Source organism: Lutispora sp. QWL-02 (assembly GCF_058315355.1).
This window is the reverse complement of record NZ_CM177762.1, coordinates 2998467-3229152: the sequence shown is the minus strand read 5'-3', so window position 1 is coordinate 3229152 and position 230686 is coordinate 2998467. Positions and strand designations below refer to the sequence as shown.

Genomic DNA, 230686 nt, shown 5'->3' with positions numbered 1-230686 from the left:
GGCATGTATGTGGAATTAGAGAATACCATAGAGGGTTTGGTGCATGTGAGCAATATGGAAGATGATTATTATATCTTTGATGAAACAAGCCATGTTATGATCGGAGAAAGAAAGCGTAAAATTTACAGGATAGGCGATATGGTAAGGATAAGAGTGCTCTCTGTGGATATGGCAAGTCATAAGGTGGACTTTGTGCTGGCAGAATGTTGAACGAGACTTCATTCAGTGTTGAAGAATATTACATTGTCATAACATTCATTTTGTGCTAAACTTAATTAGTTGACAATTAAAGCTGTGGTTTATATAATAGATTTACAGTTTGATTCGGGTGGTAATAATATGGGAAAAGAAAATGTGAAGGTTTTAGCACAAAACAAAAAAGCGAGACACGACTACTTTATAGAAGAAACCTATGAAGCAGGCATAGAGCTTTTTGGCACCGAGGTTAAGTCAATAAGACTTGGCAAGGTGAATTTGAAGGACAGCTATGCAGCAATTGAAAAAGGTGAAGCATTTATCTATAACATGCATGTGAGCCCATATGAAAAAGGAAATATTTTCAACAAGGACCCGATGAGAACCAGAAGGCTATTGCTCAACAGATATGAGATCAACAAACTAATAGGTTATATTCAGCAAAAAGGATATACCCTTGTACCTCTGAGCATTTACCTGAAAGGCAGCCTTGTTAAGTTAGAATTGGCAGTAGCCAAAGGCAAGCAGCTTCACGATAAGCGCCAGGCGATAGCGGAAAGGGATGCCAAAAGGGAAGTGGAAAGGGAATTCAGAGGCAAGGAATATTGATTAATGGGGGCGTAATGGCTTCGACGGGGGTATCGAGGGCTGAGATAGCGAGCCGTGGACTCCAGAACCACGATAAAAGCTGGAAAACTTAAATTAAACGCAAACGATAATTACGCGTTAGCAGCTTAATTGCTGCTCGTTCTACCTGTAGTTCCCGCACTATAGGATAGGGCGTCATTTAGCGGGGTCCGCCACTGCCAAAGCTTTGAGGCAGCTGGCGCATTATGAAGCTACTGAAGCTGTAAGCCTGTCAGCGGGCGTACGGTAGAGGGAATGCCAAATCACTGACTGCGCTCGGAGAGATTTCAGTTTGAGGACTTTCGGACAGGGGTTCGATTCCCCTCGCCTCCACCAAAAAACAATATAGATTTACATAGAAACAGACTGCATGCAGTCTGTTTTTTATAGTATAATATAAATTGGACTTCTCGTTAGTTATATGACGAGAAGCAGCCGATAAACAGGAATCTGATGAGGCGGGGTATTATGGTTAAAAGAGCTTTGAAATCTGCGATAGGAGTAAGTATAGGTACAACAATTGGCGGTGTTGTTTTACCTCGAATTCTATTTTTTGAGCTTTATAACAATACATATCCGCCCATATTAGAACAGACGCTACTGTATTTCATCATTTCTTATGTTGTTTGCTTTTTTGTTGCTCTTTTAATCGAATGGATAAAGAATAAAATGAGAATCGGAAGATAAATTCCAATATTTATAGATTATAAAAGCCCTTTAAAGGGAGGAAATTGACATGCGTAAATTATCGCAAGAGGAATTTAAAGAGATATTAAAGAATAGAAAACCAAAAGAAAGGCTAGTTCTAAAAGAGATAGAACTTTTTGATATGGATTTTACAAACTGGGATTTATCTAACATTGATTTCTCTTTGAGTGCATTTCATCGAATCAGATTTGATGGGGCAAATTTAGAGCACAGCAGTGTTTTTAACGCGTTGTTTGATGAATGTACTTTGCGTAAGACGAATTTTAGACAGGCAAATTTAGAATGTGCGGTTCTTCGTTATGCAGATATGACGGGCTGCAATATCGAAGGTGCAAATTTATATTTCGCAGTGTTGGAGTATGCTAAACTGGATGGCATTATATCTGATGAGAATACAAAATGGTTTCGTCTACATTGTCCCGAGAAGGGGGCCTTCATTGGATATAAGAAGTGCCTTAATGACCGTTTGGTACAACTTCTAATACCGGCAGATGCAAAGCGAACTTCGGCTACGTTGCCTTCTTGCCGCTGCAATAAGGCAAAGGTTCTGACCATCAAAAGTTTCGACTATAAGGAAAATTACATGGAGGCCTGGTCTTTAGTAGATGAGAATTTTGTTTACCGTTTGGGTGAATGGGTAGAAGTAAAAGATTTCGATGAAGACCGGTGGATGGATTCTACTAGTGGTATTCATTTTTGGATGACGAGAGAAGAAGCCAAGAGTTATTAAGAGCAAAAAGATACAGCCGTATCATTCCATATATGCGGCTTTTTTATAATTATTTATCTTTTACGCCTATTATTTTTAAGAAAATCATACATATCTTCTAAGTCACTAAATCCCATTTGTTCAGCTTGTCTTTTTGCTGTTCCAGTTTTAATCTGAACACCATCTCCATGATCATGTATGTAGGTCTGGAGGAATTGACCTTTAATATCTGTGCCACTCCATACCTTATCTCTTACCTTTTGAAGCCCTAACCTGCTGGCTATTTTTTTAATATCGCCTGTTGTAAATCTGTACGGCATTCCAGTATAACCTCCAATACTTCATCTCTATTGGTGCATTTTGCTATTTTCCTAAGATAAGGATAATGATTTTTTCTGTTTTCTATCTGCCTATAGAAATCTATTTTTTCAAGGTACAACATGGCATATTCTATTAAGTTATCAGCTAAATCATAGAAGGCTTCTTCTAAAGTGTCTCCATCTCCAAAAACCAAAACTTCATCTAGCGCAACCGTATATCCTAATCCTTCTTCATCAGCTTCAATAGCAGGATTAAATTTATATGCATTATCAATAATATCCTCGAACAGCTTGGTTGATATTATTGAGACTGTTTCCTCATTATTGCTTTTTTGATTGCCTGTAATAATTTCAAAGCCTTTTAATGCTTGTCTAAAAACGCTGGGAAATTCCTGTTTAGTAGAGCTGATAGATTTTTCTTTAAATATTGCATCCATATATTTCACCCTCTCATAATTACACATACCCTTACATTCACTCTCCTTAATACTTGATTGATTATAAGGATATGCTATTTACTTATACTATATACCATTATGTACTATATGTCCATATGATCCTTGAGGGATGAAGCTTGCGATGCAGCTTCTAAAGAAACCAAATGCTTAAGCCGAATTAGACAAGTTTAATAGATTTCTTATATGACGAAAAGAACTAACGGAATTAAATAAGGTTATCAATAGCAAAAGCCTGTGATAGAAGCATCACAGGCTTTGTTACAAGCAAAATATAAAATTATGAATTTCTTCACTATTGACACAACAAATCAAAGGGTGGTAAACTAAATCTGATGCCTAATTATTCAAATGCGATTTACAATACCCCTGCTTTAAGTATACAACAACGTAAAAGCAATGTCAATATAGTTAGAAAAAATTTTTAGCTAAATATTATAGGAGGATGTGTCATGAGCATTAGCGATTTTGAATGGAAACAGGAAAACGAGTGGCTGGAAAATGTGCTGAAAGAAGCCCGGAAACAGCTCAGTGAAAAGCGCAACTTCAATAAAAAGCTTAAAAAGGAAGCCATAGATACTCAAAGAGAGCTATGGCAAGAGGTGGGTTCTGTTTCCATTGCAAATGAAATGGGCCAGATTATAGACTTTTTAGCATTCATCGATGTGCTGAAAATGCAAAAGAGGAGTCACGAATTTAATAAAAAGCTTCAGGAAAAATACGAAAAAGTGATTTTATCACCCTACTTTGGAAGAATAGATTTTATTGAAAATGGAGATGAGAATGCTGAAAAGTATTATATTGGGATAGCAAATCTGATAAACGACAGATATGATATTCTGCTATATGACTGGCGAGCGCCGGTTTCCAGTATGTTTTATGATTATGAAATTGGGGAAGCCGGTTATAAATGCCCTGAAGGAATTATTCGTGGTAAGGTTATGCTGAAGCGGCAGTACAAAATAAATAACGGTAAGATAGAATACATGTTTGACAGCAATCTGAAGATAGATGATGAAATACTTCAGGAAATCTTGAGCAAAAGTGTCGATAATAAGATGAAAACCATAATAACGACTATTCAAAGAGAACAGAATAAGATAATACGCAATGAAGAATATAAGAATTTAATTGTACAAGGACCTGCCGGCAGCGGGAAAACATCCATTGCTCTTCACAGAATAGCTTATCTTCTTTATAAGCACCGTGAGAATATTGGGCCTCAGAATATAATAATATTCTCACCCAATCAAATTTTTAATGATTATATATCTGATGTGCTGCCTCTGCTGGGAGAAGATAATATGCTCCAGACAACCTTTAAAGAATATATGCATAATACATTGGGCGGTGAATTAAAGAAAGAAGATTATTGCGATATGATGGAATATATTTTGGCGTCCAAGGATAAACCTGCCTATCAGAAAAGGATCAGGAATATAAAATATAAATCTTCCCTGGAATTTACAGATATATTAAAGAAATATGTAAGCTATGTTGGAAAAGCAGACAGAAATTTTAATGATATAACTTTCAGAGATAAGTTAATAATTTCATCTATGGATTTGCACGAGCTGTATTATAAAGATTATTTTCAGCTTCCTCTGAAAGGGAGGCTTCAAAAGCTGAGAGCAAGAATCTTATTCTTATTGGAGCCTTACGAAAAAGAACGGATAGAGGAAGTGATGGACGAGCTTGATGATTTAGGGTCTTATATAGATAAAGCAGAAATTGCCAAGAAAAGTACAGCTATTGTAAAAGGTGAAATGAAGGATATATATTCTGAAATCGACAGAATAACAAAGTTTGATTTAGTGGATATCTATAAAAAGCTGATTGAGAATCTTGAGTTTTTTTCCGAAAGCTCAGACGCCGAAAAGGAAATAGATGAAATCAAAAGCTATACTCTGGAAAATTTAAAGGCCCAGCAGCTTTATTATGAGGATCAGCCTCCCCTTCTGTATCTCATGGGTGCTCTGGGAGATCTTCCAAAGACTTCAGAGATCAAATATGTTATCATTGATGAGGCTCAGGACTATACACCGCTCCAATATGAAATTTTTTACCAGCTTTTCAATCATGCCGGCATAACTATGCTGGGTGATCTCGATCAATCTATAAACCCATTTATGAATGTAGGTGATTATCATAATATATCACATATATTCCCGCAGGATAATACCTGCCTTATGAACTTGATGAAAAGCTACAGATCCACAAGGGAGATTACAAAATTCTCGCGAAGGCTGCTAAATAGGGAAATCACCGATGAATCCGTAGAAAGATACGGAGATAAACCTATAGTCCTCGGCTTTTCACGGGAAGAGGCTATAAAAGAAAAAATTTTAGAGGACATAAAAATATATAAAGGAAAAGGCTATAAATCTATTGGAATCATAACAAGGACTAAAAAGGAAGCAAATGAAGTGCACGGATTCTTAAAGGATAAGGTTCCGGTGAAGGTCATAATCAGCGATGAAGAGGGATATTTGAACGGCGCCGTAATAATACCTGCCTATCTTGCTAAAGGCTTGGAGTTTGATGTGGTGCTTATATATAATGCAGGAAATGAAAACTATTGTTGTGAGGAGGAAAGGCTGCTGCTTTATACTGCCTGCACAAGAGCACTGCATATATTATGTGTGTACTATTCAGGAAAGCTCACACCCTTATTGCAGTTGTGACAAGTCCGGCTTCAAAAGGCATATTGACATTGATCTTGCGTCCATTGATATAATGGACGCAAGGATATATTTGCCAGCATACCTGCAGCTTAAACACAAAGCCTCTAACAGGACAAAACGATGTGATTAAAATATAACAATGTTTAAAGCTATTGAAGCCGCATTATCTGTCATTAAAGTGTGTGGAAATGCGTATATTTAATTTCTGCTCATATTCAAAAACAGGTGATGGGGAAACCATTGACAATCGTATGGAAATATAATATAGTAAAATTGCTAAGCCGCAAGAGGCTTCTTATGGCAAAGCAGTAAAGCATAATTGTTACTGACGCCAAATACAAGGTATAAGGCGGAAGGCACAGCTATATCCATGATTGTTAAGTTATTAACGATTGTACTGCGCCTTCCGGGGCGTATTTTTTATTGATTGGAGGTCTTTTATGGAAACAAGGGTTGCGATTATCGGGATCATTGTTGAGGATACCGATTCGGCAGAAAAACTGAATTGCATTTTGCACGATTACGGGAAGTATATTATTGGCAGAATGGGACTGCCCTATCGCGAAAAAGGCATAAGCATAATAAGCATTGCAGTGGATGCTCCTCAGGACATAATCAGCGCTCTTTCAGGGAAACTTGGCAGATTGCCCGGGGTCAGCACGAAAGCGGCATTTTCAAAGATAACCGGAAGGGCTGAAGGTGAGGCAGGTGATGAATAAGCTTATTGACAAGCTTTATGAAACATGCACGCTTTCACCGAAAGAATACAAGATGCTTATAGACAGCCGGAACCCTGAGCTTTCGGAATATCTCTTCGAAAAAGCCAGAAGGGTTCGGATTGATAATTATGGAAAGGATGTGTATATACGAGGGCTGATAGAATTCACAAACTACTGCAGAAACGACTGCCTCTACTGCGGTATCCGACGAAGCAACTTAAACGCAGAGCGGTACCGTTTGTCAGAGGAGCAGATACTTGATTGCTGTGCCGCCGGATATGACCTGGGTTTTCGCACCTTTGTACTGCAGGGCGGTGAGGATGGATATTATACTGATAAAAAAATGATCGATATCATCCGTACCATAAAGAAAAATTATCCCAATTGTGCGGTTACGCTTTCCGTGGGGGAAAAAAGCTATGAAACCTATAAAGCATTCTATGACGCCGGGGCAGACCGTTATCTGCTCAGGCATGAGACTGCAGACGCAGGACATTATAGCAAGCTTCATCCCGTGACGATGTCGCTTGGAACCAGGAAGCAGTGCCTTTATGACCTTAAGCAAATAGGCTATCAGGTAGGATGCGGATTTATGGTTGGTTCTCCATTCCAGACCACCGATTGCCTGGTTGAGGATTTGCTATTTATAAAGGAGCTTAACCCCCACATGGTGGGCATCGGTCCGTTCATACCACATCATGAGACGCCCTTTGCGGACCGGGAAGCGGGAACGCTGGAGCTGACCTTGTTTTTACTCGGCATGATCCGCTTAATTCTTCCAACCGTTCTGCTGCCTGCTACAACTGCACTGGGAACAATCCACCCTAAGGGAAGGGAGCTTGGTATCCTGGCGGGAGCAAACGTAGTTATGCCCAATCTGTCACCTACTAATGTAAGAAAAAAATATATGCTCTACGACAATAAGATCTGTACGGGGGATGAAGCAGCTGAATGCTGTTACTGTCTGCAAAACCGCATGGAAAGCATCGGCTACCAAATATCCGTAACCCGTGGAGACCATAAATCAGCTCTTTAAGAGGATTCCATTACTGAAGGGGAAGATTTTCTGACCCATATAAGAAGGGAGTAATATCATGTACGATCCAAAATCATCCAAAGCAGAAGAATTCATATCGCATCAGGAGGTTCTTGATACGCTGGAATATGCGGAAAAAAACAAAAATAATTCCGAGCTTATCAACAGCATCATTGAAAAGGCAAAGCTCCGCAAAGGCCTCTCACATAGGGAAGCTGCCGTTTTGCTGGATTGTGAAATCGAAGAAAAAAACAATGAGATCTATAGACTTGCCGAACAAATCAAAAAGGATTTTTACGGAAACCGAATTGTAATGTTTGCGCCGCTATACCTGTCCAATTACTGTGTAAACGGCTGTATATATTGTCCATACCATAAGAAAAACAAGCACATCACAAGAAAGAAAATGACACAGGACGAAATCAGGCGCGAGGTTATAGCACTGCAGGATATGGGCCATAAGCGGCTTGCATTGGAAACCGGCGAAGACCCGGTAAACAATCCCATCGAGTATATCCTTGAATCCATCGATACGATTTACAGCGTAAAGCATAAAAACGGGGCCATCCGCAGGGTAAACGTCAATATTGCTGCGACGACGGTGGAAAACTATACTAAACTGAAAAATGCAGGAATCGGAACATATATCCTATTCCAGGAAACATACCATAAGGAAAGCTATGGAAAGCTGCATCCCACAGGGCCAAAGCATGATTATGCCTGGCATACCGAAGCAATGGACAGAGCCATGCTGGGCGGTATTGATGACGTGGGGGTGGGTGTGCTGTTCGGGCTTGAGCTGTACAGGTATGAATTTGCAGCCTTACTGATGCATGCCGAGCACCTTGAAGCGGTATTTGGTGTGGGCCCCCATACAATCAGCGTACCCAGGATACGTCCTGCAGATGACATAGATCCGTCCACCTTCAGCAATGGAATAAGTGACGATGTATTTGCTAAAATTGTAGCATGTATCCGCATCTCAGTACCATACACAGGGATGATCGTATCGACAAGGGAAAGCAAAGAATGCAGGGAACGCGTCCTTCACCTGGGTATTTCCCAAATCAGCGGCGGCTCAAAAACAAGCGTTGGAGGATATGACGAGCCCGAGCCTGAAGACGAAAATTCTTCCCAATTTGATGTAAGCGACCGAAGAACCCTTGACGAGATTGTCAGATGGTTGATGGAGATGGGGTACATTCCAAGCTTTTGCACCGCCTGCTACAGGGAAGGCAGGACTGGTGACAGGTTCATGAGCCTTTGCAAGAGCAGACAGATACAGAACTGCTGCCACCCCAATGCGCTTATGACACTGAAGGAATATCTGGAGGATTATGCTTCGCCGGAAACCAAAGAACTGGGTGAGGCTTTGATCAGAAGGGGAATTGAAGACATTCCAAAAGAAAAGGTAAGGGAAATTGTAAGGCAAAATCTAATAAACATCACCAACGGCAGTCGCGATTTCAGATTATAGACAAGCAGATGATGAAAAATTAACAGCAAGCATATTATAACAATTAATCATGCGGATTATGGGCCTCTTGAAAGGAATTTTGAGAGGCTCATATTTATCCTACCTTAATTGAAAACCTCAATTAATCAAATCTTTATAGAAAACATTAAAAATATATCGAATAACAATAAAATATTATTGCATATCAATAATTCCTATGCTATACTACAAACAATGAAAATGAATTTCTCACAATGTTTTGGAGGATGATTTTATGTGGAACGGCAAGAAATCAATCAGTCTAAGTAAATTATGCATTCTAGTTTTCACGTTTATGCTGATCGGCACTGCTCTATCTGCCCCATGGCTTGTGCGGAGGTTTCTGGATTTTTCGCGGGCGGATCTGGTCGGGAAAGAAATTTTCTTCCTATTAACCATCTATTCCGGAAGTATTCCGGCAGCGGTACTACTTTTTTGCCTTTACCGTCTGCTCCACCGCATTGAGCTTGAACAGGTATTCATTACAGCCAATGTTGAATATCTGAGGCGGATTTCTTGGAGCTGTTTTGCAGGAGCTATTATCTGTTTTGCTTCGATACCGTATTATTTCCCATGGATCTTTGTGGCTGTGGCTGCTGCATTTATGGGTCTCATCGTGCGGGTGATCAAAAATGTCATTGCGCAGGCGGTAGAACTAAAGAACGAATCGGAACTCACGATATAAAGGGGGCAGAAAGGGCATGCCTATTATAGTAAATTTGGATGTGATGATGGCAAAGCGAAAGATGTCATCTGGCGAACTGGCTGAAAGAATAGGTATCAGTCAGGCGAATCTCTCCATTCTTAAAACCGGTAAGGCTAAAGCAATTCGTTTCTCCACATTGGAGGCGATCTGCAAGGCGCTTAATTGCCAGCCCGGTGACATTCTGGAGTTCAAAGACCAAGACTAAAAAATGATGAGGTGGGATATATGAAAGGGAATTTTTCAAGCGATAAGGTCGTATTATCTGATGATGCGGCACAGCCGTTGAAGGGAGATGAAGCGCTGCGGGGTTATAAATCTGCGGAGCCTTTTATACCTGATAATAGGGATGTTATTTTTGCATTCTTAGCTTTTGTTTTGGGATTTTTCTTTGCCCGATGGGTATTGTTTTCATGGCAGGGTTGGGGGGTTACGGCCTTTACCATTGGCTATTGCCTTGCTGTTACCATGTATCTTATGAAAAAAGGGGTAAGCCTTTCTCGTTCAGGATTCTTTTGGCTTGCAGCGATCACATTGACCGGGATGAGCTATTCCCTTTACCCAAACAATGGGCTAGAGCCCTGGCGCAGCTTGTTTTTGTTTTGCGCAGCTATTTACTATGTCCTCCATGCTTCAGGACGGCTAATATTATGCAATACCGGCAACTGGCTTTTATTGGACGGCATCAACGGCCTATTTGTTATTCCGTTTAAAAATTTTGCTTGCCAGTACAAAAGCCTTTCTTCGCCCAAATATATAAAAGGAAGACTGGGAAGGCAGATTTTATCCATTATGCTCGGTCTGCTGCTTGCATTATTAGTTGCAGGTATGGTCCTGCCATTGCTTATGAGAGCAGACAGTGGAGGTTTCTCTAAAATAGCAAATACAATCTATGAATATTACCGATGGATGAAGAATCAATTTATGGATTTTATATTTAACGGTTTTCTTGCAATACCGATAGCAGCTTATCTATTCGGGCTTGTGTCGGGGTGCGCACACAACAGAGGCTGCAATACATTTAAAAGAGTGGGGATTCAATATGCTATTGAATCCGCAAAGGTACTCTCATTGGCTACTGTTTACACTGCCCTTGGTTTAATATGCGGTCTGTATCTGGTATTCATAGGCAGCCAGCTGCCTTACTTTTTCTCTGCTTTCGCAGGACAGAGGCCAGAGGGATGGCAGATTTATTCGGAGTATGCGCGCAGCGGATTTTTTGAACTGTGTCAAATTGCAGCTATCAATCTATCCATACTGGTATTGGCCAATATTTTTTGCAAAAAACCTCAGCAAAGAGGCTGCGCATTAAAAATATTTAATTGCTTGCTCTCTTTGCTGACTATGATACTCATAGCCACCGCATTCAGCAAAATGGCGCTGTATATAGGGGCATACGGGCTTTCTATACGCCGGTTGCTGCCATGCTTGTTTATGGGCTTCCTTTCTTTTATATTTGCCGGTGTAATTGCATTGCAAAAATGGCAGTTTTCAATTGTACGGCTTTCACTTTTTATAGGTACTCTGATGCTTTGCTCGCTTTGTCTTCTTAACCCCGACGGTTTTGTTGCCCGATACAATGCCGATCGTTTTCTTTCGGGAACACTCGAAAGCTTTGATGTAGAAATATTATATCTATCAGGCCCATCAGGGATTGATCCTGCATTAAAAATTTATGCACAGACAGGAGATGATAAGCTAAGGGCCGAGCTTAGGGCCTATATATATCATCAACGCCGGGAGAGCGAAAAGCTATTGGGAAAATCACGGGACAGTTTGCAGGACTTGCATGTACGGCAAAAGGTTAGAGAGTTTGCAAAGCTTATTGAATGATGATATGGATTTGTCCATGGGAAGACATCAGGTGAAATAAGAAACAGCTTTCTATGACAACTTTTTCCATAGAAAGCTGTTTTTGCAGACTTTTACAGATGCTGTTGATACTTTGCTGCAGCTTTACTCAGCAGCTTCTGCAATTGCTTTAGTTTCATGAACTGTGCCCTTTGGATGTTGAGGCGGCGCATAAATAGAGTACAGCTTAAGCGGCTTATTGCCTGTATTGATAACATTGTGCCATTTACCGGCAGGTATGATGATGGCAAAGTCATCATAGACTCTTCTTTGAAAATCCAACCTATCTTTTCTATCACCCATCTTAACAATTCCTTGACCTTCTTCGATACGTAAAAATTGATCAACATTAGGATGAATCTCTAAGCCTATTTCTTCACCAACTTTGATGCTCATCAAGGTAAGCTGCAAATGATTTCCTGTCCATAGGGCGGTACGGAATGTATTGTTTTGTTCGGTGGCATCTGAAATATTAACCACAAAAGGGCTTGCTCCATAGTCCTTTAACTCAATAAGATTACTGTGCTCTTCTTCATCACAAAAGGGAGTATGCTGATCAGAAAACTGTGCCCAGAAATTTGGATTATACATTGGAGCATTAGCTAAGTAAGGACACTGGTGCATTTGATAATAGTTATGCTTTGGTATTTCATTATAATAAGGGCATTGGTGCTTTTTATTCACAACTATCAATCCTCCCACAGGCTTATAATATTATCATATGTTTTATGTTGTGAAGATGTGTTTGATTCTCAGAAATGAAAATACTAACTGTAAAAGAAGCCTCTCAAAAATAAATTGTATAATAAAAACATTTATGATTGACAAATTAACCCTCTTTAACATAGACTGTAATTACAGATAAGTAAATATTTGCAAATAGAGCAGGCGATACGCTTTTTAGAAGCGTGTGGGGCTGGGCTGGCAGAAAAGCCGGCAGCAGGAGTGAATACCTGTGGGACTATAATTCAAAGAAATTATGGTGCCACGGGTATTTTTTCTACCAGTTATTATTGCTTATCGTTATTCTTAAGGCTTAGGTAATTAATATTGAACGAAACTTCATTCAGTGATAAAGATAATCAGTTGAAGGGGTAGATGATCATGTCAGCAGATATTTATAAAAAAGTTAGACAGGTGCTTTGGATTATTCTTTTTGCAAATCTGGGTGTTGCGGTACTGAAGATAATGATAGGCTCAATTATAAATAGTTCCAGTATGACCGCAGATGGATTTCACTCATTGACAGATGGTTCTTCTAATGTTGTAGGCCTGATAGGAATACGATTGGCATCCAAGCCGATTGATAAGGATCATCCATACGGGCACAAAAAGTTTGAAACACTTACAGGCCTCTTTATAGCGGGAATGCTTTTCTTTATTGGCATGAAAATAATTCTAAGTGCAATAAGCAGGTTTGTGAACCCGGTAATACCAAGCATTACGATGGAAAGTCTGATCGTACTTCTTATAACGCTTTGCATCAATATTTTTGTATGTTTATATGAATACAAGAGCGGTAAAAAGCTTGGGAGTCAGATTCTGATATCCGACTCCATGCATACAAGAAGTGATATATATGTCTCAATAGGTGTATTAGCAACGCTTATATGCATCAAAATGGGGCTGCCGTCAATCATTGACCCTATTGCATCTCTCATTGTAGCCGGCTTTATAATTTTTGCAGCTTATGAGATATTTAGGGACAATAGTGATGTGCTGGTCGATAAAGCCGCTGTTGATACAGAAAAAATCAAAAATATTGCCCTTGGCTTTGAACAGGTTAAGGATACCTATAATATACGCAGCCGGGGAAGTGATAATGACTTGCATATCGACATGCACATTATGACCGATCCAAATATGAGCGTTGAAGAATCCCATAAATTGATCCATAATATTGAAGAAAAATTACGTGAAGCCATCAGTGAGAATGTGCATGTTCTGGCTCATCTTGAACCTTTTAATGGAGAAAATAAAGCTTGAGTTTAAAGGAGGGTAAATTATGTGCGATACACTCGTTGCTTTATCAAATGTGACAAAAGACAATTCGGTGATATTTGCTAAGAACAGTGATAGGGAGCCCAATGAACCTCAGATCATGCTTAGGATACCCGGCAGGTTGAATGAAAAGGGTAAGAAAGCAAAATGCACATATGTGGAAGTCGAGCAGAGAGAGCTTACCCATGAGGTGATATTGATAAAGCCCCATTGGATGTGGGGCGCTGAAATGGGTGTTAACGACAAAGGTCTGGTTATAGGCAATGAGGCGGTATTTACAAAAGAGAAGCTGGAACCGGAGTCTTTATTAGGTATGGATATGCTGAGGCTGGCATTGGAATCATGTGAAAGAGCTATCGATGCCGTATACTATATAATTCACCTATTGGAGCATTACGGACAGGGCGGTAAAGCCGGGTATACGGAGAACCTTCGTTATCATAATTCTTTTATCATAGCAGACCGCGAAGATGCATATGTATTGGAAACAGCAGCAAAGAATTGGGCTGTCAAACGCATAAGCGATATACATACCATCTCAAATTCTCTTTCTTTAAGAAATGATTTTGACGAATGCAGCAGCGGGTTGATAGAAAATGCCATAAGAAAAGGATGGTGCAGATCAAAAGTGGACTTTAGTTTCAAGCTTTGCTATGAAGATAAGTTATATTCATTTGCAGCAAAAGGGGATTACAGACAAAGCTATACCGAGAGCAGCTTAAGAAATAATGCTGGAAAGATAGATGTGAATTGCATGATGAGGGTTTTGAGAAGCCATTGTGATAATGATAAAGTGAAAAACTTTAAAGCCGGGAGCATGAAGAGCGTATGCATGCATGGCGGTGGAATTGTTTCCAGCCAAACTACCGGAAGCATGGTAGTCCGGCTAAAAGACGGTGACATTACATTATGGACAACAGGAACATCACTGCCATGCATTTCACTTTATAAACCATACTGGTTTACAAAAAGCAGAGAAATGTTTTTTTCAGAAGAAGAGCAGCATAAAGCTGTAGGCAACTGGGTAAAAATTGAAAAGCTTCATAGGTCCATATTGAGCGGTGAAGTGACAGAGTTTGCATCCTTGATCAATGAAAGGGATAAGATAGAATCAGAGTTTTTTAAAATGGCAGCTCAGGTCAGGACGGAGGAAGATAAAATGGAGGCTATGAGCTATGTCCAAAAAGCAGAAGAGAAGTTTTATAGAGAGCTGATAGATAATTTATCTGTAACCAGCAAAAAAAGCAAAAGGTTCAATAGCAATCTATATTACGGCTGGTATTGGAAAAGGCAGAATAATACACTTGGCAGCTAATCAATGCAGGCAAGGATAAGAAAGCATGAGGTAAAGTATCGTTCAACAGTACATGCGGACTTGCTTAAAAGTGTAATCTTGGGGAAAATAGCTTGTTATTTCATAATACAAGCTATTTTTGCCCTATATAGGCTGCTTATATATCATACTGCAGCTATAGAGCTTTAGAAGGCATGCGCTTATCAATTTCATCAGCATCAATATCCCTTTTCACTGGCTTTCAGCCTGATCAGGCCTACCAGGCCCCAGGCCAGCACAGCGTAAACTGCCATACCAATCAAAGCAGCAGGTTCAAGCACAGATTTTGCGGCAAGCCCACTGGTGGTAGAAGAATAAAATATCCCGGAGAATGGTGAGGTGAATATACCTGCTATGGAATATATGAATGATACAAAGCCATTCCGTGGGTTGGCTCCAAGAAGCTTGAAGATAAAGCGGAAAGCGAGCAAAACTTCGATGACACTGAGGATATAATATATTGCATGCCGGGTCTTTAAAAACCATAAAGGCATATCGGAGATTTCATGCTCCTTATTGTTATTGCTCATATTATTCATAATATTAATTGATCACTCCCTAATTTGATCTATTATGCTGGTTGCAATAAGAACCTGCATAATCAATTCAATCATATTTATTTTAGTATTTTCATTTGAAAGAAGAATATGTACCGCCGTATACAAGCAACAGTAAACTCTGCTTCAATTTTATAAGACTGCTGATGCTATATTGAGCTTCATATGGTATAATTGGTAAATGATTATGCAAAAGAGCGATAAGGCAAAGCAGATAAAGGCATGGATCCATGGGAGAAAAATAAAACATTTAAAAAGATTACGAGGTGCGGATATGAAGGCTTTATTTACTTATAATTATGGTGAAAAAAAAATGAAGGCGATTGCCGAGCTAGGGTATGAAATAATATATGCTGATGAAAAAGAAATTATATATAGAGATGAGATTGCCGATATAGATGCATTAGTATGCTATAATCCATTTGCCAAGTTGGATATTTCAAATCTTAAGCAATTAAAATGGATTCAGCTTTCCAGTATAGGGATAGACCAATTGCCCAAGCATAAGGTTATAGAAAAGGGGATAATTGTCACAAATAACAAATCAGGCTACTCAATTCCAATCGGAGAATGGATTGTTTTAAAGATTCTTGAATTGCTTAAGAACAGCAGGAGCTTTTACAGCAAACAAAGTGAAAAAAAGTGGAAAATTGATGCTACAATTTTGGAGCTCTATAATAAGACTGTTTGCTTCGTAGGTACAGGGAGTATAGCCGATGAAGCAGCAAAAAGACTTCGGGGCTTTGAAGTAAAAATAATCGGAATAAATACATTGGGTAAAAAAACCCAGAATTTTGATGCCTGCTACCCTATAAAGGAGCTTGAATATGCTTTATCGCAGGCTGATATAGTAGTGCTTTCGGTGCCATATACCAAAGAAACACACCACTTAATCGATGATAAGAGCATTGGATTTATAAGAAAAGGTGCCTGCTTAATAAACATTGCCAGAGGAAGCATCATAAAAGAGACAGCGCTTATAGAAGCGTTGGAGAAGGGTAAAATTCGAGGTGCGGCATTGGATGTGCTTGAGGAAGAGCCTTTGCCAGAAGACAGCCCGCTTTGGGATATGAATAACGTGATCATAACTCCTCACAATTCCTGGGTTTCAGAGATGAGAAATGAAAGAAGATATAATATCATTTATGAAAATATGAAAAGGTTTATATCCGGAGAAAGACTTATGAATATAGTAGATATTGAAAAGGGTTACTAATAAACCAGATCTTGCTTTACCTGTTAGCCGTGAATATCGGATAACGTTTTGGAGTAAGGGGTCAAAGAACTGTAGATTGACATAAATATTTTCGCATCAGCTTGGCATGTCATTGTCATATTTTAGCATATGTTGTAGAATGTTAGTAATGATTCCTATAAAAACTTAAGGAGGGTTTGCCATGTTTGGATGGAAAGATGCATATAGCGTAAATGTGAATGAAATCGATGAGCAGCACAAAGAACTGTTTAGAATTGCGGGAAAGATATATGATCTTGTACATACTGATGCTGACTATGATCATTTTGATGAGGTAATGTCTATTTTGCAGAAGCTAAAGGAATACACGCTGTATCATTTTCAACATGAAGAAAAGCTTATGGAGAAGTATGGCTATAGGGAAACTGACTCTCATAAAATAGAGCATCTTTTTTTAATAAAAAAGCTTCAGAAATTTGAGAAAGATGATATTGATATGGAACGGAAAGACTCCATTATTGAGCTTATTACTTTTGTTTCTGACTGGATATCCGGTCATATTTTAAAAACAGATATGAAATACAAAGACTTCTTTAATAAAAATGGACTTTATTAGCGATATTCAAAAGCTATAGATGTCTTATCAGAAAGGGAAAGGCTAGATATGAAGGTGTTTTTATTTATACTCACTAACAACATAATACCTATTTTTGTACTTATTGCATTGGGCTTCCTTATAAGCAGAAAATTTGAACTGAATATAAACACTTTATCCAAATTGATTTTTTATATTTTTTCACCTTGCTTTATTTTTGTAAATCTTTACAAAACAAGCGTTCCCCTTGAGATGATGAAGGTGATGGCGATAGCTGTAATGATCTTAGGAGCTAATATGCTGATAGCAGCTTTGCTTTCGAAGGTCCGCGGATACAGCGAAGGCTTGAAAAATGCTTTTGCCAATTCCATAATGTTTTATAATTCTGCAAACATAGGCATACCTCTAATAACCTTGGTGTTCAGCAGTGAACCCTTTATTGTAAACGGGGAAACGCCCTATCTGAGCATAGCCCTTACAGTTCAGATTATGGTATTGGTAGTTCAGAATATTTCTACTCATACTATTGGTCTTATCAATGCAGGAAAGGCTGATACTCAGTGGAAAGATTCTTTTATCAAGGCCATGAAAATGCCTATAATTTATGCGATACTGCTGGCCTTTGCCTGCAAAGCTTTGCCTTATGACCTTACAAACCTTCCTGTCTGGTCTTCATTGAACTATGCCGGCGATGCATTGGTGCCGGTTTCGCTTATTACTTTGGGAATACAGCTTATGCGAACCCCTATTGAGCTTAGAAATATAGATGTGTATTTATCATGTTTTGTTAGATTGTTAGTCGGACCGGTTTTGGCAGTGATATTTATTTATATGCTAAGGGTTGATGGTATTATAGCTCATACTCTTGTCATATCTTCGGCTGTGCCTTCATCGGTAAACAGTGCCCTTATCGCAGTAGAATATGATAACCATCCGGATTTTGCATCCCAGGTCGTTGTGGCTTCTACATTGCTGAGCGCTGTCAGTCTTGCTTTTGTAATTTATATGGCTAGACTTTTATTTCCGGTTGCATAGAGAATAAAATTTTATTTACTTTTCCCAGTCAAAAATCTTAGTTGACTGGGTTATTTTTTATGCTTGCATATAATATTCCCTTACAAATATTAATGGCATATATCTATATGATATATCCTTTGAAAATTCAGATTTTAAATATTTAAAAATCTTATTGACAAACATTCTCATTTATAATACTATATAAATGAGAATTATTATCAATGGAGGACAAATTATGTGCTTATTTGATTTAAAGCCCGGACAACAAGGTTATATTGATTCGATAAGTGGAGATGATAAACTGGCCAAAAGGCTTCTTGCATTAGGATGCATCGAAGGAACACCTGTGCAGGTAAAATTAGTTGCGCCTTTAGGAGATCCAATCATCATCAATCTGCGCGGCTTTAACCTTGCGATAAGAAAGAAGGATGCTAAGAATATATACTTAAAGGAGGCTTAAAATGATAACTGCGGCTCTGTTAGGCAACCCCAATGTGGGCAAAACCACATTATTTAATTATCTTACCGGTTCCAATCAATATGTGGGTAATTGGGCTGGAGTTACTGTCGAGAAAAAGGAGGGCTATATAGAAAATAATGTTAGGATAGTAGATTTGCCAGGTATATATGCCATGGATACCTACTCAAATGAAGAAAAGATTTCCAAGGAGTTTTTAGAAAAAGGTAAAGTCGATGTAATTGTAAATATTGTTGATGCTTCGTCCTTAAATAGAAATTTGTACTTGACGCTGCAATTGAAGCAATTTGGAAAGCCCATAGTTCTTGTTCTCAATATGATAGATGTGGCGGAAGCCAAGGGGATAAAGATTGACTACCAAAAACTTTCGAAAAGGCTTGGGGTTACGGTAATTCCTATATCTGCTTCCAAGAGGAGAGGTATAGAAGAGGTTAGAAAGCTGCTTAAAAGCGGTAATTTTTTTAGCTTTTCAAATGAGAATGATTATCATTACAAAGAAGATGAAAAAGAAAATTATAAATATATTGAAGAAGTTTTGGCTGAAACAATTACTGAGGAAGCAAGGGACAGTGTTACTATAAGTGAAAGAATCGATTCGATTGTTTTAAACAAATACTTAGCATATCCTTTATTTGTTTTTATACTTTTCATTATTTTTAAATTTACATTCACCTGGGTAGGGCAGCCTTTATCCGATGCTATGGATAGCGTTATCATAAGCAGGACAGTAGTTTTTTCTGAGCTGTTGCTGCAAAACAGCAGCTCTTGGTTCAGATCTCTGATAATAGACGGAATAATCGCGGGAGTCGGCTCTGTCATCGTATTCCTTCCTATAGTAATGACTTTGTTCCTTGGAATCTCCTTCCTTGAGGATAGCGGATACATGGCCAGAGCAGCATTTATAATGGACAGAATAATGCGTAAGATGGGTTTGTCAGGAAAGGCCTTTATACCCTTTATAATAGGCTTTGGCTGCTCCGTACCCGGCATCATGTCTGCCAGGACATTAGAAAGCGAGAAGGATAGGAAACTTACAGCTTTATTGGTACCTCTTATGTCCTGCAATGCCAGATTGCCAGTTTACGCTCTATTTGCCAGTGCTTTTTTCCCGGGCAATGAGACGGCTATAACCTTTTCGCTTTATTTATTAGGTATATTTATAGCAATTTTAATCGGGATCATCTTTAAGAGCACAATATTTAAAAAGGATGAAGAGCCTTTTATCATCGAGCTTCCTGAATATAAGCTTCCTGAATTTAAAAGCCTTATGAGGAATACATGGGAAAAGGGAAAGGGCTTTCTGAAAAAGGCCGGTACTATAATATTTTCAATGTCTGTGATCATATGGTTTTTGTCTAATTTTAACTTCTCGGGCATGACGGATATGGGAAGTAGCTTTTTGGCTTATATAGGAGGTGTTATAGCCCCAATATTCAGACCTATGGGATTCGGCACATGGCAAAATGCTGTAGCCTTGCTGACCGGGCTTATGGCTAAGGAAGTAGTTGTGAGTACTATGAGTGTAGTATACGGAGCAGACTTGCATAATATGCTGCTCCAGCATTTCACACCGATTGCTGCCTATAGTTACCTGGTATTTATACTTTTATATACTCCCTGTGTATCTGTAATAGCTGTTATGCGCAAGGAGTTTGGCAGAGGAATGATGGTATTATCAGTAGGCTATCAATTGATTCTTGCTTGGATCATATCGTTTATTGTTTATAGTCTGGGAAGCTTAATTTTGGTTTAAAGGAGAGGAGCAAATATTGGAAATAGTAATTGCCGTCAGTATAGTTGCAGCAGCAGTCTTTATATTTTATAGAAGCGCAAAGAAAAAAACATCGGGAAATTGCGACTGCGGAAGCTGTACTTCTCATTGTCCGCTTTACGAAGATAAAAAGACAAATCAAAAATAATTACGAAGATGATGCCTATAGGAAGTATTTACCTCTTATAGGCATTTTAAAGCATGCAAACAACTAAAAAAGAGGCAAATAAAAATCAGAAAATACCAAGAAAAATTTCGAAAAATATATTGTGAATCCTTAAAAATTATGTTATATTTTAAAAGTTATAATTATAGCGATTACGTGTATAAGTATGACAGCAATTTATAAAAACTTCTTGACCGGTTTCTAGAAATCGGTGGGGGTTTTTCTTTTTTGAAAAAATATATAAAGAAGGAGCTGTTAAGGTGTGACAGGAGAGGTTTTTGTTCAGCTGATAAATGTATGTAAAAGTTTTGATCGAGAGGAAGCAGTATTAAAGAACCTGAACCTTGAGATAAAAAAGGGACAATTCTTAACCTTATTGGGACCTAGTGGTTGCGGAAAGACCACAACACTAAGATTGATAGCTGGTTTTGAAACGCCGACCAGCGGTGAAATAATTATTGACAATGACAATGTAACGCAGAAATCACCACATGAAAGATGTGTAAACACGGTATTTCAAAATTATGCGTTATTTCCGCACATGAATATTTTTGATAACATTGCATTCGGCTTAAAGATGAAAAAGGTGCCGAAGCTGGAAATTGAAAATAGGGTATTTGAGATGTTGAAAATGGTTCAATTGGAGGGTTATGAAAATAGGATGCCGTCTCAACTGAGCGGCGGACAAATGCAGCGTGTTGCAATTGCAAGAGCTGTGATAAATAACCCAAAGGTTTTGCTTCTTGATGAACCTCTTGGAGCACTTGATCTAAAACTTCGCAAGCAGATGCAGCTTGAACTGAAGCGTCTTCAAAGGAAGCTTGGTATTACCTTTATATTTGTAACCCATGATCAGGAGGAAGCATTAACTATGTCGGACAGCATAGTGGTTATGAATAAGGGGGTAATTGAGCAAGCAGGCACGCCTGAAGAGCTCTATGAAAGACCAAAGACTAAGTTCGTAGCTGACTTTTTAGGAGAGACCAATATTCTTGAGGGTGAAGTAGTAAAAATTAAGGAGACGGAGGTGCTCCTAAACCTTGAACAAGAGCAGGATATAATCAGAATTCCCAATCTGAATTACGATTTTGGAGATAAATTTACCGTTTCCGTGAGGCCGGAAAGGATCAAGATAAAAGCCGTCCCCGAAGAAGGAGACGTTTGGCTCCAGTGCGGGATAAAAGAAAAGATATATTCAGGGTTTGTAATAAAGACTATTGCAACAACCAGGAATGGAAAAGAAATTGTCGTAAATGAGCCTATTGAGCAAAGGAGCGGCTTTGGTGCAAAAGAAGATATATTTGTTACATGGAAGCCTGAACACTCCATCGTTATCAAGGCATAGGAGGGAAGGGCTATGAGAAAGAAATTTGTGTTAAAAGATTTACTGCGCTCGCTGAAGGACACGCTGGGCATCACAGCCACAATACTGCCTGCAGCTCTATGGATGCTTGGATTCTTTGTGATACCTCTTATATTGGTTGTTGCAGTAAGCTTCTGTACAAGGGGAGAAGTGGGTGATATCGTATACAGCTTTACATTGAAGAACTATGCAAAGCTGATCAATCCTCTGTATATAAGCATATTTATTAAATCTATGGCAATCGCTCTGTTTACTACCATGCTTTGCTTGGTATTCGGCTATCCATTTGCATTTATAGTTGCAAAGGCTAATAAGAAGATAAAGCCTTTGCTTTTAGTATTGGTCATGCTGCCTTTTTGGACAAATTCATTGGTCAGGACCTATGCGATGATTGTATTGCTGCGCACCGAGGGAATTATTAATACAATGCTCAGATATTTCGGTTTGATACATGAGCCTCTCCAGCTCATGTATAACAATACGGCTGTTATGATAGGCATGCTTTATATGATGTTTCCGTTTATGGTGCTTCCTCTATATGCTTCTATAGAGAAGCTGGACATGAGGCTGCTTGAAGCTGCAGACGACCTTGGCGCCAAACCCCTGAACAAATTTCTGCAGGTAACGCTCCCTCTTACAAAGGGAGGAATATTGGCAGGGTCTCTTTTGGTATTTGTTCCTACGTTAGGACTGTTTTTTATAACAGATCTGATGGGAGGAAGCAAGGTTGTCCTCATGAGCAACTTGATCAAAAATCAATTCCTGACGGCCAGGGATTGGCCCTTTGGCTCGGCCATATCCGTGATCTTGATAATAGTGATGACCGCGATGATTGCCCTCTATATCAGGCAGGGCGGGAAAATCGATAAAAAGGCGGTGTTGTAGTTATGAAAAGAAAAAAAGGAAATGCCATAAAATCGCTTTATGTTTTTCTAATTTTTATGTTTCTTTATATTCCTATTATGGTGCTTATGGCATTTTCCTTCAACGAGTCAAAGCTTAACGTGGTGTGGACCGGCTTTACTTTTAAATGGTATGAAAGCCTGCTGCACAATGAAGGAATATTGGAGGCAGTTAAAAATTCCTTTGTTGTAGCAATAATCAGTACATTAATATCCGTGGTGATTGGTACTCTGACCGCAATAGGCTTATACAAGTATAAATTTAAGGGGAAGAATGTTCTGGATGCCATATTGAATATTCCGTTGATCATCCCGGAGATAGTTATGGGGATATCACTTTTGGCATTCTTCTCAATCGTAAAGCTGCCCTTAGGCAAGGTGTCTCTGATAATTGCCCATGTGACCTTCAGCATAGCCTATGTAGTAGCAGTAGTAAAAACCAGGCTGGAAGGCTACGATAAGTCAGTGGAAGAAGCAGCATTGGATTTAGGGGCTACTCCCCTGAAAGTGTTTTTCAATGTTACATTGCCGATTATTATGCCGGGAGTTATAGCCGGAGGCTTCCTTGCTTTTACGTTATCTTTGGACGATGTGATAATAAGCTTCTTTGTTGCGGGGCCGGGGAGCGTAACCCTTCCTTTGAAGGTATTTTCAATGGTGAAATTTGGAGTAACTCCTGAAATAAATGCCCTTTCAACCATTATAATGGTATTGACATTAGTGATACTGGGATTATCTTTAACCCTTAGAAATGTCAACCTGAATATGAAAAGGATAGGTGCAATACTGACCGTGATAGCACTGGCGGTGAGCAGCACCGGGTATGGTATATGGGCATTTGCCAAGGATAGTGAGAAGCCTCAGCAGGTCATAAATATATTCAACTGGTCTGAGTATTTGCCTCAATCAGTAATTGATAAGTTTGAGCAGACATATAATATCAAGGTCAACTACAGCACCTTCTCCTCAAACGAAGAAATGCTTGCTAAGCTTATGGCAGGGGGAGGAAAGTATGATCTTGCAGTTGCCAGTGATTTTATGGTTGAAATTTTGAAGAAGCAAAGCCTGATCCTTAAGATAAATAAAGATAATCTGCCAAACTTTAAAAATATTGGCCCGCAGTTTTTAAACCTTCCCTTCGATAGAGATAATGAATACAGCGTACCATATATGTGGCTTGCGGGAATAATTGCCTATGACAGCTCCAAGATACCTGATGGAATGATAACCGGTTATGCTGACCTTTGGAGACCGGAGCTGAAAAACTCCCTCACAGTATTGGATGATCAAAGGGCAATAATAGGTATCACCCTTAAAAAGCTTGGATATCCATTGAATGAGACGGACCCTGCCGCATTGGCAAAGGCGAAGGAAGAGTTGAAGAAGCTTCAAAAGAATATAAAAGCCTATGACAGTGACAGCCCCAAAACCAGCTTGATAAACGGGGAATCTAAGGCGATTTTTGCCTGGGGTGCCGAGGGCAGCCTTGCCCGAAGGGAGAATCCCAATGTAAGGTATGTGATCCCTAAAGAAGGTTTATTCCTTCAGCAGGATAATTTTGTGATTCCTAAAGATGCAAAGAATATAAAAGCGGCAGAGCTGTTTATGAATTTTATAATGGAGCCTGAGATAAGTGCGGAGATATCCCTGCACTTCCCCTATGGTAATCCGAATATTGAAGCTTATCCGTATATAGATAAGGATATTATGGAGGATATCTCAGTGTATCCTCCTAAAGAGAAACTTAAAAAAGGAGAATATCTGAAGGATATCGGAGATGCGGTGATAATGTTTGATAAAATATGGTCGGAAGTCAAGCAGTAGTCAATTTGCTGTAAAAATACAATGCTGCCCTCGTAATATACAAGGGCAGCATTGTATTTTTGTCAGGTCTGTATTTGTTTGTTAAGCACATCATAATCTTTTTTTATAAGAATATATATCATCTATAAAGAGAAGTAAGGGCGAATCATTCAAATTCTTATGTTTTTTGATTAGAGAATAAGGAGTGATACAGTGCAGTTATATGAACAAATCAAGAGCAGATATTTTCCTCTATCTGTGATAGGCCTGGGATATGTAGGTATTCCTCTGGCAGTAGCCTTTGCTAAAAAAACAGATGTAATAGGCTTTGATATTGACCGCAATAAAATACAGTTATATAAGCAAGGAATAGATGCTACTCGAGAAGTAGGCAATCAGGCAATAACCGAATCTAATATATACTTTACATCAGATGAAAGAATGCTGCAAAAATCCAAATTTCACATCATTGCCGTACCTACACCGATCAATAAAGACAAGACGCCAAATCTTAAGCTAATTGAAGATGCAAGCAAATTGGTAGGTCGGAACTTAACCAGGGGTTCCATCGTTGTATATGAGTCTACGGTATATCCAGGAGTTACGGAAGAGTTATGCATACCTTTGCTGGAAAAGGATTCGGGACTTAAATGTGGTATAGATTTCAAGGTTGGCTATTCTCCCGAAAGAATAAATCCTGGAGATAAGCTTCATAGGGTAGAAAATATTGTAAAGATTGTTTCAGGAATAGATGATGAAGTTCTAGAAGATATTGCAAAGGTCTATGAACTGGTCATAGAAGCAGGAATATACAGGGCAGAAAGCATTAAAGTTGCTGAAGCGGCTAAAGTGATAGAAAATGCTCAACGAGATATTAATATCGCCTTCATGAATGAATTGTCCATTATTTTTGACAAGCTTAGTATAGATAATCAATCAGTATTAAGAGCAGCCAGGACAAAATGGAATTATGTGGATTTTACGCCCGGACTAGTTGGAGGACACTGTATTGGAGTAGATCCCTATTATCTGACATATAAGGCGGAGATTATTGGATATCACTCACAAATCATTCTTTCAGGGAGACGCATTAATGATTATATGGGTAAATATATTGCAGAGAACACAGTAAAGCATCTTATTAAAGCTGATAAGCAGATAAAAGGTGCTAGGGTAGCTATTATGGGAATTACATTTAAAGAAAATTGCCCGGATGTAAGAAATTCTAAAGTAATAGATATCATTAGAGAATTGCATGAATATGATGTAGAAGTGGAAGTTTCAGACCCTATAGCAAATGAGTATGAAGTTCTAAAGGAGTATAATATCCAGCTAAAGAAACTGGAGGATATAAATCTAACGGATGCTGTCATATTTGCTGTAAAGCATGGAGCATACGAAAATATAAAACTGGAACATTTAAGAAATATTTTTATTAATAAACCAGTGATTATAGATGTAAAGAGGATATTTAATAAAAAAAATGCTGAAGATATGGGCTTTATTTATTGGGGGTTATAATATAAATCATTTATATGAGGGTTTATATGAAGATTATTGAATTATGCGCTATAGATCAAACCATGAAAATTTTCCTTAGCTCTTTAAACCAGGGGTTGGTTGATCAAGGCTTTGATTTAATCTGCACTTGTTCCAAAGGTCCATATACAGAAGAATTAATAAGAAAAGGTTTCAACGTTATCAACATACCAATTGAAAGAAATATAAAACTTTACTCAAGCATAAGATCTGTCTTTAGGCTATATAAATTATTTAAAAGTGAGAGACCAGACATATTGCATGTGCACACACCTATTGCATCAGTCCTTGGAAGGATAGCAGCCAAATTTGCAAAAGTACCTATTATTATTTATACAGCTCACGGCTTCTATTTTCATGACAATATGGCACCTATAAAATACAAATTATTTTTAAATATCGAAAAATATATGGCTAAGTATTTTACTGATTATATTTTTACTCAGAGTGAAGAGGACAGATTAACAGCAATAAAAAATGGCTTTATAGATGAAAGAAAAATTGAGTGTATCGGAAATGGTATAGATGTGTTTGGTAAATTCAATCCTGAAAATATAGATTATGAAAGCATCAGAAGTTTATATAAGAAATTTAATCTTACTGAAGAAAATATCATCGTCACCTTTATAGGACGCTTAGTGAAAGAAAAGGGGATTATGGAGCTGCTTGAGGCTTTCTGCAGCATTGACAATGGAAATATTAAACTGCTTGTAGTAGGTGACATTGACCAAGGCTGCAGAGATGAAAACACTAAAAATCTGATAACTAGTAAATACAAGGATAATCAGAACATCATATTTACAGGATTCAGAGAGGATATAAACAACATTCTTTATATTACGGACATATTTTGTCTGCCTTCTTATCGGGAAGGAATGCCAAGGACTATCATAGAGGCAATGTCTATGGAATGCGCGGTCATTGCAACAGATATAAGAGGTTGCCGAGAAGAGGTAACAGATGGAGAAACGGGTCTTTTGGTAAAACTGCAATCAACATATGATATTCAAAGTAAATTGGAAATGTTGGTCAATAACGAGAATTTTTTAAACAGCATGAAAATCAAGGGGAGACAAAGGGCAGAAAGATATTATGATGAAAAGCAAGTAGTGGATAAGCAGATAAATATCATAAATAGATTGTATGAGGGTTATAAAAAGAAAGAAACAATATTGCCAAAGGGTATTTTTGTATTGAGTTTAGATGTTGAATTATGTTGGGGAACAGTTGATAAACCTGATAAACTCAAAAAGAATAAAATATATTATGAAGAAGCTAGAGATTGCATTGATAAGCTTATAATGTTGCTTGAAAAATATAATATATCAGCTACTTGGGCAATAGTCGGACATTTATTTCTGCAGGAGTGCCGTCCGGTAAATGGGCAAAAGCACTCAAATATACCAAGGAGTACATATTCTTGGTATTCAAAAGATTGGTTTGAAGAGTCCCCGTGCACTAACTATAAGAAAGATCCCTTATGGTATGGTCAGGATATTATACAAAAGATAATCAAATGCAGAGTTTACCAGGATATCGGCTGCCATAGCTTTGCACATATACCTTATGGAGATAAAAATACAAAAAGAGATACTGTCAGAGCCGATCTTTCAAACTGTATTTGCGAAGCAGAAAAATATGATTTGAAGTTGAGAAGCTTTGTATTTCCGAGAAATGATGTAGGATATATTGATGAGTTAAACAGCTTTGGATTTAAAGCTTATAGGGGTGCAGAGCCTTCATGGTATAAAGCTTTTCCCCCCAAAATAAGAAAAGCTTGTCATGTGATAGATCAACTTTTAGCCATATCCCCTCCTGTTAGTATACCGGAATACAAGCAGGGGCTGTACAATATACCGGCCTCCATGTTTTATCTTCCAATGAATGGATTTAGAAGCTTGATTCCGTTAAGATTTAGAATATATAAAGCAAGGAAGGGTATCAAAAAAGCTATCAGGCATAAAAAAGTATTTCATTTGTGGTTTCACCCTTTCAATATAGCTACTAACCAAGAAAAACTATTGTATGGATTAGAAGAAATATTTAAAGAAGTACAATCAAAGCGTGAAAATGGAATGTTGGAAACGAAAAGCATGAATGAGATAGTTGATTTATCAAATTTGTATCAAAGGAATGGTGTCAGTGGAAATAAAGGTTATTGACAGCATAGATGAACTCATGCTTTATAAGGTAGAGTGGGATAGTATCCTCAAAGAGATTAATAATGACATATTATTTCTTGAACCAGACTGGATTTTATTTTGGTGGAAATTCTTTGGTGACAAACACGACCTGTTTGTACTGATAGTTTTTAACGATGAAGAAATTGCAGGCATTTGCCCTCTAATGATAACAAACAAGGCAATCTATAATGAAATAAGATTTATTGGTAATAGAGAATCTAGCAGCAATGATTTTATTTTAAGAGATAAATATAGAGAAGAAGCCTTTGAATGCATATGCAATTTTTTAAGAAATTTAGGAGGAAAGAATATCATCGCTTTTGACGTAATATCTGAGCAGTCTGCTAACTATGCTTTGCTGAATAAATATTTAAAAGTTAATAAAGTACCCTTTGTCTCGAAAGAAGTTATCTGCTACTTTCTTAATTTAAAAGATAATAGCTTTAAGGATCACTTTGAGCATAGATTTGGTAAAAAAACCAGACAGACAATGAATGGCAAAGAAAAAAAGCTAAAGAATCTGGGCAATCTGGCTTATAAAAGAGTCGTAACCTCTGATGAAATAGACGAGGTATTTGAAATACACGAAAAGAGATGGTTGCGGAAAATAGGCAATAGCAGTTTTTCAAAGGGAGGAACTAAGGAGTTTTATAAAGAACTGGCCTTAAACAAAAATATGAAATTTAATATAAACGTAGATGCCATTAAATTAAATAATAGAATTATTAGCTTCATGTACGGATTTGAATATAATAGTAAATATTTATCCCTCAGAATTGCTCATGATGATGACTTTTATTTTTTAAGCCCCGGTGAATTGGTATTTAAGAAAAAAATAGAGGAATGCTTTTCTTCTCAAATAGGTGTTTTTGACTTTGGGCTAGGTTACGAACCATATAAAGCTAAATGGACCGATGATTATAAGCGAGCTTATAATACAATAATGCCTTCGGATAATTTGCTGTCTAGGCTAATTTTTTACATTAAATTTTGGACTAGAATAAAACTAATAATTGCATTAAAAAAGAATAAAAGAATTTATAATTTTAAAAAATACTATTTAGGAAAAATCAAATACTTTTTCACCAGTAAAAATATTTCGGATAAAATTACGAGAATAAAGAGAGCAGTAGAGCGTGATGGATTATTATCAATTATTGCCAAGTCTTTTATTACTTCAACCGGTAAAATATTTAGCCATAAACAATATCTGATATTAGAAAAAAATATCGAGATTGTGGAGTTGCCTCAAAGCAATATGCAAGTTAAGGAAGCTGAAATGGATGATTTAGACGCTCTATCAAAGGCGATGAATGAATCTCCAAGTAGTATAGTAAGAAGATTTATAAATAAATACAAATGTTACATCACTTTACATGATGGCAAGATTATTCATTATTGCTGGATAGACTGCTCAAGTATTGAAATTTCAAATATTAAATTAAACATTTTATTTGGAAAGTCAGAGGTACACATATATGAGGCCTTTGTAGAAAAGAAATATAAAAATAATTATGAATATATATTATCAAACGTTTTCAATCTCTTGTATAGGAATAGTTTTAGAAAATGTTATATTACTGTAAATAGTAGTGAAAAATCATTTGAAAATGAAATATATAAAAAAATATTTCATCCTAGATATAAGGTATTCGAAAAAAGACTGCTCAATACAGTCAAGCATAACATTGTTGAATTGAAGTAAGCGGATAAAACTAAATAGAGGGTAGGACACAAATGAAAAATTAAGCATATTATGTGTAAGGAATAAAAGATATGTATTGAGCAGCAAGGTAATATGATTCTAGTGGGGGCGGCCATATTATGAGAGGTAAATATGCAAAATTGAATATAGGCAAAACATACTTAATAACAGGTGCAGCAGGCTTTATTGGGTTTCATTTATCCAAGAGACTGCTTGATGAAGGCTGCGCCGTTATAGGACTGGATAATCTCAATGAGTATTATGATGTCAATCTTAAAAAAGCAAGACTTGAGATTATTGAGAACTATGGCTCATTTAAATTCATATGTGCAGATCTTCAGGACAAAGAGGCCTTGGAGAAGGTGTTTATAGAAAATAAAATAGATATTGCAGTTAATATGGCTGCACAAGCAGGAGTTAGATATAGCATATCAAATCCTGATATCTATATACAATCTAATATAGTAGGTTTCTTAAACCTGCTGGAGATGTGTAGGCACAACAAGATAGAACATTTAGTATATGCCTCTTCCAGTTCGGTGTATGGAATGAATGTCAATATGCCCTTCTCAGTTCATCATAATGTAGATCATCCAATAAGTCTGTATGCTGCCACCAAAAAGTCAAACGAACTTATGGCACACACCTACAGCCATCTATATGGGCTGCCGACCACTGGCCTCAGGTTTTTTACCGTATATGGTCCCTGGGGAAGGCCGGATATGGCACTATTTTTATTTACAGATGCAATTATAAGCGATAGGCCTATTAAGGTGTTTAACAATGGAAAAATGAAAAGAGATTTCACATATATAGATGATATTGTGGAGGGGGTAGTAAGCTTATTAAACAAGCCTCCAAAATCAAATAAGGAATGGGATATGCATATGGCAGACCCTGGAACCAGCAGTGCGCCCTACAGAATATACAACATAGGAAACAATAGGCCTGTAGATTTAATGGAATTCATAGAGACGATAGAAGAAAAAATAGGCAAAAAGGCAAAAAAAGAATTTCTGCCGCTTCAAGATGGGGATGTGCCAATGACCTATGCCGAAGTGGATGATTTAATTAAGGATGTAGGCTTTAAGCCTGAAACAAATATTAATATGGGGATAGGAAAATTTGTTGAATGGTACAAAGAATATTATCAGAGGTAGTATATGAAATATGATATTGATATTAACAATGAAAAGACATTGAGCGGCAAGATAATATTATTTCTGTTCTGTTTATATTTCATACTTAAACCATTTTACTTTTGGACCAGCGGGTTACCGCAAGTATCCGATGCCATATTATTGATTATGACAGTTCTTTATTTATTTAAGGACAGATTTATCATAAGTTTTTCAAAGAAATCTAAAATATTTATATGTACCAGCTTGGTATTTGTGTTATATGTAATATTTATAAATACCATATGGTCATTAATACTTAATGGAAATTTAGAAGTTTTCACGGCATCTGCATTTTATATATATAACTTTGTGGTAAGCTTGATGGTTTTGATGCTATATTATGAATACCAAGATGTTTTCTATAAGTATATGTATAAATCAATTCTGATATCTATTTTTATGCAGTTAGTTATTTACTTAGCTAGCGGCGGATTTGACGGAACGAGGTCACTGGGTTTTTTTAATAATCCTAATCAACTTGGTTATCACAATCTATTAATGCTCGCATTTCTTATTATGATTAGCCAAAGAAAAAAGCTTAAGACGGGGTTGTACTTGACCAGCGTATTATCAACTTTGATTTTATGTTTTTCATCCTTGTCAAAGGCTGCCATTATTGCATATGCCGGCATGCTGTTTTACTATTCGTTTATTAAAATGATGGCAAAAACTTTTGATAAAAAAGCATTTATTTATATGCTCATTGCTACATTGATAATATCAGCAGCATATTATTTTAATAGGGAAGTCATTGCTTCGAATCAACTTTATATTTCAGTTATGAATAGAGTTTCAACAATAGGTATGGACAGGGATGACAATTTAGCTGGTAGAGGATATTATAGATTGATACACTATCCTCAATATTTGATATTCGGCGCAGGTGAAGGTGAATACTTAAGGTTTAAATATTATATAGAGTTTCACTCAACATTAGGAAATATCTTAATGTCTTACGGGATAATTGGCCTATTCTTATACTTGGCTTCAATCATATTTGCCATTAAGAATAACGGATGGAAAGATACATATATAATATTCTTTATTTTTCTATATGGTTTGACCCATAATGGCATAAGAAATACATTATTATGGATATTGGTTGCATCAATAAGCGGGGAAGATATCAGTACTAATGCTGTTAAGTATAACAGTTTAGGGAAGGAGGGTTTATTAAATGGAGGATTCGATTAATAAAAGCAGCATACAGCTTATGTCATTGAATATGATGATGGAAATGGATAGAATATGCAAAAAAAATGACTTAAAATATTATTTGGCATATGGTACCGTACTGGGAGCTGTTAGACATAAAGGCTTTATACCCTGGGACGATGATATTGACATCATAGTGGACATTGACAATTATAAAAGGTTTTGCGATATAATCCGGCATGAAATTCCAGAAGATTATGTTTTATATTCTGCAGACCAAGACCTAAATTATGATTCGCTAAAAGCAAGAATTAGTATTAGAAAATATTTTCATCATATAATTCATATTGATATATTTCCTATAGTTGGGGTGCCCAAATCTGAAACAGGCCGTAAACTCTTTTGTAATATTTGTCATATTTTGTACAGATCTTATTTCGTTAAAAAAGTTAATATCAATGTCAATTACAAAGGTAACAAAAAAAAGAGAATAATTACTCTCATAGTAAAGCTGATGCTTAAGCCGGTACCTGCAAGATTAATAAAATTTATATTTCATAAGCTAAGCACTTTATATCATATAAAAGAATCTGACATTATTTATAATATTTGCGGTTGCTATGGATATAAAGAACTAATTCCAAAAGAATATATAGGCGAACCGGTTTTGCTTGAATTTGAGGGTCTTGCCCTCCCAGCGCCGGAGAAATGGGATGCTTACCTAACCCATCTATATGGTGACTATATGACCCCAATACAAGGCAATTCTTAAAAAGTTACTGAAATATAAAGATGATGGTGGTTTTATGAAAAAAGTTATAACATATGGAACCTATGACCTATTTCATGAAGGACATTATAATCTGCTTAAGAGGGCAAAGGAATTAGGTAATTATTTAATAGTAGGAGTTACTACGGAGAATTATGATAATAGCCGTGGAAAGTTAAATGTTCAAGAGAGCTTGATGAAAAGAATAGAAAATGTTAAGAATAGTGGCTTTGCTGATGAAATAATTGTAGAAGAATATGAAGGGCAAAAGATTAATGATATCCAAAAATATAATATTGATGTTTTTGCAATTGGCTCAGATTGGTTAGGTAAATTTGATTACATCAAAGAGTATTGCGACGTGGTCTATTTGGAAAGAACAAAAGGGATATCAAGCACTCAATTAAGAGCCGATAAATATGGAATTATTAAGCTGGGCATAGTTGGATGCGGAAGAATTGCTCAAAGACTTATCTCAGAAGCTAAGTTCGTTAGCGGTGTAAATGTTGAAGGAGCATATGAAGCTGATGAGAGTTCACTCAAGCACTTTACTAAAAAGAATGAATTGGCTTTTTTATCTATAAATTTTGATGAATTTCTTGATAAGGTAAATGCTGTCTATATAACAACTTGCTATATTACTCATTATGATTATGTAAAAAGAGCGCTGGAAAAAGGGAAACATGTATTATGTGATAAACCTATGGCTTTATCAGTTAAAGAAACAGATGAACTTTATACGCTAGCCCAAGACAAGAAATGCGTGCTTTTAGAGGCTATAGAAACCGCATATTTCCCAGGGTTTTTAAGGCTGATAAGTGTTGCCAAAACAGGATTGATAGGCAGTATAAAAAATATTGACGCAACATTTGCAAGATCAGATATAAACGCTGCGGTAAAGAGCGCAATGGAGCTAGCATCATATCCCTTATTAGCGATATTTAAAATATTAGGTGAAAACGTAGAGAAGGTTGAGTTCTATTCTTATTGGGACAGCGGAAAAGATTCGGATTTGTTTACCAAAATAAATTTAAAATATAAGGATGCTATTGCAACGGTAAAGATAGGATCGGGGGTAAAATATGAAGGGGATCTTATTATTTCAGGAACAAAAGGGTATATATATGTACCGGCGCCGTGGTGGAAGACAGAGTATTTTGAAATACGTTTTGATAATTCCGCTAATAACAAGAAGCATTATTATAAATTAGAGGGCTATGGATTAAGATATGAATTAGCTGAGTTTATATCAATGATAAATAATAAAGAATTAACAACATATAAATTGAATCAAAATGAATCGGTTAAAATTGCTTGGATTATTGAAAGGTTTAGAAATAAAAAAAATGTGTATAGCATCTGATATTTAAAATAAGCCAACCATAGTAAACATAAACTTTAAGGGGGATTAATAATGGAGCAAATCAATATTATAGAGCTGTTATTGATCCTTAGAAAAAGATTTTGGTTTATTGCCGTATTTATTATTACATTTGCTGCAATAAGCGGTCTTATAAGCTTTTTTATTGTAGAAGCGGAATATCAAACATATACAACCCTAGTTATTGGGGGAATAGGTGACTATAAGGAAAAGGTTGAGTATGCAGATGTGCTGATAAATCAAAAGCTGGTTTCTACCTATGGCGAAATTGCGAAAAGCAAAATGGTAGCAAGGGAGTTAATTTCGAACTTGGGATTGAGCTATACCGATGAAGAGCTAGATAAGAAAATTGAAGTAGCAATAATAAAGGGTACTGAGATAATTAAGATATCAGTAAAAGATAAGGATGGAGGAGTTGCTGCTCGCATTGCCGATGAGCTTGCAAGAGTTTTTATTTATAACATTGTTAATGTGATGAAGATAAAAAATATACAAGTAGTCGACAAAGCTGTAGTACCGGTAAAGCCTTATAAACCAAAACCAGTTGTTAGTATGGCTATTGCATCAGTTTTAGGGAGCATGTTAGGTATCATTTCTGTACTTGCTTATGAGAATTTTGACAGCATTATAAAAAACACTGATGATATAGAGAAAAATTTAGGTCTACCTATCATTGGCATCATACCAAAGATTACATAAATCAATCAGCTTGCCTGACAATCACATAGCTTTATCCCTGAATATATTGTATCAAAGCTATTATTGCTAGAAATGCATATAACATATACAAGTGTATATGTTTGTGAGCGGAGTATGCGGGAAGAAGGATTTTCAATGAGAAGATATCTTGCTGTTTTGAGCGTAACCTTTATTACAATTCTGCTTATATGGTTTGGCAACAGGTTTGGTTATCAAGGCCATCCAAACTTTACAACTGAGATATACCAATATATTAATAAAAGCGATGCAGACTTTAACAATTTAAGTGCTTTTAAAAAGTCGATAATAGACAGCAAAAGGGAAAACCTACTAATACTTGGCATAGAGGGTAAGGCAAGAACAGATGTTATTATATTTTTAAGTTTTGATCCAAAATATAATAACTTAGATATAATATCTATACCAAGGGACACATATTATTATGAAAAAGGATATGAAAGAGGTGACCAAAGAAAAATAAATGCGGTATATGGAAGAAAAAAGGAAAAAGGAAGCATGGAAGCAGTAGGAAAGATACTTGGAGGTCCACCTATAAATAATTATATTGCTATAGAATACGAAGGAGTAGAGGCTTTAATAGATACTTTAGGAGGAATAGAGATAGAGGTTCCATGCCATATGGAAGTTGGAGGAATAGAAATAAATGAAGGGCTGCAAAAATTAGACGGGAAACAAGCTCTCCAATTCTTAAGATTCAGAAAAGGATATAGGGATGGGGATTTAGGGCGAATTAAAGTGCATCAGAAGTTTATTGATAAAGTTATAAATAAATTCTTAAGTTCAAGCTTTTTAGAAATTATAAAAGCTGGCTATGGTTCAATAAAAACAGATATGTCATTGGAGGAAGCAATGGCATACGCAAAACAACTGAAAAAAATAAAAGAAGAAAATATATCAATGAGGATTCTACCGGGAAAAGCAGGATACAAAGAGTTTGGAGGCAAAAACTGGTCATTTTATTTTCATGATCCAATTGAGACAAAGGCACTTATCAAAACTATTTTTTACGTTTATAAAAAAACTATTTTAGAAATGGAATAACTAAAGCATTTAATATTTCATATATTTATTCTGTTAAGGGAGTAAGCCTTTATGTGTACGGTATTAGTCACAGGAGGGGCAGGTTTTATAGGATCTGCTGTTGTTGATCTGCTATTATCAAATGGTCATAAGGTTGTTGTAGTGGACAATTTATCAAATGGCAATATGGATAACGTGAACAAAGCTTCAATATTTTATAATATGGATATAACTGATTTGAAGCTATCCAACATTTTTGAGATTGAAAGGCCCCAGTATGTCATTCATATGGCAGCCCAAATCAATGTTGAGAAATCAATAAAGGATCCGATTTCTGATGCAAATATAAACATCATTGGCTCCATAAATATCCTGGAATGCTGCAGGAGAAGCGGAGTTCAAAAAATAATCTATTCATCAACTGCTGCAGTGTACGGAAATCCTTTATATCTGGGTATAGATGAAAAGCATGAGTTAAATCCTATCTCATTTTACGGAATATCTAAATATATTACAGAACGGTATATAAAATTGTTTAATGCTCTCTGTGGGTTGAATTATACAATACTCAGATATTCCAATGTATATGGAATACGCCAGAGCATTTCAGGGGAAGGCGGAGTTATACCGTGCTTTATCATGCATATGTTAAAGGGCGAAAAACCAACGATTTATGGCAATGGCGACCAGACTAGAGATTTTATATATGTTGATGACGTTGCCAGAGCTAACATTCTTGCATTGGAAAAGGGTGATAATGAAATATTTAATATTGGCACCGGAATAGAAGTAAGTATTAATGATTTATTAAAATCCTTAAGCAGTATAATTGGAGACTGTATTCCTTTATATAAGAGAGAAAAGAAAGGGGATATTAGGTATTGCTATTTTGACATTAGAAAGTCATCGGGTATATTAGGGTGGGAGCCTGAATATATGTTAAAAGAAGGTTTGGATAATACAATTCAATGGTATTCAAAGCTTCTTGCTTAAAATAGTTTTCCAATAGGATAGTATTGGGGCAGATAGAATGCTTAATGAAAGTAAAAGAATATTAATAATAATGCTTATAGCAATATCAGCTAAAGTTCTTGGTTTTGTCAGAGAAATAGCAATGGCATCAGTATTTGGAGCGACCTCATATACTGATGCTTACTTAATTGCAACCACAATTCCTTTGGTTGTATTTGCAAGCATGGGGGAGTCACTAAGCACCACTTTTATTCCTATGTATTCATATATAACGGAGAAAAGGAGCAAAGATGAAGCATTAAATTTTATGAATAATGTGCTCCATTTACTCATGCTGGTTACAACTTCATTAAGTATATTGGGGGTTTTGTTCTCAAAATCTTTAGTCAGCATATTTGCCATGGGCTTTAAAGGAGAAACATTAGAATTAGCAGTAAGCTTCACAAATATATTGCTGCCGGGAATAATTCTTATCGGTATAAATTATGTTTTTACAGGATTTTTACAGGCAAACAAAAATTTTTATGTGACAGCATTCATAGCATTTCCTAAAAATATTGTTATAATCTTATCTACGGTATTAAGTTATTTTTGGAATAAAAGCATATTAGCATACGGAACGTTGCTTGGAATAGCAAGCCAGTTGGTTTATCAATTATATTTTGCTTTGAAGGGTGGATATACATATAAATTTCAAAGAAAGCTCATTGATAGTGATATAAAAAATTTAGGATACTTAATTATACCTGTTTTTTTGGGCATGACTGTGCAGCAGTTGAATGTTCTTATTGACAAGACATTAGCATCAACATTAAGCGAAGGCAGCATAGCTGCTCTTAATTTCGCCGACAAGCTGAACTCATTCGTATTTGGAATTTTTACAGCACCTTTAGTAATGGTTGTATATACTATTATATCTCAATTAGCGGCAAAAGAGGATTGGAAGGCTTTCTATGATACAATTCAAAAGTCTATAAGCTTTATGTTGCTGCTTTTGATACCTGTTTCTATAGGAGCAATGTGCCTTAGCACTCCTGTAGTTAAAGCTTTATTTCAAAGGGGCTATTTTGATGAGCGAGCTACTCACAACACCGCTATTGCTCTATTTTATTACTCTATAGGGATGACGGCATCCGGCTTTAGAATCATATTATCGAAAGCATTCTACTCTTTACAGGATACTAAAACACCGATGTTTAATGGAATTATTGCAATAATTGTAAATATATTTCTTAATTTTATTCTGATAAAACCTCTGGGGCACGGGGGACTTGCCCTTGCTACCAGTATTTCATCTATTATAGGTGCAATATTGCTATTTAATAATCTCAAATCTAGGATGAAATGCTTCGAAGAAAGAAAGGTACTGGTTTTAATTATCAAAGCAGGCATATCCTCGCTATTCATGGCAATTGGCTTGAAAATATCATATATTTTATTTTCACAAGCATTTGGCAGCGGATTCCTTAATGAAATTATGCTTCTTTTTACTTGTATATTATTAGGCGGCTTAATATATTTATTTTCAATTGTACTTATTAGAGTAGAAGAAGCAAGGGTTTTGATTACATATCTTAAGAATAAAACCGGTGCTATGTATTTTTTAAATAATAAGTTAGACACCTTAAAAAGATATATTTGGCGTATAAAGGCATTGCATAAAAATATAGCTTATCCAAAACAACTGAAATTGCTATTGGGTGTTTCTTCACCGACGGAAGATGAAGCGTCTAAAGTTGTATATCATCTGATTTCTTCATTGCCTGCAGAAAAATATGATATAACATTAATTGCTGCAGGAGGCAGTGCTATAGCAGATAAAGCAAAGAAATATAATGAGAACAGCTCTTCAAAGGTAAATATAGTGGTTATACCGTCGTTTGAGCGAGGTATTTCGGCATTGAGTAATTTAAAAACATTTTTCATTATATTAAAAACTATATATGTTGGAAAATTTCATATTGTTCACTTCCATAGCTTCAGATTAGGAGTATTAGGATGTATAGCAGCATGGTTGCTTAAAGTACCCAAGATACTTTTTACAGTGCATGGATGGTACATTAACGAAAGCTCTGCATATACTTTTTTTCAAAGGCTTTTAGCTAGAATTGCGACTAATATCATATGTGTTTCTAAATTTGATCTAAACAAGGGAATTAATAAGAAATGGATAAACATAAAAAATGCATCTATAATTTATTATGGTATTGAAAAAAGCGTATTTAGAACTCCTGCATTAAGAAGAGAGTTAAAAATCAGCAAAAAAATCCCTATAATAGGCATGCTTGCTGAACTAGATGATTTTGATAGCATGGCGTACATAATGGATATATTTAATGAGCTAAAGCAGCGGGAAAGCAGGTTTAAACTCATAATAATGGTTAGCAGATCTCAAGTGTACAAATGCGAAATGCGGATAAATGAGCTTGGATTGAGTTCATATGTTAATATCATATGCCATTGCAGAGATAAGCCAATAATGATTAACGACTTTGATATTTTTTCATATTTTTCTAACAAAGAAAAAGTGCCTATTGAAGTGATTGAAGCAATGTTCGCACAAAAACCTATTATTGCAAATGGTATTGGTGCTTTATCAGAATTGGTCGAAGAAGGTAGGAACGGATATATTATTAAAGAACAGGATGTAAACACAGCGGTAAAAAATATTGAGAAACTATTAAAAAGTAATCATTTAAGAAAAGTTATGGGCAATAATGGAAAGTCCATGGCATTTAGAAAATTCAGCAAAGAAAAAATGATAAGCGAGTATGAATTGCTAATGAAAATATAATCACACTTTTACAAGAACAATATATTATGAATTAAGACAAGAGCATTACAGGTACTAAAGATTGAACTTTTTAGTACCTTTTTATTATTTTAAGGAGAGCTATGATGTTTATTTCTAATAAGCTAAAAAATAATGAAGCGATTGCAATTAAAGTAAAATCCGAAAAGAAAACGTTATATTTACTGTTTAGGAGGCTGATGGATATTTCTATTGCATCCATTGGATTTTTATTTACATTTTCTTTATTAGTTATATTCGGGATATTGATAAAACTGGAGTCTGAGGGTCCGTTTATTTACAGTCAAATAAGAGCAGGGAAGAATGGTCGGCAGTTCAAAATTTATAAACTAAGATCCATGTATATTGATGCTGAAAAGGATGGGCCTCAGTGGGCACAGAACCATGATGCCAGAGTTACCAAAATCGGCAGATGCATTAGAAAAACCAGAATAGATGAAATCCCTCAATTCATTAATATAATTAAAGGAGACATGAGCATAGTTGGGCCAAGACCTGAGAGACCATACTTTATTGACGAGTTTTGCAAAGAAATCCCGGAATATAATTACAGATTGGCAGTTAAACCAGGATTAACAGGTTGGGCTCAGGTAAATGGCGGATATGGGCTGACTCCTCAAGAAAAACTGGAGAAAGACTTATATTATATAAATAATCAATCTATTTGGCTGGATATCAAAATTATTTTAAAGACAGTAAAGATTATATTATCTGGTTATGGAGCCTGGTAAAAATTCATATAAATATTATAAATACTATTCTTAGTATATTGGATAGGGGAGAAAGGGTTTATGATCAAAAAACAGCCGATAGACTATATTTATATATTTAAAAATAAGCTTTGGATAATTGTATTGTCGACGGCTTCATTTCTTTTGATAAGTGGAATTTTCAGCTTTTACATCATTAAGCCTGAGTACCAAACTTTCTCAACCTTGATGATAGGGAAACCCCAAGGTTATTATGAAGGAATAGAGTATAACGATGTATTACTGAGTCAGAAATTAGTGTCAACATATAGTGAAATTGCAAAGAGCAGAACTGTATCAAATGAAGTAATAAAAAATCTGGGCTTAGATATAACATACGATGCAATAAGAAAAAAGGTAAATATTGCGCAAGTAGGAGATACCGGAATAATTAAGATCGAATCAAGGGATGAAAATCCGGAAGTTGCTGCTAAGCTAGCCGATGGAATAGCTGAGGTGTTCATGGAAAAAGTGGTCAAGATTATGAATGTAGAAAACGTCCAGATAATTGATAGAGCTGAAATACCGAAAAAGAATATAAGGCCAATTCCAGTTTTGAATATGACCGCAGCCGGAATATTGGGGATAATGATTGGAGCACTAATTGTTATTTTAATTGACTACTTGGATAATACTATAAAAACACCTGAGGATATAACTAAATATATAGGGATGCCTGTTATTGGCATGATACCATGAAATACAAACAGTATTTGGGGGTAAGAAATGGATAAAAAAAATATTATCACGAATATTAATCCAAAATCACGCTCAGCAGAAGCATATAGAATATTAAGAACAAATATACAGTTTGCAAACATTGACAAAACTTTAAAGAGCATAGTAATAACCAGTCCCGGGCAAGGCGATGGGAAAAGCACTGTTATTGCCAATCTTGCCGTGGCCATAGCACGGAATAATAAAAAAGTTTTATTGATAGACGCTGATCTAAGGAAGCCTAATGTGCATACGTTTTTTCAAGTGAGTAATACAAAGGGCCTTACTAATTTATTATCAGAAGATGTAGAATATATAAGAATAATAGAAAGCACTTATGTGGAAAATTTGGACATATTATCATCAGGTCCAATTCCACCTAATCCTTCTGAGCTTCTAGGGTCAAACAGAATAAAAATATTACTGGATGAGTTAAAGAACGTATATGATATGGTGCTTTTTGACTCACCTCCCGCATGCTTAGTTACTGATGCTGCAGTTTTATCAACAATAGCGGATGGAGTTATCTTGGTCTGTGCAGCAGGACAAACTACAATTGAGAATGCAAAAAATGCTAAGGCTTTACTGGATAAAGTAAATGCTAACATTATAGGAGTTGTCTTGAATAAAATGGCGACAAAAGCCGGACGTTATAATAAAGCAGATGATTATTATTCCTATTATGAAGGTGAATAATATGGTTGACATACATTGCCATATACTGCCCGGAATCGATGATGGACCTGGTAATGTTGAAGAGTCAATTGAAATGGCTAAACGTGCTGAGAGCAACGGAACAAAGGTTATCGTTGCTACACCCCACTATATAGAAAGTGAAGGGTATAAAAGCTATCTATATAACTTGGAAATATTAAACAACTTAAAAAATAGATTATTAAACGGACAAATAAAAATTGAAATCTTACTTGGAAATGAGGTGTTTATTACACCTAATACTATTGAACTGCTAGAAAATAATGAGATAGCCACAATAAACAGAACAAAGTATATATTGATAGAGCTACCTGTGGTTGATATACCCGGTTATATTTATCAAGTAATATTTTCCCTAAGATTAAAGGGGATTTACCCAATATTTGCACATCCAGAGCGAAATTTAAAGATAATCAAAAATCCTAATATTCTATATGATTTTATTAAAAGAGGAGCTTTAGTCCAGCTAAATCTCTCAAGTTTAGAGAAAGGGAGCAAGGATAGCATCGGTAAAACAGCAGGTATTCTATTAGAAAATAGTATGGTACATTTTATTGCTTCAGATGCTCACTCTAGCAGTAAATACAACTTATCATTAATACATGCCTTTAAAATTGCAGGCAGGTATACCAGTAAGAAAAATCTGGAGAAATTTCTTTATGATAATCCTTTGAAGGTAATTAATGATGAAGAACTAACTATTGATGAACCTGTTAAATATAACAAAAAGACTTTGCTTTTTTATCATTGATCCTTTATTCCATATAAATCATCAACCCTTATCCTAAAAATTCCGGATCAATCGTATGATCAGAGCGGATAGCCTTTTGGAGTATTGTAAATGAAACCCCTTTGGTGCCCTCATTGAAATGGCATGGGAACCTGTTTTGGCATTGCAGGCATTCTAAATATTCCTCAGAACCTATTTGCTTTCTATTATCAAACAAAAAAGGCAGAAACGCATCCTCACTTTCGCTGCCGGGAGCATCGGCATCAATACTATAGGAGTAGACGTAAGAAGCTTGGAATTTTGCAGCAAATTTATTGCCCTTGCATATGGGGCATATTATGTTATCAGTCATCAGTTATTACCTCTTTCAGTAAAGATTAACCATTATTATTATCCCTACTGAACGATTAAATATTCTTAATAATGCTGTCCGCTTTCAAAGAGGACAGCATTATTATTTAAAACAGGATAAGATCATACCCTTATTTTTAAATAGTGATATCTTTTAGCTTCCCATGATCTGATGTAGGGTATATTCAATGCTTCATAGGTATGTTGAGATATGAGTGTGTCGATGGGTGAATAACCTGTTACTATAGTTGAGTGAAATATAACTCCATTATCATCTTCAAAAAAAATTAAATCCCCCAGCTCAAGCATGGCTGCGCTGCCTACTTCAAGACCTTTTGCAGCATCGATATTGGAGTTATTATTCACTTTTAGGGTCCAGTATAACGAGTGAGCGACGGCCCAAGGCACCGACCACCTATCATCATTAGTATCATAGGTACCTGACTTATTATACCACCAGGCGTATTCTGTAGTATATGTCATAGGTGCACCGCCAGCCAGCAGGCACTGAGAGATAAAATTCGTGCAGTCCCCGCCCAAGGTTTCATAAATTTGAAAATACTTAAAGCCTGGGTTTGGGGATAAGGCAAAAGTTTTCGCATAATTTACCGCACGTGCTCGATTATACCTATTTTGTCTGTCTAAACCCATAGCTACCTCCTTATAGTTATTCATATTACTATTTTATGAATGGGATTGGGATATGTTCGTTAACTGGGTGTCCTTTTTCTATAGCTTTTAGGTGAGATAAATTGTATAATAAAGCTGAATATTCAAATAAAATTTAGGGGGATTTGCGATGAAATACGATGTTGAAGCTATGAGAAAACAATTTCCTGCTATGGAAAGAAAGATAAACGGATACCCTGCCGCATATTTGGATGGGCCAGGAGGCACACAGGTACCCCAAAGGGTCATCGACAAGGTAGTAGATTATCTCACATGGCATAATTGCAATATTCACGGAGTTTTTGCCACCAGCGTTGAGACAGATAATATGCTTTTGGAAACCAGAAAAGCTTTTGCAGATTTTATTGGATGTTCTTGGGATGAGGTTTCCTTTGGTGCCAATTCTACAACAATAAATTTCAACCTTGCTTCTGCTATAGCCAGAGATCTTAAGCCCGGGGATGAAGTGATTATTACTGATATAGATCATGAGTGCAATAGAGGACCCTGGGAGATGCAGGAGGAAAGGGGTATAATAATACATAATGTCAAGGTGGATCTGGAAAAGTGTATAATTGATATGAACGACTTTAAAAGCAAGCTCAATGATAAAACCAAGGTTGCAGCGTTCAACTATGCTTCAAACGGAGTAGGGACTATCAGCGATGTGAAGACAATGGTTTCAATGGCTCATGAAGTAGGAGCACTTACTATTGTGGATGCAGTACACTATGCTCTTCACGGCCCTATAGATGTTAAAGACTTGGATACGGATTTCCTTTTCTGTTCTGCATATAAGTTCTTCGGTCCGCATATTGGGGTACTATATTCCAAAAAGGAGAAATTAGAAGGGCTAAGGACTATAAAAGTTAAAGAACAGGATGATTTTGCACCTTATAAATTTGAGACCGGGACATTAAATCACGAAGGAATAGCAGGAGCTGCAGAAGCTATAGAGTTTATTGCTTCTATAGGCGAGACCTACGGAAGTGAATTTGAAAAAGAGTTAAAAGGCTTCATAGGCAGAAGAAGAAATGTGGTCGCCGGTATGTTGGCTCTGGAAGCTTATGAACAGCCGATAACAGAGCATTTTATAGATGGATTGGAAAGAATACCGGGAGTTAGAATTTATGGTCCTCCAAAGGGATATCCAAGAACTTCGACAGTATCCTTTACCATGAAAAACAAATCTCCGAGAGAAGTAGCCGAATATCTTTCAGACAGAGGCATATTTGTGTGGGATGGAGATTTTTATGCTTCAAAACTGGTCAGGGTTTTAGGCTTGAGAGAGAGCGGCGGGCTGGTGCGTGTAGGGCTTGCTCCATACAATACGATGGAAGAGATAGATAGAACGCTGAATGCTATCAGAGAATTAGCGGAGAAATAAAATTCCGATGCAGCTTGTTTTAGTGCTAGATCTGGATAAATATACTGATAGCCTTATAAATAATAGCCTATAATACCTGCAAATTATATAAAAAAACAGGGTCTTTAGTGCTAAATAAATGTATATTTAGACATATGTCCACGAGTTGAATACAGGAATATAATTCAATTAAACAAAACTTGATAAAGGCAAACCCATCGAAAGGTGGCGACGCAAAGCTATAGGGGCTACAGTGAAGATTACTAAGCCAGCCAGTTGCCGTGCTAAATAATGTGGATGCGTTATTTATAAAGTCGCTATCTTATGATTGGCGGCTTTATTTAGTTCAATATGCATATAATCAAGCGTTGCTGTCGGCATTATGAAAGGCATTTTTCGCCATAACGGGGAAGGGGTGAGAAGTATTGGGAATAGTTATTGCAGCATCATTTTTTATTTTTGTTGCTTTATTCTTTATATCTACTTATCTTATAGTAAACAGTAAAGAGATTGTATAGATTCAAGAATGATAGAGACAACTGCGTTGGGTGCCTCATATTTGGCGGGTCTCGGTTCAGGTCTTTGGAACAGCAAGGATGAAATACAAAAGGAATGGACTTCTTGATAGGATATTCATACCATGCATGAGTAATGAGCTGAGAAATGAAAAATATATAGGATGGGAAAAGGCTGTGGAGAGATCTATGGAATGGTGCAAATAAGCAAAAATATTGTCATCCTCAGGCTTATAGCCTATAGAATGACAATATTTTTTATGCGGCTTCTTTTTTGATCAAAGCTCTTAGCTCATCACCGGACAGAGTTTCTTTATCCAATAACTCGCTGGATACATCCTTCAATATTTGTATGTTTTCATTCAATAGAGAAAGGGTGCTTTTTTCTACCTCTCCCAATATGGATGAAATAGCATTGTGAAGTTTTTCCTTTGGCAAATCTTCGGCCGATATTATGCCTAATTCAGACATGCCTCCATATACTATATGGCGGGCAAGGTCCGATGCATTCTGAAAATCGCTTGACGCTCCTGTGCTTCTGGAGCTCAACAGAACCTCTTCGGCCAGAGCTCCGGCTAAGGATACTGCGATGCGGCCATTAAGGTAATCACAGGTATAAAGAAACATATCGTCTTCCTGTGTATTGCGCACATAACCAAGAGCATTGCTCCTTGATGCAACATTCACACTGGCTACGGAATGCGGGAATAAAAGCTCTCCTATCAGAGCATGGCCTGATTCATGTATTGCAATTCTAAGCTTCTCATCGACACTGGGAAGCCTGTCAAGCTTTTCTCCCATCATAACCTTTTCAATAGCATTTTTAAAATGCACGGAAGATATTTCTTTTGATTCATCTCGCATTGCCAATATGGCCGCTTCATTGGCTACGCTTTCCAGCTGGGCTCCGGAGAACCCGAAGGTATCCCTTGCTATAGCCTCTATTTCGACTTCTGCGGATAAAGGCTTATTCCTTGTATGGAGCTTTAAAATATGAGCCCTTCCCTTTTTATCGGGCAAATCAACCTTTACAATGCGGTCAAATCTTCCGGGGCGCAGGAGCGCCGAATCCAGCATATCCGACCTATTAGTCGCTCCAATCACAAGGACTTTTACCTCATCGTCAGAAGAAATTCCGTCCATTTGGACCAAAAGCTCGTTGAGTGTCTGATCGTGTTCCTGGTGGCTGTGGTTTTGTCCTCTTTTTCCGCCCAGCACCTCGATTTCATCAATGAAGATTACGGCACTGTGCCTGTTCATCCTTTTTGCAGCTTGTTTGGCCTGGGTGAATAGCTGACGAACCCTTTTGGCGCCTACACCTACATACATTTCTACAAATTCAGAGCCGCTGGCTGATAAAAATATGGAATTGGTGTATTGAGCTGCAGCTTTTGCCAATAGAGTTTTTCCTGTTCCAGGGGGCCCGTTCAATAATATACCCTTTAATGGGCGAATACCTAAGGCTTTTAGCTTGTCATTGCTTTTTATGAATTCAAGGGCTTCCCGCAGCTCATTTTTAGCTATCTCTTGTCCTCCTATATCGTTGAAAGAAATGGAGCTATCCTTTCTTCCTTCGCCAACAGAAGAGCTTTTTACTTTTAATAGCTTGCTGTCAGTGATAAAATATATTGCTCCTGCAAAACCTATAAGAAAAATTAAAGGCAATATATCAAACCCAAGCAAACTTAAAAATACAATTATTGCTGCAACTGCACCAATAATATGTTCCTTATAATTCATTATTTTAAATCACCTGCTTTCTGTGTTTGTCTTGGTATAAGCTTGTACAAAGATTTATCGTTTTTAGTTATATGCAGGTATATATATTTACTATCGATGTTTATTTTAGATTCGCCGCCAATAGATTTTGCTATAGCATCACTCTTTTCTACAAGACTTGGGAAGCTGCCGTCTATTAAAGCTTTTTCAATATAAATGCTTATATCCGAATAAAGCTTTTCTAATTCATCGCTGCCTGTATCCTTGATGTTTATCTTATATGCTTTACCTTTTAATGCTTGTATAGCTTTTTCATTGATCTCTGCATATGTCTTTTGAAAATTGGAAATATTATTTAAAGATATATTAATGATTATTGGCTCATATATTTTTGATGGTTTTTCTAAAACAACGTTTTGAACTCCATTTATACTTTTAAGTCCGCTATTCAAAGGCATAGCTACTGAATAATTTTGCCATAGAAAACGTGCTCCATATAAAACGAGCAAGGTAGCAATAAATGCTAATGTGCCCTTAATTATTTTTGTGGCCTTTATGTTCATAATCCACCTCCATGTTTACATAATATTATAACACGGTTTTTAATTATGGACTAATGACAAATATTTGAATTGATTGTATAAAGATAATAGGTATTGGAAAAAATTATCATACATAAGTATATATAAGAAATATTTATGTTAGGAAAGGGAGGTGAATGGTATGGATAGGCTTTCACTAATATTGGTAATTATAGGAGCTTTGAATTGGCTTTTGGTTGGTTTATTTCAATTTGATCTGGTAGCCGCTCTTTTTGGAGGGCAAAACGCTGTGCTTAGCCGTATTATCTATACATTGGTCGGATTAGCAGGTCTATGGTCAATAAGCTTATTGTTCAGAGACCGTCAAAAGGCTTAAAAAGAAGAACCTCCGAATTTCGGAGGTTCTATTTATCTATAACTCGGCAAAGTATTTCAAGACCTTTAACCAGTTCTTCTTCATTTATTACAAGCGGAGGCAGCAGTCTAATTACATCAGGTCCGGCAGTGAGTACCAATAACCCATTAGATAAGGCTTCTTTTTGAACCTTTGCAGCGTCTCCTTGAATCTGTATGCCTATCATAAGTCCTTTTCCTCGGACCTCCAGTATAGTATTGCAATTGTTTTTTAAGAATTCTTTTATGATATCTCCCTTGGTTATTACGCTATCCATAAATGCTTTATTGCATATCTTATCCAAAACAGCCAGAGCCGCTGCTGAAGCCACAGGGTTGGCGCCGAAGGTGGAGCCATGATCTCCCGGCTTGAATACCTTGCCTAATTTTTCATTGCATAGCACCGCTCCCATGGGAAGGCCGGAAGCAAGGCCCTTTGCAACGGTCACAATATCCGGTTTTGCATCAAAGTGGTTGTAGCCGAACAATAAGCCTGTTCTTCCTATGCCGCACTGGATCTCATCGAATATGACCGCTATATCATTTTCCTTGCATTTTGCGACAACCTTCTTGACATAATCTGCTTCAAGAGGTATTACGCCCCCTTCTCCCTGGATGGCCTCCATCATTACAGCGCATATGCTGGAATCCAAGTTATTTATGAAATCATCATAGTCATTGGCTTTCACATGCTTGAACCCGTCCGTAAACGGAAAGAAGTAGTCATGATATTTTTCCTGACCGGTTGCTGACAACGTGGTCACAGTCCTTCCGTGAAAGGACTGCTTCAGGGTGATTATAGCCGATCTGTCCTTGCCGTATTTATCAAAGCTGTATTTCCTCGCCAGCTTAATGGCTCCTTCATTGGCTTCAGCGCCGGAGTTAGAGAAGAATACTTTGCTCATACATGCATTATCAACCAATTTCTCAGCCAGTAGGATGGAGGGGAGATTATAAAAAATATTTGAAATATGAGCAAGGCTTTTGCTTTGTTCTGCTACAGCCTTCATCCATTCTTTATCTCCATAGCCTAAGCTGTTGACGCCGACACCGCTGGTAAAATCTATGTAGCTGTTGCCTTCGGTATCATATACAGTAGACCCGTTTCCCTTAACCAAAACCACCGGCAATTGAGCATAAGTTTCCATAAAATATTTATTTGCTTTATCGATCAATTCCATTGTTAATACCCCCCTGCTTAATCATTGTGCCTATGCCTTCATCCGTAAATAGTTCGAGCAATAATGAATGCTGCACTCTTCCGTCTATTATATGGGCTCTTTTCACTCCAGTTTTTATCGCATCGCTGCAGCATTTTACCTTGGGTATCATCCCGCCAGTCAATAGGCCACCGGATGTCAGCTGATAAATCCCGTTGAGATCCAGCTGAGATATGAGAGTTGATGGGTCTGAGGGATCTGTCAATATTCCCGGGACATCGGTAAGAAGTATAAGCTTTTCGGCATTTAAGGAAGATGCTATACTGGATGCGGCTGTATCTGCGTTTATGTTATATACAGTTTCCTTATCATCTCCCAAAGCTATGCTGCTTATCACAGGTATATATCCCCCATTGATACTGCTATTGATTATATCTGTATCAACTTTTGATATTTCCCCTACAAGGCCTAGATCATCGTCTGCTTCAAGCTTTTTTGCTTGAAGCATATTACCGTCTATACCGCAGAGGCCTATGGCTTTGCCTCCTTTTTTATATATCATGGCTGTCAAATCTTTATTTATTTTTCCCGCAAGAACCATTTGAACTATATCCATTGTTTCCTTATCCGTATATCTCAAACCATTTATAAATTTGCTTTCCTTATTTATTCTTTTCAGCAAATTATTGATTTCCGGCCCGCCGCCGTGTACCACCACCAGGTTTATACCTATGCATTTCATAAGGACTAAATCGTTTATTACCGCTTCCTTAAGGCTTTGATTGAGCATGGCATTTCCGCCATACTTTACTACAACAGTTTTGCCTTTATGCTGCTGCATGTAGGGCAATGCCTTTGCCAGGATTTCAGCTTTTTTAGAATTTTCCATAATGTCCACCACCTATGAGCGATAATCTCCATTTATTCTCACATATTCGTAAGTCAGGTCGCATCCCCATGCTGCAGCACTTTTATCTCCCTGGTTCAGGTTGACTAATATTTTTATTTCGGGAGCCTTGAGTATTTTTTTTGCTTTGGCTTCATCAAATATAATGGGCATTCCGCATTGATATACTGTCATGCTTCCCTCAGAGCTTTCAAAGGCCACATCTATTTTATGGATATCCAGCTCAATATTGCTGTATCCAAGGGCGCACAATATCCTTCCCCAGTTGGCATCGGCGCCGAAGCATGCTGCTTTTACCAGGTTTGACCTGATCACTGATTTTGATAGAATTTCTGCGATTTCTTCAGAATTTGCACCCATGACCTGGCACTCAATAAGCTTTGTAGCTCCCTCTCCATCCTTGGCTATGAGCTTCGCCAGATAAGTGTTTAAATAGTTTAATACATCTAAGAATGTGTGATAATCATCATTTTTTTCGCTTATTAAAGCGTTTTGAGCTTCACCGTTGGCCAAGATCACTGCCATATCGTTTGTGCTGGTATCCCCATCAACGCTGATTCGGTTATAGGATTTATTAATACTTTCTCTTAATGCCTCTTGAAGCAGATGCTGTTCAATATTCAAATCAGTAGTAATAAAGGATAGCATAGTAGCCATATTAGGATGGATCATTCCTGAGCCCTTGGCCATGCCGCCTATTGTTACAGTTTTATCCCCTATGTTGAAGGCCAATGCTATGGTTTTACTGATGGTATCAGTTGTCATGATGGCCTCAGATGCGCTCTCCTCATCATCCTTGCCTAGGGCTCCGACTAATCTATCCATACCATTTTCTATTGCTCCGATAGGAAGGGGTACGCCGATTACTCCTGTTGAAGCAACAAGGACATTTTCTTTATCGATGCCCAGAGCTTTTGATGTTAAATCTGTCATCATAAAAGCTTTTTTCTTTCCGTCCTCGCCGGTGCAAGTATTGGCATTCCCGCTGTTTATGATTATGGCTTGAGCCTTGCCGTCTTTTATATGCTTCATAGTAACATATAAAGGTTCTCCCTTTACCTGGTTAGTAGTGTATACTGCTGCTGCATTGCACATCTTGGAGGAATATATTAATGCTAAATCTTTCTTGGATTTTTTGATTCCGCAATGAATGCCTGAGGAATAAAAACCTTTTGCTGCTGTAACGCTGCCATTGATTATTTCCATTTCATAAATCTCCTTTCTATCCTTAGAAGGCTGGAGGGATGAACTCTAAACCATTCTTCTCATCAAAGCCCAAAACTATGTTCATATTCTGTATAGCTTGGCCTGCAGCGCCTTTGACCATATTATCAATAGCGCTTACTATTATCAGCCTGTTGTTTCCATCCTGCATATGCAGGGATATGTCACAAAAGTTAGAGTATTTTACATTTCTTATTGATGCTGTTTCACCGACATTTAATACTCTGACGAAGCTTTCCTTTTCATAGTACTTTTTATATATTTCATATATCTTCTCGGCATGTTGTGCTCCATTAAGGGAGCAGTATATCGTTGAGAGGATTCCTCTATTTACCGGCAGAAGATGAGGGACAAAGGTGACTTTGATACAGGTGCCTGCCATTTGGCTGAGGATCTGTTGTATTTCTGGCAGGTGCCGGTGCTCATTTATCTTATAGGGCAGTATGTTCTCATTGCATTCGGGAAAATGCGTGGTTTGGGATAATCCTCTGCCGGCTCCCGTTGTCCCTGATTTAGAATCAATTATTATACCGCCGGTATCTATAAGCTTTTCTTTAAGTGCAGGCATCAAAGCCAATTCGATGCTGGTAGGATAGCAGCCCGGGTTCGCTATTATGTGAGAGCTTTTAATCTTGTCTCTGTTCAATTCCGGCAAGCCGTAGACACTCAACGGATGTATATGAGGCTTGTAGAAAGCTTTACCGTACCACTTAGAATATTCATTCTCGTCTTGCAATCGGAAGTCTGCCCCTAAGTCTATGCAAACCTTGTTTTCTTGAAAGCATTTCTCTGCTATTTCCTCGCTTAAACCATGGGGCAGAGCCGTGAATATGACATCGGATGATGAAATAACCTCTTCTGGGGCGGTGCATTTTAAGGACAGGACTTTTTTCAGATTGCCATAGATATTTTCTATATGCCGCCCTTCGAAGCTGTTTGAGCTTATAGCTGACAGTTCAACCTTTTTATGATTTAATAGGAGTCTTATCAGTTCAGCTCCTACATATCCTGTAGAGCCGATGATTCCAACCTTAACCATAAGCATTCTCCTTTGCGTAATAAAATTAAGTAATGAACATAATTATACACACATATATATAAATATGCAACAAGAAATATTCATTTTTCCAAAAAAGTTTAAAGGGGAATTTCTTTGACGCATTTGATTAAGCAAGATAATACAGTAAGAACTGAAACATGGATTTTAAGTCATATAAATATTTCTATATAGAATAATTGTATAAATATTTAAAGGGCGTTATGCAAAACATGAGCATAACACCCTTTAAATATTTAACCAGCTTAAGCAATTTCTATCAATAGCTGCCCTGATTTTATTTGCTGGCCTTCTTTAACCAATATTTTCTCAATTTTACCGGAAACAAGGGCTGATATATTTGTCTCCATTTTCATAGCTTCTATTATTATTAAGCTTTGATTTTCTTTTACTTCATCGCCTTCGGCAACCAATATTTTAGAAACAATGCCGGGTATTGAAGCACCTATCTCATTGATATTGCCGGGATCAGCCATTAGTGCGGGGTCCACTTTATTGGTTTGACCATAGGCCTTATCAAACATCTTTATCTCACGCCTGTTGCCGTTGACCTCAAATACCAAGGTTTTATTGCCTTCCAGGTCAGTTTTCTGAACCTCTACCAGCTTGACCATCAGAGTTTTGCCCTCTTCCAATTCTATCTCGCTTGTTTCTCCTTCCTTCAATCCATAGAAGAATACATGGCTTTCCAGATTGCTGAGATCTCCATACTCGTCGATGCTTTTCAAGTAGTCCTTATAGACTTTCGGGTATAATGCATAGCTCAGTATATTCCTCATATTGGCTTCATCATGGAGATGCTCCTTTAAGTCAAGAGCAATTTTGTCAAAATCTTCATCGGGCAGTATTTCTCCAGGCCGCTGAGTCAAAGGCTTCTCACCCTTTAAGACAATTTCCTGAAGTTCTTTTGGAAAGCCTCCCACAGGCTGGCCCATCATACCCTTGAAATATGATATCGCTGAATCAGGATATGTTAGGTTTTTGCCTTTTTCATATATATTTTCTTTGGTCAGATTGTTCTTTACCATAAATATGGCAAGATCTCCAACTACCTTGGAAGAAGGAGTGACCTTTACGATGTCACCCAATAGCTCATTGACATCCTTATACATTTCTTTTACTTCATTAAACAAATGTCCCATGCCGAAGCTTTCTACCTGGGACTTGAGGTTGGAATACTGGCCTCCGGGAATCTCATATTTATAGATCTCGGTACTGTCGGATTTTAGTCCTGATTCGAAGGGTTCATATATTTTTCTTACATCATGCCAATAATCCGTTAGCTTTTGCATGTCATCAGCTATCAAGCCTGTATCCCTGTCCGTATATTCCAGGGCGGCAACTATTGAATTCAATGCAGGCTGGCTGGTAAGGGCTGCCATTGAGCTGAAGGCTGTATCGGCGATATCCGCTCCGGCTTCGGCTGCCATTAATATCGTCGCTATGCCGTTTCCGCTGGTGTCATGAGTATGAAGGTGTATAGGCAAGGAAACCTCTTGCTTTAAAGCCCTTATCAGCTTGCTTGCTGCATAGGGCTTAAGCAAGCCGGACATATCCTTAATAGCGAGGATATGAGCGCCCATTTTTTCAATTTCCTTTGCAGTATTTATATAGTATTGAAGAGAGTACTTATCTCTTTTTTCATCAAGAATATCGCCCGTATAGCACATGGCTGCCTCTGCAATCTTGCCTGTCTTTAACACCTCGTCAATTGCGATTTCCATGCCTTTAAGCCAGTTGAGGGAGTCAAAAATTCTGAATATATCTATTCCGCTGCCGGCAGATTCTTTTATGAAAGCTCTTATCACATTATCGGGATAGTTTGTATAGCCTACTCCGTTTGCTCCTCTGATAAGCATCTGAAACAATAGGTTTGGAATTTTGGCCCTCAAGATTTGAAGCCTTCTCCAGGGTGACTCCTTTAGAAACCTGTAGGCGACATCAAAGGTGGCTCCGCCCCACATCTCCAGGGAAAAGAGATCCTTTGCAAAGACCGACGTAGCATCTGCAACCTTCACCATATCCCTGGTTCTCATCCTCGTTGCAACAAGGGATTGATGGGCATCTCTGAAGGTAGTATCCGTCAGCAGGAGCTTTTTCTGATCCTTTATCCATTGGATAAGGCCTTCGATGCCTTGCTCATCCAGTATTTGCTTTGTGCCGTATAGGGTGATGCTTTTCTCAGCCTTTGGCACCATTGGAATGTCAAAATCTTTTTTAGTATCTTTGACCTCATTAACTATTTTTTCTCCTATAAACCTGAGAAGCTTTGTTTCTTTATCCTTCTTGGGTTTTATATGAAAAAGCTCTTGTGTATCATCGATAAAGCTGGTGGTACAATTGCCGGACAGGAAGGTGGGGTGGTTCAATACATTGATAAGAAAACCGTCATTTGTCTTAACGCCTTTTACCGTCAATTCTTTTATGGAGCGGGAAGCTTTTCTTGCAGCATCCTCGAAGGTTCTTGACCAGGATATTATTTTTACCAATAAGGAGTCATAGTAAGGGGTCACCAAGGAACCGGTAAAGCCGTTGCCGCCGTCCAGCCTTATTCCAAAGCCCGAGCCTGTTCTATAATCGTTTATCTTGCCTGTATCCGGAGCAAAATTGTTTGAAGGGTCCTCAGTGGTAACTCTGCATTGAATTGCATATCCTCTCGTGCTGATGGATTCCTGAGACGGGATGCCTATTTCCTTTGAATGCAGAGAGTATCCCTGCCCGATAAGAATTTGGCTTTGCACGATATCTATTCCTGTGATCATTTCACTGACAGTGTGCTCTACTTGGATCCTGGGATTCATTTCAATAAAGTAATGATTCTGGTTTTTATCCACCAAAAACTCAACCGTGCCTGCGCTTTCGTACTTTAAGGCCCCTGCTATTTTCAAAGCATCCTTGCAGATGCTATCCCGGACCTCTTTGCTTATTGTTATAGAAGGAGCAAATTCTACAATCTTTTGATGCCTTCTTTGTATGGAGCAATCCCTTTCATATAAATGGACGATATTGCCGTGAATATCACCTAACACTTGGACTTCAATATGCTTAGGATCTTCCAAATATTTTTCAATAAAGATATCATCAATTCCGAAGGCTTTCTTCGCTTCATTTCTTGCGCTTCTGAATGCGTTTATCATATCTTTTTCATCATGTACGACTCGCATACCTCGGCCGCCGCCGCCTGCAGCAGCTTTAAGCATGATGGGATAACCGCATGTTTTGGCAAATTCCACTGCTTCATCTTCGGTCTTTAAGGGAGCTTCCGAACCGGGTATAGTTGGGACTCCGGCCTTTTTTGCAAGGCTTTTGGATCTTATTTTATCTCCCAGGCGTTCAATCATATAGCTTTTAGGGCCTAAGAATACTAAGCCGGCGTCCTCGCAGCGTTTTGAAAACATAGGATTTTCAGATAAAAAGCCATAACCCGGGTGTATTGCGTCCGCGCCCTTTCTCAAAGCCAACTGCACAATATCTTCTATACCGAGATAAGCCTCTATAGGTCCTTTGTTTTCTCCTATCAGATAAGACTCATCCGCTTTGGTTCTGAATAAGGCATATTTGTCTTCTTTAGAGTATATGGCTATGGTTCTGATGCCTAATTCCTGACAGGCTCTGAATATTCTTATTGCAATTTCTCCTCTGTTGGCTACAAGTACTTTTTTAAATTTCTTTATCATGGCTTCACATCCTATCATATATATAATTATAAATAAAAATGTATATTAAATCATATTATATAAAAACTAAGCTTTTGGTTTCAAGCATTATTTTTATAATGAATAAAAAAATCAGGGAGTTCTTTGGCTTGCGTTTTTCATAAAATGAAATTTACAAAAAAGCCAATTGCCGTGAAAAGCCTGAATTGGGGCCTTTTACTGCAAAATTGAAGAAACCGTCATTTCCCAGATATGATGGATATATATGCTATTTATTCAGCAGACTATTGCTATGAAAATATGGATGAAAAAGGTATTAATAAATAATCAATTTGATGGAAGTATTGTAGAAATTTCCGCAGATAAGGTATATTGACTTTACATTTCCAATGTGATAAAAATACATTGTTATATAAAATTCTAATTTGACCCGATAACTTAGCATTGCTAATAAATAAACGATGCTAAGTTCCTGGACAACGTCTTCTAAAGTTCAGAAGGAGTTATGAACTCCATCTGAACTAAGAATACTGTTAGTAATGGAGGAAGATAAATGTATGAGGAAATTATCAGATTGGTCAATGTATCTAAAAGCTTTAATGAGCAGCAAGTTTTACAGGATATCAATCTAAGCATCGGCAGAAATGAATTTGTTACTCTTTTGGGACCAAGCGGTTGTGGCAAGACCACTACATTAAGGATTATCGGGGGCTTTGAAATTTCAGACACAGGTGATGTTATTTTTGAAGGAAAAAAGATTAATAATCTTCCTCCCTATAAAAGAAAGCTGAATACAGTATTTCAAAGATATGCCCTATTTACCCACATGGATGTTTATGAAAATATTGCTTTTGGATTGAAGATTAAAAAAATGGACAAAAAGGACATTGACAGAAAGGTGAAGGAAGTTCTTAAGCTGGTCAATTTGAGCGGTTATGAGACTAGAGACATAGATTCTCTAAGCGGAGGGCAGCAGCAGCGCATAGCCATTGCAAGAGCCTTGGTAAACGAACCGCAGGTGCTTTTGCTGGATGAGCCTCTGGGAGCTCTGGATTTAAAGCTTCGAAAGGACATGCAGTTAGAGCTTAAAAAGATTCAGCGGAGCCTGGGAATCACATTTATTTATGTGACCCATGATCAAGAAGAGGCTCTTACGATGTCGGACACCATAGTGGTGATGAATGACGGAAGGATTCAGCAGATTGGAGCTCCTCAAGACATATATAACGAACCCATCAATGCTTTTGTCGCTGATTTTATCGGGGAAAGCAATATAATTGACGGAGTGATGGTGAAAGATTATTATGTTGAATTCGCTGAAAGCGGGTTTGAATGTGTAGATAAAGGATTCGAACCAAATGAAAAGGTTGATGTAGTCATTAGGCCGGAGGATATAAAACTTGTGCCTGTTGATCAAGGCATGATAGAAGGTGTGGTGGAATCGGTTATCTTCAAGGGCGTTCATTATGAAATGCTTATAAATGCAAGAGGCCTGCGATGGATGGTGCACAGCACAATGATGGAACCAGTGAATACCAAAGTAGGTATGAACATCATACCTTATGATATTCACATAATGAAGAAGGTGATAGCAGAATGAAAAAGCATCTGCTGGCATATCCCTACGGATTGTGGATTGTGATATTCACCATAATACCTTTGGCATTGATCGTCTTTTACAGTGTATTTACCACTGATGCTGCGGGTATTCACTTTACCCCGGAGCATTTTAAAAGAGTATTTGAACCAATTTATCTGTCAGTATTCTTGCGTTCAATAAAGATTGCCGCTATAAGCACTATGGTGTGCCTGATATTGGGCTATCCCATGGCAATGATTTTGGCGGGAAAGAATCTGAGCAAGAAGAGCATGCTGGTTGTTTTATTCGTTATTCCTATGTGGATGAACTTTCTTGCCCGGACCTATGCTTGGATGACACTGCTTGAGAAAAACGGCCTTATAGCGACGGCCCTGGGCTTTTTCGGCATCAGCGTTCCATCCCTGTTATATACTGAAAACGCAGTAATCCTGGGGATGGTGTATAATTTTCTTCCCTTTATGGTTTTGCCGATATATTCGGTATTAGTAAAAATTGATAAAGCCGTATTGGAGGCTGCCGAGGATCTGGGCGCACCCCCCATGACTGTTTTCAGAAGGGTAATATTCCCATTGAGTCTTCCCGGGGTTTCATCAGGTGTTATAATGGTATTCATGCCGGCATTGACCACCTTTGTAATCTCCAGGCTTTTGGGCGGAGCTCATTTTACTCTTATCGGAAACCTCATTGAGCAGCAGTTCCTGACGACCAGAGATTGGGGCTTTGGAGCTGCTCTTTCGGTAGTGCTTATGCTCATGATAATGTTCAGTATGGGTATTGCCATGAGGTATGAGAAAGAAAACGAAGGGGGCGGCTTGTGGTGAAAACAGCTATAAAAAGAATATATACTTTTTTAATCTTTTTATTTTTGTATGCTCCCATAATAGTTTTGATAATTTTTTCTTTTAACAGCTCGAAATCAAGAGCTCATTGGACTGGCTTCACCTTTAAATGGTATGCGGAGATGTTTCGTGATCAGCAGATTATGACCTCTTTGTATTATACCATTACTATAGCGCTGACAGCTTCTCTCATCGCTACGATAATAGGCACTGTCGCAGCTATAGGAATACACAATATGAAGAAGCTGCCCAAGGCAATAATGACGAATTTGACTTATCTGCCCGTATTGAATCCCGATATCGTTACGGGGATATCCTTGATGATTCTGTTCATATTGGTGAAACTTCCGAGAGGCTTTTTTTCTATGCTTTTGGCGCATATAACCTTCAATCTGCCATATGTTATACTATCGGTCATGCCGAAGCTGAAGCAGCTGGACAATCAGGTTTATGACGCCGCATTGGATTTGGGTGCTACTCCCGGATATGCGTTTATGAAGGTCATACTGCCCCAGATATCTCCCGGTATATTTACCGGATTTTTGCTGGCGATGACCATGTCTATAGATGATTTTGTAATCAGCTTTTTCACAACGGGCCCTGGAGTGTCGAACTTGGCCATAACCATCTATTCTATGGCGCGGAAGGGCGTGAGCCCGAAGATAAATGCACTCTTAAGCCTTATGTTTGCAGGAGTAATTTTGATGCTTCTGGTGATAAATAATAGAATGTCGCGGGATAATGGAAGAAAGGAGAATGTGGTATGAAGAAAGTATTAAAAAGCTTATTGGTATTTACTCTTGCAATCTCTATAGTGCTCAGCATAACAGGCTGCGGCGGGGAGAAAAAGGTACAGCTAAAGGTCTATAATTGGGGGGACTATATCGATCAATCGGTTATAGGAGATTTTGAAAAGAAATATAATATCGATGTGGTCTATGATGAATTTGCTACTAACGAAGAAATGTACGCAAAGATCAAAGCAGGTGCAGATGACTATGATATTTTGGTGCCTTCTGATTATGCAATAAAAAGAATGATAGATGAGGATATGCTCTATAAGCTTGATATGAGCAATATACCAAATTATAAATATATAGATGACAGATTTAAGAATCTTGCCTATGATCCTACCAATGAACACTCTGTTCCTTATATGTGGGGAACCGTAGGCATATTGTACAATAAGACCATGGTGAAAGAACCGGTTGATAGCTGGAAGATATTATGGGATGAAAAATACAGCAAACAGATTTTGATGCTGGACAGCTTGAGGGATTCTATAGGAATAACCTTGAAGATGCTGGGATATTCCTTGAATACAAAGGATGATAAAGAGCTTAACGAGGCCAAGGAGCTGCTGATCAAGCAGAAACCGCTGGTTCTGGCCTATGTAGGCGATGAAGTCAAGGATAAGATGATAGGCGGAGAAGCAGCTTTGGCAGTGGTATGGTCAGGCGACGCGATTTATATGAAGAGGGAAAACCCGGACCTGGAATATGTTATCCCGAAAGAAGGTTCAAATATATGGTTTGACGCAGTGGTCATACCCAAGTCAAGCCAGCATAAAAAAGAGGCGGAACTGTTCATCAACTATTTATGCGAGACTGAGGTGGCCTTCAAGAATGCTGATTTTATCGGTTATGCAACACCTCATATAGAAGCTAAAAAGATGCTTCCAATAGATTTAATTTCGGACAAATCGGCGTATCCGGAAGACGGCGACCTTAAAAACAGTGAGGTATTCGAAGATCTGGCAGGTTCATTGCCTAAATATGATAGGATATGGACTGAAGTTAAATCCAAATAAGGACAAAAATTTAAGTCGCAACATGAATAGAAACAGCTTTCATATAATATCTTGATATTGAATAATAAATCAATATGGAGTGGTGTGTATGACTATTTATGTTGTTAAAAGCGGTGATACCTTATGGAGGATTTCCAGGACTTATAATGTAAGCATAGACAGCATAGTTGAGACCAATGGAATAAAAGATCCAAACAGGCTTATAATAGGCCAATCACTGGTAATACCCACACCCGATAATGTGCACGTAGTAAAAGCGGGCGAAACCCTGTGGCAGATATCCAGAATGTACAATGTATCAGTCCCTGATATACTCAGAGAGAATAATATACCCAATCCAAATCTCATATATGTAGGGCAAAGGATCGTGATTCCGAAACCCGCTATAGAGGTAAACGGATACCTGACAGAAACCGGACCTGTGGGAGTGAATATATTGGAAGGAACGGGAGATTATCTTACTTATTTTGCCATGTTTAGCTATCGCATAACAGCCGGAGGAGACCTGACGATGCTGGATGATGCTTCTGTAATCAATACGGCAAGATCGAAAGGCGTGATTCCGTTGATGTGCTTGACAAATTTTGAGGGAAGAGGATTCAGTTCAGATTTGGCTCATGCTTTTCTTTCGAGTCCGGCTGTACAGGAAAGGGCATTGACTAACATAGTAAATGTAATGAAAGAAAAGGGATATCAAGGCTTGAATATTGACTTTGAATATGTCTATCCGCAAGATAGAGAGCTCTACAATTCTTTCTTGGAGCGGACTGCAGATAGGATGCATGCCAATGGCTTTTCCATATCGACGGCATTGGCACCAAAGATAAGAGCCGATCAGCCAGGCTTGCTGTATGAGGCCCATGATTATCCCGCACACGGACGTATTGTAGATTTTGTTGTGCTTATGACCTACGAATGGGGTTGGGCAGGCGGGCCTCCTTGGGCCATAGCCCCCATAAATGAAGTGAGAAGGGTGCTGGATTATGCAGTGACTGCAATACCCAGAAACAAGATACTGATGGGAATACCGCTGTACGGCAGGGATTGGAAGCTTCCATATATAGCCGGAACCACCATTGCCGAGACGTTGAGCTATAATGAAGCTATAGATAGAGCTTTGCGGTACGGAGTTTCAATTCAGTATAATACTTTATATCAATCTCCATTTTATAGATATTGGGACGAATCAGGCGCGGAGCACGAGGTATGGTTTGACGATGCCCGAAGTTATCAAGCTAAATATGATACCATCAGGCAATACGGATTGAGAGGTGCCAGCTACTGGGCATTAAACCTTCAAACTCCTCCGAACTGGCCCGTACTGGTTGGCAATTTCAGAGTATTGAAATATTGATTGCAATAAGTTGCGTATCCTTCAGGTGCGCAGCTTATTTTTTAAAATATATATGTTTGATAGCCGAATTTCTTTATGTTATTCTATTGGAGGGAAATACTAGATGTACAATATATAAAAAATGCTTCGCATTTTTTATAATAACTGAATTAAATTGAAATAAGACTGTTGATGATGAGGTGATCAATTGGATAGCGTAAAAGGACCGGGCTGCAAGACATTGCTGCCTGATAATGAATTAAAGCCCTTAGAAGAAATAGAAAAGAGCATAATAAAGAGGTACAGGAAATATTTATGGTCAAAATTTATTAAAGCAATAAAGGATTTCAGGCTCATAGAGGAAGGAGACAAGATTGCCGTGGCTATCTCAGGCGGTAAGGACAGCATCCTTATGGCCAAGCTTTTCCAAGAGCTGCAGTGCTACGGTGATATGAAGATAGAATTGGAATTCATAGTAGCAGATCCAGGCTATCATCAGCAAATAAAAAAGCTTATGCTGGAAAACTGCGAATATTTGAATATACCCGTTAAAGTTTTTGATTCAGGCATCTTTAAAATAGTTGATAAGATTGCCCAGGATTACCCTTGCTATATGTGTGCCAAAATGCGAAGGGGGGCTTTGTATTCCAAAGCTCAGGAGCTGGGATGCAATAAGCTGGCATTGGGCCACCACTTCAACGATGTAATAGAGACAACGATGATGAATATTCTCTATACCGGCAGCTTCAAGACCATGCTGCCGAAGCTCAGATCTACAAATTTCAGAGGGCTTGAGCTTATAAGGCCCATGTATTACATAGAAGAAAAGCACATAGAGCGTTTTACCCAGAGCAGCGGGATAATCCCTCTCAACTGTGCCTGCATGGTGGCGGCGGAGAGGACAGGGAACAAGCGGTATGAAGTTAAGGATTTGATAAAGGAGCTCAGCGGGAAAATAGATAATTTAGAGGTAAATATTATGAGAGCAACTCAAAATGTAAATATGGAAGCAATCCTGGGTTGGCAAAAAGGACGAGAGAGCTTTTCCTACCTGGATTTTTATGATGAATAGTTTATCACTGAACTAACCCGCTCTAAGGCGACTGCCTCTATAGGCGGCGGGTGCCAAGAGCGGTTAAGTCCAGTATGGACTCGACTAACATTCAGTGGGGGCTACCATCCCCCTCTAAATGAAGTCTCGTTCAATATATATGAGGATTGGCATTGAGAGCCGATCCCCTTTTTGATATGATGGGAATATATAGCTTTTAAAGGTGATATGATACTAAGGATGACAATTGAGGAAGTTTGGATATAAAATAAATTATGGGAGTGATATTTATGCGCTTTATGATAAAGCAGAAGTTTTTTTCTTTTGGCGATAATTTTACAATAGATGATGAGATGGGCAATCCTCATTATCAGGTGCGAGGAAAAGTATTTTCCTTTGGAGATAAGCTGCGGATATATGATATGCAGGGAAATGAGCTGGTTTATATCGAACAAAAGCTGTTCAAGCTGCTCCCCGAATATACTATCTATTATAATGGAAGCCCTGCTGCAAGGGTAAAAAAGGAATTTACCTTCTTCAAACCAAGATTCAATATAGAAAGCTTTATAGGGAATTACACCATTGAGGGCAACTACTGGGGCATGGATTTTGACATAATAAAGGACGGCTGTATTGCGGCACAAGTATCCAAGAAGTGGTTTACATTCAGGGACACCTATGGCGTGGATATAGCAGAGGGAGAGAATTCCGCCTTTATATTAGCCCTGGTCATCGTTATAGATCAAGTCCTGCATGACAATAATCACAATAACGGTTAAAAAATTGGTTTACCACTGCTTGAAAGTGAGCAATGGATTATTTACAATAATAGTTGAAAGGGATATTTTTTTGATAGTTGGCTTTATGGCAAATAAAATCATAAATGGAGGGGTTAGTATATGGCACGAATAGTTGAATGTGTCCCAAATTTCAGTGAGGGCAGAAATAAGGGAGTGATAGAAGCCATTGTTGACGAAGTAAGAAAGATAAATGGAGTAAAGCTGCTGGATTACTCACCGGATGAAGATCACAACAGGACGGTGGTGACTTTTGTAGGAGATCCTGAAAATATTAAGGCAGCTGCTTTTAATCTGGCAAAGAAAGCTTCAGAGCTCATAGATATGAGAGTACATAAGGGTGGCCATCCAAGAATGGGCGCAACGGATGTAATGCCTTTTATACCTGTATCTGATGTAGCTATGGCGGATTGCATAGCGATTGCCAGAGAGGTAGGAAAGAGAATAGGCGAGGAATTAGGTATTCCTGTTTATCTATATGAAGATGCTGCATCTGCCGATTATAGGAAAAACCTGGCGGATGTAAGGAAGGGTCAGTATGAAGGCTTTTTTGATAAGATCAAACAGCAGGAATGGAAGCCGGACTTTGGTCCCGGTGAAATGAATGCAAAATCAGGAGCCACGGCTGTGGGCGCCAGGGTGCCTCTTGTTGCATTTAATGTGAATCTCGGAACTTCAGACATTGAGATTGCAGACAAGATAGCTAAAACCGTGAGGTTTTTAGGCGGCGGTCTCAGATTCGTAAAGGCAATGGGAGTGAAGCTTGAAGAGAGAAATATAGTTCAGGTTTCCATGAACCTCGTTAATTATGAAAAGACAGCAGTGTACAGGGCTTATGAGATGGTCAAGATGGAAGCTCAGCGGTATGGTGTACCGGTGGTGGGCACTGAAGTGATAGGCTTATTGCCTATGAAGGCCCTCATCGATTGTGCCGAATATTATTTGCAGATTGAAGACTTCAGTATTGACCAGGTGCTGGAAAAGAGAATTGTAGAGTAACATTTGAACAAAAGGGGGCCTAGCGATTATATGTTGCAGGAATTTAAAAAATTCGCTCTAAAGGGAAATGTATTGGATTTAGCTATAGGTGTAATAATAGGAGGAGCCTTTGGCAAAATCGTTACTTCTTTGGTCAATGATGTATTGATGCCTATAATTGGGCTGCTTTTAGGCGGAGTTGATTTTTCGGGCTTGCAGATCACTATAGGTGATGCTGGAATTAAGTACGGTGCTTTTATTCAGAGCATTGTAGATTTTATTATCATTGCTTTTTCCATATTTCTGTTTATAAAAGCTATCACCAGGTTTAAGAAAAAGGAAGAGGAAAAACCTGCGGCACCTCCGGTTCCTTCGTCGGAGGAAGTGCTGCTTACCGAGATCAGAGATATTTTGATAGATAAGAAATAGAACAGGAAGTGCAGATTGAGATTGGATTATGTAGATATTATGGACATACCCGGGATAAAGCTGGGCAATGCCCAGAACTTTGACGGGGGAACTGGGTGCACCGTTATTCTATGCAGCAATGGCGGTACCGGGGGAGTAGATGTGAGAGGCGGAGCGCCGGGAACCAGAGAGACGGATTTGCTCAATCCCATGAACTTGGTTGATAAAGTCCATGGGATATTGCTGTCTGGGGGAAGCGCCTTCGGATTGGATGCCGCTGCCGGTGTTATGGAGTATCTGGAGGAAAGAGGAATAGGCTATGATGTGGGCGTGACCAAGGTTCCTATAGTTGCCGGGGCAGTTCTTTTTGACCTTGCTGTTGGGGATTTCAAGTGCAGGCCGGACAAAAGAATGGGGTATGAAGCTTGTCTTAATTCAGAAGCGGGCAAGCTCTCAGAAGGCAGCGCAGGTGCGGGAACCGGCGCCACAGTGGGAAAAATCCTGGGAATGGATAAGGCCATGAAGGGCGGCCTGGGCATATTCTGCATCAAAACAGGCCGGCTGTATGTAGGAGCCGTCGTGGCAGTAAATTGCCTGGGTGATGTAGTCAACCCGGAAACAGGCAAAATATTGGCAGGGGCATATTCCTATGGGGATAAAATATTTATAAACAGCGAAAAAACTATAATGGAGAACTCAAAACAAGAGAATAACCCGTTTACCGGGAATACAACCATAGGTGCTGTCATCACCAACGGAAGGCTGAGCAAAGCAGGTGCAAATAAGGTTGCTTCCATGGCTCACAATGGTTATGCCAGAAGCATAAGACCCGCTCATACTATGCATGACGGGGATACCATATTTGCATTGGCAACAGGCGAAGTTGATGCTGATGTAAATCAAATAGGAGTATTGGCAGCAAAGGCAGTGGAGCAGGCTGTAGTAAACGGAGTAAAAAAGGCTTCAGAGCTGTATGGCATAAAATCATTTTCACAGCTATGATCATGTAGTAAAGGTATGTATTGCCTCCCTATATAGATGCAATACATACCTTTTTTAGTAATCGGAGTATACTGAGGTATAGCCCCAGAGTATATGACAATGCCTTTTGTTCATAGTGGTGAAGCATTGATAATAATGGATATGCCCGCCTTCTACCTCAATATCAGGGCCGGTGATCAGTGAATAGTAGTGGACATGCCCCTGAACTTCTTCTGCATATCCTGAAAAGTAGTGGGTATGGCCATCAAAATCCGGGTTTTTGCTTGAAGTGCCTGAATATTTGTGCGTGTGGGCAAATACCTTGTTTGCAGTGCCTTCGAATTCGTGGAGATGCAATTTTTCATACATAAAATCACCTCATATTATATTTATGCTGCAGAGGTGAAAAAGTGAGAGGATGTGAAATAATTTTGAACCATATAAAACAGATAATGAAAGGCTTAATCCAAGATAAAGCATTTTATAAAGATCTTACAAGCATTGCGGCACCCATAATAATTCAGAATTTTATAAGCACATCCTTAAATACGGTGGATACGGTTATGATTGGGATGGTTGGAGAAACGCAAATTGCAGCTGTCGGAATAGCAAATCAGGTTTTTATGCTGTTCAGCATGTTTTTATTTGGGATATGCAGCGGCAGCGGTATATTTATATCACAATTTTGGGGTAAAAAAGATACAGAGAATATTAAGCATGTAGTGGGAATAGAAATTTTTTCTGCTCTTGTGGTATCTGCATTGTTTACTTTAGCAGCTTTATTATTTTCGGTGAATATAATGGGAATATTTAATAAAGATGCAGAGGTTCTTTTATATGGCAGCAAATATCTGAAGCTTGTAAGCATAAGCTATGCTTTTACTGCGGTGACCTTCTGTTTCAGCTTTGCATTGAGGTGTACGGAAAAAGCGGTGTATCCGATGATAGTCAGTGCTGTTGCACTCTTGGGAAATACATTTTTGAATTACGTATTTATCTTCGGACACTTTGGATTTGAAGCTATGGGGGTGGAAGGCGCTGCATTGGCCACAGTTATTGCCAGGTTTATTGAAGCAGTCTTGATAGCTGCAATAGTGTATAGGAAAAATAAAATTTTAGCCCCAAACTTAAAAGATATATTTATTATAAATGGTGCTTTCTTCAAAAAAGTTTATAAAACAACCGTTCCCGTATTGCTGAATGAAGTGTGCTGGGGTTTAGCCTTTGTTATATATTCTGTAGCATATGGCCGTATAGGAAAAGAAGCGATTGCTTCCATACAAATAAGCAGCACGGTACAGAATTTGTTTATGATTTTTTGCTTTGGAATGGCTAATGCTTCAGGCGTAATGATCGGAAAGAGGATCGGAGCGGGGAATGAAGAGGAAGGAAGGGATTACGCTCACAGATTTGCTGTGCTGTCCGTCTTTACAGGTATTTTTATAGGATTTATGGTTCTGATAAGCGGACCTCTTATATTAGGGTTTTTCAATGTTTCCCAGGGTGTATTGAGGGATTCATATGCTGTTTTGAAAATATACTCATTAGCTATGCCTTTAAAGGTTTTCAATATAGTTTCTATCGTTGGGATATTGAGGGGTGGAGGGGATGCCAAGCAAGCCTTCATCATCGAAGCCTCCACTATGTGGCTTATTGGAGTGCCTATGGCCTTTACAGGGGCATTATTATTCAGACTTCCTATTTACGGTGTAGTTGCGCTGACAACCCTTGAGGAAGCAGTCAAGTTTATGCTCTGCATGTACAGACTGGTTTCAGGCAAATGGATCAATAATCTAGTCAAGAATTTTTGATTTATAATATGATAAGAGCAGATCGACCATTCTTCCATAGCTTTTTACTCCGTCCTTTTGGTTATTTGCTTTCAGGTATGTATTATTGAGCCTTGTAGAGGTTCTTTCTATCGGCCCCTCGAATTTTTTCCAATAAGCATTGATGTCCGCCAGGTCCCTCTCAAGGCCTGGACTATACTCCTCAGCCAGTTCAAGGGCTTTGTCTTTATCAACTCCATGCAATGCATTTATAGAATGGATAAGGGCAAGGATGGTGCCCGAGTATTTGTATTCTATATCAGGGCTAGCCATACAGGTTAGAAAAGAAATAAAATTCGCTTCATCCTCCCTGGCGTAGCCTCTCTGATGAGCCATTTCGTGGGCTATAGTGCTGGGAAGCATGACCTCAGGCAGATCGCCGTTCACATTTGCTTCAATCGTAAATGGGAAAAAAATGCCTGCTATTCCTGCATAGGACATCAGCTTTGAGCCTAAAACTATTTTAGGCTTTCCATAATTACCCTCAAGCATGGGGTATTGGGAGGATATGCTATCATAACCCAGATGAGCTCTTGATATAGTGATATTTTTATTCTGGGACAGCTTCATGACTCCTCCGGAGTCTTCTTTTATTTTATCCCTATAGCTGTTGGCCTCTTTGGCCAGGTAATTGCACAGCTTTCTCAGATCCTCTGCGGTATGATCTTCCGTATCCAGATTTGCAGATTGGGAAAGAGGCATCCTATAGTAATTTAAGCCCCATAGCATCACAAACAGGAATAATAAAATGCTGAGGGCGGCAATCATCTGAGCTGCGGTTTTTGATAGCAGCTCTTTATTTTTTAGAAACAATGCCCTGGCTAAAGCGAAGAGCTTAAGCATTACCCAAGCTATAAATATATAAAAAAGCAATTCGCCCAGAGACAAAAAAGCAATGCCGGTGATTTTGCTCAGCGGCTGGCTTATATATCTATATACTCCCAGAGAGTAGAGGTTTTCTACTGTCTGGGGCGAAGCCTTAGCCAGGGAGACAAGGATAAAGGATATGGGAATTAAAACGGCAAACCAAATCATACTCCTGAATTCCTCCCAAAATAGCATCGTTAAAATCTATTATAACCAAAACTATCATATATTCATATATTCGGCTTATATGATTTTTGTAGTCCAGTCCTCGCAATTCCATACCTCTGTGACTATGTCCTGGTAGAATTCTTTTTCATGACATATGAGGAGGACTGTTCCCTTGTATTCTTTAAGAGCCCTTTTGAGCTCTCCCTTTGCATCCTGATCAAGATGATTGGTGGGCTCATCCAGCACCAAAAAATTGGTTTCCTTGTTTATAAGCTTGCACAGCCTGACCTTGGTCTGTTCTCCACCGCTTAGGACAATCACCTTGCTTTCAATATGCTTAGTAGTAAGACCGCATTTAGCCAGGGCTGCCCTGACCTCATACTGAGTGTAAGAGGGGAATTCCGTCCAAACCTCTTCTATGCAGGTGTTATAATTTGCTTCCTTCATTTCCTGTTCAAAATAACCTATTTCTAAGTTATCACCTAATTCTATAGTTCCTGAAAGGGAAGGGATTTCACCCAATATGCTCTTCAGCAAAGTAGTCTTCCCTAAACCATTTGCGCCCATCAGAGCAATTTTTTGTCCTCTTTCAATATATAGATCCAGGGGCTTTGATAATGGCTCATTATATCCTATGATCAAATCCTCGGTGCTCAGCACGGATTTTCCCGATAACCGGCCTTTTTTGAAGTTGAACTCAGGCTTTGGCTTTTCTTTAGCCAGCTCTATTATCTCCATTTTGTCAAGCTTCTTTTGCCTTGACATCGCCATATTCCTCGTGGATACCCTTGCTTTGTTCCTGGCTACGAAATCCTTAAGCTCGGCAATCTCTTGCTGCTGATTTTTGTACGCAGCTTCCAGTTGAAGCTTTTTTGCTTCATATATCTGCTTGAAATTGTCATAATTGCCCACATATCTATCTAAGCTTTGGTTTTCCATATGATATATGATGTTTACAACACTGTTTAAAAATGGCATATCATGAGAGATCAGGATAAAAGCATTCTCATATTGCTGCAGATATCTCTTCAGCCATTCGATATGCTGCTCATCCAGGTAATTGGTAGGTTCATCTAGGAGAAGTATATCAGGTTTTTCCAGCAGGAGTTTTCCTATTAAAGCTTTTGTCCTCTGCCCTCCGCTGAGATCATTTATGTCTTTGTCAAGGCCTATATCTGTTAATCCTAGTCCTCTTCCTATTTCTTCTATCTTGGAGTCTATGACGTAGAAATCATTGTGGGTTAAAATATCCTGTATATTGCCCATATCTTCCAGAAGGGCTTCCAGCTCAGCTTCTTTCGCATCAGCCATTTTATTGCATATTTCATTCATTTCTTCTTCCAGATCAAACAGGTATTGAAAGGCTCCTCTCAGAACATTTCTCAAGGTCATACCCTTTTCTAAAACGACATGCTGGTCCAGGTATCCTACTCTTACCCTTTTAGACCATTCAATATGGCCTTCATCCGGTTCCAGCTTGTTTGTGATCATATTCATAAAAGTAGATTTTCCTTCCCCATTTGCTCCGATAAGGCCTATATGCTCGCCCTTCAATAAACGAAAAGACACATTCTTAAATATTGCTCTATCACCAAAGCCGTGGCTCAAATTTTTTACTGTTAATATGCTCATTTTTATCCCTCACATAATTCTAATAAAAACATATATCCATCATTATATATGAGAGTATGTCGCTTGCAAAGAGAAATTTCGTTTTTCGGTTTGCACTTTTTATGAATATATACGGCCATAATTCATAAAATAATTAATGACTGTTATTTTGCCTGTATGTTAAAAGGAGTGATTGATATTAAGGCTGTGATAATGGCCGGCGGAAAAGGGACCAGATTAAGGCCGCTGACTTGCGGAATTCCTAAGCCCATGGTTCCCATATTTGATAAGCCGGTCATGGAATATACAATAAAGTTACTGAAGAAAAATGGCATTGAAAGTATTGGGGTCACAGTTGCATATCTACCGCAGGTTATCATGGATTATTTCAGCGATGGAGCAGATTATGGAGTGAAGCTTCATTATTTTATAGAAGATGCACCGTTAGGCACTGGCGGAAGCGTAAGAAATACGGGAGATTTTCTGGAGGACACATTTATAGTAATGAGCGGTGATGCTCTTACAGATTTGAATTTACATGAAGCCCTCGAGTTTCACAAAAACAAAAAGTCAAAAGCAACCCTTGTGTTGAAGAGAGAAGCGGTACCCATCGAGTATGGAGTTATAATAACCGATGATGATGGCTCTATAATACGGTTTCTGGAAAAGCCAAGCTGGGGAGAGGTTTTCAGCGATACTGTCAACACGGGAATTTATATACTTGAGCCGGAGGTGCTGGAGTATTATGAGCCCGGCGTGAATTTTGACTTCAGCAAAGATTTGTTTCCAAAGCTTCTTAGAGACAAGGTGCCCATATATGGGTATATTACCGAGGATTACTGGTGTGATATAGGTGATTTGAGCTCCTATAGACAGGTGCATTTCGATATATTGGATAGAAAGGCAAAGGTAGATTTGGATGCTGTTGAGAGCCCCCAGGGCATATGGCTTTCTTCCGGGGTTAATATAAGCAGCAGTGTAAGATTGGCTTCTCCCGCTTATATAGGGAGGGATGTTGCCATAGAGGATAATGCTCTGGTAGATTCCTACTCTGTAATATCCCAAAATTGCAGAATAGGTTCAAAGAGCAGGGTCAAAAGAAGTGTGGTATGGAAGAGTGTCGACATCGGCGAAAACTGCGGTATAAGCGGAGGTGTGATCTGCTCAGGTTCATCAATAAAAAATAATGTAAAAATCTTTGAAAATTCAGTGACAGGGGAGAATTCTATAATACTGGAAAACTGTATAATCAAGCCTGATGTGAGGATATGGCCCGGCAAGAAGATATATGAGAATACTATTGTGAATCACAATATAATATGGGGAACCAAAGCGACTAAAAATATATTCGGCTCAAGGGGCGTATCAGGGATATTGAATCAAGAAATTTCACCTGAATTTTGCTCAAGCCTGGGGTCTGCCTTTGCTGCAGCAATAGGAAAAAATGCGACGCTGGTAGTGGGAAGCGACAATAGCACTCAATCCTATATTGCTAAGAGCTCTTTTGCAGCCGGTGTTTTATCCTTGGGAGGCCAAACAATACTGCTTGATAACTCTATAGCTCCCATGAGCAGGTTTGGAGTTAACTATCATAGAGCAAACGGAGGCGTTCATATACACACCTCCAAGGCAAAGCCGTATAAAACCTATATTGAATTCTTTGATGAAAATGGAATAAATATAGGGCGAAGCAAAGAGAGAGGGGTAGAAAACCTATTAAATCAAGATGATTATGATAGATGCAAGGCTGAGGATGTAAAAACCATAATGCGGATGGAGAACTTTCAAGAGATATTTATCAGGCAAGGAGTTAACCTTATACAGAACATAGATGAAATAAGACGAAGAAATTACAAAATAATTCTTGCGTCACAATCTGAGAGCGCTTCAACCATTGCATATAAGTATTTGCAGAATTTAGGCTGCAGCGTTAGCCTGGTATGGGGCGACGCCGATAATATAAAGGAGCCGGGAATCTACAAGCATATGGCTAGATTGATATTGAGAAAAAAGGCGGATTTAGGGGTAATAATCCACGAAAATGGAGAAAATCTCATGCTGATAGATAAAACGGGCAGAGTAATAAAAGATGAAGAATATCTTCTGTTGGCAGAGTTAATAGCTATAAAAGGTTATAATGCGGAGAATCTTGTTTTTCCTCATGCTTTTCCGAGAGCTGCGGAAAAGATTGCAGAGTTTAACGGAGCCAGGATTTTTAGAACTTCTTCAAGCACAGCAGAAATAATGAGAAAGATGGTGGAACTGCAAAGCCCATCTGTTCAATTTGTTTTAAATCACAACAGCATATGGACCTTGGGCTATCTGCTTGAGTATATGAATAGGGAGAACATAGGCGTAGCCGAGCTGATGGATGAAATACCCGAATATTACTATCTAAAAAAGGAAATCAGCTGCGATTGGAAGGATAAAGGCAGGATCATCAGAGAAATTGCTTTTGGGTCAAATCTGGAAGACATAGAGCTCATTGAAGGCGTAAAGATAAACGATTCCAGGGGATGGGCGCTGCTTTTGCCCGATGGTGAAAAACCCTTATTCAATATTTACACGGAGGGCTATACAGAGGAAATGGCCAGGGAATTATCAGCGGATCTAAGTGAGAAGATAGCTGAGCTTTTAAAAAATCAGAGAGGATAACCTTGATTCCACTGCAATAACTCTAATTAATCTGTTGTCTTTACTGATAAAAGAGTGCATTGTGAAGGAGCTTAAAAAATCTTAGTTCCGGAGCTCTGTAATCGTTATCAGTTAGCACAATAGATTCAGCAATGAATTATTGCAGTGGAACCTTTGATTTTTTAGCTATAGAGAGGTGTGGGAAAATCAATGAATGAAATTGAAGAGATCAAAGACGTTCTTTTAAACAGGGAGGAACTGCTGGCACACGGATGCAACATAGGGCAAAAGCATAGGCTTAAGAAAAGAAAGGAATCCACCAAAAGGCTTAAGAAGCGATTGGAAGAAAACTATAATGTTATTTTTGATATATATAAAAAGCTGGACAGCATATCCAAGGATAATGTTGATATGGCCACCGCATCAGAATGGCTGATGGACAATTTTTATAAAATAGAAGAGCAGGTCAAGGATGCAAGATTGAACATAGATCATGAACGGTTTTATAGGCTAAATGCTTTAGCATCCGGGTATCTGAGGGACTATCCGAGGGTATATTCCCTCGCATTGGAGTATGTTTCCCATACAGACGGAAGCATAGATACAAATTTGTTCATAGATTTTATAAAGGCCTATCAATCGAATCAGATACTGACGATATCGGAGGTATGGGCCTTATCTCTGGTGACCAGGATTGCTTTGGTGGAGAATATAAGAATAATCTGTACTGCAATATATGATACTCAGCTTCAATGGAATAAAGCAGAACAAGATTTGAAGCTTAATAATGATGAGCTGCTTGATGCCATAGAGGAAAGTCTGGAGATAAGGAGCAGGCTCAACACCCCTTACATAGAGCATATGCTGGCTTGCATCAGAAGATCGGGCGTTGAATTTGGAGAGATTTATAGCTATCTGGAAAAAAGGCTTGATGAATATAACACTACAATAGGAGATTTGGTTCAATACGGGCACAAAGAGTATGCCGTAAGGAAGGTTTCCTTGGGAAATTCCATCACAAGCCTGCATAGCATATCCACAATGGATTGGAATGATATATTCGAATCCATAAGCATAGTTGAGGAAAAGCTTTCGAAGGACCCGGCAGGCATATACTCACTCATGGATTTTGAATCAAGGGATTATTACAGAAAGGCAATAGCAAAGATATCAAGAAGCTGGGGAGTTTCAGAAACAAGAATTGCAAACATTGCAATAAGCCTGAGCAAAGCGGCGAAGGATTCGGGCAAAGCCTTCAAGGCAACCCATGTAGGATATTACCTTATCGATGAAGGCAGACAGGAGCTGTTTTCACAGCTAAAGATTAAAAAAGGGGAATCCAGGCTAAAATCTATAGCTTCCTATATAGTTTCCATTATATCTCTTACAGCCTTATTCATCATATTTGGGGTCAATATGATGAATAAGGGCTGGAGCAATGAGAAAATATTGCTGCTATCCGCTTTATTGCTTATCCCGGCCTCAGAAATCGGAGTCAGCCTGGCAAACTATATATTTATGAAGCTTTATAAGCCTGCTATGCTTCCACGGCTTGAATATGGCGGAGGCATTCCTGATGAAGCCAGAACGATGGTTATCATACCCGCTTTATTGAGTGATAAAAAATCTGCCCGGGAATTGATTGAAAAAATGGAAGTGTACTACCTGGCCAATAAAGATAAAAATGTTTTTTTCGGTTTGGTTGGCGATTTCAAGGACTATAAAGCTGAGACAAACCCTGACGATAAAGCCATCATAGATACTGTCATGGCAGGAGTAAAGCATCTGAATGAGAAGTATGATGAAGAAGGCGGAATAAAGTTCTACTATTTTCACAGGAAAAGAGAATACAACCCAAAACAAGGCAAGTGGATGGGCTGGGAACGGAAAAGAGGAGCGATCATACACTTCAATAACCTGATTACGGGCAGGCCAAACACCTCCTTTATATATAAATCCTCTGATACGGACGCTTTAAAGGACATCAGATATATCATAACGATAGATTCCGATACAAATCTTGTTATGGATAGTGCAAGAAAGCTTATAGGCACCATTTCTCACCCGCTTAATAGGGCTGTTTACGATCCGGATTCAGGTGTGGTTGCGGATGGCTACGGCATCATTCAGCCCAGGATCGAAATAGATATTATGGATTCTCAGAAAACCTTGTTTGCAGAAATATTTGCGGGAGACGGGGGGATCGATCCATACACAACAGCCGTATCAAATATCTATCAGGATGTTTTCGGAGAAGGCATATTTACCGGTAAGGGAATCTATGATTTAAAGCTATTTAATGAAGTGACAGAGAAGAGGATAGAGGATAATACAATTTTAAGCCATGACCTTTTAGAAGGAAGCCTTCTTAGAACCGGATTGGCTGGAGATATCAGCCTCATAGATGGTTTCCCCGGGAAATACGGTTCTTATTCCGCCAGACAGCATAGATGGGTGAGAGGGGACTGGCAGCTGATCAAATGGATCTTTGGCAAAAAACCTCTGTCGGCTCTTTCAAGATGGAAGATGATAGATAATCTCAGAAGGAGCATGCTGCAGCCTTCTCTATACTTGCTGCTGCTGGGTACAGCCTTTTTGCCTGTTGCGGCTTCAAAGCTCTTGTATATTATACTGCTTATAATCTTATTCCCCCACATACTGAGATTTTTTTCTTTAGATATAGTAAGGAACAGAGATGTGGGCCGGTATACAGAACAATTAAAAACAGCTGCATATCAGCTTTTTATAATCCTTGCTTTTTTGCCCTATAATGCTTATCTGATGGCAGATGCAATAGTGAGGACCCTGTATAGAGTATTTTATTCCCGTAAAAATTTGCTGGAATGGCTTACAGCGGCAGATGCTGAGAAAAAGATCAAGCTGAATTTCAGGGGATGCCTTTGGAAAATGAGACAGGCTCCGACTTTATCACTGCTCTATGCAGCGGCTATTGCCATATCAGGAGCACGATATGACGCGGCATCTGTATTCCTTATAATTCTATGGATTGCCTCACCTTATATTGCTTACAGGATAAGCAATGATTCCATAAAACAAAAGCCTGTTTTATCCGGAGAGGATAGGGAAAATATTGAGAGGATCGGCAGAAATACCTGGTCCTATTATGAGAAATTGGTATGCAAAGAATCTAATTTCTTGCCTCCTGACAATTATCAGGAATACCCCCTGAAGGGAGCAGCCCCGAGAACCTCTCCTACAAACATAGGCTTATATATGGTATCAACTTTAGCAGCCGTTGATCTGGGCTATATTACAATGTCCCAGGCATTGGAAAGGCTCAATAATACTATGGATACCGTGGAGAAGCTGGAAAGCTGGAAAGGCCATTTATACAACTGGTATGATATTAAAACTCTGGAGGTTCTTAGGCCCCATTATGTATCAACGGTTGACAGCGGAAATTTCATATCTTATATGCTCCTGCTGGAGCAGGCGTTGAGCGAGCCGCTTGAAAACAGTGATAATAGGAGCACGGCGGCAGACATGAAAGAGAGGATAGGGCGGATTATTGAAAGGACTAAATTTATTTACCTTTACGATAAGAAAAAAAATTTATTTTCCATAGGTTATGATGTGGATAAGGAAAGCCTTACAAACTCGTATTACGATTTGCTGGCTTCTGAAGCCAGGATAACAAGCTATCTGGCAGCAGCCAGAAGAGAGGTCCCCCTTAAGCATTGGAATAAGCTGGGAAGGTCTTTGACGCACATAGGCAGAAATAAAGCATTGGTTTCCTGGAGCGGTACTATGTTTGAATACTTTATGCCTGCTTTAATAATGAAGGACTATAGCAAGACCATTATGGATGAGACTTATAAAGGTGTGATAAAAGCCCAAAAGAGCTATGGACGCAAGAATAATGTGCCTTGGGGCACCTCTGAATCCGGCTATTACGCCTTTGACCTGGATTTGAATTATCAATATAAAGCTTTTGGCGTGCCTGATCTGGGCTTAAAAAGAGGCCTTGTTGAGGAAGTTGTAATATCTCCATATTCGACTATTCTGGCAATTAATTTTGATCCTGAAGGAGCCGCTGAAAATATCAGAAGGCTTATTGAAATGGGAATGGAAGGCAAATATGGGCTCTATGAAGCGGTAGATTTTACTCTGAGACGCATGCCTGCGGGAGCAAATCACCAGATAATAAAAAGCTATATGGCTCATCATCAAGGCATGAGCTTGCTGGCTATAAACAACTATTTAAATGATGATATATTGATAAAGCGCTTTCACAGCCATCCAGTAATAAAAGCGGGGGAGATAATGCTGCAGGAAAGGATTCCAGCAAATGCGGTGATCACTAAGGAATATAAGGAAAGCATGCCTGGGGCGGACAGACAGAAAAGACTGTATCAGGAGGGTATAAGAAGCTATGATTCTATCAATGCATTGCCTCCACCCTGCCAGATTCTTACCAATGGGAAACATTCTGTTTTTATCAACAATAGAGGCGGAGGCTTCAGCAAAATAGACGGAACATTGATAAATAGGTGGAGAGCCGATAGCATAGAGGGCGGATATGGCAACTATATATTTATCAGAGATTTGAGCAAAGACAAAGTTTGGTCTGCAGCTTACGAGCCCTTCAATGAGGATGCTGAAGCATATAATGTGGATTTTTATCAATCAAAAGCAGAGTTTACCAGAACGGATAATGATATAAAAACAGTGATGGAAGTATTTGTGTCTCCCGAAGACCATGTGGAAATCAGGAGGATAAGGATAGAAAATCACGGACACACTCCTGTTTCTTTAGAATTGACCAGTTTCATGGAAATAACGCTTACTGCTGAGGCGGCGGATATAGCTCATAGGGCTTTTTCAAATTTATTTGTCAGGACAGAGTATTTGGAAGAATATAAGAGCCTATTGGCAGTAAGAAAACCAAGAGAAACGGATGGCCGGGAGAGGTGGGCTTTTCACACTTCGGTAGTAGAAGGCGACGCTTCGGGGTCTATGGAATATGAAACCAGCAGGATGAACTTTATAGGAAGAGGGAGGAGCATCAAAAATCCTTTAGCTGTTCATCAGCCACTGTCAAATACTTCCGGAATAGTGCTGGACCCGGTGATGAGTATAAGAAGAGTGATCCGGCTGAATGCCGGGAGCTCCGGAGAAATATCTTTCGTTACAGGCTTTGGTATGTCAAGAGAAAGAATGAGAGAATTGATAGTCAAATATAGAGAAATTACATCAATACAAAGGGCTTACGCGCTGTCGGCCACCAGAAGCCAGGTGGAGGGTTCATACTTAAATCTGGATACTCAAGATATTGTGAATTTTGAAAAGCTTATATCACATTTGATCTATGGAAGTCCCGGCAGAAGTGAAAATAGAGAGCATATAAGGCGAAACAGGAAAGGTCAGCCTTCGCTGTGGTCATACGGCATATCGGGGGATTTGCCTATTATGCTGATATCCATCACAGATGAGAGGGATATTCATATTCTCAGGCAGGCTGTCAGAGCTCATGAGTTTCTCCGAATCAAAGGTTTAAGTATAGATCTGGTTATTTTAAATCTGGACGAAAGCAACTACCTGCAGCCTTTAAGAACAGCCATCCTCAATTTAGTGGAGGATAGCTGCGGCAGATATTTGTTAGGCACTTCCGGCGGAGTATTCATTATTAATGCTTCTAATATTTCTTGCGAAGATAAAGATTTATTGATTGCTGCTTCTGCTTTGACATTTAAGGCTGAAAAGGGTCCTATAGAAAAGCAGCTGCTTGAAATAAGCATAAGGAAGGCTGAAAATAGAAAAGAGGACAATGGTGAAAGAACGAAAAAATGTGAACTCCCTGCTATAAATGATGCTTTTATGTTCAATGGCTATGGCGGATTTGTCAAAGATGGAAGTGAATATGTCATGAACCTGAAGAATGGGCATATTACGCCTGCTCCCTGGATAAATGTGATTGCAAATCCTAAATTTGGATTTATAATATCTGAAAGCGGCGGAGGCTATGCCTGGGCAGAGAATAGCAGGGAATATAAGATTACCTCCTGGACAAATGATCCGGTTGCAGATGAGCCACAGGAGATCATTTATATGGAAGACATGGAGAAAGAGGAAATATGGACCATCACACCAAGCGCTTCGAAAAATGCTGAACCCTGGGCAGTAAGGCATGGCTGGGGCTATACGGTATTCAACATGGATTGCTATGGAATTAAGCAAGAGTTAGAGATGTTCACACCTTTAGATGAGAAGCTTAAGGTGAATATACTGAAGCTTAAGAATAAAGAGAGCAGAAGGAAAAAGCTGAAGCTCTATTACTATGTTGAGCCTGTGCTTGGGGTAAATAAAAAAGAAACAAAGCCCCATATAGTAATTGATCATGATGCTGAATTTGACGGGTTGATTTTAAGGAATAGCTATAACAGCGATTTCCCGGGAAGGGCGGCATTTATGGCATCCTCAGAACCCATAAAGGGATATAAGACAAACAGGCTTGGATTTTTAAACATGGCGGAAGAAAATGCTTATGCGGACATAGATTATGAAGCCTGCGGAGTGATCCAGATTGAGATAAGCCTGGGGGCCATGGAGGAGAAAAAAATCGGGTTCTACCTTGGGCAGAGCAGCGAGTACAAGGAAATCAAGGCTGTTCTGGAAAGGTATAAGGATATTTCTACAGCAGAGCATGAACTGAAAATGGCAAAGCAAAGCTGGCAGGCAATCCTGGGGAAAATCAAGGTTGAAACCCCTGACAAATCTATGGATCTGCTATTGAACGGATGGCTTGCATATCAGACCATATCCTGCAGATTATGGGCCAGGTCAGGCTTTTACCAGTCCGGGGGAGCATATGGCTTCAGGGATCAGCTTCAGGATGCCGTGAATATCGGGATGCTGATGCCGGATTCGCTTAAGGAGCAGATCCTGCTTCATTGCAGCCATCAATTTGAGGAAGGTGATGTGCAGCATTGGTGGCATCCTGTAGCTGGAGACAAAGGCGTAAGAACAAGATTTACTGATGATCTGCTATGGCTTCCTTACGCGGTTATTGAGTATATAAAGCTTACGGAGGACAATAGTGTATTGAAAATTGAGAGGCCATACATCAAGGCGGAGCCCCTTAAAGAAGGGGAGGATGAAAAATACGTCATACCGCAGGCTTCTTCTATGATGGATACTGTTTATGGGCATTGTACAAAAGCTATAGACAGAAGCTTGAATTTCGGCATTCATGATCTGCCGAAGATGGGCTCCGGAGATTGGAATGACGGTATGAATATGGTGGGCAATAAAGGAAGCGGAGAAAGCATATGGCTGGCGTTCTTCTTGTATAAAATATTGGAAGGCTTTATTCCCATATGCACTTTGATGAGAGATTCGGAAAGAGCAATAAAATACGAAGCAGTCATGGATAAGCTGAAAAAAGCTATTGAAGACAATGGTTGGGATGGGAATTGGTACAAGAGAGCGTATTATGACGATGGCACCCCTCTCGGATCTTCAGAGAATATGGAGTGCATGATAGACTCCATCGCACAAAGCTGGGCAGTATTATCCGGAGCAGCAGCCCCTGAAAGGGCATCAATTGCCATGGAGTCTGTGAAAAGACATTTGGTAAAAGAGGATGAGGGATTGATACTCCTTTTTACGCCACCTTTTGATAAAACCGATAAAAATCCGGGCTATATAAAGTCCTATGTACCGGGAGTAAGAGAAAACGGCGGGCAGTACACCCATGCTGCAGCCTGGGTCATATGTGCCTTTGCCCGACTGGGTGAAGGTAACATGGCTCATAAATTATTTCATATGATAAATCCTATAAATCATGCCAGGACACCTCTTGAATGCGCTGTTTATAAGACAGAGCCTTATGCTGTAGCGGCTGATGTATATGCTGCAGGGCCTCATATAGGAAGAGGCGGCTGGTCATGGTATACGGGCGCTGCCGGTTGGATATACAGAGCGGGTATCGAATATATATTGGGTATAAAAAGGAGAGGAAGCAGATTATTCATAGAGCCATGCATACCTCAGGACTGGCATGGCTATAAGGTGACTTACAATAACGCTGGTACAATCTACAACATTAATGTTTTGAACCCGGAAAGCAGGAGTCTGGGAGTCGCATCCCTCAGCTTGGATGGAAAATTAATAAGCAACAAATCCCTAGAGCTTATCGATGACAAAAAGATTCATGAAGTTGTGGTTTTGATGGGTTGTAAAGAATGATTAGTAAATGCTATTATATATTGAGAAGATAGACCAGCTAATTAAAGTCAACAATTATAATAGATTCTGGTATCCACTAAAAGATATGCATAAAGAGCTGCTGAGCTTTTTTTAAAAACTTGAGCGATCATCAACAAGCTTGTAGTAGTCACGTATTAATAATTTAAGAGTAAAAATGTTGATATCTGAATCAGACGAAACCTTGATATCCTCATATTTCCCTAGCCTGGCGATAGATAATGCATCAAATCTATCATTTTTCACTTTTCTAATTCTCTTGTTTTTGTTAGAATTAGTAACAAGAGGGTTAATAACGAGAACTTCAAACTTGTTATCCTTGAGAAAGTGGAAAAGAGTTAGATGGTACACGCCAGTGGACTCCATGAAGAATACAGGCTTCATGGCAAACTCTTCTTCCGCTTTTTTTATTTGCTCAATTAAGAAGTTGAAGCCTTCAGCAGTATGAACTATTTTAAAAGGCCTTCTATATTGACTACCATCAGGGCAAAGAACAGCGACAAAAGAGAATTCAGAAGCAACATCGATACCTACAACAAGACTATTTAAGTATTTTGGCATAACAAATATCTCCTTTTCTAAAAATTGAGATAGAGTAGAGATTCCACTTCTATCAATGAAGCTGCAACCTTGTTAGTGACACGGGTAATTCCTAAATAGGAAACCCAACCAGCTAAAACGCAGAACTCTCACTGATGGAATGATACGCTATTTAACGAGTATATGTAATTACTTACGACTCAGGAGGGAAACATCTATCTTCTCTATTCAGGAGATATTATACCATTGCGGATTAACTGGTTAACAGCTTCCGATAAACAAAATTGATAAAAACCAAATTAAGAAATGGGAAATTAAGAATTAGATTATGAGTTGTGAACATTAGATAATATATTTATTGAAATATTCGTAAATGGTTGACTGATTTATTATCAATGTTTATGACTACATTATACAAGGAGGGATGATAAAGTGAATCTTTTTGATATTATCGGTCCCGTTATGATTGGTCCATCCAGTTCACATACGGCCGGAGCCGCAAGGCTTGGAAAGCTGGCAAGAAATATATTTGGGGCAAGCTTTAATCGGGCGGATATAACCCTGTATAATTCTTTTGCCAAAACAGGCAAGGGCCATGGAACGGATAAGGCTGTTGTAGCCGGAATACTGGGTATGAATCCTGATGATGAGAATATAAAGGATGCTTTTGACTTAGGGCGAAAAGCCGGGATTGAGATAAATTTTAGACTTGAAGACAGCAACCGGGAAGTTCATCCGAACACGGCTAAGATACAATTATTCGGGGAAAAAAGTGCCATGAGCATAACAGGCTGCTCCTTAGGAGGAGGCAGAGTCATGATACAGGACATTGACGGGTTTAAAACTGAATTTACAGGTGAATATAATACCATAATAGCCATACAACATGATAAGCCCGGCATTGTAGCCTTTGCAGCTTCTTATCTGGCACAAAAAAATATAAATATTGCCCAGATGAAATTGTCCAGGAAGTCCAAAGGTGATACCGCATTGATGATAATTGAAACAGATGAAATACCCCCAAAATCGGTTAAGACAGATCTGGAAAGCCATGATGGCATACATAAGATAGTGATATCCACTACTTGAGCATTCCTGTAATAAATGAAAATGGAGGATGAATATATGTCTCTGTATACTATGCAGCAAATAATTGAAGCTGCAGAACAAAAAGGTGTAAAAATATCGGATATTGCTTTAGAGATAGAGAGCAAGGAAAGCGGATTATCTGCTGAAGAAATAAAAAAAAGAATGTATTGCAATTATGCCGTGATGAAAGATTCCGTATCCAATGGCATCAACAAGGCAATACCTTCCGTAAGCGGCTTAACCGGAGGAGAAGGATACAGGCTATGGCAAGAAAGGGGTAAAGGGCTGTCTGGTGAGACAATATTGAGTGCAGCTTCCAGGGCGATGGCTGTTTCTAATGTCAACGCCTCTATGGGTAAGATAGTAGCTGCTCCGACAGCCGGCTCCTGCGGGATTATTCCAGGAGTGCTGATGACCGTAGGAGAAAGGCTGGGCAAATCCGATGAAGAGATAGCAGAATCATTGATCACCACTGCCGTTGTAGGCAAGATTATTGCTCAGAATGCGACTCTGGCCGGGGCTGAAGGGGGATGCCAGGCAGAATGCGGAGCCGCCTCTGCTATGGCCGCTGCTGCAGCGGTTCAATTGTCAGGCGGAACACCGTCTCAAGCCGGAGATGCGGCTGCTATAGCTATGAAGGGCGTCATGGGCCTTGTATGCGATCCTGTAGCCGGCTTGGTGGAAGTCCCTTGCATCAAAAGGAACAGCTTTGGTGCAGCTCAGGCTATACTTGCAGCAGATATGGCCATGTCCGGAATAAAAAGCGTAATACCTGTTGATGAGGTCATTAAGGCTATGGGAGAAGTAGGCCATGCCATGCCTGTGGAACTCAGAGAAACTTCTATGGGCGGACTTGCGGCAACAAACACCGGGAAGATGCTGGAGGAGAAGCTGATGAAAAAAGGATAAATAAATTGATAATATAAATAGGCAGAAGCACTTTTCTATGTTTTATGTTTAAATAAATAATCAACTTACAAAGTTCTTTCTTCTCTTTTATTAGTATAGTGGCAATTTTGGCACAAGTTTTGCTTGTTAATATTGATAGATATGTATGGAACATAATCAATATGAGACAGCTTAATGAAGATATTAACAAAAATAATAGAAATTATGATTGCTATACAGACTGCTGATTCAGTTCAAGAAGAGATGATGAAAATGTTTATGGAGGTTATTTTTTTGTTAGATAAAGATTATTTTAATAGCGTAGCATTTGAATGGGATGAAATAAGCGAACATAAAGCAGAAAAAATTAATTATATTTTAGAAAAAATTAAATTAAATACGGGACAGTCAGTTTTAGATATAGGAAGTGGTACAGGAGTAATGCTTCCATATATAAAAAAAAGAGTAGGCAAAGATGGGAAAATAACGGCATTAGATATAGCTGAAAATATGATAAGAATATCAGAGAAAAAGAACAAATATAATAATCTATCATTTATTGTAGCGGATTTCATAGACTATTGCTCCCATGAGAAATATGATTGTATAATTGCATATTCATGTTATCCTCATTTTAAAAATAAAGAGCAATTTTTTATGAAGGCATACGATCTATTACGGCATAACGGTAAGTTAGTAATTGCACATTCGGAAGGAAAAGATAAAATAAATAATTGCCATAGAAAAATTGAAGATAAAGTAAACTGCGACAAATTAATAGACATTGAGAAAATGAAAAATTATATAAAAAAATTTGGATTTCAAGACATATATACAAAGGACAATGAAGAATACTACATATATATTGGGGAAAAATTGTAGCCTCAATTCCTGTGTATGTGGGGGGGCTGCGAATTAGTCTGACTTTTTTTCATTAATAAGTTCCAGCAAATTGTGTTTTTTAATTCTATACTGTAAACCTTGCCGATGTAAACCCAATTCTTTAGCAGATTTGCTTATATTATAATTGTGTTTTTTCAGAGAGTTTTCTATTATATGCTTTTCATATTTATCCATAATGCTATTAAGGCTCGAATCTTCTAATGATATTGGCAGGCATGTGTCAGCTGCTGAAGCGTTATTATACTTAATAATATTTTGGGGTATATCTCTTGTAGTAATATAACAATCTTCGCATACATTTATTGCATATTCTATAGTATGTATAAGTTCTCTAACATTTCCTGGCCAATCATATGATTGTAATACTTTAATTACTGAATCGCTTGTTTTAAAGCTATTCATATATGCAATTTTATTTATAAAGAAATCATATAGAAGAGGTATATCACTTTTTCTTTCTCTTAAGGGTGGTATATGAATTGTAATTGTATTAATTCTATAGTATAAATCTGTTCTAATTTTCCTGGATTTCAATAGATTTTCGGGAGATTCATTAGTAGAAGAGATAACACGTACATCACAAGGTATTTCCTTAGTACCTCCTACTTTCATATATTTTTTTTCTTGAAGAACTCTTAAAAGCTTTGATTGCAGATTAAGACTCATAGAGTTTATCTCATCTAAAAATAAAGTTCCTTTATTAGCTTTTTCTAATATTCCAGATTTATTAATGCTTCCTGTAAAACTACCTTTTTCAGTACCAAAGAGGATACTTTCAGCTAAACTTTCAGGTATTGCAGCACAGTTTATAGCTACAAATTCATTATCCCTTCTATTACTGGCACTATGTATGCTTTGTGCAAAAAGCTCCTTTCCGGTACCCGTCTCTCCATATATTAATATAGACGAATTAGTCCTAGCAAGGCGATTGGCTAAGTTTACTGCATTTACAAAATTTTCATCCTGTCCAACCAAATTATCAAAGGTATAATATAAATTTCTGTAAGATTTCTGTGTAAGAGTTCCTCCTTCCTTCACAAAATTATTAAGCAAAGTAAGTTCTTTTGAAGAATTTTCGAGAAATTTATTAAACTTTACTACGCTTAGACCAGCTACTAAGACGTCATCAATAAATATAGGATATCCGGAATTAATACTGGATATGGTTTGTTCCGAATAATTGCTTTTAAATGTATCGTAGATGTTTAATAAAGGTTCCTTATTTTTTAGAGCTCTAAGTATGCAGCTGGTTTCAGATGTTAAAGGGTAAATATCTGAAATATGCTTTCCAACAGTCAAGCGCCTGTTTAAAAATTCTCCTCTTTCAGCAGCGAGGTTAGTATAAGCAACATAACCGCTTTTATCAACAATATGTATTCCTAGATCAATTAAGTCCAATATTTTTTGATAAAAAATATTGAGATATTCGGCATTGGAAATATGAACAATAAAACCATCCTTGTTTGGTGTATCAATAATTACATATTTAACGGGGAGGTTTTTGAATATGGTTATACCTTCTTTGGTATCTAGATCAATATCTATAAAACTTAATAAATGTTTTCCGATAAACTTTTCATTTACACTGTTTTCTCTATCAAGATGCGTTTGTGAAATAATAATTATTCTATAATTGCTATCCAAAAGCATGGCAATATCATAAAGCTGCATAGAAAGCTCTCCTTTATATATTTATTTTTGTATTCAATCATTCATTTTATGTTATCGTATCACATAGCACTTCACAAGCGCAATATTTTATTGCATTAAATTTATTATTATCAGATTCATCATTAGAAAATAAACAAATATAATAGAGCAAAATATTTATGCATGCAATAATATTTTGCGTTTATATTAAATTTTTCTCGTGTTTCAGCATATAAAAGTGTTCAACATCTATACTGGAATATTGATTTTTACGCAAAAAAGTGGCATGAAAATTGCAAATATTACTTATTGCACACAGTGATTAAAAAGTTATTAATAAAGATGAAATAAATTATAAAAATCTAAATGGAAAAGGGAAAAAAATGCTTGAATACTCAGTTGCGATACTTGCTGGAGGCTTTAATAGCAGAATGGGTTACCAGAATAAAGCATTTCTAAAAATAGGAGATACAACATTTATTGAATATATATTAAAAAAAGTTTGTATATTTGATGATGTTTTTATAGTAACTAGTTCTCCTGATCAATATAGACATCTAAAAGTTAGAATAGTTATAGAAGAGTTCCCGCATTTGGGTCCTTTGGGTGCGATATCTGAAGGGCTGAAAAAAGCGAGACATGAAAGGATGTTAGTATTACCTTGCGATATGCCTTTTATAAATGAAAATTTACTAGTGAATATATTAGAAAAATCTAAAGGATATGACGGACTGGTTCCAAGGCTAAATGGACATTATGAACCATTATGTGCAGTATACAGCCAAAGTTGCCAAAAAATATTCAGCGAAGGTTTAAACAAAAACATAAGAAAAATAATTGATTTATACCCTTTATTGTCAATATATTATATGGAACTTGAGGAAATAAAAAGGTTCGGTAAATATGAGAAAATGTTTGCAAATATCAATACATATGAAGAATATTTAAAGCTTATCAATATGTATTTTTATAAATAATATATTAAATGATTATTTTGGAGGGTTGAATATTGGAAACATACAAAACCAGTGTTGCAATCTTGGGAAATGGATGTGCTGGAATAAGTGCGATTAAAACATTAAGAAGCATTGGGTTTAGAGGAAGAATAGACGTATATTCTAATAGTGTTTGGCTGCCTTATAACCCTATGCTTACCACATACTACTTATCAAATAAAATTAAGTTTGAGGATTATTTCATAGTAAATGATCATAGTAAATTCTATGAAAAAAATCAGGCTTGTTTACATCTGGGAGATAAAATAATAAAATTAGATGCTTTTAATAAAGTTTTGTATTTACAAAGCGGTAATGAAGTAAAATTTGATAAATGTTTGATTTCTGTGGGAGCTTCTCCTTTCATACCTCCCATCGAAGGAAGTGAGAGGGAGAATGTTTTTGCAGTCAGAACTATTGAAGATACTATAAAAATTAGAGAATTTATGTCTCGAAGAAAAGTTAAAAAAGCTTTAGTTATAGGGGCTTCAATGGTTGGAATAAAAGCTGCTGAATTTTTTAATCATGAAGGAATTGAGTGTTGTTTAGCAGATGCTGCATATAATATATTCCCTTTAGCAGCGCATAAAAATTGCTCAAAAATTATAGAAAAAATAGTTGAAGACAATGGGATAAGTTTAAGGCTTGGAGGAGCAATAAAAAGAATAGAGCATACAATAAAAAATACCTATGCTTATTTTGATGATGGTAAAGAGCCTGAGGAGGCAGACATAATTATTATGGCAATTGGCGTCAGACCTAATATCAATTTTATTTCGAAAGATCAAATTAAGATAGATAGAGGCATAATTGTAAATAAAAAAATGGAAACCAGTGCAAAAGATATATATGCTGCAGGCGATTGTGCTCAAGGATATGATGTGGTTTTGAATGATAACAGGATAATAGGCTTATTAGCCAACGCTAGATATCAGGGGCGTACAGCAGCAAAAAATATTGGAGGGATTGATAGTTATTATGCAGGCACTACTCCTCACAATATAACATACTTTTTAGGCACCGATTTTATTGGTATTGGTAATCCTAATGCAGATGGGGAAGTTTTAGAAAAATATGATCCTTCAAAAAACAAGTATATAAGAATAGTTAAACAAGGGGAAAAGATTCAGTGCATAAATCTAATTAACTACAAAGAAATATCTGGAATATTAAAGGCCATGTTTTTCAAATCATTAGAAGCGAATAATAGTACATTTACAGATAATCCATCTTTTGAAAGATTTGCTGGCACTATTATCAAACAAGTAATATAACAGGAGGCTTTTATGGAGAATTTAGATAATTTATTAAAAAGCAAGATTGCCTGTGAAGAAACAGGAATTGAAATTAAAAAAACAATTTGCGATATTTGTAATAATGATTCCCACTGCGCTATTAATGCATATATAAAGGATGGGAAAATAATAAAAGTTGAAGGCTCAAAAGACAATCCCCATAGCTATGGAAAGTTGTGTCCCCGCGGAGCAGCTACCAGACAGTATATATATAGTAAAGACAGAATAATGTATCCTATGAAAAGAATAGGAGCAAAAGGTTCAGGAGAGTTTGAAAGAATCACATGGGATGAAGCATATGATATTATCTCTGAAAAATTAAATGGGTATAAAAAGGAATACGGAGGTAAATCTGTAGCTTTTTTTGCTGGATTTTCAAAATGGTACAGGCCCACATTATATAGATTAGCTAACAAATTTGGTACTCCAAATTTTATCACTGAAGGCAGTACATGTCAGGTGGCTCATACTATGGCGTGGAAGCTTGTTTTTGGTGCACAGGCCGGTGCTGACTATAAAAATACTAAATTGCTTTTTGTTTGGAGCAGAAATCCAGCATATTCAGATTTGCATTGCTCGGATAAATATTTTGATGAGATTGAAAAAGGTATGAAAATGATAGTGGTTGATCCAAGAATAACGCCCATGACTCAAAGAGCAGAGCTGCATTTGCGGCTGAAGCCCGGAACCGATGGAGCATTAGCTTTAGGCATAGCAAATGTTATTATTAGTGAAAATTTATATGATAAGGAATTTGTTGAGAAATATGGTTATGGTTTTGAAGAGTTCAAAGAGTATGTAAAAGAATATACTCCTGAAAAAACGGAAAGAATCACAGGGGTGAAGAAAGAAGATATGATAAAGGCTGCAAGATTATACGCAGCAACTAAACCTGCTGCCATGCTGACATCAGCTTCTCCTGTGGTACATCATGTAAATGGTATTCAAAATTATAGAGCTGTAATGTGTTTAGTAGCTCTAACAGGTAATTATGACATAATAGGAGGAAACAGAGTGCTTCCAAGCAGCTATTTGCATGTTTCTTCTTTTGCAGAATCCAATGAGGAACAATATAGAGGAGAAAAATTTGATAAAGAACCTGGAATTGGACAAGAGGAATTCCCTGTCTGGTTTGAACTTGTTAAAGAGGAAGCACAAGCAATGAGGTTGTCGGATTATATATTAAAGAAAAAACCATATGAAATAAAGGCATTAGTAGGAGTGGGAATGAACCATAGAATGTGGCCCGATACAAATTATATACTCGAAGCATTGAACGGAATTGAGTTTTTTGTAAGCATAGACTTGTTTATGACTGAAGCATGTAAGCATGCTGATATTGTATTGCCGGCTTGTTCTTCTTTGGAACGTACAGAAATAAAAGTGTTTTCGGATAATTACATATGTAGTCCGGAAGTTGCAATAGAACCATTAGGAGAATCTAAAAACGATATTATCATTTTGACGGAACTATCTAAAAAATTGGGAATAGACGATGAAATGCTAAATATGACTTATGACGAATATATGGATTATATGATTGAACCTACAGGTGTTACTTTAGAAGAGCTAAGAGAAAATAAAAACAATCCGATAATGGCGCGAAATATAGGAACATATAAAGAGAAAAAATATGAAACAGAAGGGTTTAATACTCCAAGCGGGAAGGTTGAATTTGTTTCAAATATTTTGGCTAAATATTCAAAAACCCATGGATATGATTCTTTACCCAAATACAAAAGCTTTCAGGATATATATCCTGAATATGAAAATAATGAGTATCCTATGATTATGAATACTGGTTCAAGGAGACCTCAGTTTATGCATAGCCGAACATATAGGATGGATTGGATTAAAAACTTAGAGGAGGCAGCCTTTGTAGATATCAGCTTAAGAGATGCTGAAAGATACGGAATAAAACAAGGAGACAAAGTTGTAATCAGCACCTTAAAAGGCAGCATTGAAGCCGTAGCTAATGTAACAATTGTTTCTCAAGAAGGGGTATTGTCAATGTATCATGGTAATCCTGATGCAGATGTTAATATATTGATGGATAAAGATTTTCTGGATCCAATATCAGGTTATCCCGGGTTTAAATGCTTCCCATGCAAGATTAGTAAAAAATAATAGGAGGAAGAAATGAGTAAAAAGCACATAGATTTAGACTTAGACAGATGTGTAGGTTGTTTTGCATGTGTAGTGACATGCATGGATCAAAACTATGATGTTGAAGAAGAAGGGCCATGTTTTAGAAGAGTTGTTAAGTATGAAGATCAGCAAAAATCACAAATAAAGTATGTTTCTATAGGCTGCATGCATTGTGAAGATGCTCCATGTTTATTTGCTTGTCCCACAGGCGCCATATATAGGGATGAGGAAACGGGTTTGGTTCAAATAAAAAGAGAAAAATGCATAGGATGTCATAGCTGTTTAATGGCATGTCCATTTGGGACACCTAAATTTGATAAAGATAATAAAATGACAAAATGTACTGGTTGTATTGAAAGAGTACGTCATGGGTTAGAGCCTGCATGTGTCCAAGTCTGTCCCTCAAGGGCTCTAAAATTTGAAGAAAGTGAAGGCATTAGTTCTAATAAGCTTAAAAAGAAGTTAAGATATTCATTATTTGAGAAGGAATAGAGAAAAAATAATTTGTGGAGGTATTGTAAAGAATGGATAATTGCATGTATTTAAAGGCAATGGAATTGTTTGAAGTGCCGGAGAAATTTTATGATTTAGCAAAATCAGCACTTACTGAAAAAGAAGTAGAACTTATTGTACTAATGGGAAAGGAAAAACATTTAGCTTCTGAGTTAGAAGATTTAGTTATCCAAAAAGGTATAAGCAAAGATGCTAAGGAATTGATCAAAAGTGCATATAATCGTGCAGTTCTTAAAAAAATTAGAGAAGATGGAAAAGAAGATTTATATTATGCTATTACAAATTTATATAAGAGAATATTTTATTTCGCACAATATGAAAGCGATGAATGGAAGAACGTGCCCAAAGAAACCAAGATGGATATATTTGATTGGGGTATGGATATTTATTGTGAAGATATGAAAGAGTTTGTAAATTCAAAGATGAATGATGAGTACCTAAACAGCGATTCCAGTTATTTTATTACTTTAAAAGAAGCAATTGATCTAGTTGATAAGCAGGATTTAATATATATTGTTCCGTGCAACTGTAAAGCCTCGTATTTTCATCAGGACAAGCCTGTAAATGTTTGCATGTGGTTTAAGAATGATATCAATTACGAGCTGGATAGAGGGCATGGTGAAATCATAGACAAGGAAAAAGCAAAAAAACTATTAGTAGAAGCAAATAAAAAAGGATTAATGCAAAGTGGGGATGATACTTGTATATGCAATTGTGATGGCTTATGTTGCTATCCAATAAACCTGGCAAGAAGACTCAACACAAGGCCATATTATCCTAAGTCAAATTATGAAATAATCTGGCATGAAGATCAGTGTGTTAATTGCGGTAAATGTACAAAAATATGTAATTTTGGGGCTTTTTATTTAGATGAAGATAGAAAAGTTCAATATGATCCGCAAAAATGTTGGGAGTGCACAATATGTGCAGAGAATTGCCCCAAGAAAGCCATAGAATACAAGAAAAAGAAAAGGGAGTGATGTGATTTGAGTGCTAATATTTTTGTATAGAAAAGAGGTGTTGATATTTAACAAAACCGGAAATATATTAAATCCAGTGGGAGTATGCCAGTTTATGTAAATACCATAAATAATAAGTTCATATCTACGAAGAAAGATAAAAATTAAGAAATTGGTGAGGTGGCATAATAATGTTAAGTTTATTAGATAATATGGCGATTGGTATGTTTGCTATATTAGTGATAGGAATTGGATATTATTTTTCTAAAAAGCAAAAGAATATGGAGGATTATTATTTAGCTGGAAAATCTTTGCCTTGGTCATTGGTTGTTGGAACTCTGTTTGCGACTTGGTATGGTGCAGGAGGCTTTGTGGGTTTTATAGGTTATGCTGCAACATATGGCTTTGCTGCATGGACTGTTTGGTGTGTTGTTGCTCACGCTGTTCGTATACCTTTAGCTTTATATGTCGGGCCAAAAGCTCATGTGAGAACGGATCTTTCCATACCTGATTTGATTGAAAGCTTATATGGTAAGAAAGCAGCTATTATTGCAGCAATATTTATGTTTTGTACATGTGTTTGTATAGGCGATGTCCTAGCTTCCGGTAAAATAGCTTCAGTTTGTTGGGGCTTAGATATAGTAGTTGGTGCTGCCATTATTGTTGCAGTAACATGTTTAATTGCTGCATTAGGAGGACTAATGGGTGTTGCTATTACTGATATGATAATGTTCGCTTCAATGCTAATATTCGGAAATATGATAATACCTGGATTGTTTGACCAAGTTGGAGGTTTTGCAGGTATCACTAAAGTTTTTGAACAAAACGGCATAATGGATATGCTGCATCCAACAAAAGGTATGGATTTATTTACAATGGTAAATCTTGTTGTGCTGTCTTTTGGAGCATATGCAGATCCAGCTTTTTATCAGAGATTCTCTGCAGCAGATAGTGCCAAAACAGCACGTAGAGCACTGCTGACCTGTTTCCCTCTTTGGATAACATTTGATATGTTAAATGTATTTATGGGATTAATAGTAGCAGCTATGAAGCCAGGCGTGGATCCTGAGATTGCGTACTTTCAAATAGCATTGGGAGCCTTACCGGCTGGGATTCGCGGACTGTTTATAGTTGGTATATTAGGTTCAATTATATCAACAATGGACAGCTACTATTTAATAGGTGGATCTACGATAGTAAATGATATTTTTATTAGAATAAAGGGTAAAGAATATTTTACTGAAAAGCAAAAATTATTATATACAAAAATTGCTGTATTTTTTATGGGTGCTTTAGGCCTAGGCCTTGCATTCAGATTTAAGCTGATATTTGATGGTGTAATATGGATTAACAGCATTAACTATTCTGTAATATTTATACCTGTTTTATTTGGTTTGCTATATAATGGCAAGAAGACAGAATTTGGAGGGCTTTGCACTATGGCTGCCGGATTTATAACATTTGAAGCATTGAAATTAGCAAAATTCAGTTTAGTGCCTCCACTATTAGTTTCATATATAGTATCTACAATTGTTTACTTAATAGCTAATCAATATGGTGAAGATAGAAGCGAAAATGGATTAATTGTAAATGATTAATAATGGAAGGTGAAATAAATGAATAAAGCTAAAAAAAATGATTTAACAGTAGAATGGTTGGGAATAGACGGGTTACTAGTTGCATTATATTTTGTGGTTTGTGGCATATTAGGATATGGCATGGTTGTAAAAAGTGATTTTATATTAGGAAAATTAGCTCCTTATGGATTGATAGGGATAACAGTAGCAATATTCTTGAATTATATCAGTACGGTTGTAAATTTTATGCGTAACTTTGATAAAAACAACAAAAATTAATGATTGGTGATATAAATGATAATTGATACTTATCCAATAACTATGACTTTAGAAGAAGCAAAAATTAAAGCACAAAAACAAGGAACACCACTGGCAAGATTAGTATTAAAAAAGGGTGCAGAATATGAGCTAAAATTATTATATGTTGAATATAAAATAATTGAGTACCAATTGACATTTAGACCTAGTAGGATTACAAAATTTATCAATAAAATTTTAAGAAAAGAATCATTTGACTCAAAGACTAAAATCAGAGTTATTGGTAATGGTTCAACCGGAGGCGTAGCAATTGTTACGGATATGCCGGCAATTATTAAAAAAGAAGTAACCAAGGAAGAGATTCAATACTCTCTATATAAAGATGATCATATGGTTGAAAAGGGTAAAAAAGCTGCTATGAAACTTGTAAAAAGGCAGACAGGAGGATTTCCTGAGATGTCATTGATTAAAACTTATAGTGTATTCAGACCCTTCTATATCGCTTATTATGGAGAATTGATTGAAGGCAACAAGATAAGGTATCTTCCTATACCGGCAGATGGATGTAATAATCAAAGAACATTTTAAAAATACATATAAATTGTGGGTTTTTAGTGTTATCTAATGTTTTAGAAAGCTCATTTTTATAACATCATTAATAAAAATGAGCTTTCTAAATGTTACAAGAGCTTATAAAGATGACTCTATGGAGGTTTAATATAGAAATGAATTCAATTAATATAAATAAAGTAGTGTTAGGGCAGCATGTAAGATTAGAAGACTTAGTCGCAGTAGCAAGATATTATGCAAAAGTAGAATTTTCTCAGCAATATATAGATAGGGTCAATAAATGCAGCGAGCTTGTGGACAGATTTTCTGATGAAGAAAGAGAAATATATGGTATAACCACAGGTCTTGGAGATAATTGGTCAAAGCTAATTTCAAAGGAAGATAGAGAGGTTATACAGAGAAATCATGTACTATCACATGCAACTTCATTGGGTGAGCCAATCCGTGAGGAATGTGTTAGAGCCATAATGTTTACAATGCTAACTCAGCTTGGGACAGGCTATACAGGTATAAGAATCGAAACTTTGGAATTAATTAAAGACTTATTGAATAATAAAATTACTCCTATTGTACCGAAGCATGGATCAGTAGGATATATTGGGCTGGAAGCTCATATAGGAATAGTTTTAATTGGTGAAGGCAATGCATGGTATGATAATGAATTATTATCAGGAGACGATGCATTAAAAGCTGCTGGTTTAAAACCTATTAAGTTGAGGAGTAAAGAAGGATTATCTTTAGTGTCTGGTACAACATCCGTAACAGGAATAACATCATTAGCGCTATATGATGCTATTGTTGGGGTAAAAACAGCAGACATATCCAGTGCAATGTCACTGGAAGTTTTAAAAGGAAATTTAATGGCAATGGATGAGAGGATAATGAATGTAAGGCCTCATGTTGACCAAAAAAATACTGCTGCAAATATAAGAAGGATATTAGCAGAGAGCAAAATAGTTGAAGAATATAAAAACCATAGAGTTCAAGATGCATTATCCTTAAGATGCATCCCTCAGCTTCATGGGGCTGTCAAAAAGGGATTAAAAGATAGTTTAAAAACAATAGAAGTAGAGTTAAATTCGGCTGTAGATAACCCATTACTTTTCTCAGAAGGAGATGATGGGGTTGCATTGATGGGCTGTAACGCAGACGGAGCTTATGTAGGTATAGCTGCCGATATCATAGCTATAGCAATGACAAATTTAATGAAGATGTCTGAACGAAGGATAGATAGATTGGTGAATAGACACGTCAGCGAGCTTCCTCCATTCTTAAATATTAGTCCGGGATTAAATAATGGTTTAATGATACCTCAATATTCTGCTGCTGGCATAGTGGGCGAAATGAGGCTTTATTGTCATCCTGCAACTATAGATAATGTTTCCACATGTGCAAATCAGGAGGATTATGTAAGTATGGGATATAATGCAGCATTAAAGGCATACGAATGTGTATACCTAGCTAAATATATATTAGCAATAGAGCTTCTGTTTGCATGTCAAGCTCAGGATTTTTATAAGGACTTGAAATCTTCTCCTGCTACAAAAAAAGTGCATGATCTAATAAGGGAAAAGGTTCCGTTTATTGAAAACGATCAAAATACTCACCCGTATATTGAGTTCATTGCAAAATTAGTGAAGAATGGAAAAATAATAAATACAGTTGAAGATCAAATAGGGAAGCTTGATTTTTAATATCAAATGCGTAATTGAAGGAGTTGACTGAATTGGAGATTAACATAGCATTTGACGAAGCCCTACAGTTGTTGCTTGAGAAATGTTCTATAACTAGTAAGGAGAAGGTTAACCTGAGGGATTCCTTGGGGAGAGTGTTGGCTGAGGACATTATGGCAGAAGAAGATATACCGAAGTTTAAACGCTCTCCACTGGACGGTTACGCATTTCGAGCTCAGGACACGATTAATGCTAATGATAGGAATCCGGTCACTCTAGAGGTTATTGAAGAGGTGCCTGCCGGATATGTGTCCAAATACAAGGTAACTCCAGGGAAGGCAATCAAAGTAATGACAGGAACTGCCATACCTGAAGGTGCCGACGCTGTAGTGAGATATGAGAAAGCTAAAGAAGAAGGTCATTTAGTTAAAATTTTTTCTTCTTTTAAATCTGGACAAAATATTGTACCGGTTGGGGATGATGTGGTAAAGAGTCAGATTATTGCATATAAAGGACAGGTGTTGAATGCACCATTGCTAGGTCTTTTCGCTGCCCTTGGAATTACTGAAGTTTGGGTGTACAGGAAGCCTAAAATAGCAGTTATTAGTACTGGGAATGAACTTCAGGATATCAGTGAAATACCTGAACCTGGCAAGATACGAAACAGTAACAAGTATACTCTAGAAGCATATATTAAGGAATTAGGTGGAATTCCGGTTATTTTGGGTACAGCCAAAGATAGGGCTGAAGATGTGGCCTTGCTTGTTGCTGAAGGCCTTGAGAGAGCTGATATGGTTATCACTACAGGAGGTGTATCAGTAGGAGATTATGATATTGTAAAGGATGCAGTTAAGAGCATAGGTGCTGATATAGTATTCTGGAGAATAGATATGAAGCCTGGGTCTCCTACGCTTTTTAGTGTTAAAGATGGGAAAGTAATATTAGGTTTGTCAGGAAATCCGGCGTCTGCTATGGTAGTATTTCAACTGTTAGGGGCTTCTTTTATTAAGAAGCTTGGGGGCAGAACTGACTACTTGCTTACTAAGATAATAGTTACTCTAAAAGACAACTATAATAAGGTCAGTCCTAAAATGAGATTTATTCGGGGAAGGCTGCTCATAGATAATGGCTTGGCTTGGATGGTATTGACGGGAAATCAGAGCAATAACGTTTTGAGTTCTTTAATACAATGTAATCTTCTTGCAAAAATACCGGCAGGCAGCGGTGTGATTAAAGCAGGTGAAAAGCTGGAGGCATATTTGCTTAACTAATATACACTGTAATCATATAAGGTATAAATAATTTTTGTTGTATTTATGGGGGGCTAACAATGAAAAAAATTAGAGTGGAAGACGCAGTAGGCATGAAATTATGCCATGATATTACGAAAATAGTACCTGGTGAATTTAAGGGAAGGTTATTTGCCAGAGGTCATATCATTCAACCGGAAGATATAGGCCAGCTATTAAATATTGGTAAGCAATACATTTCAGTCTGGGAAGAAAATTCTGATGAGGTTCATGAGGATGAGGCCGCAGTCAGAATTTCCAAAGCCGTTTCCGGGCAGAACATCCAGTTTGGCGGACCTAAAGAAGGCAAGATATTACTTGAATCCACAACTAAAGGTTTATTTAAAATAAATAGCTCATTATTAAGAAAAATGAATTCCATTGATGATGTAACCATAGCAAGCAAGCCTAATAATTATATTATTGAAAAAGGCGACAGGCTGGCTGGAGTGAGAATAGTTCCGCTGTTTACTAAGGAAAAAACAATTAAAAAACTTGAGAAGTTATGCAGCCTAGAAGGAACTGTCTTCCAAGTTAATCCTTACCGGAAGCTTAAAGTCGGCTTGGTTATCACGGGGACTGAAATCTACAATGGAAGAATAAATGATAAGTTTGGACCCTTATTAAGCAGCAAACTAGAATATTATAATGCACAATTAGTTGGTCAGACTAATTGCCCGGATGATATGGGAGAAATCAACAAGGCTATTTCAGATTACCTTAATGCTGGGGCTGATCTCATAATGGTTACAGGAGGTATGTCTGTGGATCCGGATGATCTTACACCTAAGGCCATTAAAAATACTGGTGCAAGAGTGGTAGCTTATGGTGTTCCTGTCCAGCCTGGAAACATGTTTATGCTGGCCTATTTAGACAACGCAGCAATAATGGGAATTCCAGGAGGTGCTATATATAACAAGATTTCCATACTTGATGCGGTACTACCTAAGGTATTTACTGGGGAGATCATGACGAAGGATGATTTCATTGCTATGGGGGAAGGCGGATTTTGTAATTGCTGCACAGTTTGCCAGTATCCCAATTGTTATTTTTGCAAAGCAAAATAATTCAAATAAGAGTTAACTTGATAACATAAACAAAGACAAAATGGAGGTCAAAAATGGCTGATGTACCTGTAATATGCATTGTATCTAAACATTCAAAAACTGGTAAGACTACTTTTATGGAAAAACTTATTAAAGAGTTGATTGAAAGAGGCTATAAGATAGGAGCTGTCAAAAATGATTTTCATGGTTTTCAGGTTGATGTCCCAGGAAAAGACACCTGGAAATTCAGTCAGGCGGGGGCTGCAGCTACGGCAATTATTGGACCGGATAGATTTGCTCTAATTCAACAGACATCTGAAAAGAAGGAATTAGAAGAGGTAATAGAAATGATTGAAGGGGTAGATATTATACTAGTTGAGGGATACAAGAAGTCTTCAAAACCACGAATAGAAATAGTCAGAAAAGATAAGGGAACGGACATCATATCTTCGCCTCAGCACCTCTTGGCAGTGGCTACCGATGTTGAAGGGCTTTCTGCTGCTGATGGGATAACTGTGATAGATATTAATGATATCAAAGGTGCAGCTGATTTGATTGAGAAATTGATACCTTTTCACATTAGGAGGAACTATGAAAATAAAGTTAAATGTTAATGGACGATATATAGAAAGAGAAACAGACCCCACAAAAAGACTCATAGATTTTTTAAGGGATGACCTGGAGCTTACCGGAGTAAAGGAAGGCTGCTCGGAAGGAGAATGTGGGGCATGTACTGTTATTCTAAATGGGGATGCGGTAACCTCATGTACGGTATTTGCAGGGCAAGTTGACGGCAGTGAAATTATAACTATAGAAGGCTTGGAGAAAGATGAGGAGCTTGATGCATTGCAAAAATCATTTATAGAAAATGGAGCAATCCAATGCGGCTTCTGTACACCCGGCATGATACTATCATGCAAGGCGCTTCTCATGAAGAATTCTAAGCCAAAAGAAGAAGAAATAAGACGCGCAATTGAAGGTAATTTGTGTAGATGCACAGGTTACAGTAAAATTGTAAAGGCTGTAGAGCAAGTAGCCAAAAGAGAGGTTTAACATGTATATTGATAATTTTTATTTACCAAAAAGTTTAACTCAGCTTGCAGAAGCTTTAGGAAAAAAGGATGGAGACACATATATAGTTGCAGGGGGAACAGACTTGGTAATCCACTTTTCTAAGAATTGCATATATGACTATAAGCTTATCGACATAACCCATATAAAGGAATTAAAAGCAATAGAAGAAATGCAATATGAAGTAATAATTGGGGCTTGTGTAACCATGACAGAAATAGAAAACAGCCCTGTTATAGATAAATACATTCCTGCATTAAAAACTGCAGCATATAAGTTGGGCTCTCAGCAAATAAGAAACAGAGCTACAATAGGCGGCAACATATCCAATTCATCTCAAAGCGCAGATACTCTCCCAGTGCTCTTTGCATATGGTGCTGAAGTTGAAATTATAAATTCCAAAGGTCAAAAAAGGATAGACAAGGTTGAAAACGTAGTGATAGGTCTTGAAAAAAACAATCTGCAAAAGGATGAAGCAATAACAAGAATCATAATAACAAAATGCAGCAGCATCTCAGCCTTTGCCAAGGTAGGCTCAAGAACATCAGTAACAATTTCAAAGGTAAACTGTTGTGTAAAGGCAGATGCAAATATAGATGGAAAAATATCAAATGCAGTTGTTTACATAGGAGCTGTAGGTGCAAAACCTATAAAGGCTGAGCTTGTTGGGGGAGCACTGATAGACAAAAATTTAAAAACCATTTCAATAAGTGAAATAAAAGAGCAGATACAGAATCAGATAGAAGCTGCAATACCAAGCCGTTCCTCAAAGTACTACAAAAAAGAAGCATCAGTAGGAATAATAGAAGAAGCACTCAATAATTTAAAACTAGCAAGGTGAATAATATGGGAAAATTGAAATATGTAGGTAAAAGCATTTTAAAAGAAGATTCCTACGATAAGGCTACAGGAAGAACAAAATACGTATGTGACATGAAAAGACACAACATGTTGTATGCCAAATTGGTACTCAGCCAAAAAGCTCATGCAGATATTGTAATAGATAAAACAGAAGCACTTAATATAGAAGGAATAGAAGCCATATACACTTATGCAGACGTGCCGAAGGTGCAATATAACTCACATCAATGGTATGCAGGAGCCACTGCTTTTAGGGATGAATATTTGTTGTGTGATAGAGCCAGGTTTGTAGGTGACCGCATAGCCTTGGTTGTGGGTAAAACCAAAAGAGCTGTTGAAAAAGCAGTGGCAAAGCTCAACGTTATATACAAGGAGTTAAATCCTGTAATAGGCATAGAAGCAGCAAAAAGTGATGAAATAATAATAAAAGGGAACACAAATCTTGCATTTTCAAAAGAAATATTCTGCGGAAGCTACGAAGAGCAGTTCAAAAAAGCAGACTATATTATAGAGGACAAAGGTTCAACACAGAAAATACATCATTCTGCGATAGAGCCGCACATATGCTTAAGTGAACTAGACGAACAAGGCAGTCTCACAGTGTGGACGCCATGTCAAATAGTATTCCAGGTACAGTATCATGTAGCTGACATACTGCAGATACCATACAACAGAGTAAGAGTAATAAAAGCAGTCATGGGAGGCTCCTTTGGAGGTAAGGGACAAACAGTATTAGAGCCAATATGTGCCTTTGCTGCATACACTCTCAAAAAACCTGTTATGTTGTACATGGATAGACACGATGCAATACTTGGTACCAGAAGCAGAAATGCAACAGAAATGATAGTAGAAACAGCAATAAACAAAGAAGGTAAAATATTAGCAAGAAAAATAATAACAGACATAGATGGAGGCGCATACTATACAAATGCTGCAGCTGTAACTATGGCTTTAGGTAAAAAACTTTTCAGAATGTACGATATACCGGATCAGAGCTACACAGGAAATGCTTACTATACAAATACCATACCCGGGGGAGCCTGCAGAGGTTACGGTTCACCCCAGGCACATGCCGTAACGGAAATAAATATTGACCATGCTGCGCACAAAATAGGCATGGATCCATGCGAGCTCAGACTTAAGAATTTTGTCAAGCCTGGTGCATCAGACCCTACAGGAGGGCCTAATATAGGCAATGCCCAGATAAAAGAGTGCGTCCTAAAAGGTATGGAAGCTTTCGATTGGAAAAACAGAAGACAAACCATTAAAAACAAAAATACAGAAAGATACGCCTATGGAGTGGGCATGGCATGCGGAGCACATGGCAATGGTTATTTTGGAGCATTTCCTGATTTCACCAATGTAGAAATGAGTATACTTGGAGACGGCAGTGTTCTTGTAAAAATAGGCATACACGACCAAGGCTGTGGAACTGTAGCGACAATGCAGCAGTTAGCGGCAGAAGCCTTGGACATAGATACAAAACACATAAGAGTTACAGAAGCAGATACATTAATAACACCATACGACTCAGCAGGAACACAAGCCAGCAGAGTAACCTTTGTATGTGGAGGGGCAGTCAAGGAAGCAGGAGAAAAGTTAAAGCAAAGGCTCATAAATGCCTTCTGTACATTAAAAGGGTTCAAAGAAGACTCGGTAGAAACTAGAGACGGATTAATATACCGAAAAGATTCAGACAAAAAATATACCTATGCAGATATTGCAACAGAATTTGAAACAAAATACTCACAAACAATGACAGAATTTATTAAATACCAGTCACCCGCAAATCCGGCAACTTTTGCGGCATGCTTTGCGGAGGTAAAGGTAGATAAATACACAGGACATGTAGAAGTAACGGATTTCTTAGCAGTGCACGATATAGGACAATCGGTAAATCCAATGTTAGTTGAAGGCCAAATACAAGGCGGAGCACACATGGGCATAGGTATGGCCCTTAGAGAAGAAATAGAAGTAGACAATAACGGTAGAGTAAAATCAACAAACTTCTCCAAATATCACCTAATAAACGCACCAGAGATGCCGGAAGTAAGAGTCCTGACAGTAGAAGCAAAGGAGCCATACGGACCGTATGGAGCTAAAAGCGTAGGCGAAGCATCAGCGGTAGCACCTCCAGCGGCAGTAGTAAACGCAATAAACTTTGCCCTGGATACAAACATAACCACATATCCTGTAACACCTGAAAAGATAATTAAGAACCTATATAGAAATAAGAAATGGAGTACTCAAAATGGATAAAATAATTTTAAACGGACATAATTTAAGCTTTGAAGATTTATACCAAATTGCGTACAATAACAAGCAGATTGAAATTGACGAAGCAGCTCTTGATAAAGCAGCTAAAGCAAGAAAAGTACTATTTGATAAGGCAGCTGAAGGATATCCTGTATACGGATTAAACAGAGGAGTTGGGTGGAACAAGGACAAAGAATTTGATGTTGATTTCTTTGAAACTTACAATAGAAATTTGTTATACTGTCATAGCTTAGGAATTGAGCCGCTAAGTACGGAGGAAGAAGTAAGAGCAATGATGCTTGTTAGGTTAAATACAGCACTTTGCGGTTCAACAGGTATATCAGTTGAAATACTTAAAATGCTTAGGGATTTTTTGAACAAAGGCATACATCCTGTAGTGCCGCGAAGAGGTTCTATAGGGGAAGGAGACATAACAATACTTTCACATATAGGACTTGCTATAATTGGTGAGGGGGAAGTAAACTACAAAGGAAAGAGAATAAATTCTAAGGAAGCTCTTAGTAAGGAAGGAATGAAACCAGCTATTTTAGGACCAAAGGACGGACTTAGTATAGTTTCTTCAAATGCTCAAACAGCTGCGGGCTCAGTATTTTTAGTAAAAGAAGTAGAAGAAATTATCAAAATTTCAAATGTTGTATACTGTCTTGGTATGGAGGGCTTAAATGGAGTTATACAACCCCTTGATGAGAGAGTAAATGATATGAGAGGCTTAAAAGGGCAAATCAAATGCGCTGATGAATGCAGAAAATATCTTGAGGAAAGCTATTTATACGAACCTAATAAAGACAGAGCGTTGCAAGATGCTTTAAGTTTCCGATGTTCCTTTGCGATAAATGGTTCAGTACTAGATGCACTGGAATATGTAAAGAAATACTTACTGATACAGATAAACACTACAGATGATAATCCATGTATTATGACTGATATAAATAATTTATCTGTAAGTGCAAACTTTGAAATAACTTCTTTAGTGGCAGGCATTGAAATGCTTGGCATAGTTCTATGTCATTTGTCAAAATCCTCATGTAATAGAATGCTAAAGCTAGCAGATCCGTCTTTTACAAAGCTTACAAGATTTTTAACACCAGATGAGCAAAAAACTATAGCTTATGGCACTATTCAAAAAACTTTTACAGCAATAGACGCGGAAAATAGAATGCTAGCTAATCCATCTTCTATTGATTTCTATTCAATATCAGGCAATATAGAAGACCATGCAACCAATGGGCCTTTAGTTGTAGATAAAGTAAGAAAAATAGTTGATAACTTAAAATATATTATAGGTATGGAAGCAATCCATGCAGCACAGGCAGTAGATTTAAGAAACAATGTAAAAATGGGAAAAGGAACAAAAGCAGCCTACGATGCAATCAGAGGGGTTATACCATATCTGGATAAAGATAGAAATTTAAGCGTTGATATTAAAGCTGCATATGATATTATAAATTCAGGAGAGCTTTTAAGAAAAGTTGAAAATGCGAAGTAGATGCCTTAAATAATAGCATATAAAAACTCATATATTTTTTTAAATAAGAAATATATGAGTTTTTTATATTTGACACAGAAAGCCCAAATATAAGCTATAATAAAGCTATGAGTAAGAGAAGGACTTTACTTTTACTACTACATTCATTGCTTATGCTTGGAGGAAAGCTATATGGATAAAATATTTGTTAAAATATTTGGGATAACTGAAATCAAAAAAAACAATGCTATAATAAATTTTCCTTTTAAAAAGGCTGAAGCACTTTTTTATTATTTAATAATAAAAAAGAAAACTACCAGGGATGAATTGGTAGGCTTATTGTGGAGTGAAATAAGTGAAGATGCTGCAAAGGGAAATCTGAGAAATGCATTATATGTAATAAGGAAAGCCTTTGATATGGATATAATTAAACCAGATCAGAGACAGGTTATTACTATAGATGAAAATATCCCTATTGTTACAGATTTAGATATGTTTATAAATAACAAGGATAATATAGATAGCTATACAGGTGAGTTACTAAAGGGATTTTCAGTGAAGGACTGTGAGGAATACGAGCAATGGCTGTTAAACCAAAGAGAATACTATAATAAACTATATATAGACAGGCTGCACAGTAAATTAGAGAATTCTTTTTCAAAAGATAAGAAAAATATTGAAAAGTATTGCAAGCTATTGATTGAAGTGGACAGATATGACGAAAGTCCTTATATAAACCTAATGGAGCTATATGAAAATGATAGGCAGTTTAATAATGCTATATATATATACAAACAACTTGAAGAGACCTTAAAAGAAGAACTGAGCATTTCCCCGAGTGTAAAAACTAAGGATATATATAATAGAATCATAAAATTAAAAAGTATTGAAGAAGACAATAATCAAATGTCATCAAAAGATTTTTTTTACGGCAGGAGCAGGGAAATAGATTATTTGGTTAAAAACTTTGAAAGCTTTATGACAAGTGAATTATATAACTCTATAATAATAAACGGTGAGGCTGGGATAGGAAAAACAAAACTTATAAACAGGTTTTTAAAACTCATAGATAGATCCCAAGTTTATTTATTTCAGGTTGATTGCTATCATGATGAAAACAATTGTATTCTAAAGCCATGGAACATAATAATTAAAAATATTTTCAACGCTATAGAAATGGAAAAGGAAAATATTTTTATACCTCCGCTATGGAAAAATAATATAGTCCATGTTTTCCCATTTTTAGGCAACGGCTATGACTATCTTGAAATGAATTTTATTGAAAAAATTGATGATAAAAATTATCAAGTAGTAGAAGAAGCTTTGTCTAATATCATAAACGTTTTATCTGGTATAAAAAAAGTAGTAATTATTTTCGAGGATATGCAATGGATAGATAAGGCAAGTCTAAATTTACTGATGAGAGTCATATTAAATGATTTAGAAAAAAATGTTTTGTTTTTAGGTACCTCTAGAAAAGAGTATAATTATGAGCTGGATAAATTCATTACATTACTTGGCAAGTACGACAAAATACACAATCTTACCCTAAATAGATTTAATAAAGGTGAAGTCTTTGAATTTTTAGATGGAGCCTTACCTGATTATAATTTTAGTGAAAAGCAAAAGATAAAAATTTACGAAGAGACAGAAGGAAATACTTATTTTATGGTGGAGGTTTTAAACAGCATAAAAGAAAATATTGATTACGATTTTATGACATCAAAGATGAAGGATTTTATCAAAACAAGATTTTTAAATATTACTGGTGACAAAAGAGATGTATTGAATGTTATATCATTATTCTTTGATGGAGTAAAAATTGATCTGCTAAAAGAGCTCACCAATATTAATGAAAGTCAAATTATAGATATAATAGAGGATCTTGGAAAGAAGAATATTATTGAACAAAAGCTAATCGATAATGAGGTAATATTTAAATTTACACATCAAAAATTAAGGAAATATATATATGAAAACTTATCTATGATTAGGAGAAGGGTTCTTCATGAAAAAGCAGGTCAAGTATTGGAAAGAAATCTCAGAGGTGACCAAAGTGATGTTTTGCTTTATTCTAAAATAATATACAATTATGGGAAAAGTGAAAATCAGTTTAAGACCCTAGAGTATACTTTAAAAAACGCAAATGTTTATCTGGATTACAATCACGAGCTTTATCCTAAGTGCAGCCTGCCTGCTTTTGAAAATGATAATATATTATATTTTACAAATCAAAAGATAATACCTTATTTTGAGAAACTTGAGGAGATGATAAATCGCCTTGAAATGCAAAGGTACAGCATAAATGAAATCTTAAGATTAAAAATTATGCTAAACCTTATGCGCGGTAGATATTTGATTAGAATGGGGCAGTATGATGAAGGAGTACCGTCAATAAAAAGAGTAATAGAGGATGCGGGAGAAGTCCAAAATTATGAGTTCTTATTGATGGGACACAGACAGATGATATATTATTGTATCCAAACAAATGATGTTGATTTGATGAAAAAAGAAATACAAACCTCTCTTGAGATAAGTGAAAAGATTGGAAATGATTATGAAAAAGCCACACTTCTAAGGCTTAAGGGATTAAACAAAATAATGAGCTTAGAATATGAGGAAGCGGATATGCTATTAAGAGAATCAATAATTCTTTTTGAAAGGCTAAATCAAAGACAAAGCATATACTCATTGAATATTGCCGCTGCTTATAATTATATGGGAGAAATAAAGAGATTAAATGTGGACTTTGAAGAAGCTATTAAATATTACGATAAGGCTATAGAGATATGCAAAAGAAAGGGTGTCATTAGAGGATTAGCTATTTTTTATACAAATGCAGGAAGATGCGCAATAGAAAACAATGACTATCAAAAAGGTGAAGGATATCTAAAGGATGCACTATATCTTTATAATAAGATAAATATATTAAGTGGAAGGGCAATTGCAGAGAGCTTAATGGCACTTATTAAGATAAGAAAAGAATGTTATGATGATGCTATTAAACTTTTAAAGGATGCAGAAAAACATGTAAATATTCAAAATAAAGCATTCGAGCTAGGCGTTTGTTCGAAGGTTCAGGCGGTAGTTAAGTATTATATGAAGGATAATCAAAAACTACGAGATGTTTTCTATTCCTATCTACAACAGGATATTCAATATTATTCCAATAAGGCTATAAAGTATTTTGATAAGATAAACGAAACCTATGAGACAGAGACTTTAAAATCTATGTTGGAGAAAGATTGTTAGCCTATCGATAAAAAAGCAGCAGAAAAAATTAACCACTGTGTTATAGGGAAAGATTTTAAATTCAATAGTTTTGTTGTATTGTGGCAGACAGCTTGGTGAAAGCTGTCTGCATTTTGCTATTATTATGCCACACCTAATTCCTTTTGCAGTGCCTGCGTATCCGCTAAATCCAACAAGCCCACATCTCTATAGTATATTGTCACCTATTCAAATGCTGTCCTTGAGTATCACTCTGACCCTAGGCTACAGTAAAGATAAAATATAAGTTGTTGCCGAAAAAGAACGGCAAGGTGTATTATGAAACCTTAGACAGCTGACTTACATATTGATCCAGTCGCTTTTACTCGTTGTCTGAGATTTCAAATCATCTCACGAACTCAAAAACATTCCCTCCACATTTATGTATCAGTTCATAGTCATGGGTAATAACAATAACAACTTTCCCTAAGGATTCCATCTCATGGAGATAATTGATCATTTTCATCATTTTGCCTTTGCAAAGACCACTTGTCGGCTCGTCTAAGACAATAATTGGCTTCTTCGATACCTTTGCTAGCCCAATTAAAAGCCTTTGTTTTTCCCCTCCTGATAGAATTTGGGGGTGAAAATCTTTTTTATCATATAAATCCAGCTCTGTTAGTACCTTTTTCTTTAGTTCATCATCGGAACTGACAATGGATATCTCCTGCCAAACCGACTCTGTGAACAGTTGATAATTTACATCTTGCATGACCATTGAAATAAACTCATAATTCTTCTTTATTCTTTTATTTTCCCAAAAGCTTCTTCCCGGCCCTTTTGACAAGCCGGATAATTTTTTAATAAATGTGGTTTTCCCAACTCCGTTTTCGCCAATAATAAAATTAATCCCGACTGGAAAAGAAATGCTCATATCCAGAATATGATGCTGATCATAATTCGCCAGAAATTTATCGCAATTTAATAAATCAGAGGTGTTTCGGTAATCATTTCCGCCAATCAGCCTTATGGTATTGCATGCTAAGCTGCTTAACTCCTGTTTTACGATTTCCCGAAATGATCTCAACTCATATTGCTTTGCAATTTCATCGAGCAGATACTTTTGAGTACCCTCCACCTTCAAAACATTCATTTCTTTCTGATGAAGGATCGCAAGTTTACCCATGATATCTGCCAGATAGTATAATCTGTGTTCCGCAACGATGATGATTTTCCCCATAGCTTTCAATCCAAGGAGCATCTTTTTCAGCAATTCAATTGCTGCTTTATCCAAAGAAGCGGATGGCTCATCAAATATATATATATTGTTATCCATACACGCTGCACCGGTAATTGCAACAAGCTGTTTCTCTCCGCCCGAAAGTGTAAAGATGTTTTTATCCAACAAGCTGGCTGTATGAAGCTTTTCAGTATACTCTTCTATTATTTCTAAGATTTTATCTCTCGGTATATTTCTATTTTCCAAGGCAAATGCCAGTTCATCTGTCGTATTGATACAGTAAAACTGTGTCTTCGGATTTTGAAATACAGTAGAGACAAATCTACTTCTGTTTGAGATGCTTTTTTCAAGTATTGATTTGCCATCAAATTCTATATCTCCACTTATTTGAACCTCTCCAGCCTCCGTGATAACTCCATTTATCGCTTTCAACAAACTGCTTTTGCCGCAGCCGGATTGTCCTGTAACAACTACAATCTCACCTCTGCCAATTTCCAAATTGACTTTTTCAAAAATAGTTTTTTCTTTGTACTTGATTCCAAAATCTTTTATCTTAAGCATATTTCCCCCTTATATAAAATCCAATCAGCAGGAACATGAGCAAGAAAAAGATCGCATCGATTCCTTTGATCTTCGCAGCAGAAATACTGCTTCTGCGGATTCCAATCTCCATCCCCCTTGTAAGCGCAGAAATACCAACCTCATCAGCAGTACGTGTCAAACACATTAATAAAGGGACTGTTCTATATTCAAATAACTTCAAGGGATTGAAAATCAACCTTTTTGTTGTTAGCCCGTGTAAATACATTGCATCTTTAATCTGGCTGTAATCTTCTCGAACCGCATAGAAAAATCTCGCCATAACAGTCATTGGTATCACAATTTCGTCGGGAATTTTCATCTTTTTTAAAGAGTAAACCAAATCACTCATATCGGTTGATACCAAAGTATACTTTCCCATCAGTAGTCCAGGCAGCATCCTTAAAACCAACATGGCGATAAATAGAAACAATGACGCCAGCATCCCAGTTGCATTATACAAGAAATATTTTTGTATAATACTCGCTACAAGAATCAGCACCCCCCCTTTTAGTGCTTCTTTGTAGCGTTTTTCTGATACAAAAAGTATATAAGGCAAAAGTGATGCAGCTACAGCTACAATAAGATACCTCTGTTGTAAGTTTCCAAGCAGAAGTGTATAGGATATGACAACGGTCATAAATAGTTTTGTTCTAAAGTCTAATTTCTGCCTTAATATAGCTCTCACGTATTCTATACCCCCTTGGCCATCCCTGCTTTGACAAAGTGTTTCTTAAGAATTGCAATTCCTATAGTGCACCCAATATAAGTACCCAGCATGCCCAGGAGCGTGATAGGGATTAAGGACCAGTTGGGCAGGACACTCATCATTTTCGTTGCATAATCTTGTCCATAGCCCATCTGTAACATCTGCTCGATGTACTTATCTCTTGCAAAGAAAATCGGAAGCCAGTTTCCAAGTCCGGAAATAGTCGCAATAGTAAACGCAGTCCTTGCATGATTCACACTATTATAATTTCCTTTTTTCAGCATCAGTTCGCCGAGGATTCCACCCAATACAGCTGTGAGCAACATCCACGGTCCATGTCCCATTACCACAAAGATAATCGCAATAATCATTTGTTCGATAAAAAGCATTCCGCGCTTTTTGATCTTTGTTGCAAACAACATGCTTGCAGGTCCTGCTAGCAACCCTCCAACAAATGGCACAACCGGCATTAACACCGGAATGAATCCAATCATGCCTCCAATAAAAGTAAATATGAAAATCAAAACAGTAAACAATCCTACATTGATTAAATCTTTTACATTCAACTTTTTATTCATTCTTTTTCCCTCCATTAATATTTAAATGCTTCTGCCAGCCTTGCTTTTTCCAACAAATTGTTATAGGTTTTTGACAAGGATATTAATTCGTGGTGCGTCCCAAATGCCTCAACTTCTCCATCATTGATAACAACGATCTTATCTACATTTTCAATGGATTTCAGTCTATGGGAAATGATAACCACAGTTTTATTTTGAGTTAATTCGTTCAAGCTTTCTTGGATTTTTTTCTCATTGTCCACATCCAGTGAGGCAGCAATTTCATCCAAAATAATGATAGGTGCATTCTTCAAAAAAGCTCTGGCGATCGAAAGCCTTTGTCTTTCTCCTCCGGATAAGGTCGCTCCGTTTTCACCGATTACGGTATCGTATCCATCGGGAAGCCCCGCAATAAATTCTTCGCAATTGGCCAGTCGGGCTGCCTCTCTGACATCTGCATCAGATGCTGTTTTATTTCCGATTCGAATATTTTCCATGATTGTGGTATTAAATAGTGTTACATCCTGGAAAACAACAGAGGTCTTTTCAAACAGTGATTTGGTGGAAATCTCTTTGATGTCCATGCCGTCAATTTTTATGGTTCCGTTATCATAATCATAAAGTCTGGAAATCAAACGAAGAATACTTGTCTTGCCGCATCCTGACATTCCTACAAGGGCAGTTACTTCATTTTGATTTGCCGTAAAGCTGATATTCTTGAGAACCTTTGTATCCTCATTGTAAGCAAAAGACACATTTTTTAATTCTATATCATAATTGGAAAGTTCTTTATCTTCACCTTTTTGAACTTCCGTATTTTTAATTTCCTGGATACGATGAATCATGGAATCAATATAATAGAGCTCTGCAATATTCTGGCTTACTCCATCTGCTGCTTCTTTGATTTTAATGGATGCCAGAATGTATCCAATGAGGTATAAAATATTTATTTCTCCCTTTAAAAGCAGTCCTGTTCCGACCAATAGGACAATCGCAAAGGCAACCTGAACAACAATCCCTGATAGAAGGAGGGGAACCGCCGCTGTAAGCTCAGTTTTTAAGTGGATTTTTTCGCCCTCTTCCATTTTTTTATACAGGTTTTGTTTGGCTTTTTTCGCAAGTCTAAAGCTTCTAATTTCTTGCTGTAATTCGATAGCTTCCTGAAAGCTGTCCGAATTATCTCTGAGTTTTGTGTAATACTTAATGTTTTCTCTTAATTGAATTTTTTTAGACCAAACAATCAATAGAAAGCCTATGATAATCGGCAATACAACAGCCAGTCCCAGTTTCCAATTTCCCTTTAGCAAAAGAATAGATACCAGAGGAAAAAACATCAAGAAACCAATGGTTTTTGCCATCGCGTGGCTCATGGCGTGTTCAATGGCTGCAACATCGGCCATGATTGTCTGAGACAGATCCGATAGATTATGCTTGGAGAAATAAGAAAGAGGCAGTTTACTCAAGGTATCTGCAATATCCAGCCTTAGATTAGCACTCTCCTTGTAAGTGGAATTATAAAGTGTGTTGTATTCCACCCTGAGCAGTACATACATGATAACCAACACTGCGATGGAAAAGCTTATATAAAATGCATTATTTTTCACATTTCCCAAAACAAGCTCATCAAACAAAATCATCAGCAGTATTGCAGGGAGCATATTGACTATATATACAAAAAAGGATGAAAAACTCGCTTTCACCAAGCCGCTTGCGCCGTTATCCGTCAGCGCAAAGCACTTCTTAAATAAATTCTTCATATACGCACCCTCCAATCATTCGCTTTTGCGTAAAGATCTTGGAAATATTTATATTTGCTGTCTTCCTTCATCAACTCAGCATCATTGCCTCGCTCTATAATTTTCCCCTTTTCCATGACCAACACTTCATCAACTGCTCTAATACTGCTCAGTCGATGCGCAATCATAATCACAGTTTTCCCCTTGATGAGATTTTTGAATGCTTTTTGCAGCTCGTGTTCGTTTTCGGGATCAACGGCCGCACTTGCTTCATCCATGATGATAATATTGGCATCCTTCAAAATGGCTCTCGCAATAGCAATTCTTTGTTTTTCTCCTCCCGACAAAAATACGCCTTTGGAGCCAATTACGGTTTGATCTTTTAAGGGGAATTTTGCAAGCAGCTCATCGCACCCCGCGAGATGCAGAGCTTTGAGCACTTGCTCTTTTCTTGCATTCGGATTTGCGATTTGAACATTCTCAAAAATGCTCGTTTTGAACAACTTGCTATCTTGGAATACAAAAGCAATGCTTCTTGTAATAGCGTCCTCGCTGTAATCCGAAATACTTTTGCCGCCGATCTTTATGGCACCGCTGTGAATCTTATAAAATCCTGATATTAATTTCGCAATCGTCGACTTTCCACTTCCGGAGGCCCCAACCAAAGCATAGCTCTTATTTGCCTCAAGTTTGAAGCTGAGATTCTCCAAAATCATTTCATCCTTGTAGCCGAAACTAACATTGTCAAACTCTATCTCATAGTTTTCAAATTTCTCCAATGTCCCAAACTCTAATTTATCCTGCTGCATATCCGTAAAAATTTCTTCCAGCTTTTCTACAGCAGATATTCCCATATAGGCATACATAGAGACATACATGATTTTCATGAATCCGCTAAATAACACACCGCTAAGGAATAAGACCATAATCAAATCCACAGCAATAACTGCAGGGTTCAATTGAAGATCCATAAACAGAACCAGAAACGGTGTCAAAATGGCGATGGCACCCAGAAAAATAATTTGAAATCTTACATATGGTTTTCTGCAGCTCATGGAATAATTCAGGGCATATTTCGAGTAATCCATGATAGCTTTGTGCAGTGCTTTAAATGAATTCACACTAGCTCCAAAGATTTTAACCACTTGCATTCCACGCACATACTCAACCGTTTCACTGTTCATCTTCTCCAGCGCCGCTTGATAAATGGCCATGAAGCTTTTATCTCCGGACATCAACATAATTTGCCCTGCACCAAAAACAGTAAACAAAACCAATGCCAGTCCTACTTTTACATCCACCATAAATCCAACAATCAGCACCAATATCGGCGTAAGAATCGCACCTGCGTTATCGGGTATCAAGTGCGCAACAATACTATGGGTTTGCGCTGCATTGTCATCAATGAGCTGTCTGGTTCTTCCGGATGAATTTAAATCAAAGAATTTGAAGCTGGCACTGATCAGTCCATCGATTCCTCTTTTTCTTAAGTTTGTTTCCAGCCTAAAACCAAGAATATGGGCTAAAAGCACGGAGACCATATAAATGAGAGATCCTGCCACCAAGAGCCCCACTATGATAACTGCATAATGAAATGCGTCTCCCGCTTCATTCATAATGACAAGCCCCTTAAGAAGCTCATACAAATAATAGTATGCCGACACGGTTATCATAGTGGAAACCGCCGTGAATGCGATTGCCAGATACGCTAACCATTTTTCTTTCGGCACATAATGAAGCAGCTTTTTGTAAACCTTCAACATATCCAATACCTCCTAATATTATTTCGTTTAGACATAATTATTGATTACAACGAAGTCTTTTTTCTATGTGCATCTTGTTTATATTCAACTTTTTCTTTGATTTACAACAATATTATCCAGAGCTATTGTATCATCTCGTGAAATGATATACAATGAAGAAGACGCATTAATGTCTAATCGTGTTATTACCTAATCGCGATATTGGAGGTCTGTTTGTGAGTAGATTTCAGGATTTTTTAGAAGAGATGGGTTGGGAGGCTTGCTTAAATTGCTCTAAATACTGTCATGCCGGCAAGACGGTTTACATCCAAAATGAAGATATGGATGGGCTGTACTGGTGGTATGAAACCGAACATTTTATTATTGATATCCATGATTTTTTTATAAAAAGAGAAAAGATGGCAGATTCCTTTCCTGATATGAGCCGTTTCATGACATTCAGCTCGTCCTATATTAAGTCGGCCAATGGAGAGTGCTTCAGTCCATATCAAACACTGACTGCCAATACCATGTTTGTTGCGAGCATGGAAAACACAAATTTCAGATTCCTTCTGCACGCAAATTTTCCCTTTTTGAGCGTGGGCGTCAATATCAAGAAGAAAATGATTACAGACTATCTTTCTTCCCACATGGAAACAAACCCCAAAACGGTTTCAGAGGTCTTTTTTGATACCAGAGAGCTTGTTACAAAGCCTTTGGAAAAGCTTGCAAATTCTATCTTAAATTGCAATATGAGTTCTCCTGCTGCTGAAATATTCCTCGAAGCAAAAGCGAAAGAATGGTTGAGCATTACCCTTGATGCCTATTTCAACAAAGAAACAGAAAAGTCAATCTCTGTGCCGGATGAAAAAGCAATTGTAAATGTAGCGAATTATATTAGTGATCATTATGCTTTGGATATCCCTCAAGAACTCTTAGAGAAGATTGCTATGATGAGCGGAACAAAATTAAAAAATCTTTTTAAACAAAAATATCAAATGAGCATTACAGAATACGCCCAAAGAAAACGAATGAATATCGCAGAAACATTACTATCAACAACGAAACTGGAAATAAGAGATGTTGCAAAGTCTGTGGGATATACCTCCCACAGTAGATTCACAACGCTTTTCAAAAAATACAAGGGCATCTATCCTCGCGAAGTGAAAAAGCTGGGAGACATGGACAGTGCCGCACATACCTGTCAAAATGATTTAGGGAAGTGCTGTCACTGTAGCTCCAACCAATAAACAAACTGTAACCTCTAAAAAAACAGGGCGGCTGGTTAGGTGTGACCTACCCAGCCGCCCTGCCTTGCGTTTATTGTGTTTGCCTTTTACCAAGAATGGAGGTGAATGCGTGTTTGAGGATATTGACAATGTTTTCAAGGTTTCCGTTATATTTTTGGTAGAGTAAAAGGATAAATGATATAGCTTGCACTTTTCTCTGTGACGCAGTTGCTTTATTTTCAGCTGCTTTTTTTATTGCTTTGATTTTTGATAATTTTCAGACGCATACATTGTAAGATTAGTCTAAATAATTGAAAATTTAGAAGGAGTGAGGCTTGTGGACTATCAAACAACTCATATTAGTATAGATATTAATGGAAAAGAGTATAGCTCTTATATACCGTCTAATTTGACGCTTTTAGATTTTTTAAGAGAAAGTATTGGATTTATGGGGGCAAAAAAAGGCTGTGACAGTGGACATTGTGGAGCATGTACTGTACTGCTTGAAGGAAAAGCTGTCAATTCCTGCATGCTTTTGGCAATACAGGCTGATGGCAAGAGGATAACTACAATAGAAGGACTAAATGAGGGAGAAAAGCTTCATCCTATTCAAGAAGCTTTTATAGAAGAAAATGCAATACAGTGTGGATTTTGTACGCCTGGAATGATTATGTCTGCCAAAGGTTTATTGGATAAGAATCCTAACCCTACTGATTTAGAGATAAAAGAAGCCTTGTCAGGAAATTTGTGCAGATGCACAGGATATACAAAGATAATAAATGCAGTTAAAAATGCAGCAGATAAACTTAATAATCAAAGAAAGGATTCTGAAATGGAGGAAAAGTAATATGGATGATTTTAAGGTTGTGGGCAAGTCACATCCTAGATTTGAGTCTGTAAAGAAGGCTATAGGCCAAGCAAAATATACAGACGATTATGTTTTACCCGATATGGTATATGGCATGATCCTAAGGAGCCCCTATGCACACGCTAGAGTTAAAAGCATTGACAAGAGCCAGGCGGAGAAGGTACCTGGAGTATTAAAGATACTACTTCCGCAAGATGTTCCGGATAAGCTGTTTAACTGTTCGGGGAATCCTCCTTCTCCATTATTAATAGAGGATGAAAGGATATTGACGGATCAGCCATTGTGTATGGGTGATCGTATAGCTGCAGTTGCTGCAGTCACAAAAGAGGTATGCAAAGAAGCCTTGGATAAATTGATAGTAGAATACGAGGAACTACCTACAATATTTGATGTTGATGAAGCACTCAGAGAAGATGCGCCACTGCTGCATCCAGAAATAAGCGATAGTAATATTGTAAAGAAAATAGAGGCTAAGCAGGGAGATGTAGATAAAGGTTTTGAAGAATCAGACTATGTTTTTGAAGATGTATATTATACACCTATGATACAAAATGTTTCTATGGAGCCTAATAGCTGTATTTGTGACTATACTTACGAAGGCAAGCTAAACATAATAAGTACTTCGCAAACCCCTTTTCAAGAAAGACGAGTATTGGCAAGGCTAATGGATATGGCTGAAAATGACGTAAGGATCATAAAGCCTATTATGGGTGGCGGCTTTGGTGAGAGGCAGCAACTGCATAATCAGCATGTAGGCGCTATACTTTCAAAGGCTATTGGAAGACCCGTAAAGATCATAAATACAAGAGAAGAGCAAATGTATGCTTCGGTAGTAAGGCATAGCGCAAAAATATTCCTAAAGATAGGCGTAACAAAGGATGGATACATCAAGGCATTTAAGGCTAAATCCTATTACAATACAGGTGCATATACAACGCATGGGCCAACAGTGGTTGCGGCAGGGAGTAGGAAGGTGAACTATAGAATACCGAACTATCTTTTTGAAGGATACTGTGTATATACCAATTCCCCTGTAAGCGGAGCGGTAAGAGGATATGGAAATCCGCAGATGACCTTTGCAAGGGAAGTGATGCTTAATACAATAGCTAAAAAGCTAAATATGGATCCTATAGAATTCAAGATGAAAAATCACGTAAAAGCTGGTGATAAACTGCCGGCTGCAACAGCTTCTCTTCTTAGCTGTGCTACGGAAGAATGCTTAAAGGGAGGAGAAGAAATAAGAAAGAGAATAGATGAAGAAGAATCGAAAAGCAGGACTAACAATGATCCTAACATAAAAGAAGCTTGGGGTACAGCATTTTGCTGCCATACCTCTGGCCCATCCTCAAAGGAAGGTATGAGCTCCAGTGTCATCTTGGTAAATGATGATGGTACAGCAAACTTGCTTATGGGTTCTGCCGATATAGGTCAGGGTAGCGAAACAATACTTAGTCAGATTGCTGCAGAAGGTTTAGGGATTGATCTAAAGGATATAACTGTAACTGCTGCTGATACCAAATTTACTCCCTACGATACTGGCACTTTTGCCAGCAGTCAAACATACGTGGGAGGTAATGCTGTATTTTTAGCTGTAAAGGATGCAAGAGAAAAGATAATAAAGGCATTGGCGAGATTATATGGAGTCAATGAAGAAAATATTATTTTTGAGAAGCGCAGGTTTGTTATTAGGCCTTCTAACGGCAACTTAGAGTTAACTTTTAAAGAAGCCATATCAAAGATAACTTTTGGCCAAAGAGGAGTAATCATAATAGGAAGTTCAAGCTATAAAGCAGAAGAAGCTCCTCCGCCTTTTGCAGTTTGTTGGGCCAAAGTTTCTGTTGATATGATTACAGGCAGTGTTAGTTTAAAGCATATCATTGAAGCAGTAGATGTAGGAAAAGCCATAAATCCTGAGCTCGTGGAAGGCCAAGTTCAGGGAGGAGTAAGTATGGGTGTAGGTTATGCCATGATGGAACAGATTGAAATTGATAAAAAGACTAAAAAAGTCTTATCCTCAGATCTTCTTCATTATGAAGTACCTTTAACCCTTGATATGCCGGAGATTCATGTGTATATTGCTGATGGATATGAACCAACTGGGCCTTTTGGAGCCAAGAGTGTTGGAGAATTATCCACTGTTCCAGTTGCTGCCGCAATAGCAATTGCAATATCCAATGCCACAGGAGAAGAGATTAAGGAGATTCCTATAACTCACTCATACATTGCTAGAGGATGCAGCATATAAAAGAATTTAAAACAAAAGGGGTGATTTTATTATGATAAAATCTAGTTTCGAATACCTTACTCCTGAAACCCTTCCGAGTGCCTATGATTTTAAAAAAAAGTATGAAGACTCTGTTTATTTAGGAGGAGGGACAGATTATATACCTCTATTAAAATATAATTTGAAAAAACCTAAAAATGTTATAAGCCTAGAAAAAGTAATGGAATTAAAAAAGATAGAGAAAGATGAAGAAGGAATATTCATAGGTTCAATGGTTACTTTGACAGAAATCTATGAGAATAGATTTATCATAGATTCCTTTACAGCACTAGCTCAAGCTGCGAGAAGAGCGGCTTCCCCACAAATAAGAAATACAGGAACCATAGGCGGCAATGTTCTACAGGATAGGAGGTGTATGTATTTTAATCAATCAGAAGATTGGAGAAGTAACTTAGCTCCATGTTTTAAAATAGGAGGTGATATATGTCATCAAGCTCCAAAATCTGAGATATGCAGAGCCTTATATTATTCGGATATAGCTCCTGCGCTATTGAGTTTAGATGTCGAAGCAGAAATATTTGACGGAAGATTAAGAAGAATATCTGTGAGCGAGCTTATAAAAAGTCATGTTGACAGAAATGGGCTCCTAAAGACACATGACTTCATTTTAAAAGGTTTTTATATTCCCTACCTGCCGGAAAACTGTTGGACAAAATTTGAGAAATATAGCTTAAGGGCTTCAATAGATTTTCCTATTATGAATATAGCCACAAGATATTCTCAGAATAAAGAGAATAGAGTCGCCAAAATAATAGTAGGGGCTGTATCTCCTATGCCAATAGAATTAATTGATACTGAAGTCATGATAATTAACAAGCTTGATAATTTGACAGAATCTAAGGATGATATAGCTAAATTTGCACTTTCAGAACTGACAAAAAAAAGCCAACTGGTAAGAGAAACTGGGGTATCTATAAAGGTGAAAAGAAATACTTTCAAAAATATTTTAAGGGCAGTAGATGATTTAATTTTTATGATTATACAAATCAATTGATGATTATTTCAAAATATTTATAATAATTTTACGATTTTTCGATGGGATGAAAATATAGTTAAAATATAATGATCCTTAGTATAGATTTGCAATAGAAAAAAGTATCTATGCTGAGAGAAACAACAAGGAGGGTCAAGTATGAATAAGGTTATTTTAGATGGCAATAGCTTAACTATCCAAGATGTAGTCAATGTAGCTAGACATTTTGCTCCAGTAGAAATAGCAGAAGAAAGCAGAAGAGAAATTATTAAGGTGCGAGAATATATTAACGAGCATTGGATATCACCAGATTCACCACCTACATATGGGTTTAATACAGGAGTAGGTAAACTTAAATATCTTAATGTCATAATGGATCAAAATGATACATTCCAAAACAATATAATTATGTCTCACTGTGGTGGAGTGGGAGAACCTGCAAGTGAAGAGGTAGTTAGAGCAACAATAGTAGTAAGGCTAAACGCATTTTGCCAAGGTGTTTCAGGACTTAGGATGGAGGTCGTAGATAGACTTTTAGAAATGCTGAATAAAGGTGTTCATCCGGTAATTCCGATTCAAGGTTCTGTTGGAGCCTGTGGGGATTTAGCACCATTAGCCCATATGGTATCTGTTTTAGTAGGATACCCTCAAGCAGAAGCATTTTATAAGGGAGAAAGAATGTCTGCTCCCGAGGCGTTGAAAAGGGCAGGCATAACTCCAATTGAATACCAGCTAAAGGCGAAAGATTGCTTAGCACTTATAAATGGTACTACTATGTTTACTGGTATGGCAGCACTAAACTGCTACGATGCACAGCAGCTTGTACGAGAATGTGAAATTTCAGCAGCACTTAGTTTGGAAGCTGTTAGAGGGGAAACAGCAGCTTTCGATCCAAGAATTCAGCTGGTACGTAAGCATAAAGGGCAAATAGATTGTGCAGCAAACATTAGAACACTAGTAGAAGGCAGTGAAAGAGTAACAGAAGAAGCTAGAAAGGTTATTTTGAAAACTGATGTACTCCATCATGAATACAAACCTAGAGTACAAGATGTATATTCATTGAGGTGTCTGCCACAGGTACAGGGCGCAGTTAGGGATAATTTGGACTATGTAAATAAAATAATCGAAGAAGAAATAAATGCAGCTACTGACAATCCTTTAGTTTTCTGGAATGAAGATGGTAAATTGATGTTTTATAGCGGCGGAAATTTCCATGGAGAACCTATAGCATTTGCTATGGATATATTAAGTATGTCAGTATCAGAACTTGGCAATATTTCTGAAAGAAGAAGCTTTAATCTATTGGACCCAACATTAAGCTATGGTTTACCTGCAAACTTAGCAGGAAATCCCGCAGGACTTAATTACGGATATGCAATAATTGCGTGCTCAGCTTCGGCATTAGCTTCTGAAAATAAGACACTATGCTTCCCTGCAAGTGTAGATTCTATACCCACTAAGAGCAACCAGGAAGACCACGTAAGCATGGCTCCATGGGCTGCAAGGAAGGCTAAGATGGTTATAGATAACGTTGCAAAGATATTAGGAATTGAGTATCTAATAGCAGCAGAGGCTATTTCGCTTACCGAAGAGCAACTGGGACAATTTAAGCTTGGAAATGGTACAAGCGCAGCCTTTGAAAGAATAAGAAAAGACGTAAAAGCTGCATATTGTGACACCTATATGCCAAGTCAATCTACACCGGCAATTGAACTTGTTAAGAAAGGTGAAATATTAAAGGCAGTAGAGGAAGCTATAGGCAAGCTTAAATAAGAAGTTAGATAAGAACTAAAAAGATGATTGAATTAATTTTGGATTCCCTATTTGATCTATATTTTTAAATATTAAAGTTTTATCAATTTTGTGTTTGAAAAAGGATTAAGGGAATCCTTAAAAATAACTATTTGAACTACTTGAAGTTATTAAAGGTTAAGCATTTTGTAACATCCTAAACCATCAATAAAAGAATAAGGGAGGCATAATTAATTGCCAGAAAACCTATCGAATATAAAAGAGGCAGTCAAAACGCAACTGATCCATAAAACAGATAATGTTGAAGAGCTCAAACCTATGGAATTGAATTTTGTTAAATTGAGTCCTGCAGAGAATACAACCGTATTGGTGACAAATTATGTTGATTCTAATAATTATCCAGAGGTAGTAAGTAAAATAATAACATATACGCACATAAATGCGGAACAGGTAGGCTTTATTAAAAAACCTAATGGAAAGGAGGCAATACTAAGGTTAGAGATGCCAGCCGGGGAATTTTGTGGTGATGGAATTATGTCAGCTGCAGCTCTTGTAAGTTGGTTAGGTTATTCTGATAAGATGGAGTTCAGTCTAGAATCTTCTGGGTTAAATTCACTTGTGCACTGCAGTGTAAAAAAAATACAAAACAACTTATATAAAGTTAAAGCATACATGCCTATAGAGTATCAAATCATTGACTATCAATCTACATTCAGAAATCATAAAATAATAGGAAAACTTGTTAGCTTACCTGGTATAACTCATCTAATACTGGAAGCAGGGCTTAACCAATATGAAGCTGAATTCATTAGTGAATTGGTAAAACATATTGCTGCGGAGATTAAAGCAAAGGCAATAGGAGTAATACCATATAGCGCTTCTTCAACAGAGGTAAACATAAATCCGTGTATACACGTTCCAAAGACAGGAAAACTGCTATTTGAAAGAGGGTGCGGATCAGGTTCGCTAGCTGTAGGTCTTTGCCTTGCTCAAAAACATAAAAAATCAATAAATACTTCTATTAAACAACCTGGTGGAGTTATCCGAGTAGGTATAGATGTACAAAACTCATGCAGCGAACCTATTAAAATTGAGATGGCTTTTTTAGAAACCGATATTTTAATTACCTGTGGGGGTAAGCTATATATTTAGCAGCATTTATGCAAAGGATATGTTAACTGTTGTTCGTTGTTGGGGCATATTTAAAAAAAATAAGTTTAAGGGGGATTCATATTATGGAAGGCAAGAAAAAAAATACTACTTATGGTTCTGCATTATTTGTTTTATTAGGAACAGCCGTTATAATGGGAGTCAGTATTATGGGTATGGGTCTTGATGCACATATACCCCTTATGTTTGGAATTGTGTTAGCAGCTATTGTAGGGCTGGTAAATGGATACAAATGGGAGGATATTTATGATGGAATTAAGAATGGTATTAATGATGCAGTTGAGCCTACAATAATATTGGCATTAGTTGGACTTATCATAGGCACATGGATATTGTCTGGAACAGTTCCCACAATAATATATTATGGGCTCATGTTAATGTCACCCAGATTCTTTTTAGTTGTTTCAGCTATTATTTGTGGACTAGTATCTACAATGACTGGCAGTGCATGGGGAACAGCAGGTACCGTAGGAATTGCATTTATGGGAATTGGTGCAGGGCTTGGATTACCACCTGCAATGACTGCTGGTTCAATACTTACTGGTGCATATTTTGGAGATAAAATGTCTCCAATGTCTGACACTACTATTCTTGCTTCAGCTATTGCAGGTGCAGATATTTGGGATCATATAAGAAGTATGTTTTGGACGACCATACCAGGGGCTGCTATAGCTTTGACGGCTTTTACTGTTCTAGGCTTTAAGAATGCTTCAGTATCCGAGGGAAGCAGCGAAGTTATTAGTATGATGATGAATGGATTGAAGGCTCAGTTCAATCTGAACGTGATTTTATTACTTCCTGCAATACTTGTAATCGTTTTAGCTGTACGAAAAAGACCTGCAATACCTACTCTTTTTTCGAGTTCAATATTGGCAGGAATACTGGCTATGATTTTCCAAAAGGGAGTAACAGTAAAAACGGTATTAGGAGCCATGCATTATGGCTATAGCTCAAATACCGGAGTTGAATTAATAGATAAATTGTTAAGCAAAGGTGGGCTTAACAGCATGATGTGGTCAGTATCTTTAATATTAATTGCCCTTACTTTTGGCGGAGTGCTTCAAAAAACGCAGGTTATGGAAGTAATAATTGAAAAGATGATTAAATATATAAATAGCGTTGGGAAACTTATAGCAAGCAATCTGCTTATGTGCATATTAGGAGATGCAATGATGGGCACTCAGTATATGGGAATAATCATACCTGGAAAGATGTTTCAAAGTACATACGATAAAATGAATTTGCAACCATGCGTTCAATCGAGGGTTTTGGAAGACGCAGGAACCTTAACAGATTGTTTGATCCCTTGGACAATTGGAGCTACTTTCTTTGCAGGCACATTAGGAGTCTCAACATTAGAATATGCTCCATATGTAATAATGAACTGGAGCGTTCCGATTATTTCAATGATTTATGGATTTACAGGAATAGCAATGTTTAAAAAAGGCAAAGAAAAAGTAAATGAGAAAGACAAAAAAATAATAAATGCATAAAACAAAAACGGTTCCAGATGTTCTGGAACCGTTTTTGTTTTATGGATAAACTGTTTTAAAATGTTATGATTTTTCAACTTATTGACGTTTATAGGACGCCTGAAAAATACAATAGAGATATGAACGATTTAATTTTTATGGGAGGGATTATGGCAATGAATACAAAAGTTCCTGGCGATATACAAATAGCACAGCATGCAAAAATGAAAGACATTTGTGATATAGCCAAAGAATGCGGAATACTTGAGGATGAACTTGAACTATATGGTAAATACAAAGCGAAGATATCTCTCAATATATTAGATAGATTGAAAGATAAAAAGGACGGAAAGCTTGTATTAATGACAGCCATTACTCCTACACCAGCGGGTGAGGGAAAATCAACTACTACGGTAGGTCTTGGACAAGCACTGAATAAGATTGGCAAGAAGGCTATAATAGCCCTCAGAGAACCATCCTTAGGTCCTGTTTTTGGAGTGAAAGGCGGAGCCGCGGGAGGCGGATATGCCCAGGTTGTTCCAATGGAAGATATTAATTTGCACTTTACAGGTGATATGCATGCTATTACTGCTGCTAATAATCTTGTGTCAGCAGCAATGGATAACAGTATACATCAAGGAAACCCCTTAAATATTGATACAAGACAGATTGTTTGGAAAAGAGTGCTTGATATGAATGACAGAGCATTGAGGGAGGTTGTTGTAGGGCTTGGAGGGAAAGCCAACGGCTTTGTAAGGCAGGATGGCTTTACAATAACAGTTGCTTCGGAAGTTATGGCGGTGCTTTGCCTTTCGGATAATCTGATGGATCTGAAAAATAGGTTAGGGAAAATAATAGTAGCTTATAATATGGATGGTCAGCCTGTCACTGTAAAGGATTTAAAAGTTGATGGAGCTATGCTGCTGCTTCTTAAAGACGCTATCAAGCCTAACCTTGTACAAACCCTTGAAAATACTCCGGCCCTTATACATGGAGGGCCTTTTGCCAATATTGCGCATGGCTGCAACAGCATAATAGCTACCAAGCTGGGGCTTAAATTAGCTGATTATCTAGTGACAGAAGCAGGTTTTGGCGCAGACCTTGGCGCAGAAAAATTTCTTGATATAAAATGCAGATATGGAGACCTTAAGCCTTCAGCAGTTGTCATAGTTGCAACGATACGCGCTCTAAAGATGCATGGAGGGACAGCAAAGGGCGAACTTAGCAAGGAAAATCTGGATACTCTTAATAAAGGCTTTGAAAACCTTGCAAAGCAAATCGAAAATATAAGGAAATTCGGTGTGCCTGTTATGGTGGGGATAAATCGTTTTGCAATGGATACGGAGGCTGAGATACGGCTTTTGCTTAGAAAGTGCAAAGAATATGGGGTTGAAGCTGCTTTAAATGAAGTGTGGGAAAAAGGCGGACAAGGCGGAATTGAAATGGCGGAAAAGCTTATCAGCCTTATTGAACATGAAAAATCATGCTATAAGCCTATATATGAAACTGAGGCTTCAATATCTGATAAGATAGGGACAATAGTTAAGGAGATTTATGGAGGGAGCGGCGTTAAGTTCTCAGCAAAAGCAATAAAAGAAATGAAGAGGCTTGAAGAACTGGGTATGGACAAGCTGCCAATATGTATGGCTAAAACACAATATTCGCTCTCGGATAATCCACAGCTTCTTGGCGCTCCCAAAGGCTTTGAAATTACTGTTAATGAGATTAGGGTGTCAGCAGGGGCCGGGTTTATTGTATGTCTTACAGGCGATATCATGACAATGCCGGGGCTGCCTAAAGTTCCGGCAGCAGAGCTTATAGATATAGACGAAAATGGTATGGTTACAGGATTATTTTAAGAAAGGCGGTTTTTATATGATCACTAACAAAAAACTTATTGAATGCGTGCCTAATTTTAGCGAAGGAAGAGATAAGGGAAAAATAGAAAAAATTATGGATTCCTTCAGAGGCAAGAACGGAGTTAAGCTTCTTGATTATTCAGCGGATGAAAGTCATAACAGGCTTGTTGTTACTATAGTAGGAGAAATGGAACCAGTCAAAACTGCAGTCATTGAAGCCATGGGAACAGCAGCTTCGATTATAGACATGACGAAACATACAGGAGAGCATCCGAGAATGGGCGCAACAGATGTAATTCCTTTTATTCCTGTTAGAAATGTAAGCATGACTGAAGTCATAGAGTTTTCAAAGGAAGTAGCAAAAGAAGCTGCCGAAAGATATAATATACCTATATTCTTATATGAAAAATCTGCAGCAAGCCCAGAGAGGGAAAACCTTGCAACAGTCAGAAAAGGACAATTTGAAGGGATGGCGGAAAAGCTTCAGCAGCCTGAGTGGAAGCCGGATTTTGGTCCTGATAAGGTTCATCCGACTGCCGGGGTAACCGCTATTGGAGCGAGGATGCCTCTTGTTGCCTTTAATGTAAATTTGAGTACTAATAACAAGGAAATTGCAGCACAGATTGCGAAGAATATTAGGCATCTCAATGGAGGCTTAAGATTTTGCAAAGCAATAGCCATTGATTTATCAGACAAGGGTATAGCTCAGGTTTCCATGAATATGACTGATTACACAAAAACAGCTCTCTACAGAGCGTATGAATTGATTAAGATTGAAGCTAGAAGATTTGGAGCTCATCCTATAGGAAGTGAGATAGTAGGGACTATTCCAATGGAAGCTTTGATCGATACGGCTGTTTATTATCTTGGTGTGGAGAATTTTACTATAGACCAGGTTCTTGAGACAAGAATGATGGAGTGAATAGAGAAAAAAGAGAAATTCTGCAAAAAAAACTCGGACATAACGTCTGGGTTTTTTTATAAGCCATAGGAAGCAATAAATTTTTGTTTTAACCAGATGATGAGGTATAATATCTTAAAGGCTTATTCATAGAGAGGTGAGCTTATGGAGCCAATAAATGTAAAGCTCTTTAGTACTCCGTCTGTAACCAGAGAAGATACAAGAATTGTTTTTCCATCTAGAAAAATTGAGGCGCTTTTCTATTATATCGTTGTAAATAAAGAAGCTGCAAGAGAGGAATTATCCAGCTTGTTGTGGCCGGATGCCAATGCTCAGACAGGAAGAAAGAATGTAAGAAATGCTCTTTACTATATAAAGAAGAGTCTTGACAGGGACATAATCATATCTCCAAACAGGGACCTAGTAACGCTCAATCCTGAAGTCCAAATCTCTTTAGATCTGGACAGGCTTTTAAGCGATGATGAATGGATTGATGCATATACAGGAGACTTTTTACAGGGTTTTGCAGTGAAGGACGAGGAAGTTTTTGAGGATTGGATAATGAGTTCCAGGGAGAAATATAAAAGCCTTTATGTTCAAAAGCTATATAAGAAGATCAAAGAAGATTTTACATACAGAGATTACCAAAGTGCGGAACAATGTGCGAGGCGGCTTATTGAAATTGATGAATATGACGAAAAGGCATATAGAGTGCTTATGAAGGCTTTTGCTGAAATGAATATGTATAATAAAGCCGCAGATATATATAATAGGCTTTTAGAGATATTAGAAAGGGATTTAGGAATCGTTCCGGATATTAAGAGCAGAGAACTTTTTCAGAACATACAAGAGAGAAGAAGCAGCGCTAAAATAGAAAGGATAGACAAAGGTAAAAGAATATTTTACGGGAGGGAGCAGGAGCTTGCTGAACTCCACAGCAACTATGACAGATTTAAAAGCGGAAGGGATTATAATTCAATATTGATTATAGGGGAAGCAGGGATAGGAAAAACAGCACTAAAAGATAAATTCCTTGAGGAAATCAGGCAAGATGATAACTTTATAATGGAATCAAACTGTTACCAGGCGGAAGAGGAATTCCCCCTAAGGCCTTGGAACGGTATTTTGAGTAAAATGCTCAATATAATTGGGGAAGAAAGGCTTAAGCTTCCATTTGCATGGAGAGATATATTGGAGGCTTTTTTTCCTTCTTTTGCATCCTATGATGAAAAATCTGAGCCAGCCATTAATATCAAGGCAAATCTATTGAGACTTAAAATGTTGGAAGAGACAATAATAAGTTTGCTTAGCAAGATCTCAAAATTAAAAAAGACCATTGTTGTATTTGATGATATACAATGGATGGATAATTTGAGCATATCACTTCTATCGGGCATATTGCTGCATCTTACCGAAGGTGTTGTGGTTATTGCGGCATGCAGAAACGGCCGCTCACAAAGAGTAGAGGATTTTATTGTTGAGATGGTAAAGCACAACAGATTAAACAAAATTGAGCTTGACAGGTTTACAAAAGATGAAGTCACCGAGTTTGCAAGGAGAGCGTTACCGGATTATAACTTCAAAAATGCTATTTATGAAAATATCTATAAAGAAACAGAAGGCAATACATTTTTTATAGTGGAATGTATTAACTCTTTGCGTGAAAATAGAGAGATGGATATGATGTCTGCGAGAATGACAGATATATTGAAAAGCAGGTTTATCGGAATAAACGAAGAAGGGGTAAAGATACTCAACATCTCATCCATGTTTTTTGATGAAATATCTATTGAGGTACTGGCAGAGATCAGCGGTGTGGATAAACTGAAGCTTCTGGACATACTCGATGACTTAAAAAATCGATTTATTATAAAAGAGATAGATAACAAGTCGTCCCCAAGCATAATATTCACACATCAAAAACTCAGAGAATTTATATACAATATACAATCTGCCAGCCGTAAGCAGGTACTTCATAATAGAATAGGACGAATTCTTGAAACCCGGCTAGTTGGTGATGACAGGGATATTGTTCTGTATCCTAAGCTGATTTATCATTTTTCAAAAAGCGGTGATATGGAATCAGCTTTGAAATATAACATAAAGACAGCGAATTTTTATCTTGATTTCAGCCATGAGCTTTTTCCAACATTGTATGGAAATTACAATATAGACATTTATCATCCTTATCTTACTACGGAAGACAGCTTAAAATATTTAAGCAATATTGAAGAGCAGCTTGTAAAGCTAAAGGAATCCTATCCTATCATGGATCAGATAACCCTGCTTGAAATAGCATTTTACCATATGAAGGGAAGGTATCTTATAAGGCAGGGCCAATATGAGCGGGGAATAAAGCTTATAAAGGATATGATCAGCAGCTCTCTTAGGGTTGGCGAGATAGATTATGCCTTAAAAGGATACAGACAGATGATTTATTACGGGATACAAACCAGGGACATGCAGATTATGAAGGAGAATGTAGAAGCAGGCTTGAAAATGGCAAGAGAATATAGCTTGAATGCTGATATCGGAATGTTTCTAAGACTTTATGGATTGTACAAGATAATGAACAAAGAATATGAACAGGCAGAGGATTTGCTTAAACAATGCATAAATAGATTTTTATCCATTGAAAATTGCAAGGATAAATACTCCATGCATATTGCAGCAGCATACAGCTATCTGGGAGATATAAGAAGATATAATATGAGGTTTCAAAGCTCCTTGGAATACTATGACAAAGCCATATCCTTATGCGAAAGTAAAATGGCGGGCAGCAGCTTAGCAACCTTCTGTACAAATGCAGGGCAAGCAGCCTTTGATGCAGGTGATTATATCAGAGCTAAAAGTTATTTCATGCGCGCCTTTGAAACATATAAAAAGGTGGATTCTATATGGGGAAGAGGTACAGCTGAAGGGTATATGGCTCTCCTTCTTATAGCTGAGGGCAATTATAAGGAAGCTATAGAAAGTCTGAAAAGGGCTGACCAATATTCGGATAAAATAAAGAATCCTTATGAAATAGGTCTTATATATAGAATAAAAGCAGAGATCAGATACAAAATGGAGTCCAACAATAAGCTAAACCAGATTTTTATCGCATATCTTAATATGAACAGGATTGATTATTGTGAAGAAGGCATAAAGCGCCTGAAAGAAGTCAATGACAAATATCAAATAGACATACTCAATATGTTTGCGGAGCAAAGATAGAGCAGAGCTTTATACCCTGCCTTTTCTTTTTATTGATCTCTTGAGTAGTAGCAGTTGGAGGTAAGCCACTAGTTCTCGAAATACCTGGGGTTGATAATTTCTTGAAAGAGAGGTTATGCAGAAAAATATTCTTGTACTAAAGAAAAAAAAGTGTTAATTTTATTATAAGAATTTGGAGGCAATATATAAGGGGGAAACTGTAATGTTGGCGAATGCTGTAAAAAAATACTATGACAAAAGCTATGACTTGAATTGTGCTGAAACAATATTGTACGCAGCCAATGAAGCTTACGGATTAAATCTTGATAAGAAAGCATTAAAGACCATGGCGGCCTTTGGAGGCGGTATGGCAATTGAAGAGACCTGCGGTGCCCTAACAGGTGCACTGGCAGTGTTGGGAATACTATATGTTGAGGATAGGGCTCATGAAAGTGATAAGATAAAGGAGCTTACAAAAGAGTTTTTTCAGAAATTTAAAGACAAGCTATCAACAGATAATTGTAAAAAGCTAAAAGAATTGTACAGGAATGATGAAATAAGGTGCAGCCCCATTATCTTTGCTGCTGCGGAGGTTTTGAGCGAAATAGTTGACAGAGAGGGATTAAAGAAGTAGGAGGTGAAATACCTCCTGTTTTAATATTTGACGTTTTTATGACGTTCAGCAGTTATAATCATAGATAAGGTAATCTTTTTAAATTCTCAATATTATGATTATTTTGTAATGCATAGGGAAGTATAATTTCATTAAAACTCCCAATAGAGGTCTTTATTGCATAAAAATGATATAATATTGACAGTGTGCAGTGATATCGGGATTTAATAAATATTTTTAAATAAAAAGGTAGGAGGGACTGTCATGTCTACAAATTATGATATTTCCGGCGCTATGACAATAAAGCTGGATAATGAATTGCCCAAAATGCCTATTTTTGTTGAAGGCATAAGGAGAGCTCCGGATCGAGGCTTTACTTTAACAAAGGAGCAGGCAGAAATTGCTCTGAAGAATGCACTCAGATATGTTCCGGAAGAGCTTCATGAAAAACTGGCTCCTGAGTTTATGGAGGAATTGGTTACAAGAGGAAGGATTTATGGTTATCGTTTCAGACCTCAAGGAAGGATTTACGGAAAGCCTATCGAAGAATACAAAGGAAACTGCATAGAAGGCAAAGCTTTTCAAGTAATGATTGACAATAATTTGGACTTTGAAACAGCTCTATATCCTTATGAGCTGGTGACTTACGGCGAGACTGGGCAGGTATGCCAGAACTGGATGCAATACAGGCTTATAAAGAAATATCTGGAGGTATTGACTGATCATCATACTCTGGTAATCGAATCAGGCCATCCTCTTGGACTTTTTCATTCAAAGCCTACAGACCCAAGAGTGATCATCACTAATGCACTTATGGTAGGCATGTTCGATAACAACAAGGATTGGCATTATGCAATGCAGATGGGCGTTGCAAACTACGGACAGATGACAGCCGGCGGCTGGATGTATATTGGACCTCAAGGGATAGTGCATGGCACCTTTAATACCATTCTTAATGCAGGAAGGAAAAAACTTGGCATAGGGGCAGACGAAGATCTTAGCGGATATCTATTTGTTACTTCGGGCCTTGGGGGCATGAGCGGCGCTCAGCCCAAAGCAATAGAAATTGCTAATGGTGTGGGAATAGTTGCAGAGGTGGATTATTCCAGGATCGAAACAAGGCATGATCAGGGATGGGTGAGCAAGGTATCTGCAGACCTGGGAGAGGTATTCAAAACAGCTGCCGAATACATGCAAAGAAAGGAACCTATATCCATAGCTTACCATGGAAATATTGTGGATCTTCTGGAATATGCGGTTAAGAACAATATTCATATACATCTCCTTTCAGATCAGACTTCATGCCATGCACCATATGATGGAGGCTATTGCCCGCAGGGACTTACCTTTGAAGAAAGAACTCAGATGCTTAAAGCAGATCGAGAGAAGTTCTGCACTCTTGTAGATAAAAGCCTGCAGCATCACTTCCAGCTCATAAAGGAGCTTGTAAACAGAGGCTCATATTTCTTTGATTATGGAAATTCATTTATGAAAGCTGTCTATGATGCAGGAGTAGTTGAAATTGCTAAAAACGGAGTAGATGAAAAAGATGGATTTATATTCCCATCATATGTAGAGGATATAATGGGGCCTGAGCTTTTCGATTATGGCTATGGACCCTTCAGATGGGTATGCTTGAGCGGAAAGCATGAAGACCTTATAAAGACAGATCATGCTGCAATGGATTGCATCGATCCAAACAGAAGAGCCCAGGACAGAGACAATTGGGTATGGATAAGAGATGCTGAAAAGAACAAGCTGGTTGTAGGAACCCAGGCTAGAATACTCTATCAGGATGCCTGGGGAAGAACAAGGATTGCGCTAAGATTTAATGAATTGGTAAGAAAAGGCGAGATAGGTCCTGTGATGCTTGGCCGTGACCATCATGATGTAAGCGGTACTGATTCTCCGTTCAGGGAGACTTCCAATATCAAGGACGGAAGCAATATCATGGCCGATATGGCTGTCCAGTGCTTTGCAGGCAATGCTGCGAGAGGAATGAGCCTGGTTGCCCTTCATAATGGCGGTGGAGTAGGTATTGGAAAGGCCATCAATGGCGGCTTTGGTTTGGTCTTAGATGGAAGCGAAAGAATAGACAATATAATCAAGGATGCGATGCTTTGGGATGTCATGGGCGGAGTAGCAAGGAGAGCCTGGGCAAGAAATGAGAATTCTATAACCACATCTATTGAATATAATAAGACTCAAGAAGGCAAGGACCACATAACCCTGCCCTTTATACCAAAGGAAGAGCTGGTTAAGAATGCAGTGGAAAGAGCATTGAAAAAGTGATGGTGCATAATTATGGAAAAAAATAACACGCTGATAAAGAATGCTAAAGAAATAGTTACTTGCAGCGGCTTTAAGGCAAAGCAGGGCAGAGACATGTCTGATTTGCACATAATTGAAGATGGCGCAGTGGTTATAGAAGAAGGACGGATTAAAGCGGTAGGGAAAAATGACGAAATACTTAAAAGCTTTGATGAGAAAAACTATGAGGTCATTGATGCTGCCGGCAAAGCTGTATTGCCGGGATTTGTGGATTCTCATACTCATCTTGTCTTTGGGGGCTATAGGGCAGAAGAGTTCTCATGGAGGCTTCGCGGAGACAGCTATATGGACATCATGCAAAGGGGCGGAGGCATAGTCAATTCAGTAAAAGCAACGAGGGAAGCTTCGACTGAAGAGCTGCTTGAGGTCGGGATGAGCCGCCTTGATTCAATGCTTTCCTTTGGCGTTACCACAGTAGAATGCAAGAGCGGTTATGGTCTGGATTTAGAAACCGAGATAAAGCAATTAAAGGTTATGAAGGAGCTGGATTCAGGCCATCCTCTGGACATCATCAGCACTTTTATGGGAGCTCATGCCACACCTGTAGAATATAAAGGGAGAACAGACGATTATGTGGATTATATCATAAACGAGATGATGCCTCTGGTTGCCCGGGAAAGCCTTGCGGAGTTTTCAGATGTATTTTGTGAAAAGAATGTATTTTCTATAGAGCAGACCAGAAGGATACAGAATAGAGCCAAGGAATTAGGATTTAAGATAAAGCTCCATGCTGATGAAATCGTGCAATTTGGAGGCGGAGAGCTGGCAGCGGAGCTTGGCGCCACATCTGCAGACCATCTGCTCCAGGTATCTGACAGAGGTATTGAGGATATGTCAAAGGCAGGAGTAGTTGCAACTCTGCTTCCCTGCACCGCCTTCAGCCTCAAGGAGAGTTTTGCCAGAGGAAGAAAAATGATAGATATGGGATGTGCTGTAGCTCTTGCCACAGATTTCAACCCCGGAAGCTGCTTTTGCGAATCCATTCCTTTGGTTTTTGCTTTAGCGGCTCTGCAGATGAATATCGGTATTGAGGAGGCTGTCACGGCTCTAACAATAAATGGGGCGGCAGCCATTGACAGGGCCCATGAGATAGGAAGCATTGACCCGGGTAAAAAAGGTGATATGCTTATACTGGAGTTCCCCTCATATAAGTTTATTCCGTATCATATTGGCGTGAGCACTGTAGAAAAAGTAATAAAAAACGGCAGGTTAGCTTTTGATAAGAAAAAAGGAGGAAGGCTATGTTAGCAGATAAAAACATAAAAGCTTTTTTGGAAGAAACCGCATCAAGCGCTCCGGTGCCGGGAGGCGGGAGTGTAGCAGCTCTCAGCGCCGGCCTTGCGGCAGCCCTCACAGCGATGGTAGCGAATCTAACCATAGGCAAAAAAGGCTATGAAGGTCTTGAGGGCGAAATGGAAGCTATAGCTGATGAAGCAAATGGATATAGAAAAAAATTCTTAGAATATATAGACAGGGATTGTGAATCTTTCAATGAGGTAATGGCTGCCTTCAGGCTTCCTAAGGAAACGGAAGAGGAAAAGGAAATGAGAAAAGGCAGCATCCAGAAAGGCCTTAAAAACGCCGCATTAGTTCCCCTTGAGGTTGCGAAGAATGCACTGCAAATGATGAATATTATTGCTAAAGCGGTGGAAAACGGAAATAAAAATGCTGTGACAGACGGAGCTGTAGCGGCTATGATGGCAAGAACAGCAGCTCTATCAGCCTTATACAATGTTAAAATCAATTTAGGCTCCATAAAAGATGCTGAGTTTGTTGAAAGGCTTGGCAAAGAAGTGGCAGATATTGAAAAGAAGGCAGTAGAGACTGAAAAGTCTATATTAGATAAGGTTGTGCTTTAGTAAAAAGCTCGGACAATGTCCGGGCTTTTTAAAATTAGTGCAGATAAAACATTAAATATTTTACATCAGTAAAATCATATTAACTGATAAAAGAGTGCATTTGCTTGACTCCTCACCTTTTGGTCGAAGCGTTTCAGCCTTATTCCGCTTGCTCCAGCGTAACGATACCTACAGTGATTCACTTTATGTTCTCCATAGCTTACTTACCCTCGCAGTTGTCCCAGTTTAGGATGCTCGAACTTCCACTTTCTTCTTGTTTTTAGAGTATTTGTTTGAGGTCTTTGTGCCAAGTTTTATTATACAGGATCACCTTGAAATTATTACCTTATTATGATAATATTTACCTATAATAGTATAAGGGAGGCGAATTAGATGAAGAATTTTGCAAATCTAAGTATGGTTAAAAGAATCAGAAAATCTGGACGTCCTTTGTCTATTGCATCCTGTGGATATGCGTATAAGCCGCCTGGTGACAATCCATAAGAGTCCTTAATAATTATTGGACAAGCAACAAACAACCAAATGGAGAAGTCACTCTCCATTTGGTTGTTTGTTGAATATCCAGCATAAACGCAATCTCACTAACCGATAAAATAAAAATAGTAGTGTAAAACTTTACACTACCAATTGTAAAAGAGTCTAGCGGTAATATGTCAAGACAAGATTAATTAAATTATCATGGGAATATGTATGATATTCCTTAAAAATGACGCACTTTAATAAGCCTCTAGGAAGCTGCAACTTCTTACAGGCGTTAAATGAACTGACTATCTATTATTCGGCGGTATATAAAGCTGATTGGTGTAAAGCAGTGAGTACACCAATCGAACCAACTTCCTTGCAGTTAGTGCGAGGGCACGTTTGTGCTGATGTTTCGGTACTTCTTTAAACTTGGATTGATAGTAGCGTTTGAATTCGGTATCGTGCATGCGTACCTTATTCGCGGCTTCCAAGAAATAATACTTTAAGTATTTGTTGCCCGAAAGTATCAGCCTTGTGTTGGAGGCTTCGTAATCTCCAGACTGGTATCTCGTCCAGGTGATGCCGGCATATTTAGCAAGAAAGGCATGGCCTTTAAAACGATGAATGCCCGCAATTTCAGCTAACAATCCAGCACTATGCACAGAGCCAATACCAGGAATGCTAGTTAAAATAGCAGGAAAAAGTTGCATATAGGATTCAATAGCTTTGTCTAAATCCTGCAATTGTTGTTGTAAAGAGCGTATTCCAACTAGACGAACAGCTAGTAGTTGGTTAACAGAATCGTTTACTGTTTTAGATAAACGATAGGAGCTTCTTGAGGCAGCTTTAAGTTCTTTGGCAATACGTTGAGGATCCTCAAATTTGTTTTTACCTTTTCCCATCAGGAAATCAGCTAGTTCTTCTATAGGCATTTCATTAATGTCATCAACGGAAAAGAAGTCTGAAATCACAGCAATAGAGGTAGCACCAAACGTATTGGAGAATACATTTGAGGAGTCAAGTGAGAAAAACTTGTAAAACAAAGTATCAAGGAACCAGGCCTTTTCACGGCTTAGGTTTTGTGCGAGCTGGAACCTGGCTCTTGTAAGGTTACGAAGGGCAATGTATTTCTCGTCGAAGTTTACCTCTTTGGAAATATGGCCAAAACGTAAGTAGTCAGCGATGATAAGTGTATCGATGTTATCGTTTTTAGGAAGATCAGGATAGGCCTCTTTAAAGGCCTTTACCTGTTTGGCATTGAGAATAAAAACCTTGACATCCCATTTTTTCAGGAAGTTGTCGTTACGGAGAAAAACCGCCAGATGATCAGCATAAACGGAAGTGGATTCTATTCCGATGGAAACAGCCTGAAAGTCTGAATGGAGAATGGTGTCATGGAGTTTATCCAAGATAGTATCCGCACCGATCTGGTTATTAGGAACATGAAAAAGGGATAAAGTATCACCTTGGGAATCTGTGAAACGGACTACATTATTCTTTTTGCTAACATCGATACCTACAAAGAGAGTGTTCAACATAGATATTACCTCACTTTCTGAATAAATTAAGAAACCAATAAAACAATGCCCTTGGGACTGCGGCAGCGACATCCTCGCATATATGAATAAGCTCCTGTGGTGCATGCACGAACCCTTCCTGCAACAAGGGACACCTATTCAGGAGAAAACAGCTAGCGGTTAGAAGAAAACACACAGCCAAGGGGAACTGACTTATTAAGAATAAAGCAAAAGGTTAAACACGGAGTGCCTGAACTTTCCTTAATGGTTTCTACCATTTATTAAACCAAAGGCATTGCTATTGGTAAAGCAAAGAAAAAAATAAAGGATAATAGATTGTAAGGCTTTTATCCTAAATAACTATAAACTTTTCCTTGCAAATACTACTTGATTTAAAGAGGAGTAAAATAATGAATGATTTCATAAAAGAGCCGATAGCAAGTGTTTGGGAAGTGACAATGGGATGCAATATGAGATGTATGCATTGTGGTTCCTCTTGTGAAACGCCGCTGGAGGGAGAACTCACTACTGCGGAGGCTCTTGATCTTATAAGTCAAATGAAAGAAGTTGGGTTGAAATATGTAGCGCTATCGGGAGGAGAGCCTACGATACGAAAAGACATTTTTTTGTTAGCTCGAGCTTTAAGTGATTCTGGGATTAGCTTTAGTTTATTATCCAACGGATGGCTAATTGACGAAAAAATGATTAGTAAAGCGATTGACTCTAATCTTTCTTACATAACTATGAGTTTAGATGGACTCCAAGAAACCCACGATAGAATTAGAAAACCACAATCGTTCATAAGGATAATGTCAACATTAGACTTACTAAGCAAAAATGGAATAAAAACAGGAATAGTAACTACTTTATACAAACAAAGACGATATGATGTTAGAACCCGATGATTTACTACGCATTATTGATTATGCACACGAGTTTTCTCAGAAATCTTCTGTCGCCACAAACCCAAAGATATATTTAGCTGATAGTATTGGATATTATAATTTGAAAGAAATATCTATAAAAGAGAAAGTATTAGGCGAAGAAGATGCAATCTGGCCTGGGTGTGGTGCTGGGAAATCAGGCTTTGGGATACTACACAATGGAGATATAGTTCCTTGTACATCATTGAGAAATGAAAACTATATACAAGGCAATATTAGAGATACTCGATTGATTGACATTTGGAATGGGGGATTTAAGCAGTTTAGAGAGTTTTCAGCAAGTCAACTTAAGGGATTTTGTTCTGATTGCATGTATTCATCTATATGTCTAGGAGGATGTGCCAATACACGCTATTGCGTGGAAGGCTGTATAGAATCTGAAAATAAGTATTGCTTATATGGAGTCATGGTAAAGAAGGAGCTTAACAAACTGCTGAGGGCAGACAATGATTATAAATTGGCTGATATTAAAAGACAAATAAGTGATTGCATAAAATCTGACAATTATCAACTGCTTATAGCTTATATTTATGAGATTTTGCCTAGATATCTAAGTGGAACTGAAATATGGATATATCTAATGAATACTTTGGCATTTTCATATTTCAAAATTGAATTATTTGAAAAAACTTTAGAGGTTTGCCAACAAGTGTTGAAAAACGATTCCACAAACCTTGATGCGCTGAAAGGATATGGACTCTCATTATATCACACTGGAGAAACGACTACAGGGAAACAAATTCTTTTTGACTGTATAAATAATTCAAAAAATTCGTGTTCCGATATTTATTCGGATTTAGTAAATATAATGCGGATAGAGGGAAATGAAAGTGAAGCAGCGCGATTGATAGCGGAAGCCTCTAAAAAATATCCGGATTTTCTTATGAAAAGAGGCTATTAATAATGAATCGGGAAAGGATAGGGGAAAATTGAAAAGAACAGATAATGAAGGCTTTAAACTAATCAAAAAAAATTTTAAAAGATTACGTCCATATCAGATTGCTGTATATATTTTGGCTCTGATAACTATTATTCTTTCATTGGCATTAGTAAATATGATGCAAGGTATAGTAGATAGACTGGCTATAGGTCATTCTGTTAAAGATGGGCTCTTTCCCCTATTAGTGACATGTATATCCTACTTTGCATTTGTCGCAGTTTTTCAATTCTTATTCAGGCGCACCCAAATGGTAGGGAGAAATGAAATATTGGTTTTATTATATAATAACCTTCAAAAAAAGGAGTTATCCTTTTTTAAAAAACACAACTCGGGGGAAATAGTATCTTTGATAAATAATGAAGGCAGGGAAGTGGGAGATTGGATTTCGTTTGGAGTGCTTGGTCTTTTTAATTTATTTACAGTTCTAATTATGAACATTGGGCTGATGTTTTATTATAATTGGATATTGGCGCTGATAGTATGTTCAATGATTCTTATAGTATATTTTTCAACCCAATCCATAGCATCATCTATTTCAAAACTATCCGCTGCATCTTATGAGATGACGAGCAAGGTCAATAGTTTCCTCCTCGAAACATTAAAATCAGAAAAGCTGATCCATATACTTAATAAACACAAATGGTTTACATCTCGTTTTTCAAGCTTAGTTTATGAAGAGCGCTATCCGCTGGATCGTAAACGTGCGGATTATCATGCAATATATATGACTATGTTTCTTTTCCTATCGGTACTGCTACCTATTATTACTGTTTTAATTGGGGCTAGCATATCCAAAGGAAATAATATTTCGGTAGGGGAGCTATTGGCATTTTATGCACTCACTGCACATATTCAAGAACCTGTACAATATATACCCGATTTCTTAAGTCAAAGGAAGAATGCTATAAAGCTGGCAGAGCATCTGCTGCCGATAATGGAGGATGTCGATATAGAACAAGATACACTATCAACTTTGCCTCCTAAAGTTGATAGCCTATCTGTTGATATAGCATATTTCTCCTATGAGAAAAGCGAAGAAAAATTACTGGAAAATGTTAAATTTTGTGTGAAATCCGATGAATTGCTATTGATTAAAGGAAATAGCGGATCAGGAAAAACAACTTTAGTTGATATTATAATGGGCTTTGAAAATTCTGATTTAGCACAAGTATTCTTAAAAGATGTAGACTGCTCAAAAATTGCCCATCGGGATAGATGGAATCATATACTTTTGGTAGGGCAGGAGTCCTTATTGATTGAAGGAACATTAAAAGAGAATCTAAATTTGGGAGATAACTTTTCGGATGAATTGATTGGAGAGGCTCTTTATACTGCTTGTTTGGAAGAGTTTATGGACACAAAGAAATTAAATCAGATAATCAAGGGTCAAGCGGATGGTGTGAGCGGTGGACAAAAACAACGCATTTGTCTGGCTCGTATACTTCTTCGAAAACCCGATATACTGATTTTGGACGAGCCAACCTCTTCCTTGGATAGTTCTACTTCTGAAACATTGGCACAAAGAGTTACAGACTTCGCTAAAAAATATAGCATAATAGTATTGGTCGTATCTCACAAATCAGAATTTGACAAATATGCAACAAGATATATAGAGGTAAAAGCGGACAATATTTGCGTTTAAGGAGGAATATATTAAATGAATATAACACTGGAGAAAGCGTATGAAGAGGATGCCGACATCCTCTTATATATACAAAAGCAAGCTTTTCGCCCTTTATATGATTTATATCTGGATGAAGAAAGTCCTTATTGCGATACTGTTGATGATATAAAATGGAAAATAAATTATAAAAACGGGAAATATTACAAAATATTTGCAGATGGGATACTTTGCGGCGGCTTATTCACTTTTCATATTAAGGATGGGCTATATAAAATGGGTCAGTTATATATAACCCCTAAAGAGCAATGCAAAGGTATTGGATCAAAAGCTATTCTTATAGCGGAACAACTTGAGCCGGATGCTAAAGAATGGGAATTAGATTTCCCGGAAGATCAAATAAAAAATGAAATGTGCTATCGGAAAATAGGATATGTACCTTTGGGGAAAAGAGAAGTTGTCAATGAAAGATTAAAGTTGGTCTTTTATCACAAAAAATTATAGGCAATTTTCCAAGTAAGATTTATTATAAAAATTGAGTTATATTAAGCGTAACTGCTCCAAAAGAGGACGTGGTGAAACGCATACGAATATAAGCTAAACTGGATTTAATAGAAATCTGGGGGGAATCGTATGAATCAAGAGGCACTAAATCTTTGGAAGCAGAGAATTATAGACAAGAAAAACAGCGAGCTAAGCTTTGTTGAATGGTGTACGAAAAACAATCTGACGATACATACATACTACTATTGGTTAAGAAGCATAGAAGCAAATGGGCAGAATGACGAAGCTCTAAAACAAATGGAAAAATCAGAGCTAAATATCACTTGGAAGGACATTAATCTTAGAGCCTGTCTAAAGTCTTGCGTGTATGTTACAAAATAAGGCATAACACATGTGAAATGGAGTAATAAATAATGCGTAAGCCGTACCCAAGCGATATAACTCGTGAACAATTTGCCCAAATAAATAAAGATCTCGAAAGTGCAAAAAAAGCCACCTGCCCACGCAAAATTGACATTTACGAGGTTTTCTGTACGATATTATATTTACTAAAAAATAGATGTACATGGAGAGCTTTGCCTCACGATTTTCCTGATTACAGGCATGTTTATTATTATGGCGTATGGACGAAGAAGAACGGAAAAGGAGAATCCGTGCTAGATTATGTTCTTGCAAAACTTATCGATTTAGAACGCTATGAAACAAGGGAAAATCCCACACCCACAATGCTTATAGTTGATTCTAAAAGCGTTCAGAATGCTGATATAGTGGGTAAAAAAGGAAAAATGCCATCCAGAAAGGCCTTAAAAACGCCGCATTAGTTCCCCTTGAGGTTGCGAAGAATGCACTGCAAATGATGAATATTATTGCTAAAGCGGTGGAAAACGGAAATAAAAATGCTGTGACAGACGGAGCTGTAGCGGCGATGATGGCAAGAACAGCAGCTCTATCAGCCTTATACAACGTTAAAATCAATTTAGGCTCTATAAAAGATGCTGAGTTTGTTGAAAGGCTTGGCAAAGAAGTGGCAGATACTGAGAAGAAGGCAGTAGAGACTGAAAAGTCTATATTAGAGAAAGTTGTACTTTAGTAAAAAGCTCGGACAATGTCCGGGCTTTTTAAAATTAGTATAGATAAAAAATTAAATATTTTACATCAGTAAAATCATATTAACTGATAAAAGAATGCATTTGCGAAGGAAATTAGAGTTTGTTAGCGAAGGATAGGATCAGTTGCGTCAACTGTTTGAGCCAAAGCGAGTTTTGACGCAACCCTATACAAGCTTACAAAGTCTTAGTTCCGAAGCTTATTGCAATCGTTATCAGCTAATATAAAGGATATATAACTTATTTAGTATAACTTATATGAAAACTTTTCTGCTTATAATACGTCTAAATATATTTGATGGGGGTGATGTTTTATAGAAGCTATTATGAAATTAACAGATATCAGCAAAATCTATCGCATAGGAACTGAAAAGGTAGTTGCACTGGAGAATATAAATTTAGAAATCCCTAAGGGAGAAATTTGTTGTATATTGGGCACTTCCGGTTCAGGCAAATCAACTTTGCTCAATCTTATGGCCGGCCTTGAACGGCCTACAAAGGGAAATATAAAAATTAAAGGTAAAAACATTGAAAGAATGAGTGAAAACAGCTTGGCTAAGTTTCGACAAAACTATGTAGGCTTTGTATTTCAATCATATAACCTGCTGCCTGCCCTTACTGCAGTAGAAAATGTCAGTTTACCTCTGATATTCAGGGGTGTCGGCAAAAAAACAAGAAATGAAAGAGCTAAAAAGCTGCTGGCGCAGGTAGGCCTGGAAAAGCATCTGAAGCATAAGCCGAATCAGATGAGCGGCGGACAGCAGCAAAGGGTTGGAATAGCGAGAGCTTTTGTGGGAAAGCCGGAGATAATATTTGCGGATGAGCCTACCGGAAATCTTGATTCAAAGACTACGATAGAGGTGATGAAGCTGATTACGGGCATTGCGAGAGAAAACAATCAGACATTGATCATCGTTACCCATGATGTAAATATTGCAAAATATGCGGACAGAATAGTATATATATTAGACGGCAACATAGAAAAAATAGAAAAGACGGTTAGTGCAGAGGGGGAAATAGTTTGAAAAAACGTTTAGCAGGTATAATTATTTTTCTGATGATGTTTCAGATGATTTCAGCCATTGGAGTGGCTTATGGAGACGATGGAGATGCAGAAATAATATGTGATGGAAACATATACAATAAAGATGGCAAGAATATATCGTATGTAGGAGAAAATGAACCTTTTTCAATTAAGCTGGAAGTGCGTAATAAAACGGGAAATACACCCAAAGACTTATATATTACTTTCGAAAACAGCCCTTCTTTTGAACGGGCATCATATTCGGAAGGACAGGAAAGAAGAATCAAAATATCTAGAGATTCTAAAATTTCTTTAGATTTATTTTATCTTGGCGGAGGCAGTCCAAAATTAGAATTAGTAGCAGAAGGTGAAGATGGGGCAGTTTATGCAACAAAATCAGTCAATATATCTGTAGCTTCCGATTCCTCAGGTTCACCTTCAACCAATAAAAATCAACCTAAGCTTGTAGTTTCCGGTGGTGCAAGTATCCCTGTGGTAAATGCGGGAGAAGAAGCAAGGATACATATTCCTTTGGAAAATATATCTTCAGCTGCAGCAAAAAACATTCAAGCTACTTTAGAATTCAGTGGAGAGGACAGCCCTTTTGAAATAGATAAGCTTAGTATTACATACTCTATTGATAAGATAAACGGTAAAAAAATTGAAGACGCAGTATTTATTGTAAATGTATCTGATACGGCAGCAGAAAAAATATACCCTGTAAAGTTAAAGCTTATTTATTACTCACTGTCAGGTAAAGATGAAAAAACTGAAGACTATACTATAAATATCAGAGTCCAAAATTCCAAGAAGCCTGCAAAGCTTGTTTTATCCGCTATAGGTTACGGAGATACCCCACTTACAGCAGGAGAAAAGAGAACCATTTCGCTGATACTGAGAAACAACGGAAATCTTGATGCTCGGGATGTGAAGATTTCCTTGAAGGGACTTAAGACAGATGGCTTCACATTGCATAATTCTCCTGATGTAAAGCAGGTTCAGGACATTCCCGGCAATAAGGTCATGCAGATCGATTATGTATTGATACCTTCCATAGCCATGGCTACGGGGAATCACGACTTACAGCTTAAGGTGGACTACAAGGACGGCAAGCAAACCCCTTTTACGGATGAATTCAGCTTTTTTCTGCCTGTAAAGGGTTTGGATACAACCATGTCCGATATAATAATAGAGAACATAGAAACGCCGAAGGAAGAGATAAAAGGTGAGGAAAGCTTTCTTATAGCCTTTGATATAGTGAATAAAAGTGATATAGAAGCTGATGAAGTAAAGGTAAGCTTGACCACAGACAAGGAAATAATATGCAAATCTTTGAATATTAAGAAGCTTGGCAAGCTGGTGAAGGATGATAAAAAAAGAGTGGAATTTGAGCTTTATGCTGCTTCAGAAGCAGTTACCAAGAATTATCCTATTCAAATAAATGTGGATTATGAAAATGGAGTTGGAGAGAAGAAAACCAAAAACACTATAAGTCAGTATGTAGGGGTATATGTCAACAGAGGCAGCGGTAAGGGCACACCAAGGATAATAGTGGACAGATATAATATAGAACCTTATACGATACAGGCAGGGGATATCTTTCAGCTTACCATGTCATTGCTGAATACCAGCTCCTATGCAACAGTGGGTAATATAAAAGTATCTCTTGTAAGTGATGATGGGGTTTTTAGCCCTGTTAACAGCAGCAATACCATATATATAGAAAGCATAGGCCCAAAGGAAAGCATGCAAAAAGTTTTCACATTGACTCCTAAGAGAGATGCAGAGCACAAGACCTATGGCATCTCTGTAAATATAGATTATGAAGATGAGAAGGGAACTCAATTAAGCTCAAAGGATATGATATCTGTACCTGTAATACAACAGGCGAAGCTGGTATTAGGCGATGTGATGATTCCACCCGAGGCCTATGTCGGGCAGCCCTTCCCCGCTTCGGTGGAATTTTATAACATGGGTAAAACTACGCTGTATAATCTGATGATAAGGACAGAAGGCAATTTCACTACACAGAATTCAAACTATTATGTGGGCAATTTTGAATCCGGCAAAACAGATAGCTATGAAGTCGGAATAACACCGGAAGAGGAAGGGGCTATAAGCGGCAAAATAATTTTTAGCTATGAAAACGCAGTGGGTGAAGCCTTTGAAGAAGTAAAGGAAATACAAGCAAATGTAATACAAATGCCTATGGAGCCTATGCCTCAACCCGGCATGGGAGAGAACCCGGAGGGGAATGAAAAGAATAAAATTATGAAAATGGTTAAAAGCCCGTATTTTATAGCAGGTTCTATTCTATTGGCCGCGGCTGTTATTTTTATTGCCAGAAAGATACATAAAAAGAAGAAAGGTATGACTTTCGATGAATAGTATTGATATTGTCAATATGGGCCTCAGGAATATGTGGAGGAGAAAAACCAGAACCATCCTTACAGTTTTGGGAGTAATAATCGGAACCTCTTCCATAGTAACCATGCTATCTCTGGGAATTGGAATGAACGAGAATTTCAAAAGAGAGATAGAGAGCATGGGAAGTCTCAATATCATTGAAGTTAATACATATTATGTGCCGCCTGAAGGGAATATGGGCAGGAGGCCTAAGAATGCGAGTCTGGATGATAAAGCATTGGCAAAATTTAAAGCAATAGATGGGGTGGATGCCGTAACACCTATTATGCATACTTATTGGAAGTTTGGAGCAGGCAAGTATATAGGCGGTGTAAGCGTTATAGGAATAGATACAAAATCTATGGAAGCTTTTGATTTTAAAGTTGAAGAAGGCAGGCTCCTCAACGAAAGAGATAAAGGGGCTTTGGTTTTTGGTTCCTATGTGCCGCAAATGTTTTACAATCCCAAGGCCAGCTATTACTATGGCGGTCCGCCGCCAAAGGTTGATTTGATCAGTGATAAGCTTATAATGACCATGAATCAGCAATATGGGGAAAGAAGGAGAACTGGCCCTAGTGACAGCAGCGAGAAGCCTCCACCGGAGTATAAGGTTAAGGGCGTGGGAATATTAAAGCAAAGCAACGATGAAAAAGATTATAATGCTTATATGGATATCAACTATCTTAAAAAAATTCAGGAAGAAAGCAATAAAGTTCAAGACAGGCAGGCAAGAGGAAGGTTTCGTTATAGAGAGGTCTCAAAGACCAGCTACGACAATGCTATGGTAAAGGTTAAAGATATTAAGAATGTAAAAAAGATTCAAGAACAGATCAAGGAAATGGGTTTTGGTGCCTATAGCCTCACGGATATTTTGGAATCCATGCAAAAGACTTCTGCGGGAATACAGGCAGTTTTAGGCGGTATTGGAGCAGTATCTTTGCTTGTTGCCGCATTGGGGATTACGAATACTATGATAATGTCCATTTATGAAAGAACAAGGGAAATAGGTGTTATGAAGGTGCTGGGAGCCGAGTTGGGCTCAATAAAAAGGTTATTCTTATTTGAAGCAGGCCTTATTGGCTTTTCCGGAGGCATTATAGGAATAGGCTTTAGTTTATTGGTGTCATTCATTTTAAACAATGCTGGAATATCTCTTTTTGGGGATTTATTTGGTTTTGGCATGATGGAGGGGAGTAAAATATCTGTTGTACCGCTATGGCTTGCTGTTGCTTCGGTATTGTTTGCAACGTTTGTAGGCTTGGTTTCCGGATACTATCCTGCTAAAAGAGCCATGAAGCTCAGCGCTCTTGAGGCGATAAAAACAGAATAAAAAATGAAAATAAAAGAATTCTAATGATAAGGTAAGATATATATGGGAAATACACAAATAGGGAGTGGCAGCTACTTGACATATAGTATATCTTATTGTTATAAATAGTATAGCACATATAAACAATAGTACCATATGTTGCTCATTAATATATATGTTTATTATCTAGGTGATTGGAGGATGTATAATGGGTATTAAAGTTGCCATAAATGGTTTTGGAAGGATTGGAAGGCAAATAACACGTATAGTTGCTGACAAATGGAAAGACAGTGATATTGAACTGGCTGCAATCAATGCAAGGGCAAATACCGGGACTTTAGCTCACCTGCTGAAGTATGATTCTGCTTATGGGAAATTTAATGGAACAATAGAAGCCGAAGAGGATGCTCTGGTGATAAACGGAAAAAGAGTAAAGGTATTTGCAATATCCGAAGCAGCCAATATTCCGTGGGGAGAGCTTGGAATTGACATTGTGGTTGAGTCCACAGGCGCATATACCAAAAGAGAAAAGGCGATGGAACACATCAATGCAGGTGCAAAGAAGCTTGTAATCACGGCTCCTGCTGTAGATGAAGATGTGACGGTTGTCATGGGAGTAAATGAAAAGGACTATGACGCTGAGAAGCACATAATTGTATCTAATGCTTCCTGTACAACAAATTGCTTGGCTCCCTTCGCCAAGGTGCTGCATGAAAAGTTCGGTATAGAGCATGGGCTAATGACTACGATACACTCCTATACTAATGATCAGAGAATACTGGATAAGAGCCATAAAGATTTGAGGAGAGCAAGGTCTGCAGCAGAATCCATAATTCCTACTACTACAGGAGCCGCAAAAGCTGTTGGGAAGGTATTGCCTGAGCTGAAGGGCAAGCTTAACGGATTTTCACTAAGAGTTCCCACTCCTACGGTTTCGGTTACAGATCTGGTCTGCAATTTTTCCCGGGATGTTACTGCAGATGGGATAAATGCAGTGCTTAAAGAAGCCTCGGAAGGTGCCCTGAAGGGAATACTAGGTTATTCTGAAGAGCCTTTAGTATCAATAGATTATAAAGGCGACGACAGGTCCTCCATAGTGGATGCCTTGTCTACCATGGTGATCGGGGACAGGATGGCAAAGGTAGTTGCCTGGTATGACAATGAATGGGGCTATTCGTGCAGAACAGTTGATCTGGTTGAGTATATAGCAAAGAGAATGTGATTTGAAAAAGGATTATCCAAGCAGATAATCCTTTTTATTTTGATAAAAATATAACACTTTTATTTATCAGGAATAATAGGTAAAATTATATATAACTCATAAATTTAAAAGGAGTGACCTGTTTGGTAAATAAGGAGCATTTAATTTCTTTGCTCAAAAAGATGCCTATGCTTTTATTTGGATTATTCTTATATTCTGCAGGAATAGTGGCAACATTATACTCCAGATTGGGAATGAGCCCCTGGGAAGTATTCCATATGGGTATTGTAAACCATACGCCCTTGACCCTCGGGCAAACCTCACAGATAACAGGCTTATGCATACTGGCGTTATCTTATTTTATTGGAGTAGTACCCGGATTGGCAAGCATAATGAACATGTACTTCATCGGATTTTTTATTGATTTGATAGATAACTCGGGTTTCTACAAGACTCCGGACACTATTTTAGGGAAGCTTTTTCTGCTTATGCTTGGAATATTGATGATTGGCTGGGCCACATTCTTTTATTTGAAGGTGCAGCTTGGAGCAGGTCCCAGGGATGGTTTGATGGAAGGCCTGGTAAAAAAGATGAAGAAGCCTGTTTGGTTGATAAGAGGTGCTATTGAGCTCACAGTGCTTACCATAGGATACTTGCTCGGAGGCCCAATAGGTGTAGGCACTTTGATCATCGCCTTTACGATAGGTCTCTCTGTTCAGTTGGCTTTCAAATTAGGAAAATATGATTCCAAATCAGTTGAGCATGAGAACTTACTGATGATGGCTGATAATCTTAAGAAAAAACAAGAGGAGCATATATGATAAAAAATTGTGGCACTTCACATTGTGCCACAATTTTTTATTAAGATCTATTTCAGATTACCTAGCTTGTCATATTTGGATTCATAGTCATTGAAGGTTTTAGCTACCAGGGAAATCATTCCCAGCAATGCTATCAAGTTGGGTATTACCATCAAGCCGTTAAACATATCCGCCAATTCCCATACAACAGGCACTTTCATTGTAGTTCCAAAGACAATAAATGCTAATACAGCTATTCTATAAATAGTAAGGCTTCCCTTACCAAATAAATATTTCATATTGGCTTCTCCAAAGAAATACCAGCCTACTATGGTTGTGAAGGAGAAGAATAGAAGGCATATTGCGATAAAAGGATTTCCGAAAGATCCAAAACCTCTGGTGAAGGCTTCTTGTGTCAGCGCAATTCCTGTAAGACCGGTATCTATAACTCCTGTCATCAAAACTACTAATGCTGTAAATGTACAAATGACCAAAGTATCAATGATGACTCCCATTATGGCTACAAGACCTTGTTGAGCAGGATGCTTAACCTTGGCAACAGCATGAGCGTGGGGAGTTGAACCCATACCTGCTTCATTGGAGAATAAGCCTCTTGCAATACCATACCTGAAAGCTTCCTTGACCGAAACACCTATAATACCGCCGGTAGCTGCAGCCGGATTAAAAGCTCCGTATACGATCATTTTAAATGACGGCAGTATCATATCGACATTTTTAAGAACAATGATCAGTCCTCCTACAATGTATAGCAAGGCCATAAAAGGCACAACTTTTTCTGCAAAAGATGCAATTCTGCCGATACCGCCAAAGATTATCATTGCGACCAAAACAGCTACTATTATTCCTACATATAAGTGTGGTATCCCAAAAGCAGAATTGAAGGCTTCTCCGATTGAGTTGGATTGAACCATGTTTCCTACAAAGCCCAGAGCGATTACTATAGTAATTGCAAAGAAACCGGCAAGAAATTTGCTGCCCAGACCTTTTTTAATATAATAGGCAGGGCCGCCTGTGACTTCTCCGTCTATATTCTCTGTATAAGTTTGTGCCAAAACCGCTTCGGCAAATATTGTTCCCATGCCGAAAAAAGCGCTAATCCACATCCAGAATACGGCACCCGGACCTCCGGAAGCGATAGCTGTAGCAACTCCGGCTAAGTTTCCTGTGCCGACTTGGGCTGCGATAGCTGTAGCAAGAGCCTGGAATGAAGATATACCGCCTTCTTTGTCTTCGGTTTTTTCTTTTTTGAATATACCGCCGAAGGTTTGCTTGAAGATGTTTTTAAATCTTCTTATCTGAGGAAATCGGAGTATTGCGGTATATAATATACCTGTTCCTAATAACAAGAATAGCATTATGGGTCCCCATAATACGGCATTGATTTGTTTTAGAATTGACATAATATCCATAGACTAAGCCTCCTCATGTTGATTTAATTATACAAAACCATGGTTTTGTATAATTAAAGTATACACGATTGTTAAAAAAATATCACAATCTAATTGTGCTGTTTTTCTCTATTATCTCGTCCAATTTTCTTATTCTGCACTTTTTCTAATAAATAGCTATAGATTTGATTAATAAGCCAAATGTTTTGTATAGAAAAAAAGAATGATGAGGTATATATAGCTAAAAGATGGACATATATATATATAAGGATAGTGAATTGGAATGATTGAAGGAGGGATAAAATGGTACAAGCAGGTATTGTTATCTTATATTTGTTATATATATCCGTGTTAGCCTGTATTATTTTCAGATATTATAAAAAGACAAAACAATTGAAGGCTATGAACGAAAGCTTTCTTATGGCGATTCATGATATAAAAAATTTTAGTGTAAATATTGATGCTTCAGGTCAAATACTGAAAACAATAGCAGAAAATGAAGAGAAAGGTGTCAGTTATGATGTTTTGTCCAAGCATCTGGAAGTTATAAACAAAAATTGCCGGGAGATGAATGGGCTTATTGAAAACTATTCCAACATAATAAAGCATTGGGAAAAGCAAAGGCACGGTGATACCGAAGAATATATAGTTGAGTTGGTAGAGGAAGCTGTCATATTGAATAATTATTATGCAAAAAACAAAAATATTGATATAAAAATTAAAACAGAATGGCAGGAAAAGCTTATTAAACTGGATAGAGAGAGAGTCATAAGGATTCTTAATAATATTATAATGAACGGGATCAAATATTCCTATAATGGAGGAACAGTTCTGATATCGATCCGTGGGGAGGGTGACTGGCTGGACATAAGTGTTATCGATAATGGAAAGGGAATGAACCGTGACGAATTAGCAAGAGCTTTCGATAAACATTATAGAGCCGGCAATGATAGCAATATTGGAGAACTAAGCCTGGGCATCGGTCTTTATGCTTCCAGACGTCTGGCCGGGGAGTTAGGAGGAGCTTTGTGGGCGGAGAGTGCTGAGGGAAAAGGCAGCAGCTTTATATTGAGATTGCCTGTGAACAGGTCAGCAAAGTGCATAAAGGCAAAGCAGCTTTTTAATTTTAGCATGGCTTCAAAAAAGACTTCTGTTTAACGAACTGTCATATAAAATTGCTCTGTATAATTCAATACAAACTATTCCTTTAGGCTGCAGAAAAGCTTTTTTGTGATAAAATAGAGAAAAAGGACATAGGAGGTATAGAATGTACATATTTGATGCCCATTCAGACATTTGGATGAAATCGGTGGAAGAAAGAAGATTGGGGGATATGACTTATTTTATGGATACACACTTTCCCAAGCTTCAAGAAGGAAAGATATCAGGCGGAATTTTTGTAGTATATACAAGAACAGATAAAAAAGTTGACCCAGTTCGATATTTGTGGAGAGAAATAGGCGGTGTAATGGAAGAGATCAGAGATTTAAGAAAAAAGGACGCTCCCATTGATTTTGTAAAATCCTATAGAGAAATAGAAGCAGCAATAAAAGCAGGTCGTTTTTTTGCTGTTATGGGGATTGAAGGCTTAAGCGGAATAGAAGGAGATATTGAGCAAATCAATACTTTATATGACCTGGGCTTCAGACATGCCAGCCTGACATGGAATGAGGAAAATCACCTTGCAGCCGGTGCAGCCGTAGAGAGTGGCTCTAAAGGCATTACTTTGTTAGGTGAGAAAGCTATAAAGCTTATGGATGATCTTGGTATGATCCTTGATGTATCCCATCTTAATGAGAGGAGCTTCTGGGATGTAACCGAAATATGGAAAAAACCGATGATTGCTTCTCATTCAAACTCCAAGGCTATTTTACCCCATAGAAGAAATATCACCGACGAGCAGGCCATAGCCATTTCCAAATCCGGTGGCGTAATAGGGGTAAATGCCTGCGGAGAATTCCTGCATAGGAGTAAGCCGCATATTAACTGCTATCTGGACAACATTGAACATTTTGTAAATGTAGCCGGATTGGAAGCAGTGGGGATAGGCTTTGACTTCTGTGATTTTTTGAGGAGCGGTTCATTAGGCTCTGATGAAAAAATAAGCAAAGGTGTAGAAGGCCTTGAAGATGTAAGAAACGGAGGAGCGGTGCTGGAAGGCTTGAAGTCAAGGGGCTTCAGCGGAACAGATATCGAAAAAATAGCACATGGGAATTTCTTGAGGGTGATCAAAGAACTCATCTATTGATGTGTGTTAACGCAGAAGGATTGAATAGGTTTGTGTAGAATAGTAGAATAATAGTTTAGGGGGTATATATAATGAATAATGTTGTTGATGTGATAATGAACAGGATGTCTTTAAGAAAATATGATGAAAGGCCTATATCTAGAGAACATGCAGATGTTATCCTGGAGTGTGCAATGAGAGCTCCCACAGCAGGAAATATGATGCTTTATTCTATAATCAATATAGAGGATCAAAATAAAAAAAAGATATTGAGCAAAACCTGTGATGATCAGCCTTTTATAGCTGATGCGCCGTTAGTGCTTGTTTTTTTGGCTGATTACCAGAGATGGTATGACTATTATGTTCATTCCGATGTACATTCATATTGCAAATCAAAAGGAATAGATTTTGAAGGGCCAAGCGAAGCAAATCTGCTGCTGGCATCATGCGATGCGATCATAGCAGCCCAGAATGCAGTGATAGCAGGTGAAGCGCTGGGCATAGGTTCATGCTATATAGGCGATATAATGGAAAACTATGAAACCCACAGAGAGCTTCTTAATCTGCCTAAATGGGTATTCCCTGTCGGGATGCTTTGCATGGGTTATTATCCCGCAGGTTACAACAGGGTTAAAAGAGAAAGATTCGATAAAAAATATATTGTACATACTGATAGCTATTCTGATTTGTATAAAGAAAATTTTAAAGAGACATTTAAAGATATAGAAAAACGCTTCAAGGCGGAGAACAAATATGACGCAGATAATATGGGGCAATTGCACTATGCTTTTAAAACCGGTGCAGATTTTTCAAAAGAAATGGCCAGATCGGTGAAAGAAGCATTAAAAAATTGGAGCAGTGAAAAAATAAAGTAAGACGGAGGCGTATATATGGGACAGGTACTGGATTGCAGAGAAGCAGCAAAAATCTTTTTGGAAAGTATAAAAAAAGACAGTCTGGATCTTAAGGATAAAGGAATAAACCCTACTTTAGCGATTGTCAGGGTAGGGAAAAGAGAAGATGACATCGCCTATGAAAAAGGCATCTTAAAAAATTGCGAGAAGGTGGAAATAACAGGCAAGGTGCATGAATGTCCCGGAGATATTGATATGGACAGCTTTATAAGGCTTATTAAAGAGCTGAATGCGGACACATCCATTCATGGTATTCTGATATTCAGGCCATTGCCCAAACATCTGAACGAAAGCATAATAAAGCATATAATAAGCCCTGACAAAGATGTGGATTCCATGAATCCTCTTAATTTAGCCAAGGTTTTCGAGGGAAATCTGGAAGGCTATTCGCCCTGTACACCGGCTGCTGTGATGGAGATAATAAAGCATTTCAATATTGATATTAAAGGTAAAAGAGTTGCCGTATTGGGCAGAAGTATGGTTGTAGGAAAGCCATTGGCAATGATGCTTTTGAAGGAAGATGCAACTGTTATGATTTGCCACTCCAAAACAGAAAATTTGAAGGAGGCTGCAGCAAGTGCTGATGTTGTCGTTGCTGCAATAGGCAAGGCAAGGTTCATTGGAGCGGAATATATAAAGGAGGGCGCCACAGTAATCGATGTAGGCATAAATGTTGATGAGAATGGCAAGCTGTGCGGAGATGTAGATTTTGAAGCTGTCCTAGATAAAGCTTCTTATGTTACTCCTGTTCCGGGCGGTGTTGGATCTGTCACAACAGCGGTTTTATTAAAAAATGTAATAAAGGGAGCAAAAATGATGCGGTAAGCATCATTTTTTTATTTAAATTAACATAATGCAGCAAAACCTACATATATAGGAAAGATGAAATATATGGATATATATTTTTAAAAACTGTTTCAAAGCTTGGTATTACTCAAACAGTGTTGAATGGACAGAAATTTTGACAAAGTTGGACATACAGTCTATAATAAATATTATGTAAACTACACTAAGCTGAATCCCGGTGATGCCGGGTACGGAGGAACCAAATAGAGGGGTTAGTCCGAGAAATATCTTGGTAGGGAGCCTTCTTTCCCGAACCCGTCAGCTAACTTCGGAAGCGAATATAGAAGGAGAGTAATACTTATGAAAAGAATATTGAAAAAAATTTCAGCCTGTGCAATCATGGCTGGATGCATATCTATGCTTTCAATGGGTGTAAATGCAGATTCACTGATAAAACCAGGCTCCAGAGGAAGCGAAGTTTATACTATTCAAACCAAGCTGAAGAATTGGGGATATACAGGTGCCGCTCCTGATGGCGTTTACGGAAGCAATACTAAAAGCGCCGTAATGTATTTTCAAAGCAAAAATGGGCTTGCAGCAGACGGAATCACTGGTTACTGGACTTTACTGAAACTCGGCATGGCTGAGATAAATTCTACATTGCAAATTGGAAGCCGGGGGGCCTCGGTTGCAAACTTGCAGGCAAGCTTAAATAATAAGGGATTTTCTGCAGGCAGCGCTGATGGAATATTTGGTTCCAAAACCTATAACGCAGTTATAGGCTTTCAAAAGGCAAATGCTTTAACACCTGACGGTATTGCCGGACCAATAACTCAAACAAAATTATCTTACTCCAATGGTAACGCTATAGCTGCTGCAACGCCTTCAAGAGGGACAAGCAGTACACAGGAAATGTCTGCGGATATTTACTGGTTGTCTCGCATAATAAACGCAGAAGCAGGTGCTGAGTCCTATAAGGGTAAAGTTGCCGTTGGCAATGTCATAATGAACAGGGTGAATTCAAACGAATTTCCCAATACCGTAAAAGGTGTAATATTCGAATATTATCAGGGCATACCTCAATTCAGTCCTGTGGCAGAAGGAACAATATACAATACTCCGGATGCTGACAGTATTGCCGCAGCAAAGGAAGCGTTAAGCGGATCGAAACCTGTGGGAAGCTGCACATATTTCTTCAACCCGGCCAAGTCTGCCGGAAGTTGGATAGTAAAGAATAAAACCTATGTGACAAGAATAGGCAATCACGTTTTTTATAAATAATAAAGTTGGGACAAGGCTTAAGCCTTGTCCCAACTTTATTATGCAAATGCTTTTCAGGTTGTATGAAATAGAAAGTTTTAGTATACTAAAAGCAATGATAATAATATTTGTGCAGGTGCATAAAATTGAGTCAAAGAGTGATAATCCACGTCGATATGGATGCTTTTTTTGCTTCTGTGGAGCAAATGGATAATCCAAAACTGAAGGGCAAACCGGTTATTGTCGGTGGGAATAGCCCAAGGGGAGTTGTGAGCACTTGCTCTTATGAGGCACGCATATATGGGGTTCGCTCTGCAATGCCGATTTTTATTGCAAAGCAATTATGTCCCGGCGGCATTTATCTTGCTGTGAGACATAAGCGTTATGAGGAAATATCCCATAAGGTATTTAATATTTTGCATTCAGTGACTGATCTGGTTGAACCCGTATCAATTGATGAGGCATATCTTGATGTAAGCACCCTGAAGGATAATCCTGTAGAGATAGTTAATATGATCAAGAAAAGGGTCAGAGAGTCATTAGGTCTTACGCTATCGGCCGGAATATCCTATAATAAATTTCTGGCAAAAACAGCATCAGAATGGAATAAACCCAATGGTCTAAAGGTCATAACAGAGGATATGGTGCCAGAGATTTTGAAGCCTCTCCCTATAAAAAAAGTGCACGGCATAGGTGAAAAGTCTATTGAAAAGCTGAATGAGATAGGCATATATACAATAGGCCAGCTTCTTAATCTTACAGAGGATGAGATGGTCTACTATTTCGGAAAGTATGGGGTAGAGATCTATAATAAAATCAGAGGTTATGACAACAGGCCTATATGTTTGGAAAGAGAAACAAAGTCTGTAGGGAGGGAAACGACCTTCGATAATGATACGACCGATAAATCTTTTTTGAAGGCTGTTTTGTTGGATTTTGCACAAGAATTGGCAGGGGCTTTGGATGAAGAAGCTTTATTTGCCAAAACCGTCACTGTAAAATTCAAGACTGATAATTTTAAAACTCATACAAGAAGTAAAACACTAAAGAAGTATATAAATACTTATGGAGAAATCAAAGATACGGCCTTTGATATTTTAGATGATTACAATATAAATGGAAGTATAAGGCTTATAGGTCTTTCACTATCCAACTTTAGTGATGCAAGCTATGAGCAGCTGTCTTTTTTTGATTTGCCCGATAGCTAAACGCCGCTAATTGTATAAGCGGTGTTAATATCCGAATAAACAGCTTGAGGAGGGATAATATGGATAAAACAGAGGAGCGCATGCTATCCTTAAAATGGGAAGACGGTAATCTTTTGATACTGGATCAGACTAAGCTTCCTATGGAGACGGAATATATTTTATTGGAAACTGCAGAGGATGTCTGGGAGGCAATCTTTAAGCTAAAGGTAAGAGGTGCTCCTGCCATTGGGATAGCAGCTGCTTATGGTCTTTATATATCTGTCAGAGATTTAAAGGCACAGAGCTTTGAAGAGTTTTATGAGGAGCTTAGAAATAATGCGGATTATTTAGCATCTTCCAGACCTACTGCAGTAAATCTGTTTTGGGCATTGAAACGTATGGAGAAAAGAGCCTTGAGCAGCAGAGAAAAAACCATAGGAGAAATAAAAGAGGATTTGCTTAAGGAAGCTCATAATATAAGGCAGGAAGATGAGCAAATGTGCAAAGCAATAGGTGAAAATCTTTTGACCTTGCTCAAGGATGGAATGACTGTTTTGACACATTGCAATGCGGGAGGTCTGGCTACAGCTAAATATGGCACAGCTCTGGCGCCCATTTTTCTGGCTAAGGATAAGGGCTGGAACATAAAAGTTTTTGCCGATGAAACGAGACCTCTGCTTCAAGGAGCCAGGCTCACTGCCTGGGAGCTTATGCAATATGGCATAGATGTAACCCTTATATGCGATAACATGGCTGCCCATGTTATGAGCAAAGGCTGGATTGATGCCGTTATAACAGGCTGCGACAGGGTTGCTGCCAATGGCGACGCTGCCAATAAAATCGGTACATATGGACTGGCAGTATTGGCTAAGGCTCATGGCATACCGTTTTATATAGCCGCTCCAAGCTCAACTATAGACATTGATACTTCTGATGGCGAAGGTATAGTAATAGAGGAGAGACACGAGGATGAGATATGCTGCGGCTTTGGGAGGAGAACTGCACCTGAAGGCGTAAAGGTTTATAATCCTGCTTTTGATGTAACGCCCTGTCATCTTATAACTGCAATCGTAACAGAGAAAGGTATATTAACTCCCCCCTATAGCTATGCTATAAAAAAATATTGTTAAAGCGAGTATAAGGAGGATGAAAATGGCAAATGTATTGATTTATCATAATATAGCTGAACATCATTTGAAGTATTTGAAAGAAAAATTTTCGGATTATAGTTTTTATTCTTGTACAGACAAAGAAGAAATGGAAAGAAAGATTGAATCTGCAGAAGTATTCATATCATTTAAATTTACTGAAGAAATGCTGAAAAGGGCAGAACGCTTGAAATGGATTCAAGCCTTGAGTGCCGGAGTAGATAGCTTTCCGCTGGATGCGGTAAAAGAACGGGGAATAATACTGACCAATGGGAGAGGCATACATAAGATTCCTATGGCAGAGTATGCCATAGGGGTTCTGATTATGCTGACTAGGAATTTTTATTTAATGTATGAGAATCAGAGGAACAGGGTGTGGGATTCAAAAGTTCATCAGGGAGAAATAAACGGCGCCACTTTGGGCATATTGGGCTTGGGAAGCATAGGAAGTGAAATCGCCAAAAAAGCAAGTTTTTTAGGCATGCATGTTATCGGCGCAAAAGGGGATCAGGCTGTTGTTCCGTATGTGGAGAAGGTTTATTCTCAGGAAGCTATGGAAGAAGTGTTTAAGCAGAGCGATTATATAATTAATCTTTTACCCGGCACCAAAAATACCAATAAAATTATAGATAAAAAATATTTTGATCTTATGAAGGAAGGAGCTTGCTTCATAAATATGGGCAGAGGAAGCACTGTAAATGATGAGGATTTTGCAGAAGCTTTAAAAAACGGGAAGATAAGAATTGGAGTTTCAGATGTCTTCTATAAGGAGCCGTTGCCCGAATCCAGCCCTCTTTGGGATGCAGATAATTTAATAATAACTCCTCATATCTGCGGACAATCTGATAGGTATTTTGACAGAGCATTAGAAATAATTGAACATAATTTGGCGGCTTTTAAAGGCAAGGGCGATTATGTTAATCTAGTTAATATAGATAAAGGGTATTAATTAGATGCTTTATTCCATTGCAATAACTTTGTTCTAATTTGTTGTGCTGGCTGATAAAGGTGAGTTGCTCCACAGGAGCAATTGAGGATGCCCTGGGGCATCCTCAATTGTTATCAGCTAACACAGCTGCTATTCTATGCTTACATTATTTGATGAAAAATACTTTATCAGATAGTCCATGCCTAATCTTTCAATAGTTTCCCTTTTTTGCAAGCCTGTTTCCTTACATAAACCTTGAGCTTCATAATATTCATCCAACATAGCATCAAATTTTTCTCTGTCCATATACTCACCTTTAAAGGGGCCCACATTGAGAGGTTCTTCCATTATCCGTTCAGGCAGATAGTCATCTTTCCTCGTGAATCCTGCATGAATTGTATTAAATGCTCTTTCCAGATTTAAAATTTTTTCAGCAATATTCCACATTTCCTTATCGGTAATAGTTTTTCCTGTAAATGCTTGATACATTCTGGTAAAATGCTTGATGTCAGCAAGCGCAACCTCATACCAACCTGCATCAAAATAGCATATGCCTATTGAGTCAATAATAGCTTTATAAATTTCATACCAGGCAACCAATTTGCCTTTGCCTTTATAGGAGCCTGGAATCCCAGCTTCTTCGCAATTAAAAAGCCATTTGCCAACTTGCTCTGGTATCTGACGATTCTCGGTTTGCGGAGCACCGCTTAGATGGCCGCTGCCCCTTGTACTGGTTGCTATGGCGAGAGACCAAGCTTTATGTGAATGAACGCCTTGTTCATTGATTCCTACACCTTTAATTTGCATAGCATACTTTTCGCTGCCTCTCCCAATTATCCTTGAGGCATTGCTGACACCTTCCGATAATAAATCACCGAAATCTTTTCTAAATGCCATTTGCTCTACAAGTGTGATCAAATCCGTTGAATTTCCCCATTTCAGCTTAAGGCCAAAAGTATCCTCCTCGTTTATTATTCCCTCTTCAAAGCACTCAATTGCCCAGGCCACTGATGCCGAAACGCCGTCTACATCCATGCCGTATTTGTTGCATAAAGAGTGAATCTTCAGCACCTCAAAGGGATCATCAATATCCCAGTTGGAGGCAAAGCCTCTCACTGAATTTGCATGCATACCTTCGCAGGACAGTACTTCTCCGTCTCTTTCCATTTCGTAATAGTGCAGGCAGGCAAGGGGGCAGTTATAGCAGCGGGTTCTTTTCTTCTCATATGGCTTATAGGCTTCTTCAGAAACCTTTTTTGCTTTATCAGGATCCCAGTATTCTTCCTGAAGATTCCTGACCGAAGTAGGCACTTTGCCGCTCCAGCCGCCTACGCCTGCCATGCCGTGGGTCCCGCCTTTTCTCAATGACGCTGAAGCCGGAGATGAGAGTAAAATATGGCTGTAGCTTTTTACTAAATCATTAAAGAGAGCTTTGTCATGCATCTTTAAATCCTTATCGCCTTTAACAGCTATTGCCTTGAGCATTTTGCAGCCTAATATGGCACCGCTTCCGCCCCAGGCAAGTGCATGAGCTTTATCTATCATGACGCATGCTACTTTTGACAGGTTTTCACCTGCCGGACCGATTGATATAGCTCTGATTCCATCATCTTTCAATTCTTCTTTTATGGCATCTTCCGTATCCCAGGTTGTCATGCCCCATAGATGTGAAGCATCTCTAAGCTCAACATTTCCGTTGTTTATAAAAAGGTATTTTGGCGTTGAAGCTTTTCCCTCTATTATTATGGCATCAATGCCGGCTTTTTTTAGTTCCGGACCCCAATTCCCTCCGCCGCTGGAATAGGATATACCTCCGCTTAGTGCATTCTTTGTCACCAATGCAATCCTTGATGAGCCCGGCAAAGAAGTTCCGGTAAAACAACCTGTAGCTATTATAACTTTGTTTTCTTCAGAAAGAGGCTCGGCATCTTTAGAGACTTCATTTAAAAGTACCCAGTCCCCATAACCCCTGCCTCCAAGGAATCTGTAAAAATCTTCCGTTGTAAAAAAATTTATGCTTCCAAGGCTCAAGTTTACTCTGATGACATTCCCTTTTATATTATCCATTTTATCACCTCACAAGTTTAATTGTAGCTGCAATATTTATAAAACGGGTATGAATTAATTATTAATGAACTGTACATAATATTCTATATTAATATTACACAAAATTTCGACATTTATCAACAATGTTTTCATAGTTTTTATACAGAGGAATTCATTGCTATTGTCAAGAATATATCAAAAGTAACAGAATACATCATATAATAACATTTAAAGGAGGAGTTTTGTTATGGCTTATAATCCAGAACAGCCGGTTTTTGAAACAGAAGTCAAATCATCGATTAAACTTCTATATGGTGTAGAAGACAGGCCTAAGACTTGGTGGGAAACCCTATTTTATGCCTGGCAGGTAACCCTGGTTGACTTTACCCCATTTATTTGGGCGGGTGCATTTGTCTCCTTGGCAGGGCTGCCGGATACAGTAATACCGACAATGATAAGTGCTTGTTTCCTTGCAATGGGTATAGGCACAATAATCCAGACAACCATAGGAAATAGGCTTCCTATTGTACAAGGACCTTCATCTTCAGTATTGACAGCTATGGGCGGAGTAACCGCTATATATGGCTTTCCTGCAATGTGGGGCGCAGTGCTGGTAGGCGGTTTGCTTGAAACGATTATTGGTGCATCAAAGATTTTAGGCAAGATTCGTAATTTCATTCCCCCTGTGGTGACAGGTTCTGTTGTAACAGCTATAGGCTTTGTAGCCGCCAAAATATCCATTACTTGGATATTTAGTTCAACTAAACCTTTGCATTTATTATTAGCCTTAATAGCATTTTTGCTTGCCTTAATATTGAAGTACAAAGGAAAAGGCGTTTGGTCTCAAGGCTTCATACTTATTTCCGTAGTGGCAGTGGGGGTTGTATTGTCCACTATATTAGGCCAATATGATTGGGCTAAAGTAGCCGCAGCGCCCTGGTTTGCTTTCCCTAGATTATTCCCATTTAAAGGATTCGACGGAACCAGCAATGCATTTGTACTAATACCAATTGCAATAATTGGAGGATTTACGGGATATATAGGTTCCATGTTTGAGTCATTAGGAGATTACGCAGCCACTTGTGCTGTATCCGGGGAAACTTATAGAGTTAAGCATATAAACAAGGGCATAGCAGCAGAAGGATTAGGATGCATAGCCAGTGGTTTCTTAGGGGCTTTGCCTGTTACCTCTTATACTCAGAACATCGGTATCATAGCAGCTACAGGTATTGCAAGCAGATTTATAACTCAGGTAGCAGCAGTAATGTTCTTGCTCTATGGACTTTCACCGAAGCTCGCTATGGCGTTGGCATGCATTCCAAGGTCCGTTGTAGGCGGAGTATTTGCAATAAGTGCCAGCTTAATAATGTTCTCAGGCTTGGAAGTTATATTCTCAGAGACTCAGAGCTTTGAAAATAACTTAATAGCAGGAACAACTATCGGTGCTGCTGTAATGGTTCCTTTCTTTGCTTCTACTACCGGTGCAAAATGGGTAAGCACAATGAGTTCTTTCCCCAAAATGTATATGAACAACAATGTTTTCATAGCAGTTACAGTGGGTATAGTGATGAATTTATTGGTAAATTATGTCCTTAAGCCAAAAGATGGGCAGCCATTAAAAGAATAAACCAATGAAAAAATGCTGCAGCTTAGAGCCTGCAGCGTTTTTTACTAAAATGATAAAAAGTATAAAATATGGTGAATCTGTTATATTAAATGTATCTAAATAATATTTACCTTTGGTCCAATGTTGATTTTTCGAGTCCGGTTATTTATACTATAAGTAGGAAACTATTTTACCTGAGATGTTGGTTGGATGTTTAACCTTAACCTACAATTAGTATACGGGAGTCTGTGTATCCATATGAAAATCGAGCCTTCGTCTTGTTGGTGGATTGAAGTATGAATTAAGACACCCACCTGCGTGAGTGCAGGTGTAAGGTTAAATCTAACGGCATTTTGGGGCATGGATCAGCAGGCATTTGCCTGCTGATTTTGTTTTTTTGTAGCAAAGCCTTTTCCTTCTGAATACTATGATATGGAGATATATTAAGGAGGGAAGAACATGAAAAAATATGACATAAATATTATGCCGCCTATGGGTCCTGGTTTTAGGTTGGCTCGTGCTTATGTGCCATTTCAAGTATTTGGTAAAATATTCGAGCCTCAAAAAGCACTGATGAAAGGAACGATCTTTCCGGAACTTTACGACCCTTACCCAAAGAAAAAGAGATCCGAAGAAGATTAATAATGGAGGTGTGTCTTATGAAAATAAATAAGGAAAGCCTGGATCTTTTAAAAGAAATAATGGCTCTTGAATTTTCTATGATCGATCTAAATCTGTATCTGGATACTCACCCAAGAGACGAAAAACCGCTTATGATTTTTGAGCAATATAGCTGCAGATTAAAAGACATGAAGGAAAGATACGAAAATGAGTACGGTCCTCTGACTCCCGATAGAGCAGGAAACAGACAGTGGAGATGGATTGAAGAACCATGGCCCTGGCAAATCGACTATGAGATGGGGGGAAAATAATATATGTGGATATATGAAAAAAAGCTCCAGTATCCGGCTTGGGTTGAAAGCTGTGATCTAAGAATTGCAAAGCTATTATTTGCTCAATATGGAGGGCCTGATAGTGAATTATCCGCAGGCTTAAGATATTTGAGTCAAAGATATAATATGCCAATACCTGAAGCAAAGGCAGTTCTTACAGATATTGGCACTGAAGAATTGGCGCGTTAACCTTATCAATTATTTACGCCAGTTTAGGATATAATACCAGCTCAAAATCATCAGGTTTATTATGCCATCTACCATTTACTGCTTTAGTATATATTACTCTATCTAATACTTCTTTAAGCAATTGATTTTTAAATGCAGGATCATCATTCGAGTTATACAATTCAAGTATTTTTTCTATTTTAGGTATGATATTTTTCTTAGCATTTTCCCTTTGTTCGTCCTGAACTATATTATTCATCAGAAGCTCCAAATCATCTTTAGCATTTTGTATTTTATCGTTTATAATTCGAGATCTTTCCAAAAATTTATCAGTATTATAAATTCCTTGCTCAAGCAAGTCATAGATATTATCTAACTGCTTTTCAAGGTTTATAATCTCATCTTCAAGCTTTTTAACTGATTTCTTCTTTACCTCTATTTGTATATCATCTTGGGCTTTTTCTTTATTATCCCATTGCAACTTATAATTATATAGCCATTCTTCTAATTCTTTTAGTAAAGCTGATTCAACATAACTTAGTTGTGAGCTTATATTGTTGCATGAAGTTACAGGGCACATTATTGTATCTGGATGCTTATTACCATAAGGTCGGCGAACCATCCTCCTGCCGCATACACCGCAAATGATTAAACCAGAAAGTGGGTTTTTGGTAGTTTTATTGCCCGGGTTAGAACTTGGCTTATTTTGAGCATAATATTCTTGTGCGAGCTCCCAAGTTTCGTTATCAATCAAAGGTTCATGTAGGCCCTCAGCCAATATCCAATCTTCTTTGTTTGCCCTTGGGCGTTCAGTTATTACTTGACCATCCTGCATCTTTTTAATTGTGGGTCGCCAATTCCAACGGATCTTGCCAATGTAAACAGGATTTTGCAATATGCCTTGTATCGTTGACATTACCCATACATTACCTTTTACTGTAGGTATTCTAAGCTCGTTAAGCTTTCGGACTATCAAAGATACACCTAGTCTTTTATAGGTGCCGTCCGGCTGCAGCTCGCCTTTGGTATATAATTCAAATATCATCCTTACGATGTCGGCCTGCTCTGGATGAGGCTCAAGCGTATAGCCCTTTTCTTTCTCGAGCTTTTTCCTCAAATAGCCATAAGGCGGCTTATTGCCTACATATTTGCCCTCTTTCACAGATGCAAGTCTACCACCCTGCAATCGGCGATTTATGGTTTTGTATTCCCTCCTAGACATAAAAAGGCCAAATTCAAAATACTCCTCGTCAAACTCATTATTTGGATCATATATTTTATTTGGGGTAATTATTTTTGTATTAGAGTACTTAAAAGTTTGCGCAACAATTCCCTGATCTATTGTATCTCCCCTAGCAAGCCTTTCAACTTCCATCACTAAAACGCCCTGCCATATTCCTTGCTCTACTTCTAAAAGTAGTCGCTGCATGTCAGGACGTGATGCTATTGTCTCTCCGGAAACAACTTCTTTATATATTTTCGTTATATTGAGTTTTTGCCTTTTGGCAAGCTCTAGGAGGGTTTTTTCATGCCTAGCCAGGGTTTCTCCTTCTCCCCTAGCTTCAGCTTCTATATCAGCTCTGCTTTTACGGAGATATAGACAATATGGCATAATATCAGTCCTTTTTCTATTATTATTAGCTTCAAAAATCTATAACTTGTTTAAATGCGGATTGTGGCAATGCAATACAACAAGCTATCTGTTCAATTGTCATTCCATATAGGTCAACTTCATCCAGAGTTATATTGCTGAGCTTAAGCGCAAAATAGTTTGCTTGTTTCTCAATCTTTCCATTATTGACAATGTAGGAATTTGTAGAGTCCAAATGTAACAATATATGGCCAAGTTCATGTCTTAAAAAGAAAAGTTCATAGTTTAAGGCAAGATCATCTCTGATATATATTATATTTAACTCGACTATGTATACACAATTCTTATTCAGCAATATAGGGTTAGCCTTATCAACCTTTATAACATCTATGTCCATAGAGTCTAATATTTCATATGGGTTATTAGTACCATAATAATCAAGTATTCCTATTACAATATTGTCAATCCATTCCATAGTCGGCACCTCTATTTTTTGTATTTATAAGCGACTAATTTCATTTGTTCCAATAATGCATTTGCGAATTCTAGTACTTTTTCATCATCTAATTTATCAACATCAAATCCTTCTGATGCAAATATTCGATAGTGTCTTTTTATATAAGTACGAGCATCATTAGGTTTGTCAAATTGCTCAGGGATAGAATAGTCATTTGTATTTTCTGAAATACCAAGCAACCAACTTATATCTACTCCTAAAGCCAAAGCAAATTCATTTAGCTTTGCTGTTGTTGCTTCCTCTACCTTGCCGGATTCATATTTAGAAACACTACTTTCAGATAAACCTACCTTTTGTCCAAGTTCTTTTTGAGTCAAGTGTAATTCTTTTCTTTTAGACTTAATACGATTACCTATATCTGTATAGTTTAAATTAACCACTCTCTACAACCTCCATATTAGAATTTATATATACAATATAACATTTTTTCGTTTAAATCAAGATTTTATGAAAAAAATTATAAAAAACTTTCGTTTGACTATTGTTTTTTGATGTGTTTATGATATACTGAATACATAAAAACTTTCGTTGAACGAAAGAAAGGCGGTGATGTCGAGATGTTTAATGTGAAAGAATTTGAAAAAAAACTTATAGATAAGGATTTAACTAGGGGTAAATTAGCCAAAAAAATTGGCATGGCTTCTAATACTTTATCTATGAAAGCTGACGGGCGCTCTGATTTTAAAATATCAGAAGCAGTTGCAATTGCAGAAGAATTAGGGTTATCTAACAGTGAATTCATGCTTATTTTTTTTAACAAAAAACTTTCGTTGAAAGAAAGTTTTGATGAAGAATTAGCTACTCAAGAAGTGGTATAAGAAAGCTGATTAGTAATAGTACAAATTAAGCAGCTCATAGGATATACAGGGGTGATTTTCGTGGAGAGAAAAGTTCAAGTAGGTAATGTTGTAAAAGAGTACAAAAGGGGTAATACAAGAATAAAGATTTGTGATGATTGCTATAGAGATAACACTCCAGAAGATGTAGAGAGAATATTAAAAAGGATTACTGATATTGGTCTCAGGTATCTAAAAATAAATGAAATTTCACAACAGTAGAAAAAGGCGAGGATATGTTCCACCTGTAGGAGTACATAAGGTAAATAAGCATAGGGAGGAGGAGAGAGGCTTGTATAAAAAGGTGATTTTATCACTAGATTATGGAACTCATGGAGGAAACGAGGAGTACGACCTAGATAAGCAAAAGGAAGAGCTAAAAAGAAAGGTTAATGATTTAATTGATGCCAACCCACAGAGGATATGTTTATTATTTGAAAATGAAAAAGGGCGCGGGATTGGCGTAAACAACCCCGCATAAAGAATAGCTAGCTGCCAAGTAGTCTTTTGAGTGCCTCATTACCACATATAGAATTATACCAAGCTGCATCACCAGCAAGAGTTGCTACAAATAATATGTCATTTGAATCCATGTGTTTCCATAGGTTATCACGCACAGTCTGGCAAGAGTCTGCCGTTGATATAATCCAACATGATTTAGCAACTTTGCACCAATCTGGATAAGATTGAATAGCTTCGATTAAAGAATTATAGTTACGACCTGGCGCACATAGATCATATGTTATTAATTTAGACATAAAACCACCTCCTCTCAACAAAATTTTACCATTGATGGGAGGGTTGTACAAGATTTGTGGAAAGGAGATTTGTATGAATGAGTTAATAAAAATTGAAATTAATGAAAATAATGAGCAGGCAGTATCAGCTAGAGAGCTGCATGAGAAGCTAGGCATACAAAAGAGATTTACTGATTGGTTTTCATATCAAGCGGAAAAGCTTGGACTTAGAGAAGGATTTGAGTTTATCACAATTTTGGGAGAAACCTCCCCGATAGGTGGCAGGCCAGCAACAGATTATATAGTCCCTCTGGATATAGCAAAGCATATATGTATGATATCCGGAGGAGAAAAAGCTCATGCAATAAGAGAGTATTTCATTCAGGTAGAGCGTGCATGGAACAGTCCGGAGCAGGTTATGGCCAGAGCATTACAGATTGCAAATAGAAGTATTGATACTTATAAGGACAAGCTTCTGACAATGGAGCAGACAGTGAAAGAGCTTGCACCGGCTGCTGAGTTTGGAAATGCAATAGGTAATTGTAAGGACGCTATACTCATTAGAGATTTTGCCAAGGTCCTTGCTAACGCAGGCATTAAGATAGGGCAGGACAGGCTATTCGGTTGGCTACATACAAAGGGATATATATTCAGAGACAGATCATCCAGGGACTGGAGACCTTATCAGAGATTTGTTGACCAAGGGTTATTCAGGGTAAAAGAGACTAAGGTTGGGACAAGCTCACATGGTGAGAAAATCAGTTTTACAACAAAGATAACTGGCAAAGGTCAGAAATACTTCTATGAAAAGATTAAGGGGGCTATAGCATGAGGAGATGGCGCATAGTTGACCTTGAAAAGTTTGTAGCTACTATCGTTATCATAGCTCTGTTAATCGGTATGTGTTCAGCAATAAATACTATTGAGGATAGAGCAGAGAGACAAATAGAACAAATAGGATGGATTGAAGGGAGGTGAAGAAATTGGACAGGCTTACTATTGCTAATTTAGCCAGAGGGGCATTGGTAGAGCAGTTTGAAACCGAGCTGGAAAAGGTTCTTGATAACATTATTGACCCTAACACGGATCCTAAGAAGGCAAGAAAAATACAGATTACTCTTGAGATTAAGCCTAATGAGAAGCGCAATATGGCAGACGTGAAGTTCCAGACTAAATCCAACCTAGTACCAGTTAATACAGTGTCAACGGCAATCATCATTGACAAAGACAAAGATGGCAATGTAGCGGCAGCAGAGTTGGATCGGGAAATAGTCGGACAGTTGAAGTTCGCAGATGATGGCAACATAGAGGAGACCGGAACCAAAGTGACCTACATAAGAAAATAAAAAATGGAGGGAAATAAGATGATACAAAAAGCATTGGAGTACATTGTTAACCTTAGCAAGGCTGAGATATTGGATCTTCATGGTCAGAAGTATTCAACTAAGAAGCTAACCCATATCGAGGAACCAACACCTGCTAATCTAAGCATTACTACTCTTGCAGGCTTAGTGGACTATATAAAGTCAGGAATAGATTTAGATGCAAAACTCCCGGAGGAAGATGAGCCATATTACCCAACAGATGATCTTTTGGTTCAAGTGGTATCGCCGAGAGCGGTCAGACTTTATTCTCCTTTAAAAGAGGATGAAAACAGAGATTGTTATATCGAGTGTACTGCATTGACTCCGGATATCAGGCTAAATCAGTTCATTGATACTGAAAACTTTAACATAATGTTGCAGAGTTGCTTTGTTCCTAATGGTGATTTAGGGGCAGTATTGAAAATTGTAGGCAATATCAGAGAGGAACAGGTCCAAGAAGTAGGAGATGACGGGATATCTCAACAGGTTACAGCTAAGGTAGGAATAGCGAGGGTAGAGAGTATAACGGTTCCAAATCCGGTGACATTACAACCATTCCGAACTTTTGTTGAAGTTGAACAGCCTGAAAGCAAGTTCATATTCCGTATGCAGAGCGGTCCAAAGGCGGCTTTGTTTGAAGCTGATGGCGGTGCTTGGAGGCTAGAGGCTATGAAGAATATCAAGGATTATCTAAAACAAGAACTGGATGGATATTCAGTAAAGATAATTTCATAAAAGGGTGCTAATAAAAAGCACCCTAATAAGAGGAGGAGAAACGATGAAATCAATGGGTATTGTGAGGAGAATTGATGAGTTAGGAAGAGTAGTAATTCCCAGAGAGCTTAGGAGAACTCTAGATATCAAAGATAATGACCCAGTAGAAATATTCACTGAGGAAGATGGGAATATCGTTCTTAGGAAATATCAGCCGGGCTGCATTTGCTGCAATAGGCTTGATAATCTTAAGCAACTACCGAATGGATTCGGTATATGTGCAGATTGTCTTAGTCAGATTAAATAGTTGGAGGGATGAACATGACAGTAGCAGAGATAATTGAGAAATTAAGCAAATATGATGAGAATGCGAGGGTTTTAGATTTTGATGATGTGGATTATATGATATCTAATATATTTTACGATCCGGAAACAGATGAGATATATGTTGAGTTTGATACAGCAGGATAAAAAAAGAGCTGCCTAAAGCAGCCAAAATAAATATTTACAAGGCCAGTATAACACTGGCCGCCATAAATTTCAAGGAGGAGTAATAATGCCTGAGGAAGCAAGCGAGAAGATGAACATATATCAGAAACTCCAAGAGTGCAGGGTAGCTCTTGCTAAGAAGAATTTAAAAAAGTCAGGTAAAAACAAGTATTCAGGATATTCATATTATGAGCTGGGAGATTTTCTGCCGGCAGCTAATGAGGTAATGCTTGAAAAAGGACTAACAGCTATATTTAAACCTAATTTACCAGGTGATGATATAGCCACTCTAACTATTATAAATCTTGATAATACTGAAGAGACTCACATATTTTCCAGCAGTGTTTCAGTTGCAAATTTAAGTGGATGCCAAGAAATTCAGAATATAGGAGCTACACAAACATACATGAGAAGGTATCTCTACACAATGGCCTTAGAGATTGCTGAGAGTGATGCAATAGAGCCTATGACAGGTCAGCCGGCAGAGGAGAAATCTGCAGAAGAGCCTTTGACATTTGAAAAGGCTTCAAGCATGAAGTTAACTTTCGGTAAACACAAGGGTAAAACATTACTGGAGGTATATGATAAGCATCCGGACTATGTGTCCTGGTTTTTTGAAAATATGCAAGATGATAATATAAAGGCTGCTTTCAAGATAATAGATGAGCATTTTAATGAGCCTATGGATTTTGAAACCTTAGTGGATGAAACAAAGGTTGAGGCCATCAAGGAGATGCTTAAAAAGACTAATTCTCCTGAGAACGAATTTTTAAAATTCTACAGGATTGAGCGATTGGAAGACATGACATTAGACATATTTGCCAGGGCCATGAGAGCTCTGGAAAAAAAGTTAGAGAAGATGCCTAAAGAAAATAAAGTGGATTATTCAGGTACACATTTTGAGGATGATGCCGATGATCTGCCAATTTAGGAGGGGTATAAATGGAAGTTGTTGAGAATATGGATTTTGAGATATTGGATAAGCAGTTACCGGTTATAACTATCGATTTTGACAGCTTGAAGAAACAGCTTACACAGGCTGTGGCCGATTATAAAAGCTTGGTAGTTACCGAGGACCAGTTAAGTCTCTGTAAAGAAAAGCAAAGAGAATTATCCGGTCTCAGAAATAAAATAGATAGGTACCGCAAAGATGTAAAAGCTGAAATGTCAAAGCCTATAGTCGAGTTTGAGGATAAGTGCAAGGATCTGATAAAGATTGTAGAACAGGCTGAGAGGTCTTTAAAAGATGGTATCCAGGTATTTGATGACAAGAAGCGAGAGGAAAAGCGCAAGATAGCTGAACAGTTAAGACAGGCCATAATAGAGCAGCATGAGCTTAAGCCTAAATATGCTGAGCAGCTGACCATATTGGATAAGTATATGAACCTGATAGCTAAAGCAAGTGAAGTAAGAGAAGATCTGGAGCAGAGAGCCTTCATCCTTCTTGGAGAGCAGAATAAAGAGCAGGAAATGCTTGATATCATCAATGACACTATAGCGAATGCAAACAAGGATATAAAAGCTCAGCTGAGTATAGCAGACTTCCAAAGACTTATCGATAGAGGACTGAGTGCAAGGGATATTATAACTGAAATAAACATGCGGGCTAAGCAGATAAGAGAAGCAGAAAGCCCACCAACAGAGCTGGGGGAACCACAGCAGGAGGTATCAAAGCCTGAAACTGAATCATTACCGGAGCCAGCACAACAGGCTGCAGGATCAGTCAAGGATGAGTCATTTTACTTTGTAGAGCTGAGAATAGAAGAAACATGGAAAGGCATTGCTAAATTATCGGAGCTGCTAAAGAATAATGGCTTTATATACACTGTCCTAAATAAGGGTAAAGTCGATTAGTGGACAAGCATATAAGAGAAGCTGTATTTGAAAGAGCAACCCCTCCCGGAGAATCTTATGCAGTGTGTGAAGGTTGTAAAAAGGAGATTGCAACTCAATTTCACCACTGCATTGGAGGCAACGGGAAGCGCAAACAGCATGAGAGTGTAGAAACAGGTTTTGCGCTGGGGCTTAATTGTCATACCTTGATTGAGAGCCATAAAGGAGCAGCATTAAGGCGAAAACTTATTCTTATAGCTCAACAGAGATATTTTGATCAGGGACTTAATGAGGATGAAGTAAGGGTAAAAATGGGGGGCAAGTTATATGCCCCTCTTCAGGAATAGGAGACAATGGGGTGATCTCTTGGAGGGATGGGTAAGTTTATATAGACAAATTCAAAAAAGCTGGCTTTGGGAGGAAAAACCATTCAGCAGAGGTCAAGCATGGATAGACATGCTTCTTAGTGCAAATCACAAGGATAGCAAAGTACATTTTGATGGTAAGTTGCATGAAGTTAAAAGAGGAAGCTTTATTACATCCATCCGGAAATTGTGTGAAAGATGGGGATGGTCCAATACCAAAGTTAAGAGTTTTTTAGATCTGTGTGTTGTCGAGGAAATGATTACATATAAAAGCGACACTAAAAAGACGGTTGTAACCATTGTAAATTATGACTTGTATCAGAATCCAAACGACACAGAAGCATCACAAAAGCATCACAGAAACGACACTGAAACGTCACAGAAACACACAAACAATAATGATAATAATATTAATCTATTATCTTTATATAATAAAGAGCTCTTGGATGGTATATCTCCTGAAGCAGAAAAAAAGCTTCTGGAAATTAGAAATGGCATATTTGGATGATAAGGAGGGCACTGAATGTTTATAAGCTACGAAGATTTGAATATAGAGCAAAAGAGGAACTTGGATTATAAGCTGCAAAAGACCATTACAGAAATTGCTTTAGCACTCAAGGTATGCAAGCATCGCCCCGCAATAGCCTTTTCAGGTGGTAAGGACAGCACAGTCCTGTGGCATTTAATCCGGACATACTTCCCGGAATGGGTTGAACGGTTTGTTATCATCTACGGGAATACCGGTGTGGAATATCCGGAATGCGTTAAGTTTGCCAGACAGATGAAGAATGATTGGAAGTCAAATTTCTATGAAACCGTGCCGGAGCGGACAGATTGTGCAGGGCTGAAGTACAAAGCTCAACAGGAAGTACTGCAATATCTTATTGACAGCGGTAATATACATAAGGTTCTGAAGAAGGATGGAAAGTTGAAAAGCACTGCTGCTCTGGAAAATGCTTGCCCGGCTCACCTGAGGGTGAAGTTCGAAGATAAGAAATTGATATGGCCTGAAGGTACCCGTAAATCTTATTGGTGGTGCACAGACCAGTATGGATACCCAATGCTTGGGAAGGCATTCTCAAAACTCAAAGCCCATCGCATAAATATAGACTGTTTCCTTCAGTTCTCGGAGAGCCAAAGCAATGATAAGAAACTGTTGGCCTACTATGACATATTGAGAGAAGTGAAAATATCTCAGGCCTGCTGCGACACTCTGAAGAAAGAACCAAGTGAACTGTTACAAGCTGAGCTTGATGTAGATGTAATATTCAAAGGCCTGATGGCATCAGAATCCAGAACAAGGCAAACGAACTTCATTACTAGGGGTTATCTATTCCAGTCTCATCGGGAGCATCTGGGTGGAGAAGAGGGAGATCCATTCTGGCACTGTAACCCGATTTCCATATGGACAGATGATGATATTTGGGAATATATTAAGCGGTTCAATGTTCCTTACGCTGCACTATATGATATGGGTTTCACGGACTCAAATGGAATCTATCACAAAATCAAGCGTAATGGCTGCATGGGCTGTGGCACAGACCTACTGTATCCCAATAATCATATGGCTATGTTGCGGAGAACACATAACAAGCAGTGGATTGCTTTCATGAAAAACGGAATGGCTGCCGAAATACAAAAGCTGCAGGTAGAGAAGCGTAAAGGGCAGCTGTCAATCCTGGATGTATATAGTGCTGATGACCTCCTGGATATAAGACCTTGTGCATTTGACCGTATAGATAAGCTGGTTCTTGGAGATGACACCTGGAATGATGAAGAACTGGATTTTGATCCTGATGCAGATGCAGCATAAGGGGGTAGGATCATGAATTATATTGATTTTCTAAAATCCAAGATTGAAATAGCTAAAGATACTGGTTTTGATATAGATCTAGATAAAATAAATCCAATACTTAAACCTCATCAAAGGGATGCAGTGAGGTGGGCGGTTAAAGGCGGACGTAGAGCATTATTTGAAGCTTTTGGATTAGGTAAGACAATTCAAGAGTTGGAATTTTGCCGAATTGTAGGCGAACGTGAGGAAGCCCAATCTCTTATAGTTCTCCCCCTTGGGGTTAAGCAAGAATTTTATAGAGATGCAGTAAATTTATTAAAAATAAGGCCTCCTAAATATGTGAGAACAATGGAGGAAGTTAAAGCAACATCTGACAGTATACTTATGACAAATTATGAACGAGTGAGGGATGGGGATATAGACCCTAAATACTTTAAGGCTGCAGCTGGACTTGATGAAGCTTCTGTACTTAGGAGTTTTGGGAGTAAGACCTATCAAACATTCTTGGATAAGTTCAAAGGAGTACCCTACAAGCTGGTTAGCACAGCGACACCTTCACCAAATAGGTATAAAGAGCTTATTCATTATGCAGGATTCCTAGAGATTATGGACACAGGACAAGCTTTAACAAGATTCTTCCAGAGAGATTCTACTAAGGCAAACAACTTAACACTGTATCCGCATAAAGAAGAGGAGTTTTGGCTGTGGGTTAGCAGCTGGGCGTTATTTATTACTAAACCATCTGACTTAGGCTATGACGATACCGGTTATGATTTACCTCCTTTGTACGTTAGATATCATGAAATACCTGTTAACCATAGGACTGCAGGTATAGATAAGAATGGCCAATATAAATTAATAAGAGATGCTGCAATATCACTTAAGGATGCAGCAAAAGAGAAGAGAGACAGCATAGATGATAGGGTTGCAAAAATGGCCAGCATTGTAAACTCAGAACCGGAAACACACTTTATTTTATGGCATGACTTAGAAGCTGAACGACATGCAATTAAAAAGGCATTACCCGAGGTGGTAGACATATATGGCAGTCAAGACATAGAACTCAGGGAACAGAGAGTTATAGACTTCTCAGATGGCAAAATAAAACTATTTGCAACAAAGAAGGAGCTATCAGGATCCGGATGCAACTTCCAGAGGCATTGTCATAGAGCGATATTTCTTGGGATAGATTATGAGTTTAATGACTTTATTCAGGCTATACACCGCATATATAGATTCCTTCAGGCTGAGCAAGTCATAATTGACATTATTTATACAGAGAGTGAACGCCAGATTTTGCAGATCCTTCTCAAGAAATGGGAGCAACATAACTACTTAACAGAGAAGATGACAGAGATTATTAAAAAGCATGGTTTATCAAATATATATCTTGCAGAAAAAATGACTCGAAGCATGGGGGTGAAAAGAGTGAAAGTTGAGGGCAAATATTTCACAGCAATAAATAATGACTGTATCCTGGAGACTCAGAATATGGCTGAAAACAGTATAGATTTAATACATACTTCCATACCATTTTCAAATCATTATGAATATACACCAAGTTATAATGACTTTGGCCATAACGAGGATAATGAAAAGTTCTTTGAGCAAATGGATTTCTTAACACCTAATCTTTTCAAAGTTCTAAAGCCTGGCCGGATAGCTGCAGTACATGTAAAGGATAGAATCTTATTTGGCAACGCAACAGGAGACGGCATGTCAACAGTAGATCCATTTTCTGATATAACAGTATTTCACTTTATAAAGCATGGATTTAGATACATGGGCCGCATTCCAATCTTAACAGATGTTGTTCGTGAAAATAATCAGACTTATCGTCTTGGATGGACGGAGCAGTGCAAGGATGGCACAAAGATGGGAGTAGGGTGCCCGGAATACATTTTACTGTTTAGGAAGCTTCCATCTGACAAATCTAAAGCATATGCAGACGTGCCGGTTGTAAAGTCTAAAGATGAATATACCAGAGCGCAATGGCAGATTGATGCTCATGCATTTTGGAGAAGCTCCGGAGATAGACTTTTGTCAAAGGAAGAACTCCTCTCAATACCGGTGAACAAGTTACAAGCCGTTTATAGGAAGTATTCACGTAATACGATTTACGATTATTCCGAGCATGTTGAACTAGCTAAGAAGCTTGACGAAAGTGGGAAACTGCCGGCTTCCTTTATGGTAGTAGCTCCCGGAAGCTGGACGGATAAAGTGTGGGACGATATTAACAGAATGAAAACTCTTAATACTACTCAAAGCCATAAAAGAAAGGAATTGCATGTATGCCCCTTGCAAATTGATATTGTTGAGCGGATTATCAATAGATACTCTAATCCAGGTGACGTTGTGTTAGATCCGTTTGGTGGGCTTATGACAGTTCCAAAAGTAGCGGTTGAAATGGGCAGATATGGATACGGTATAGAGCTTAACACGGACTATTTTAGAGATGGAGTAGGGTACCTGAAGGCAGTTGAAGCTGAAATTGATATGCCAACATTGTTTGACTACTTAGACTTAGCACAAGGATAGATGCAAATTTAGGAGGGATTTTATTGAAGATAGTAAATGGTGAGATGGTATTTGAAGAGCTGCATTTGTTTTGTGGCAGCGGAGGCGGTGCTCTTGGATTTCAACAAGCACAGCATGAATACAAAGGCATTAAAGGCAGATTTGAGACTATATGTGGTATTGATGTAGACCCATTGTGCTGTATAGATTTTGAGAAGTTGACAGGTTCACGTGCAGTAGAAATGGATCTGTTTGATAGACAGCAATATATAGATTTTTGGGGCAAAGAACCTCCATTAGAATGGAGAGAAGTAACACCGGATGATATTAAAAAAGCATGTAAAGGTAGGATTCCAGATGGAGTATTTCTGAGCCCACCATGTAAAGGCTTTAGTGGATTGTTACCGGAGAAAACTTCTAAAAGTGCAAAATATCAAGCCTTGAATAGACTGGTTACTAGATCAATATTTCTTACTGTAGAAGCATTCAGGGATGATTTGCCAGCTTTTATATTATTAGAGAATGTGCCACGGATTAAATCGAGGGGCAAGGAACTGCTTAGGGAAGTTACTGGGATGCTAAAGCAGTATGGATATGTTTTTCATAAAGAGGATTATGACTGTGGGGAGTTCGGAGGACTTGGGCAGACTAGAAAAAGATTCCTTCTAATAGCGAGAAATCCAGTTAAGGTACCAAGTTTTATATATGAACCTATAAGACATAACTTAAAAAGTATTGGTGAAATTTTAGGGCCACTGCCTATACCTGGGGATATAGAAAAAGCAGGCATAATGCATAGGCTTCCAAACTTAGCTTGGAAAACATGGGTTAGATTGGCTTTGATTCCTGCTGGAGGAGACTGGAGAGACCTGAACAGAAAATGCTATGCAAATGTCTATCAGGTTGTGCCATGGGATAAGCCGGGCTCAACGGTAACAGGAGCATATAGACCGAACAACGGAGCAATCAGTATTGCAGATAAAAGAGTAGAAGAACAAAAGAGTAATTGGAAACGAACAAGCATTATGAAGGTCCTGAGTTGGGATGAAGCTTCAGGCACGGTCATGGGGAGTGCCAATATCCACGGGACAGGATCAGCTATTGTATCTGATCCGAGAATAAACCACATGCCAAGGTCAGGCGCATACAGAATTGTTAAGTGGGATGAATCTTCACCAACAATAACCGGAAGCACTGGAGCTGGCAAAAGTAATGGGATATCCGGTATAGAAGATCCAAGACTAAATTGTGAGCAGAGAAGTGGATCTTATAGAGTCCTTAGATGGGATAAGCCAGCTAATACAATACTGGGAGCATTGACTATACATAATGGCGCTGGTACAGTTGCAGATCCACGAATCCCAAGCGAAAACGACAAAGGCATATGGCTTATTATCGCTGAAGATGGTACATGGCATAGACCAATTACTAATCTTGAAATGGCAGCTTTGCAAGGCTTACCGGCAACTTTCCCTGATGGGAGTCCACTTGTTTTGGCAGGAAACTCAGAGAAAATATGGAGAGAACACATAGGTAATATGGTACCACCTCCGGCAGCTTGTGGAATAGCAAACACATTACTTGCTACAATGATGCCCAACTATATGAATGAATGGCACTGGGGTTTTTCGGATGACAGGATATGGGTTATGCCTAGTGATGAGAAAGATGAGCAGATATATGAAATAAGTTAATAGAGATTCTGGAGGTGAGTAAACATGCCAAAAGCAATTATGTGCCCATATTTTTCGGAGCCGGATTTCAGAAATAGAATTAGTTGTGAAGACCGGTTTGTAGTAAAGTTTCCGGACCAAAAGCATAAGAGAAGGTACATCAATGAGTTTTGTGGCAGCATAAAAAACTGGAAACACTGCAAATACGCACAGATATTAAATAAAAAATATGAAGGTGAGGAAGCACAATGACTAGGATATCACAGAAAAGATTCTTAGAGATGGAGCTTGAGAAGTGCCAAGGCAAAATAAAGCGTGACGCTGCAATGATAGAAACACTCAAAAACAACATAAAAGGATATGAAGACCTTACAAAGATATATAACGGCTGCATTGCAGCACTATCAGCACAGGTAGCAGGCGGACAGATTCCTGTTGATGGGGCCATAACGATTCCAAGAGCCGAAATACAGGAAGCAATAAAAAAGCAGGCAGTAGCAACTCATTATGACAAGGAAAGCGATTCGTTTATTATTCAGCTGAAGATAGTAGAAGGAGGGAAGAGTGATGATATCTCTAATGGTGAAGGGGAGGGCATACCCGAAAGTAACAATAACAGCTCATCAGGCGAAGGTGGCGAAATCAAGGAATTATGTACCCAGGACGAAAGAGGAAGCAGCGAAGCTTCAGAGGGTTAGGAACACACTTGCATATCAAGAATTAATTGCATGGCATGTAAAGCAGGCCCTCATGAAAGGAGCAAAGGCCGTTGAGGGATATGCAAAGCTGACAGTTAAAGTATTCTTTGCTCCTGATAAAAAAGGGAAGCTTCCTGAGGACCGTGGAGATTTGGACAACCTTCTAAAGTCTATAACAGATGGGCTCCAATATGGTGGAGCCTTTGCACCAAAGAAGGGCTGCAAGAAAGGCAATGATAAGGCAGTAATCAGATTCGGGGATGGGACAGGCATATATATTGGTCAAGAGGACTATATAGAGCTAACACTTGAAGAACTGGAAGAATTCATAACTGCCGGCAGACGTAAATATGACTGGTCTGATGAAGAGCTAAAAAGGCTAAAAGATACATTTAAAAGGCATGGATGGAAGATGGGCTATTATATGGATTTTGGATGCAGTTATATGACCTGTTATAGGAAGCTAATAGAGCTTGGACTATTAAGTGGTAAGGCATGAGATTTAAATTAATTCTAGGGGGTTTTGTGGATGAATTTGAGAGCGTTTGAAAGGGAGGTTTACAAATGAACGGAGCATGTGAATTTGGAAAATGTGAAATATGTGGAAAAGAGACTTGTTTACAGAGGACTTATTTTAGTTATGACATAAAATGCGAGTGTCACAGTCCAAATCATTTTGAATTAGTGAGACATTGCAAGGATTGTATTCCAACGGAACCAAGGGAAACAAAAGTTATATTTTCTACAGAAAAGTTAAAAGAACATAAATCACTGCAAAACATAATATTAGAGGACGTAATAAAAGAGCGTAAACGTCAAGATACCAAGTGGGGAGAGCAAAATCATAGGATGGAGTTTTGGACAGGAATCTTAGGAGAAGAATATGGGGAACTGTGTGAGGCTATAAACGAAACTGTATTTAATAATGGTTCTGAACAGAGACAAAAAGGTGGGTATGAAAACATGAGGAAAGAGGCAATACATGTTGCTGCTGTAGCAGTAGGATTTCTAGAATGTCTTGAGCGGAATAGAGAGAGATGGAGATTGAGATGGATATAGAAAATGTCGTGAATTAAAGAAAGGAGAAATTGTATGATAGTACATTGCGATATGGAAGATTGTAGATACTTTAAAAGTAGTGAATGTCAGAAAAATGAAATTGATTTGGTTGAGTTAGGATGTAACGATTATATTCAACTAACGGATGAAGAACTTCATCCAGATATTTATTATAAACGATTAAAAGCAGAAAGAGATATAAAAGCCCATCCTGATGATTGGGTAAAGACAAGAGGCAAGAAAATTCAATTTCTAGGCAGAGAGATGTTTGAACGATATGGCAGAATAACAGATGGAAGAACTGGTGCATTAATATGCAATGTAGAAGATATGGAAGAAGTTAATAATCAGAAGGATGAACTTATGAAAAAAATTACTAAAAGCGAGTCTGAAAATGGAATAAGTCCATTATATAAGTAATTCACAATTTGAAAAGAATGCGAATTAAATTTAAGGAGGAAAATTAAAAAATGGGTACTAAAGAGTTGTTTGAATTAATACAGTCAAAATTAATTTTGGATTTAAAGGAAAATGAAGTCGAATGCCCTAACTGCAAAGGCTTAAGGATGATGTACGAAGAAAAGGACGGGAAAGGATATATAACAAATTGTTTAAGATGTTATACGGGGAAATTGTACAAGTGTAACCATTGTGGAAAGGCTTATAAATCTCAATGTGACTGTGAGGGTGCCAACCAAGAAAGGAGATGGACTTTAGAGAAAAAGACACAGGAAAAGTTGAACAAGGCTGAAAAAATCAAGTTTTCTGAGTATGATGGCTATTTATCAAGCCCTGTAAATGAAGAAAGAATTGTTGACAAGGAAGAATTTGAAGAGCAGTATCTTGATGAATTTGACGCCGAAACATCACCGAAATATATATTCGCAATGAAGTCAAGTCTCCACTTCGGATTAGATATTTGTGACGTTATCAACGACAAAACGGAAGATGGATACGAAGATATGTATTCGTTTCTAGACATGAAATCCCCATTGCTACAGCAAGCGCAAGAGCTTTTAGATAAGTGGTACAAAGAAAACGAAAAGCAAATTCTTATTTATAACGAGGATTTCACCGTTTGTGTTGATTTATCAGAACTGTACGAGGCAGGGATAAGACAAAGCGTTGTATGACGCATTCCAAAGGTATTATGAAGTACGCTATAAACTCAGTTGTCATAGCAAATTGGGCAATGGCAGACGCGTACTTACAAAGGGCGTGTGTATCAAATATTATGAAAGAGGTGGACAGGCATGGCAAAGGACAAACAGGCTAACTGTAGATATCTACTTACAAAAGATAGAGCACATTATCCAGAAGGATATTGCCTTAAGAAAGTATCAGCTTTGTATCAAGGAATAAATAGAGACTGTGGACGTGATTGCCTTGGAAGTGTTGCCAAAAGGCATATGAAAGCAGGGAAAGAATCATGAAAACATATAAAGTATATGATTTCAGAGATCCCCGGAGATGGAGAATTGTTAGAGCAAAGTCAGGAGCTCAGGCAAAGAATAAGGCTTCCAAGTGGCTGAAGGTTCCTGTAGAGTATCTGGAAGCAGTGAGACTATAAAAGGGGAAAGCAGAAATCTATTATATTGCTTGATATAAATAAACAGCCAGGATTGAAGAAATATTTCATTCTCTGGCTGTTCTTATGTAACAATATGTCAAAATATGCGAAAAATTATTGTAGGAATTTATCTTTATTTGTAGAAGTAATAAAAAAAGAGGAGATGATATAATGAATTTAATACAACAAGCAAATGATTTAGTGAAATTACAAGAGAAATTGCTTATAAAAGCAGATAAGAGAAACGATGGCTCATACACTATACATAGTTGGATGCAATTGTCTAATGCATTAAATTTATTGAAGGATTTTAGCTTTTTAAATGAGCAAGTTAAGCAAATATTTTCTATAGATGAGGTTGTAGCTATACGAATTAATGATTGGATTGCAAGACCAGAGATATATATGAAGCTATCAGAAAAAATAGATGCATTGAAGAAAACAATTGATTCTTGTGTGAAGTTAATATACGAATATACAAATGATGATTTTAATATAACGGAAGGAAATGGATTATTAAATATAGAAATGCCTAATAGTATAAATATGAAAAAAATGTCGTATATTTGTAATGATTTAGATAAAGTATTTAATCAATGCCCTTTGATAAAAGATGAGGTTAAGTTTATTGGGGTAGAGAAAGGTTCCGTATATTTTGTATTTACTACTACAATAGTATCAATTACTGTAATTGGTACTTTGTTAAAAACTGCTTTAGATGTACAAAGAAGGTTTTATCTAAATGAAATGATGAAAAATAAGTTGGAAACAATGGAAGGTCTTAATGATTCATTAAAATTAATAAAGGAACAGCTTGATAATGAAGTAAAAGAATATTGTAAGCAGAAAGCTAAGCAGATAGCAGAAAGCAAAAATTTAGGAAATGAAGAGATGGAAAGATTAGTACTATCTATAAAAACTCTAAGCAAATTGATTGGAGAAGGGGTACAAATGCAATACGTTCTATATGAGGACCAAAAAGATTCTGATTTTACTTTTCCAAAAGCAGAAGAATACACAAATTTATTTGAGGGTATTAAAATGTTAAAATGAAGCTACTTACTATTAGGCGCTCAATATGAGTGCTTTTTTATTTTGTTATTCATAAAGATTATATTGAGCTCAATAGGGGCTCTTTTTTTTATTCCTACCACCACAAACTACAAAAACACCGCAATGATATACAATGATTCTGAAAGGGGGGTGGGGCATGGCAAAGAAGAAACCCAACTGGGAGAAGATAAAAGCGGAATATACGACAACTAAAACTTCTTACCGCAAATTGGCTGAAAAGTATGACATAAGTTTATCCACCCTCGAAAAACGTGCTAAGCGTGAAAACTGGCAGGCTTCAAAGGATATAATTGGGGGTGAAATTGCCGTAAAAACAGAGGCTAAGTTGATGCAAAAACTCACAGAAAAGATATCAGAGAAAAAAGCAGCCAAAATAGTTGATGCACTGGACACTGAAACCCAGGCTATTTCTCTTCTCAATGCAACAATACTCAAAACCCTCCAGGATGATCAGCAGTTCAACCGGCACCTGGTACAGAGAAAAGAAAAGATCTTCAATCATACCGGCAAGACAAAAGATTCCCCTGCTACTGATGAAAGCACAGAAAGTTGGTGGGTAGAGGAGAAAATATTTGAAGTAGTGGATTCAAAAAGGCTAAAAGACATAGCCTCCGCACTTAATATTGTATCCTCATTGCGTAGGGAACTTGAAGGCGTACTCCCGGAAGCAACTAAGCAGAAACTTGATATTGAGCGTGAGAGACTTCAAATGGATAAGGCAAAGTCAGGTGTATTTGATGATCCGGATGAAGAGAACCAGACCGGCATAGTACAAATGCCAGCTGTAGACATTGAAACCTATGAAAAGGACAAGGCTGCAGAACTCGAACGATTGATTGCACAAAAGAAGGCCGGTGATAATCAGTGAGCAGTATTATAATTCCAAAGAAACAAGTACCACAGAATATAGTTTGGACACCGCAATCAAAGCAAGCTTTATTTATGAGCAGACCTGAATTTGAAGGGCTCTATGGGGGAGCTGCTGGAGGTGGAAAGTCGGATGCACTGCTTATGGAGGGATTAAGACAAGTAGAAGATAGGAACTATAGAGGGATTTTATTCCGTAAGACATTCCCACAGCTTACAGAGTTGATGGACAGGTCCATAGATTTATATAAAAGAGCTTTTCCCAAAGCAAGGTTTAATGATTCAAAGCATGTATGGACATTTTCTACAGGAGCCAAGATATATTTTGCTTCCATACAGCATTCAAAAGACCGTTTCAACTATCAAGGGAAGCAGTTTCAGTATGTAGCCTTTGATGAATTAACACATTTTACAGCTGAAGAATATCTATACCTTTTATCCAGATGCAGACCTAGAGGACCTAATCAGCGCTGTTATGTAAGATCATCGGCTAACCCTGGTGGTATAGGACATGGCCATGTAAAAGGCAGATTTATTACACCGATGCCGCCATTGACTAGAAAATATGAACTGCTAGAGGTGGAAGGCAAGTACATGCTGAGAGACAGAATATTTGTCCCTTCTACAGTATTTGATAATAAGATACTACTACAGAATGACCCCAATTACCTTGCTACACTGGCATTATTGCCTGAAGCTGAAATGAAAGCTCTTTTATATGGAGATTGGGACAGCTTCCAAGGGCAAGTATTCAGTGAATGGAAGAATGACAGGAATCATTATGAGGACCACAAGTGGACACATGTAATAAAACCTTTTCAAATTCCATCAGAATGGCGCAGATATAGAACATTTGACTTTGGATATGCTAGACCTTTTTCAGTTGGATGGTGGGCTATAGATTATGACGGTAGGGCATACCGCTATCGTGAATTATATGGCTGTACAAATCAACCGGACCAAGGTGTGAAATGGGAGCCAACTAAAATAGCCCAGAAGATTAAAGAGATTGAGGACAAATATGAGAAGGGTAATAAGATCATTGGTATAGCAGACCCTTCAATATGGGATAAATCCAGAGGTGAATCTATAGCTGAGATGATGGAGCGCTGTGGAATATATTTCTCTCCAGGAGATAACACAAGAATAGCAGGCAAAATGCAAATTCATTATAGATTTGCTTTTGATGATGAAGGTCATCCGATGATGTATGTATTCGAAACCTGCAAGCACTTCATCAGGACCATGCCAAACCTTGTATATGATGAGCTGGATGTCGAGGACGTAGACACAAAGCAGGAAGACCACATATATGATGAGACTAGATATTTCTGTATGGATAATTTAATACCACCACGCAGAAACGTTGCTTCAAAACCTATTCCATACGACCCTCTCAGCACAGATGAGAGTAAGTTTGATAAATACGGATTCTTTAAATTATAAGGAGGGGAAAACCATGGAAATTAAACTAAATGCGCTAGGTCATACCTTGCAAATAAGTCCTCAGTCTATGAGCAAAATGGATAGAGACACAATTTCCAAGGGCATTGAGATACTGAAAAAGTATAAAAAGGGCAAGGAAAACCTTGAAAGCCGTATTGTAGAAAATGAAAAGTGGTATAAGATGCGGCATTGGGATCTGATAAGGAATAAACAGAAAAACCAGGACCCGGAACCAACTACAGCATGGCTTTTCAATTCACTGGCAAATAAGCATGCTGACGCAATGGACAACTATCCGGAGCCGAATATTCTTCCCAGGGAGCAAACAGACGAGGGGGAAGCTCAAAACCTTTCGGATATCATACCGCTAGTCATTGAAAAGAATAAGTTTGAAGGAACATATAATGATGCATGGTGGTACAAGCTTAAGAATGGTACCTGTGCATATGGAGTGTTCTGGAATAAAGAGCTTGAAAATGGACTTGGCGATATAGATATCCGTTGCCTGGATCTTCTCAATTTGTTTTGGGAGCCAGGGAAGAGAGATATACAGAAGTCCAGAAGCTTTTTTATTGTTGATTTAGTAGATGATGACATATTGGAGGAAGAATATCCGCATCTGAAAGGCAAGCTCCATAACAAGGTTATTGATGTTAAGCAGTATGTTTATGATGATACCGTTGACACCACAGATAAGAGCGTAGTCGTGGATTGGTACTATAAGAAAAAGTATGGAGGCAAATGGATTCTCCATCTTACAAAGTTTGTAGGTGAGAATAAGATATGGAGCTCTGAAGATGATGAACTGTATGCTGAGACCGGCATATATGACCATGGCGAGTATCCGGTCATATTTGATGTACTATTCCCCGAGGAAGGCTCACCATTTGGATTTGGATATATAGATGTCATGAAAAATCCTCAAATGTACATTGATAAGCTGGACCAGATCATAGTAAGAAATGCACTGCAGGCCGGTAAGAAGAGATGGTTTGTCAAAGATAATGGCGGTATAAATGAAAAAGAATATGCAGATTGGAATAATGATTTTGTGCATGTAACAGGCTCTGTAAATGATGACAATATCAAAGAAATACAGGTTAAACCGCTTGATGCTTTCATAGTCCAGCACAGGCAGCAGAAAATAGACGAATTGAAAGAGACTTCCGGGACAAATGATTTCAATAGAGGCAATTCCGGCGGTGGGGTGACAGCAGCTGCAGCTATAGCAGCTCTTCAGGAAGCCGGAAATAAACTGGCTAGAGATATGATAAAAGGAAGCTATAGAGCATTCACTGAAATCACTTATATGTGCATTGAACTTATCAGGCAATTCTATGATGAAGAGCGTAAGTTCCGTATTGAAGGACCCAGTGGAAGACCTCAATATGTATCCTACAGTAATGTAGGGTTAAAGCCTCAGGAGTTACCGCCGGCATATGAGGATGAAGGATTAATGCCAGATCCTGAAATGCTTGCCATGGGACAAACTGTTATGGTACCTGACCCGAATTATGAGCCTAAATACCGTAAACCTGTATTTGATATTAAGGTAAAACCACAGAAGAGTAATCCATTCAGTAGAATGGCACAGAATGAACTTGCCAAAGAACTTTACGGAGCAGGATTTTTTGACCCAACGAGAGCAGATCAGTCGCTTATTGCTCTTGACCTCATGGACTTTGAAGGAAAAGAATCAATCATTGAAAAGATATCCCAAAATCAGACACTTCTTATGCAGTTGCAGCAGATGAAGCAGACCATGGATAAGATGGCCATGGTTATAGAACAGATAACAGGAAGGCCTATGACAGATGGAGATATAGAAGTGCAAAGAAGAGAAGGTAATGTAAAAACGCTGCAAAATACACAGCCAACATATGCTGAGAGAATAGCCCAAAATGCTTCAGTTAATGTGTAAGGAGGATATTATGGTTAATGCATTATTTAAAATCACTCCTGAAGAAATCTCTCTGTCAATGACAGGCCATGCAGACTATAACCCCGGTAATGATATTGTGTGTTCTGCTATTTCAGTCTTGGCATATACTCTTGCTGGTGCTTTGGAGAATATAAAAGCCAATACAAATCTTAATGATTTTGAGTTGCAGCATACGGAAGATGAGGGTGATTTCCTTTGTAAAGTGTCAAAGGTTGAATTATATGCAGAATATAAGATAAAAACCATATTTCAGACCATTTATATAGGTTTAAAACAGATTGAGAACCAGTATCCAGAACATATAAATATCATTTTAGTGGGTGATTTTTCATCATAGACGACAAGTATTTTATATGATGTTATATTTTAAGTGTAATCGCAGGGGAGGCCGGAAGCATTAGTATTTGAAATGATATATAAGAACATGCGGAAACGCATCCCCTGGACGATATACTGACCCACTCGAAAGCGAGCGAATTTTAGGAGGTAATCTTTATGAAGAAATTTATATTGCTCCCGATAAATTTAAAAATATTTGACGGACAGGCTGCAGGAGCACCAGAGGCACCAGCGGCACCGGGGGCACAAACGACTGATACCACAGTTAAGCCTGGGGGCAGTCACCAGGCAGTAAAGGGCGAACAGGTTGTATATGGGAAACAGCCAGAACCGAAACCCAGCGAAGGGGATAAGGGTGCAACCGTAACAGATGGTCAAGCCGCCATTGACCAAATGACACCGACACCGGAAGAGCGAAGAGCTCAGTTTGAACAGCTTATTTCTGAAGAATATAAGGATTTATACACAGAACGCACACAGTCAATCATTGACAAGCGGTTTAAGGAAACCAAAACGCTTGAAACACAGTTAGGAACTCTAAAACCTGCACTTGATATTCTTATGGATAAGTATAATGTAAAGGATCCTTCAAAGCTTACCGAAGCAATCATGAACGATGTAGAATTCCTTGAACAATTAGCAGATGCAAGAGGCATGACGGTAGACCAATTTAAAAGAATGAGACAGCTTGAAGCTGAAAATGAGTCGCTGAGGATTAAAGCTCAAACTGCCGAAGCTCAAAAGAAGATGGATGAGCAGGTTGCCGATTGGTACAAGCAGGCAGACGAATTGAGAGGGACAAAAGAGAAGCCCGGGTTGTATCCTAACTTTGATTTGAGGGCAGAGACACAGAACCCGCAGTTTTTATCTCTTCTAAAATCCGGCATTGACCTAAAAACAGCTTATGAGGTTATTCATATGGACGATATTAAAAGCAATATCGCCAAAACTACTGCAAAGACTGTTGAGAATAATGTAACAGCAAACATTCAGGCAAAAGGCATGCGCCCTGCTGAAAACGGTGTCAATAATAATTCAGGTGTCATAGTTAAAAATGATGTCCGTCAACTAACAAAGCAAGATAGAGCTGAAATAGCCAGAAGAGCTCAAATGGGGCAAACAATTACTTTTTAGCCCAAAAGGGGGTATCTATAATGTTTAAGAAAATATTCACGGCGTTGCCAATAAACCTTAAATTATTTGATAACACGAACGTAACAACACAGACAGGAGAAGGTCAGGATCTGTCGCCAGAGATGAAAACCTATTACTCCGATTATCTGATTGACAATGCTGTTCCTAAGTTGGTTCACGACCAGTTCGGACAGAAGCACCCAATACCTAAAGGCGGTGGCAAGACCATTGAGTTTAGAAAATACTCACCATTGCCAAAGGCCCTTACTCCTTTAACCGAAGGAGTTACACCTTCCGGTAGAAAACTCAATGTATCTGTTATCACTGCAACTGTGGCTCAATATGGAGACTACATAGAGCTTTCAGACATGCTGATGTTGACGGCAATAGACAATAACATGGTTCAGGCAACTAAGCTATTGGGCAATCAGGCCGGAGCAACATTGGACACAATCACTAGAGAGATACTCAACGGAGGCACCAATGTACAGTATGCAAATGCTCAGGTCTTAGCAAGATATAAGCTTGTTGGTGGAGATTCAACGCCAGCAAATAACCACTACTTATCAGTAGCAGCCATCAAAAGGGCAACAAGGACGCTGAAGGTTCAAAATGCAGAGAAGATAGACAATTACTTTGTAGCAATCATTCATCCTGATGCTGCATACGACATAATGAATGACAAAGAATGGATTGACGCTTCTCAGTATGCAGGCTCAACTCAGATATTCGAAGGAGAAATCGGTAAGATTGCAGGAGTCAGATTTGTAGAATCTACTGAGGGCAAAGTATTCCATGCAGCTAACTTAGTTGCTTCAGGTGCAAATGCAAAAAGAAATCTTACAGTCGCAAGTTATCTGAATAAGGTTATTACAATTGATGAAGCGCTGTCGGCAGGAGATGCTGCAGCTTTGATTGGCAGAAAGATAATTGTTAAGGGTTATCAGTATACAGTAGCTGAAGCTGCCGCAGGAGCAGCAGGAGCGGCAACGATAACAATTACAGAAGCTCCAAGCAGCAACCCTGCTGACAACGATGTAATATATCCCGGTGAAGCAGGAGCAGCAGGTAGGGACGTATATTCTACCTTGGTTCTCGGTGAAAATGCTTATGGCACAACCGAAGTAACCGGAGGCGGTTTGCAGCATATAGTTAAGCAGCTTGGTTCTGCCGGATCCGCTGACCCGCTCAACCAAAGGGCAACTGTAGGCTGGAAGGCTACAAAGGTAGCTGAAAGACTTGTAGAAGGCTTCATGACAAGAATAGAAACCGCTTCTACATTTGAAATAGGGGCTAATTAGGGGAGAGGGATATGATCCCCTCCCTTTTACACTCAAAAAGGAGATGATTATGTGATTAATCTTAGACTGTTTGGTAAATCTGATGAAGATAAAAGTAAGGAAACACAGGCTCCCACACTTGATATGGAGGCATATGAGGAAAAACTCAATTGCATACTTGAAGCAGCGCAGAAAAAGGCTGATGAAATAATCGCCGAAGCTGAGAAAAAGGCTGAAAACATTGCAAAACAGAAAGTTACAAAGGCTGCTACTCCTAATGCAGATAAAGAATTTGAAGCATACATGAATGAGAGGGTTCCTGTGTATCTATTCAAAGACAACAACAAGTATAAGGATGATGTGCCTGTTACAGTAAACGGTGAAACCATCCTAATACAGAGAGGAAAACAGGTACAAATACCAAGAAAATTTGCTCTTGTACTGGAAAACTCTCAAATGCAGGATGCATTTGCAGCAGATCATATGACAGCCTTAGCAGACCAGTACAAATCAAAAGAGCCATTCCTGATTTAACAAAGAGAGGGGAAGAGACAAAGCGCTCTTCCCTTTTTTAGAAAGGTGGTGCAGGTATGATACAGAAAGAATTTTATGTTCAACTTCAAGTAAAACAGCAGATTCCAAAGAATGTTGGTACTGTGGTACAGAATGATATAAATGGAAATAGGTTTATTGTCTCTTTAATTGATGGTGTAAATCCGGTTGATATTACAGGATATACAACAATAACATTTACGGTTCTAAAGCCTGATAATACCTACTATGTAGATTCCATAGGCGATAGGATTGTAGTTATTAACCCCAAGAGAGGGGAATTGAGCATTATTTTAGGTACCCAAGCAGTTACAAAGCCAGGGTTATGTCAGGCAGTTATTGAAGTATGGCAGAACAATATCAGGATAACCTCTGCAAAGCTTATTTATTTGGTAATACCGGATATATCATATGGAGCTGATCCAACTTCTGAATCAGATTATCCAGCACTTTTATCACTTATGAGCCAGCTCTCGTCTGCAGAAGGATTGAGAGTAACAGCTGAAGATGGAAGAGTATTGGCAGAGACCGGCAGAGTAAATTCTGAAAATTCAAGGATACAAGCAGAGAATATAAGAGTGGCAAATGAAAATGTAAGGCAGTCACAAGAGGCTATACGCCAAGCCAATGAGGAATTAAGGAAACAACAAGAGACTTATAGGCAGAATAGCATATCAGATATAGAAAATAGATTTTATAATCTGACTGCTGAACAGCAGCAGGACGCAGAGGTAATAGACGCAAGAAAAGGCAAGGCGAGTCTAAGAGCAAAGATTGATGATATTGATTCACAACTGGCAGAAACTCTGGCAGAAACTGTGACAGGTTGGTATAATGGTGTGACAAGTTTCGGAGTGCCTATAGATGGAACGTCAGATGCTGCTATAAAAATTAACAATGCAATAAATACTGTAAGTGTTACTGGTGGTGGGGTTGTGTTCTTGCCGCCAATCAAATACAAGCTTATTTCTTCTCCAATAATAATGAAAAGCGGCGTAATACTGTATGCCCCAAGTGCTACTTTCGATATGTCAGAGGTTAAACTATATAATGGGTCAAAATATGGCATATATGCCTCTGGTACTGTAGGGGATTCAATCTTGCTCGCATCTGATGCGACGAAAGGGAAATACAGCTTCGACCTTGCGTCAGTAATAGGGTTATCCGTAGGGGATTGGGTGCAACTCGCAACACAGGGCGTAAATTATTATCCTTATAAGAGCGGATATGATATGGATCGTGGTGAGATTAAGAGGATTAGAAAAATAGATGGGAATACTGTCACCTTTGAAACTGCAATCTATGATACTTACACAGTGGCGAACGCAGCATTTGTGAAGAAAGTCAACTTTGTCGAGGATATCCAAATTGAAGGTTTGACGGTTATAGGTGACCAAAGTCCAGAATCAGCAGAGTACGGAATCTATCTCAAATACGTTAATGGTTTCAAGATAAAAGATTGCAAGTTGCAAGACCAAGACTACTATTTAATTGGACTTGTTTCATCCATCCGTGGTGAGGTAAATGGTTGTGAACTAAGGGCAACACACTATAATGGTACGCTAGGCAGTATTTTTTACGGAATAGCTGTTGTTAACTGTTGCCAATGGATTCGCATACATCACACCCATGCAGAAAGAGTGAGACATCATACTGTTACAGTCGCATACTCAACTGGGCAAGGACTTTGGGGGCAACCTAGATTTATCAATGTAGATGGCAATATGGCAGTTAATATGATGGCTGGGGACGCAGGTCGTTCATGGGCGTTTGAACATCATGGTGCGGGCGATGCAATCATTTTTGACAGCAATATAATTGACTCATGTTATAGCGGGTTTAACCTTGAAGGCGGCGGCGTTACAATATCTAATAACATCATACGAAACTGGAGAAATAACGCAATTGAAATCGATCTTGATGGAAAAGAATTTAAGGACATAGTGATTATCGGCAATGAGATCAAAGACAGAACGACCGAAACAGGATCAACCGGAATTAATGCTATAACAATGAATTTCACCTCTACAGATGTGATTGAAAATATTAAGATAGCTGACAACATTATGAATTGTGATTTGACTGCGGGGTTTGGAATATCAATTAATTCTGATGCATCACTCGATGCGATAAATTTTGTAGTTTCAGATAATGAGATTAGGAACACATCTGATAATCTCGGAAACAGTTATGCTATCTATGTCAGCAATGTAAATGACATTAAAGTGCGTGACAACGATATTTATGACACCAGACAAGGTATACATGCGGGTGGAGAATCAATGTTAATAGAAGGAAACTCTATTGACATAATAAAAAGTAGAACGTTGACGGGAGGATATGCAATTTATATTGCAAAAAAAGATTGTTGGATTAATGAAAATAAAATTAGAAGAAGTTTTTATGGTGTTACTGTTATAGCAGGACTAACAAATATTATCATTGCTAATAATATAATATATGCCGATAGTGTCACTATATCAGATGCAGGGACAGGAACGACCAAGCAAAACAACATCGAAGTGACGTATTAGAGATATATTGCAAAGCAATTACAAGGCTCAAACATCATAATATAATTATATTTACTTTGAAAGGATAATAATTATGGAGATAAATAATGATGAATTAGAAAAACTTGTACAAGAAATCTTTCAAGTAATACCCTCTTATTACGATAAAAAAGAAGCAGATAAGGTAAAAAAACTGATTTTGGATTTTCTGAATAAGTTGCTAGAGCAAGGGTAATAATTTTGACTTTGCTTCATTTAAGGCTCTGATTATATGACGCTTTAAGTAAATTCTTTGCTGCCCAAAGAAAAAACAGACATCATCCTCATAATCAGAGCTGATAATGATATCACCAATAGACATTAAGTTGCATTTGCCAAATGAGATATTAAATGTAGCTTTTACTTGGTCAGGAATTACGAAATGGTGAGGTAATTCAGGATGGCACAAAGCATCTCTTACAAATTTAATTAGATCAGTAACATCTTTAATTTGGTCAGATATCAACACATCATCTTTGAAATTGATGCGTGTTGCATATTTTCCCGATTTGTACATTAAATCTCTTAAGCAAATAAGCACTTCAATAAAAGCAGCTTTCACAAAAGGATTTCCAATGCTTTGGTTTGAGAAAATGTTAGTAGATATTATTTTTTCTATGCTTGAAATATCTGATTCAATATCAGTTTTACTAAAAAAATCAATATTCATATTTTCACCCCCTTTCTTGTTGTAGTATTTCAATAACATATAGTGGAATCCTTTTATTGTCGAATAAAATCTTATTGAGTTAGAGAGCTTACAGAAGTAGGCTCTTTTTATTTTACCTTCTAAAACGACAACTACCATATGCAAGGCTATACTTTAGATAAAAAGGGGGTGCTCTTATGTCTACAATTCAAGAAATAATAAATCGAGTTGATGAAATAAAACTGAATACATACTCTGAAAACGCAAAGACAACATGGATTAATCAAGTTGAGGGATGGGTAAAGGATAAGATCATACAGACATATGGATATTTTGATATTTCCAGAATCAAAGGGCAGGCTGCCTATGATTTGCCTTCAGGAGTGTCATTTTCAAATATTGTTATGGCTTATATGGACAAATACCCTATTCATAAGCTTGATGCTAGAAGCCATGAAAAGACAGGCTATTTCCTTGGTGCAGATGGCAAAATTAATATATATCCAGAGCCAGGGCAGGACGATACCACTCCAAGGATGAGATTTGTCTATAAGCTATCTCATATACCATATAAATATCCGGAGGATAAAGATGCAGAGCTTTTGGTATCATCACCTTATGATGCTATCTATGAAAATTATGTCTATGCCATGATAGATTGGCACAATAGGGAGTTTTCTGCTTATAACAATACCATGGCCATGTATAACGAATCATGGAGAGAGTTTGCAAACTGGTACAAGCAGAATAATCCTATACCACCTACAAAAGTAAGCAACATATGGTAAGGAGGGGAGATTATGATATTGCCAATGGCAAGAAGCCAAGTTCAAAAGTCTAAAAAGTATCTGATTAATTTCAAAGGATACAATAATAATCCGGTAGTAGAAGAGGGGGAGCTGATAACTATGAAAAACCTCTCCTCCTCCTTCTCTCCTTGTCTTTCTCCCAGAGAATCAAGGGCAGTTGTTGCGACTTATTCAAATCCCAAGGACCTATTTGCAAAAGAAAAGCTTTGCGTAGTCAATGGGACAAGTTTTATGTATGATGGGGCAGTAAAAGGGACGGTTACGTCTGGAGAAAAGAGCTTTGTTTCCATGGGGGATAAGATACTTATGTTCCCCGATAAAAAGTATTATGACACAGTGGAAGATACCTTTGGCTCATTAGAAAAATCTTATGTTTCCGGAGCCGGCAATATTAATTTTGATACGAATACTATCACAACCTCAGGCACAGCTTTTTCAGGATTCAAGGTAGGGGATGGAGTAATTATATCCGGATGTGTTGATTATCCTGCTAATAATAAGACGGTGATCATAAGGGAAATAGAAGATTATATGCTGACTTTTTCAGAAGAGACCTTTGAGCCCGGTTATGAAAGCGGCAATGTCACAATAAAGAGGAAAGTCCCGGATATAGATTTCGCCTGTGAGTATAACAACCGCTGCTGGGGAGTCAAAGGCAATAATGTTTATGCTTCAAAGCTGGGTGATCCTTTTAACTGGAATGTATTTGATGGCCTTGTGACTGACTCATGGGCTGCAGATGTAGGCACCGATGGGGATTTTACAGGCTGCATTGCTCATGCCGGCCATGTGATTTTGTTCAAAGAGTATCATTTGCACAAGGTGTATGGTTATAAGCCTTCTAATTTTCAGATTGTCACATCTGCTGTGCAAGGTGTTCAGGCAGGCAGCAGCAAATCTGCTGTGATAGTCAATGAGACATTATTCTATAAAAGCAGAGCTGGCATCATGCTATATAGTGGTGGAGCTGCCAATTTAGTATCCGAGAAGTTCGGAAATAAGGTGTATTCAAAGGCTGTAGCCGGTACTGATGGCCGTAAGTATTATGTTTCTCTATATGATGGCTCCCAATGGACTTTATTTGTATATGATACCTGGACAGGCATGTGGCATATAGAAGATAACTTCCAGGCAATAGCCTTTGCCTTTCTTGATGGCCATATGTATGGGCTCGCTGATAAAAAGCTGTATAAGTTTAATTCAGGCAATGAAGTTGTGGAATGGGAGGCAGTTACAGAAGAATTTACGGAGGTGGTAAATGAGAAAAAGGGACATAGCATGATAGGCATAAGAGCGGATCTGGATGTAGGGTCAATACTAAATGTCTATGTAAAATCAGATAATGGAGAGTTTCAGCTATTGCGAACTTTGGATACTCCGCAAAAGAGAACCTTTGTTATTGCAGTACAACCGGCCAGGGCAGATATGTTTCAGATTAAGCTTACCGGGGTTGGTAAGTGCAAAGTGTATTCACTTATAAGAGAATTTTATTATGGAAGCGAGGTATAAAAAATGGCATTATTAACTTCTAGCATGCCTAGAATGGATATGACTGATATTCCAAGAGCTGTAAGACGATTAACTGATTATGTATACCAACTTAGAGAAGAGTTAGAGTATGTGGCAATGAATTTGGACAGTGATAATGTGACTGAAATACTCACTAATATAACTAAGGTAAAAAGTGAGGATGGTACAACCGAAATAGTAGGGAATACGCTCAAGCAGACGGATACCAAGAAAACCAGACTCATAATGGGGTATGATAAGGTCCATAAGCAGTTCAAGTTTGAAATGTATGATCCAAATCAAGTAAAAACTATCTATATGGATGAAGATGGTCAGATAAGGCTCAGCGGTAAACCTTTATTGACTATGCATGATGAGCAAAATGTACTCAGGGCAAAGCTTGGATATGATAAGGAGTTAAAACAGTTTGTATTTGAGCTTAATAATGCTGAGGGGGCACATGCTATATATCTGGATGATAATGGAGAGGCTGTATTTGCCGGCAGCATTAATACAAGCAAGAATGCTATTGTAGGAAACAATTTGTATTTAGGTGGAGCAAGCCCGGATACTCCTAAAATGATACGATTCAATGAAGGAGCTTCTATATCAAGCAACAGCAGAAATATCATAATAAGCGCACAGGATACCAGTATAGACAGCTTATCGGCGGGTAATCTTGCGGTAGCTTATTCAGCTAGTTTTAATGGGCCAGTATATGGCCTAGATGCTGCTGGATATGCTACAAAACAATATGTAAATGATAAAATTAATGACTTGAAGGCTTGGGTAGAGGAAAACTTTGTACATGTATAAAAAATGGGGGATTATTCCCCCATTAACTCTTTAAATAGCTCAATATTATAATATGTAACTGCTCCTACATAAAAATATTGTGATTTATCTTTAAAGTTTATTGTTACCTCTTTACCATCTTTTACATAAATAGTATCAGTTACAATAGGTACTTTATAAGTAATATTATGTTTTTTAAACAAATAAAGTTCAGTGACATATAGTTTATCATTATATTTTATTCCCTTATCATATTTAAGACCTTTTTCATCAAAACCCATATCCACATATTCAGCTCCTATAGGAAGTCCAGTTATAGGATCATATTCAATCTTTGAAGCTGTGCTGCTGATGCTTTTGGGCATATTGAACTTAATCTCTATTTTCTTATCCACTTCATTATTTACCACTGTAGCACCTATAAGTTTTGCCACGTCACCTATGGAAACAAATGTCCGACCATTTATATTATAAGATTCAACTTCTACCTGCTGTCCATTTATATAGATAGGGAATTTATTCAGAAATACAGCCAGCGCATCTTCTGCAAAGCCGGTCATGAATATTGTTGATAAAAGTATCAAGCATGTAATAAAGCCGGCGATAAATCTTTTCATTGCTACACCTCCAAACTACTATCATATTCTTGTTAATCTCATTATATACCTATTCAGGTTAATTATACAAGCAAGGACGAACAATTATGGAACAAGTGATATTATATGCTTAAAAAGGGGAGTGGTAATATGTTGACCGCAAAACAGTGTGAGTTTTTATTAAAATTATTGGATGACCAGCCTTTCAAGGGTATAGACACAGCAACGGAGATAGTTGAAATCAGTAAGGCTCTTGAAGAAATGAAGAAATCGTAAGGGGGTGAATTTATATGGCTGTAGGAAAGAAGAAATATGATGATGTGGCGGTCAGGGATTATATAAATTTATATGGCGGCAAGAATTACGGCGTCAAGAATTCAGACATTGATTGGGTGCAGGATACCAGTGAGCCTATAGGCGGCTATGTCACTATAGGCGGGACGAAAGTGGCTTCTCCAACATACGGTGAAGATGGCAGGTCCTATATGAATGAATCCGCTCTCAAAGATGCAATAGATAGATATGCAGTAAATCAGGGAATAAAAAAACCATATGAAGCGATGGAACCTCCAAAGATGCAGGATAGCCCTTATTCTGGTCAAATCGATAGTCTTTTAAATGACATTATGAATACGAAAAGCTTTAGTTATGATCTGGAAAGTGATCCAAGCTTCCAAGCCTATAGGGATGTTTATACAAAGCAGGGAGACAGAGCCTTTACAAATGCTATGGGTGAGGCTGCCGGGCTTACTGGAGGAAGGCTAAATTCATGGGCTATGACGGCAGGATCTCAGGCAAGGGATGTGTATAACGACAGGCTCATGGAGAGGGTGCCTGAGCTTGAAAGGCTTGCTTACGATATGTATATGGGTAATTTGAATCAGAAGATACAAAATCTTAATATGCTGCAATATCAAGACCAGACTGCTTATAACAGACATAGGGATACAGTAGGGGATTATCAGACTGACAGGCAGTTTGAATATGGAGTGGATCGTGACCGAAGAACTGATTATCAAGTAGATAGACAGTTTAATTATGGAGTAGAAAGAGATAAAACCAGAGATGAACAGTGGGGAAAAGAATTTGATTACAAGGTTACAAGGGATAAGGTATTAGATGAACAATGGCTTAAAGAGTTTGACGCAAATGAAAGGCAGAGAATAATTGAAAATGCACAGCGGAATAGGCAGATTTCTGTAACTGAAGCCAATTATTTGCTCAATAAGAGCGAATCCGAGTGGAGCAGGAACCCGGACAATCCGGATAACAGATACAAAGAGGCTCAGATTCAAAGCATGGGTAAAAAAACGAGTTACAAAGATGATCCGGAGTTTGCAGATGATATTGCCTATGTAAACAGCAATAAAGATGAGGCTTACAATGAGCTTATTTCAAATCCAAAAGAATTCATAGACCGGTATGGCTATGATGGATATAAGGAACTTTTAAGAGTTGCAAAACCATCTGCATCTGCCACTGATATTAATAAACTGCTGAACCAGTATGGTATAAGATAGGGGGTGTAATTATGGGAGTGTTTGAAAAGCTTAAAAGCTCTGGAGGGAATTCTTCCAGGGCTAAAGATATTGATGATAAACCTATAGGTATATTCCGCAGAAATAAAATGATGAATGATTACGATAAAGTGGAATCAAATAGACTAAGCAATTACCAAGCAATAGAGGAAAGAAGAGCAGCAGAAGAAAGCGCAGGAATAGGAAGTAAACAATATAATGCCGATGCTCCGATAGTTCAACCTCCTATCACAACAACTGGTGTAAAGAATGACAGGCAGAGATTTAGACCTGCCGTCATAGGTAAGAAAGGAGAAATAAATACTCCTGGGCCTGGAATTGGTGAAGTAATAGGCAAGTCACTTCTAACAGGTATGAATAGGGCAAATATGCAGGCAATAAATGTGCCTAGGATGGTACATAAGGGTATAAGCAAAGCCTGGGATGCTATAACTCCTGATTTTCTATACAAAGAAGAAGAGGATCCATTGACTAAGGTATTGGATAGAGGTGTTGAGCATTTTGAGAAACAGGCAAATGATACAAGACAATCATTAGGAGAGCTAAAGGGTTTTAAGAACTTTTTAAATGCCGGGCTTGAATCATTGCCCACAATATTTATGACTGGTGTTGCAGGTGCCGGGGTGGGCGGAGGGGGCAATGCCTTAGGGCAGTCCGCAAAAATTGCGCCTGAGATAGCAAGGATGATTCCTTTCGGGGCATCTGCCGCCGGTGGATATGCCAGAGATGCAGAAAAGGAAGGAGCTTCTTATACCCAGCAGGTCCTATATGGAACCTTAAGCGGTATTGCTGAGATGGCAACAGAGGCTCCGGTTGTGGAAGGTGTATTGGATACCGTATCTAAACTTGGTGCCGGAGAACTCATTGAAAGCGGTTCAAAGAATTTTATTGGCAAGTATGGAAAGTTAGGCTTAGCATGGCTGTCCAATACTTTGAAGGAAGGCCTACAAGAGGTAATTGTTGAACCTATAACAGGGACCATAAAGAAGATGACATATGATAAGAATACTCCTTTATACGGTGAAGATGGAATAATAGATCCCAAGGGAATGGGCTCTGCCTTTTATGGTGGTGTGGCTATGAGTGTTGTACTTGGAGCGCTAGGTTTACCTGCATATGCTGCTTCAAGGAGACTTATTGAAAATAAGATTGAGACAGGCCAGCCATTAGATAATAAAACTATAGAACAAGCAAAGGTTTTGATGAACCAAGATATAGAAAATCTGGAGGCTAATCAAAATGTTTCAGGAGGAGTATTTTCGAAACTAAAAAATGAAGCCTTAACAGAGGATAATGCAAACAATAATATGCCTTTAAATTCGCCCACAAAACCCCCTATAAACTTAGAAGATGGCATAAGCGATACAAATATATTATCAGACCAGCAGGAGGCAAATCTTCCGCAAAATACTGGAGTATTTGCCAAGCTTAAAAATGTACAAGAGAATATGCCTGATAACCTTTCTTATGATGAAGGTATTGCAGAGAATAAACCTGAAGAAATGCCTTCACAATTTCAAGGAAAAACTCCGGAGAGTGAAAAGCTTGGAATAGTTCCTCCAGGAATGAGGGAATATGCTTCCATAGATAAGGAGTTTACTTATTCGGATCCTGAGCTTGAACAGCAGCATAAGGAGAATAAGCTTAATAAGAAAACACATGTAGAAAAAATATCTGAATGGGCTGATTTGTTTAAACGTCAATTTACTAGGGCCTACAAAGATATAGAACCATCAGCTCAAAATGCAGAGATAATAAAAGAATTGGTAAGGTATCCTAAGATCAAAGCCATGACCGCAGATGAAGCGGCAAGAGTCATAAGGGATATAATCGATAGAGAAGGAGCCTCCCTATCGAATGAGGAATATAACCGCTTTGAAAGATATGTATTTTTAAATGACCTAATGGAAGAGGTAGAGCAAGAGCACACATTACCTGGGCTATGGACCGAGGATAATGTAAAGTTGGAGCATGAACGGCTAAAGGCGGCCTTGAATGATAATATTGTGAATGCGGTAAAGAGAAGAGAACAGCATATGGAGAAAATCAAGGATGATTATATCAAGGCTATGTCTGACATAGGATTCAATGCAGAAGATAGATTTACCCGAAAAAACTATTTCAGGCACCAGGTCCTTGAATACATGAATTCTCAGAAAATAACAGGCTCCGGCAGCAGGGTTAAGGTTAATAAGAATCGTGGTTTCACAAAAAGGAGAGAAGGTACTCATATGGCCATCAATGAGAATTACCTACAGGCAGAATATGAAGTGCTTTCCAATATGCTGAATGACGCTGAAACAGCCAAAATGCTTGCAAGGATAGAAAAGAATTATAGCATCAAAGAGCAGCTAAAGAAGAAAGCGAATGTCTTAAATGAAGAGGCTATTCAGGATATTATTGAACAAGAGAAAAAAACAACACAAATGAGTAAAACTGAAATAATATTGAAAGAGCACAATAAAAACATAGCTATAGGATTTGGAAGGCTGCAGAAGTTAGCAGAGAAGGGAGAGCTTTGGGATGGTAACGGTAAGTATGCCTCAGCTGTTGAATCAATAAGGAAGGGCATACGCAATGTAACGGATGGCGGCAAAGTATTTGACTATGTATCAAAACTTATTAATCAGAAAGATGTATCCGGGCATCTGGATGCCGCCTTAATATTAAAGAATGTGAGCAATCGCAAGAAATTTATACAGACTACTCTAGATAAGAACTTTTCTTCCTGGGAAACTGTTATTCCAGAGGGATATACAATCTGGCAGCCGATAGTTGGAAAGACATTTTTCTCAGCTAACAGCATAACTGATAAACTGGCCGAGGCTCTATTGACAGGATACTTTAAAGATTTAGGAGCATCAGACCTTAAAGTGAGGAAGGTGCTGGCAGTGGGACAGAATTTGAAAGAATATGTTATCCCCGAAGGCATAGCAAAGACATTGGATAGCGTGTATAACTCCACTGTAAAAGATGAAAATGCTGTGAGCAAGATAGTAAGTGTGCCATTAAAGTACTGGAAGGGTTGGGTATTGACGGGTAATCCCAGGCAGGTAATCAAGTATAACATAAGAAATATAACCGGCGATCTTGATGGGCTTATAGCTTCAGGTGGGTTTGGCTCCATGAATCCCAAATATGTTACACGAGCTGTAAAAGAACTGTATGACGCAATGAAATATATGAATTTTAGTCCTGACTTGCTTGAATGGAGAGATAAAGGGGGATTCCAGAGCCTTCTATATGCAAATGAAATTGCAGATGTAAATGATTTGCAGATATTCAGAAAGTACAATAAAGAAGCTAAAGCAAGTGTATTGAGCAAAGTAATACCTATACCCAATACTTACTTTGAGTTTACAAGAAATCTTACTGATTATAGAGAAGGTCTGATGCGATATGCTTCATATCTGTACTTCAAGGACCAAATCAAAGAAAACGGAGGCAAACCAAAAGGTTACGGAGCTTCAAATCCCCAAATAATTGATGGCCTAAAGAGTGTAGAAGATAAAGCTTATCAGCTAAGCAAGGATGCACTAGGAGCATATGATGAAATAACCGAATTTGGACAGGCTATGAGGAAGTATTTAATTCCCTTTTATTCATGGAATGAAGTCAACTTTAAGAGATACAAAAGAATAGTTGAAAATGCTGTCAATGACATTAAGCTACAGCAGGCAGCCGGAGATAAGTTTAAGAAATCCCTTGGCTTATCCGGATATGTTTCAGCTAAAACAGTGCTGCAGCTAGGCAAGATTGCAATAAGGGTAGGAGCGTTGAGCGCTTTGCTTCTGGCCTGGAACAGTATTGTAATGCATGATGAAGAGGAGGAGCTCCCAGAGAGCATAAGAAGTTCTCCGCATATTACGCTTGGAAGAAATGATAAAGGCGAAATCTTATACTTTTCAAGGCTTGGTTCACTCAATGATTTGCTCGAATGGTTTGGCCTTGATACTTTGGTACAGGACGTAAAGAATCTGAAACTAGGCAGAAAAACAGCAGGTGAGCAAGTGTCAGATATGGCAATATCTCCACTTAATAAATTGGTACAAGGATTGGCGCCATTTCTCAAGACTCCTGCAGAGCTTTTGTCAAAACAATCATATTTCCCTGATATAAGAGAACCAAGAAGAATAAGGGATAGGGAAGAGTATATTGCAAGCAGTCTTGGAGTGGGTGAAGAATATAAAAGAATAAAAGGTCTGCCGATAAATGAGTCTTATCTGGAAAGCTGGTACAAGGCTTTTATCTATAAATCTGAACCAAAGAAATCCGCTTATTATAGAATACTCGACCTTAAAGCCAAGTTTGAACAGAAAGAGTTAAAGCAGGCTCCGTCTTATGGTTATAGTGATAACGAAAAGTCAAAGGATCTGTACTATTTCAAATTAAGCCTCAAATATGGAGATAAGAAAGCAGCAGAGAAGTATCTTAAAAAATATTTTATAGAAGATGGTGGCACAACAAAGGGCCTCGCAACAAGTCTCAACACTATGAGCCCAATTTATGGCTTAAATAATGAAGAGCTAGAAAGATTTGTTGTATGGCTCACTCCTGAAGAGCAGAAAGATTTAAAGAAAGCATTGGAGTTTTATGGTGAATTAGTTGGCGAATAGCGCTCATAGACGAGCGCTTTTTATTTTTGTGCTATTATGATGGCGTAATCAAATATGAAGGGGTGATTCTGATGAAAGAATATGCAGGAACAAAGAGTTTACTCGGTATTATAATGACGGTATTTGTTTACCTGTCAGGCTGTTTTAATGAGTTGCTTGTAATCCTCACCATGTTCATAATAATGGACTATATCTTAGGGATTCTGGCAGCATTTAAAACAAAAAAGCAGTTCGACAAAGAGATTGCGATTTGGGGAGCTGTAAAGAAGCTTCTGTATGCTGTAGTATTGGTTATTGGTTTTTCGATAGACTTTATTATTGTTTATTTGTCTCAGAATGCAGGTATTGAACTACCGGTCAAAAGTTTGTTTGGTATAGCTGTAACAGTATATTTAATTGGTACGGAGGGCTTTAGTAATATTCGAAATTTGATGCTTATAGGGGTGCCGTCACCAAAGTTTTTACTGCAATTCTTTGGACTTATTAAGGATCAAGCCGGGAGAATCGTACCTATGCCAAAGGAAGAGGGCGAAGCCTGATGAAGGGTTTAGATTTTAGAACACCATTAAGCACTGCAAAAGCTAAAGAGCTTGCGGATAATGGAATACAGTTTGTATGCCGGTACCTGGTACCTGAAAGGCTTAGGTCAAAGAGAATAACAAAAGCTGAGGCTGAGGCAATAACAGCTGCCGGCATGCAGATTGTAAGCGTATATGAGACAACTGCAGATAGGGCAAAAGGCGGTTCGGAAGCAGGTAGGGCAGATGGAATAGCAGCATTGAAGGAAACTAAGATTGTAGGACAGCCTGTCGGCAGCGCAGTTTATTTTGCAGTGGATTACGATGCTCAACTGGCAGAATATGATATCATAGAAGCATATTTAAGGAATGCATTTGCAGAGCTCCCGGGTTATGCGGTGGGTGTATACGGCTCTTTTGCCATAGTAGAAGAAATGGCAAGGCGCAAAGCATGCACACATTTTTGGCAGACATATGCCTGGTCCCGTGGAAAACTATCAAGCCATGTAAATGTATATCAGTATAAAAACGGTGTAAAAGTGTGCGGCATTACCTGTGACCTGAATGATTCATTCGGTAATGAAGGATGGTGGCAGGTCGCAGAAAAACCGCGTATCACAAAATTACTTAAGGATGGCATGAAGGGTGAAGAGGTTAGGATATTGCAAAACATGCTGAACAGCCTGGGGTATAAGCTTACGGTTGATGGGGATTTCGGCATAATCACTCAAGGAGCTGTCAAAGATTTTCAGAGATCACGTGGACTTGTAGTAGATGGCATAGTAGGGGCCAAAACATGGGCGAAATTATATGAAGGGTAGCTATTTGGCTACTCTTTTTTTATAGCTATTTTATATATAAAAAATGAATAAGCTGCTATTGAACTGATTATAACTCTAGTAGACCAAGGGTCATAAGAACTAAAACCAATTAATATAACAAGAATACTGGCTATAGTTCCCCAAATTGTATTAAATAGAATATCATCTTCATTTATTTGCTTCCCTTTAATATGATCTAACAGTGTAGGTAATGAAACATGGTATATAAAAGTAACAATATATAAGGTTAAATCACTAAAACCTGATTTGCTTGCATAATAAATTGTTGCTGAAGGCGCTAATATAACAAAGTATACAGAAATGCCTACACAAATATTAATAATCTTAACCATAAATGATAACATAAAATAACCCCCTTTTTAATTCATTATACTATATTGTGTTAATATATAAATAAAAAGGAAGTTAAGAAGTTTATATGATGTACAGGAGTGAGTAAAATGACTGTAGTTCAAGAATATAAATTCGGCAATACAAAAGTTTTAATTTGTGATGATTCTTTTAAATCTCCTAAAGAGATAGAACAAATTGAGCAGAGAATTGCCAATATTGTATGGAGATATTTATCAAAAACAGAAAAAGATGATGAAGATTAGTTTAGATAGGAGGCTATATTAGGTGCCTACATAAAAGAAAAAGACCATTTATTTTGGTCTTTTTTTCACTATATGCCCTATCTTATTATTATAAGGGATAACATAATGGCACAGAAGAATTGGCCCACTGGGAGATAATTGCGACTTTGATATATAAAATTATAGAAAGAGCAACTCCAAAGCAGCTGGAGGAAGCAAGCCTGGGAGCTCATTATGTTCAGCACGGCAGGGACCTTTATCCCCATGATGCATCCGGCGTACCATGGACGGCAGCATACATTCAGGCTATTGAAGACCCTATAGCAAATCTGCATGAAGACATGGCAGCAGAAGAAAAAGCCAGAACCACATATGAGCATCTGATCCAATCCACCAATGATAGGGGTGTGATTGAGACCTTAAGCTTTTTAAGAGAGAGAGAAGTCGTTCATTTCCAGAGGTTTGGTGAGACTTTGCGTCTGGTTCAGGAACATTTGGATAGAAAGATGTACTATTAATAAATCCGGCTGAGAAGCCGGATTTATTAATAGTCTGTTACATGAATGCCTATCTTGTTAGCATTTGCATTGATTACTTGATTCCAGAAGTTCATCTAATATTGTTTCGCAATCTACTATGATAGAGCAGATGCAATCCATATCTACAAATTTGAATTTATCATGATAACGGAATACTGCTAAATCACCTATTACCGCTACCAGGCATGCATCTTCCAAAATGCAGTCTTCACAAGTATTTTTTAGTATGGCAGTTACCCTATTCTCATCATCTTTTGCCAATAAGCAGAGAAGCTCTCTTATGCTATCAGGAAAATTCTTTACTCTGAACTCTTTGCATTCTCTTCTGTCGTAATCCTTACATTCTTTTTTGCAGCAGTCTTTACCCATATGCGCTTCACCTCCCAATTGTAGGTGCCCTTCACCTGCTGATTCAGGTGTTGTTCACCTCTAATACCATAATATTTTTTCAGACCTAAAGTGTTACAAGTCTTTTTATAAATTTTGGACTTATTAATAATTATCTATTTTAAATATAGGGGGTTTAAGAAATGAAATTGGGCTTAGTTTTTTCCGGAGGTGGAATCAGAGGGCTTTCTCACATAGGAGCCTTAACTTGTTTGACGGAATATGGATTAAAACCGAAGATGGTTTCAGGCTGCAGTGCAGGAAGCATCATTGCCGGGTTATATGCAGCAGGAATAGCTCCAAAAGATATGGAAATGTTAGCATTGAAGAATATTTCGCAGATCATTGATATAGATTATAAGGGGATATTTAAAGCCATAGGGAATTTTATTGCAAATAAAAATGCAGAAGGAACGTTAAGCGGCTTTATTAAAGGCGATAGGATTGAAAAAACAATAGATAAAATTTTGAATGGTAAAAAGATGCATGAAGCAGATATATTTCTTGCTATACCAGCTGTGGATATCAATAGAGGCAGGACTGTAATGTTTGTCAGCCGGAAGGTGCCCCAAGAGAATGAGAAGGCATTATATATCGATGGGATCAAAATATCGGAGGCCATAAGAGCAAGCATATCAATACCTGTGATATTCTGCCCAAAAAAAATCGGGGATTATTCTCTTGAATTGGTGGATGGAGGATTAGAGGATAATCTGCCCTTTGAAATAATCATGAGCATGGGCGCTGATAAAATATTATGCTATGATCTGGGATATAACGGGCAATTAAAGAAGGGCATAGACAATATTTTTGAGATAGCATCCCAATCTCTAAGTATTTTTAGTTATACAATCACATCATTGAAAAAAGAGAAGTATGGGATTGATGATTTGAGCAGCTTCAGAAAAAGGAATTTGAGGCATGTCAGAAATAAAAAGGAAATACTGATTCTAAATCCCGGTATATATGATGTTTCAATATTGGAGACAAAAAGAGCTCCTGAGATGATAGAAAGGGGATATGAGTTTACAAAAAAATATGCTAATGATATATTGGAATTCATATACGGGTGATACGGGCAGGCTGGCATGAACGCCAAAGCGAATTAATAGATTGACTCAGTTTTTTAAAAACATTATAATTAGAGCAATAGAATATCATTTTTGGTGCCTTAGGCATATATTGAATGCATGAGGTTAAAAGGGAAAGCAGTTAAAACCTGCTGCAGCCCCCGCTACTGTATATGGGATGAAATCCGACTATGCCATTGGGGAACCGAGAAGGCAGGAGAGTAAGATGAACCATGAGCCAGGAAACCTGCCAATTATCGTTTCAACCTTCGGAGGGAGGGGATGATCATCTTTTCATATTCCCACACTGCAGGTGTGGTTTTTTATTTTGATTTAAGGAGAAAGGTTTGAATGAAGGATTTGAATGAAATACTGGAAGGCATAGAAGGAAGCTATGAGCATGCCAAAATTAAAGCAAAAGAAAGATTGGACAATCTGGCGAAACCTTTAGGAAGCTTAGGGCAATTAGAAGAAATCGCAATAAGGCTTTCAGGCATAACAGGCAAGATCAGCAATCCTATGACCAATAAGCAGCTTATAATAATGTCGGCAGATAATGGTGTAGTAGAAGAAGGAGTGAGCAGCTGCCCTCAGAATATAACGGCAATTCAAACGATCAATTTCATAAGAGGGGTTACAGGTGTGGGGGTATTGGCGAAGCATGCAGGAGCCAAGCTCAAGGTTGTTGATATAGGAATCAATGCAGATATTGATTATCCCGGCTTATATAAAAGGAAAATCAGGAAAAGCACATGGAATATGGCCAAAGGCCCTGCCATGACGAGAGAAGAGGGCTTAAAGGCTATAGAGACAGGCATAAATATGGTTGAAGAAGCCTTCCGGGAAGGGGCGCAGGTTTTAGGCACCGGTGAGATGGGGATAGGCAACACGAGCACCTCAAGCGCTATTATAATGGCTTTTACAGGATGCGATGCGGATGAGGTTGTAGGCAAAGGTTCCGGTCTCACGGGAGAAGGTTTTGAAAACAAAAAGAAAATTATAACCCAGGCATTAAAAATCAATAATCCGGACAAAAATGACCCCATAGATGTGCTGTCAAAGGTCGGAGGATTTGATATAGGCGGTATGGCAGGCTGTTTTATTGGGGCTGCATATTATAGATTGCCTGTTTTGATTGATGGCTTGATATCTGCGGCAGCCGCGTTATTGGCATATGAGCTGAATCCTATGACCGCGGATTATATGTTCACTTCTCATTGTTCAGCAGAGCCCGGATATAAGACAATAATAGACATATTAGGATTAAAGCCTATGCTTAATCTGGATATGCGGCTGGGTGAGGGAAGCGGCTGCGCCATAGCTTTCAATATTTTGGAGGCGGCTGATGAAGTGATCACAAACATGGCAACTTTTGAAGAGGCCTCAATAAAAAATGATTATTTAATCGATATAAGGTAGGGATATTTATGGGCAAATGTATTTTGGTTACAGGCGGAGCAAGAAGCGGGAAGAGCAGTTTTTCAGAGAATATGGCAAAAAGCTATGGAGAAAAGGTGATATACATAGCCACTGCCGTAGCCTTTGACAGTGAAATGGAAGACAGGATAAAAAAGCATAAGGAATCCAGATCTAAGGAATGGCGTACCATAGAAGCCTTTAAAGATATTGATGGGATAATACATAAACATGGGGAAGAATATGATTGTTTCTTGCTGGATTGCATCACGGTCATGGTAACCAATCAGATGCTGGAATATTTTAATTATGATATGGAATATGTAAAGATAGAAGATTATAACAGGGCCGAAGAGAGTATAAAAGTTCAGATCGGCAATATGCTGGAGGCCATATCAAAGTCGCCTGCAGATACAATACTTGTCTCAAATGAGGTGGGCTGGGGAATTGTACCGGAAAATCCTGTAGCCAGAGCATTTAGGGATATTTCAGGAAGAATAAATCAGATTATTGGTCAAAAGGCTGATGAGGTATATCTGACAGTATCGGGCATACCCATTAGGATAAAGTGATGCCATGAGAAGTTTAGTTTTAATGATTCAATTTTTTACACGGATACCGATAAAGATTAACATTAATGCAAAGGATGAGGATTTTTCAAATGGTATAGTTTATATGCCTTTTGTAGGGCTTATTGTAGGCTTATTCAATTATGGAATTTATACTTTGGCGAACTCCTTCAGCAATGAAGTATTGGGGATTATATTCTGGTTGATTTCAAATATTTTCATAACCGGAGCTATTCATATAGACGGTCTTGCCGATTCCTGCGACGGTTTGTTTTCTGCGAGGAGCAAGGAAAGAATATTGGAAATAATGAAAGACAGCAGAGTCGGCACCAATGGAGTGATCGGAATAATACTGGATTTTCTATTGAGGTTCGGCATGCTCTACACGCTTTCCCATGGTGCGAAAGCATCCGCTGTTATACTGGCGCCTGTTGCAGCAAAAACCTTTGTTCTTCTATTGTTTGGCATATCAAAATACGCAAGGCCTGATGGTGGCATGGGAGGGCTTTTTTATTCTCATATGTCTTTAAAGCGGCTTATTGCAGGCATACTTTCGGGGACTTTAATAATTTTATTTATTGGTTCATGGAAAATGCTTGCTGTATTAATACCGAGCCTTATCCTTGTTTTGGCCTTCAAAAAAATTGTAGATGATAAGATAGGCGGAATGACCGGAGATACATTGGGTGCAGCAAGCGAGGTGTCTGAAATAAGCTTTATGGCTTCTTTATATTTATTGGAAAGGTTAATATATTCATGGTAACTTTATATTTGATAAGGCATGGTCAAACAGAGCTAAATAAGGCAGGGGTATTCTTAGGCAGCCGGGATGAGGCTTTGAACAGCCTGGGGATGGAGCAGTCAAAAGCCTTAAGAGAGATTATGAAGACCAAGGAGCTGGATTGCATTATCACAAGCCCTTTAAAAAGATGCTATGATACTGCAGCCGTTATTGCTTCCGGAAGAAGCTTGAGCATCAATATTGCAGAGAGATTCAAAGAGATGGATTTTGGCTTATGGGAAGGGATGCATCATAGAGATATAAGCCTGCAATATCCCGAAGAATGGTCTATAGGCGTGAACAGCTGGAAGGATATGCATCCTGCAAAAGGAGAAAGCTTTAGAGATTTTTATGCAAGAGTTTCTGAAGCTGCCCAAGAGCTTTTAGAAATGCAAAAAGGGAAAAAAGTTGCCTTGATAAGTCATGACGGCCCCATGAAGGTCATAGCATCCTTTTTGCTCAATTTAGGTATGGATGGATTTTGGAATTTTCATTTTGAACACGGTAAGTACAGCCAGCTCGAAATAGAAGAAGGCCATTGTACGATAAGAAAAATTAATTCTGTTGAATAGGGAGGATACGATGGAAAATAAATCTATTATGATACAGGGCACCGGCTCATCAGTGGGCAAGAGCATCATATGTGCCGCATTATGCAGGATATTTACACAGGATGGCTATAATGTAAATCCTTTTAAATCTCAAAACATGTCTTCAAACTTTTATATCACCAAGGACGGTCTGGAAATGGCCGTTGCTCAGGCTATGCAAGCGGAAGCATGCAAAAAAGAGCCTTCTGTGGATATGAACCCAATCTTACTTAAGCCTCTAACAGATAGGGGGTCTCAGGTCGTAATATCGGGCAAAGCATTTAGAAGAATGAACGCAGAAGAATATTTCTCTTTTAAGCCCCAATTAAAGGGTAGGGTTGCAGATATTTATGAAGATTTGTCCAAACGCAGCGATATCGTAGTTATTGAGGGAGCCGGAAGTCCGGCGGAAATCAACTTGAAGCGGGAGGATTTTGTAAATATGGGCATGGCTAAGATCGCCAAGGCTCCAGTTGTGCTGGTGGGAGATATAGACAGGGGCGGAGTTTTCGCGTCACTGGCAGGTACGATGCTGCTCCTTGATGAAGATGAGAAGAGAAGGGTCAAAGGAGTTATAATAAATAAATTCAGAGGAAGCTATGAACTGCTGAAGCCAGGTCTGAGAATGCTTGAAGATATAATAAACGTACCGGTTCTCGGTGTTGTTCCCTATTTTGTACATAGCTTTCCTGAAGAAGACAGTTTATGTGACAATTTAAGAGATAAGGGCGATGACAGTACGGATAAAAAAGATCAATTTGATATACTGGCTGATATTGTGAGGGAGAACTTAGATATGGCAAAGGTATATAAAATACTGGAGGAAGGAACTAATGATCAGTATATGGATTGCTAATTTAGCCGACTTAGCTTTTGGAGACCCATACGGCTTTCCTCACCCTGTAAGACTGATAGGCTTATATATATCGGCTTTTGAGAAAATAGCAAGGAGGATCTGCAAAGATGATAAGTCATTAAAGCTTGCAGGGATCTTGCTGACTATATCTACAGTATTTTTCAGCTATATGACTGTCTGGATATTGCTAAGAGCAGCTAATTATATAGGAGAAGGTTTAGAGCTTTTTATAAATACTTTTATATTGTATACATGTCTGGCAGGAAGATGCCTGGCAAAAGAAGCCTCAAAGATAATAACCAGCCTCAAAGGCAATGATATATATGGAAGCAGGAGGCTTCTTTCATACATCGTTGGCAGAGATACGGCTCATATGGATGAAAATGATATTTCCAGGGCTGTAATAGAGACCGTATCAGAAAATACAAGTGATGGAATAATTGCACCGCTTTTTTATATGTTTTTAGGTGGTGCACCTCTTTCAATGGCTTATAAAGCGATAAATACAATGGACTCCATGGTAGGCTATAAGAATGAAAAATATGAATTCTTTGGCTGGGCATCCGCAAGGCTGGATGATATAGCGAATTTTATACCTTCTAGGCTCACTTCCATATTCATGATATGTGGGGCCTTTGTATTGGGACTGGATTGTAAAAACTCGTACAGAATAGTGCTCAGAGACGGCAGCAATCATTTAAGTCCCAATAGCGGATATCCGGAAGCTGCGGCTGCAGGTGCACTTGGAATAAGGCTGGGGGGCCCTAATTTATACTTTGGGAAAATTGTAGCTAAACCAAGCATTGGAGACAAGCTTAAGGATATCGATCGTGAGGATATAGAAAAGATGATCTTCTTGATGTATGCTGCCTGGATAATTTCACTGATCATTTTTTCAATTTTGAATAGTTATTTTACTGGAATAATTTTAAATTAGCCTTGCTCCTGCGGAGCGATTCACCTTAGTGGTCCTGACTGATAAAAGAGTGCGTTGTGAAGGGACTTCAAGTTTGTTGGTTTTGAAGCAACCCTATACAAGCTTACAAACTCTTAGCCTCGGAACTCTGCAATCGTTATCAGTTAGCACAACAGAGATTTACAAACTGCTAATAAAGGGGATTTTACGATGAATTTTCATGGAGGGAATATATATAACTATAAAAGCATCCTATATGACTTTAGTGCTAATATCAATCCTCTCGGGGTGCCTAAAAGCTTTAAGGAAGCCCTGATGGATAACATACATAGTTTTACCCGCTATCCTGATATTCGCTACACTGATTTAAAGGATAATATAAGGCGCTATACAGATGTGCCTAAGAGTGTAAACATTCTTGTAGGAAATGGCGCGGCAGAGATCATATATTCTATTTTGGGAGCCCTTGATGTGCGCAAGCTATTTACAATAGGTCCGACCTTTTCTGAATATAAGAAGGCTGCATTGAATAATAGAATAGAGTATTATGAGATCTTTGCATATGATGAAGATTTTTCAAAAATAGATATTGACTCTTTTATAGATAGTGTTGAAAAAAACACGGCAGCCCTCTTGTGCAATCCCAATAATCCTACCGGTTTTTTAATTGACAGGCTTAAGCTGGAGCAAATTGCTTCAAAGCTTGAAGAAAAGCAATGTATTCTAATTATTGATGAAGCATTTATCGAGTTCACGGATGATTATCCCAATAGCTCTTTTGTTCCAAAGCTTTTGGACTTCTCCAACACTATTGTTATAAGAGCTGCGACAAAGTTTTTTGGCATGCCTGGAATTAGATTGGGCTACGCACTGACCTGCAATGATGGAGCTTATAAGAGAATCAATGATTCACAGCATCCGTGGAATGTAAATACCGGAGCTGTAATAGCTGCGAGTTGTATATTTAGTGATAAAGAATATATTATAAATTCTCATGCATGGATAAAATCCGAGAGAGACTTTCTTTACAAGGGCTTATCTGCTTTTGAAGGTATAGAAACATATCCCTCAAAAGCAAATTTCCATTTGTTAAGAATATCTGATGAGGAGCTTGATGCATATAAGTTGAGTGAAGCGCTGGCATGCCATGGTATACTTATCAGGACGCCAGACGGCTTTTCTTTTCTCACCAACAAGTATTTCAGATTGGCTGTTTTGGATAGATCGGCAAATACTGCCTTGCTTTCGACATTGAGGGGAATTTTACCAAGATAGATAGGGAACTGGGAACATAGTATGCCGGGGGCGGCGTACCCTACTTTTTATTCCTAATTCTTTACTCTTAACTACTAATCCATTCTCTTCAGTGGCTTACGCTTCCTTAAGGTTAATGCCACTGCCAGAGAAATCAAGGATACAGCGGAGATCACTCTATAAAGGGAGAATATGCTGAAGGAATCTATTATGATACCTCCTGCCAGATTGCCTATTAGAGCTCCTAAGCCGAATATCAATGCGGACATCAAGGATATACTGAAGGACCTCGCTCCTACAGGGACCAGACCGCATAAATAGTCTAAGCCTCCTGCCATGAATAATGGAAAAGTAAGTCCCTGCAAGAACTGAATCATTATTATTATGCCGGTATTTTTCCAAAGAGTGCATAAGAAAAAACGAATTGAGAATAATGCCAGAGACAGTAAATATGTATTCAATGAGCCGATTCGGGCAATCAATTTATTTATTACAAAAAAAATAGGAACTTCCGTTATTGCTACTATAAACCAGAGCAGCCCCAGATTCTGTGTGCTTCCTCCTGTTTCTTGAAGAAGCACTCCTATGTAGCTGTTATTGGCTCCGTAAGAAATACTTCCGATTGTAACGGAAAGAAGGAATATCATAAAACCGGTGTTTTTCAGCACTTCTAAAGGTTTTATTTTGCTTTTTTCCTGTCGGGTATTTTCTTCGTGGAAATTCAATTTCGATAGGAAAAGCAATATAAACAGGCTGAATAATGAATATAAATAAAATATTATATCAATGGAGGTTCTGGCAATAACCATGCCTAAAAAGAATGAAGAGAATGCATAGCCTGCAGAGCCCATCAATCTTATTTTCCCATATTTTATATTGCTGTAGTTATGGGCTATCTTATAGCACAAAGAGTCCATCAATGGAAGCAAGCCACTTTGAAAAATAACGAAAAGCACAATGGACAACATGATTCCATAGAATTCATGCGCCAGAGTAAATAAAATTACAGCCAAAGCGCTTATGATCGCTGATATGTAAGCAGCCTTTTTTATGCTTATGTATTTATCCGTTAAATAACCCCATAAGGGTTGAAATAAAATATTTATCGCTGAGTTGAGGGCAAGTACAATGCCTATTTGTATATAGGAAAGACGGCGGTCTTGCAAATAAAGCAGTAAAAATGGGGTATAGCAGGCGAATACCCAATATACCGAAAAAAATAAGAATGACAAATTTCTATTAAGCTTTTTTTCTTCCATAGCATATCACCTCTTGAACGAGACTTCATTCAGTGGCCAAGTCCAGAAATAATTATAACAGATGGCAGTGAAATATAAAATAGGGAGATTATATAATAACTGCGTAAAAAGTATAGCACAAATATTATATTATGATATAATATATAAGGTAAAAACATAAATTTTAGCTTTTTAGGGGGTAAAAATCTTGAACAGGCTATGTGCTTCTATGGATGCAGAGGAAATCCAGTGCAGCAAAATACATTATAACCTGCCGATCAAACAGCTCATCGGCATTGCAGTTGAAAAAGAAGACGGTTATATAGCAAAAAACGGTGCTTTATGCATTAATACAGGCAAATATACAGGGAGGTCACCTAATGATAGATTTATTGTCGACAGCCCATCTGTACACCATCACATAAACTGGAATAAGGCTAATATGCCCATGACTATGGATAATTTCGACAGACTTTGCTCTAAGGTTTTAGATTATATTAAGGAAAAAGAAATATATGTTTTTGATGGGTTTGCTGGAGCAGACAAGGATTACCGTATGCCGGTAAGAGTGATAAATGAATTTGCATATCAGAATCTTTTCTCCCAGCAAATGTTGATAAAGGCTAAGGAAGGGGAACTCAATGATTTTAAACCGGAATTTACCATCATTGTGGCTCCTGACTTTAAAGCCGATCCAAAGGTAGACGGAACAAATTCCGAGGTATTTATTGTACTTAATTTTGATAAAAAGATGGTATTAATTGGCGGAACAAAGTATTGCGGTGAAATAAAGAAATCCGTATTTACAGTGATGAACTACCTGCTGCCCTTTAAGGGTGTTTTGCCCATGCACTGCTCCGCCAATGTTGGACAGGATGGTAAAGTGACATTGTTTTTCGGTTTATCCGGAACAGGAAAAACCACATTATCTGCAGACCATGATAGAAGACTTATAGGCGATGATGAGCATGGATGGACAGATAAAGGCGTATTTAATTTTGAAGGCGGATGCTATGCTAAATGTATAAACCTTTCCCAGGAGAACGAGCCCCAAATATGGAATGCTATCAGGGAAGGTGCTTTACTGGAAAATGTTGTAATAGATAATGCTACCGGAGAGCCTGACTATGATGATGACAGGCATACGGAGAATACCAGAGCTGCATTCCCTGTTGAGCACATTGATAATTCAATACTTGAAGGTATTGGCGGTATACCTAAAACCATAATATTTCTTACTGCAGATGCAACAGGGGTTTTGCCCCCGATATCCAAACTTACCAAGGAGCAGGCCATGTATCATTTCATGTCCGGTTATACCAGCAAGCTGGCAGGTACAGAAAGAGGCATAGTGGATCCAAAAGCTACTTTTTCCACATGCTTTGGTTCACCTTTTATGCTTCTCAGACCTCAAGTTTATGCGAAGCTGTTGGGTGAGAAGATTGACAAATATGATGTAAAAGTATTCTTGGTCAATACCGGTTGGGCAAGCGGTTCATACGGAATAGGAAGCAGAATGAAGCTTAGATATACAAGAGCTATGGTAAGAGCCGCAATGAACGGGCAATTGGATGGGGTAAACTATGCTGTTGATCCTATTTTTGGCCTTGCCATACCAAGAGAATGCCCTAATGTTCCAAATATTGTTTTAAATCCCCCTAATACATGGTATAGCATTGACGAATATTATAGAAAGGCTAATAATCTGGCTGAGAGTTTTAACAGCAACTTCAAGCAATTTAAAGATGTACCTGAAGACATTTTGAATGCAGAGCCGGAAAAAATGCCTGAAGATTATATAGTTTAAGTTCAATAAGATGAGCAATTTGGCTTAATTTAATGGAGCAGCGGATAACTATTTAGCCGCTGCTCATATAATTGTCTTTTCTTATTTCATTTCCTGGATCAAGGCTTCAACCAGAAGAGCTGCTTTTTCTAAGTTGTCAATAGTTATAAATTCCTCAGTACTATGTGAGTTGCTCATTCCGACACCTAGAGTCACAGCTTTAATTCCTGCTTTGTTTAAAATGTTGGTATCGCTGCCGCCGCCTGTAGATTTTGGAGTGTAGATTATATTTGATCTCCTCATTGCAGCCTCGGCAATCTTCAATATAGGGTCGCTGCTGTCGATAGAAAACCCGGTATAACAATCCTGAGTGTCAATCGTCAACTTTGCATTAGCATCGTTGCAGGCATCTTCAAGACATTTAATCATATGGATCACCTGATCATCCAGTTTTTTAGGATCCAGGCTTCTGGCTTCTGCCTCCAAGTTTAAAAGATCACATACTATGTTGGTCGAATGACCTCCGCGTATTATGCCGATATTAGCAGTTGTTTCTTTGTCTATGCGGCCGAGCTTCATACTGCTTATAGCTCTGGATGCTGTTACAATCGCATCTACTCCTTTTTCCGGACTTAGCCCTGCGTGGGCAGCTTTACCGTCTATTCTGGCGTTTATTAATTTTTGTGCAGGGCCTTGAACAATGACTGTACCTACGTCGCCGCTGCTGTCAAAAACGAATGCGGTTTTTGATTTTAAAATAGAGTGATCTAGATATTTAGCACCCAGAAGGCCGATTTCTTCACATATTGTAAATACTATTTCAATGTCGCCATGAGATATATCTTTTTCAATCACAGATTTTACTCCCTCAAGAATGCTCGCAATGCCGGCTTTGTCATCTGCTGCTAAAATGGTAGTTCCGTCGCTTGTGATGACATCACCGATTATTTGGGGTTTTATATTAAGCCCCGGGTTTACCGTATCCAGATGGGCTGCAAGCATCATAGCAGGTACATTTTTGTTTCCGGATATTTTAGCTATGAGATTACCGGTATTTGAACCCGCTTTTATATGCGCATCATCAATTATAGTTTCAAAGCCCATTTCTTCCAGCATCGCTTTCAATCTGAGAGCCAAAGCTTTCTCATCTTTACTCACACTGTTGACCTTTACAATATCAAAGAAAGTTGAAATCAAACGTTCTCTATTCAAATCCGTACCTCCTAATTATTATAATTGTCCATATTATAGCATATCAATGGTTCCTTCGGCTTATATGAAATTTTCATATATATATTGAGCTAGACTTCATTCAATGCTAAAGTCAAGCTTTTTAACAGTTTTTGTTCCTATGAATATTATGATAATAAGGTTTAAAAAGAATTCAAAAAGTATTTTAGTTAGGGGTGTTTAGATGACTATTTATGTAGTAAAAAAGGGAGATAGCCTATGGTCCATATCCAGGCAATTTGGCGTCCCTGTAAACACAATTATTGACGCCAACGGTATTGGTGACTTGCCTTTTTTGGTTGTTGGTCAGGCTTTGGTAATACCAGGTGAGTCAACGGTGTATACAATAAAGCCGGGAGACTCTCTATGGAGCGTAGCAAACCAATTCGGTACCACAGCTGCCAGACTTGCAGAATACAATAGAATTTCAAATCCTGCTTTGATTTACCCTGGTTTACAGATTAGAATACCAAGTGAAGATAAAAGGTACGGAAATATAGAAATAAATGCATATGCAGAGCAGGAAGCAGGAGCGAAAGCAGCTCAGGATGTTGCAGAAGTAGCCCCATATCTGACTTATGCAAGTCCTTTCAGCTATCAGGTTAACCCTGATGGGACGCTAAACAACATAAATGACGAAGCTATAATACAGGTAGCAAGAAACAATAGAGTAGCGCCTTTGATGATTGTTACGAATTTTAGAAACGGAAATTTTGATACACAGTTAGCCCATGAAATATTGACAAATGAGAATATACAACAAACTCTAATTGACAATATAATTGCAACTATGAAAAACAAGGGCTATTATGGACTTAATATTGACTTCGAGAGGATAGATCCGAGTGATAGACAGCTTTATAACAATTTTTTAAGGAAAATAACGCCCCAACTTCATAGCAACAATTTTGTTATATCAACTGCATTAGCTCCGAAAACTACTGATGTAACAACGGGAGCTTGGCATGGCGCTCATGATTACAGAGCTCACGGTGAGATAGTTGATTTTGTTATTATCATGACCTATGAATGGGGATGGTCCGGAGGGCCCCCTATGGCAGTTGCACCAATTAATGAGGTAAAGAAAGTTCTGGATTATGCTGTTTCTGTCATACCAAGCAATAAAATAATGATGGGAGCACCTCTATATGGTTATGATTGGTCTCTTCCATATACTCCAGGCGGTCAATGGGCTAAGAGGATAAGTCCTGATGAAGCTGTCAGATTGGCAGGAAGTGTTGGTGCCGAGATCCAATATGATGAAACAGCTCAATCCCCTCATTTTAACTATATTGATAGCAGCGGAGTCAGTCATGAAGTTTGGTTTGAGGATGCAAGGAGCATGGAAGCAAAGAACAAATTGGCTGCAAGCATGGGCTTAAAGGGCATTAGCTACTGGGTATTAGGTGAGCCCTTTGTGCAAAACTGGACATTGCTTGATAGTATGTTCAATATTGTGAAAAAGTTATAGATATAATAAAAAGCATGCATATGTTAAACTTTATAATTAGCTGCGAATGAGGGAAGAGGCGTTAATGTATCTCTGCAGGAATTCTATTGGGAACCTCAATTTAAGTTAACCTATTATTCTGATTTAGTGAAAATCTTCTTGATGGAAAGGCTTACTATTTTTGGTTCCAGACTTATTTCTGCAGAGATATATTTCTGCTCATCATAGAAGGGAATTGATAAAACCTTGTTGAATATACTAAATGTATTAAGTCGCTTTGGAGGATAAAGATGGGTGATGATATGCAGAGGCTGGATAAGGTGCTGGCAAATATGGGATTTGGCAGCAGAAAAGAAGTAAAAAAGCTGATAAAATGCGGAGCAGTAGAAATTGATGATGCTGTTGTGACAGGCGCAGAGATTAAGGTAGATCCTGAAAAGCAAGCAATAAAGGTAAATGGATCTGTAATAAGCTATCGAAAATACGTATATCTAATGATGAATAAGCCCAAGGGCGTCATAACGGCAACTGAAGATACAAGATCGACTACAGTATTGGATTTGATAGATGAAGAGCATCTGAATTTCTCCCCAAGCCCCGTAGGACGGCTGGACAAGGATACAGAAGGCTTGCTCATACTTACAAATGACGGTGGGATGAATCACGGCTTAACTTCCCCCAGAAAGAATATTGACAAGGTATACCTTGCAGAGGTTGCCGGCAGGGTCAGCATGAAAGACGTTGAATTGTTTAGAAAAGGCATAACCTTAAAGGATGGGTACAAAGCTTTGCCTGCTGATTTGGAAATATTGGAGGAGGCTGCAATTTCAAGGGTCAATATTACAGTAAGGGAAGGCAAATATCATCAGGTAAAAAGGATGTTTGAAGCTGTTGATAAAAAGGTAGTCTATCTTAAAAGGCTGAGCATGGGCAATTTGAATTTGGATGAAGCTTTGATGCCGGGCGAGTATAGGGAGTTGACAGATCAAGAAGTAGAAAGATTAAGGTCTCTCATATAGAATATATGGTATTGTATAGAAAATGATTTGTTGATATTATTATATTAGATTTCTATCTAATTTAGGGGGAATTTTTATGCCTATGGAGATTTATGGTGATTTAAGGGCTCCTGAGATAAAGGTCTTTTATTCACCTGTCATAGAATTGGTTTGCGCAGTGCATTTACTTACAGATCCTGCTCATCATCAATATGAGATAAAGTGGGCGGAAGAAATGATATCAATGCTCGGAACAAAAGAACTTGAGGCCTTGGAGAATATAAGGCATTACCCTAATGGAGGCATAGAGTTTCTCAATTATGTGCTTGAAAGCAAAGAGTTGCTGAGTATAGAAAATTTTATTTACTATATTGATAACTCCGATAAAGCGGATTTTTTCTATTATTTGTTAAATGAAAGCATAGACAAGGAAAGAATAAATAAAGCCTTTAACAATAAAAATGAAAGATATAAGATTCAGGAAAAAATTAAATGGATTGTAGAAGAAGATATGCTGATGAATTTCTTCGATAATCCTGAAGAAATAAAGAACAAAGCAGTAGCAATCTTAAAAGCTGTTTATCAAAAGGGATTTCTTGACAGGCTGGATCAAGGAGCGGACAGGCTTGGGGAAGGGGTTTCCTATGTCAATGATTTTATTGGCAAGGATGCTATCGAAGTGGTATTGGAGAAGATCACAGGAAAGCCTAAACGGGTTTTCAGCGGCTATAGGGAATATTACATTATACCATCTTATTTTGTATCGCCCAGGCTTATTAGGATATATTCTGACGATAAGCTTTATGTGGTTTTTGATTGCAGGGTTACACGGGACAAGAAGGAAGCACTGCTGGATGAACTTTCCAGCCTTCTTAAAGTGATAGATGATAAATCCAGGATGGAGATATTAAGGATTTTGGTGAACGGTAAAAGCTATGGTAAAGCTTTGTCGGATATAATAGGGATTTCAACTCCCACTATATCCCATCATCTTGAAGTACTAAAGCAGGCAGGTCTTGTAAAAGAAGAAAAGCTGCGCAATATTAAATATTTCTATGCAGATAAGGATCGGTTAAAAAAAATAATTGATGATATAAATAAATACTTTTTTAATGCAGAGTAATCTATATGGGAAAAACTTTAACATCATTTATATTATTTGCCTTAGCAGCGGGCATTATAGTACCGCCTTTAGGTTATCTTGCAGTATTGGGCTTGCTGATAGCATTCATTGCTTCGGATAGAATCAAAGAATTGTCGAATCCGATTATACAAAACAAGCCTTTCTTTTTGTTAATAGCATCTATATCCCTATCTGCTTTGTTTTCAAAAATTTTTGTATCAAGCGCTGTTTTTTTAGTATTTGTAATTCTGCAGTCTCTTTACTATTCTATGGTACAGTATTATCTAAAGAGTAAAGGCATCAGAAGCTTGTTTAATGTGTTGAATTATATGGCAATAATTACTTCTTTATTCGGCTTGTTCCAGTTTTTAACCGGAAGTTTAGAGATCAATGAGCATTGGACGGGGTATAGTGAATCTTTATCATCATTGACCAGGATTTATTCAACTTTGTATAATCCTAATATTTTTGCGGCTTATTTAGTCATAAATATTTGTTTTATACTGTCCTGGATTATTTATATGGATGATAAGCACTCGAAGTATATTTCTTTGATCCTATGCTCTTTTTGCCTTATACTTACATATTCCAGAGGAGCGTTTATATCCTTAATCGTTGCACTGGTGATAATGTATGCTTTGAAAAAAGACAGCAGATTTATATTATACAGCGCTTCGATGATCATACTTTTTCTGCTGTTCAATAACGGAGCAGGCTATGAAAGAATAAATATTGCAAGAATAAACAATGACAGCAGCAGTGTCTACAGAATTGAGATATGGCGTACCAGTCTTCTTATTTTCATGAAGAATCCTCTTGTCGGCAATGGTATTGGAACGTTATGGTATTCGCTGAGTCAGGCATCCTCAAAGCTTTGGGGTGTTGTTTATCACGCTCATAATATTTTTTTGCATTTTGCGGCAGAAACAGGGATTATCGGATTGGTATCATTTGTTAATATACTTTTTAGCCTGATCCCAGGATCAGTGAAAATCGTTAAAAATACTTTTGATAGCTTGGAAAGGTTTGCAGCTTTAGGTGCGATTGGAAGCAGCATAGCCATTATGATACATGGTTTGATTGACGCCGTTATAGTAGTTCCTACTTTAACGTTGATAATGATGAACTATTATAGTTTAGCGTGTTATGCATCAGGCTTTTTTAAACCTATTACACTTAAAAGCTGATTTGGCTTTATTGTTCCTGTAGCAAGCAGCATAATAGCGTATATAACCGAACCCAATATATAAGAAAGTATCATATTGTATCTGAAATTTGTGTATGAAGTAAGATGAGAATTTGCCAGTGAAATAAATGCTAACATAGGAATGGAGCATAATACTGGTTTTAAAATGCATCTTTTGATATTGACTCTAATTGGAGTGTTTTTATTTATTATCCATAGACATCTCAGTATTACAGATGCCGAACTTATCCCGAAACCAATAGTATAGCCGTAAATATTTAACTTAGGCATTGGTATGAGAAAAATAATACTGGCAACCATTATCATTATATTAAGAATAGTGGATTCTAAAACCTTTCTTTGAAAACCTAAACCGTTCATAATCGCCATTAAGACGAAAAGCCAATATTCCAAAACACATGGAACTGAAGACCAAAAAAGCAGCTTGCCTGCTTGGGGGCAGTTGAACAATACACTGCAAAGCTCTTTTGGAAACAACATAAAGGCAATTGTTGCAGCGAGGCCGATTATGGAAGCTATAGTAAGAGAATCATTATATTTTTTATTCAGTACGGCCCAATTTTTATATGTAAAAGAGAATGCAACTGATGGTATAAGAGTTATTGATAAGGATCCGATTATTATCATGGGGAAATATATTAGAGGTAAAACCATACCGGCCAACTGGCCATATAATGAAAGTGATAATTGTCTGGTAAAGCCTGCCTTTATCAATTGATCCGGTATCAATGCCGCATCCAGCATATCTAAAATTGTATTTACTGCACCGCTCATAGATAAGGGTATAACGATCTTTAGTATATTGCTTATGATAAACATGGCAGAGTCTGTTCTCATAGCTGTTGCAATTATGATTTTTTTCCTTCTATAGGTTATGTAAAGCAGGAACAAGCTGAGCAGTTCTCCTGTCACCATGGCCGTCATAGCTCCTGCACATACAGATTCTATACCATAATCTATAAGATAATTTGTAGTTATTATCAGCACGACAAGCCGGATCAGTTTTTCCGCAATATCAATAAGTGCGGGAATCTTTACTTGTTCGGTGCCGTAAAAATAGCCTTTCAGTACAGCTGCTAAAGCAATAAAGATTATAGCAGGAGAGAATATAATCACTGAATAAAAAGTTCGTTCGTCATTTAAAATACTGTTTGCCAAGAAATCCGCATTAAATGCAATAAGACAGCTGAAAGTTATACTCCATAATCCTGATATCAGAGCAGCTATCTTTATAGTCTTATAAATATTGGAATAATTGTGCTTGGCCTTATTCTCCGCAACCAGCTTAGATATTGAAGTAGAAAGACCGCCAGACACCAACTGGATGAAAAGCATGTAAAGAGGCATGATCAGCTGATAGATTCCCATACCCTCAGCACCTATGGATTTTGATAAGAATATTCTATATATGAAGGATAGTATTCCTGTGATAAGATTTACTAATGTTAGTATGAAGGCACCCTGAAGATAAGTCATATTATCCAATGCCATAAAATTTTCCACCCCTTTCATATATATAATATTTATGGTTCAACAAAAATATTAATGAAATGGGTAAAGAAAAAGCAGCCCTGATGAGCTGCTTCAGAACGATAACTATTTTAACTCTATAACCTCTATAGCTTTCCCATTTAGAAGATTTATTTTTACCTCACTGTTTATGACCAAATCCGTTGGTTCTGCGTCACTATCAAGCATATCAAAGGAAGTGTCTGCAGTAATGTCAAATTTCATCTGTGACTTATCTACTAATAGTGTGATGCTTTTTACTTTCTTGCTTGCAATTTCTATATTTCTAATTTTGCCTTCATAGGTTTCTTCAAAATTAACTGCGTCTATGCGAACTACCCTATTGTTTAATAGTTCAAGGTCTACTTTCATGCCAAATTGTAATTTTGAAAGCTCTGATGCTTCGCCGTCAAGAGTGATATCCGCATTTTCTTCAATAGAATAGGTAGTAAATCTATTTTCATATTTTACCCTTACCTGTTTTTTTGCTGCATCCACTAGCTGGATAATACCTTCAGCATCCTTCACTTCATAATCTGCAGATATTTTAGTCACTAAATCATTTGATATAGTGAGTTTTACCTTCATACCAGATTTTAAATCATCAAGGGCTTTTTCCTTATTGTTGATATATACCGGTGCGTCTTCTGACATTTCATATTTTGTAAGTACGGAATTAGTTCCTGCCTTTATATATATATAGGCACCATCTGTTTTGGAGAAAATTCCACTTGCTGTAGTTGCTTCATCCTTCAAAGCTTCAATGGATTTTTGAACTAAAACATTTCCGTTTTCATCTACAAAGTTTACTCTGAATATATTGTCAAAGCTGTCAAATTTAACAACAGTATAGGGATAAGTCAGTGCTTGAGTTACAGATGAGTATTTATCCGGCTCTGTTTCTTTGACAACTGCTTCAACAATATATTTCCCGTTTAGCTTATATCTTTGAATATCCTCGATTTCTATGTTGTAGCCTCCGGTATTCTTTCTGCCCATGAAGGCTGCAAGATATATAGCATCATTATACTTATAAGCTTTATACCCTTTTGTTGCTCTCGAAGTGTCAATATATTTTTGTATAGAAGCAGGAAGCTTGCTATAGTTTACATCAGTAAAATCTATATCTTCTCTATATTCACTATAGTCATCGTCATCATCATCTGTATAGCCGATTACTTCGATGAATATAACTTGCTTGTCACTGCCAAGTACTACATCAAGAACATCGCCTTCAGATAAATCATATATGTCTGTATATTCGTTGTCCTTATATACTATTACATTATCTATAGTTTTATAGTATACTGTTTTACCATTATATCTCACGGTCAATTTATTATTGATATCATCATAAGACTTAAAGACAACTTTTGCTTCATTTTGATTATCATCATAATTATCAAGGTAGTCGCCGGCTTTGTCGATCAATACTGCAATTTCTGCTCTTGTCAAAGGTTCATTGGGTTTAAACTGTTTGTTTTCGTTGCCTGTCATTATGCCAAGATCATTTATCAAATAAACATAGCCTCTGGATGCTTTAGGAACCGCATCAGCATCTTTGAAATCAAGCTTGCTGTCCATATACTTTTCAGCATCTTTTGCTTTGCCTATCGCTCTTACCAAGTATTTTGCTAATTCATGGCGTTTTATAGGCTGATTCGGATTGAAGCCTTTGATTTCCTCAGGCAGCAAAATACCCTTATCAACGGCTACAAATAGATAACCCCAGCCCCACTGAAGGCCCCACTGTTTTTCATATTGAGTTAGAGATGAATGAATCCTATCATTCTTTTTGGACTCATCTTCATTACCTGTGAGCTTCAATATCAATGTTAAAGCTTCCATATTTGTAACTTTATTTTGGGGCTTATAGCTTTTGTCCGAATAGCCGCTTATGATGCCTTTTGCCCCAAGCTTTTCAATAGCTTTCATTGCCCAGGCCATATTTTCCATATAATCTTTTGAGTCGCAAAATTTGAAGTTTAAATTCCCCGGGTTTAGCTTTGGGTTCTTTGATTTGCTGGTTTTACCCATATTGATAGTCATTTTTCCCTTTACTTCTAGTTTTGCCTTATCACTGTCAGCATAAGCCAGAACAGGAGTCGTAACCGCTGATATAGCTATGGCAGCCGATAAGCATAAGGCTGTAATCTTCATATTTTTCATTGTCAATCTCCTCCTTATTAGTTTTTTTTAACTATTTGCTATACAATACGCAACACAGTATAATTTTAGGTAACAATGTAAATTAGGCTCCAAAATAAAAAAAAAGCCGTATTAATATAATAAGAAGTCGGGTGATGATATTGCTCAAAAATCCATTTAAAAAAGAAAAGGACATTCATGATAGAGTCCTAATGAGTAAAAATGGTGATTTATGTGAAAGAAATGGACTTATACAGGACTATAAGCCTTTTATTATAAATGTAGTAAGTAAAGAGACCGGGAGATTTGTTTCTGATGGTGACAGTGATGAACTGAGCGTAGGCCTGATAGCTTTTAATGAAGCAATAGACAGGTTTGATATTGAAAGATCGAGATCTTTTTTAAGCTTTGCAGAAAGAGTAATAAAGAATAGGCTTATTGATTTCTATAGAAAGGAAAAAAAGAATTTTGATACAATTCCTATCTCATATTTAAATGAGATCTATGAAGGCGAAGATATAGAAGAGAGATTATTTGTAGATAGCAGTCAATGGGAAAACCAAGATGTTTCAGAAGAGATGGAAGATTTTATAAAAAAACTGCATGGCTTCGGGATCTCAATAGAAGATTTGGTTGAAAGCAGTCCAAAGCATTTAGATTCCAGGAAGAATTCAGCAAGAATTGCCTCGCAAATAGTCAAGGACGAAATCCTAATGAAAAAAATTATGGACAGCAGAAAAATCCCGGTTGCAGAGATTGAAAGAAATTTACATATCAGCAGAAAAGTGTTGCATAAAAATAAAAAATTTATTCTGGCTGTATGCCTTATACTGCTGAGCAATAATGAAATAATAAAAGGCTATGTGTATAACTTGCTGAAGGAAGTGGAATAGATGAGAAAAGGCGTGGTAATTAAATTGAACAGGGACAGAGCAACTTTAATGGCTGAAGATTGCACATTTTGCGATATTAAAGCTTTTAAAGGGATGTACCAGGGCATGGAGATATGCTTTAATGACGTGGATATTTTGAAAAGAAGGCTTGTTTTTAGAGCTAATAGATATGTCAATGCTGCATGCTTTATGCTTTTGGTTTTCTGCAGCTATCTTTTCCTCAGCTTCTATCAAGAAAACATAGCTGCATATGCCTATGTAGGTATTGATATCAATCCAAGCATCGAACTTGCCTTGAATAAGAAAGGAATAATTATTGGCAGCAGGGGATTGGATGAGGAAGGTAAAGAATTGCTGGATAAAATAAATATAAAAAAAATGGATGGCGTTGAAGGCGTTAAACAAATAATTGCGAAGACCATCGATATGAATTACCTGGATAAGGATGACAGCAATGAAATAACCTTGTACGCAATTATGGAAAAAGAAAACCATCAAAGCGGGAATGAACTGATAGAAATAATGGAAAATGCTATAAAGGAAGAAGTAGTAGCTCATAGCATAGATGGAAAAATCAATGCATTTGTTTCTGATAAAAAGGTTAAGGATAAAGCTGATAAAATGGGAGTATCAGTAGTGCAGTATATATCTAAAGATGCAAAGTCTGATAAATCAGAAGATAAAGGGGACAAAGCACCTAAAGATAAAAGCGATAAAGGAGACAAAGCATCGAAAGGTAAAAGCGATAAAGGGGACAAAGCATCGAAAGGTAAAAGCGATAAAGGAGACAAAGCACCTAAAGATAAAAGCGATAAAGGAGACAAAGCATCGAAAGGTAAAAGCGATAAAGGAGACAAAGCTGCTAAAGATAAGAAAGAGAAAGATAGCAATAAAAATGACAATGTTAAAAAGAATAAGCCCGATAATCCTGAGGATAATGGGAAAAAGTATGAACTTAATAAAAACAAAGAAAAGGATATAAGCAAACCTAAATTAGAGCAAAAGGATAAGCCTAACAAGCAAGATAATGAAAAAGTAAAGGGCAGCAGCAATAAAGATCCAAAAAATAAAAATTGACAAGTCTAAAGATTTGTGTTAATTTTAGTTAAGTACCTTTAAACTAGTCCAGTGAGGCTGGGAAGGTGATGAATAATTGGCTTACTTATGTTATTATCAACCTTCCAGCTGATGTTGGAAGGTTTTTTGTACTGCCTTTAAACTAGTCCTGTGAGACTAAGAAGGAGGAGAGATTATGAATTTAAAAGGAAGACATCTTATTGATCCGGGAGATTTTTCATTATCAGAGCTGGATTCAGTTTTTAGTCTGGCGGAAAAAATGATTGAAAATGGGGAAGAATTCTCTCAAATATGCAAAGGGAAGATACTCGCAACTTTATTTTATGAGCCAAGCACGAGAACACGTCTAAGCTTTGAGGCAGCTATGCTTAGAATGGGAGGAAAGGTACTTGGCTTTTCTGATGCCAATGTAAGCTCGGCAGCTAAAGGTGAAAGCATGGCAGATACCATAAGGGTTATATCTTCTTATGCTGATATCGCTGTAATAAGACATCCGAAGGAAGGTGCACCGAGATTGGCATCCAAGTATTCCGATATACCTGTGATAAATGGAGGTGACGGAGGACATCAGCATCCAACCCAGACCTTAACGGATCTGCTGACCATAAAGATGCTCAAAGGATCCATATCAGGAAATACTGTGGCTTTCTGCGGTGATTTAAAGTTTGGAAGAACGGTCCACTCTTTGATTAAGACCTTGTCAAGATATTCCGATAATAAATTTATACTTGTTTCACCCAATGAATTGAGACTGCCTGATCATATTAAGCACGTGCTGCAGAATGAAGCACATGCAGAGATATTAGAAACAGAAGACTTAGAAGCCATAATCAACAACATAGATATTCTATATATGACAAGGATTCAAAAAGAAAGATTTTTTAATGAAGCTGATTATGTAAGGCTTAAGGATAGTTATATATTGAACCGAAGCAAGCTCAGGGACTCTAAAAAGGATATGCTGGTAATGCACCCCCTTCCAAGGGTGAATGAAATAAGCTATGACGTCGATGATGATGAGAGAGCTGCTTATTTTAAACAAGCCCGATTTGGCGTATATGCCAGAATGGCACTGATGGCATCACAATTGGGGGTGAATATCAATGCTTAAAGTTGAAAGCATCCATTATGGAATAGTGATCGACCATATAACTCAAGGAAAAGGTAAAAAAATATTTGACAAGCTGAACCTTGGTGAAGCTGATTTCCCTGTGGTGCTGCTTAGAAATGTAACGAGCAGCAAATACGGTAAAAAGGATATCATTAAAATTGAAAACTGCATAGATGTTGATATGACCATATTAGGCCTCATTGATCCAAATGTAACCATAAATATAGTTGAAAATGAAACAATAACTAAAAAGATGAAGGTTGAGATACCAAAGGAAGTCCATGGATTGTTTAAATGTAAAAACCCCCGCTGCATAAGCAATGCGGAGGATAATATCAGCCCGCTTTTCAAATTGGTTAAAGTCAATGGGACAGTAGAGTATTCATGTGAATATTGCGAGGAGCATACGTCCTATATGCTATAAAAGGATATATTTCAATGCAAGCTCGGCTGTATTGACGATTGAGTCTTTGTGAGTCCTTTCATAGGAATGTGACGCATATACTCCCGGTCCTATAAGGCCGAACTTGATATCAAATCCGGATTTTAGGGCAGCACCTGCATCAGAACCGTAGTGAGGATATATATCTACCTTATAATCTATATCATTATCCTTTGCCAGCTTAACAAGGCGGCTTCTAAGGCTAAAGTCATAGGGGCCGCCGCTGTCTTTAGCGCATATTGATACGGCATATTCGGTTGAATTCTGTCCTGTTCCGGGAGCACCCATGTCAAGGCACAATAGCTCTTTAACACTGGGCATAAGACCAAAGCTTGCCCCATGTCCAACCTCTTCATAGTTGGTTATAAGGATTTGCACTGAATTTTCCAGGAATATATCGTTATCAATGATATGCTTGCACAATCCTGCTAAAATAGCAACGCTCGCTTTATCATCCAAATGCCTGGATTTAATAAAACCGCTTTTGGTATATTCAAATCTAGGATCAAAAGTGATAAAATCGCCGACTTCAATGCCCAGCTCAGCTACATCATCAGCAGAAAATACTTTTTCATCGATTACGATTTCCATATTTTCCAAGCTTCTTTCCAAGGTTTTGGAATCCTCATGGATATGTACTGATGGCTTAATTGTATGAATTGTACCTGTGTGCAAAGTGTTTTTGGAAGTGTGGATGAAACAGTTTTCGCATTCAACAGAATCCATGGAATACCCGCCTATAGTTGCAAATGAAATTCTGCCGTTTTCCTTGACTCTTTTTACCATGGCTCCCAGCGTATCCGTATGAGCAGCTAAAGCTTTTTGCGGTGCTGGATTTTTCCCCGGTATCAAGGCTGACAAAGAGCCCTTATTTGTTAAGCTTGTGCCGATACCAAAGGACTTCAGCTCTTCTTCGATCAATGCTATTGCATTTTGAGTAAAACCCGAAGGGCTGGGTGTCTCACATAATTTTTTCATAAAGGATACAATATAGTCAATGTTCATTTTGCATCGCCTCCATTTCTTAACAAAATCATTATAGCATAAAGTAAGAGAAGAGTGGAACCGGATGATTATTCAGAATATTTAGACTTATTTACGAATATATGGTATTATAAAATAAAAGGGGTGATTTATATGAGGTTACCATTACTAAATATAGGCATGTCTAA

208 protein-coding genes, 2 other RNA genes, 4 pseudogenes and 4 riboswitches (2 of these 218 only partly in view) are annotated in these 230686 nt (G+C 37.9%); of the genes and pseudogenes, 175 read left to right on the top strand and 39 right to left on the bottom strand.

Going from position 1 to position 230686, the window contains the following annotated elements; genetic code table 11:
- The 5 genes from rnr to AC4HCY_RS15300 form a co-directional block, all read left to right on the top strand.
- Positions 1-210, top strand: partial view of a ribonuclease R gene (rnr, locus tag AC4HCY_RS15320; RefSeq protein ID WP_323431264.1) — the 3' end only. Its footprint begins 1908 nt before the window's first position; the window shows 210 of its 2118 coding nt (coding positions 1909-2118); its start codon lies beyond the left edge, outside the window; the stop codon is at positions 208-210.
- A gap of 129 nt (positions 211-339) precedes the next feature.
- On the top strand, positions 340-804 hold the full coding sequence (gene smpB / locus AC4HCY_RS15315; protein WP_323431263.1) for an SsrA-binding protein SmpB: 465 nt from the start codon (positions 340-342) through the stop codon (positions 802-804).
- Positions 805-809: 5 nt separating this feature from the next.
- Positions 810-1158: a transfer-messenger RNA gene (ssrA, locus tag AC4HCY_RS15310) on the top strand.
- Positions 1159-1290: 132 nt separating this feature from the next.
- Positions 1291-1509, top strand: a complete 219-nt coding sequence (locus AC4HCY_RS15305; protein WP_491094558.1) for a hypothetical protein — start codon at positions 1291-1293, stop codon at positions 1507-1509.
- 49 nt (positions 1510-1558) lie between these two features.
- Positions 1559-2260: a pentapeptide repeat-containing protein gene (locus AC4HCY_RS15300; RefSeq protein ID WP_491094557.1), complete on the top strand. Its 702-nt coding sequence runs from the start codon at positions 1559-1561 to the stop codon at positions 2258-2260.
- A gap of 53 nt (positions 2261-2313) precedes the next feature.
- On the opposite strand, the gene AC4HCY_RS15295 is transcribed toward AC4HCY_RS15300, so the two are convergent.
- Complete coding sequence (locus tag AC4HCY_RS15295; RefSeq protein WP_491094556.1) at positions 2314-2559, bottom strand: hypothetical protein; 246 nt, start codon at positions 2557-2559, stop codon at positions 2314-2316.
- Entirely contained in the window at positions 2520-2996 is a 477-nt protein-coding gene (locus AC4HCY_RS15290) for a hypothetical protein (RefSeq protein ID WP_491094555.1), read from the bottom strand. Before AC4HCY_RS15290 ends, AC4HCY_RS15295 begins: the two co-directional genes overlap by 40 nt.
- A gap of 470 nt (positions 2997-3466) precedes the next feature.
- Between AC4HCY_RS15290 and helD the strand changes: the two genes are divergently transcribed.
- The 7 genes from helD to AC4HCY_RS15255 all read left to right on the top strand — a co-directional run bounded on the left by helD (position 3467) and on the right by AC4HCY_RS15255 (position 11484).
- A complete protein-coding gene (helD, locus tag AC4HCY_RS15285; RefSeq protein WP_323431877.1) occupies positions 3467-5698 on the top strand; it encodes an RNA polymerase recycling motor HelD in 2232 nt (743 codons plus the stop codon).
- Between the two features lie 440 nt (positions 5699-6138).
- Positions 6139-6417: a TM1266 family iron-only hydrogenase system putative regulator gene (locus AC4HCY_RS15280; RefSeq protein ID WP_323431876.1), complete on the top strand. Its 279-nt coding sequence runs from the start codon at positions 6139-6141 to the stop codon at positions 6415-6417.
- On the top strand, positions 6410-7453 hold the full coding sequence (gene hydE / locus AC4HCY_RS15275; RefSeq protein ID WP_491094554.1) for a [FeFe] hydrogenase H-cluster radical SAM maturase HydE: 1044 nt from the start codon (positions 6410-6412) through the stop codon (positions 7451-7453). Before AC4HCY_RS15280 ends, hydE begins: the two co-directional genes overlap by 8 nt.
- A gap of 58 nt (positions 7454-7511) precedes the next feature.
- Positions 7512-8930: a [FeFe] hydrogenase H-cluster radical SAM maturase HydG gene (hydG, locus tag AC4HCY_RS15270; RefSeq protein WP_491094553.1), complete on the top strand. Its 1419-nt coding sequence runs from the start codon at positions 7512-7514 to the stop codon at positions 8928-8930.
- A 253-nt stretch (positions 8931-9183) separates the two neighbouring features.
- Complete coding sequence (locus tag AC4HCY_RS15265; protein WP_323431873.1) at positions 9184-9633, top strand: DUF2975 domain-containing protein; 450 nt, start codon at positions 9184-9186, stop codon at positions 9631-9633.
- A 16-nt stretch (positions 9634-9649) separates the two neighbouring features.
- The gene (locus AC4HCY_RS15260; RefSeq protein WP_323431872.1) at positions 9650-9859 is read left to right on the top strand and encodes a helix-turn-helix domain-containing protein; all 210 of its coding nucleotides are present in this window, start codon (positions 9650-9652) and stop codon (positions 9857-9859) included.
- Positions 9860-9879: 20 nt separating this feature from the next.
- Positions 9880-11484: a DUF4153 domain-containing protein gene (locus tag AC4HCY_RS15255; protein WP_491094552.1), complete on the top strand. Its 1605-nt coding sequence runs from the start codon at positions 9880-9882 to the stop codon at positions 11482-11484.
- Between the two features lie 123 nt (positions 11485-11607).
- Here AC4HCY_RS15255 and AC4HCY_RS15250 read toward each other — a convergent pair whose 3' ends face one another.
- Positions 11608-12126 (bottom strand): cupin domain-containing protein, encoded by a 519-nt coding sequence (locus AC4HCY_RS15250; protein ID WP_491096135.1) that lies wholly within the window; start codon positions 12124-12126, stop codon positions 11608-11610.
- Positions 12127-12372: 246 nt separating this feature from the next.
- Positions 12373-12468, top strand: a riboswitch (NiCo riboswitch).
- A gap of 138 nt (positions 12469-12606) precedes the next feature.
- Between AC4HCY_RS15250 and AC4HCY_RS15245 the strand changes: the two genes are divergently transcribed.
- Both AC4HCY_RS15245 and AC4HCY_RS15240 read left to right on the top strand, forming a co-directional pair.
- On the top strand, positions 12607-13488 hold the full coding sequence (locus AC4HCY_RS15245) for a cation diffusion facilitator family transporter (protein WP_323431870.1): 882 nt from the start codon (positions 12607-12609) through the stop codon (positions 13486-13488).
- 19 nt (positions 13489-13507) lie between these two features.
- Positions 13508-14818 (top strand): peptidase C69 family protein, encoded by a 1311-nt coding sequence (locus AC4HCY_RS15240; protein ID WP_491094551.1) that lies wholly within the window; start codon positions 13508-13510, stop codon positions 14816-14818.
- 197 nt (positions 14819-15015) lie between these two features.
- Here the strand turns inward: AC4HCY_RS15240 and AC4HCY_RS15235 are convergent, their stop codons facing one another.
- Positions 15016-15366, bottom strand: a complete 351-nt coding sequence (locus tag AC4HCY_RS15235) for a YggT family protein (RefSeq protein WP_442916676.1) — start codon at positions 15364-15366, stop codon at positions 15016-15018.
- Positions 15367-15667: 301 nt separating this feature from the next.
- Between AC4HCY_RS15235 and AC4HCY_RS15230 the strand changes: the two genes are divergently transcribed.
- From AC4HCY_RS15230 to AC4HCY_RS15115, 24 genes are all read left to right on the top strand, one after another.
- Positions 15668-16609 carry a phosphoglycerate dehydrogenase gene (locus AC4HCY_RS15230; protein WP_491094550.1) on the top strand — a complete coding sequence of 314 codons (942 nt, stop codon included), beginning with the start codon at positions 15668-15670 and terminating at the stop codon, positions 16607-16609.
- A 181-nt stretch (positions 16610-16790) separates the two neighbouring features.
- On the top strand, positions 16791-17204 hold the full coding sequence (locus tag AC4HCY_RS15225) for a bacteriohemerythrin (protein ID WP_323431867.1): 414 nt from the start codon (positions 16791-16793) through the stop codon (positions 17202-17204).
- Between the two features lie 48 nt (positions 17205-17252).
- On the top strand, positions 17253-18218 hold the full coding sequence (locus AC4HCY_RS15220; protein WP_323431866.1) for an AEC family transporter: 966 nt from the start codon (positions 17253-17255) through the stop codon (positions 18216-18218).
- A gap of 217 nt (positions 18219-18435) precedes the next feature.
- Positions 18436-18660, top strand: a complete 225-nt coding sequence (locus tag AC4HCY_RS15215) for a FeoA family protein (protein WP_323431865.1) — start codon at positions 18436-18438, stop codon at positions 18658-18660.
- A 1-nt stretch (position 18661) separates the two neighbouring features.
- Positions 18662-20431: a ferrous iron transport protein B gene (gene feoB, locus AC4HCY_RS15210; RefSeq protein ID WP_323431864.1), complete on the top strand. Its 1770-nt coding sequence runs from the start codon at positions 18662-18664 to the stop codon at positions 20429-20431.
- 16 nt (positions 20432-20447) lie between these two features.
- Complete coding sequence (locus AC4HCY_RS15205; protein WP_491094549.1) at positions 20448-20597, top strand: FeoB-associated Cys-rich membrane protein; 150 nt, start codon at positions 20448-20450, stop codon at positions 20595-20597.
- A gap of 280 nt (positions 20598-20877) precedes the next feature.
- Complete coding sequence (locus AC4HCY_RS15200) at positions 20878-21960, top strand: ABC transporter ATP-binding protein (protein ID WP_491094548.1); 1083 nt, start codon at positions 20878-20880, stop codon at positions 21958-21960.
- Between the two features lie 12 nt (positions 21961-21972).
- Positions 21973-22863, top strand: coding sequence for an ABC transporter permease (locus AC4HCY_RS15195; protein WP_491094547.1), 891 nt, complete (start codon positions 21973-21975; stop codon positions 22861-22863).
- A 2-nt stretch (positions 22864-22865) separates the two neighbouring features.
- Positions 22866-24704: an extracellular solute-binding protein gene (locus AC4HCY_RS15190; protein ID WP_491094546.1), complete on the top strand. Its 1839-nt coding sequence runs from the start codon at positions 22866-22868 to the stop codon at positions 24702-24704.
- 192 nt (positions 24705-24896) lie between these two features.
- Positions 24897-26204, top strand: a complete 1308-nt coding sequence (locus tag AC4HCY_RS15185) for a nucleotide sugar dehydrogenase (protein ID WP_491094545.1) — start codon at positions 24897-24899, stop codon at positions 26202-26204.
- Between the two features lie 26 nt (positions 26205-26230).
- Positions 26231-28384: a glycosyltransferase gene (locus AC4HCY_RS15180; RefSeq protein WP_491094544.1), complete on the top strand. Its 2154-nt coding sequence runs from the start codon at positions 26231-26233 to the stop codon at positions 28382-28384.
- A complete protein-coding gene (locus AC4HCY_RS15175; RefSeq protein ID WP_491094543.1) occupies positions 28365-30110 on the top strand; it encodes a GNAT family N-acetyltransferase in 1746 nt (581 codons plus the stop codon). The genes AC4HCY_RS15180 and AC4HCY_RS15175 overlap by 20 nt, the downstream gene beginning before the upstream one ends.
- Positions 30111-30229: 119 nt before the next feature.
- Positions 30230-31270 carry an NAD-dependent epimerase gene (locus AC4HCY_RS15170; protein ID WP_323431856.1) on the top strand — a complete coding sequence of 347 codons (1041 nt, stop codon included), beginning with the start codon at positions 30230-30232 and terminating at the stop codon, positions 31268-31270.
- A gap of 3 nt (positions 31271-31273) precedes the next feature.
- Positions 31274-32485, top strand: a complete 1212-nt coding sequence (locus tag AC4HCY_RS15165) for a hypothetical protein (protein WP_491094542.1) — start codon at positions 31274-31276, stop codon at positions 32483-32485.
- Positions 32469-33218, top strand: coding sequence for a LicD family protein (locus tag AC4HCY_RS15160; protein ID WP_323431854.1), 750 nt, complete (start codon positions 32469-32471; stop codon positions 33216-33218). Before AC4HCY_RS15165 ends, AC4HCY_RS15160 begins: the two co-directional genes overlap by 17 nt.
- Before the next feature lie 34 nt (positions 33219-33252).
- A complete protein-coding gene (locus tag AC4HCY_RS15155; protein WP_323431853.1) occupies positions 33253-34578 on the top strand; it encodes a Gfo/Idh/MocA family oxidoreductase in 1326 nt (441 codons plus the stop codon).
- Between the two features lie 51 nt (positions 34579-34629).
- Positions 34630-35295, top strand: coding sequence for a YveK family protein (locus AC4HCY_RS15150; RefSeq protein WP_323431852.1), 666 nt, complete (start codon positions 34630-34632; stop codon positions 35293-35295).
- A 135-nt stretch (positions 35296-35430) separates the two neighbouring features.
- Entirely contained in the window at positions 35431-36357 is a 927-nt protein-coding gene (locus tag AC4HCY_RS15145) for an LCP family protein (protein ID WP_323431851.1), read from the top strand.
- A gap of 51 nt (positions 36358-36408) precedes the next feature.
- On the top strand, positions 36409-37329 hold the full coding sequence (locus AC4HCY_RS15140; protein ID WP_323431850.1) for an NAD-dependent epimerase/dehydratase family protein: 921 nt from the start codon (positions 36409-36411) through the stop codon (positions 37327-37329).
- A gap of 37 nt (positions 37330-37366) precedes the next feature.
- The gene (murJ, locus tag AC4HCY_RS15135; protein ID WP_491094541.1) at positions 37367-40102 is read left to right on the top strand and encodes a murein biosynthesis integral membrane protein MurJ; all 2736 of its coding nucleotides are present in this window, start codon (positions 37367-37369) and stop codon (positions 40100-40102) included.
- 104 nt (positions 40103-40206) lie between these two features.
- Positions 40207-40851 carry an exopolysaccharide biosynthesis polyprenyl glycosylphosphotransferase gene (locus AC4HCY_RS15130; protein WP_323431848.1) on the top strand — a complete coding sequence of 215 codons (645 nt, stop codon included), beginning with the start codon at positions 40207-40209 and terminating at the stop codon, positions 40849-40851.
- Positions 40852-40911: 60 nt separating this feature from the next.
- The gene (locus AC4HCY_RS15125; protein ID WP_323431847.1) at positions 40912-41568 is read left to right on the top strand and encodes a YveK family protein; all 657 of its coding nucleotides are present in this window, start codon (positions 40912-40914) and stop codon (positions 41566-41568) included.
- Positions 41569-41595: 27 nt separating this feature from the next.
- Positions 41596-42282, top strand: coding sequence for a CpsD/CapB family tyrosine-protein kinase (locus AC4HCY_RS15120; protein WP_323431846.1), 687 nt, complete (start codon positions 41596-41598; stop codon positions 42280-42282).
- Position 42283: 1 nt separating this feature from the next.
- Positions 42284-43051, top strand: coding sequence for a tyrosine-protein phosphatase (locus AC4HCY_RS15115; protein WP_491094540.1), 768 nt, complete (start codon positions 42284-42286; stop codon positions 43049-43051).
- Positions 43052-43079: 28 nt separating this feature from the next.
- On the opposite strand, the gene AC4HCY_RS15110 is transcribed toward AC4HCY_RS15115, so the two are convergent.
- Entirely contained in the window at positions 43080-43382 is a 303-nt protein-coding gene (locus tag AC4HCY_RS15110; protein WP_323431844.1) for a hypothetical protein, read from the bottom strand.
- 122 nt (positions 43383-43504) lie between these two features.
- On the bottom strand, positions 43505-44032 hold the full coding sequence (locus AC4HCY_RS15105; RefSeq protein ID WP_323431843.1) for an amidase domain-containing protein: 528 nt from the start codon (positions 44030-44032) through the stop codon (positions 43505-43507).
- Between the two features lie 148 nt (positions 44033-44180).
- On the opposite strand from AC4HCY_RS15105, the gene AC4HCY_RS15100 reads away from it, so the two are divergent.
- Together AC4HCY_RS15100 and AC4HCY_RS15095 are read left to right on the top strand one after the other, a co-directional pair.
- Positions 44181-45437, top strand: coding sequence for a cysteine desulfurase-like protein (locus AC4HCY_RS15100; protein ID WP_323431842.1), 1257 nt, complete (start codon positions 44181-44183; stop codon positions 45435-45437).
- 177 nt (positions 45438-45614) lie between these two features.
- Positions 45615-45700: riboswitch (cyclic di-GMP riboswitch) on the top strand.
- 239 nt (positions 45701-45939) lie between these two features.
- Positions 45940-46138 (top strand): annotated as a pseudogene (locus AC4HCY_RS15095) (glycerol kinase); the annotation flags it as partial.
- 51 nt (positions 46139-46189) lie between these two features.
- Here the strand turns inward: AC4HCY_RS15095 and AC4HCY_RS15090 are convergent.
- On the bottom strand, positions 46190-47671 hold the full coding sequence (locus tag AC4HCY_RS15090) for an AAA family ATPase (protein WP_323431840.1): 1482 nt from the start codon (positions 47669-47671) through the stop codon (positions 46190-46192).
- Positions 47671-48213 carry a hypothetical protein gene (locus AC4HCY_RS15085; RefSeq protein WP_323431839.1) on the bottom strand — a complete coding sequence of 181 codons (543 nt, stop codon included), beginning with the start codon at positions 48211-48213 and terminating at the stop codon, positions 47671-47673. Before AC4HCY_RS15085 ends, AC4HCY_RS15090 begins: the two co-directional genes overlap by 1 nt.
- 160 nt (positions 48214-48373) lie before the next feature.
- Between AC4HCY_RS15085 and AC4HCY_RS15080 the strand changes: the two genes are divergently transcribed.
- Positions 48374-48568: a DUF378 domain-containing protein gene (locus AC4HCY_RS15080; protein ID WP_323431838.1), complete on the top strand. Its 195-nt coding sequence runs from the start codon at positions 48374-48376 to the stop codon at positions 48566-48568.
- A gap of 28 nt (positions 48569-48596) precedes the next feature.
- On the opposite strand, the gene AC4HCY_RS15075 is transcribed toward AC4HCY_RS15080, so the two are convergent.
- The 5 genes from AC4HCY_RS15075 to AC4HCY_RS15055 form a co-directional block, all read right to left on the bottom strand.
- Positions 48597-49766, bottom strand: a complete 1170-nt coding sequence (locus tag AC4HCY_RS15075; protein ID WP_491094539.1) for an aspartate aminotransferase family protein — start codon at positions 49764-49766, stop codon at positions 48597-48599.
- Complete coding sequence (argB, locus tag AC4HCY_RS15070; protein WP_323431836.1) at positions 49750-50634, bottom strand: acetylglutamate kinase; 885 nt, start codon at positions 50632-50634, stop codon at positions 49750-49752. Before argB ends, AC4HCY_RS15075 begins: the two co-directional genes overlap by 17 nt.
- A gap of 12 nt (positions 50635-50646) precedes the next feature.
- A complete protein-coding gene (argJ, locus tag AC4HCY_RS15065) occupies positions 50647-51858 on the bottom strand; it encodes a bifunctional glutamate N-acetyltransferase/amino-acid acetyltransferase ArgJ (protein ID WP_491094538.1) in 1212 nt (403 codons plus the stop codon).
- Between the two features lie 22 nt (positions 51859-51880).
- Positions 51881-52915: an N-acetyl-gamma-glutamyl-phosphate reductase gene (gene argC, locus AC4HCY_RS15060; protein ID WP_323431834.1), complete on the bottom strand. Its 1035-nt coding sequence runs from the start codon at positions 52913-52915 to the stop codon at positions 51881-51883.
- Positions 52916-53178: 263 nt separating this feature from the next.
- Positions 53179-56607, bottom strand: a complete 3429-nt coding sequence (locus AC4HCY_RS15055) for a pyruvate carboxylase (RefSeq protein WP_491096134.1) — start codon at positions 56605-56607, stop codon at positions 53179-53181.
- Between the two features lie 535 nt (positions 56608-57142).
- On the opposite strand from AC4HCY_RS15055, the gene potA reads away from it, so the two are divergent.
- The 10 genes from potA to AC4HCY_RS15005 all read left to right on the top strand — a co-directional run bounded on the left by potA (position 57143) and on the right by AC4HCY_RS15005 (position 66407).
- Complete coding sequence (potA, locus tag AC4HCY_RS15050) at positions 57143-58189, top strand: spermidine/putrescine ABC transporter ATP-binding protein (RefSeq protein WP_323431832.1); 1047 nt, start codon at positions 57143-57145, stop codon at positions 58187-58189.
- Complete coding sequence (locus tag AC4HCY_RS15045; protein ID WP_491094537.1) at positions 58186-59010, top strand: ABC transporter permease; 825 nt, start codon at positions 58186-58188, stop codon at positions 59008-59010. The genes potA and AC4HCY_RS15045 overlap by 4 nt, the downstream gene beginning before the upstream one ends.
- Positions 59004-59795 (top strand): ABC transporter permease, encoded by a 792-nt coding sequence (locus tag AC4HCY_RS15040; RefSeq protein WP_323431830.1) that lies wholly within the window; start codon positions 59004-59006, stop codon positions 59793-59795. Before AC4HCY_RS15045 ends, AC4HCY_RS15040 begins: the two co-directional genes overlap by 7 nt.
- Positions 59792-60838 carry an ABC transporter substrate-binding protein gene (locus tag AC4HCY_RS15035; protein ID WP_323431829.1) on the top strand — a complete coding sequence of 349 codons (1047 nt, stop codon included), beginning with the start codon at positions 59792-59794 and terminating at the stop codon, positions 60836-60838. Before AC4HCY_RS15040 ends, AC4HCY_RS15035 begins: the two co-directional genes overlap by 4 nt.
- Positions 60839-60926: 88 nt before the next feature.
- Positions 60927-62192 carry a glycoside hydrolase family 18 protein gene (locus AC4HCY_RS15030; protein WP_323431828.1) on the top strand — a complete coding sequence of 422 codons (1266 nt, stop codon included), beginning with the start codon at positions 60927-60929 and terminating at the stop codon, positions 62190-62192.
- A 187-nt stretch (positions 62193-62379) separates the two neighbouring features.
- Positions 62380-63243, top strand: a complete 864-nt coding sequence (locus AC4HCY_RS15025) for a tRNA 2-thiocytidine biosynthesis TtcA family protein (protein ID WP_491094536.1) — start codon at positions 62380-62382, stop codon at positions 63241-63243.
- Positions 63244-63512: 269 nt separating this feature from the next.
- Entirely contained in the window at positions 63513-64001 is a 489-nt protein-coding gene (locus AC4HCY_RS15020) for an LURP-one-related/scramblase family protein (RefSeq protein WP_323431826.1), read from the top strand.
- 120 nt (positions 64002-64121) lie between these two features.
- The gene (gene ftcD / locus AC4HCY_RS15015) at positions 64122-65018 is read left to right on the top strand and encodes a glutamate formimidoyltransferase (protein WP_491094535.1); all 897 of its coding nucleotides are present in this window, start codon (positions 64122-64124) and stop codon (positions 65016-65018) included.
- A 30-nt stretch (positions 65019-65048) separates the two neighbouring features.
- Complete coding sequence (mscL, locus tag AC4HCY_RS15010) at positions 65049-65426, top strand: large conductance mechanosensitive channel protein MscL (RefSeq protein WP_491094534.1); 378 nt, start codon at positions 65049-65051, stop codon at positions 65424-65426.
- A 21-nt stretch (positions 65427-65447) separates the two neighbouring features.
- Entirely contained in the window at positions 65448-66407 is a 960-nt protein-coding gene (locus AC4HCY_RS15005) for a P1 family peptidase (RefSeq protein WP_491096133.1), read from the top strand.
- Between the two features lie 54 nt (positions 66408-66461).
- On the opposite strand, the gene AC4HCY_RS15000 is transcribed toward AC4HCY_RS15005, so the two are convergent.
- Positions 66462-66755 (bottom strand): YmaF family protein, encoded by a 294-nt coding sequence (locus AC4HCY_RS15000; RefSeq protein WP_323431823.1) that lies wholly within the window; start codon positions 66753-66755, stop codon positions 66462-66464.
- A gap of 62 nt (positions 66756-66817) precedes the next feature.
- Between AC4HCY_RS15000 and AC4HCY_RS14995 the strand changes: the two genes are divergently transcribed.
- Positions 66818-68197, top strand: a complete 1380-nt coding sequence (locus tag AC4HCY_RS14995) for an MATE family efflux transporter (RefSeq protein WP_323431822.1) — start codon at positions 66818-66820, stop codon at positions 68195-68197.
- On the opposite strand, the gene AC4HCY_RS14990 is transcribed toward AC4HCY_RS14995, so the two are convergent.
- Positions 68180-69250 (bottom strand): DUF3810 domain-containing protein, encoded by a 1071-nt coding sequence (locus tag AC4HCY_RS14990; RefSeq protein ID WP_491094533.1) that lies wholly within the window; start codon positions 69248-69250, stop codon positions 68180-68182. The genes AC4HCY_RS14995 and AC4HCY_RS14990 overlap by 18 nt on opposite strands.
- A 75-nt stretch (positions 69251-69325) precedes the next feature.
- Entirely contained in the window at positions 69326-70882 is a 1557-nt protein-coding gene (locus AC4HCY_RS14985) for an ABC-F family ATP-binding cassette domain-containing protein (RefSeq protein WP_323431820.1), read from the bottom strand.
- Between the two features lie 168 nt (positions 70883-71050).
- On the opposite strand from AC4HCY_RS14985, the gene AC4HCY_RS14980 reads away from it, so the two are divergent.
- Together AC4HCY_RS14980 and AC4HCY_RS14975 are read left to right on the top strand one after the other, a co-directional pair.
- Positions 71051-73516: a sugar phosphate nucleotidyltransferase gene (locus AC4HCY_RS14980; RefSeq protein ID WP_323431819.1), complete on the top strand. Its 2466-nt coding sequence runs from the start codon at positions 71051-71053 to the stop codon at positions 73514-73516.
- A 189-nt stretch (positions 73517-73705) separates the two neighbouring features.
- Complete coding sequence (locus AC4HCY_RS14975) at positions 73706-81703, top strand: glycoside hydrolase family 94 protein (RefSeq protein ID WP_491094532.1); 7998 nt, start codon at positions 73706-73708, stop codon at positions 81701-81703.
- A gap of 111 nt (positions 81704-81814) precedes the next feature.
- Here AC4HCY_RS14975 and AC4HCY_RS14970 read toward each other — a convergent pair whose 3' ends face one another.
- A complete protein-coding gene (locus AC4HCY_RS14970) occupies positions 81815-82282 on the bottom strand; it encodes an IS110 family transposase (RefSeq protein WP_491094531.1) in 468 nt (155 codons plus the stop codon).
- Positions 82283-82693: 411 nt separating this feature from the next.
- Here AC4HCY_RS14970 and sdaAB point away from each other — a divergent pair, with 411 nt between their 5' ends.
- The 3 genes from sdaAB to AC4HCY_RS14955 all read left to right on the top strand — a co-directional run bounded on the left by sdaAB (position 82694) and on the right by AC4HCY_RS14955 (position 85120).
- On the top strand, positions 82694-83350 hold the full coding sequence (gene sdaAB / locus AC4HCY_RS14965; protein WP_323430706.1) for an L-serine ammonia-lyase, iron-sulfur-dependent subunit beta: 657 nt from the start codon (positions 82694-82696) through the stop codon (positions 83348-83350).
- Positions 83351-83386: 36 nt separating this feature from the next.
- Positions 83387-84259 (top strand): L-serine ammonia-lyase, iron-sulfur-dependent, subunit alpha, encoded by an 873-nt coding sequence (gene sdaAA, locus AC4HCY_RS14960; protein WP_323430707.1) that lies wholly within the window; start codon positions 83387-83389, stop codon positions 84257-84259.
- Between the two features lie 174 nt (positions 84260-84433).
- Positions 84434-85120, top strand: coding sequence for a class I SAM-dependent DNA methyltransferase (locus tag AC4HCY_RS14955; protein ID WP_323430708.1), 687 nt, complete (start codon positions 84434-84436; stop codon positions 85118-85120).
- A gap of 33 nt (positions 85121-85153) precedes the next feature.
- On the opposite strand, the gene AC4HCY_RS14950 is transcribed toward AC4HCY_RS14955, so the two are convergent.
- On the bottom strand, positions 85154-86812 hold the full coding sequence (locus AC4HCY_RS14950) for a sigma-54 interaction domain-containing protein (RefSeq protein WP_491094530.1): 1659 nt from the start codon (positions 86810-86812) through the stop codon (positions 85154-85156).
- A gap of 362 nt (positions 86813-87174) precedes the next feature.
- Between AC4HCY_RS14950 and mobA the strand changes: the two genes are divergently transcribed.
- The 17 genes from mobA (at position 87175) to AC4HCY_RS14865 (ending at position 108040) form a co-directional block, all read left to right on the top strand.
- Complete coding sequence (gene mobA, locus AC4HCY_RS14945; RefSeq protein WP_491094529.1) at positions 87175-87768, top strand: molybdenum cofactor guanylyltransferase; 594 nt, start codon at positions 87175-87177, stop codon at positions 87766-87768.
- 32 nt (positions 87769-87800) lie between these two features.
- Entirely contained in the window at positions 87801-89060 is a 1260-nt protein-coding gene (locus AC4HCY_RS14940; protein WP_491094528.1) for an NAD(P)/FAD-dependent oxidoreductase, read from the top strand.
- Between the two features lie 12 nt (positions 89061-89072).
- On the top strand, positions 89073-91208 hold the full coding sequence (locus tag AC4HCY_RS14935) for a molybdopterin-containing oxidoreductase family protein (protein ID WP_491094527.1): 2136 nt from the start codon (positions 89073-89075) through the stop codon (positions 91206-91208).
- A gap of 12 nt (positions 91209-91220) precedes the next feature.
- Positions 91221-91721, top strand: coding sequence for a 4Fe-4S dicluster domain-containing protein (locus AC4HCY_RS14930; protein WP_491094526.1), 501 nt, complete (start codon positions 91221-91223; stop codon positions 91719-91721).
- A gap of 32 nt (positions 91722-91753) precedes the next feature.
- Positions 91754-92722: an ATP-binding protein gene (locus AC4HCY_RS14925; RefSeq protein WP_491094525.1), complete on the top strand. Its 969-nt coding sequence runs from the start codon at positions 91754-91756 to the stop codon at positions 92720-92722.
- 170 nt (positions 92723-92892) lie between these two features.
- Positions 92893-94299 (top strand): sodium:solute symporter family protein, encoded by a 1407-nt coding sequence (locus AC4HCY_RS14920; protein ID WP_491094524.1) that lies wholly within the window; start codon positions 92893-92895, stop codon positions 94297-94299.
- Between the two features lie 18 nt (positions 94300-94317).
- Complete coding sequence (locus AC4HCY_RS14915; RefSeq protein WP_491094523.1) at positions 94318-94557, top strand: hypothetical protein; 240 nt, start codon at positions 94318-94320, stop codon at positions 94555-94557.
- Between the two features lie 15 nt (positions 94558-94572).
- Positions 94573-95124, top strand: a complete 552-nt coding sequence (locus AC4HCY_RS14910) for a hypothetical protein (protein WP_491094522.1) — start codon at positions 94573-94575, stop codon at positions 95122-95124.
- A gap of 137 nt (positions 95125-95261) precedes the next feature.
- Positions 95262-96800: an HAL/PAL/TAL family ammonia-lyase gene (locus AC4HCY_RS14905; RefSeq protein ID WP_491094521.1), complete on the top strand. Its 1539-nt coding sequence runs from the start codon at positions 95262-95264 to the stop codon at positions 96798-96800.
- 32 nt (positions 96801-96832) lie between these two features.
- On the top strand, positions 96833-98050 hold the full coding sequence (locus AC4HCY_RS14900; protein WP_491094520.1) for a molybdopterin molybdotransferase MoeA: 1218 nt from the start codon (positions 96833-96835) through the stop codon (positions 98048-98050).
- 59 nt (positions 98051-98109) lie between these two features.
- Positions 98110-99135, top strand: coding sequence for a molybdopterin-binding protein (locus AC4HCY_RS14895; protein ID WP_491094519.1), 1026 nt, complete (start codon positions 98110-98112; stop codon positions 99133-99135).
- A 53-nt stretch (positions 99136-99188) separates the two neighbouring features.
- Positions 99189-99728: a molybdopterin-guanine dinucleotide biosynthesis protein B gene (gene mobB, locus AC4HCY_RS14890; protein ID WP_491094518.1), complete on the top strand. Its 540-nt coding sequence runs from the start codon at positions 99189-99191 to the stop codon at positions 99726-99728.
- A complete protein-coding gene (locus tag AC4HCY_RS14885) occupies positions 99706-100167 on the top strand; it encodes a (2Fe-2S)-binding protein (RefSeq protein ID WP_491094517.1) in 462 nt (153 codons plus the stop codon). Before mobB ends, AC4HCY_RS14885 begins: the two co-directional genes overlap by 23 nt.
- A 1-nt stretch (position 100168) precedes the next feature.
- Complete coding sequence (locus AC4HCY_RS14880; RefSeq protein ID WP_491094516.1) at positions 100169-101026, top strand: FAD binding domain-containing protein; 858 nt, start codon at positions 100169-100171, stop codon at positions 101024-101026.
- 5 nt (positions 101027-101031) lie between these two features.
- A complete protein-coding gene (locus tag AC4HCY_RS14875) occupies positions 101032-103305 on the top strand; it encodes a xanthine dehydrogenase family protein molybdopterin-binding subunit (protein ID WP_491094515.1) in 2274 nt (757 codons plus the stop codon).
- Positions 103298-104809 (top strand): HAL/PAL/TAL family ammonia-lyase, encoded by a 1512-nt coding sequence (locus tag AC4HCY_RS14870; protein ID WP_323430711.1) that lies wholly within the window; start codon positions 103298-103300, stop codon positions 104807-104809. The genes AC4HCY_RS14875 and AC4HCY_RS14870 overlap by 8 nt, the downstream gene beginning before the upstream one ends.
- A 171-nt stretch (positions 104810-104980) precedes the next feature.
- A complete protein-coding gene (locus AC4HCY_RS14865; RefSeq protein ID WP_323430712.1) occupies positions 104981-108040 on the top strand; it encodes an AAA family ATPase in 3060 nt (1019 codons plus the stop codon).
- 364 nt (positions 108041-108404) lie between these two features.
- Here the strand turns inward: AC4HCY_RS14865 and AC4HCY_RS14860 are convergent, their stop codons facing one another.
- The 5 genes from AC4HCY_RS14860 to AC4HCY_RS14840 are packed head-to-tail and all read right to left on the bottom strand — an operon-like array spanning position 108405 to position 114579.
- Positions 108405-109799 (bottom strand): ABC transporter ATP-binding protein, encoded by a 1395-nt coding sequence (locus AC4HCY_RS14860; RefSeq protein ID WP_323430713.1) that lies wholly within the window; start codon positions 109797-109799, stop codon positions 108405-108407.
- Positions 109792-110457, bottom strand: coding sequence for an energy-coupling factor transporter transmembrane component T (locus AC4HCY_RS14855; protein WP_491096132.1), 666 nt, complete (start codon positions 110455-110457; stop codon positions 109792-109794). The genes AC4HCY_RS14860 and AC4HCY_RS14855 overlap by 8 nt, the downstream gene beginning before the upstream one ends.
- Before the next feature lie 53 nt (positions 110458-110510).
- The gene (locus tag AC4HCY_RS14850) at positions 110511-111104 is read right to left on the bottom strand and encodes an MptD family putative ECF transporter S component (RefSeq protein WP_323430715.1); all 594 of its coding nucleotides are present in this window, start codon (positions 111102-111104) and stop codon (positions 110511-110513) included.
- Positions 111105-111118: 14 nt separating this feature from the next.
- A complete protein-coding gene (locus AC4HCY_RS14845) occupies positions 111119-112840 on the bottom strand; it encodes an ABC transporter ATP-binding protein (RefSeq protein ID WP_491094514.1) in 1722 nt (573 codons plus the stop codon).
- Positions 112837-114579: an ABC transporter ATP-binding protein gene (locus tag AC4HCY_RS14840; protein ID WP_491096131.1), complete on the bottom strand. Its 1743-nt coding sequence runs from the start codon at positions 114577-114579 to the stop codon at positions 112837-112839. The genes AC4HCY_RS14845 and AC4HCY_RS14840 overlap by 4 nt, the downstream gene beginning before the upstream one ends.
- A 218-nt stretch (positions 114580-114797) precedes the next feature.
- On the opposite strand from AC4HCY_RS14840, the gene AC4HCY_RS14835 reads away from it, so the two are divergent.
- From AC4HCY_RS14835 to AC4HCY_RS14770, 14 genes are all read left to right on the top strand, one after another.
- Positions 114798-115811: a helix-turn-helix domain-containing protein gene (locus tag AC4HCY_RS14835; RefSeq protein WP_323433172.1), complete on the top strand. Its 1014-nt coding sequence runs from the start codon at positions 114798-114800 to the stop codon at positions 115809-115811.
- Positions 115812-116127: 316 nt separating this feature from the next.
- The gene (locus AC4HCY_RS14830; protein WP_323433171.1) at positions 116128-116637 is read left to right on the top strand and encodes a (2Fe-2S)-binding protein; all 510 of its coding nucleotides are present in this window, start codon (positions 116128-116130) and stop codon (positions 116635-116637) included.
- Position 116638: 1 nt separating this feature from the next.
- Entirely contained in the window at positions 116639-118903 is a 2265-nt protein-coding gene (locus tag AC4HCY_RS14825; protein WP_491094513.1) for a xanthine dehydrogenase family protein molybdopterin-binding subunit, read from the top strand.
- Between the two features lie 31 nt (positions 118904-118934).
- Complete coding sequence (locus AC4HCY_RS14820; protein WP_323433169.1) at positions 118935-119936, top strand: FAD binding domain-containing protein; 1002 nt, start codon at positions 118935-118937, stop codon at positions 119934-119936.
- A 138-nt stretch (positions 119937-120074) separates the two neighbouring features.
- Positions 120075-121688 carry a histidine ammonia-lyase gene (hutH, locus tag AC4HCY_RS14815; protein ID WP_323433168.1) on the top strand — a complete coding sequence of 538 codons (1614 nt, stop codon included), beginning with the start codon at positions 120075-120077 and terminating at the stop codon, positions 121686-121688.
- A gap of 213 nt (positions 121689-121901) precedes the next feature.
- Positions 121902-122819, top strand: a complete 918-nt coding sequence (locus AC4HCY_RS14810; RefSeq protein ID WP_323433167.1) for a histidine racemase CntK family protein — start codon at positions 121902-121904, stop codon at positions 122817-122819.
- 83 nt (positions 122820-122902) lie between these two features.
- Positions 122903-124330, top strand: coding sequence for a Na+/H+ antiporter NhaC (gene nhaC / locus AC4HCY_RS14805; RefSeq protein ID WP_491094512.1), 1428 nt, complete (start codon positions 122903-122905; stop codon positions 124328-124330).
- A 155-nt stretch (positions 124331-124485) separates the two neighbouring features.
- Positions 124486-126168 (top strand): formate--tetrahydrofolate ligase, encoded by a 1683-nt coding sequence (locus tag AC4HCY_RS14800; protein WP_323430801.1) that lies wholly within the window; start codon positions 124486-124488, stop codon positions 126166-126168.
- A 16-nt stretch (positions 126169-126184) separates the two neighbouring features.
- Positions 126185-127090, top strand: coding sequence for a glutamate formimidoyltransferase (gene ftcD / locus AC4HCY_RS14795; RefSeq protein ID WP_491094511.1), 906 nt, complete (start codon positions 126185-126187; stop codon positions 127088-127090).
- Between the two features lie 144 nt (positions 127091-127234).
- Positions 127235-130285 carry an ATP-binding protein gene (locus AC4HCY_RS14790; protein ID WP_491094510.1) on the top strand — a complete coding sequence of 1017 codons (3051 nt, stop codon included), beginning with the start codon at positions 127235-127237 and terminating at the stop codon, positions 130283-130285.
- A gap of 202 nt (positions 130286-130487) precedes the next feature.
- Positions 130488-130898 carry a C-GCAxxG-C-C family (seleno)protein gene (locus AC4HCY_RS14785; protein ID WP_323430804.1) on the top strand — a complete coding sequence of 137 codons (411 nt, stop codon included), beginning with the start codon at positions 130488-130490 and terminating at the stop codon, positions 130896-130898.
- 243 nt (positions 130899-131141) lie between these two features.
- Positions 131142-133169 (top strand): urocanate hydratase, encoded by a 2028-nt coding sequence (gene hutU / locus AC4HCY_RS14780; protein WP_491094509.1) that lies wholly within the window; start codon positions 131142-131144, stop codon positions 133167-133169.
- Between the two features lie 12 nt (positions 133170-133181).
- The gene (gene hutI / locus AC4HCY_RS14775) at positions 133182-134456 is read left to right on the top strand and encodes an imidazolonepropionase (protein ID WP_323430806.1); all 1275 of its coding nucleotides are present in this window, start codon (positions 133182-133184) and stop codon (positions 134454-134456) included.
- On the top strand, positions 134450-135067 hold the full coding sequence (locus AC4HCY_RS14770; RefSeq protein ID WP_491094508.1) for a cyclodeaminase/cyclohydrolase family protein: 618 nt from the start codon (positions 134450-134452) through the stop codon (positions 135065-135067). The genes hutI and AC4HCY_RS14770 overlap by 7 nt, the downstream gene beginning before the upstream one ends.
- A gap of 767 nt (positions 135068-135834) precedes the next feature.
- On the opposite strand, the gene AC4HCY_RS14765 is transcribed toward AC4HCY_RS14770, so the two are convergent.
- Positions 135835-137067, bottom strand: coding sequence for an IS110 family RNA-guided transposase (locus AC4HCY_RS14765; protein WP_323430808.1), 1233 nt, complete (start codon positions 137065-137067; stop codon positions 135835-135837).
- A gap of 389 nt (positions 137068-137456) precedes the next feature.
- Here AC4HCY_RS14765 and AC4HCY_RS14760 point away from each other — a divergent pair, with 389 nt between their 5' ends.
- The 12 genes from AC4HCY_RS14760 to AC4HCY_RS14705 all read left to right on the top strand — a co-directional run bounded on the left by AC4HCY_RS14760 (position 137457) and on the right by AC4HCY_RS14705 (position 148922).
- Complete coding sequence (locus AC4HCY_RS14760) at positions 137457-137951, top strand: radical SAM protein (RefSeq protein WP_323430809.1); 495 nt, start codon at positions 137457-137459, stop codon at positions 137949-137951.
- Positions 137952-138051: 100 nt separating this feature from the next.
- The gene (locus AC4HCY_RS14755; protein ID WP_491094507.1) at positions 138052-138891 is read left to right on the top strand and encodes an SPASM domain-containing protein; all 840 of its coding nucleotides are present in this window, start codon (positions 138052-138054) and stop codon (positions 138889-138891) included.
- 28 nt (positions 138892-138919) lie between these two features.
- Positions 138920-140572, top strand: a complete 1653-nt coding sequence (locus AC4HCY_RS14750) for an ABC transporter ATP-binding protein (RefSeq protein WP_323430811.1) — start codon at positions 138920-138922, stop codon at positions 140570-140572.
- A gap of 15 nt (positions 140573-140587) precedes the next feature.
- Positions 140588-141055 (top strand): hypothetical protein, encoded by a 468-nt coding sequence (locus AC4HCY_RS14745; RefSeq protein WP_323430812.1) that lies wholly within the window; start codon positions 140588-140590, stop codon positions 141053-141055.
- A 129-nt stretch (positions 141056-141184) separates the two neighbouring features.
- On the top strand, positions 141185-141436 hold the full coding sequence (gene tnpA, locus AC4HCY_RS14740) for an IS66 family insertion sequence element accessory protein TnpA (RefSeq protein ID WP_323430813.1): 252 nt from the start codon (positions 141185-141187) through the stop codon (positions 141434-141436).
- Between the two features lie 32 nt (positions 141437-141468).
- Positions 141469-141876 (top strand): transposase, encoded by a 408-nt coding sequence (locus tag AC4HCY_RS14735; RefSeq protein ID WP_491094506.1) that lies wholly within the window; start codon positions 141469-141471, stop codon positions 141874-141876.
- Positions 141846-142145: a cyclodeaminase/cyclohydrolase family protein gene (locus tag AC4HCY_RS14730; protein ID WP_323430876.1), complete on the top strand. Its 300-nt coding sequence runs from the start codon at positions 141846-141848 to the stop codon at positions 142143-142145. Before AC4HCY_RS14735 ends, AC4HCY_RS14730 begins: the two co-directional genes overlap by 31 nt.
- 342 nt (positions 142146-142487) lie before the next feature.
- Positions 142488-143186 (top strand): ABC transporter ATP-binding protein, encoded by a 699-nt coding sequence (locus tag AC4HCY_RS14725; protein ID WP_255225708.1) that lies wholly within the window; start codon positions 142488-142490, stop codon positions 143184-143186.
- On the top strand, positions 143183-145573 hold the full coding sequence (locus tag AC4HCY_RS14720) for a COG1361 S-layer family protein (protein WP_323430815.1): 2391 nt from the start codon (positions 143183-143185) through the stop codon (positions 145571-145573). The genes AC4HCY_RS14725 and AC4HCY_RS14720 overlap by 4 nt, the downstream gene beginning before the upstream one ends.
- On the top strand, positions 145566-146921 hold the full coding sequence (locus tag AC4HCY_RS14715; protein WP_323430816.1) for an ABC transporter permease: 1356 nt from the start codon (positions 145566-145568) through the stop codon (positions 146919-146921). Before AC4HCY_RS14720 ends, AC4HCY_RS14715 begins: the two co-directional genes overlap by 8 nt.
- 187 nt (positions 146922-147108) lie before the next feature.
- Positions 147109-148122, top strand: coding sequence for a type I glyceraldehyde-3-phosphate dehydrogenase (gene gap, locus AC4HCY_RS14710; RefSeq protein WP_491094505.1), 1014 nt, complete (start codon positions 147109-147111; stop codon positions 148120-148122).
- A gap of 113 nt (positions 148123-148235) precedes the next feature.
- Positions 148236-148922: a YczE/YyaS/YitT family protein gene (locus AC4HCY_RS14705; protein WP_442916640.1), complete on the top strand. Its 687-nt coding sequence runs from the start codon at positions 148236-148238 to the stop codon at positions 148920-148922.
- A gap of 47 nt (positions 148923-148969) precedes the next feature.
- On the opposite strand, the gene AC4HCY_RS14700 is transcribed toward AC4HCY_RS14705, so the two are convergent.
- Entirely contained in the window at positions 148970-150331 is a 1362-nt protein-coding gene (locus AC4HCY_RS14700) for an alanine/glycine:cation symporter family protein (protein ID WP_323430819.1), read from the bottom strand.
- A 282-nt stretch (positions 150332-150613) separates the two neighbouring features.
- Between AC4HCY_RS14700 and AC4HCY_RS14695 the strand changes: the two genes are divergently transcribed.
- The 8 genes from AC4HCY_RS14695 (at position 150614) to AC4HCY_RS14660 (ending at position 158781) form a co-directional block, all read left to right on the top strand.
- Entirely contained in the window at positions 150614-151468 is an 855-nt protein-coding gene (locus tag AC4HCY_RS14695) for a sensor histidine kinase (RefSeq protein ID WP_491094504.1), read from the top strand.
- A gap of 109 nt (positions 151469-151577) precedes the next feature.
- Complete coding sequence (locus AC4HCY_RS14690; protein ID WP_491094503.1) at positions 151578-152558, top strand: dipeptidase; 981 nt, start codon at positions 151578-151580, stop codon at positions 152556-152558.
- Between the two features lie 71 nt (positions 152559-152629).
- Entirely contained in the window at positions 152630-153412 is a 783-nt protein-coding gene (locus AC4HCY_RS14685; RefSeq protein WP_323430822.1) for a nitroreductase family protein, read from the top strand.
- A gap of 15 nt (positions 153413-153427) precedes the next feature.
- Complete coding sequence (locus AC4HCY_RS14680; RefSeq protein ID WP_491094502.1) at positions 153428-154276, top strand: bifunctional 5,10-methylenetetrahydrofolate dehydrogenase/5,10-methenyltetrahydrofolate cyclohydrolase; 849 nt, start codon at positions 153428-153430, stop codon at positions 154274-154276.
- A gap of 177 nt (positions 154277-154453) precedes the next feature.
- A riboswitch (cyclic di-AMP (ydaO/yuaA leader) is annotated at positions 154454-154589 on the top strand.
- A gap of 8 nt (positions 154590-154597) precedes the next feature.
- Positions 154598-155518, top strand: coding sequence for a peptidoglycan-binding protein (locus AC4HCY_RS14675; RefSeq protein WP_323430824.1), 921 nt, complete (start codon positions 154598-154600; stop codon positions 155516-155518).
- 155 nt (positions 155519-155673) lie between these two features.
- The gene (locus AC4HCY_RS14670; protein WP_491096130.1) at positions 155674-156705 is read left to right on the top strand and encodes a DNA polymerase IV; all 1032 of its coding nucleotides are present in this window, start codon (positions 155674-155676) and stop codon (positions 156703-156705) included.
- Between the two features lie 59 nt (positions 156706-156764).
- The gene (gene mtnA, locus AC4HCY_RS14665; RefSeq protein ID WP_323430826.1) at positions 156765-157814 is read left to right on the top strand and encodes an S-methyl-5-thioribose-1-phosphate isomerase; all 1050 of its coding nucleotides are present in this window, start codon (positions 156765-156767) and stop codon (positions 157812-157814) included.
- 22 nt (positions 157815-157836) lie between these two features.
- Positions 157837-158781: a D-2-hydroxyacid dehydrogenase gene (locus AC4HCY_RS14660; protein ID WP_323430827.1), complete on the top strand. Its 945-nt coding sequence runs from the start codon at positions 157837-157839 to the stop codon at positions 158779-158781.
- A gap of 129 nt (positions 158782-158910) precedes the next feature.
- On the opposite strand, the gene AC4HCY_RS14655 is transcribed toward AC4HCY_RS14660, so the two are convergent.
- Complete coding sequence (locus AC4HCY_RS14655; protein ID WP_323430828.1) at positions 158911-160827, bottom strand: aldehyde ferredoxin oxidoreductase family protein; 1917 nt, start codon at positions 160825-160827, stop codon at positions 158911-158913.
- Between the two features lie 226 nt (positions 160828-161053).
- On the opposite strand from AC4HCY_RS14655, the gene AC4HCY_RS14650 reads away from it, so the two are divergent.
- The 5 genes and pseudogenes from AC4HCY_RS14650 to AC4HCY_RS14630 form a co-directional block, all read left to right on the top strand.
- The gene (locus AC4HCY_RS14650) at positions 161054-162433 is read left to right on the top strand and encodes a uracil-xanthine permease family protein (protein ID WP_323430829.1); all 1380 of its coding nucleotides are present in this window, start codon (positions 161054-161056) and stop codon (positions 162431-162433) included.
- Positions 162434-162600: 167 nt separating this feature from the next.
- A non-coding RNA gene (gene ssrS, locus AC4HCY_RS14645) (6S RNA) lies at positions 162601-162776 on the top strand.
- 95 nt (positions 162777-162871) lie between these two features.
- Positions 162872-163054, top strand: coding sequence for a spore coat associated protein CotJA (locus AC4HCY_RS14640; RefSeq protein WP_255225694.1), 183 nt, complete (start codon positions 162872-162874; stop codon positions 163052-163054).
- Between the two features lie 17 nt (positions 163055-163071).
- Entirely contained in the window at positions 163072-163344 is a 273-nt protein-coding gene (locus AC4HCY_RS14635; RefSeq protein WP_323430830.1) for a spore coat protein CotJB, read from the top strand.
- Between the two features lie 3 nt (positions 163345-163347).
- Positions 163348-163548 (top strand): annotated as a pseudogene (locus tag AC4HCY_RS14630) (manganese catalase family protein); the annotation flags it as partial.
- Positions 163549-163567: 19 nt separating this feature from the next.
- On the opposite strand, the gene AC4HCY_RS14625 reads toward AC4HCY_RS14630, so the two are convergent.
- Genes AC4HCY_RS14625 through AC4HCY_RS14615 form a run of 3 tightly spaced genes read right to left on the bottom strand, consistent with a single transcriptional unit; the run spans position 163568 to position 166021 of the window.
- A complete protein-coding gene (locus AC4HCY_RS14625; protein ID WP_491094500.1) occupies positions 163568-165145 on the bottom strand; it encodes a recombinase family protein in 1578 nt (525 codons plus the stop codon).
- A 31-nt stretch (positions 165146-165176) separates the two neighbouring features.
- Positions 165177-165599, bottom strand: a complete 423-nt coding sequence (locus tag AC4HCY_RS14620; protein WP_491094499.1) for an ImmA/IrrE family metallo-endopeptidase — start codon at positions 165597-165599, stop codon at positions 165177-165179.
- Positions 165600-165610: 11 nt separating this feature from the next.
- Positions 165611-166021 carry a helix-turn-helix domain-containing protein gene (locus tag AC4HCY_RS14615; RefSeq protein WP_491094498.1) on the bottom strand — a complete coding sequence of 137 codons (411 nt, stop codon included), beginning with the start codon at positions 166019-166021 and terminating at the stop codon, positions 165611-165613.
- Between the two features lie 177 nt (positions 166022-166198).
- Between AC4HCY_RS14615 and AC4HCY_RS14610 the strand changes: the two genes are divergently transcribed.
- From AC4HCY_RS14610 to AC4HCY_RS14600, 3 genes are all read left to right on the top strand, one after another.
- The gene (locus AC4HCY_RS14610; protein WP_491094497.1) at positions 166199-166459 is read left to right on the top strand and encodes a helix-turn-helix domain-containing protein; all 261 of its coding nucleotides are present in this window, start codon (positions 166199-166201) and stop codon (positions 166457-166459) included.
- Between the two features lie 60 nt (positions 166460-166519).
- Positions 166520-166699 (top strand): hypothetical protein, encoded by a 180-nt coding sequence (locus AC4HCY_RS14605; protein ID WP_491094496.1) that lies wholly within the window; start codon positions 166520-166522, stop codon positions 166697-166699.
- 70 nt (positions 166700-166769) lie between these two features.
- Positions 166770-166958 carry a hypothetical protein gene (locus AC4HCY_RS14600; RefSeq protein ID WP_491094495.1) on the top strand — a complete coding sequence of 63 codons (189 nt, stop codon included), beginning with the start codon at positions 166770-166772 and terminating at the stop codon, positions 166956-166958.
- A gap of 7 nt (positions 166959-166965) precedes the next feature.
- Here AC4HCY_RS14600 and AC4HCY_RS14595 read toward each other — a convergent pair whose 3' ends face one another.
- Entirely contained in the window at positions 166966-167235 is a 270-nt protein-coding gene (locus AC4HCY_RS14595) for a hypothetical protein (RefSeq protein ID WP_491094494.1), read from the bottom strand.
- Between the two features lie 73 nt (positions 167236-167308).
- Between AC4HCY_RS14595 and AC4HCY_RS14590 the strand changes: the two genes are divergently transcribed.
- The 31 genes from AC4HCY_RS14590 (at position 167309) to AC4HCY_RS14440 (ending at position 192673) form a co-directional block, all read left to right on the top strand.
- Complete coding sequence (locus tag AC4HCY_RS14590; RefSeq protein WP_491094493.1) at positions 167309-168046, top strand: phage antirepressor KilAC domain-containing protein; 738 nt, start codon at positions 167309-167311, stop codon at positions 168044-168046.
- Positions 168043-168192 carry a hypothetical protein gene (locus tag AC4HCY_RS14585; RefSeq protein ID WP_491094492.1) on the top strand — a complete coding sequence of 50 codons (150 nt, stop codon included), beginning with the start codon at positions 168043-168045 and terminating at the stop codon, positions 168190-168192. The genes AC4HCY_RS14590 and AC4HCY_RS14585 overlap by 4 nt, the downstream gene beginning before the upstream one ends.
- A gap of 5 nt (positions 168193-168197) precedes the next feature.
- Positions 168198-168560: a YfdP family phage-associated protein gene (locus AC4HCY_RS14580; protein WP_491094491.1), complete on the top strand. Its 363-nt coding sequence runs from the start codon at positions 168198-168200 to the stop codon at positions 168558-168560.
- An 18-nt stretch (positions 168561-168578) separates the two neighbouring features.
- A complete protein-coding gene (locus tag AC4HCY_RS14575) occupies positions 168579-169313 on the top strand; it encodes a hypothetical protein (RefSeq protein WP_491094490.1) in 735 nt (244 codons plus the stop codon).
- A 43-nt stretch (positions 169314-169356) separates the two neighbouring features.
- Positions 169357-169599, top strand: coding sequence for an AbrB/MazE/SpoVT family DNA-binding domain-containing protein (locus tag AC4HCY_RS14570; protein ID WP_491094489.1), 243 nt, complete (start codon positions 169357-169359; stop codon positions 169597-169599).
- 14 nt (positions 169600-169613) lie between these two features.
- Entirely contained in the window at positions 169614-169763 is a 150-nt protein-coding gene (locus AC4HCY_RS14565; protein ID WP_491094488.1) for a hypothetical protein, read from the top strand.
- An 85-nt stretch (positions 169764-169848) separates the two neighbouring features.
- Entirely contained in the window at positions 169849-170712 is an 864-nt protein-coding gene (locus AC4HCY_RS14560) for an ERF family protein (RefSeq protein ID WP_491094487.1), read from the top strand.
- Positions 170713-170723: 11 nt separating this feature from the next.
- Positions 170724-171635 carry a DUF1351 domain-containing protein gene (locus AC4HCY_RS14555; protein ID WP_491094486.1) on the top strand — a complete coding sequence of 304 codons (912 nt, stop codon included), beginning with the start codon at positions 170724-170726 and terminating at the stop codon, positions 171633-171635.
- Positions 171635-171961: a hypothetical protein gene (locus AC4HCY_RS14550; protein ID WP_491094485.1), complete on the top strand. Its 327-nt coding sequence runs from the start codon at positions 171635-171637 to the stop codon at positions 171959-171961. The genes AC4HCY_RS14555 and AC4HCY_RS14550 overlap by 1 nt, the downstream gene beginning before the upstream one ends.
- Before the next feature lie 19 nt (positions 171962-171980).
- On the top strand, positions 171981-172487 hold the full coding sequence (locus tag AC4HCY_RS14545; RefSeq protein ID WP_491094484.1) for a hypothetical protein: 507 nt from the start codon (positions 171981-171983) through the stop codon (positions 172485-172487).
- Between the two features lie 15 nt (positions 172488-172502).
- Complete coding sequence (locus AC4HCY_RS14540; protein WP_491094483.1) at positions 172503-173792, top strand: phosphoadenosine phosphosulfate reductase family protein; 1290 nt, start codon at positions 172503-172505, stop codon at positions 173790-173792.
- Positions 173793-173804: 12 nt separating this feature from the next.
- Entirely contained in the window at positions 173805-176312 is a 2508-nt protein-coding gene (locus AC4HCY_RS14535) for a DNA methyltransferase (RefSeq protein WP_491094482.1), read from the top strand.
- Between the two features lie 23 nt (positions 176313-176335).
- Positions 176336-177985 (top strand): DNA cytosine methyltransferase, encoded by a 1650-nt coding sequence (locus AC4HCY_RS14530; protein ID WP_491094481.1) that lies wholly within the window; start codon positions 176336-176338, stop codon positions 177983-177985.
- 24 nt (positions 177986-178009) lie between these two features.
- Positions 178010-178216 carry a hypothetical protein gene (locus AC4HCY_RS14525; RefSeq protein WP_491094480.1) on the top strand — a complete coding sequence of 69 codons (207 nt, stop codon included), beginning with the start codon at positions 178010-178012 and terminating at the stop codon, positions 178214-178216.
- The gene (locus AC4HCY_RS14520) at positions 178213-178662 is read left to right on the top strand and encodes a hypothetical protein (RefSeq protein WP_491094479.1); all 450 of its coding nucleotides are present in this window, start codon (positions 178213-178215) and stop codon (positions 178660-178662) included. Before AC4HCY_RS14525 ends, AC4HCY_RS14520 begins: the two co-directional genes overlap by 4 nt.
- Positions 178544-179161, top strand: a complete 618-nt coding sequence (locus AC4HCY_RS14515) for a RusA family crossover junction endodeoxyribonuclease (RefSeq protein ID WP_491096128.1) — start codon at positions 178544-178546, stop codon at positions 179159-179161. Before AC4HCY_RS14520 ends, AC4HCY_RS14515 begins: the two co-directional genes overlap by 119 nt.
- Positions 179162-179226: 65 nt before the next feature.
- Positions 179227-179721, top strand: coding sequence for a MazG-like family protein (locus AC4HCY_RS14510; protein WP_491094478.1), 495 nt, complete (start codon positions 179227-179229; stop codon positions 179719-179721).
- Positions 179722-179754: 33 nt separating this feature from the next.
- Complete coding sequence (locus AC4HCY_RS14505; protein ID WP_491094477.1) at positions 179755-180141, top strand: hypothetical protein; 387 nt, start codon at positions 179755-179757, stop codon at positions 180139-180141.
- Between the two features lie 50 nt (positions 180142-180191).
- Complete coding sequence (locus tag AC4HCY_RS14500) at positions 180192-180854, top strand: hypothetical protein (RefSeq protein ID WP_491094476.1); 663 nt, start codon at positions 180192-180194, stop codon at positions 180852-180854.
- Between the two features lie 120 nt (positions 180855-180974).
- A complete protein-coding gene (locus tag AC4HCY_RS14495) occupies positions 180975-181154 on the top strand; it encodes a hypothetical protein (protein ID WP_491094475.1) in 180 nt (59 codons plus the stop codon).
- A complete protein-coding gene (locus AC4HCY_RS14490; protein WP_491094474.1) occupies positions 181151-181291 on the top strand; it encodes a hypothetical protein in 141 nt (46 codons plus the stop codon). Before AC4HCY_RS14495 ends, AC4HCY_RS14490 begins: the two co-directional genes overlap by 4 nt.
- Positions 181292-181462: 171 nt before the next feature.
- Positions 181463-182344 carry a hypothetical protein gene (locus AC4HCY_RS14485; protein WP_491094473.1) on the top strand — a complete coding sequence of 294 codons (882 nt, stop codon included), beginning with the start codon at positions 181463-181465 and terminating at the stop codon, positions 182342-182344.
- Between the two features lie 157 nt (positions 182345-182501).
- A complete protein-coding gene (locus tag AC4HCY_RS14480; RefSeq protein WP_491094472.1) occupies positions 182502-183233 on the top strand; it encodes a helix-turn-helix domain-containing protein in 732 nt (243 codons plus the stop codon).
- A 74-nt stretch (positions 183234-183307) separates the two neighbouring features.
- Complete coding sequence (locus tag AC4HCY_RS14475) at positions 183308-184678, top strand: terminase large subunit domain-containing protein (protein ID WP_491094471.1); 1371 nt, start codon at positions 183308-183310, stop codon at positions 184676-184678.
- A gap of 13 nt (positions 184679-184691) precedes the next feature.
- A complete protein-coding gene (locus AC4HCY_RS14470; protein WP_491094470.1) occupies positions 184692-186599 on the top strand; it encodes a portal protein in 1908 nt (635 codons plus the stop codon).
- A 10-nt stretch (positions 186600-186609) separates the two neighbouring features.
- Positions 186610-186957 carry a ribosomal-processing cysteine protease Prp gene (locus AC4HCY_RS14465; RefSeq protein ID WP_491094469.1) on the top strand — a complete coding sequence of 116 codons (348 nt, stop codon included), beginning with the start codon at positions 186610-186612 and terminating at the stop codon, positions 186955-186957.
- A gap of 158 nt (positions 186958-187115) precedes the next feature.
- Entirely contained in the window at positions 187116-188093 is a 978-nt protein-coding gene (locus AC4HCY_RS14460; RefSeq protein WP_491094468.1) for a hypothetical protein, read from the top strand.
- 20 nt (positions 188094-188113) lie between these two features.
- Positions 188114-189394, top strand: a complete 1281-nt coding sequence (locus AC4HCY_RS14455; protein ID WP_491094467.1) for a N4-gp56 family major capsid protein — start codon at positions 188114-188116, stop codon at positions 189392-189394.
- A gap of 51 nt (positions 189395-189445) precedes the next feature.
- A complete protein-coding gene (locus tag AC4HCY_RS14450; RefSeq protein WP_491094466.1) occupies positions 189446-189907 on the top strand; it encodes a hypothetical protein in 462 nt (153 codons plus the stop codon).
- A 56-nt stretch (positions 189908-189963) separates the two neighbouring features.
- Positions 189964-192459, top strand: a complete 2496-nt coding sequence (locus AC4HCY_RS14445; protein WP_491094465.1) for a right-handed parallel beta-helix repeat-containing protein — start codon at positions 189964-189966, stop codon at positions 192457-192459.
- Positions 192460-192532: 73 nt separating this feature from the next.
- Positions 192533-192673 (top strand): hypothetical protein, encoded by a 141-nt coding sequence (locus tag AC4HCY_RS14440; protein ID WP_491094464.1) that lies wholly within the window; start codon positions 192533-192535, stop codon positions 192671-192673.
- Here AC4HCY_RS14440 and AC4HCY_RS14435 read toward each other — a convergent pair.
- On the bottom strand, positions 192659-193147 hold the full coding sequence (locus AC4HCY_RS14435; protein WP_491094463.1) for a hypothetical protein: 489 nt from the start codon (positions 193145-193147) through the stop codon (positions 192659-192661). The genes AC4HCY_RS14440 and AC4HCY_RS14435 overlap by 15 nt on opposite strands.
- Before the next feature lie 176 nt (positions 193148-193323).
- Here AC4HCY_RS14435 and AC4HCY_RS14430 point away from each other — a divergent pair, with 176 nt between their 5' ends.
- Genes AC4HCY_RS14430 through AC4HCY_RS14420 form a run of 3 tightly spaced genes read left to right on the top strand, consistent with a single transcriptional unit; the run spans position 193324 to position 196260 of the window.
- The gene (locus AC4HCY_RS14430) at positions 193324-193914 is read left to right on the top strand and encodes a hypothetical protein (RefSeq protein ID WP_491094462.1); all 591 of its coding nucleotides are present in this window, start codon (positions 193324-193326) and stop codon (positions 193912-193914) included.
- A 12-nt stretch (positions 193915-193926) separates the two neighbouring features.
- Entirely contained in the window at positions 193927-195444 is a 1518-nt protein-coding gene (locus tag AC4HCY_RS14425; protein ID WP_491094461.1) for a hypothetical protein, read from the top strand.
- Positions 195445-195447: 3 nt separating this feature from the next.
- On the top strand, positions 195448-196260 hold the full coding sequence (locus AC4HCY_RS14420; protein WP_491094460.1) for a hypothetical protein: 813 nt from the start codon (positions 195448-195450) through the stop codon (positions 196258-196260).
- Between the two features lie 11 nt (positions 196261-196271).
- Here the strand turns inward: AC4HCY_RS14420 and AC4HCY_RS14415 are convergent, their stop codons facing one another.
- Positions 196272-196856, bottom strand: a complete 585-nt coding sequence (locus AC4HCY_RS14415; protein ID WP_491094459.1) for a stalk domain-containing protein — start codon at positions 196854-196856, stop codon at positions 196272-196274.
- Between the two features lie 129 nt (positions 196857-196985).
- On the opposite strand from AC4HCY_RS14415, the gene AC4HCY_RS14410 reads away from it, so the two are divergent.
- The 5 genes from AC4HCY_RS14410 (at position 196986) to AC4HCY_RS14390 (ending at position 204328) form a co-directional block, all read left to right on the top strand.
- On the top strand, positions 196986-197111 hold the full coding sequence (locus AC4HCY_RS14410) for a hypothetical protein (RefSeq protein WP_491094458.1): 126 nt from the start codon (positions 196986-196988) through the stop codon (positions 197109-197111).
- 14 nt (positions 197112-197125) lie between these two features.
- On the top strand, positions 197126-198355 hold the full coding sequence (locus AC4HCY_RS14405; protein WP_491094457.1) for a hypothetical protein: 1230 nt from the start codon (positions 197126-197128) through the stop codon (positions 198353-198355).
- Positions 198356-198366: 11 nt separating this feature from the next.
- Entirely contained in the window at positions 198367-202989 is a 4623-nt protein-coding gene (locus AC4HCY_RS14400; protein WP_491094456.1) for a hypothetical protein, read from the top strand.
- Between the two features lie 71 nt (positions 202990-203060).
- Complete coding sequence (locus AC4HCY_RS14395) at positions 203061-203528, top strand: phage holin family protein (RefSeq protein WP_491094455.1); 468 nt, start codon at positions 203061-203063, stop codon at positions 203526-203528.
- The gene (locus AC4HCY_RS14390; protein WP_491094454.1) at positions 203528-204328 is read left to right on the top strand and encodes a glycoside hydrolase domain-containing protein; all 801 of its coding nucleotides are present in this window, start codon (positions 203528-203530) and stop codon (positions 204326-204328) included. The genes AC4HCY_RS14395 and AC4HCY_RS14390 overlap by 1 nt, the downstream gene beginning before the upstream one ends.
- A gap of 8 nt (positions 204329-204336) precedes the next feature.
- Here the strand turns inward: AC4HCY_RS14390 and AC4HCY_RS14385 are convergent, their stop codons facing one another.
- A complete protein-coding gene (locus AC4HCY_RS14385; RefSeq protein WP_491094453.1) occupies positions 204337-204693 on the bottom strand; it encodes a hypothetical protein in 357 nt (118 codons plus the stop codon).
- Positions 204694-204789: 96 nt separating this feature from the next.
- Here AC4HCY_RS14385 and AC4HCY_RS14380 point away from each other — a divergent pair, with 96 nt between their 5' ends.
- Both AC4HCY_RS14380 and AC4HCY_RS14375 read left to right on the top strand, forming a co-directional pair.
- Positions 204790-204945 (top strand): hypothetical protein, encoded by a 156-nt coding sequence (locus AC4HCY_RS14380; RefSeq protein WP_491094452.1) that lies wholly within the window; start codon positions 204790-204792, stop codon positions 204943-204945.
- 107 nt (positions 204946-205052) lie between these two features.
- Positions 205053-205442: pseudogene (locus AC4HCY_RS14375) on the top strand (manganese catalase family protein); the annotation flags it as partial.
- A gap of 57 nt (positions 205443-205499) precedes the next feature.
- Here AC4HCY_RS14375 and AC4HCY_RS14370 read toward each other — a convergent pair.
- On the bottom strand, positions 205500-205832 hold the full coding sequence (locus tag AC4HCY_RS14370; RefSeq protein WP_323430832.1) for a hypothetical protein: 333 nt from the start codon (positions 205830-205832) through the stop codon (positions 205500-205502).
- Between the two features lie 161 nt (positions 205833-205993).
- Here AC4HCY_RS14370 and AC4HCY_RS14365 point away from each other — a divergent pair, with 161 nt between their 5' ends.
- The 8 genes and pseudogenes from AC4HCY_RS14365 (at position 205994) to AC4HCY_RS14330 (ending at position 213323) form a co-directional block, all read left to right on the top strand.
- Positions 205994-206923, top strand: coding sequence for a patatin-like phospholipase family protein (locus AC4HCY_RS14365; protein WP_323430833.1), 930 nt, complete (start codon positions 205994-205996; stop codon positions 206921-206923).
- A gap of 74 nt (positions 206924-206997) precedes the next feature.
- Positions 206998-207189, top strand: a riboswitch (cobalamin riboswitch).
- An 82-nt stretch (positions 207190-207271) separates the two neighbouring features.
- Positions 207272-208339 (top strand): nicotinate-nucleotide--dimethylbenzimidazole phosphoribosyltransferase, encoded by a 1068-nt coding sequence (gene cobT / locus AC4HCY_RS14360; RefSeq protein ID WP_323430834.1) that lies wholly within the window; start codon positions 207272-207274, stop codon positions 208337-208339.
- Between the two features lie 8 nt (positions 208340-208347).
- On the top strand, positions 208348-208908 hold the full coding sequence (gene cobU / locus AC4HCY_RS14355) for a bifunctional adenosylcobinamide kinase/adenosylcobinamide-phosphate guanylyltransferase (protein WP_323430835.1): 561 nt from the start codon (positions 208348-208350) through the stop codon (positions 208906-208908).
- A 22-nt stretch (positions 208909-208930) separates the two neighbouring features.
- On the top strand, positions 208931-209668 hold the full coding sequence (gene cobS, locus AC4HCY_RS14350; protein ID WP_323430836.1) for an adenosylcobinamide-GDP ribazoletransferase: 738 nt from the start codon (positions 208931-208933) through the stop codon (positions 209666-209668).
- Positions 209662-210258, top strand: a complete 597-nt coding sequence (cobC, locus tag AC4HCY_RS14345) for an alpha-ribazole phosphatase (protein WP_323430837.1) — start codon at positions 209662-209664, stop codon at positions 210256-210258. The genes cobS and cobC overlap by 7 nt, the downstream gene beginning before the upstream one ends.
- Before the next feature lie 10 nt (positions 210259-210268).
- Positions 210269-211006: pseudogene (locus AC4HCY_RS14340) on the top strand (cobyric acid synthase); the annotation flags it as partial.
- 103 nt (positions 211007-211109) lie between these two features.
- Positions 211110-212069 (top strand): adenosylcobinamide-phosphate synthase CbiB, encoded by a 960-nt coding sequence (gene cbiB / locus AC4HCY_RS14335; protein WP_491094450.1) that lies wholly within the window; start codon positions 211110-211112, stop codon positions 212067-212069.
- Between the two features lie 189 nt (positions 212070-212258).
- Positions 212259-213323: a pyridoxal phosphate-dependent aminotransferase gene (locus AC4HCY_RS14330; protein WP_491094449.1), complete on the top strand. Its 1065-nt coding sequence runs from the start codon at positions 212259-212261 to the stop codon at positions 213321-213323.
- Between the two features lie 74 nt (positions 213324-213397).
- Here AC4HCY_RS14330 and AC4HCY_RS14325 read toward each other — a convergent pair whose 3' ends face one another.
- Positions 213398-214561 carry an MFS transporter gene (locus tag AC4HCY_RS14325; RefSeq protein WP_491094448.1) on the bottom strand — a complete coding sequence of 388 codons (1164 nt, stop codon included), beginning with the start codon at positions 214559-214561 and terminating at the stop codon, positions 213398-213400.
- Between the two features lie 208 nt (positions 214562-214769).
- Here AC4HCY_RS14325 and pckA point away from each other — a divergent pair, with 208 nt between their 5' ends.
- Complete coding sequence (gene pckA, locus AC4HCY_RS14320; protein WP_323430877.1) at positions 214770-216347, top strand: phosphoenolpyruvate carboxykinase (ATP); 1578 nt, start codon at positions 214770-214772, stop codon at positions 216345-216347.
- An 81-nt stretch (positions 216348-216428) separates the two neighbouring features.
- Here pckA and AC4HCY_RS14315 read toward each other — a convergent pair whose 3' ends face one another.
- Positions 216429-217538 carry a M20/M25/M40 family metallo-hydrolase gene (locus tag AC4HCY_RS14315; RefSeq protein ID WP_491094447.1) on the bottom strand — a complete coding sequence of 370 codons (1110 nt, stop codon included), beginning with the start codon at positions 217536-217538 and terminating at the stop codon, positions 216429-216431.
- Positions 217539-217740: 202 nt separating this feature from the next.
- Between AC4HCY_RS14315 and AC4HCY_RS14310 the strand changes: the two genes are divergently transcribed.
- The 4 genes from AC4HCY_RS14310 to AC4HCY_RS14295 all read left to right on the top strand — a co-directional run bounded on the left by AC4HCY_RS14310 (position 217741) and on the right by AC4HCY_RS14295 (position 222314).
- A complete protein-coding gene (locus AC4HCY_RS14310; RefSeq protein WP_323430842.1) occupies positions 217741-219027 on the top strand; it encodes a glycoside hydrolase family 18 protein in 1287 nt (428 codons plus the stop codon).
- A gap of 281 nt (positions 219028-219308) precedes the next feature.
- Complete coding sequence (locus AC4HCY_RS14305; RefSeq protein WP_323430878.1) at positions 219309-220025, top strand: pseudouridine synthase; 717 nt, start codon at positions 219309-219311, stop codon at positions 220023-220025.
- Between the two features lie 76 nt (positions 220026-220101).
- Positions 220102-221127, top strand: coding sequence for an ArsR/SmtB family transcription factor (locus AC4HCY_RS14300; RefSeq protein WP_323430843.1), 1026 nt, complete (start codon positions 220102-220104; stop codon positions 221125-221127).
- A 5-nt stretch (positions 221128-221132) separates the two neighbouring features.
- Entirely contained in the window at positions 221133-222314 is a 1182-nt protein-coding gene (locus tag AC4HCY_RS14295; RefSeq protein WP_323430844.1) for an O-antigen ligase family protein, read from the top strand.
- Here AC4HCY_RS14295 and spoVB read toward each other — a convergent pair.
- Together spoVB and AC4HCY_RS14285 are read right to left on the bottom strand one after the other, a co-directional pair.
- Complete coding sequence (spoVB, locus tag AC4HCY_RS14290) at positions 222272-223825, bottom strand: stage V sporulation protein B (protein ID WP_491094446.1); 1554 nt, start codon at positions 223823-223825, stop codon at positions 222272-222274. The two genes, AC4HCY_RS14295 and spoVB, sit on opposite strands and share 43 nt — an antisense overlap.
- A gap of 105 nt (positions 223826-223930) precedes the next feature.
- Entirely contained in the window at positions 223931-226012 is a 2082-nt protein-coding gene (locus AC4HCY_RS14285) for an S-layer homology domain-containing protein (protein WP_491094445.1), read from the bottom strand.
- A 134-nt stretch (positions 226013-226146) separates the two neighbouring features.
- On the opposite strand from AC4HCY_RS14285, the gene sigI reads away from it, so the two are divergent.
- The 4 genes from sigI (at position 226147) to AC4HCY_RS14265 (ending at position 229496) form a co-directional block, all read left to right on the top strand.
- Entirely contained in the window at positions 226147-226884 is a 738-nt protein-coding gene (gene sigI / locus AC4HCY_RS14280; protein WP_323430847.1) for an RNA polymerase sigma-I factor, read from the top strand.
- The gene (locus tag AC4HCY_RS14275; protein WP_491094444.1) at positions 226885-227961 is read left to right on the top strand and encodes an anti-sigma factor domain-containing protein; all 1077 of its coding nucleotides are present in this window, start codon (positions 226885-226887) and stop codon (positions 227959-227961) included. It abuts the gene before it with no gap.
- A gap of 175 nt (positions 227962-228136) precedes the next feature.
- Positions 228137-229072 (top strand): aspartate carbamoyltransferase, encoded by a 936-nt coding sequence (gene pyrB / locus AC4HCY_RS14270; protein WP_323430849.1) that lies wholly within the window; start codon positions 228137-228139, stop codon positions 229070-229072.
- The gene (locus AC4HCY_RS14265) at positions 229065-229496 is read left to right on the top strand and encodes an aspartate carbamoyltransferase regulatory subunit (RefSeq protein ID WP_323430850.1); all 432 of its coding nucleotides are present in this window, start codon (positions 229065-229067) and stop codon (positions 229494-229496) included. The genes pyrB and AC4HCY_RS14265 overlap by 8 nt, the downstream gene beginning before the upstream one ends.
- On the opposite strand, the gene AC4HCY_RS14260 is transcribed toward AC4HCY_RS14265, so the two are convergent.
- A complete protein-coding gene (locus tag AC4HCY_RS14260; protein WP_323430851.1) occupies positions 229491-230519 on the bottom strand; it encodes a M42 family metallopeptidase in 1029 nt (342 codons plus the stop codon). The two genes, AC4HCY_RS14265 and AC4HCY_RS14260, sit on opposite strands and share 6 nt — an antisense overlap.
- Positions 230520-230651: 132 nt before the next feature.
- On the opposite strand from AC4HCY_RS14260, the gene AC4HCY_RS14255 reads away from it, so the two are divergent.
- A protein-coding gene (locus AC4HCY_RS14255; protein WP_323430852.1) for a thioesterase family protein crosses the window boundary here: on the top strand, positions 230652-230686 show its beginning. Its footprint extends 385 nt past the window's final position; the window shows 35 of its 420 coding nt (coding positions 1-35); it begins with the start codon at positions 230652-230654; its stop codon lies off the right edge, out of view.

Coding starts and splice junctions, on each gene's coding strand:
- smpB (WP_323431263.1), top strand. CDS start 340: ATGGGAAAAGAAAATGTGAAGGTTTTAGCACAAAACAAAAAAGCGAGA.
- AC4HCY_RS15305 (WP_491094558.1), top strand. CDS start 1,291: ATGGTTAAAAGAGCTTTGAAATCTGCGATAGGAGTAAGTATAGGTACA.
- AC4HCY_RS15300 (WP_491094557.1), top strand. CDS start 1,559: ATGCGTAAATTATCGCAAGAGGAATTTAAAGAGATATTAAAGAATAGA.
- AC4HCY_RS15295 (WP_491094556.1), bottom strand. CDS start 2,559: ATGCCGTACAGATTTACAACAGGCGATATTAAAAAAATAGCCAGCAGG.
- AC4HCY_RS15290 (WP_491094555.1), bottom strand. CDS start 2,996: ATGGATGCAATATTTAAAGAAAAATCTATCAGCTCTACTAAACAGGAA.
- helD (WP_323431877.1), top strand. CDS start 3,467: ATGAGCATTAGCGATTTTGAATGGAAACAGGAAAACGAGTGGCTGGAA.
- AC4HCY_RS15280 (WP_323431876.1), top strand. CDS start 6,139: ATGGAAACAAGGGTTGCGATTATCGGGATCATTGTTGAGGATACCGAT.
- hydE (WP_491094554.1), top strand. CDS start 6,410: ATGAATAAGCTTATTGACAAGCTTTATGAAACATGCACGCTTTCACCG.
- hydG (WP_491094553.1), top strand. CDS start 7,512: ATGTACGATCCAAAATCATCCAAAGCAGAAGAATTCATATCGCATCAG.
- AC4HCY_RS15265 (WP_323431873.1), top strand. CDS start 9,184: ATGTGGAACGGCAAGAAATCAATCAGTCTAAGTAAATTATGCATTCTA.
- AC4HCY_RS15260 (WP_323431872.1), top strand. CDS start 9,650: ATGCCTATTATAGTAAATTTGGATGTGATGATGGCAAAGCGAAAGATG.
- AC4HCY_RS15255 (WP_491094552.1), top strand. CDS start 9,880: ATGAAAGGGAATTTTTCAAGCGATAAGGTCGTATTATCTGATGATGCG.
- AC4HCY_RS15250 (WP_491096135.1), bottom strand. CDS start 12,126: ATGCACCAGTGTCCTTACTTAGCTAATGCTCCAATGTATAATCCAAAT.
- AC4HCY_RS15245 (WP_323431870.1), top strand. CDS start 12,607: ATGTCAGCAGATATTTATAAAAAAGTTAGACAGGTGCTTTGGATTATT.
- AC4HCY_RS15240 (WP_491094551.1), top strand. CDS start 13,508: ATGTGCGATACACTCGTTGCTTTATCAAATGTGACAAAAGACAATTCG.
- AC4HCY_RS15235 (WP_442916676.1), bottom strand. CDS start 15,366: ATGAGCAATAACAATAAGGAGCATGAAATCTCCGATATGCCTTTATGG.
- AC4HCY_RS15230 (WP_491094550.1), top strand. CDS start 15,668: ATGAAGGCTTTATTTACTTATAATTATGGTGAAAAAAAAATGAAGGCG.
- AC4HCY_RS15225 (WP_323431867.1), top strand. CDS start 16,791: ATGTTTGGATGGAAAGATGCATATAGCGTAAATGTGAATGAAATCGAT.
- AC4HCY_RS15220 (WP_323431866.1), top strand. CDS start 17,253: ATGAAGGTGTTTTTATTTATACTCACTAACAACATAATACCTATTTTT.
- AC4HCY_RS15215 (WP_323431865.1), top strand. CDS start 18,436: ATGTGCTTATTTGATTTAAAGCCCGGACAACAAGGTTATATTGATTCG.
- feoB (WP_323431864.1), top strand. CDS start 18,662: ATGATAACTGCGGCTCTGTTAGGCAACCCCAATGTGGGCAAAACCACA.
- AC4HCY_RS15195 (WP_491094547.1), top strand. CDS start 21,973: ATGAGAAAGAAATTTGTGTTAAAAGATTTACTGCGCTCGCTGAAGGAC.
- AC4HCY_RS15190 (WP_491094546.1), top strand. CDS start 22,866: ATGAAAAGAAAAAAAGGAAATGCCATAAAATCGCTTTATGTTTTTCTA.
- AC4HCY_RS15180 (WP_491094544.1), top strand. CDS start 26,231: ATGAAGATTATTGAATTATGCGCTATAGATCAAACCATGAAAATTTTC.
- AC4HCY_RS15170 (WP_323431856.1), top strand. CDS start 30,230: ATGAGAGGTAAATATGCAAAATTGAATATAGGCAAAACATACTTAATA.
- AC4HCY_RS15165 (WP_491094542.1), top strand. CDS start 31,274: ATGAAATATGATATTGATATTAACAATGAAAAGACATTGAGCGGCAAG.
- AC4HCY_RS15160 (WP_323431854.1), top strand. CDS start 32,469: ATGGAGGATTCGATTAATAAAAGCAGCATACAGCTTATGTCATTGAAT.
- AC4HCY_RS15155 (WP_323431853.1), top strand. CDS start 33,253: ATGAAAAAAGTTATAACATATGGAACCTATGACCTATTTCATGAAGGA.
- AC4HCY_RS15150 (WP_323431852.1), top strand. CDS start 34,630: ATGGAGCAAATCAATATTATAGAGCTGTTATTGATCCTTAGAAAAAGA.
- AC4HCY_RS15145 (WP_323431851.1), top strand. CDS start 35,431: ATGAGAAGATATCTTGCTGTTTTGAGCGTAACCTTTATTACAATTCTG.
- AC4HCY_RS15140 (WP_323431850.1), top strand. CDS start 36,409: ATGTGTACGGTATTAGTCACAGGAGGGGCAGGTTTTATAGGATCTGCT.
- murJ (WP_491094541.1), top strand. CDS start 37,367: ATGCTTAATGAAAGTAAAAGAATATTAATAATAATGCTTATAGCAATA.
- AC4HCY_RS15130 (WP_323431848.1), top strand. CDS start 40,207: ATGTTTATTTCTAATAAGCTAAAAAATAATGAAGCGATTGCAATTAAA.
- AC4HCY_RS15125 (WP_323431847.1), top strand. CDS start 40,912: ATGATCAAAAAACAGCCGATAGACTATATTTATATATTTAAAAATAAG.
- AC4HCY_RS15120 (WP_323431846.1), top strand. CDS start 41,596: ATGGATAAAAAAAATATTATCACGAATATTAATCCAAAATCACGCTCA.
- AC4HCY_RS15115 (WP_491094540.1), top strand. CDS start 42,284: ATGGTTGACATACATTGCCATATACTGCCCGGAATCGATGATGGACCT.
- AC4HCY_RS15110 (WP_323431844.1), bottom strand. CDS start 43,382: ATGACTGATAACATAATATGCCCCATATGCAAGGGCAATAAATTTGCT.
- AC4HCY_RS15105 (WP_323431843.1), bottom strand. CDS start 44,032: ATGGGTTTAGACAGACAAAATAGGTATAATCGAGCACGTGCGGTAAAT.
- AC4HCY_RS15100 (WP_323431842.1), top strand. CDS start 44,181: ATGAAATACGATGTTGAAGCTATGAGAAAACAATTTCCTGCTATGGAA.
- AC4HCY_RS15090 (WP_323431840.1), bottom strand. CDS start 47,671: ATGAATTATAAGGAACATATTATTGGTGCAGTTGCAGCAATAATTGTA.
- AC4HCY_RS15085 (WP_323431839.1), bottom strand. CDS start 48,213: ATGAACATAAAGGCCACAAAAATAATTAAGGGCACATTAGCATTTATT.
- AC4HCY_RS15080 (WP_323431838.1), top strand. CDS start 48,374: ATGGATAGGCTTTCACTAATATTGGTAATTATAGGAGCTTTGAATTGG.
- AC4HCY_RS15075 (WP_491094539.1), bottom strand. CDS start 49,766: ATGGAATTGATCGATAAAGCAAATAAATATTTTATGGAAACTTATGCT.
- argB (WP_323431836.1), bottom strand. CDS start 50,634: ATGGAAAATTCTAAAAAAGCTGAAATCCTGGCAAAGGCATTGCCCTAC.
- argJ (WP_491094538.1), bottom strand. CDS start 51,858: ATGGAAATAATCAATGGCAGCGTTACAGCAGCAAAAGGTTTTTATTCC.
- argC (WP_323431834.1), bottom strand. CDS start 52,915: ATGGTTAAGGTTGGAATCATCGGCTCTACAGGATATGTAGGAGCTGAA.
- potA (WP_323431832.1), top strand. CDS start 57,143: ATGTATGAGGAAATTATCAGATTGGTCAATGTATCTAAAAGCTTTAAT.
- AC4HCY_RS15045 (WP_491094537.1), top strand. CDS start 58,186: ATGAAAAAGCATCTGCTGGCATATCCCTACGGATTGTGGATTGTGATA.
- AC4HCY_RS15035 (WP_323431829.1), top strand. CDS start 59,792: ATGAAGAAAGTATTAAAAAGCTTATTGGTATTTACTCTTGCAATCTCT.
- AC4HCY_RS15030 (WP_323431828.1), top strand. CDS start 60,927: ATGACTATTTATGTTGTTAAAAGCGGTGATACCTTATGGAGGATTTCC.
- AC4HCY_RS15020 (WP_323431826.1), top strand. CDS start 63,513: ATGCGCTTTATGATAAAGCAGAAGTTTTTTTCTTTTGGCGATAATTTT.
- ftcD (WP_491094535.1), top strand. CDS start 64,122: ATGGCACGAATAGTTGAATGTGTCCCAAATTTCAGTGAGGGCAGAAAT.
- mscL (WP_491094534.1), top strand. CDS start 65,049: ATGTTGCAGGAATTTAAAAAATTCGCTCTAAAGGGAAATGTATTGGAT.
- AC4HCY_RS15000 (WP_323431823.1), bottom strand. CDS start 66,755: ATGTATGAAAAATTGCATCTCCACGAATTCGAAGGCACTGCAAACAAG.
- AC4HCY_RS14990 (WP_491094533.1), bottom strand. CDS start 69,250: ATGATTTGGTTTGCCGTTTTAATTCCCATATCCTTTATCCTTGTCTCC.
- AC4HCY_RS14985 (WP_323431820.1), bottom strand. CDS start 70,882: ATGAGCATATTAACAGTAAAAAATTTGAGCCACGGCTTTGGTGATAGA.
- AC4HCY_RS14975 (WP_491094532.1), top strand. CDS start 73,706: ATGAATGAAATTGAAGAGATCAAAGACGTTCTTTTAAACAGGGAGGAA.
- AC4HCY_RS14970 (WP_491094531.1), bottom strand. CDS start 82,282: ATGCCAAAATACTTAAATAGTCTTGTTGTAGGTATCGATGTTGCTTCT.
- sdaAA (WP_323430707.1), top strand. CDS start 83,387: ATGTCTCTGTATACTATGCAGCAAATAATTGAAGCTGCAGAACAAAAA.
- AC4HCY_RS14955 (WP_323430708.1), top strand. CDS start 84,434: ATGAAGATATTAACAAAAATAATAGAAATTATGATTGCTATACAGACT.
- AC4HCY_RS14950 (WP_491094530.1), bottom strand. CDS start 86,812: ATGCAGCTTTATGATATTGCCATGCTTTTGGATAGCAATTATAGAATA.
- mobA (WP_491094529.1), top strand. CDS start 87,175: ATGCTTGAATACTCAGTTGCGATACTTGCTGGAGGCTTTAATAGCAGA.
- AC4HCY_RS14935 (WP_491094527.1), top strand. CDS start 89,073: ATGGAGAATTTAGATAATTTATTAAAAAGCAAGATTGCCTGTGAAGAA.
- AC4HCY_RS14930 (WP_491094526.1), top strand. CDS start 91,221: ATGAGTAAAAAGCACATAGATTTAGACTTAGACAGATGTGTAGGTTGT.
- AC4HCY_RS14925 (WP_491094525.1), top strand. CDS start 91,754: ATGGATAATTGCATGTATTTAAAGGCAATGGAATTGTTTGAAGTGCCG.
- AC4HCY_RS14920 (WP_491094524.1), top strand. CDS start 92,893: ATGTTAAGTTTATTAGATAATATGGCGATTGGTATGTTTGCTATATTA.
- AC4HCY_RS14915 (WP_491094523.1), top strand. CDS start 94,318: ATGAATAAAGCTAAAAAAAATGATTTAACAGTAGAATGGTTGGGAATA.
- AC4HCY_RS14910 (WP_491094522.1), top strand. CDS start 94,573: ATGATAATTGATACTTATCCAATAACTATGACTTTAGAAGAAGCAAAA.
- AC4HCY_RS14905 (WP_491094521.1), top strand. CDS start 95,262: ATGAATTCAATTAATATAAATAAAGTAGTGTTAGGGCAGCATGTAAGA.
- AC4HCY_RS14895 (WP_491094519.1), top strand. CDS start 98,110: ATGAAAAAAATTAGAGTGGAAGACGCAGTAGGCATGAAATTATGCCAT.
- mobB (WP_491094518.1), top strand. CDS start 99,189: ATGGCTGATGTACCTGTAATATGCATTGTATCTAAACATTCAAAAACT.
- AC4HCY_RS14885 (WP_491094517.1), top strand. CDS start 99,706: ATGAAAATAAAGTTAAATGTTAATGGACGATATATAGAAAGAGAAACA.
- AC4HCY_RS14880 (WP_491094516.1), top strand. CDS start 100,169: ATGTATATTGATAATTTTTATTTACCAAAAAGTTTAACTCAGCTTGCA.
- AC4HCY_RS14875 (WP_491094515.1), top strand. CDS start 101,032: ATGGGAAAATTGAAATATGTAGGTAAAAGCATTTTAAAAGAAGATTCC.
- AC4HCY_RS14870 (WP_323430711.1), top strand. CDS start 103,298: ATGGATAAAATAATTTTAAACGGACATAATTTAAGCTTTGAAGATTTA.
- AC4HCY_RS14865 (WP_323430712.1), top strand. CDS start 104,981: ATGGATAAAATATTTGTTAAAATATTTGGGATAACTGAAATCAAAAAA.
- AC4HCY_RS14860 (WP_323430713.1), bottom strand. CDS start 109,799: ATGCTTAAGATAAAAGATTTTGGAATCAAGTACAAAGAAAAAACTATT.
- AC4HCY_RS14855 (WP_491096132.1), bottom strand. CDS start 110,457: ATGACCGTTGTCATATCCTATACACTTCTGCTTGGAAACTTACAACAG.
- AC4HCY_RS14850 (WP_323430715.1), bottom strand. CDS start 111,104: ATGAATAAAAAGTTGAATGTAAAAGATTTAATCAATGTAGGATTGTTT.
- AC4HCY_RS14845 (WP_491094514.1), bottom strand. CDS start 112,840: ATGAAGAATTTATTTAAGAAGTGCTTTGCGCTGACGGATAACGGCGCA.
- AC4HCY_RS14825 (WP_491094513.1), top strand. CDS start 116,639: ATGGATGATTTTAAGGTTGTGGGCAAGTCACATCCTAGATTTGAGTCT.
- AC4HCY_RS14820 (WP_323433169.1), top strand. CDS start 118,935: ATGATAAAATCTAGTTTCGAATACCTTACTCCTGAAACCCTTCCGAGT.
- hutH (WP_323433168.1), top strand. CDS start 120,075: ATGAATAAGGTTATTTTAGATGGCAATAGCTTAACTATCCAAGATGTA.
- nhaC (WP_491094512.1), top strand. CDS start 122,903: ATGGAAGGCAAGAAAAAAAATACTACTTATGGTTCTGCATTATTTGTT.
- AC4HCY_RS14800 (WP_323430801.1), top strand. CDS start 124,486: ATGAATACAAAAGTTCCTGGCGATATACAAATAGCACAGCATGCAAAA.
- ftcD (WP_491094511.1), top strand. CDS start 126,185: ATGATCACTAACAAAAAACTTATTGAATGCGTGCCTAATTTTAGCGAA.
- AC4HCY_RS14790 (WP_491094510.1), top strand. CDS start 127,235: ATGGAGCCAATAAATGTAAAGCTCTTTAGTACTCCGTCTGTAACCAGA.
- AC4HCY_RS14785 (WP_323430804.1), top strand. CDS start 130,488: ATGTTGGCGAATGCTGTAAAAAAATACTATGACAAAAGCTATGACTTG.
- hutU (WP_491094509.1), top strand. CDS start 131,142: ATGTCTACAAATTATGATATTTCCGGCGCTATGACAATAAAGCTGGAT.
- hutI (WP_323430806.1), top strand. CDS start 133,182: ATGGAAAAAAATAACACGCTGATAAAGAATGCTAAAGAAATAGTTACT.
- AC4HCY_RS14770 (WP_491094508.1), top strand. CDS start 134,450: ATGTTAGCAGATAAAAACATAAAAGCTTTTTTGGAAGAAACCGCATCA.
- AC4HCY_RS14765 (WP_323430808.1), bottom strand. CDS start 137,067: ATGTTGAACACTCTCTTTGTAGGTATCGATGTTAGCAAAAAGAATAAT.
- AC4HCY_RS14760 (WP_323430809.1), top strand. CDS start 137,457: ATGAATGATTTCATAAAAGAGCCGATAGCAAGTGTTTGGGAAGTGACA.
- AC4HCY_RS14745 (WP_323430812.1), top strand. CDS start 140,588: ATGAATATAACACTGGAGAAAGCGTATGAAGAGGATGCCGACATCCTC.
- tnpA (WP_323430813.1), top strand. CDS start 141,185: ATGAATCAAGAGGCACTAAATCTTTGGAAGCAGAGAATTATAGACAAG.
- AC4HCY_RS14735 (WP_491094506.1), top strand. CDS start 141,469: ATGCGTAAGCCGTACCCAAGCGATATAACTCGTGAACAATTTGCCCAA.
- AC4HCY_RS14725 (WP_255225708.1), top strand. CDS start 142,488: ATGAAATTAACAGATATCAGCAAAATCTATCGCATAGGAACTGAAAAG.
- AC4HCY_RS14715 (WP_323430816.1), top strand. CDS start 145,566: ATGAATAGTATTGATATTGTCAATATGGGCCTCAGGAATATGTGGAGG.
- gap (WP_491094505.1), top strand. CDS start 147,109: ATGGGTATTAAAGTTGCCATAAATGGTTTTGGAAGGATTGGAAGGCAA.
- AC4HCY_RS14700 (WP_323430819.1), bottom strand. CDS start 150,331: ATGGATATTATGTCAATTCTAAAACAAATCAATGCCGTATTATGGGGA.
- AC4HCY_RS14695 (WP_491094504.1), top strand. CDS start 150,614: ATGGTACAAGCAGGTATTGTTATCTTATATTTGTTATATATATCCGTG.
- AC4HCY_RS14690 (WP_491094503.1), top strand. CDS start 151,578: ATGTACATATTTGATGCCCATTCAGACATTTGGATGAAATCGGTGGAA.
- AC4HCY_RS14685 (WP_323430822.1), top strand. CDS start 152,630: ATGAATAATGTTGTTGATGTGATAATGAACAGGATGTCTTTAAGAAAA.
- AC4HCY_RS14680 (WP_491094502.1), top strand. CDS start 153,428: ATGGGACAGGTACTGGATTGCAGAGAAGCAGCAAAAATCTTTTTGGAA.
- AC4HCY_RS14675 (WP_323430824.1), top strand. CDS start 154,598: ATGAAAAGAATATTGAAAAAAATTTCAGCCTGTGCAATCATGGCTGGA.
- AC4HCY_RS14670 (WP_491096130.1), top strand. CDS start 155,674: ATGGATGCTTTTTTTGCTTCTGTGGAGCAAATGGATAATCCAAAACTG.
- mtnA (WP_323430826.1), top strand. CDS start 156,765: ATGGATAAAACAGAGGAGCGCATGCTATCCTTAAAATGGGAAGACGGT.
- AC4HCY_RS14660 (WP_323430827.1), top strand. CDS start 157,837: ATGGCAAATGTATTGATTTATCATAATATAGCTGAACATCATTTGAAG.
- AC4HCY_RS14655 (WP_323430828.1), bottom strand. CDS start 160,827: ATGGATAATATAAAAGGGAATGTCATCAGAGTAAACTTGAGCCTTGGA.
- AC4HCY_RS14650 (WP_323430829.1), top strand. CDS start 161,054: ATGGCTTATAATCCAGAACAGCCGGTTTTTGAAACAGAAGTCAAATCA.
- AC4HCY_RS14640 (WP_255225694.1), top strand. CDS start 162,872: ATGAAAAAATATGACATAAATATTATGCCGCCTATGGGTCCTGGTTTT.
- AC4HCY_RS14635 (WP_323430830.1), top strand. CDS start 163,072: ATGAAAATAAATAAGGAAAGCCTGGATCTTTTAAAAGAAATAATGGCT.
- AC4HCY_RS14625 (WP_491094500.1), bottom strand. CDS start 165,145: ATGCCATATTGTCTATATCTCCGTAAAAGCAGAGCTGATATAGAAGCT.
- AC4HCY_RS14620 (WP_491094499.1), bottom strand. CDS start 165,599: ATGGAATGGATTGACAATATTGTAATAGGAATACTTGATTATTATGGT.
- AC4HCY_RS14610 (WP_491094497.1), top strand. CDS start 166,199: ATGTTTAATGTGAAAGAATTTGAAAAAAAACTTATAGATAAGGATTTA.
- AC4HCY_RS14595 (WP_491094494.1), bottom strand. CDS start 167,235: ATGTCTAAATTAATAACATATGATCTATGTGCGCCAGGTCGTAACTAT.
- AC4HCY_RS14590 (WP_491094493.1), top strand. CDS start 167,309: ATGAATGAGTTAATAAAAATTGAAATTAATGAAAATAATGAGCAGGCA.
- AC4HCY_RS14585 (WP_491094492.1), top strand. CDS start 168,043: ATGAGGAGATGGCGCATAGTTGACCTTGAAAAGTTTGTAGCTACTATC.
- AC4HCY_RS14575 (WP_491094490.1), top strand. CDS start 168,579: ATGATACAAAAAGCATTGGAGTACATTGTTAACCTTAGCAAGGCTGAG.
- AC4HCY_RS14570 (WP_491094489.1), top strand. CDS start 169,357: ATGAAATCAATGGGTATTGTGAGGAGAATTGATGAGTTAGGAAGAGTA.
- AC4HCY_RS14565 (WP_491094488.1), top strand. CDS start 169,614: ATGACAGTAGCAGAGATAATTGAGAAATTAAGCAAATATGATGAGAAT.
- AC4HCY_RS14560 (WP_491094487.1), top strand. CDS start 169,849: ATGCCTGAGGAAGCAAGCGAGAAGATGAACATATATCAGAAACTCCAA.
- AC4HCY_RS14555 (WP_491094486.1), top strand. CDS start 170,724: ATGGAAGTTGTTGAGAATATGGATTTTGAGATATTGGATAAGCAGTTA.
- AC4HCY_RS14540 (WP_491094483.1), top strand. CDS start 172,503: ATGTTTATAAGCTACGAAGATTTGAATATAGAGCAAAAGAGGAACTTG.
- AC4HCY_RS14535 (WP_491094482.1), top strand. CDS start 173,805: ATGAATTATATTGATTTTCTAAAATCCAAGATTGAAATAGCTAAAGAT.
- AC4HCY_RS14525 (WP_491094480.1), top strand. CDS start 178,010: ATGCCAAAAGCAATTATGTGCCCATATTTTTCGGAGCCGGATTTCAGA.
- AC4HCY_RS14520 (WP_491094479.1), top strand. CDS start 178,213: ATGACTAGGATATCACAGAAAAGATTCTTAGAGATGGAGCTTGAGAAG.
- AC4HCY_RS14515 (WP_491096128.1), top strand. CDS start 178,544: ATGGTGAAGGGGAGGGCATACCCGAAAGTAACAATAACAGCTCATCAG.
- AC4HCY_RS14510 (WP_491094478.1), top strand. CDS start 179,227: ATGAACGGAGCATGTGAATTTGGAAAATGTGAAATATGTGGAAAAGAG.
- AC4HCY_RS14505 (WP_491094477.1), top strand. CDS start 179,755: ATGATAGTACATTGCGATATGGAAGATTGTAGATACTTTAAAAGTAGT.
- AC4HCY_RS14500 (WP_491094476.1), top strand. CDS start 180,192: ATGGGTACTAAAGAGTTGTTTGAATTAATACAGTCAAAATTAATTTTG.
- AC4HCY_RS14495 (WP_491094475.1), top strand. CDS start 180,975: ATGGCAAAGGACAAACAGGCTAACTGTAGATATCTACTTACAAAAGAT.
- AC4HCY_RS14490 (WP_491094474.1), top strand. CDS start 181,151: ATGAAAACATATAAAGTATATGATTTCAGAGATCCCCGGAGATGGAGA.
- AC4HCY_RS14485 (WP_491094473.1), top strand. CDS start 181,463: ATGAATTTAATACAACAAGCAAATGATTTAGTGAAATTACAAGAGAAA.
- AC4HCY_RS14480 (WP_491094472.1), top strand. CDS start 182,502: ATGGCAAAGAAGAAACCCAACTGGGAGAAGATAAAAGCGGAATATACG.
- AC4HCY_RS14475 (WP_491094471.1), top strand. CDS start 183,308: ATGAGCAGACCTGAATTTGAAGGGCTCTATGGGGGAGCTGCTGGAGGT.
- AC4HCY_RS14470 (WP_491094470.1), top strand. CDS start 184,692: ATGGAAATTAAACTAAATGCGCTAGGTCATACCTTGCAAATAAGTCCT.
- AC4HCY_RS14465 (WP_491094469.1), top strand. CDS start 186,610: ATGGTTAATGCATTATTTAAAATCACTCCTGAAGAAATCTCTCTGTCA.
- AC4HCY_RS14460 (WP_491094468.1), top strand. CDS start 187,116: ATGAAGAAATTTATATTGCTCCCGATAAATTTAAAAATATTTGACGGA.
- AC4HCY_RS14455 (WP_491094467.1), top strand. CDS start 188,114: ATGTTTAAGAAAATATTCACGGCGTTGCCAATAAACCTTAAATTATTT.
- AC4HCY_RS14445 (WP_491094465.1), top strand. CDS start 189,964: ATGATACAGAAAGAATTTTATGTTCAACTTCAAGTAAAACAGCAGATT.
- AC4HCY_RS14440 (WP_491094464.1), top strand. CDS start 192,533: ATGGAGATAAATAATGATGAATTAGAAAAACTTGTACAAGAAATCTTT.
- AC4HCY_RS14435 (WP_491094463.1), bottom strand. CDS start 193,147: ATGAATATTGATTTTTTTAGTAAAACTGATATTGAATCAGATATTTCA.
- AC4HCY_RS14430 (WP_491094462.1), top strand. CDS start 193,324: ATGTCTACAATTCAAGAAATAATAAATCGAGTTGATGAAATAAAACTG.
- AC4HCY_RS14425 (WP_491094461.1), top strand. CDS start 193,927: ATGATATTGCCAATGGCAAGAAGCCAAGTTCAAAAGTCTAAAAAGTAT.
- AC4HCY_RS14420 (WP_491094460.1), top strand. CDS start 195,448: ATGGCATTATTAACTTCTAGCATGCCTAGAATGGATATGACTGATATT.
- AC4HCY_RS14415 (WP_491094459.1), bottom strand. CDS start 196,856: ATGAAAAGATTTATCGCCGGCTTTATTACATGCTTGATACTTTTATCA.
- AC4HCY_RS14410 (WP_491094458.1), top strand. CDS start 196,986: ATGTTGACCGCAAAACAGTGTGAGTTTTTATTAAAATTATTGGATGAC.
- AC4HCY_RS14405 (WP_491094457.1), top strand. CDS start 197,126: ATGGCTGTAGGAAAGAAGAAATATGATGATGTGGCGGTCAGGGATTAT.
- AC4HCY_RS14400 (WP_491094456.1), top strand. CDS start 198,367: ATGGGAGTGTTTGAAAAGCTTAAAAGCTCTGGAGGGAATTCTTCCAGG.
- AC4HCY_RS14395 (WP_491094455.1), top strand. CDS start 203,061: ATGAAAGAATATGCAGGAACAAAGAGTTTACTCGGTATTATAATGACG.
- AC4HCY_RS14390 (WP_491094454.1), top strand. CDS start 203,528: ATGAAGGGTTTAGATTTTAGAACACCATTAAGCACTGCAAAAGCTAAA.
- AC4HCY_RS14385 (WP_491094453.1), bottom strand. CDS start 204,693: ATGTTATCATTTATGGTTAAGATTATTAATATTTGTGTAGGCATTTCT.
- AC4HCY_RS14380 (WP_491094452.1), top strand. CDS start 204,790: ATGACTGTAGTTCAAGAATATAAATTCGGCAATACAAAAGTTTTAATT.
- AC4HCY_RS14370 (WP_323430832.1), bottom strand. CDS start 205,832: ATGGGTAAAGACTGCTGCAAAAAAGAATGTAAGGATTACGACAGAAGA.
- AC4HCY_RS14365 (WP_323430833.1), top strand. CDS start 205,994: ATGAAATTGGGCTTAGTTTTTTCCGGAGGTGGAATCAGAGGGCTTTCT.
- cobT (WP_323430834.1), top strand. CDS start 207,272: ATGAAGGATTTGAATGAAATACTGGAAGGCATAGAAGGAAGCTATGAG.
- cobU (WP_323430835.1), top strand. CDS start 208,348: ATGGGCAAATGTATTTTGGTTACAGGCGGAGCAAGAAGCGGGAAGAGC.
- cobS (WP_323430836.1), top strand. CDS start 208,931: ATGATTCAATTTTTTACACGGATACCGATAAAGATTAACATTAATGCA.
- cobC (WP_323430837.1), top strand. CDS start 209,662: ATGGTAACTTTATATTTGATAAGGCATGGTCAAACAGAGCTAAATAAG.
- cbiB (WP_491094450.1), top strand. CDS start 211,110: ATGATCAGTATATGGATTGCTAATTTAGCCGACTTAGCTTTTGGAGAC.
- AC4HCY_RS14330 (WP_491094449.1), top strand. CDS start 212,259: ATGAATTTTCATGGAGGGAATATATATAACTATAAAAGCATCCTATAT.
- AC4HCY_RS14325 (WP_491094448.1), bottom strand. CDS start 214,561: ATGGAAGAAAAAAAGCTTAATAGAAATTTGTCATTCTTATTTTTTTCG.
- pckA (WP_323430877.1), top strand. CDS start 214,770: ATGGATGCAGAGGAAATCCAGTGCAGCAAAATACATTATAACCTGCCG.
- AC4HCY_RS14310 (WP_323430842.1), top strand. CDS start 217,741: ATGACTATTTATGTAGTAAAAAAGGGAGATAGCCTATGGTCCATATCC.
- AC4HCY_RS14305 (WP_323430878.1), top strand. CDS start 219,309: ATGCAGAGGCTGGATAAGGTGCTGGCAAATATGGGATTTGGCAGCAGA.
- AC4HCY_RS14300 (WP_323430843.1), top strand. CDS start 220,102: ATGCCTATGGAGATTTATGGTGATTTAAGGGCTCCTGAGATAAAGGTC.
- AC4HCY_RS14295 (WP_323430844.1), top strand. CDS start 221,133: ATGGGAAAAACTTTAACATCATTTATATTATTTGCCTTAGCAGCGGGC.
- spoVB (WP_491094446.1), bottom strand. CDS start 223,825: ATGGCATTGGATAATATGACTTATCTTCAGGGTGCCTTCATACTAACA.
- AC4HCY_RS14285 (WP_491094445.1), bottom strand. CDS start 226,012: ATGAAAAATATGAAGATTACAGCCTTATGCTTATCGGCTGCCATAGCT.
- sigI (WP_323430847.1), top strand. CDS start 226,147: ATGATATTGCTCAAAAATCCATTTAAAAAAGAAAAGGACATTCATGAT.
- AC4HCY_RS14275 (WP_491094444.1), top strand. CDS start 226,885: ATGAGAAAAGGCGTGGTAATTAAATTGAACAGGGACAGAGCAACTTTA.
- pyrB (WP_323430849.1), top strand. CDS start 228,137: ATGAATTTAAAAGGAAGACATCTTATTGATCCGGGAGATTTTTCATTA.
- AC4HCY_RS14265 (WP_323430850.1), top strand. CDS start 229,065: ATGCTTAAAGTTGAAAGCATCCATTATGGAATAGTGATCGACCATATA.
- AC4HCY_RS14260 (WP_323430851.1), bottom strand. CDS start 230,519: ATGAACATTGACTATATTGTATCCTTTATGAAAAAATTATGTGAGACA.